At 43.1% G+C, this 230,686-nt stretch carries 219 protein-coding genes, 1 tRNA gene, 5 pseudogenes, 1 CRISPR repeat array and 1 riboswitch (1 of these 227 cut by a window edge); of the genes and pseudogenes, 25 read left to right on the top strand and 200 right to left on the bottom strand.

Annotated features, from left to right (window positions below; genetic code table 11):
* A protein-coding gene (gene rpiA / locus RWX26_RS01125; protein WP_314578371.1) for a ribose-5-phosphate isomerase RpiA crosses the window boundary here: on the bottom strand, positions 1–533 show its 5' portion. 145 nt of this gene lie to the left of the window's left edge; only the first 533 of its 678 coding nucleotides appear in the window; it begins with the start codon at positions 531–533; the stop codon falls past the left edge of the window.
* 177 nt (positions 534–710) lie between these two features.
* Here rpiA and mnmE point away from each other — a divergent pair, with 177 nt between their 5' ends.
* A complete protein-coding gene (gene mnmE / locus RWX26_RS01120) occupies positions 711–2,084 on the top strand; it encodes a tRNA uridine-5-carboxymethylaminomethyl(34) synthesis GTPase MnmE (protein WP_314578368.1) in 1,374 nt (457 codons plus the stop codon).
* A gap of 33 nt (positions 2,085–2,117) precedes the next feature.
* Positions 2,118–3,008: direct repeats of the CRISPR family, unit length 36 nt; unit sequence GTTTTGGAACCATTCGAAACAACACAGCTCTAAAAC.
* A 90-nt stretch (positions 3,009–3,098) separates the two neighbouring features.
* Here the strand turns inward: mnmE and csn2 are convergent.
* From csn2 to RWX26_RS01065, 11 genes are all read right to left on the bottom strand, one after another.
* Positions 3,099–3,761, bottom strand: coding sequence for a type II-A CRISPR-associated protein Csn2 (gene csn2 / locus RWX26_RS01115; protein WP_314578365.1), 663 nt, complete (start codon positions 3,759–3,761; stop codon positions 3,099–3,101).
* Positions 3,751–4,095 (bottom strand): CRISPR-associated endonuclease Cas2, encoded by a 345-nt coding sequence (cas2, locus tag RWX26_RS01110; protein WP_002933593.1) that lies wholly within the window; start codon positions 4,093–4,095, stop codon positions 3,751–3,753. The genes csn2 and cas2 overlap by 11 nt, the downstream gene beginning before the upstream one ends.
* The gene (gene cas1 / locus RWX26_RS01105; RefSeq protein WP_314578422.1) at positions 4,092–4,961 is read right to left on the bottom strand and encodes a type II CRISPR-associated endonuclease Cas1; all 870 of its coding nucleotides are present in this window, start codon (positions 4,959–4,961) and stop codon (positions 4,092–4,094) included. The genes cas2 and cas1 overlap by 4 nt, the downstream gene beginning before the upstream one ends.
* Positions 4,958–9,070, bottom strand: coding sequence for a type II CRISPR RNA-guided endonuclease Cas9 (gene cas9, locus RWX26_RS01100; protein ID WP_314578360.1), 4,113 nt, complete (start codon positions 9,068–9,070; stop codon positions 4,958–4,960). Before cas9 ends, cas1 begins: the two co-directional genes overlap by 4 nt.
* Positions 9,071–9,377: 307 nt before the next feature.
* Positions 9,378–9,449, bottom strand: a tRNA-Arg gene (locus RWX26_RS01095).
* A 40-nt stretch (positions 9,450–9,489) separates the two neighbouring features.
* Positions 9,490–9,837, bottom strand: a complete 348-nt coding sequence (rplS, locus tag RWX26_RS01090) for a 50S ribosomal protein L19 (protein ID WP_009660455.1) — start codon at positions 9,835–9,837, stop codon at positions 9,490–9,492.
* A gap of 118 nt (positions 9,838–9,955) precedes the next feature.
* Positions 9,956–10,282 (bottom strand): fluoride efflux transporter CrcB, encoded by a 327-nt coding sequence (gene crcB / locus RWX26_RS01085; RefSeq protein WP_314578358.1) that lies wholly within the window; start codon positions 10,280–10,282, stop codon positions 9,956–9,958.
* The gene (gene crcB / locus RWX26_RS01080) at positions 10,279–10,653 is read right to left on the bottom strand and encodes a fluoride efflux transporter CrcB (RefSeq protein ID WP_125434275.1); all 375 of its coding nucleotides are present in this window, start codon (positions 10,651–10,653) and stop codon (positions 10,279–10,281) included. The genes crcB (RWX26_RS01085) and crcB (RWX26_RS01080) overlap by 4 nt, the downstream gene beginning before the upstream one ends.
* Positions 10,650–10,916, bottom strand: coding sequence for a chorismate mutase (locus RWX26_RS01075; RefSeq protein WP_314578354.1), 267 nt, complete (start codon positions 10,914–10,916; stop codon positions 10,650–10,652). Before RWX26_RS01075 ends, crcB (RWX26_RS01080) begins: the two co-directional genes overlap by 4 nt.
* Before the next feature lie 274 nt (positions 10,917–11,190).
* Positions 11,191–12,573, bottom strand: a complete 1,383-nt coding sequence (gene sufB, locus RWX26_RS01070) for a Fe-S cluster assembly protein SufB (protein ID WP_002918936.1) — start codon at positions 12,571–12,573, stop codon at positions 11,191–11,193.
* A gap of 124 nt (positions 12,574–12,697) precedes the next feature.
* Positions 12,698–13,138, bottom strand: coding sequence for a flavodoxin (locus RWX26_RS01065; RefSeq protein WP_125434277.1), 441 nt, complete (start codon positions 13,136–13,138; stop codon positions 12,698–12,700).
* Between the two features lie 105 nt (positions 13,139–13,243).
* Here RWX26_RS01065 and RWX26_RS01060 point away from each other — a divergent pair, with 105 nt between their 5' ends.
* Both RWX26_RS01060 and RWX26_RS01055 read left to right on the top strand, forming a co-directional pair.
* Positions 13,244–14,179, top strand: coding sequence for a bifunctional oligoribonuclease/PAP phosphatase NrnA (locus RWX26_RS01060; RefSeq protein WP_125434278.1), 936 nt, complete (start codon positions 13,244–13,246; stop codon positions 14,177–14,179).
* 107 nt (positions 14,180–14,286) lie between these two features.
* Positions 14,287–14,529, top strand: a complete 243-nt coding sequence (locus RWX26_RS01055) for a type B 50S ribosomal protein L31 (RefSeq protein WP_002895374.1) — start codon at positions 14,287–14,289, stop codon at positions 14,527–14,529.
* Positions 14,530–15,093: 564 nt separating this feature from the next.
* Here the strand turns inward: RWX26_RS01055 and RWX26_RS01050 are convergent.
* The 22 genes from RWX26_RS01050 to uvrC all read right to left on the bottom strand — a co-directional run bounded on the left by RWX26_RS01050 (position 15,094) and on the right by uvrC (position 35,486).
* Entirely contained in the window at positions 15,094–15,525 is a 432-nt protein-coding gene (locus RWX26_RS01050) for an SMI1/KNR4 family protein (protein ID WP_314578347.1), read from the bottom strand.
* Between the two features lie 200 nt (positions 15,526–15,725).
* Positions 15,726–16,100, bottom strand: a complete 375-nt coding sequence (locus RWX26_RS01045) for a hypothetical protein (RefSeq protein ID WP_314578344.1) — start codon at positions 16,098–16,100, stop codon at positions 15,726–15,728.
* Positions 16,084–16,377 carry a hypothetical protein gene (locus RWX26_RS01040; protein WP_314578341.1) on the bottom strand — a complete coding sequence of 98 codons (294 nt, stop codon included), beginning with the start codon at positions 16,375–16,377 and terminating at the stop codon, positions 16,084–16,086. The genes RWX26_RS01045 and RWX26_RS01040 overlap by 17 nt, the downstream gene beginning before the upstream one ends.
* 168 nt (positions 16,378–16,545) lie before the next feature.
* Positions 16,546–16,989 (bottom strand): hypothetical protein, encoded by a 444-nt coding sequence (locus RWX26_RS01035; RefSeq protein ID WP_002915072.1) that lies wholly within the window; start codon positions 16,987–16,989, stop codon positions 16,546–16,548.
* Between the two features lie 12 nt (positions 16,990–17,001).
* On the bottom strand, positions 17,002–19,194 hold the full coding sequence (locus RWX26_RS01030; RefSeq protein WP_314578339.1) for a DNA/RNA non-specific endonuclease: 2,193 nt from the start codon (positions 19,192–19,194) through the stop codon (positions 17,002–17,004).
* Positions 19,187–19,906 (bottom strand): DUF4176 domain-containing protein, encoded by a 720-nt coding sequence (locus RWX26_RS01025; protein WP_314578337.1) that lies wholly within the window; start codon positions 19,904–19,906, stop codon positions 19,187–19,189. The genes RWX26_RS01030 and RWX26_RS01025 overlap by 8 nt, the downstream gene beginning before the upstream one ends.
* Positions 19,906–20,205: a hypothetical protein gene (locus RWX26_RS01020; RefSeq protein ID WP_235787735.1), complete on the bottom strand. Its 300-nt coding sequence runs from the start codon at positions 20,203–20,205 to the stop codon at positions 19,906–19,908. Before RWX26_RS01020 ends, RWX26_RS01025 begins: the two co-directional genes overlap by 1 nt.
* Before the next feature lie 11 nt (positions 20,206–20,216).
* The gene (locus tag RWX26_RS01015) at positions 20,217–20,627 is read right to left on the bottom strand and encodes a hypothetical protein (RefSeq protein ID WP_314578330.1); all 411 of its coding nucleotides are present in this window, start codon (positions 20,625–20,627) and stop codon (positions 20,217–20,219) included.
* Between the two features lie 79 nt (positions 20,628–20,706).
* Positions 20,707–21,003: a WXG100 family type VII secretion target gene (locus tag RWX26_RS01010; protein WP_032909709.1), complete on the bottom strand. Its 297-nt coding sequence runs from the start codon at positions 21,001–21,003 to the stop codon at positions 20,707–20,709.
* Positions 21,004–21,307: 304 nt separating this feature from the next.
* Positions 21,308–23,227 carry a CAP domain-containing protein gene (locus RWX26_RS01005; protein ID WP_314578326.1) on the bottom strand — a complete coding sequence of 640 codons (1,920 nt, stop codon included), beginning with the start codon at positions 23,225–23,227 and terminating at the stop codon, positions 21,308–21,310.
* A gap of 702 nt (positions 23,228–23,929) precedes the next feature.
* Complete coding sequence (locus tag RWX26_RS01000) at positions 23,930–24,220, bottom strand: cupin domain-containing protein (protein WP_314578324.1); 291 nt, start codon at positions 24,218–24,220, stop codon at positions 23,930–23,932.
* A 29-nt stretch (positions 24,221–24,249) separates the two neighbouring features.
* The gene (gene ldcB, locus RWX26_RS00995; protein WP_399558128.1) at positions 24,250–25,044 is read right to left on the bottom strand and encodes an LD-carboxypeptidase LdcB/DacB; all 795 of its coding nucleotides are present in this window, start codon (positions 25,042–25,044) and stop codon (positions 24,250–24,252) included.
* 4 nt (positions 25,045–25,048) lie between these two features.
* A complete protein-coding gene (locus RWX26_RS00990; protein ID WP_314578322.1) occupies positions 25,049–26,779 on the bottom strand; it encodes a TcaA second domain-containing protein in 1,731 nt (576 codons plus the stop codon).
* Between the two features lie 16 nt (positions 26,780–26,795).
* The gene (locus RWX26_RS00985; RefSeq protein WP_314578320.1) at positions 26,796–27,833 is read right to left on the bottom strand and encodes a DUF6574 domain-containing protein; all 1,038 of its coding nucleotides are present in this window, start codon (positions 27,831–27,833) and stop codon (positions 26,796–26,798) included.
* Between the two features lie 98 nt (positions 27,834–27,931).
* Positions 27,932–28,246: a rhodanese-like domain-containing protein gene (locus RWX26_RS00980; protein ID WP_314578317.1), complete on the bottom strand. Its 315-nt coding sequence runs from the start codon at positions 28,244–28,246 to the stop codon at positions 27,932–27,934.
* Complete coding sequence (locus RWX26_RS00975; RefSeq protein WP_314578315.1) at positions 28,239–29,201, bottom strand: zinc-binding alcohol dehydrogenase family protein; 963 nt, start codon at positions 29,199–29,201, stop codon at positions 28,239–28,241. The genes RWX26_RS00980 and RWX26_RS00975 overlap by 8 nt, the downstream gene beginning before the upstream one ends.
* A gap of 273 nt (positions 29,202–29,474) precedes the next feature.
* Positions 29,475–29,963 (bottom strand): prolyl-tRNA synthetase associated domain-containing protein, encoded by a 489-nt coding sequence (locus RWX26_RS00970; RefSeq protein WP_314578313.1) that lies wholly within the window; start codon positions 29,961–29,963, stop codon positions 29,475–29,477.
* A 12-nt stretch (positions 29,964–29,975) separates the two neighbouring features.
* Positions 29,976–30,560: a uracil-DNA glycosylase family protein gene (locus tag RWX26_RS00965; protein WP_314578310.1), complete on the bottom strand. Its 585-nt coding sequence runs from the start codon at positions 30,558–30,560 to the stop codon at positions 29,976–29,978.
* Between the two features lie 53 nt (positions 30,561–30,613).
* Positions 30,614–32,020 carry a dipeptidase PepV gene (pepV, locus tag RWX26_RS00960; RefSeq protein WP_314578307.1) on the bottom strand — a complete coding sequence of 469 codons (1,407 nt, stop codon included), beginning with the start codon at positions 32,018–32,020 and terminating at the stop codon, positions 30,614–30,616.
* 69 nt (positions 32,021–32,089) lie between these two features.
* Positions 32,090–32,695 (bottom strand): nitroreductase family protein, encoded by a 606-nt coding sequence (locus tag RWX26_RS00955; RefSeq protein ID WP_002924506.1) that lies wholly within the window; start codon positions 32,693–32,695, stop codon positions 32,090–32,092.
* A 259-nt stretch (positions 32,696–32,954) separates the two neighbouring features.
* Positions 32,955–33,500: a hypothetical protein gene (locus RWX26_RS00950; protein WP_125378493.1), complete on the bottom strand. Its 546-nt coding sequence runs from the start codon at positions 33,498–33,500 to the stop codon at positions 32,955–32,957.
* A gap of 150 nt (positions 33,501–33,650) precedes the next feature.
* Positions 33,651–35,486, bottom strand: a complete 1,836-nt coding sequence (gene uvrC / locus RWX26_RS00945; protein WP_314578304.1) for an excinuclease ABC subunit UvrC — start codon at positions 35,484–35,486, stop codon at positions 33,651–33,653.
* 364 nt (positions 35,487–35,850) lie between these two features.
* On the opposite strand from uvrC, the gene RWX26_RS00940 reads away from it, so the two are divergent.
* The 3 genes from RWX26_RS00940 (at position 35,851) to RWX26_RS00930 (ending at position 39,383) form a co-directional block, all read left to right on the top strand.
* A complete protein-coding gene (locus RWX26_RS00940) occupies positions 35,851–37,107 on the top strand; it encodes an extracellular solute-binding protein (RefSeq protein ID WP_002917139.1) in 1,257 nt (418 codons plus the stop codon).
* Between the two features lie 81 nt (positions 37,108–37,188).
* A complete protein-coding gene (locus tag RWX26_RS00935; protein ID WP_295345917.1) occupies positions 37,189–38,547 on the top strand; it encodes a carbohydrate ABC transporter permease in 1,359 nt (452 codons plus the stop codon).
* Positions 38,547–39,383, top strand: coding sequence for a sugar ABC transporter permease (locus RWX26_RS00930; protein ID WP_002895328.1), 837 nt, complete (start codon positions 38,547–38,549; stop codon positions 39,381–39,383). The genes RWX26_RS00935 and RWX26_RS00930 overlap by 1 nt, the downstream gene beginning before the upstream one ends.
* Positions 39,384–39,546: 163 nt before the next feature.
* On the opposite strand, the gene RWX26_RS00925 is transcribed toward RWX26_RS00930, so the two are convergent.
* From RWX26_RS00925 to rimM, 3 genes are all read right to left on the bottom strand, one after another.
* Positions 39,547–42,108, bottom strand: coding sequence for a CAP domain-containing protein (locus tag RWX26_RS00925; RefSeq protein ID WP_314578299.1), 2,562 nt, complete (start codon positions 42,106–42,108; stop codon positions 39,547–39,549).
* Between the two features lie 189 nt (positions 42,109–42,297).
* A complete protein-coding gene (gene trmD, locus RWX26_RS00920; RefSeq protein WP_314578297.1) occupies positions 42,298–43,020 on the bottom strand; it encodes a tRNA (guanosine(37)-N1)-methyltransferase TrmD in 723 nt (240 codons plus the stop codon).
* The gene (gene rimM, locus RWX26_RS00915; protein WP_314578296.1) at positions 43,010–43,528 is read right to left on the bottom strand and encodes a ribosome maturation factor RimM; all 519 of its coding nucleotides are present in this window, start codon (positions 43,526–43,528) and stop codon (positions 43,010–43,012) included. The genes trmD and rimM overlap by 11 nt, the downstream gene beginning before the upstream one ends.
* A gap of 197 nt (positions 43,529–43,725) precedes the next feature.
* Between rimM and RWX26_RS00910 the strand changes: the two genes are divergently transcribed.
* Positions 43,726–44,184 (top strand): hypothetical protein, encoded by a 459-nt coding sequence (locus RWX26_RS00910; protein ID WP_314578295.1) that lies wholly within the window; start codon positions 43,726–43,728, stop codon positions 44,182–44,184.
* 84 nt (positions 44,185–44,268) lie between these two features.
* On the opposite strand, the gene RWX26_RS00905 is transcribed toward RWX26_RS00910, so the two are convergent.
* On the bottom strand, positions 44,269–45,078 hold the full coding sequence (locus tag RWX26_RS00905) for an alpha/beta hydrolase (protein ID WP_314578292.1): 810 nt from the start codon (positions 45,076–45,078) through the stop codon (positions 44,269–44,271).
* A 250-nt stretch (positions 45,079–45,328) separates the two neighbouring features.
* On the opposite strand from RWX26_RS00905, the gene RWX26_RS00900 reads away from it, so the two are divergent.
* Positions 45,329–45,619 (top strand): VOC family protein, encoded by a 291-nt coding sequence (locus tag RWX26_RS00900; RefSeq protein WP_314578288.1) that lies wholly within the window; start codon positions 45,329–45,331, stop codon positions 45,617–45,619.
* Here RWX26_RS00900 and RWX26_RS00895 read toward each other — a convergent pair.
* From RWX26_RS00895 to lepA, 16 genes are all read right to left on the bottom strand, one after another.
* Positions 45,559–46,080, bottom strand: coding sequence for a GNAT family N-acetyltransferase (locus RWX26_RS00895; protein WP_314578284.1), 522 nt, complete (start codon positions 46,078–46,080; stop codon positions 45,559–45,561). The genes RWX26_RS00900 and RWX26_RS00895 overlap by 61 nt on opposite strands.
* A gap of 172 nt (positions 46,081–46,252) precedes the next feature.
* On the bottom strand, positions 46,253–46,924 hold the full coding sequence (locus RWX26_RS00890; protein ID WP_032913402.1) for a TrkA family potassium uptake protein: 672 nt from the start codon (positions 46,922–46,924) through the stop codon (positions 46,253–46,255).
* Between the two features lie 10 nt (positions 46,925–46,934).
* Entirely contained in the window at positions 46,935–48,284 is a 1,350-nt protein-coding gene (locus tag RWX26_RS00885; RefSeq protein ID WP_314578282.1) for a potassium transporter TrkG, read from the bottom strand.
* Positions 48,281–48,832 carry a putative immunity protein gene (locus RWX26_RS00880; protein ID WP_314578278.1) on the bottom strand — a complete coding sequence of 184 codons (552 nt, stop codon included), beginning with the start codon at positions 48,830–48,832 and terminating at the stop codon, positions 48,281–48,283. Before RWX26_RS00880 ends, RWX26_RS00885 begins: the two co-directional genes overlap by 4 nt.
* A gap of 251 nt (positions 48,833–49,083) precedes the next feature.
* On the bottom strand, positions 49,084–49,323 hold the full coding sequence (gene kphA / locus RWX26_RS00875; protein WP_002895313.1) for an RNA-binding protein KphA: 240 nt from the start codon (positions 49,321–49,323) through the stop codon (positions 49,084–49,086).
* 19 nt (positions 49,324–49,342) lie between these two features.
* Positions 49,343–49,615 carry a 30S ribosomal protein S16 gene (rpsP, locus tag RWX26_RS00870; protein ID WP_002895310.1) on the bottom strand — a complete coding sequence of 91 codons (273 nt, stop codon included), beginning with the start codon at positions 49,613–49,615 and terminating at the stop codon, positions 49,343–49,345.
* 231 nt (positions 49,616–49,846) lie between these two features.
* Positions 49,847–50,536, bottom strand: coding sequence for a YjjG family noncanonical pyrimidine nucleotidase (locus RWX26_RS00865; RefSeq protein WP_314578275.1), 690 nt, complete (start codon positions 50,534–50,536; stop codon positions 49,847–49,849).
* Positions 50,537–50,574: 38 nt separating this feature from the next.
* A complete protein-coding gene (locus tag RWX26_RS00860) occupies positions 50,575–51,378 on the bottom strand; it encodes a hypothetical protein (RefSeq protein ID WP_314578273.1) in 804 nt (267 codons plus the stop codon).
* Positions 51,375–52,061, bottom strand: a complete 687-nt coding sequence (locus tag RWX26_RS00855) for a hypothetical protein (RefSeq protein ID WP_314578271.1) — start codon at positions 52,059–52,061, stop codon at positions 51,375–51,377. Before RWX26_RS00855 ends, RWX26_RS00860 begins: the two co-directional genes overlap by 4 nt.
* A gap of 191 nt (positions 52,062–52,252) precedes the next feature.
* Positions 52,253–53,179: a DNA repair protein RadC gene (locus tag RWX26_RS00850; protein ID WP_314578268.1), complete on the bottom strand. Its 927-nt coding sequence runs from the start codon at positions 53,177–53,179 to the stop codon at positions 52,253–52,255.
* A gap of 53 nt (positions 53,180–53,232) precedes the next feature.
* Positions 53,233–54,066, bottom strand: coding sequence for an AraC family transcriptional regulator (locus RWX26_RS00845; RefSeq protein WP_314578266.1), 834 nt, complete (start codon positions 54,064–54,066; stop codon positions 53,233–53,235).
* 197 nt (positions 54,067–54,263) lie between these two features.
* A complete protein-coding gene (locus RWX26_RS00840) occupies positions 54,264–54,758 on the bottom strand; it encodes a YkgJ family cysteine cluster protein (protein ID WP_125337189.1) in 495 nt (164 codons plus the stop codon).
* Positions 54,759–54,912: 154 nt separating this feature from the next.
* Positions 54,913–55,557 (bottom strand): hypothetical protein, encoded by a 645-nt coding sequence (locus RWX26_RS00835; RefSeq protein ID WP_314578264.1) that lies wholly within the window; start codon positions 55,555–55,557, stop codon positions 54,913–54,915.
* A 104-nt stretch (positions 55,558–55,661) separates the two neighbouring features.
* Positions 55,662–56,453, bottom strand: a complete 792-nt coding sequence (gene pnuC / locus RWX26_RS00830; protein ID WP_268682235.1) for a nicotinamide riboside transporter PnuC — start codon at positions 56,451–56,453, stop codon at positions 55,662–55,664.
* Between the two features lie 328 nt (positions 56,454–56,781).
* Positions 56,782–57,411: a hypothetical protein gene (locus RWX26_RS00825; RefSeq protein WP_314578263.1), complete on the bottom strand. Its 630-nt coding sequence runs from the start codon at positions 57,409–57,411 to the stop codon at positions 56,782–56,784.
* A 42-nt stretch (positions 57,412–57,453) separates the two neighbouring features.
* Positions 57,454–59,277: a translation elongation factor 4 gene (gene lepA, locus RWX26_RS00820; protein WP_314578260.1), complete on the bottom strand. Its 1,824-nt coding sequence runs from the start codon at positions 59,275–59,277 to the stop codon at positions 57,454–57,456.
* 122 nt (positions 59,278–59,399) lie between these two features.
* Between lepA and RWX26_RS00815 the strand changes: the two genes are divergently transcribed.
* The gene (locus tag RWX26_RS00815; RefSeq protein WP_314578258.1) at positions 59,400–60,215 is read left to right on the top strand and encodes a Cof-type HAD-IIB family hydrolase; all 816 of its coding nucleotides are present in this window, start codon (positions 59,400–59,402) and stop codon (positions 60,213–60,215) included.
* Positions 60,216–60,298: 83 nt separating this feature from the next.
* Here RWX26_RS00815 and RWX26_RS00810 read toward each other — a convergent pair whose 3' ends face one another.
* The 7 genes from RWX26_RS00810 to RWX26_RS00780 all read right to left on the bottom strand — a co-directional run bounded on the left by RWX26_RS00810 (position 60,299) and on the right by RWX26_RS00780 (position 66,755).
* Positions 60,299–60,874 carry an NADPH-dependent F420 reductase gene (locus RWX26_RS00810; RefSeq protein ID WP_314578256.1) on the bottom strand — a complete coding sequence of 192 codons (576 nt, stop codon included), beginning with the start codon at positions 60,872–60,874 and terminating at the stop codon, positions 60,299–60,301.
* A 367-nt stretch (positions 60,875–61,241) separates the two neighbouring features.
* The gene (locus RWX26_RS00805) at positions 61,242–61,607 is read right to left on the bottom strand and encodes a TIGR02328 family protein (RefSeq protein ID WP_314578255.1); all 366 of its coding nucleotides are present in this window, start codon (positions 61,605–61,607) and stop codon (positions 61,242–61,244) included.
* Between the two features lie 50 nt (positions 61,608–61,657).
* On the bottom strand, positions 61,658–62,752 hold the full coding sequence (gene hemH / locus RWX26_RS00800) for a ferrochelatase (RefSeq protein WP_314578419.1): 1,095 nt from the start codon (positions 62,750–62,752) through the stop codon (positions 61,658–61,660).
* Positions 62,753–62,947: 195 nt separating this feature from the next.
* Complete coding sequence (locus RWX26_RS00795; protein ID WP_314578252.1) at positions 62,948–64,231, bottom strand: glycosyltransferase; 1,284 nt, start codon at positions 64,229–64,231, stop codon at positions 62,948–62,950.
* Positions 64,200–64,847, bottom strand: coding sequence for a hypothetical protein (locus RWX26_RS00790; protein WP_314578248.1), 648 nt, complete (start codon positions 64,845–64,847; stop codon positions 64,200–64,202). Before RWX26_RS00790 ends, RWX26_RS00795 begins: the two co-directional genes overlap by 32 nt.
* On the bottom strand, positions 64,840–65,982 hold the full coding sequence (locus RWX26_RS00785; RefSeq protein WP_314578245.1) for a glycosyltransferase: 1,143 nt from the start codon (positions 65,980–65,982) through the stop codon (positions 64,840–64,842). Before RWX26_RS00785 ends, RWX26_RS00790 begins: the two co-directional genes overlap by 8 nt.
* A 2-nt stretch (positions 65,983–65,984) precedes the next feature.
* On the bottom strand, positions 65,985–66,755 hold the full coding sequence (locus RWX26_RS00780; RefSeq protein ID WP_314578240.1) for an SDR family NAD(P)-dependent oxidoreductase: 771 nt from the start codon (positions 66,753–66,755) through the stop codon (positions 65,985–65,987).
* Positions 66,756–66,893: 138 nt separating this feature from the next.
* Here RWX26_RS00780 and pepT point away from each other — a divergent pair, with 138 nt between their 5' ends.
* Positions 66,894–68,117, top strand: coding sequence for a peptidase T (gene pepT / locus RWX26_RS00775; RefSeq protein ID WP_314578237.1), 1,224 nt, complete (start codon positions 66,894–66,896; stop codon positions 68,115–68,117).
* Between the two features lie 44 nt (positions 68,118–68,161).
* Here the strand turns inward: pepT and RWX26_RS00770 are convergent, their stop codons facing one another.
* The 12 genes and pseudogenes from RWX26_RS00770 to RWX26_RS00715 form a co-directional block, all read right to left on the bottom strand.
* The gene (locus RWX26_RS00770) at positions 68,162–68,821 is read right to left on the bottom strand and encodes a DUF6572 domain-containing protein (RefSeq protein ID WP_314578234.1); all 660 of its coding nucleotides are present in this window, start codon (positions 68,819–68,821) and stop codon (positions 68,162–68,164) included.
* 119 nt (positions 68,822–68,940) lie between these two features.
* Positions 68,941–69,672: pseudogene (locus RWX26_RS00765) on the bottom strand (PoNe immunity protein domain-containing protein).
* Between the two features lie 282 nt (positions 69,673–69,954).
* Positions 69,955–73,491: a pneumococcal-type histidine triad protein gene (locus RWX26_RS00760; RefSeq protein WP_314578232.1), complete on the bottom strand. Its 3,537-nt coding sequence runs from the start codon at positions 73,489–73,491 to the stop codon at positions 69,955–69,957.
* A gap of 9 nt (positions 73,492–73,500) precedes the next feature.
* Positions 73,501–74,439 (bottom strand): metal ABC transporter solute-binding protein, Zn/Mn family, encoded by a 939-nt coding sequence (locus RWX26_RS00755; RefSeq protein ID WP_314578229.1) that lies wholly within the window; start codon positions 74,437–74,439, stop codon positions 73,501–73,503.
* Between the two features lie 284 nt (positions 74,440–74,723).
* Positions 74,724–77,903 (bottom strand): carbamoyl-phosphate synthase large subunit, encoded by a 3,180-nt coding sequence (carB, locus tag RWX26_RS00750; RefSeq protein WP_314578226.1) that lies wholly within the window; start codon positions 77,901–77,903, stop codon positions 74,724–74,726.
* 23 nt (positions 77,904–77,926) lie between these two features.
* Positions 77,927–79,003 (bottom strand): carbamoyl phosphate synthase small subunit, encoded by a 1,077-nt coding sequence (locus RWX26_RS00745; protein ID WP_032909561.1) that lies wholly within the window; start codon positions 79,001–79,003, stop codon positions 77,927–77,929.
* A gap of 114 nt (positions 79,004–79,117) precedes the next feature.
* Positions 79,118–80,035 (bottom strand): aspartate carbamoyltransferase catalytic subunit, encoded by a 918-nt coding sequence (locus RWX26_RS00740; protein WP_002900182.1) that lies wholly within the window; start codon positions 80,033–80,035, stop codon positions 79,118–79,120.
* A 107-nt stretch (positions 80,036–80,142) separates the two neighbouring features.
* Complete coding sequence (locus tag RWX26_RS00735) at positions 80,143–81,426, bottom strand: solute carrier family 23 protein (RefSeq protein ID WP_314578219.1); 1,284 nt, start codon at positions 81,424–81,426, stop codon at positions 80,143–80,145.
* Between the two features lie 8 nt (positions 81,427–81,434).
* Positions 81,435–81,953, bottom strand: a complete 519-nt coding sequence (pyrR, locus tag RWX26_RS00730; protein ID WP_002900180.1) for a bifunctional pyr operon transcriptional regulator/uracil phosphoribosyltransferase PyrR — start codon at positions 81,951–81,953, stop codon at positions 81,435–81,437.
* A gap of 232 nt (positions 81,954–82,185) precedes the next feature.
* Complete coding sequence (locus tag RWX26_RS00725; RefSeq protein WP_314578214.1) at positions 82,186–84,693, bottom strand: pneumococcal-type histidine triad protein; 2,508 nt, start codon at positions 84,691–84,693, stop codon at positions 82,186–82,188.
* 138 nt (positions 84,694–84,831) lie between these two features.
* Positions 84,832–85,464 (bottom strand): Pr6Pr family membrane protein, encoded by a 633-nt coding sequence (locus RWX26_RS00720; RefSeq protein WP_314578212.1) that lies wholly within the window; start codon positions 85,462–85,464, stop codon positions 84,832–84,834.
* Between the two features lie 7 nt (positions 85,465–85,471).
* On the bottom strand, positions 85,472–85,810 hold the full coding sequence (locus RWX26_RS00715) for a zinc ribbon domain-containing protein YjdM (protein WP_314578209.1): 339 nt from the start codon (positions 85,808–85,810) through the stop codon (positions 85,472–85,474).
* A 272-nt stretch (positions 85,811–86,082) separates the two neighbouring features.
* Between RWX26_RS00715 and RWX26_RS00710 the strand changes: the two genes are divergently transcribed.
* Positions 86,083–86,607 (top strand): hypothetical protein, encoded by a 525-nt coding sequence (locus RWX26_RS00710; RefSeq protein WP_125356273.1) that lies wholly within the window; start codon positions 86,083–86,085, stop codon positions 86,605–86,607.
* Between the two features lie 20 nt (positions 86,608–86,627).
* Positions 86,628–87,158 (top strand): transcription repressor NadR, encoded by a 531-nt coding sequence (locus RWX26_RS00705; protein WP_185760087.1) that lies wholly within the window; start codon positions 86,628–86,630, stop codon positions 87,156–87,158.
* Between the two features lie 46 nt (positions 87,159–87,204).
* Here RWX26_RS00705 and RWX26_RS00700 read toward each other — a convergent pair whose 3' ends face one another.
* From RWX26_RS00700 to RWX26_RS00665, 8 genes are all read right to left on the bottom strand, one after another.
* The gene (locus RWX26_RS00700) at positions 87,205–87,672 is read right to left on the bottom strand and encodes an 8-oxo-dGTP diphosphatase (protein ID WP_314578199.1); all 468 of its coding nucleotides are present in this window, start codon (positions 87,670–87,672) and stop codon (positions 87,205–87,207) included.
* Positions 87,645–88,181, bottom strand: coding sequence for a hypothetical protein (locus tag RWX26_RS00695; RefSeq protein WP_314578197.1), 537 nt, complete (start codon positions 88,179–88,181; stop codon positions 87,645–87,647). The genes RWX26_RS00700 and RWX26_RS00695 overlap by 28 nt, the downstream gene beginning before the upstream one ends.
* Positions 88,171–88,716, bottom strand: a complete 546-nt coding sequence (locus RWX26_RS00690; RefSeq protein ID WP_314578194.1) for a DUF1697 domain-containing protein — start codon at positions 88,714–88,716, stop codon at positions 88,171–88,173. Before RWX26_RS00690 ends, RWX26_RS00695 begins: the two co-directional genes overlap by 11 nt.
* Positions 88,717–88,751: 35 nt before the next feature.
* Positions 88,752–89,249 carry a GNAT family N-acetyltransferase gene (locus RWX26_RS00685; protein WP_314578191.1) on the bottom strand — a complete coding sequence of 166 codons (498 nt, stop codon included), beginning with the start codon at positions 89,247–89,249 and terminating at the stop codon, positions 88,752–88,754.
* Positions 89,250–89,280: 31 nt separating this feature from the next.
* Positions 89,281–90,057: a hypothetical protein gene (locus tag RWX26_RS00680; RefSeq protein WP_314578189.1), complete on the bottom strand. Its 777-nt coding sequence runs from the start codon at positions 90,055–90,057 to the stop codon at positions 89,281–89,283.
* A gap of 106 nt (positions 90,058–90,163) precedes the next feature.
* On the bottom strand, positions 90,164–92,152 hold the full coding sequence (gene uvrB / locus RWX26_RS00675) for an excinuclease ABC subunit UvrB (RefSeq protein ID WP_314578186.1): 1,989 nt from the start codon (positions 92,150–92,152) through the stop codon (positions 90,164–90,166).
* Between the two features lie 160 nt (positions 92,153–92,312).
* Positions 92,313–93,260, bottom strand: a complete 948-nt coding sequence (locus RWX26_RS00670; RefSeq protein ID WP_314578184.1) for a type II CAAX endopeptidase family protein — start codon at positions 93,258–93,260, stop codon at positions 92,313–92,315.
* A 76-nt stretch (positions 93,261–93,336) separates the two neighbouring features.
* Positions 93,337–94,272 (bottom strand): type II CAAX endopeptidase family protein, encoded by a 936-nt coding sequence (locus tag RWX26_RS00665; RefSeq protein ID WP_314578181.1) that lies wholly within the window; start codon positions 94,270–94,272, stop codon positions 93,337–93,339.
* 195 nt (positions 94,273–94,467) lie between these two features.
* On the opposite strand from RWX26_RS00665, the gene RWX26_RS00660 reads away from it, so the two are divergent.
* Positions 94,468–96,636 carry an ABC transporter substrate-binding protein/permease gene (locus RWX26_RS00660; protein WP_314578178.1) on the top strand — a complete coding sequence of 723 codons (2,169 nt, stop codon included), beginning with the start codon at positions 94,468–94,470 and terminating at the stop codon, positions 96,634–96,636.
* Positions 96,636–97,376 (top strand): amino acid ABC transporter ATP-binding protein, encoded by a 741-nt coding sequence (locus RWX26_RS00655; RefSeq protein ID WP_002895249.1) that lies wholly within the window; start codon positions 96,636–96,638, stop codon positions 97,374–97,376. The genes RWX26_RS00660 and RWX26_RS00655 overlap by 1 nt, the downstream gene beginning before the upstream one ends.
* A gap of 57 nt (positions 97,377–97,433) precedes the next feature.
* On the opposite strand, the gene RWX26_RS00650 is transcribed toward RWX26_RS00655, so the two are convergent.
* The 7 genes from RWX26_RS00650 to RWX26_RS00620 form a co-directional block, all read right to left on the bottom strand.
* Positions 97,434–99,191, bottom strand: a complete 1,758-nt coding sequence (locus tag RWX26_RS00650; RefSeq protein WP_314578418.1) for a serine hydrolase domain-containing protein — start codon at positions 99,189–99,191, stop codon at positions 97,434–97,436.
* An 82-nt stretch (positions 99,192–99,273) separates the two neighbouring features.
* Positions 99,274–101,055, bottom strand: a complete 1,782-nt coding sequence (locus RWX26_RS00645; RefSeq protein WP_314578175.1) for a serine hydrolase domain-containing protein — start codon at positions 101,053–101,055, stop codon at positions 99,274–99,276.
* Positions 101,056–101,158: 103 nt separating this feature from the next.
* Complete coding sequence (locus RWX26_RS00640; RefSeq protein ID WP_314578172.1) at positions 101,159–101,971, bottom strand: CPBP family intramembrane glutamic endopeptidase; 813 nt, start codon at positions 101,969–101,971, stop codon at positions 101,159–101,161.
* Between the two features lie 205 nt (positions 101,972–102,176).
* Positions 102,177–103,961, bottom strand: a complete 1,785-nt coding sequence (locus RWX26_RS00635) for a serine hydrolase domain-containing protein (RefSeq protein WP_314578170.1) — start codon at positions 103,959–103,961, stop codon at positions 102,177–102,179.
* 64 nt (positions 103,962–104,025) lie between these two features.
* Positions 104,026–105,816: a serine hydrolase gene (locus tag RWX26_RS00630; protein WP_314578167.1), complete on the bottom strand. Its 1,791-nt coding sequence runs from the start codon at positions 105,814–105,816 to the stop codon at positions 104,026–104,028.
* A 33-nt stretch (positions 105,817–105,849) separates the two neighbouring features.
* Positions 105,850–107,631: a serine hydrolase domain-containing protein gene (locus tag RWX26_RS00625; protein WP_314578165.1), complete on the bottom strand. Its 1,782-nt coding sequence runs from the start codon at positions 107,629–107,631 to the stop codon at positions 105,850–105,852.
* A 113-nt stretch (positions 107,632–107,744) separates the two neighbouring features.
* Positions 107,745–107,936, bottom strand: a complete 192-nt coding sequence (locus RWX26_RS00620; RefSeq protein WP_002930771.1) for a hypothetical protein — start codon at positions 107,934–107,936, stop codon at positions 107,745–107,747.
* A 616-nt stretch (positions 107,937–108,552) separates the two neighbouring features.
* On the opposite strand from RWX26_RS00620, the gene RWX26_RS00615 reads away from it, so the two are divergent.
* Positions 108,553–110,079 carry an ATP-binding cassette domain-containing protein gene (locus RWX26_RS00615; RefSeq protein WP_314578163.1) on the top strand — a complete coding sequence of 509 codons (1,527 nt, stop codon included), beginning with the start codon at positions 108,553–108,555 and terminating at the stop codon, positions 110,077–110,079.
* A gap of 230 nt (positions 110,080–110,309) precedes the next feature.
* Here the strand turns inward: RWX26_RS00615 and RWX26_RS00610 are convergent, their stop codons facing one another.
* The 11 genes from RWX26_RS00610 to RWX26_RS00560 form a co-directional block, all read right to left on the bottom strand.
* Complete coding sequence (locus RWX26_RS00610; RefSeq protein WP_314578161.1) at positions 110,310–112,046, bottom strand: ABC transporter ATP-binding protein; 1,737 nt, start codon at positions 112,044–112,046, stop codon at positions 110,310–110,312.
* Complete coding sequence (locus RWX26_RS00605; protein WP_314578158.1) at positions 112,036–113,778, bottom strand: ABC transporter ATP-binding protein; 1,743 nt, start codon at positions 113,776–113,778, stop codon at positions 112,036–112,038. Before RWX26_RS00605 ends, RWX26_RS00610 begins: the two co-directional genes overlap by 11 nt.
* A gap of 96 nt (positions 113,779–113,874) precedes the next feature.
* A complete protein-coding gene (locus RWX26_RS00600) occupies positions 113,875–115,062 on the bottom strand; it encodes an MFS transporter (protein ID WP_314578157.1) in 1,188 nt (395 codons plus the stop codon).
* Between the two features lie 156 nt (positions 115,063–115,218).
* The gene (asnS, locus tag RWX26_RS00595) at positions 115,219–116,565 is read right to left on the bottom strand and encodes an asparagine--tRNA ligase (protein ID WP_002912687.1); all 1,347 of its coding nucleotides are present in this window, start codon (positions 116,563–116,565) and stop codon (positions 115,219–115,221) included.
* 21 nt (positions 116,566–116,586) lie between these two features.
* Positions 116,587–116,952 carry a VOC family protein gene (locus RWX26_RS00590; protein WP_223322544.1) on the bottom strand — a complete coding sequence of 122 codons (366 nt, stop codon included), beginning with the start codon at positions 116,950–116,952 and terminating at the stop codon, positions 116,587–116,589.
* 179 nt (positions 116,953–117,131) lie between these two features.
* Positions 117,132–117,482 (bottom strand): hypothetical protein, encoded by a 351-nt coding sequence (locus RWX26_RS00585; protein WP_314578155.1) that lies wholly within the window; start codon positions 117,480–117,482, stop codon positions 117,132–117,134.
* Between the two features lie 9 nt (positions 117,483–117,491).
* The gene (locus tag RWX26_RS00580) at positions 117,492–118,085 is read right to left on the bottom strand and encodes a hypothetical protein (RefSeq protein ID WP_314578153.1); all 594 of its coding nucleotides are present in this window, start codon (positions 118,083–118,085) and stop codon (positions 117,492–117,494) included.
* 14 nt (positions 118,086–118,099) lie between these two features.
* Positions 118,100–118,519, bottom strand: coding sequence for a hypothetical protein (locus RWX26_RS00575; protein WP_223310218.1), 420 nt, complete (start codon positions 118,517–118,519; stop codon positions 118,100–118,102).
* A gap of 232 nt (positions 118,520–118,751) precedes the next feature.
* Positions 118,752–119,237, bottom strand: coding sequence for a hypothetical protein (locus RWX26_RS00570; protein WP_314578149.1), 486 nt, complete (start codon positions 119,235–119,237; stop codon positions 118,752–118,754).
* 250 nt (positions 119,238–119,487) lie between these two features.
* The gene (locus tag RWX26_RS00565; protein WP_314578147.1) at positions 119,488–120,669 is read right to left on the bottom strand and encodes a pyridoxal phosphate-dependent aminotransferase; all 1,182 of its coding nucleotides are present in this window, start codon (positions 120,667–120,669) and stop codon (positions 119,488–119,490) included.
* On the bottom strand, positions 120,666–121,154 hold the full coding sequence (locus tag RWX26_RS00560; protein WP_314578145.1) for a DUF5590 domain-containing protein: 489 nt from the start codon (positions 121,152–121,154) through the stop codon (positions 120,666–120,668). The genes RWX26_RS00565 and RWX26_RS00560 overlap by 4 nt, the downstream gene beginning before the upstream one ends.
* Before the next feature lie 114 nt (positions 121,155–121,268).
* Here RWX26_RS00560 and RWX26_RS00555 point away from each other — a divergent pair, with 114 nt between their 5' ends.
* Positions 121,269–121,715 carry a MarR family winged helix-turn-helix transcriptional regulator gene (locus RWX26_RS00555; protein ID WP_227963576.1) on the top strand — a complete coding sequence of 149 codons (447 nt, stop codon included), beginning with the start codon at positions 121,269–121,271 and terminating at the stop codon, positions 121,713–121,715.
* An 87-nt stretch (positions 121,716–121,802) separates the two neighbouring features.
* On the top strand, positions 121,803–122,351 hold the full coding sequence (locus tag RWX26_RS00550) for an NADPH-dependent FMN reductase (protein WP_002895223.1): 549 nt from the start codon (positions 121,803–121,805) through the stop codon (positions 122,349–122,351).
* Between the two features lie 99 nt (positions 122,352–122,450).
* Here the strand turns inward: RWX26_RS00550 and RWX26_RS00545 are convergent, their stop codons facing one another.
* The 14 genes and pseudogenes from RWX26_RS00545 to RWX26_RS00480 all read right to left on the bottom strand — a co-directional run bounded on the left by RWX26_RS00545 (position 122,451) and on the right by RWX26_RS00480 (position 131,708).
* Positions 122,451–122,750 (bottom strand): DUF4176 domain-containing protein, encoded by a 300-nt coding sequence (locus RWX26_RS00545; RefSeq protein ID WP_002897369.1) that lies wholly within the window; start codon positions 122,748–122,750, stop codon positions 122,451–122,453.
* A gap of 31 nt (positions 122,751–122,781) precedes the next feature.
* Entirely contained in the window at positions 122,782–123,327 is a 546-nt protein-coding gene (locus tag RWX26_RS00540; protein ID WP_223322537.1) for a hypothetical protein, read from the bottom strand.
* Positions 123,324–123,866, bottom strand: coding sequence for a hypothetical protein (locus tag RWX26_RS00535; RefSeq protein WP_314578138.1), 543 nt, complete (start codon positions 123,864–123,866; stop codon positions 123,324–123,326). Before RWX26_RS00535 ends, RWX26_RS00540 begins: the two co-directional genes overlap by 4 nt.
* A gap of 101 nt (positions 123,867–123,967) precedes the next feature.
* Positions 123,968–124,522 (bottom strand): ABC transporter permease, encoded by a 555-nt coding sequence (locus tag RWX26_RS00530; protein WP_223322535.1) that lies wholly within the window; start codon positions 124,520–124,522, stop codon positions 123,968–123,970.
* Between the two features lie 62 nt (positions 124,523–124,584).
* A pseudogene (locus RWX26_RS00525) lies at positions 124,585–125,114 on the bottom strand (hypothetical protein).
* A 39-nt stretch (positions 125,115–125,153) separates the two neighbouring features.
* Positions 125,154–125,819 carry a hypothetical protein gene (locus tag RWX26_RS00520; protein ID WP_125331306.1) on the bottom strand — a complete coding sequence of 222 codons (666 nt, stop codon included), beginning with the start codon at positions 125,817–125,819 and terminating at the stop codon, positions 125,154–125,156.
* Positions 125,820–126,119: 300 nt separating this feature from the next.
* Positions 126,120–126,635, bottom strand: a complete 516-nt coding sequence (locus RWX26_RS00515; protein WP_125347183.1) for a hypothetical protein — start codon at positions 126,633–126,635, stop codon at positions 126,120–126,122.
* Between the two features lie 240 nt (positions 126,636–126,875).
* A pseudogene (locus tag RWX26_RS00510) lies at positions 126,876–127,378 on the bottom strand (hypothetical protein).
* Between the two features lie 18 nt (positions 127,379–127,396).
* Complete coding sequence (locus tag RWX26_RS00505) at positions 127,397–128,029, bottom strand: hypothetical protein (RefSeq protein ID WP_125331308.1); 633 nt, start codon at positions 128,027–128,029, stop codon at positions 127,397–127,399.
* Position 128,030: 1 nt separating this feature from the next.
* Positions 128,031–129,665: an ATP-binding protein gene (locus RWX26_RS00500; protein WP_223313051.1), complete on the bottom strand. Its 1,635-nt coding sequence runs from the start codon at positions 129,663–129,665 to the stop codon at positions 128,031–128,033.
* A complete protein-coding gene (locus RWX26_RS00495) occupies positions 129,656–130,015 on the bottom strand; it encodes a hypothetical protein (protein ID WP_125331310.1) in 360 nt (119 codons plus the stop codon). The genes RWX26_RS00500 and RWX26_RS00495 overlap by 10 nt, the downstream gene beginning before the upstream one ends.
* Positions 130,015–130,314, bottom strand: a complete 300-nt coding sequence (locus tag RWX26_RS00490; RefSeq protein ID WP_268688669.1) for a TIGR04197 family type VII secretion effector — start codon at positions 130,312–130,314, stop codon at positions 130,015–130,017. Before RWX26_RS00490 ends, RWX26_RS00495 begins: the two co-directional genes overlap by 1 nt.
* A gap of 64 nt (positions 130,315–130,378) precedes the next feature.
* Entirely contained in the window at positions 130,379–131,107 is a 729-nt protein-coding gene (yaaA, locus tag RWX26_RS00485; RefSeq protein ID WP_314578125.1) for a peroxide stress protein YaaA, read from the bottom strand.
* Between the two features lie 16 nt (positions 131,108–131,123).
* Positions 131,124–131,708 carry a VanZ family protein gene (locus RWX26_RS00480; RefSeq protein WP_002912700.1) on the bottom strand — a complete coding sequence of 195 codons (585 nt, stop codon included), beginning with the start codon at positions 131,706–131,708 and terminating at the stop codon, positions 131,124–131,126.
* Between the two features lie 129 nt (positions 131,709–131,837).
* On the opposite strand from RWX26_RS00480, the gene RWX26_RS00475 reads away from it, so the two are divergent.
* Positions 131,838–132,299, top strand: a complete 462-nt coding sequence (locus tag RWX26_RS00475) for a DUF1836 domain-containing protein (protein ID WP_314578121.1) — start codon at positions 131,838–131,840, stop codon at positions 132,297–132,299.
* Positions 132,283–132,930 (top strand): hemolysin III family protein, encoded by a 648-nt coding sequence (locus tag RWX26_RS00470; protein ID WP_002900134.1) that lies wholly within the window; start codon positions 132,283–132,285, stop codon positions 132,928–132,930. The genes RWX26_RS00475 and RWX26_RS00470 overlap by 17 nt, the downstream gene beginning before the upstream one ends.
* 64 nt (positions 132,931–132,994) lie before the next feature.
* On the opposite strand, the gene RWX26_RS00465 is transcribed toward RWX26_RS00470, so the two are convergent.
* Together RWX26_RS00465 and RWX26_RS00460 are read right to left on the bottom strand one after the other, a co-directional pair.
* Positions 132,995–133,561, bottom strand: coding sequence for an ECF transporter S component (locus RWX26_RS00465; protein ID WP_223311574.1), 567 nt, complete (start codon positions 133,559–133,561; stop codon positions 132,995–132,997).
* Entirely contained in the window at positions 133,542–134,408 is an 867-nt protein-coding gene (locus RWX26_RS00460) for a pyridoxamine kinase (RefSeq protein WP_314578114.1), read from the bottom strand. The genes RWX26_RS00465 and RWX26_RS00460 overlap by 20 nt, the downstream gene beginning before the upstream one ends.
* A gap of 39 nt (positions 134,409–134,447) precedes the next feature.
* Between RWX26_RS00460 and RWX26_RS00455 the strand changes: the two genes are divergently transcribed.
* Positions 134,448–135,767, top strand: a complete 1,320-nt coding sequence (locus RWX26_RS00455) for a PLP-dependent aminotransferase family protein (protein ID WP_002906337.1) — start codon at positions 134,448–134,450, stop codon at positions 135,765–135,767.
* 49 nt (positions 135,768–135,816) lie between these two features.
* Here RWX26_RS00455 and RWX26_RS00450 read toward each other — a convergent pair whose 3' ends face one another.
* The 28 genes and pseudogenes from RWX26_RS00450 to miaA form a co-directional block, all read right to left on the bottom strand.
* Positions 135,817–137,556 carry an ABC transporter ATP-binding protein gene (locus tag RWX26_RS00450; protein WP_314578110.1) on the bottom strand — a complete coding sequence of 580 codons (1,740 nt, stop codon included), beginning with the start codon at positions 137,554–137,556 and terminating at the stop codon, positions 135,817–135,819.
* A 1-nt stretch (position 137,557) separates the two neighbouring features.
* On the bottom strand, positions 137,558–139,300 hold the full coding sequence (locus RWX26_RS00445; RefSeq protein ID WP_314578107.1) for an ABC transporter transmembrane domain-containing protein: 1,743 nt from the start codon (positions 139,298–139,300) through the stop codon (positions 137,558–137,560).
* An 87-nt stretch (positions 139,301–139,387) separates the two neighbouring features.
* Positions 139,388–140,059, bottom strand: coding sequence for an MmcQ/YjbR family DNA-binding protein (locus RWX26_RS00440; RefSeq protein ID WP_314578104.1), 672 nt, complete (start codon positions 140,057–140,059; stop codon positions 139,388–139,390).
* Between the two features lie 34 nt (positions 140,060–140,093).
* The gene (locus RWX26_RS00435) at positions 140,094–140,726 is read right to left on the bottom strand and encodes a copper homeostasis protein CutC (RefSeq protein ID WP_314578102.1); all 633 of its coding nucleotides are present in this window, start codon (positions 140,724–140,726) and stop codon (positions 140,094–140,096) included.
* Positions 140,727–140,790: 64 nt separating this feature from the next.
* Complete coding sequence (locus RWX26_RS00430; RefSeq protein WP_314578099.1) at positions 140,791–141,651, bottom strand: GNAT family N-acetyltransferase; 861 nt, start codon at positions 141,649–141,651, stop codon at positions 140,791–140,793.
* Positions 141,652–141,741: 90 nt separating this feature from the next.
* Positions 141,742–142,341, bottom strand: coding sequence for a hypothetical protein (locus RWX26_RS00425; protein WP_002917067.1), 600 nt, complete (start codon positions 142,339–142,341; stop codon positions 141,742–141,744).
* Positions 142,342–142,544: 203 nt separating this feature from the next.
* The gene (gene rfbB, locus RWX26_RS00420; RefSeq protein ID WP_314578097.1) at positions 142,545–143,591 is read right to left on the bottom strand and encodes a dTDP-glucose 4,6-dehydratase; all 1,047 of its coding nucleotides are present in this window, start codon (positions 143,589–143,591) and stop codon (positions 142,545–142,547) included.
* A gap of 241 nt (positions 143,592–143,832) precedes the next feature.
* Entirely contained in the window at positions 143,833–144,426 is a 594-nt protein-coding gene (locus RWX26_RS00415; protein ID WP_048791984.1) for a dTDP-4-dehydrorhamnose 3,5-epimerase family protein, read from the bottom strand.
* A gap of 4 nt (positions 144,427–144,430) precedes the next feature.
* Positions 144,431–145,300: a glucose-1-phosphate thymidylyltransferase RfbA gene (gene rfbA, locus RWX26_RS00410; protein WP_314578095.1), complete on the bottom strand. Its 870-nt coding sequence runs from the start codon at positions 145,298–145,300 to the stop codon at positions 144,431–144,433.
* 134 nt (positions 145,301–145,434) lie between these two features.
* A pseudogene (gene tmpA / locus RWX26_RS00405) lies at positions 145,435–146,260 on the bottom strand (ZIP family manganese transporter TmpA).
* 22 nt (positions 146,261–146,282) lie between these two features.
* The gene (locus RWX26_RS00400) at positions 146,283–146,753 is read right to left on the bottom strand and encodes an 8-oxo-dGTP diphosphatase (protein WP_314578092.1); all 471 of its coding nucleotides are present in this window, start codon (positions 146,751–146,753) and stop codon (positions 146,283–146,285) included.
* Position 146,754: 1 nt separating this feature from the next.
* Positions 146,755–147,849 (bottom strand): FAD-dependent oxidoreductase, encoded by a 1,095-nt coding sequence (locus RWX26_RS00395; protein ID WP_314578090.1) that lies wholly within the window; start codon positions 147,847–147,849, stop codon positions 146,755–146,757.
* 11 nt (positions 147,850–147,860) lie between these two features.
* Positions 147,861–148,658: a Nif3-like dinuclear metal center hexameric protein gene (locus tag RWX26_RS00390; RefSeq protein ID WP_314578088.1), complete on the bottom strand. Its 798-nt coding sequence runs from the start codon at positions 148,656–148,658 to the stop codon at positions 147,861–147,863.
* On the bottom strand, positions 148,645–149,334 hold the full coding sequence (locus RWX26_RS00385) for a tRNA (adenine(22)-N(1))-methyltransferase TrmK (protein WP_314578087.1): 690 nt from the start codon (positions 149,332–149,334) through the stop codon (positions 148,645–148,647). Before RWX26_RS00385 ends, RWX26_RS00390 begins: the two co-directional genes overlap by 14 nt.
* A gap of 141 nt (positions 149,335–149,475) precedes the next feature.
* Positions 149,476–150,264, bottom strand: coding sequence for a glutathione-dependent disulfide-bond oxidoreductase (gene yghU / locus RWX26_RS00380; protein ID WP_314578085.1), 789 nt, complete (start codon positions 150,262–150,264; stop codon positions 149,476–149,478).
* A gap of 67 nt (positions 150,265–150,331) precedes the next feature.
* Positions 150,332–151,012 carry a DnaD domain-containing protein gene (locus RWX26_RS00375; RefSeq protein WP_314578084.1) on the bottom strand — a complete coding sequence of 227 codons (681 nt, stop codon included), beginning with the start codon at positions 151,010–151,012 and terminating at the stop codon, positions 150,332–150,334.
* An 8-nt stretch (positions 151,013–151,020) separates the two neighbouring features.
* On the bottom strand, positions 151,021–151,962 hold the full coding sequence (gene metA, locus RWX26_RS00370; RefSeq protein WP_314578081.1) for a homoserine O-succinyltransferase: 942 nt from the start codon (positions 151,960–151,962) through the stop codon (positions 151,021–151,023).
* Positions 151,963–152,109: 147 nt separating this feature from the next.
* On the bottom strand, positions 152,110–152,622 hold the full coding sequence (locus RWX26_RS00365) for an adenine phosphoribosyltransferase (RefSeq protein WP_314578079.1): 513 nt from the start codon (positions 152,620–152,622) through the stop codon (positions 152,110–152,112).
* A gap of 197 nt (positions 152,623–152,819) precedes the next feature.
* Entirely contained in the window at positions 152,820–153,347 is a 528-nt protein-coding gene (locus tag RWX26_RS00360) for a hypothetical protein (RefSeq protein WP_004186488.1), read from the bottom strand.
* 46 nt (positions 153,348–153,393) lie between these two features.
* Positions 153,394–155,613 (bottom strand): single-stranded-DNA-specific exonuclease RecJ, encoded by a 2,220-nt coding sequence (gene recJ, locus RWX26_RS00355; protein WP_314578076.1) that lies wholly within the window; start codon positions 155,611–155,613, stop codon positions 153,394–153,396.
* A 105-nt stretch (positions 155,614–155,718) separates the two neighbouring features.
* Positions 155,719–156,309: an HD domain-containing protein gene (locus RWX26_RS00350; RefSeq protein ID WP_314366754.1), complete on the bottom strand. Its 591-nt coding sequence runs from the start codon at positions 156,307–156,309 to the stop codon at positions 155,719–155,721.
* A 64-nt stretch (positions 156,310–156,373) separates the two neighbouring features.
* The gene (locus RWX26_RS00345) at positions 156,374–157,408 is read right to left on the bottom strand and encodes an acyltransferase family protein (protein WP_314578073.1); all 1,035 of its coding nucleotides are present in this window, start codon (positions 157,406–157,408) and stop codon (positions 156,374–156,376) included.
* Between the two features lie 58 nt (positions 157,409–157,466).
* Positions 157,467–158,177 carry a methyltransferase domain-containing protein gene (locus RWX26_RS00340; RefSeq protein ID WP_314578071.1) on the bottom strand — a complete coding sequence of 237 codons (711 nt, stop codon included), beginning with the start codon at positions 158,175–158,177 and terminating at the stop codon, positions 157,467–157,469.
* A gap of 6 nt (positions 158,178–158,183) precedes the next feature.
* Positions 158,184–158,939: an SDR family oxidoreductase gene (locus RWX26_RS00335; protein WP_125434334.1), complete on the bottom strand. Its 756-nt coding sequence runs from the start codon at positions 158,937–158,939 to the stop codon at positions 158,184–158,186.
* Positions 158,936–159,865 carry a ribonuclease Z gene (gene rnz, locus RWX26_RS00330; RefSeq protein ID WP_125434335.1) on the bottom strand — a complete coding sequence of 310 codons (930 nt, stop codon included), beginning with the start codon at positions 159,863–159,865 and terminating at the stop codon, positions 158,936–158,938. Before rnz ends, RWX26_RS00335 begins: the two co-directional genes overlap by 4 nt.
* A 10-nt stretch (positions 159,866–159,875) precedes the next feature.
* Complete coding sequence (locus RWX26_RS00325) at positions 159,876–160,499, bottom strand: cystathionine beta-lyase (protein ID WP_314578067.1); 624 nt, start codon at positions 160,497–160,499, stop codon at positions 159,876–159,878.
* Positions 160,492–161,730 (bottom strand): GTPase HflX, encoded by a 1,239-nt coding sequence (hflX, locus tag RWX26_RS00320; protein WP_314578064.1) that lies wholly within the window; start codon positions 161,728–161,730, stop codon positions 160,492–160,494. Before hflX ends, RWX26_RS00325 begins: the two co-directional genes overlap by 8 nt.
* 31 nt (positions 161,731–161,761) lie before the next feature.
* Entirely contained in the window at positions 161,762–162,646 is an 885-nt protein-coding gene (gene miaA / locus RWX26_RS00315; protein ID WP_314578063.1) for a tRNA (adenosine(37)-N6)-dimethylallyltransferase MiaA, read from the bottom strand.
* Positions 162,647–162,728: 82 nt separating this feature from the next.
* On the opposite strand from miaA, the gene RWX26_RS00310 reads away from it, so the two are divergent.
* Positions 162,729–162,899, top strand: a complete 171-nt coding sequence (locus tag RWX26_RS00310; protein WP_002895160.1) for a DUF3042 family protein — start codon at positions 162,729–162,731, stop codon at positions 162,897–162,899.
* Positions 162,900–162,991: 92 nt separating this feature from the next.
* On the opposite strand, the gene RWX26_RS00305 is transcribed toward RWX26_RS00310, so the two are convergent.
* Positions 162,992–163,390, bottom strand: a complete 399-nt coding sequence (locus tag RWX26_RS00305; protein WP_314578061.1) for a hypothetical protein — start codon at positions 163,388–163,390, stop codon at positions 162,992–162,994.
* A 226-nt stretch (positions 163,391–163,616) separates the two neighbouring features.
* Between RWX26_RS00305 and RWX26_RS00300 the strand changes: the two genes are divergently transcribed.
* Positions 163,617–165,500, top strand: coding sequence for a DUF2207 domain-containing protein (locus tag RWX26_RS00300; RefSeq protein ID WP_314578059.1), 1,884 nt, complete (start codon positions 163,617–163,619; stop codon positions 165,498–165,500).
* Positions 165,501–165,549: 49 nt separating this feature from the next.
* Here the strand turns inward: RWX26_RS00300 and RWX26_RS00295 are convergent, their stop codons facing one another.
* The 37 genes from RWX26_RS00295 to RWX26_RS00115 form a co-directional block, all read right to left on the bottom strand.
* On the bottom strand, positions 165,550–166,014 hold the full coding sequence (locus RWX26_RS00295) for a hypothetical protein (RefSeq protein WP_314578417.1): 465 nt from the start codon (positions 166,012–166,014) through the stop codon (positions 165,550–165,552).
* Positions 166,001–166,927, bottom strand: a complete 927-nt coding sequence (locus RWX26_RS00290; RefSeq protein WP_314578057.1) for a YafY family protein — start codon at positions 166,925–166,927, stop codon at positions 166,001–166,003. Before RWX26_RS00290 ends, RWX26_RS00295 begins: the two co-directional genes overlap by 14 nt.
* A 13-nt stretch (positions 166,928–166,940) precedes the next feature.
* Positions 166,941–167,414 carry a GNAT family N-acetyltransferase gene (locus RWX26_RS00285; protein WP_314578055.1) on the bottom strand — a complete coding sequence of 158 codons (474 nt, stop codon included), beginning with the start codon at positions 167,412–167,414 and terminating at the stop codon, positions 166,941–166,943.
* A gap of 11 nt (positions 167,415–167,425) precedes the next feature.
* Complete coding sequence (locus RWX26_RS00280) at positions 167,426–168,175, bottom strand: PHP domain-containing protein (protein WP_314578053.1); 750 nt, start codon at positions 168,173–168,175, stop codon at positions 167,426–167,428.
* Between the two features lie 33 nt (positions 168,176–168,208).
* Positions 168,209–168,523: a phosphoribosyl-ATP diphosphatase gene (gene hisE / locus RWX26_RS00275; protein WP_314578050.1), complete on the bottom strand. Its 315-nt coding sequence runs from the start codon at positions 168,521–168,523 to the stop codon at positions 168,209–168,211.
* A 126-nt stretch (positions 168,524–168,649) separates the two neighbouring features.
* Positions 168,650–168,994 (bottom strand): phosphoribosyl-AMP cyclohydrolase, encoded by a 345-nt coding sequence (hisI, locus tag RWX26_RS00270; protein ID WP_314578047.1) that lies wholly within the window; start codon positions 168,992–168,994, stop codon positions 168,650–168,652.
* Positions 168,994–169,752 carry an imidazole glycerol phosphate synthase subunit HisF gene (hisF, locus tag RWX26_RS00265; protein ID WP_314578044.1) on the bottom strand — a complete coding sequence of 253 codons (759 nt, stop codon included), beginning with the start codon at positions 169,750–169,752 and terminating at the stop codon, positions 168,994–168,996. Before hisF ends, hisI begins: the two co-directional genes overlap by 1 nt.
* A 2-nt stretch (positions 169,753–169,754) precedes the next feature.
* A complete protein-coding gene (gene hisA, locus RWX26_RS00260) occupies positions 169,755–170,477 on the bottom strand; it encodes a 1-(5-phosphoribosyl)-5-[(5-phosphoribosylamino)methylideneamino]imidazole-4-carboxamide isomerase (protein ID WP_314578041.1) in 723 nt (240 codons plus the stop codon).
* A complete protein-coding gene (hisH, locus tag RWX26_RS00255) occupies positions 170,455–171,078 on the bottom strand; it encodes an imidazole glycerol phosphate synthase subunit HisH (RefSeq protein ID WP_314578040.1) in 624 nt (207 codons plus the stop codon). The genes hisA and hisH overlap by 23 nt, the downstream gene beginning before the upstream one ends.
* 34 nt (positions 171,079–171,112) lie before the next feature.
* Positions 171,113–171,697: an imidazoleglycerol-phosphate dehydratase HisB gene (gene hisB / locus RWX26_RS00250; RefSeq protein WP_125378382.1), complete on the bottom strand. Its 585-nt coding sequence runs from the start codon at positions 171,695–171,697 to the stop codon at positions 171,113–171,115.
* Positions 171,698–171,708: 11 nt separating this feature from the next.
* On the bottom strand, positions 171,709–173,001 hold the full coding sequence (gene hisD / locus RWX26_RS00245; protein ID WP_314578037.1) for a histidinol dehydrogenase: 1,293 nt from the start codon (positions 172,999–173,001) through the stop codon (positions 171,709–171,711).
* Entirely contained in the window at positions 172,998–173,642 is a 645-nt protein-coding gene (hisG, locus tag RWX26_RS00240) for an ATP phosphoribosyltransferase (protein ID WP_314578035.1), read from the bottom strand. The genes hisD and hisG overlap by 4 nt, the downstream gene beginning before the upstream one ends.
* Entirely contained in the window at positions 173,639–174,628 is a 990-nt protein-coding gene (locus RWX26_RS00235; protein ID WP_314578033.1) for an ATP phosphoribosyltransferase regulatory subunit, read from the bottom strand. Before RWX26_RS00235 ends, hisG begins: the two co-directional genes overlap by 4 nt.
* Before the next feature lie 55 nt (positions 174,629–174,683).
* On the bottom strand, positions 174,684–175,742 hold the full coding sequence (hisC, locus tag RWX26_RS00230) for a histidinol-phosphate transaminase (protein WP_314578030.1): 1,059 nt from the start codon (positions 175,740–175,742) through the stop codon (positions 174,684–174,686).
* 471 nt (positions 175,743–176,213) lie between these two features.
* A complete protein-coding gene (locus RWX26_RS00225; RefSeq protein ID WP_002914863.1) occupies positions 176,214–176,519 on the bottom strand; it encodes a DUF4298 domain-containing protein in 306 nt (101 codons plus the stop codon).
* 33 nt (positions 176,520–176,552) lie between these two features.
* Positions 176,553–180,227, bottom strand: coding sequence for a helicase-exonuclease AddAB subunit AddA (gene addA, locus RWX26_RS00220; protein WP_314578027.1), 3,675 nt, complete (start codon positions 180,225–180,227; stop codon positions 176,553–176,555).
* Positions 180,224–183,505 carry an ATP-dependent nuclease subunit B gene (gene rexB, locus RWX26_RS00215; protein WP_314578024.1) on the bottom strand — a complete coding sequence of 1,094 codons (3,282 nt, stop codon included), beginning with the start codon at positions 183,503–183,505 and terminating at the stop codon, positions 180,224–180,226. Before rexB ends, addA begins: the two co-directional genes overlap by 4 nt.
* A 202-nt stretch (positions 183,506–183,707) precedes the next feature.
* A complete protein-coding gene (locus tag RWX26_RS00210; RefSeq protein WP_223313089.1) occupies positions 183,708–184,019 on the bottom strand; it encodes a hypothetical protein in 312 nt (103 codons plus the stop codon).
* Between the two features lie 46 nt (positions 184,020–184,065).
* Positions 184,066–184,911: a DUF4300 family protein gene (locus RWX26_RS00205; protein ID WP_223313090.1), complete on the bottom strand. Its 846-nt coding sequence runs from the start codon at positions 184,909–184,911 to the stop codon at positions 184,066–184,068.
* 33 nt (positions 184,912–184,944) lie between these two features.
* The gene (locus tag RWX26_RS00200; RefSeq protein ID WP_314578017.1) at positions 184,945–185,487 is read right to left on the bottom strand and encodes a ClbS/DfsB family four-helix bundle protein; all 543 of its coding nucleotides are present in this window, start codon (positions 185,485–185,487) and stop codon (positions 184,945–184,947) included.
* Positions 185,488–185,515: 28 nt separating this feature from the next.
* Positions 185,516–185,926 (bottom strand): type II toxin-antitoxin system death-on-curing family toxin, encoded by a 411-nt coding sequence (locus RWX26_RS00195; RefSeq protein ID WP_314578015.1) that lies wholly within the window; start codon positions 185,924–185,926, stop codon positions 185,516–185,518.
* Complete coding sequence (locus RWX26_RS00190) at positions 185,923–186,159, bottom strand: AbrB family transcriptional regulator (protein WP_125434354.1); 237 nt, start codon at positions 186,157–186,159, stop codon at positions 185,923–185,925. Before RWX26_RS00190 ends, RWX26_RS00195 begins: the two co-directional genes overlap by 4 nt.
* 124 nt (positions 186,160–186,283) lie before the next feature.
* Positions 186,284–188,041: a glycoside hydrolase family 13 protein gene (locus RWX26_RS00185; RefSeq protein WP_314578011.1), complete on the bottom strand. Its 1,758-nt coding sequence runs from the start codon at positions 188,039–188,041 to the stop codon at positions 186,284–186,286.
* A gap of 297 nt (positions 188,042–188,338) precedes the next feature.
* Positions 188,339–189,010 carry a type II CAAX endopeptidase family protein gene (locus RWX26_RS00180; RefSeq protein ID WP_314578008.1) on the bottom strand — a complete coding sequence of 224 codons (672 nt, stop codon included), beginning with the start codon at positions 189,008–189,010 and terminating at the stop codon, positions 188,339–188,341.
* A 186-nt stretch (positions 189,011–189,196) separates the two neighbouring features.
* Entirely contained in the window at positions 189,197–190,738 is a 1,542-nt protein-coding gene (locus RWX26_RS00175) for an ABC transporter ATP-binding protein (protein ID WP_314578004.1), read from the bottom strand.
* A 302-nt stretch (positions 190,739–191,040) separates the two neighbouring features.
* Complete coding sequence (gene rlmD / locus RWX26_RS00170) at positions 191,041–192,399, bottom strand: 23S rRNA (uracil(1939)-C(5))-methyltransferase RlmD (protein ID WP_314578002.1); 1,359 nt, start codon at positions 192,397–192,399, stop codon at positions 191,041–191,043.
* Positions 192,400–192,483: 84 nt separating this feature from the next.
* The gene (locus tag RWX26_RS00165) at positions 192,484–193,833 is read right to left on the bottom strand and encodes an LCP family protein (RefSeq protein ID WP_223337043.1); all 1,350 of its coding nucleotides are present in this window, start codon (positions 193,831–193,833) and stop codon (positions 192,484–192,486) included.
* A gap of 18 nt (positions 193,834–193,851) precedes the next feature.
* On the bottom strand, positions 193,852–194,685 hold the full coding sequence (pheA, locus tag RWX26_RS00160; RefSeq protein ID WP_223337044.1) for a prephenate dehydratase: 834 nt from the start codon (positions 194,683–194,685) through the stop codon (positions 193,852–193,854).
* A complete protein-coding gene (locus RWX26_RS00155; protein WP_314577994.1) occupies positions 194,682–195,158 on the bottom strand; it encodes a shikimate kinase in 477 nt (158 codons plus the stop codon). The genes pheA and RWX26_RS00155 overlap by 4 nt, the downstream gene beginning before the upstream one ends.
* Positions 195,151–196,434, bottom strand: coding sequence for a 3-phosphoshikimate 1-carboxyvinyltransferase (aroA, locus tag RWX26_RS00150; RefSeq protein ID WP_314577991.1), 1,284 nt, complete (start codon positions 196,432–196,434; stop codon positions 195,151–195,153). The genes RWX26_RS00155 and aroA overlap by 8 nt, the downstream gene beginning before the upstream one ends.
* A 132-nt stretch (positions 196,435–196,566) precedes the next feature.
* Positions 196,567–196,905 carry a YlbF/YmcA family competence regulator gene (locus tag RWX26_RS00145; protein ID WP_314577987.1) on the bottom strand — a complete coding sequence of 113 codons (339 nt, stop codon included), beginning with the start codon at positions 196,903–196,905 and terminating at the stop codon, positions 196,567–196,569.
* 18 nt (positions 196,906–196,923) lie between these two features.
* On the bottom strand, positions 196,924–198,030 hold the full coding sequence (locus RWX26_RS00140; RefSeq protein WP_314577984.1) for a prephenate dehydrogenase: 1,107 nt from the start codon (positions 198,028–198,030) through the stop codon (positions 196,924–196,926).
* Positions 198,031–198,045: 15 nt separating this feature from the next.
* Entirely contained in the window at positions 198,046–199,212 is a 1,167-nt protein-coding gene (gene aroC / locus RWX26_RS00135) for a chorismate synthase (protein ID WP_314577981.1), read from the bottom strand.
* Between the two features lie 90 nt (positions 199,213–199,302).
* Positions 199,303–200,370 carry a 3-dehydroquinate synthase gene (aroB, locus tag RWX26_RS00130; protein WP_314577979.1) on the bottom strand — a complete coding sequence of 356 codons (1,068 nt, stop codon included), beginning with the start codon at positions 200,368–200,370 and terminating at the stop codon, positions 199,303–199,305.
* A 10-nt stretch (positions 200,371–200,380) separates the two neighbouring features.
* The gene (locus RWX26_RS00125) at positions 200,381–201,235 is read right to left on the bottom strand and encodes a shikimate dehydrogenase (RefSeq protein ID WP_314577976.1); all 855 of its coding nucleotides are present in this window, start codon (positions 201,233–201,235) and stop codon (positions 200,381–200,383) included.
* On the bottom strand, positions 201,225–201,902 hold the full coding sequence (gene aroD, locus RWX26_RS00120) for a type I 3-dehydroquinate dehydratase (RefSeq protein WP_002906180.1): 678 nt from the start codon (positions 201,900–201,902) through the stop codon (positions 201,225–201,227). Before aroD ends, RWX26_RS00125 begins: the two co-directional genes overlap by 11 nt.
* Positions 201,899–203,062: a class I SAM-dependent rRNA methyltransferase gene (locus RWX26_RS00115; RefSeq protein ID WP_314577973.1), complete on the bottom strand. Its 1,164-nt coding sequence runs from the start codon at positions 203,060–203,062 to the stop codon at positions 201,899–201,901. Before RWX26_RS00115 ends, aroD begins: the two co-directional genes overlap by 4 nt.
* 250 nt (positions 203,063–203,312) lie before the next feature.
* Between RWX26_RS00115 and RWX26_RS00110 the strand changes: the two genes are divergently transcribed.
* Positions 203,313–205,508, top strand: coding sequence for an LTA synthase family protein (locus tag RWX26_RS00110; protein ID WP_314577971.1), 2,196 nt, complete (start codon positions 203,313–203,315; stop codon positions 205,506–205,508).
* A gap of 162 nt (positions 205,509–205,670) precedes the next feature.
* A pseudogene (locus RWX26_RS00105) lies at positions 205,671–206,948 on the top strand (ISL3 family transposase).
* A gap of 100 nt (positions 206,949–207,048) precedes the next feature.
* Here RWX26_RS00105 and RWX26_RS00100 read toward each other — a convergent pair.
* The 8 genes from RWX26_RS00100 to RWX26_RS00065 form a co-directional block, all read right to left on the bottom strand.
* The gene (locus RWX26_RS00100; RefSeq protein ID WP_314577969.1) at positions 207,049–207,900 is read right to left on the bottom strand and encodes an alpha/beta hydrolase; all 852 of its coding nucleotides are present in this window, start codon (positions 207,898–207,900) and stop codon (positions 207,049–207,051) included.
* Positions 207,901–207,914: 14 nt separating this feature from the next.
* Complete coding sequence (locus RWX26_RS00095) at positions 207,915–209,708, bottom strand: serine hydrolase domain-containing protein (protein WP_314577967.1); 1,794 nt, start codon at positions 209,706–209,708, stop codon at positions 207,915–207,917.
* Between the two features lie 16 nt (positions 209,709–209,724).
* Positions 209,725–211,506 carry a serine hydrolase domain-containing protein gene (locus tag RWX26_RS00090; RefSeq protein ID WP_061589238.1) on the bottom strand — a complete coding sequence of 594 codons (1,782 nt, stop codon included), beginning with the start codon at positions 211,504–211,506 and terminating at the stop codon, positions 209,725–209,727.
* A gap of 16 nt (positions 211,507–211,522) precedes the next feature.
* The gene (locus RWX26_RS00085; protein ID WP_314577963.1) at positions 211,523–213,319 is read right to left on the bottom strand and encodes a serine hydrolase domain-containing protein; all 1,797 of its coding nucleotides are present in this window, start codon (positions 213,317–213,319) and stop codon (positions 211,523–211,525) included.
* 321 nt (positions 213,320–213,640) lie between these two features.
* Positions 213,641–215,938, bottom strand: a complete 2,298-nt coding sequence (gene pulA / locus RWX26_RS00080; protein WP_314577958.1) for a type I pullulanase — start codon at positions 215,936–215,938, stop codon at positions 213,641–213,643.
* 23 nt (positions 215,939–215,961) lie between these two features.
* Positions 215,962–216,912: a diacylglycerol kinase family lipid kinase gene (locus RWX26_RS00075; protein WP_002895076.1), complete on the bottom strand. Its 951-nt coding sequence runs from the start codon at positions 216,910–216,912 to the stop codon at positions 215,962–215,964.
* Between the two features lie 9 nt (positions 216,913–216,921).
* Positions 216,922–218,880 (bottom strand): NAD-dependent DNA ligase LigA, encoded by a 1,959-nt coding sequence (ligA, locus tag RWX26_RS00070; RefSeq protein WP_314577954.1) that lies wholly within the window; start codon positions 218,878–218,880, stop codon positions 216,922–216,924.
* A gap of 105 nt (positions 218,881–218,985) precedes the next feature.
* Positions 218,986–219,501 carry a QueT transporter family protein gene (locus RWX26_RS00065; protein WP_314577950.1) on the bottom strand — a complete coding sequence of 172 codons (516 nt, stop codon included), beginning with the start codon at positions 219,499–219,501 and terminating at the stop codon, positions 218,986–218,988.
* A riboswitch (PreQ1 riboswitch) is annotated at positions 219,499–219,635 on the bottom strand. (Overlaps the previous gene by 3 nt.)
* A gap of 28 nt (positions 219,636–219,663) precedes the next feature.
* Here RWX26_RS00065 and RWX26_RS00060 point away from each other — a divergent pair.
* Complete coding sequence (locus tag RWX26_RS00060; protein WP_314577947.1) at positions 219,664–220,104, top strand: GtrA family protein; 441 nt, start codon at positions 219,664–219,666, stop codon at positions 220,102–220,104.
* A gap of 70 nt (positions 220,105–220,174) precedes the next feature.
* Here the strand turns inward: RWX26_RS00060 and RWX26_RS00055 are convergent, their stop codons facing one another.
* The 11 genes from RWX26_RS00055 to RWX26_RS00005 form a co-directional block, all read right to left on the bottom strand.
* Positions 220,175–220,882, bottom strand: a complete 708-nt coding sequence (locus tag RWX26_RS00055; protein ID WP_314577944.1) for a phenylalanine--tRNA ligase beta subunit-related protein — start codon at positions 220,880–220,882, stop codon at positions 220,175–220,177.
* A gap of 17 nt (positions 220,883–220,899) precedes the next feature.
* Complete coding sequence (locus RWX26_RS00050) at positions 220,900–221,349, bottom strand: MarR family transcriptional regulator (protein WP_314577941.1); 450 nt, start codon at positions 221,347–221,349, stop codon at positions 220,900–220,902.
* A gap of 119 nt (positions 221,350–221,468) precedes the next feature.
* Entirely contained in the window at positions 221,469–222,485 is a 1,017-nt protein-coding gene (locus RWX26_RS00045; RefSeq protein ID WP_314577938.1) for a hypothetical protein, read from the bottom strand.
* Positions 222,486–222,517: 32 nt separating this feature from the next.
* Positions 222,518–223,444 (bottom strand): YihY/virulence factor BrkB family protein, encoded by a 927-nt coding sequence (locus RWX26_RS00040; RefSeq protein ID WP_314578415.1) that lies wholly within the window; start codon positions 223,442–223,444, stop codon positions 222,518–222,520.
* 33 nt (positions 223,445–223,477) lie between these two features.
* Positions 223,478–224,335 (bottom strand): methionyl aminopeptidase, encoded by an 858-nt coding sequence (locus tag RWX26_RS00035; protein WP_111675599.1) that lies wholly within the window; start codon positions 224,333–224,335, stop codon positions 223,478–223,480.
* Positions 224,336–224,356: 21 nt separating this feature from the next.
* A complete protein-coding gene (gene spxR, locus RWX26_RS00030) occupies positions 224,357–225,634 on the bottom strand; it encodes a CBS-HotDog domain-containing transcription factor SpxR (RefSeq protein ID WP_314577934.1) in 1,278 nt (425 codons plus the stop codon).
* Positions 225,627–226,178: a GNAT family N-acetyltransferase gene (locus tag RWX26_RS00025; RefSeq protein WP_002897261.1), complete on the bottom strand. Its 552-nt coding sequence runs from the start codon at positions 226,176–226,178 to the stop codon at positions 225,627–225,629. Before RWX26_RS00025 ends, spxR begins: the two co-directional genes overlap by 8 nt.
* A 33-nt stretch (positions 226,179–226,211) precedes the next feature.
* Complete coding sequence (locus RWX26_RS00020) at positions 226,212–227,471, bottom strand: UDP-N-acetylglucosamine 1-carboxyvinyltransferase (protein ID WP_002895048.1); 1,260 nt, start codon at positions 227,469–227,471, stop codon at positions 226,212–226,214.
* A gap of 244 nt (positions 227,472–227,715) precedes the next feature.
* Complete coding sequence (metK, locus tag RWX26_RS00015; RefSeq protein WP_002909358.1) at positions 227,716–228,906, bottom strand: methionine adenosyltransferase; 1,191 nt, start codon at positions 228,904–228,906, stop codon at positions 227,716–227,718.
* Positions 228,907–229,335: 429 nt separating this feature from the next.
* The gene (locus tag RWX26_RS00010) at positions 229,336–229,758 is read right to left on the bottom strand and encodes a hypothetical protein (protein WP_268689017.1); all 423 of its coding nucleotides are present in this window, start codon (positions 229,756–229,758) and stop codon (positions 229,336–229,338) included.
* A gap of 172 nt (positions 229,759–229,930) precedes the next feature.
* Entirely contained in the window at positions 229,931–230,398 is a 468-nt protein-coding gene (locus tag RWX26_RS00005; protein WP_314577920.1) for a deaminase, read from the bottom strand.
* Positions 230,399–230,686 lie beyond the last annotated feature (288 nt).

Raw genomic sequence — 230,686 nt, 5'->3', positions numbered from 1 at the left:
AAATCTAAGTCAATAATGAAATTCTGCATGTCCGTAACAAATCGCTGACCATCCTTCTGACGAAAGGCAGGCTTATAGCCCGCACGCTCAAAGCGACGAAAGAGCTGCTCAGCGCCGTACTGAACAACTTCTACTGGTAGCATGAAGGCACCTAGCTTCTCTACCATCTTGCTCTCATCGACCACCCAGATATAGTGCTTAGTAGGAACCGCCACGACTTTCTCCATGAGAAGTGCGCCGCCACCGCCCTTGATACCGTTAAACGCTGAATCAACCTCATCGGCACCATCAACAGTGACATCCACCTGATCCACATCGTCGATAGACTTGAGTGGAATGCCCAGCCCTTCAGCCTGTTTACTAGTGACACTGGAAGTCGTCACAGCTGTAATCTGCAGTCCTTCCTCCTTGACACGCCGGCCAATCTCTTCGACAAAATAATAAGCAGTTGAACCCGTCCCGAGACCAACAATCATCCCGCTTTGGACAAATTCAGCAGCCTTGATTCCCGCCAGTTTCTTTAGATTTTCCATAGCACCTCCTCGAATCACACTACTTTTATTATATCATGATTCTCACTAACATGAAAGTGTTTTCTTTGTCAGACTTACATTTCATTACTTCCGCTTGATAATCGAAAGCCTTGCTCCTCCTTGATTTTTGCGTTACAATTAGGGTAATTGATTTTAAAACACAAGGAAAAATACATTATGATTACCAGAGAATTTGATACAATCGCTGCGATTTCTACGCCTCTTGGCGAAGGGGCTATCGGCATTGTCAGACTAAGCGGGACAGACAGTTTTGCTATTGCCAAAAAAATCTTCAAAGGCAAAAATCTAAGCAAAGTGGAAAGCCACACGCTTAACTACGGCCATATCGTCGATCCACAAAATCAGGAAATTCTAGACGAGGTCATGATTGGTGCCATGCGCTCTCCCAAGACCTTCACGCGCGAGGATATCATCGAGATTAACACTCACGGTGGGATTGCGGTTACTAATGAAATTTTGCAGCTTGCCATCCGCGAGGGTGCTAGAATGGCTGAGCCTGGTGAATTTACCAAGCGGGCCTTTCTCAATGGGCGCGTAGATTTGACTCAGGCTGAGGCTGTCATGGATATCATCCGCGCCAAGACCGATAAAGCCATGAACAATGCAGTCAAGCAGCTGGATGGCTCTCTATCCAACCTTATCAACAATACCCGTCAGGAAATTCTCAACACACTGGCTCAGGTCGAGGTCAATATTGACTATCCTGAGTACGACGACGTGGAAGAGATGACGACCCAGCTTTTGCGAGAAAAAACGTCTGAGTTCGAGGCACTGCTAAGCAACCTCCTCAATACTGCCCGACGAGGCAAGATTTTACGCGAAGGTATTTCCACTGCTATCATCGGACGGCCTAATGTTGGCAAGTCCAGCCTGCTCAACAATCTCCTGCGCGAGGACAAGGCCATTGTGACTGATATCGAAGGTACGACTCGTGATGTGATCGAGGAGTATGTCAATATCAAGGGTGTGCCGCTCAAGCTCATCGATACCGCAGGCATTCGGGAAACTGACGACCTTGTTGAGCAAATTGGAGTTGAGCGCTCTAAAAAAGCCCTGCAGGAAGCTGACTTGGTTCTCTTGGTTCTCAATGCCAGCGAGCCTCTGACAGACCAAGACAGACAATTGCTTGAAATCAGCCAAGACAGCAACCGCATCGTCCTACTTAACAAGACTGACCTTGAAGAGAAGATTGAGCTGGATCAGCTGCCAGCAGATGCTATCAAGATTTCTGTCCTTCACAATCAAAATATCGATAAAATTGAAAAACGCATCAATCAGCTCTTCTTTGAAAATGCTGGTATCGTCGAGCAAGACGCCACCTACCTGTCCAACGCCCGCCACATTTCCTTGATTGAAAAAGCCCTGGAAAGCCTACAAGCCGTCAACCAAGGCTTGGAAATGGGTATGCCGGTAGATCTACTCCAAGTCGATATGACCCGCACCTGGGAAATCCTCGGCGAAATCACTGGTGACGCCGCACCAGACGAGCTTATCACCCAACTCTTCAGCCAATTTTGCTTGGGGAAATAGAGAACAAAAGGACTGATTTACTCAGTTCTTTTTATGATAAATAAAAACGAAACAACACAGCTCTAAAACTACCAGCCGGCAACGAATGCAATGGTAGTTTTGGAACCATTCGAAACAACACAGCTCTAAAATCGTGTTACAGTACAGGGATTTTTAGCGGTCGTTTTGGAACCATTCGAAACAACACAGCTCTAAAACTAACATTGCCCATTACCAACCGTCCGGCCTGTTTTGGAACCATTCGAAACAACACAGCTCTAAAACTGCTCTATGGAGACGCTAATCGAAACAAGAGTTTTGGAACCATTCGAAACAACACAGCTCTAAAACTTAACTTGATATAACTATAATACCAAATATGTTTTGGAACCATTCGAAACAACACAGCTCTAAAACGAAAATTTCTGAATAGCAATAAGAGCAAAAGTTTTGGAACCATTCGAAACAACACAGCTCTAAAACAATATAGCAATATCTCTCATTATGTCATCCGTTTTGGAACCATTCGAAACAACACAGCTCTAAAACTACCTAACTCGATAAGGTCACGCTTCATGGGTTTTGGAACCATTCGAAACAACACAGCTCTAAAACCTGCTCAATGACAGTTCGATTGAAGACTATGTTTTGGAACCATTCGAAACAACACAGCTCTAAAACAATGAGGAGTTATATAAATACGGATATCAAGTTTTGGAACCATTCGAAACAACACAGCTCTAAAACAAGGCACCGTCTGCATCAACTCCAATTCCTGTTTTGGAACCATTCGAAACAACACAGCTCTAAAACAATAAACTGGGTAATATCAAACTAAAACCCGTTTTGGAACCATTCGAAACAACACAGCTCTAAAACAAGTATTCTCGTCAATATTAAGCCTTGTCTGTTTTGGAACCATTCGAAACAACACAGCTCTAAAACCTCGTAGAAAAATTTTTCTCACGAAATTTCGTAATCGCGCCATTCGTCCCAGCCAGACTTCAGCTCGTCAGGTTCCAATTGTTACTCAAATTATACCATATTTTCGGGGTTCAAGAAATAGTCTTGATCCAATACATACTGCGGAAAATCATAGATTTTCCGAGGCTCAACAAACAAGACGGACAGTTGATTAAGTTGGATATACTCTATCAAATTTACTAACTCATCCTTTGATAGATAGGCAGATGCATTGATGAAAACAAGGAGTTTCTTTTTAGAAAGATATTTAAAAACCTGGACAATTTCTAGCATCTTTTCAAAAAGTGTATCACTTAGAGTTTCGACTTTGACACCAAGTGCATCGATTAACTCTAGAATGGTGATTTCATCATACTCTAGGTCTAACTCGTTTTCCAAACACTCAAATGCCAGCAATTCTGTAATCGTAGCAACCAACTTTTCAATCATGGACTTAACTTCGGGCTTGTCATTGAGTTGATTTTCTAAATCAGCATGTATTAATTTAAGCATTGCAGGTGAGTTGAGATTGTATCCTAAGACATCCGTTATCACAAGTAATTCAGACTCTTTCAGTGCTTTTAGATTTCTATCAAACAACTTCAACTTCCCATCATCAGTATATTGGTAGAACTGCTTGACGATAGTTGAAAAGGTAAACTGGTCTTCCAACACTAAAAAAGTTGCATTTTCAATAGCTAATGGTTCATCCAATAGCGGGAAATTAATCTTCATCTCTAGGCTCCTCTCCCAGAAAGACCAAGCGAGCGTCGGAGTTTGCTACGCTGGTATTTCGCTCGCCATTTAAGTAAATCATGCGAGAAAACTGCTTTTCTGTAACGGTTAAGAGAGTAATGTTTCCTTTTTTAGGGTTATGAATTTTGAGTCGCTCAATCATGGCATTATTAGCAGAGTTGTTGAGCAAGAGCTTGCTATAGATGGAGAATTGGTGCATGATAAACCCCTCATCTATGAGGAACTTCCGAAATTTCCGATAGGCCTTGCGTTCCTCTACGGTATCAACTGGCATATCAAACATTAAAATCATACGCATATATCGATAACTCATATCCTAAACTCAGGAACTCCTTTCTCAGGTTGATTGAGAGCTTGGATGACTTTCTTAGTATAGTCACTGACGATATTGGACAGGTACATATCCTTACCATTGTAGTGGAAGGTATCTGAGAAAATAGTGAAAAGTTCTCGTTTGATTTTGACAAAAGAACTATTTCGATTTTCATAAACGATTCTGTCAATAATAGGACGGAAAGGCTCCATAATATCGCTAGCTAGGTTGAATTGATTAAACTGATTGGCATGTTTCAAGCCAAACTGAGTCATGCAGCCAGACAACACAATCTCACGCGCAAACATACTCAAAATCAAGGTGTAACCGTAGTCCAAGGCAGCATTGACATCACTATCTTGCTCACGACTAAAATCATTTCCAAACAAGGTGTTGAAATAAATGCGAGCTGCGTGTCCCTCACGGTTACTAGGATCAAACAAATCCAACCCATGATAGAGATCGATGACGGACTGGCTCTTTTCCACAAAACCACAAGTTCCCAGATAAAAAGCTTGATTGAGAATTTTTTGTGCAATGATAGTTGTCCAGATTTCCGCCTTTACATCTTCATTCCAAGCAATTTGCCGAGAGAGTTGCAAACTGGAATCATGTCGACCGTAATAAGGCATTAAGTATGCCGTTGGCAAGCGTTTATCATCACAAAAGATGACTAGAATATTTTCATCCACCAAGCGTTTTATCAGCATAGTGGAGAGAACGATATCTGTCGTCTCCAAAAGCAGGATGTCCACCTCGGACAGGTGAATCAACTCTGTCCGAGAGGCATCTTTAAAAATCAAGTGGTTGTTCTTGTAGGAGAGTTTAGAGTGCGTATTGACAACAACGGTTCTCCATCCCATCAGTCTTCTCCCAGTTTGCTTAAGTCAATCCTAGTCTCGTAGAGACCAGTGATGGATTGGTGGATGAGGGTGGCGTTGAGAATTTCAGATATAGTTGTGTATCGTTTTCGATCAACATCTTTGCCAAAAAATTTAAAGGCAGCAGGAGCACCCAAAGCAGTAAAGGTAAACAAATTGATAAATGAATTTGCCAGGATTTCTATATCTGCCTGCTTATTGTCTACATATAAGTTCTTGATTTTCTCCAGATTCGCTTCAGCGTGGACATATTTTTGAGAGAACTCAGATACAAGATTTAATAAATCCTGAAATTCATTTCGGTGTTTCTGAATATATTCCAAATGTTCTGGCTCGTCTAGTCTATGAATGTTTTTAGCATGGTAGAGCAAGGTTGTTAAATATGCTGGAAGCACTATTTCATTACCTTTTTGAAGTTCTTTCGCACTGGCAAGCATGCGTCTGCGCCCATTTTCCAGTTCAAATAAACTATATTTAGGCAGGCAGAGGATATTTTCTTTACGGACATTATGATAGCCTTTATTTTCAAGGAAAGTTATTGGATTCTCCTCAAAAGCGGCTTTTTCCATAATCGTGATACCAACTAGAGTTTGGACAGTCTTCAGTTTTTTCGCTTTTCCTTTTTCGATATCGGCAATGAGCAAGATTGAGTAGGCGATAACCGGACTATCAAAACCCCCATATTTAGTAGTGTCCCAAAGAATATCCTTTGTTTTTCTAGGGATTAGCTTGTCAGAATTTCCTTTAGGAAGAATGGACTCTTTAGAGAAGCCACCTGTTTGCACTTCTCGCTTCTTCACAATATTCACCTGTGGAAGTGAAAGAACTTTTTTGATTGTAGCGAAATCTTTTTCCTTATTCCAAGCGATTTCTCCAGTATCCTTGGAGTATTCGATATTCTCTCTTTTTACGATGGTTCCGTCTGCGTAATGCACCTCTTCTTTAAAGAAGTTCAGCAAGTTTGAGTAGAAGAAATACTTTGCAGTTGCTTTTTCGACTTCTCTAGGATCTTTGGATCTTGAGATGTATCTATTAAGATCGTACTTTTGATAGTCACCATAGACGAATTCAGGCTCTAGTTTAGGATATTTCTTAAGGATAGCCTTAGCCACTACTGCATTTAAATAGGCATCATGTGCATGGTGGTAATCATTAATTTCCCGCACCTTGTATAACCGAAATTCTTTACGGAAGTTGGAAACTAGATTGGATTTCAAAGTGATAATTTTGACAGTACGGATTTTCTGGTTCTTCTCATTCACTTCTGTATTGAAACGGGCATCCAAAATCTGTGCAACATGTTTTGTGATTTGCCGTGTTTCAACTAGTTGGCGTCTGATAAAGCCAACTTTATCACGCTCATCTAGTCCACCTCGTTCAGCCTTTGTTAAGTTATTAAATTTACGTTCTGAAATCAATTTGGAATCCAATAATTGTTGCCAAAAAGCTTTTCTTTTTTGAACAACCTCTAAACTTGGAACATTATCGGATTTACCACGATTATCCTTTGAACTAGTCAGGACACGGTTATCGAGCGAATCATCCTTTATAAAGGCCTGTGGAATGATGTGGTCAATGTCATAGCTGCTCAGTTGGTTGATATCAAGAGGTTTCCCAGTATACATATCTTTCCCATTTTGGAGATAGTAAAGGAAGAGGCGGTCGTTTTGAAGTTGATTATTATCTGTAGGATGTTTCTTTAAAATTTCAGAATCGAGTTCAAATGACAATTTTTTCAGTGAATCTTCAATGCGTTTGTATCTTTGTTGGGAATTCTTTTTTCCTTTACTGGTTGTTTGATTTTCTCGCGCCATTTCGATTACAATAGATTCAGGATCATGTCCCATAACCTTAACAAGTTCATCAACTATCTTGATACTTTGCAAAATTCCCTTTTTAATGGCTGGGCTTCCTAGAAGTTCTTGGACAACTTTCTTCACATCATCTGTCTTGCCAACTACTTGTGCTTTTTGGATAATTTCTTTGAAAGAAAGTCCGTCATCATGGATTAACTGCATAAAGTTACGATTGATTTTATCATCATCAATCAAGTAGTCAAGAATCGTATTGCCAGTTTGTTTATCACTGATGCCGTTAATCAGCTTGGCAGAGAGTTTTCCCCAACCAGTATAATGTCGACGAGTCAGTGCCTTGATTACTTTCTCATCAAAGAGAGTGTCATATTGAGCAAGGCGTTGCTTAATCATCTCACGATCTTCAAATATTGTGAGAGTATGGACTATATTTTCAAGAATCTCTTCATTTTTAGCATCATCCATAAACTCTTTATCCTTGATAATTTTGAGTAAATCATGGTAAGTAGAAAGACTAGCGTTAAATTGTTTTTCAATTCCTTTTAGTTCGATTCCATCGTAGCCATCAACATTGTGTAGATAATGAATGATATCTTTTTCAGTTACTTTTCTTTTCTCTTTGAATAATTGATTGACAATTTGTTTCTTCTGTCCACTATCAAGGAACTGGTAGTCTCTCAGTCCTTCTGCAATAAATTTTACTTTTGTTAATTCATTATAGACAGCAAATGTTTCGTATAACAGACTGTGCTTAGGTAGAACTTTTTCCTCTGGTAAATACAAGTCATAGTTGGTCATTCTGTGAATGAAGTCTTCGGCAGATCTTGCCTTATCAACAACTTCTTCAAAATTCCAAGGTCTGATTGGCTCGTCCGAGTTTCGAGTAAGCCAAGAAAAATCATGATTGTCACGAGCCAACGGGCCAACGTAGTAAGGAATACGGAAGGTCAAGATTTTCTCAATCTTTTCTTTGTTTTCCTTCAAAAATGGATAATGTTCTCCTTGCCGACGGAGAATGGCATTCATTTCTTGAAGATGAATTTGATGAGGAATAGAACCATTATCAAAGGTGCGTTGTTTTCTCAAAAAATCTTCACGTTCAATTTTTTCAAGGAAATAATCTGCCCCCTCGAATTTAGAGAGAAGATTTTTGATATATTTGTAAAATGCTTCTTGAGTAGTCTTGCCATCTATATAACCAGCATACCCATCTTCAGATTGGTCAGAAAAAACTTCATTATATCTTTTTGGAAGATTGTTTTTGATGAATTGTTTTAAAGCTGTTAAATCTTCTTGGTGGTTTTCATAGCGCTCAATCATAGATGCTGATAGTGGAGCCTTGGTTGAAGGATCTGTGACAGTTAAGATTCCTGATAGAAGAATGGCGTCATAAAGTTTTTTAGCAACTAGGAAAAGGTCTGCAAAACCATCTCCAATTTGTCCGAGTAAGTTTTCCAAATCCTCATCATAGGTATCTTTAGAGAATTGTAGTGGAGCTTTTTCGTCTAAGTCAAAATGTTTTTTAAAATCAGCCTGATTTCCTACAATTAACTTGAGAAATTCTGAAAAGAGACCAGTGGATTTTTCATCAGAAAAGAGTTTTAGAACGCGTTCTCTCTTTGCAGATTTACTAATTTTATCAGTAAAAATTGCTTCTACTTGTGCGTTTTGTCCACTAAGTGAACTTCCTTCAAAGGTGTTGTCGTAAATGCTTATAAATTCATTAAAAATCTTTTGGATATCATTGTTTTTAATATCGAAAGATTCTTCATATAAAAAATGTCCGCGGTATTTAATCATATGAGCTAATGCCAAATAGATTAAGCGCAAGTCAGTTTTTTCTTTTGAGTCCGCCAGGTGTTTTCTCAAATGATAGATAGTCGGGAATTTCTTATGATATTCTTTTTCTTCTTCCAAGGTAGCGAAAATAGGGTATTTACTTCCCCTCTTATCCTCAGGAACTAAAAAGGAGTCATCTAAACGATGGAAGAAGCTTTCATCTATTTCATTCATTGATTCTATAAAAATTTCTTGGAGATAAAGAATACGGTTACGTCGACGAGTATAGCGACGACGAGCTGTTCGTTTCAGACGTCTACTCTCTGCAGTATTTCCATCGTCAAATAATAACGTGCCTAATAAATTTTTCTTAATATGACTTCTATCTGTATCTCCAAAAACTCTCATTTTCTTGGCAGGAACTTTATAATCATCATTTACTACAGCCCATCCAACGCTATTTGTTCCTATATCAAGTCCTATTGAATATGATTTCTTCATAAAAACTCCCCTTTTATAAATTTGTTTTTTATGTCAATATTTTAACACAAAAACGTTTACATTTAAACAAAAATATTATATAATTACTTTGTTGGAACTATTCGAAACAACACAGCAAGTTAAAATAAGGCAGTGGTTTTTAAGCTCAGTCCGTATTCAACTTGAAAAAGTGCGCACCGATTCGGTGCTTTTTTATTTTCTATACTAACCGTATTGTACTCCTATTTCCTAAAAAACAATTTATTTTATAGATTTTTTATTTAAACATAGAAAAAACTACGTTTGACAACGTAGTTTTTCATATCCATGTCCCCTGCCGGAATCGAACCAGCAACTACTCCTTAGGAGGGAGTTGTTATATCCATTGAACTAAGGGGACTTAGAGAAAAACTCTGCCCAACGACAGAGTCTTTCTAAGATTAACGGCGAATTTCTTTGATACGCGCTGCCTTACCTTGCAATGCACGAAGGTAGTACAATTTAGCACGACGGACTTTACCGTAACGAACGACTTCAATCTTGTCAACACGTGGAGTGTGGATTGGGAAAGTACGTTCAACACCGATACCGTTAGAGATCTTACGAACGGTGTAAGTTTCTGAGATACCAGCACCTTTACGAGCGATAACCACACCTTCAAAGATCTGGATACGTTCGCGAGTTCCTTCGACAACTTTCGCGTGAACGCGGACAGTGTCACCAGGACGGAATGCAGGGATGTCAGTACGAAGTTGACCTTCAGTCAAACTTTGGATTAATGGATTCATTTTTTCTACTCCTATCTTACTAATCTTAAGGTTCAAGACCGCAGCGGATTAGCCGTTTTTTGTGCTTCCATTAGGCACAAACTATATTATATCAAAATTTCTAAAAATGTAAAGATGTTTAAATGAAAATTCCCAAAAGAATCGCTAAAATTCCTAGAATATAAGTCAAACCCAAGTAGAGAACAAATTTCTTTCGCTCCGAAAAGAGCTCTGCCAGCTCAGCATTCAAGGTGGAAAAAGTCGTCAGGCCACCACAGAAGCCTGTTGCTAAAATGACATAAAGCTGCTTGTCTTCTATATGATTATAAAAATATCCAATGAAAAAAGCACCTAGCAGGTTTGCCGCCAAAGTCCCAATCGGCAGAGAGTATCTACTATTTACCTTGGAGAAAACATAACGAACGAGAGCACCAGCGCCACAGCAGATTAACATCGCCCACATCATGACTTCACCTGCTTTCCAGCCCATAGGGCGATTGCAAGTCCACCACCTACACTTAAGACTAGATAGATAAGAAGCTCCATATAGCGCCCTGAATCTGCTAGTTTGATACTGTCTAGCAGAAGACCAGAAAAGGTCGTCAAACCTCCGCAAAAACCGGTCGAAAGCGCTAAAAGCAGACGCTGGGACTTAACTTTACTGCTAAGATAGCCCTTGATAATATAGACTAGCAAAAAAGTTCCCAAATAATTGACCAGTAAGGTAGCCAGCGGAAATGAATCAGCAAAAACTGATAAGAGCGCTACTTGGTAACGTAGCCAACCGCCTGCCATCGCAGATAAAGCCACAGCTATCGAGTTCTGTACTTCTTTCATGAGATATTTTTATTCTGAAATTCCCGAGAACGTTTCAGGATGTCTGAAAAGGTCGCAACAACAGTTTCTTTGTAGTCCTTGTTTTTAACCTTATCCGCAACTCTGGCAAAAATTACATCTTCTCTCTTGCTATCCAAGACAGCTGTGCCTGTTAATTTTTTTAAAGCCACGACTTGGCCAACCAGATTCATGCGTTGCTCCAGCAGGGCAACGATTGCATCATCAACTTGATCAATTTCCTGTCTGATTTCTTCTAACGTCATCTACTTCCTCCTTGTATTCTATCTATCATAACAAAATATAGTAAAATTTTCTAGTTTTATTCTAAATAAAAAGGTCTCAAGGACCTCGGATTAAGGGGGACCTGCAAAGACGAGCCCCTATCTACAGATTAAAAAGGATCCCCGAACCTTTTTAAAGAGCACTCGCTTAACCAAGTGCTTATCTGAAACCTAAAACAGTACCCCGGACCTTATTAAAGGGAACTCGCTTTTGCGAGTTCTTATCAGCATATTAAAAAGGTCCACTGGACCTTTTTTAACCAACTGAGCCTTCCATACTCATGTTGATGAGTTGGTTGAGTTCGACGGCGTATTCCATTGGAAGTTCTTTGGTAATGGGTTCCATAAATCCGTTGATAATCATAGCTGTGGCTTCTTCTTCGCTGATGCCTCGGCTCATCAGGTAGTAGAGCTGGTCCTCAGACACTTTGGAAACCTTGGCTTCATGCTCTAGCGCTACATTTGAATTATGGATTTCATTAAAAGGAATAGTGTCGGAACTGGACTCGCCATCCATCAGAATGGTATCACACTCGATATGAGATTTGGAGCCAGCGCTATTCTTGCCGAAGCGAACCTGCCCACGATAGTCTGTCTTGCCGCCATCCTTGGCCACTGATTTAGAAATCAAGGTACTGGAAGTCTTGGGCGCATTATGAAAAACCTTGCAGCCCGCATCTAAGTGCTGACCATAGTTGGCAAAGGACATAGAGAGGACAGAAGTCCGTGCATTTCGGCCATTAAGAATGCTACAGGGATATTTCATATTGACCTTGCTGCCTAAGTTACCATCAATCCACTCTAAGGTGCCGCCCTCCTCAACAATCCCCCGCTCCGTTACGAGGTTATAGACATTGTCCGACCAGTTTTGAATGGTCGTATAGCGGAAAAAGGCATCCTTTTTGACAATGATTTCGACATTTGCCGCATGAAGACTATTGCTTGTGTAAGTCGGTGCTGTACAACCCTCGATATACTGGATTGAGCCACCCTCCTCGATAATCATCAAGGAGCGCTCAAACTGGCCAGCGTTTTCACCATTGATACGAAAATAGGTCTGAACAGGAACTTGGCACTGGACGTTCTTGGGCACATAGATAAAGGTTCCGCCGGACCAAACCGCACTATTAAGCGCAGAAAATTTATGCTCAGCATTTGAAATCACAGTACCAAAATACTGCTTAACCAAGTCCGGATATTCCTGAACAGCCGTATCCGTATCGGTGAAGATAATGCCCAGCTTGGCAAACTCTTCTTTCATATTGTGGTAAACCACTTCAGATTCATACTGAGCCACAGCTCCAGATAGAAAGCGCTTCTCAGCTTCTGGAATTCCCAAGCGGTCAAAGGTTTTCTTAATCTCTTCTGGGACCTCATCCCAACTGCGAGCCCGATCTCCGCTTAGCTTCTGATAATAGATAACATCATCAAAGCGAATCCCTGACAAATCAGGGCCAAAATCGGGCATGGGTAACTTATGAAAGAGTTCCAAGGAGCGCAGACGATAGTCCAGCATCCACTGGGGCTCATTCTTGATTTCTGAGATTTCTCGAACTACTTCTTCTGTCAGGCCTTTACCAGTCGAAAAGAGCGGCTTGACATCATCATGAAAGCCAAAGGCATAGTCGCGTTCTTTCATAGGGACTCCTCCTTTATCTGACGGATAGCGCTTACTTACATTATACTCCTAATCATGAGAATTGTCAGAAAATAACACTTTCGCAAAATAAAAACGGCCGCAGCCGTTTCCTCTATTTATCACTTTAAACTTTATTAACCAAGCCTTCTGCAAAAGCTTCCAAGCGTGCAATATCATCATCTTCCGCAGATAGGTCTACTTTAACACTTTCTGCGCCCTTAAGTGCTCCTGTAGCAGCAAAGGCAGCATCAAAGTCATCGACAGCCTTGCAGAATTCGTCATAGAAAGTATCGCCTGAACCGACTACTCCGTAGACCTTGCCAGACAAATCCAATCCGGACAAGTCTTCGTAGAAGTCCATCATCTCATCAGGCAGCTCACCATCACCATAGGTATAGGTCGCTACAATCGCAATATCTGCTTCCAAGAAATCTTCTGCATCGACAGTGGTGCACTCGTCCACTTCAACTTCTACATCCAGGTCTCTTAGCTTATCCGCCACAATATCAGCAATTTCCTCGGTGTTTCCAGTCATGCTGGCAAATACAATTTTCGCTAAGGTCATAGTTTCCTCCAAATTCTAATCTGCTCTCATTATATCATATCTTTTTTATTTTAAAAATAAAAACTCTTATGCTACAATGGGTAAAGAAAGTTGACGAGGTTATTTATGACTCTTTATCATGATATTTTAAGTAAGATCAAAGAATATGATACTATTATCATCCATCGCCATATGAGGCCTGATCCCGATGCGCTTGGCAGTCAGGTCGGACTGCAAAAGCTGCTTCAGTACCACTTCCCAGAAAAGACAATCAAAGTGACAGGCTACGATGAGCCCAATCTCATGTGGCTAGCACAAATGGACCAAGTCGCAGACGAAGAATACCAAGAGGCCCTAGTCATCATCTGTGATACCGCTAATACAGCCCGTATTGACGACCAACGCTACACGACAGGCGACTTCCTAATCAAAATCGATCATCATCCTGACGATGAGGTTTACGGAGATATTTCTCTAGTTGATACAAGCTCTAGCAGTGCCAGTGAGATGATCGCTCTCTTTGCCTTTGAAAATGACTTAGACTTGAGCAAGGAAGCTGCAGAACTCCTCTATGCTGGTATCATCGGAGACACTGGCCGCTTCCTTTATCCTTCTACTAGCGCCCGCACATTCGAAGTAGCTGCCAAGCTACGCCAGTACGATTTCGACTTATCAGCCTTGTCTCGCAAAATGGACTCTATCAGCCGCCAAGTAGCTAAACTGCAGGGCTATGTATATGAGCAATTGGAAATAGATGAAAATGGGACTGCGCGGGTCATTCTGCCTCAGGAAGTTTTACACTCCTATCAACTGACCGATGCCGATACTGCAGCCATTGTCGGAGCGCCTGGACGAATTGAAGAAGTCGGTCTGTGGGCTATCTTTGTTGAGCAGCCTGAAGGTCACTACCGTGTCCGCATGCGCAGCAAGGTTATTCCTATCAACGGTATTGCTAAAAATCATCACGGCGGTGGACACCCACTAGCCAGCGGAGCCAATGCATTTTCAAAAGAAGAAATAGAGCAAATCTACACCGAGATGAAAGAATTGGCAAAAAAGTAAGAAATTAGTCTAAAAGTCTTGTCAAATCAATCAGAATTTGATAAACTATCAAAGTAACTAATCTATGGCTCGCAAAGAGACCATGGCAGAAAGGAAATTTTTGTAAAATGAGAAAAGATATTCATCCAGAATACCGCCCAGTTGTCTTCATGGACACTTCTACCGGCTACCAATTCCTTAGTGGTTCAACTAAGCGTTCAAACGAAACAGTTGAATTCGAAGGTGAAACTTACCCATTGATCCGTGTAGAAATTTCATCAGACTCACACCCATTCTACACTGGACGTCAAAAGTTCACTCAAGCAGATGGACGTGTGGATCGTTTCAACAAAAAATACGGTCTCAAATAATCATAAGCACCAATCGGTGCTTTTTTTGTATTTGAACACTTAACAACAAATTACTAGAATCGTCCATATGAAAATACTTAAATTTTTGTACAAAATTTATAAAGTATATTGAATTATGTTATCACACTCATGACTATGAGAATTTGATAATTTACGAATTAATTGAGCATTTCTCAATAGCCCCCTGCTCTGACTGAAAGAATAAACTATTTGAATTTTTGCCACAGTAGCTAAAGATTATAATAACTCACTATGTAAAAAGATCAGTAAAACTGACCTTTTTAATCATTTTATAAATTTATTGATGAAGTATTGCTAAAATTCTGTAAAATTAGCCTAAATGAAATAGTGTTATCTTTTTAATCTGACTCATCAAAGAGATATACATCATCGCATTAGGGAAAATTTTTATTCTATCATACATAATAAATTTCGATAATATTATCATTGGAAATTTTAAAAAATCATTCGCTATATCTTGGTCAGACTTACTTTCATCAATCTTTAGCATTTCATAAACGTTGCAATCTAATTTCTTGGCAAAAACACTAACATTATCTATAACTAAAATAAATTATAATAAAATGTATCATCCTCTAACAACTTATCAAAAAATTCTTTAAGATTCTTAGAAATTTCCATATCATAATAGTATATTTTCCCATAGTTATTAGAACCAAATCCTATTGAAATCATGACAGTTTCATTGGCTTCAAAAAATACTAATTTGTCTTCTTCGAAGTCATCAAATATTTCAATGTCTGGATAAAACTCAAAGTCATTTTGTCTCAATCTAAAGTCTAAAACTGATTCTGGATCCATGACACGGTTTACATTATCCACCTTACTTTTAATAAAGCCATATCCAACTTCTATATAAAATTCTTTAAGCAACTGAGGTATATCAAGACCTAACTTTGATTCACTCTTTTTAATTGAATCTATATTGAGCGGATAAAACTTATTTGAAGGATTTAATTTAATTTCTTCAAACATTTAATATACCCTCTTTAATTAAATAGTTCTCTAGCTGGCAATCCAGCTCTATGTATATCAGCTTGATGTTCATTTGGAAATCTAGCAGGATGAATATTCCACCATTCATTATTGACACCATAAGAATTTTCAATAATATGATGAGCGTCATACTTAGAGCCTGTTTTTCTGACAACATTTCCATTTTTGCCGATGACATCTTATGAATATGTAGGCCAAGTCAGACCAGTTTTCAATTCCCATTCGTTAATTAGAGAATTTTTGAGCCTATTAAATTCTGCACGATGTTTAGCCAACTCAACTGGTGAGAGTTTTTCGTACTCTCTCAGACGTAAAGTATTCTTTAATTCCTCAATCTGATTATTAGGGATGTTCCTATTTGTATTTAGTTTAACATCTTTCACATATTCTTTAATTAAATTACCATTAAAAGAACTCTCTACAAATTGATCTGTAAGATCTTGTCTGGTAGCATCTTTCACGCCTTTAGCTACATCATCACTATGCTTAGCCAGTTGTTCACTGGCTTCTTGACGGAATTCTTGGCTGATTTTCCGACTACTCTGCTCCTTCACTCGTACTCTGGTACAGGCGAGCTGTGTGCTTACCGATGTCATCCGCATAACGGAAATCGTCTAAGCCCGCAAAGGCGAATTTCTTGCGGCTAAAGTCATCCCATAGATTCCCTAAACGACTAGTAAAGAAGTCCTTGGTTGCCCCATAGCTTTCCCGAGCCAACATACCCAGATGACTGTTAGCCAGCGCTGTGCGAGCTTTTCTAAAATAAGATATCCCCTTCTGAATCTTGGGCGCCTGAGCCAAACGGCTGACTAGCTTGCTCCCACCTGCCATCTTAAATAATTTAGCAGGTCCAATCCATGAAACTTCCTATAGCTAATCAAACTTCAACAAATTTTTACAGATTAGAAGCTTTCAAAAAAACTGAATCGAAAAGTTGATTCAGCTTTTTTACCTAGAACAAAAATAAGATGAGTGCTGTGAAAATCGCTTTCTCTTAGTTTATACCTGCTTTTCCTTAACTTCCTCAAACCATTTTTCAAACTCTAGTCGTGGAAGTAATTCTTCATCCTTATCATAACGTCCTTCATAACTATAGCGACTATCAAGGCTATTTTTCTGAGCATCATAAATCAACCACATTTCAGTTGGATGTTCGCGGTCATATTCTTGGCACAGCTTAACCATTCTTTCTATATCTTGTGCCCCAATTCTTAATAGACTAAACTGAATTTCATCTGAACTATCTATTTCATTAGGAAGGTAACCTGCAATCTCATCTCTATCCAGATAATGATTATTAGTTTTAAAAAATACATCAAATCTATAAAAACCATCAGCAACACAATAAATAAAAATTTTATCTGCTTGGTTTTGGACATATTCCATAGCTAATGAAACCATATCAATCTGGATTTCCATAAATTTATCTTCAAATTGTGTCATATTATTCTCTCTTTATTTGTTTATATTTGGAATTATTTCGTTATATTTTTTCCCATCAATCTTATAATTGACTTCAAAACTACTTGGTCTCATTGAAGAGCCCTCGTAGTTAATCTTAATGTCCACTTCAACTTTCTTTGGTGGATTTGATTTTAAAGCATCTGCCCAATCTCGTTCAATACGACGATATTCTTTTAGATTGACATCTTTAGCTTGTGAAACAAGGTTATCCAACTCAGGTGATCCACCAAACAAATCTCCGAATATATGCCCTGCATGATCCCCGATTTCTTTATCTAGAGTATTGGAGTTATGGCGTAATCTATCTTCATGGAGTTTTAATTGTAAATCTTCGGCATACGCCCGATCGATACGGCCCACCTCATCAGTACGGTAAAGATAGCGATGTTCTCCAGCCTCATATACCACATTAGGTTTAGGAACTTTTCCATCCATATGACTTCCATCTGTTAAAATTTCACTGGCTTCATCTATCCAATTTCTCGTTTGAGATTTTCCTAAGTTTCTACCAGCTTCACCCGCCTCGCTATAGAGACCTCGACGTATGCGTTGATACTCTGCTCCTTCACTCGTACTCTGGTACAGGCGAGCTGTGTGCTTACCAATGTCATCCGCATAACGGAAATCATCCAAGCCCGCAAAGGCGAACTTCTTGCGGCTAAAGTCATCCCATAGATTCCCTAAACGACTAGTAAAGAAATCCTTGGTTGCCCCATAGCTTTCCCGAGCCAACATACCCAGATGACTGTTAGCCAGCGCTGTGCGAGCTTTTCTAAAATAAGATATCCCCTTCTGAATCTTGGGCATCTGAGCCAAGCGGCTGACCAGCTTGCTCCCACCGGCCATCTTAAATAATTTAGCAGCTCCAATCCATGAAACAATTTCACTAACGATTTCACCTGCCGCATGACCGCTCTCGTACCCAGAAAGACTACTTGCTTTCCTGATTTTATCACGAATCGGTTGCTGCATCAAATCTTTTGCATGACGGACATCATGGAGGATCGCTCCCATGATGCTACCATCACGAGTACTGTTGTCTAAGTCATTAATCAGATTATTTACTTCTGGAATCATTGTAACCAATCCAAACGCATTTCCAAGCGTATTTAGAAAGACATTACCAAAAGTCTCTATCCCACCTTGTAAATCATCCTTCATCCACTGTGGAGTCTCATTTCCCATGAGAGAATTATAGCCTAATATCACACCTTCAGTGGAATATTGAAGAAGATCAACGCCAAACTCCGCAACTCCAAAAACTGCATCCCCTACAGCCCCAAAGGCTGCATCTCCAAAACCTTTTAACCATTTCCAGTTAGGATCATCCTTCATCCCTGAAGTATGCTCGTCTAGGAAATCAGAAACTCCCTTACGCCAATCTCGTAGTGTTGCTTGAATCGGGTGATGAAGACGCCAATCTTTTTCTATTCGATCCCTTTCCTTTTCTTCCAATTCCTTGGCTTTTTGTGCCTCTAACTTGGCTTTCTGGACACTCTCATCTATCTGATCATCAATCTCCTTGACCTTATCTGCTATAGGAGAAAGATTATTGACCACTTGGCTAATGATGGGATCGCTATAGTCAAGCCCATCTGTCTGGTGCAGTTGGCCTAGCAATTCTTGCAGATTCTGGAGACTGGTTTCAGTTGTTAGAGCAGTACCCTGGCTATCCCAAGCAGAAACTTTTTCTATTGTATTGGTTACTACATCCTTAGCATTAGAGAGATTGCCACCAAAATATTCATAGTTCTTAGCATCGCTGGTCACAGAGACTAGGTCACTGACGCTATCCGTTGCGCTGTTAATTGTTTTTCTAATTTGATCAATCTCACCTTTTAGGGTATCAAAATATTCGCTTGTAGACTTCAAATAACTATGGCTAATTATCGCTGTACTTGACTTCTCGCCAGTCGCTGATTGAAAACTCTCAACTTCCTTAGAAAAGTCACTTTGCAGACTATAAAGAAGATCCTTTAGTTGCATTAGCAGCATATTATGCGAACTATTAATCTCACCAGCGATAGCCTGTCCTACATCTCCGTACATAGAATTAGAAGTAATCACAGAATTATAAGAACTTTTAGCAGCCTCCAAGCTAGAAATTATTTTTTCGGACTGCGATTGTAGCTCCTCAAAAACAGTATATAGTTCGCCTACATCAACGTAAAATCCTTCACTCATCTAACCCCTCCTTCTCAACTACTTTCTCATTCAAAAAGGCTAAATAAGCCAACTGATCTACCATAGTCATAAAGGCTGTTGATAACTGGTGGTTTTTGATATAAGTTTGGCGGATGACTTCTTCGGATATCCGCTCTTCCCATTCATTTTCATAGCCCAAATGAACCACATTCTTAATCATCATGTTGCTAACAAATACTGGTGGAAATGCAGCAACCTCACCAAATGGCCATACCCGGCCAAAATAATCTATCACATAAGGATCAAAACCTTCTGCTAAAGGAGCCTTGCGTCCAGTCAGCATGACAAGTGCCCCTGGCTCCTCAGAAAACATCTCTTTAAGTTCGTTGTTCAGCAAATCCAAATCAATCTCCACAACTGAACCAAGGGGATAAATTTTCCCAAAATAGACATCTAAAATAGCTAAAAAAAGAAAAAAAGAATCCTCAGGCCAGACCTGCTCTTCGCCATTAAAAGAGAAGGTAATTTGACCGTTCTGAGTACGGTTAAAAAGAATAGTTGTACCCAGCAATGAATTGTATTCATACTGAGATTTTTTCAACTTGATTAACTTATATAATTCTCTCATTAAAGGAGGTCGATCTCCCAGAAATTCTCCAAATTTAACAACCGTATCTGTTATTTCAAAATCAGTATTCGGCCACGTCGACAAGACAGTACGAAAACTCTCTAACTCTTTAGTACCTGTCATTAGTTAAACCTCACATAATTCTTATTCTTATCAATTTGACTAGCATAGACAGCATCATCCTCAACAATTTTCTCACCCATTTTAGTCATCATATCCGTCCTCGCCTCTCCATACGACTTATAAGAAGTTAAAGCTGAGTTCCAACTATCTTGAATAGTATTAAATTTTTTAAAGCGCGAAAGAGTTGTCTTACTAATTTCTTTTTTTGACAAAGTTATAATCCCATGAACGCCTTTCTTAGCATTACTAACAACGCTAGACCATTCTTCTGGTTGTACACCTACTTGATCTTGAGACATATTTTCTCCTTTTACTGAATAGAATTCCACCAAGATTGTGCTTGGTCCCAAAAACTTTGGGCTGCTCCCAATAAATCTATCTGAGACGCCTTCAATTTCACTAATTCACCATTAATGTTTTTCAAGGTATCTTGATAATTGTTTTCCATCTCAGTCAGATTTGTAATTCCACGCTCGAAATGAAATTTACATTCGTTTTTTAAATCCCCTTTCCAATCACCTGCAGATCCATTAAAAAATTTTTCTGCACCATCAATTTTTCCATTTAGAAGAACTAACTGTTCTTCTAAAATTTTCTTCGCGGCGTTTAGTCGCTCTATTTTTGCGCCTGCATTATCTGCTTCTTGCTTTTTTTGATCTCCATTTATTTGGCAATTTCTCGCATTTTGAGCATATATTTCATTGTCAACGATTTTTCCCATTAAGTTCCCTTTCTTCTTTTTCTTTAGGTTTTCAAAAAAGGACTAGGACAAGGTCCTAGTCCTTTTATCAAAATGTGCATTAACCTTTGAAACCGAAGCTATTAGCATCTGCTGTATCACGCTCAGAGACAGTGTTCGCATAACTTACTAATTGTTGGTTAATAGATGACAAGAGCTCTTGAAATTTCACTACATCGCCGTGGAGTTGGTTGTACTGATCCAAGTATGACTTAAAAGCACTACCCTTCCAATGGGCTTCCATCTCACCATTAGCTGCATTTACTGTCTGAATCGCTGTTTCGATTTGATCACGTGCATTTGAATAAACTGCTGCTTGAGCAGTTAGTTCTTCTGGAGATAATGAAATTGTTGACATAGTTGACTCCTTAATTGTTTTAATAATAATATTATATAGTTTAGAAAAATAGATGTCAATAAAAAATAACATAAGTTTAACAACTAAATTTAAAATTTCTTCTATTTACTCTATCTAGTTGGTAAAAATAGAACAGTAAACAATACTTTCATTGAATGCTTTTTTCTATTCCAAATAATGAAATCCCGATTAAAAAGAGAAGACCTACTTGGTCCTCTCAATTCATAAAGATTCTTCAACTATGAAATAGTTAGTAAAAAACTACAACAAATTGATTAAATTAAAAAAAGTTGAAAATTCCTTATTATTTATAAACGTAGGTCCAGTAATAGTCCGTATTACCATCTACTACTACAGCTACTGCTCCTTCTGTAACGTTTGGATCAAGGAGCAATTCTCTCAGACCGCTGTTAGCCCATTTCTTAACTACTTCTGACGCATCATCCGTACGACGAGCAACGAAGCCTGAGCTATCGTATTGGCGTGAGATTTGATTAGCTTTTGGAAGAGCTTGGTTTTGATAAAGTTCATCAGACCAAGTCAGTTCTTTCAAGCCTTGAGCTTTACGCTCTTCATTGATTTTAGCGAAACCTTCTTTAGCTTTTTCTAAAGCAATAAAGTTACTATCATCAGTTGCTTCAACACGATAAACAAATCTAACATAACCAAACTCTACATCTTTATATTTATCGCCTTCTACGCCACTCTTAAGATTTGCTGTCAAGACGTAGTCTCTAGCCCATGATTTTTCCTTTGTTTCTTCAAATGTCGTTTCATCTTCGATAACCCACTCAACTTTTGCGTCCCAACCGGCATTATCAACAAACGTTGGACTCATCTTATCGATAACGTATTTCTTAAACTCCTCAAGATTCTTGAATGGAAGCGGCTCACCTGCTTTACCAGTTCCTACGATATTGGTTGAGAATACTTTTACACTTGAGTTTGTATCGCTGTACATATACTCATCATCTGTAGCGCCCTCGTGAAATTTAGGATCAATTCTTGGATCATTTGGATCCGTCATCCCCTCAAGTCTCCACTTAACTTTATCTCCAAACCATTTCCAATATGGAGAGAATCCATTGGTTGCCGATTCAGATGGGATACGATAATAGTGACTTGTACCATCAAAGTAATAGTTAGGATCATTTTCCAACGCTGCATCACCTGGCACACCAGTAGGGTATACTATTTTGGGTGCACGGTTGTTTGGACCCCACGCCAAATGCTCAAGACCTTCTGCTGGTTTCTCAACATACGGCGGAATTTGATCTTCACTTGGTTTATCAGTTGTTACCAAACCAGGAGTCTCTGGCACAGCAGGTCTTGTTGGAGTTTCTGGTTTTGGTTCTGCTGGTTGTTCTGGTTTCGGAGCAAATGGATTTAGGTCACCTTCTGCACCGTTAATTGGAGGATTTTCTGGCAAATCAACACTTGGCACCTCAGGTTTTGGTTCTGCTGGTGTAGTAGGCTCATCTGGTTTATCAGTAGGAGCTGGAGTTGGTTGTTCTGGTTCCGCTGGAGTCGGAGTTGGAACTTCTGGTTTAGGTTCTTCCGGCTGACTTGGAGTTGTTGGATTAGTTGAGTTATCAGCAGAATCCTTAACAAACACCCACTTACCATTTTGATAGTAGTAATAGTCGCCATTATCCAATACATAGTAATGATAACCATTTTCATAACGATAATGCGGATCGTTTTCCAAGTTGTTATTGGATGTGCTGTTATTGTTAGTATTTGTCAATGGTTTCCACTCACCATCACGATAGATGCGGTAAGAACCATCTGTCATACGGTAGTAGTGGTTACCATTCCAGTAAATGTAGTTTTCATCGTTTGCAAGATTGTTGTAGTTATTCCAACCATTATAGCCGTAGTTGTTGCTATAGTTGTAATTCCAGTTGTTATAGCCTGGATAATAGTTATTATAACCATAGTTGTAATTATAACCATTGTAGCCGTAGTTATAGCCATAATTGTAGTTATTGTAACCATAGTTATAATTGTTGTAACGGTAGTTGCGGTTGTTACGGTAATTATAGTTGTTATAACCATAATTATAATTGTTATAGCCGCCATTCCAGTAATTATAGCCTGGTTGATAGTAATTATAACCATAACCATAATCTTGTGCTTCAACATTATTCGCAGCAGCGATTGCTGGAATAAGAGCTGCAGCAGCCACAACAGATCTTGATAAGAGTCTGAAACGATTGTTCATATTAATTAAACCTCCAAAGTGACCAACATCACTTCATATTTTTGTGGGGGGAATTTATCTTTTGTGCACAACTTCATAAAAAAGAATTTTACGAAAATACAGCCGGCTGACAGTTGACTACTCCATCATTATCAAACGCAAAAAACGAATCACTAGTTAGTGAATCCACCTGATTAAAGGTTGCACATAAATGTTTTTATAGCATTTGATTTAGAAAGAAAGAAGTCAATATGCTTGAAAATACTTTTTTATGCATATCTCACCCTCGAGATGAATTATAGCACAAGAAATTTTTGAATGCAAGCATTTTAGTTAACAAGGTGTAAATTGTTTTTATGGGTAATTTTTTATAGTTCGTATTTTTGTTTTATTTTCTATTTTTTATCTATATAAATCACTAAAACCTTCTCATTTACGAACTAAAACAATATAAAAATGTTTATAATTTGGTTTACACTATGTAAATTATTTTTATTACTTATTTATAAAAACTCCTCACCCTATCATTCCGATTTTTTATTTAAGTTTATTTTAAGCTTATATTAAGCCTTTTTTAAGCTTTTCTTAAGTTTGTTTTAAGAATCAAAGAATCTGTTGTTAACTTTCTTTCTTATGGGTTTTTATTTATAGAAATGAATAAGTATTAAAGAGTAGTAAAAAATACTAGAAGCATTTATTCCAGCTTCTAGTATTTTGAATTTATTAATATTTTAGTTGTTTGATAACCAAGAGGTGGCTATCTTCCTCACCGACCAAGCTATGTGGCTCATTGGGCTCCATCGTCAAAAAGGAACCTGTCACTAGCCGTACGGTTTGTTCTCCGGCAGAAAAGCTTACATTTCCTGATAAACAAACAACTGTTACTAGTGCATCAGCACTGTGCTCTGGTACTTCTTTTCCTTTGGCAAGATGCAGATGATGTATGATTCTGCCTTCTTCTTGAACAGGTGTTTCTGCAAAATCATTATTGGGATTGGTAACAAAAAATTTCATTTTCTTCCTCCTTCTAATGGATGATGTGACTACTGATCTTCATAGCCTCCACCGGTAATGCCGAAATATTCTTCTAAAGACTTGCCTGATTGAGCAATTTCCTTGGCTTCTTGACCAATATAGCGCAGATGCCAACTTTCAGGCATATAGCCAGTTGAATCTTCCTTACCCTCTAGATAGCGAACGATAAAACCGTACTTATAGGCGTTATCTAGAAGCCACTGACTTGCTCCGGCTTCTTGTACGAGATTACCATTCTTGTCAATCAAGTCAAATGCCAAACCAGTCTGGTGCTCGCTGTAGCCTGGCCGAGCAGAGTAGCGATCCGCAGCGGCTTTGCCGTCCTGATTGACATAGTTTTGATAGAGCTCGGTCTGAGTATCATAGCTGCGGAAACCACTGTATTGGTCGCTGATAGCATAGCCTTGTGCCTGCATGTCTGCAATCAGTTTGAGCAATTCTGCTTTAGCAGTCGCATTCTCACCTGGGTTATAGGAAGCAGACAAAGGGTAGTGTTTGTTGACAACGAGAATCTCATCATATTTCCCTTTGACACTGTAGTAGCTGCCGTTATAAGAAACATTTTGATCAAGAGTTTTGGCCTCGTGATTTTGCTCTTTTTTAGTATCAGCGCTATCTGAAGATGTTGTCGTATCTTGGTTAGAATTTTTGTCTTTTTCAGCATCTTGTTTCTTAACTGTGCTAGTTGAGCTAGCCGCTTGTTTATCAGAGCTATCTCCAGTAGTGTCTTTACCAGACGAACACGCGCCTAGAACAAGAACGGATGCCGCAAGAAAAATTAGTTTACTGTATTTCATTGTCATAATATCAACCTTCTGAAACTTCAAGATTATAGATTACAAAAGAATCCCCACTAGGTTTCAAGTAATAAGTCTTATTTTTACGATTTACACTATTTGGAGTGTTATCGGTATAGTGGACCGTATAGTCCTCATATGTTGTCACGATATAGGAACCATTTTCTTCCTTGATTTCGCGGATATCCAAAGCTCCTGGCTCATAATAGTTAATTTTCGCTTTCTTAACACCACCACCAGAGGTCCACTCAACCATTTCTCGATATACTGCACTAGAGGTATCGTAGTATTGAGAATAGTTGTTGCTCCTGTTAGAAACTGAGCTGAAAACAGCACTGCGGTAGTCATTAAGGAAAGTAGAGACTTTTGCCTTTTGAGCCTCAACCTTTTTCGCTTCTTCGTTCTTTTCTCTAATCTTAGAAACTACTTCCTTAGGAAGCGATAATTTCACATTAGTAGTATCATTTTCCACAATTACTGTCTCTTTATTGGTAGTAAAGGTAGTATCAGAGATAGTAAACTTGGCATAAATTTCAAGTTCTTGATAAGGAACAAGCTGCAACTCAGGGCTCAAACTGCTACCACTTTCTTTACCATTAACAACGATTTTAATATCTGTTGCTTTTGAAGTTTCAGAAGGCATAGTAATTTTTAGCTGTTTCTTTTCAGACTTGAGATCGAGTTTGATTTCATTATCCTTAGCCGTAGCTAAATCAAGCTGAACCTTACTCTCTACATCTCCAACATCCGTCTTACCTTTGAGAGTAAAGTCTTGTTTGATAAAGTGATATTCACCCAATTCAGTGTCAGTGTTTTTCTTAAGAGTAATAGTTTTTTTCTCACCAGGTTTAATGGTAGCATTATCCAAATTGGTATTGACTTTAACTTTGACTGGATAGGAAACCATCTGATATTCCTGAAAAATACCAAATTTCTTACTCTTTTCAGTAACACCTAAAATCTTATTATTGTTGTCATCGATATAAGCAGATTTGCCATTTGACTCAACAATGTTATCTAGCTCAGTTTCGAGATTAATCTCCTGGCTCTCTAGGTGCTCAACTAAGGCTCTTGCTTCAGCACGTGTCCACTTATCGGATTGAGTAGAAAGAAGACTTGCAACTTCATCAAAGTCTTTACTAGAGACTGCTTTTGCAAAATGGTCTGTGACCACTTTAACTCCAGTTATAGAATTTAAATAGAAGAATGCTCCAATCAAAGCGGCAACTAAAACGGTTGGAGCCCCAATCAAGATTGCTTGCTTCTTTGATATTCTCTTTTTAGCCTTTTTTACCGGTTTCTGTGGTAATTGCGAGTCGAGCAATTCAGACCGAATAGGCAAGTTAGAGAATCCTTGACTCTTAGCTTCTGCAAATTCTTCTTTGGTAGGTTTTCGACCAATATTATTTTCAAAAGCTTGCAGCCAATTCTTACGAAGTTCTTCATATTGGCTAGATTCAAACGCGCCTTGCTTCTCATCTTGGAAAGATGGTTGAATCGATTCTTCTGTGACAGAATCTTCAGAAGGTGTCTCCTGAACAATATCTTGATTATCAGAAGCTTCATCAGTAGTATTTTCTACTGATGAAGTATCTGTGGTTACTTCCTCTGCTTCGCCTGCAATCTCCTTAATCTTTTTTGGGTCAAAGTTAGATTGTTTGCCAGCTTGGAACTCACTTGCAGTTGGTTTTCGACCAATTACTTTTTCAAAGAGATCAACCCATTTTTCTTTTGTTGCCATAAATCTCCTCCAATTATTACATCATTATGATACTAGCTAGTAGAGAAAAAGCGATGAAAGAGAAGATAATTGTAATCACACCATTGATAATAATGGCCAATAGATATTTATAAAAAGGATCCATAGAGTTGTTTGTCTTGGAATAAATCAAAGCAAAGGTCGCTCCAACTCCGACTAACAAAAGAACAATCCATGTGAAAAACAGAGATAAATGAATAATACCCAACAGAGCAAACAGAGCTGAAACAGCAATAAATGGAAGAACAATGGCATACAGTCGACCGTACCAATCAAAAGCCTTATTAAAGGTAAAACTTCTATCTTGGTAGACCAAACGCTTCACAACAAAACCACCTAAAATAATAGAAAAAAGGAAGAGAGCTGCTGCTATCAGTGAAACAAAGAAGACTTTGAAATTAAAAGTCGGTCCATTATACATACCAAAACTCATGATACCAATGGTACTGAAAATATTGTAGTTTGCAACAATAGCAAAAAAGAACGCTGTCAAACCTAGAGAAAGGTAACCATTCACCTTACTGCTCTCAACTTCAGATGTCGGTGATTTCCAAGCTGAAACGAGCCAAGCCCAGAAACCTTTCATTGTTTTAGAAAACTCGCTGGGTTGAGGAGGTTGCTGACTGTAATAAGCCTGTGGTCCTTGTTGAGGTATTTGTGAATTGAACTGTCCTTGCTGCTGGTTGTTCTGATAAGCTTGCGGACCAGAAGACTGAGGCTGTCCAGCAAAGGGACTTGCTTGCTGAAATCCTTGTTGCTGATAAGCTTGTCCCTGATTTGCAAATTGATTTGGATTTGCTTGTTGCTGAGGAACTTCTTGATATTGTTGAGAAGCCTGCTGAGCAAAAGGCTGTTGGAAGTTTTGCGGCTGTTCAAAGCTTGATGAAGCCGGACTAGCTTCACTAGAGGCTTGCTCCGCACTTACCTGTTCAGCTTCAACAAATTCCCCGGCAGCCAATGCTTGGGCAATTTCTTCCTCTGTAGCCGAGCGTCCATTAACGGCCTCAAAATATTCAAGCCAATCTTGTTTTGACATAAAATATCTCCTATCTATAAATTATTATACTACTATAGTATACAAAAAAAGGGCCGGAAATTCAATCTATTCCGGCATTTGCTCTTCTTAATCGCTTGTCATATCGTCAATTTATCAGGAAAAGCTTCCACTCCTCCTTCGACATTGATCACTTGGTAACCCTTAGCTTCCAAAAATTCGCAGGCACGCGCTGAGCGTCCGCCTTTTTGGCAGATGATATGGTAGGGAATTTGTTTATCCAATTTTCCATAATTTTCAGGCAAGGTGCTGAGAGGCAGATTCTGAGCCCCAGAGATATGTCCAGCAGTAAATTCATCCACCTCGCGAACGTCAATCAACTGCAGTTCTTCTGCCTGTAATTTGTCATATAAATCTTTCGCGCTAATTTTTTGCATCATTTTTCTCCTATTCATTCATAATCACAATTTTTCCAAAACCTGCCGTCCCTTCGATAAATGCATGAGCTTTGGGCACCTGCTCTAAGGAAAAGACACGCCTTGGTGTAACATTGACCTGATAGCGGTCAATATAGTCCAATAATTCATCCATCAAATCTTGGCTCACATGAGCTGAGTGAAAACTTGTCAGAAAACTGTTATTTTTAATTTCCTCAATTGGATTGAAACCTGCCAGCTCCCATTGGCCACCCAAGAGGCCGGTCACACAGATAATACCGCCCTCTGCGATATGGTCAAAAGAATCCTTGACAGTTGCCGGACCGACCAACTCCAGGATTTTGTCAAACTTCTCCTCTGTTTCCAGTCGGCCATCCTGATCTATGATGATATCGTCGTAGGCTTGGTGCTTGAGTAGAAACTGTTTGGAACCGCTATTGACTGATCCGACGATATGTGTGTCTGGAAACTGTGCCTTGACCAGACGAGCAAAGGCCAAACCGACACCGCTAGTGGCAGCCCGAACCAAAATCTTGTCATTGGGCTCAATGCGCAGATTTTTCATAGAACCTAGGGCAGTATAATAGGTCTCTGGCACTGCAGCCAGCTCTGTCCAGGTCAGGTTGGTCTCGACTGTATAAATTTGATCGTTAGGCAGGAGGACATACTCGGCATAAGAGCCGTCAAAAGCTCGCCCCATTTCTCCCATGATGGAAACCACTTTCTGGCCAATCTCTAAATCTTCTCGAGTCGTCTCGGCAACTTGGCCAACACACTCAATGCCTAAAATCCGAGGAAAGGTGACACTCGGCGATAAACCCTCGCGAGTAAAAATCTCCGAGTGGTTAATCCCAAATCCTCTGACCTTGACCAAGGTCCAGCCTTCTTGAAGTTCTGGAATCGGTCTTTCTTCTAGCAAAAGCTTTTCTGGGCCGCCCGCTTCGTAAATAACTATAGCTTTCATCGTTTCCATAGAATCACCTCGCTTTCTACAAAGTTTAGCATTCTAAGCTTAGACTTATCAAAAAGTCAGTCAGTTACTCCTGAAAATCAAACCGAACTTTGGCAAAATCATTGGCCGGCTGTTGGAGAATCTCCTGAGGGGAACCAAGTTGCTAGCTACGTCCTTCATCCAAGATCAAGATAGAGGGACTATTCTCTAGCAAATGAGTAATACCAATCTGCTCGGTTTGACAACCTGAGAGAACAGCTGGATAGTACTACTCTATCTCAGCAAAACAGTTAGTTAAAGCTCCAGCACTTGGTAAGAGTAGCCCAAATCTTGCAAGAATTTAAACAAATCTCTTGTAGAGACAAAGATAGTCTTTTCATTGGTATTAGGATGGAAAGTCATGCGTTCTTCGCCGATAATTTCTTTATCAAAATAGACTTGAACGTCCTTCTCCTCATTGTTAAGCAGACCAAAAGGCGATACCGTTCCTGCTGGTAGGCTCATTTTTTCATAGAGGGAATCCGCTGAAGCCATACGAATACGGTTGGCTGAAACCAGCTCTTTAAACAAATCCATGTCCAAACTCTTCTTATCATCCATAATCAGCAGGTAATACTGGGTTTTCTTCTTATTGGTCAAAAACATGGACTTAGTCCGAACTCCTTCCATGCCTTCAATATAGCTATCTGCTTGCTCTGTCGTAAATGCAGGTGGGTGCTCTACCACATCAAAGGTGATCCCCAACTCTTGCAACTTATTTGCTACTTGTTGATAAGCATCCATAGTTTTTCTCCTTTATTGATGAATAATCTTTTGTACCAACGCTTGCAAGTCTGGCACAACCTGCTCTGCAAACCAAGGATTTTTAGCCATCCAGATTTGGTTGCGGGGCGATGGGTGTACCAAAGGGAAAAAATCAGGTAGATAGTCTTGATAATGCTGAACTGTCTCGGTCAGCTTGATATTTCCTGTTTGATGCAGATAGTATTTCTGTGCATACTGACCAATCAAAATAGTCAGCTCAATATCTGGCAAAAGCTCTAAAATCAGCTGATGCCATTTGTCCGCAAAGTCCTTACGAGGCGGTAAATCACCAGATTTCCCATGTCCTGGAAAATAAAAATCCATGGGCAATACTGCAAAGTAGCCAGAATGATAAAAAGTCTCCTCATCGACACCTAGCCATTCTCTCAGCCGATCACCACTCTTGTCCTTCCAGTAAAGCCCTGCCTGCTGAGTTTTCAGTCCCGGCGCTTGACCAACAATGTTAATCCGAGCATTCTTTGGTGCCGCAAAGAGTGGCTTGATTCCCTGCTCCATAAATTTCTGATTTTCTGGATCAGCCATGATGGCCTTTGTAATATCTTCTAAAGTATGCATAGCAACTCCTTGCAAAGAAACTCATTTGGCAAGACCAAACGAGTTCTTCTTTTTTATTTGATTAATTCGTAGATAGCTTCCGCGTAAATGGCCGCAGCACGGAAAAGGTCTTCTACATCTGTAAATTCATTGGCTTGGTGCATAGTGTTGACATAGTCTGGGAACATAGCCCCAAAAGCCACACCGCGCTTCAAAAGACGACCAAAGGTTCCACCACCAATGACTTGCTCATGTCCTTTGAGACCTGTTTGTTTTTCATAAACATTCAAAAGAGTTGCTACCAACTCATCATCTGCTGGAACATAGTGCGGAGTGTGTCCGTGTTCAGACAAGCTCACAGACACAACACCAGTAACTTTTTCAAGACCGGCCTGAATTGTTTTCGGATCAGTACCTTGAGGGTAACGGATGTTCAGAGCAATGGTATTGTCAGCCTTGGCACTGTCAAAATGGAAAACACCAGCATTCATGCTGAGAGCACCCATTTTAGCATCTGTATAAGCAATTCCTAACTTCTCACCTGCAAAGTCCTCGTGCAGAACTTGAGCTGCAACATCCAGATAAGCTTTGGCGTCACCACCAAAGTCAAATTGGTTAAGGAAGAGAGCTAAATAGGTTGCTCCATTGATACCATCCTCTGGTGTAGAACCATGAGCTGATTTCCCAATGACTGTCACTTCAAGAGTGTCGCCATTTTCTTTCAGACTAGCTGAAACCTTGTGGGCAGCAGCAAAGTCTTGTAATTTGACATCCAATTCCGCTGCATCAATTGGCGCTGTAAAAATGGCTGTCGCTGATTCTGGCACCATATTCTCACGAAGTCCTCCAGTGAAGCTCTTGAGTTTAAAGCTGCCATCATTACTGTTACCAAAGTGGAGATATTCTGTGATATTCCCTTTTTCACCGTTAATGATTGGAAATTCCGCATCTGGTGAGAAACCAAAGTCTGGCTCAGGCAAACCAACATGCTTGAAATAATAGTCCATGTCTTGCCAACCGGATTCCTCGTCTGTCCCCACCACAAAGCGCACACGCTTAGATACTGGCAAGCCCAAGTCTTTGATGATTTTCAAACCGTAGTAACAAGCCATGGTTGGCCCTTTATCATCAGACGAACCACGCGCATAAAGCTTACCATCAATAATTTCAGGTTTGTAAGGATCTGTATTCCAGCCACTCCCGGCAGGGACTACATCCATGTGGGCAAAAATCCCAAGTTCTTCCGTACCCTCACCAAAAGTAAAGTGACCAGCATAATTGTCCACATTCTTCGTTTCATAACCATCGCGTTCAGCAATTTCTAAAAACTTATGCAGAGCTTGAACAGGTCCAGGTCCAAAAGGATGCTCCTTGTCTGCCTTGGAATCGTCCCGCTCTGAGTTGATTTCTAAAAGACTGAACAAGTCAGCTAAGAGATCTTCTCTTCGTTTTTCAACTTCTGCTTTAAAATCAATTGTCATTATTTTACCCCGACTTCCAATTCGATTTAAATCGATAAAATTATGAATTAAATCGTAAATTTAACTATATCAACGTTTCTCAATGATTTCATCAACTGGTAAGCGATAGCTAGGCTCTAACTTATCGTCTGTATAACCAACAGTAATCAAGAGCTCTGGACGGAAACGCTCGTCAATCTCTAAAACTTCATTAACCTTAGATTTATCGAAACCTAAAATGATATTGGATCCGATACCTTGGTCAGTCAGCGCCAGAACAAGATTCATGGCCACCAGACCAGCATTGAGAGCTAAATAATCGCTCTTTTGCTGTTCACTATAGCGAGCAAACTCAGCTGGCAGATTCTGCATATAGAATTGGAGCTGCTCGTCAGAAAAATTTCTCACTCCAGCCACACGCGCAATCTTACGAGCTCGCTTGGTCAAATCTGTATCCGTAAAGAGGGCAATGGTTACTGGTGCTTCCTTAATCTGGTCCACATTACCACCGAAAGCTGTCTCAGCTAGAGCCTGATTACGCTCCCGCACCACAACGAACTTCCATGGCTGACTATTGTGGGCACTGGGTGCCAACGTTGCAATTTCAATGGCTGTGCGAACATCCTTTGGATCCACAGGTTTGTCATTGAAATGCTTGGTCGCATGACGCTTTTTATTGAGTTCTAGAAATTTCATAAGTCGCATCCTTTTCTAAATATACTAGCTTCATTTTATCATATTTTGTAAGAGTTTGCAGTTTTTTTCCTTTCATAAATTTCACTAAATCATTATTAGAAATGCTTAAATTATGCCTATTTTTATTTATAATTGAGTATAAACAATATTTTATTTAAAAATTTTTTGATTCAATCTTATCTTTTAAGTCACTTAAATTTCCATCTATTTTACATTTTGCTACAAAAAAAGCAGGTGGTTCTTACCTGCTTTGTTAATATTATTGTCCAGATTTAAGCTGACCAAGAGCTTTATAAGCCCCTTCAATAGCCTTCTTCATAGCATCACGTCCTGTTTTCAATTGCTGAGCAAATAGAGCACGATTTTGTTCTGGAATTTCTGTATCATCTGAACCAGCACTTGAGAGCGTTTCATTAAAAGTTTCTCTTGAAGTTTCCATAGATTGAATAGCTGGTTCTACTTGTTGATTGTATGCTTCTTTCCCAGCCTCAGGTACTTTGTTCCCAATTTCATCAATGTACTTTTTATAATTATCAATCAACTTACTAAAGAGAGCTTTCATGTCACCAATTGTTTTAGCATTGTCGATTTCTTCATCTGTCAAAAGAACGATTTCTGGGATTTCTACATCTGAACTAGCTGTTTTTGATGATGTTTCAGAGCTACTTGATTTATTCTTTGAAGTAGATTTTTTTTCTACAGAACTTGAAGCTTTTTCAGAAGAATCTGAAGTTGTTTTTCCAGAACATGCTGCTAAAGTTATAACCGATAAAAGCGCTACACTAGCCGTAATAATTTTTTTCATTACTGTCTCCTATTAATAAAGAATAGATATATTATAATACAAAATTATTTTATTGTCAAACATTATAGGCATTATACTAGTCACTCTATTTCTGCTATTTTTCTCATTATAGAAAAAATTCAGCATACACAGTCCTCATTTGAGATTTGTCTATTTTAAATCTGCTTGCGTTTCCGCCACCTCTCGCAACTGTGCTTGTTCCTGCTCCTGAGTTTTCGGATTCAACTTCTCCCGCACCGCTTCTGCCACTGCTCGTGGTACGCCGACTTCGACGATTTGGTCAACAGTGGCTTCTCTAATCTTGGTTAGAGATTTGAAGTGTTTCATAAGATTTTGCTTACGTTTTGGTCCCAAGCCTTCAATGCCATCTAGTTGTGATGAGAAAGAATTCTTAGACCGGAGCTGGCGGTGGAAGGTAATAGCAAAGCGGTGGACCTCATCTTGGATACGCTGGAGTAGGAAAAATTCCTGCGAATTACGGGATAATTCTACAACCTGCAGAGGGTCACCAAAGAGCAATTCATGGGTCTGGTGCTTGTCATTTTTTTGCAGTCCAGCGATGGGAATATCCAATCCCAGCTGCTCCTGAATAACTTCTTTAGCGACATTGACTTGGCCCTGTCCACCGTCAATGACAATCAAGTCTGGTGGAGTTAGTCCGTCACGAATTACCCGACTATAGCGGCGCTTAATGACCTCTCGCATACTAGCGTAGTCATCAGGTCCTACCACAGTCTTGATCTTATACTTGCGATAGTCCTTCTTACTTGGTTTACCATTGACAAAGACCACCATAGCTGATACAGGACTGGTCCCCATGATGTTGGAGTTATCAAAAGACTCAATACGAACAGGTGTAGGAATGTTAAGGAGCTGCCCTAGATTCTCAATAGCCCCTTGAGTCTTTTCAATAGATTTCTCCAAGAGGTCAAATTTCTGCTGGAGACTGACTCGGGCGTTTTTGATAGCGAGATTGACCAACTGCTTCTTCTCGCCTCGCTGGGGCTTAAACACCTTGGTATCCACCATGGCTCGGACAGCTTCTTCGTCAATATCAGCTGGAATCAAAATTTCATTGGGCTTGAGGTGGGACTTTTCCTGGTAGAACTGGCCGATATAGGTCAGAAAATCTTCGTCCGGATCATTGTAATAGGGAAAAAGATTAACGTCACGCTCGATTAACTTGCCCTGGCGGACAAAGAAGACCTGTACGCACATCCAACCCTTATCTACATAATAACCAAAGACATCACGATTCTGCAAATCCTTGGCCATGACCCTCTGTTTGGTTCGCAGGGTGCCAATGGACTGAATCAAGTCGCGGTACTCCGCTGCCTTTTCAAACTCCATAGTTTGCGCTGCGCCAGCCATTTTCCCCCGTAAATCCTCAATAATCTGGTCATCCTGCCCCTTGAGAAAGGCCGCAACCTCCTGGGCTAGCTCCTTGAAATACTGGCTGTCTACCTGACAAATAGTGTGGGCCTTGCACTGCCCCAGATGGTAGTAAAAACAAACCTTCTCAGGCGGATTGGTACACTTACGAAAAGGAAAGAGCCGATCTAAGAGACGCTTGATTTCATTGGCCGCACCGACATCCGGATAAGGACCAAAATAAAGTCCGCCGTCCTTTTTGACTAGGCGCGTGATGATTAGGCGCGGATAGGTCTCATTGGTAATCTTGATAAATGGATAGGACTTATCGTCCTTGAGCATGATATTGTACTTAGGCTTGTTTTCCTTGATTAGATTGATTTCCAGAAGCAAAGCCTCAATATTGGACTCGGTGACAATAAACTCAAAATCCTCAATCTCAGAAACTAGAGCCTCCGTCTTGGTATCATGGCTACCGCGGAAATAAGAACGAACCCGATTGCGAAGATTCTTGGCTTTACCGACATAGATAATGCTACCGTTTTTGTCTTTGTGAATGTAACAGCCGGGACTGGTCGGCAACAGTTCCAGCTTTGATTGGATTAGCTTGTTCATAGGTCTATTATAGCAGAAAAGGGAAGCATTCAACAGGTAGACACTAGATTATTAGAAAACCATAAGTTTGATTCCTTTCATAGATAATGATTAACTATAGCCTGTTTTTAAATCTTCTTTCAAGTACCAAAAATCTATTTCAAAAGAAAAACGATTCTCTCCATAATAAAGCGTTTTCTAAGCAAAAATCAAGCAAGCGATTGCACAGCCATTTTAATAGGCTTTAATTAAATAAACAGAAATAAAATAGAAAAATTTTAGAAAAATTAATATATTTTTAAAAAAATTTCAAAAAAAGACTTGACAAAAATTGCAAACGGTTGCATAATAGAATTGTAAATAAAAATTCCGGGAGGAAATAGGAATGAAAACATGGAAAAAAGTAGTATTGGGCAGTGTAAGCTTGCTGGCTGCAGGAACGCTGTTAGCAGCTTGTAGCTCGAATAGTAGCAAGGAGAGCTCTTCTTCTAAAGCCGATAGCAAGACCTTGAAACTTTGGGTACCAACTGGTGCTAAAGATTCTTACTCTGATACAGTTAGCAAGTTCGAGAAAGAATCAGGCTACAAGGTTGACGTAGTCGAAATGGAAGATCCAAACGCTCAGGAAAATCTGACAAAAGATGCTAGTACTGCTGCCGATGTTTTCTCTCTGCCACACGACCAACTTGGTAAATTAGTTGAAGCTGGAGCTATTCAAGAGGTTCCTTCTAATATGGCAGAAGAAATCAAGAAGAACGATACAGAACAAGCAACTCTTGGTGCTCAGTATAAAGGTAAAACTTATGCTTTCCCATTTGGTATCGAGTCACAAGTAACCTACTACAACAAGTCAAAACTTTCTGCTGACGATGTTAAATCATACGAAACAATTACATCTAAAGCTAAATTCGGCGGAAACTTGAAAGAAGTTAATGCTTACGCTACTGCTCCACTCTTCCTTTCTGTTGGCGACACTCTCTTTGGTAAAGATGGTGAACAAGTAGACGGAACAAACTGGGGTAACGAAGCTGGTGTGAACGTTCTGAAGTTCATCGCAGCTCAAAAGAATAACAGCGGTTTTGTAAACGTAGATGCTGCTAACCTTCTTGCTAAATTTGAAGATGGTTCAGTTGACGCTTTCCAATCTGGTCCATGGGACTATGCAGCTGCTGAAAAAGCTGTCGGTAAAGATAACCTTGGTATCTCAGTTTACCCAACTGTGAACATTGGTGGACAAGACGTTCAACAAAAAGCTTTCCTCGGTGTAAAACTTTACGCAGTTAACCAAACACCTTCAAACGGCGACACTGACCGTATCGCAGCAAGCTACAAACTAGCTCAAGCTCTTACTAGCAAAGAAAGCCAAGAAAACCAATTCAAGTTTGAAGGACGTCACATCATCCCTGCTAACAAAGAAGTACAAGAGTCTGAAGATGTGAAGAAAGATGCCTTGGCACAAGCTGTTATCACAATGGGATCTTCTGATACCTACACAACAGTTATGCCTAAACTTAGCCAAATGTCTGTCTTCTGGACTGAAAGTGCTGCAATCCTCAGCGATGCTTACAATGGTAAATTTGGTGAAGATCAATACCTCGCAAAATTACAACAGTTTGATAAAGATTTAGCAGCAGCTAAATAATCCTCAAACGAATAAAAATAAGCATTGAAGTGAGGAGGGCAGCCTCCTCACTTCTTTCTTTGTAAATATAAGGAGAATACTATGACTCAGTCATCCTATGACAATGCATCCATGGTTCAGGTCTTTAAAGAGGGAACCTGGGATGTCAAACTCTCTTTTCTGGTAATGGGACTGAGCAACCTTGTAAACAAACAATTTATCAAGGGGCTGCTCTTCCTCTTCTCAGAAATTGCTTTCCTGATTGCTCTTGCAGTCCAAATCATACCAGCTATTGGCGGCATGATTACATTGGGGACTCAAGAGCAGGGAGAGGCTATCAAAAAAGTTAACGGTTTGGAAATCACCGTTCAAGTAGCGGGTGACAACTCTATGCTGATGCTGATTTTTGGACTTGCTTCTCTTATCTTCTGTGCAGTCTTCGCCTACATCTACTGGTGTAACCTGAAAAGTGCTCGTCACTTAATGGCTCTCAAGCAGTCCGGTCAGAAGATTCCTAACTTCGTTGAGGACTTCAAAACCCTTGCTGACGGCCGCTTTCACATGGGCCTAATGAGCATCCCTCTTATCGGAGTACTGCTCTTTACCATCTTGCCTCTGATCTATATGATCTGTTTGGCCTTTACTAACTTTGACCATAAGCATCCAGCTCCTAAGTCACTCTTTGACTGGGTTGGCTTCTCTAGCTTTGGCGATGTTTTCTCAGGTCGCATGGCTAGCACCTTCTTCCCACTTTTAGGCTGGACCTTGATTTGGGCAGTTGCTGCGACAGCTACTACTTTCTTCTTCGGTATCGTTTTGGCTCTCTTGCTCAATACCAAAGGTCTCAAGTACAAGAAAGTTTGGCGCACACTCTTCGTTATTACTATCGCAGTTCCACAATTCGTATCCCTGCTCTTGATGCGTAATTTCCTGAATGACAATGGACCTTTGAACGGATTATTGCAAAGCCTCCATCTCATTCAGCATCCAATTCCATTCTTGAGTGATCCTGTTTGGGCTAAGTTCTCAATCATACTAGTTAATATGTGGATTGGTATTCCATTTACCATGCTGGTGGCAACCGGGATTATCATGAACCTCCCTAGTGAGCAAATCGAAGCAGCTGAGATTGATGGAGCTAGCAAGCTTCAAATCTTCAAGAGCATTACTTTCCCTCAAATTCTCTTGATTATGGCGCCATCACTTATCCAGCAGTTTATCGGGAACATCAACAACTTCAACGTTATCTACTTCCTGACAGGCGGTGGACCTACTAACTCTTCCTACTATCAGGCAGGCTCAACTGACCTCTTGGTTACCTGGCTCTATAAACTGACCGTTTCAGCCAAGGACTACAATCTGGCATCTGTTATCGGTATCCTGATCTTTGCAATCTCTGCAGCCTTCAGTCTCTTAGCCTATACCAGATCCGCATCATTCAAGGAAGGAACTGCTAAATAATGAAAAATAGAAAAAAACTCAGTTTATTAGGGATTTATGTCTTACTGGCTGTTCTAGCATTTATCTGGCTTACACCGATTATCTGGATTTTTCTGACCAGTTTCCGTGGTGAAGGCTCGAATGCAGTCCCTTACTTCTTCCCTAAGACTTATACTCTTGACAACTATATCAGACTGTTTAATAACAACACATATCCTTTTGTTCAGTGGTTTATGAATACCCTGATTGTTGCGACAGCGACCTGTATCCTGTCTACTTTGATTACCGTGGGTATGGCTTACTCACTCAGCCGTATCAAATTCAAGCATAAAAACCGTTTCCTCAAGCTGGCTCTGGTACTTAACATGTTCCCAGGTTTCATGTCTATGATTGCGGTTTACTACATCTTGAAAGCACTCAATTTGACGCAAACCCTTACATCACTGATTCTGGTTTATTCAGCTGGAGCGGCTCTAGGCTTCTATATTGCTAAAGGTTTCTTTGATACAATCCCATATTCCTTGGACGAATCCGCTATGATTGACGGAGCAACTCGCTTCCAAATCTTCCGGACTATTACATTGCCGCTTTCAAAACCGATTATCGTCTATACAGCGCTTATGGCTTTCATGGGACCTTGGGTTGACTTCATCTTTGCCTCTGTGATTCTAGGCGATGTCAAGGAAAAATATACAGTGGCTTTGGGACTTTTCCAAATGCTTAATAAGGACGCCATCAATAAATGGTTCTTGCCTTTCACATCTGGAGCAATTATCATCGCTATTCCAATCACTCTTCTCTTCATCTTCATGCAGAAATACTACGTAGAAGGTGTAACAGGTGGAGCAGTCAAATAGAATCTATTATGTATATCAAAAACTTCCGACAATTAATATCGGAAGTTTTTATCTTTCTTAGAAAATGTGGAACTTAACTCCTCATCCCTTTTATATGAGATTGCTTATTAACTTGGACAAAAAAATGAGTCTGGAAATCGTTCCAATCTCATTTTTTATTTCATTAATTATAATCTTCGTCTCTGCGACGGCGCTTGTTCGTTCCCAAAAAGGCAGCTGCACCAAGTGCCATACCAAAAATTGCAAGGCGTTCTGCTTCTGAGCCAGTATTTGGCAGAATAGCAGGAACTGTTGGAGCCTTATCAGCTGTCGTAGCCACGCTAGCAAGTTGAGCTGCAGGATTTACAACAAAATCAGTAAACGCACCACCACCTGCCGCTTGAACGGCACCCGTAGTGGCTCCTTTGACTTCACGAGTGTTCGCATGAACTTCTGCAGTCTTAGCATCTGAATCTTTCTTAGATTCATCCTCTGCACCTGGACCAGCAGCTCCGCCTTTTACAGCAGTTAGAGTCTGTTTATCTTCACCTGAGCGATAGTTACTATTCAGAGCATTTCCATACAGGAGAGCTGCTTGATTCAAGATATTCAAGAGAGTTTCATAATTCGCTTGAAGACTGTTGTAGGATTCCTCAAGGACAGCTAAAGTTGCAGTCTCTTGATTTAAGATTGCTTGTTTAGCTTCAAAATCAAGCTGCGCTTCTGCCAACTCCCGCTCTGCTTCTGCAAGTAACTGAGGAGCATTTTGAAGGTCAATAACTTTCTTTTTAGCTGCAGCTAATGTTTTTTGAGCAGACAGCAAGTCCTCTTGAGCAGTTGTCAAATTAGCTTTCGCAGCTTCTTGAGCAGACTGAAGTTCTGCCAACTTATCCTTAGCTGCCGCTAGAACTGCCTGAGCATTGCTCAAGTTAGTTTGGTAAGGAGCCAAGCTTGCTGCAATCTTAGCTGTTGCTCTGTCAAGAGCTTCTTGCTTGAGAGCAACATTCTGCTTAGTCAAAGCTAGATTATTTTCAGCAGTTGCTACCTTCTGACGAGCTGCTTCAACTGCTGCAATTTGAGCTGCCGCTGTCTTTTGAGCATCAGCTAATTGAGCATTTAGGATATTGATAGCTGATTCCTGACCAACTTTTTGAGCCTTAAGTTCAGCTAATTGATTCTTAAGTGCTGTAACATTAGCGTTAGAACCTGCAGAACGACCACCACCAGCACGCAACAACTGCTCCATAGCAGCAACAGTCAATAGAGTACCGTTATTAACACGCTGGTCAAAGTTGCTAATGTGATGGAAACCAACCTCTGATGTACCATGAGGAGTGCCCCATTGATTTGGATGTTTATCATAAGCCGCTGAGATAGCATTAGCTTTATTGTCCATCATCTGCACATAGTGGCCAATTTTAGCAAACACACCCGCTCCAACTCTCGTATAGATAGCATTAGCATCAATCTGAGTTTCATCTGTAGGCAGTCCATATTGCGCCGCAATCTGCTGGTAAAGTGTTTTTTCTTCATGCCAGAAATTGACAGCTCCTTGTGGATCAAAACTAATCGCTACATTTTCGTTACCAATCAGCTCGCCCATGTGCCAGTTATTACGCTCAAAGTAGATAGTCTGAATCTGGCTGGCCACATTCGCATACGGATCAACCAACAACTCTTGTAAGCCGGCATTACGACGGTAAGCATTAATCGCTTTAACCAACTCTAAAGCTTGCAGGTTATTTTCTAGACTAGCTGGACTGGTTGGGTCAGAATTAACTGAGATACCAAATTCATTTTGTCCGCGTTGGTAAACAGCAAGTGCATTGTTAGCAGCATCACGAATTTCTTGATTAGCCGCATTGTTACGAACATTTTCTAAAAATTGAGAATAAGTTGTATTGCGAAGGTCAACAGGAGCTGTTGCTGCTGCTTTCTCAGCAGCCGGAATCTGTCTTTCAAGAGAGTTAATAGCTTGATTAGTTTGGCTCAAAGATGCCTTTGCCTGATTGATTTTATTCTGGATTTCAGCCTGCACTTGTGGAGCAGAAGACGCTGCTTGTTCCGCCTTTGTCAACTCAGTCTTTGCATTGTCTAAAGCGGTCTGTGCTTGACTTTGCTGACTCTTAGCAGTTGCTACAGCTTGCTCCTCTGAGTTAAGTGGTGTTTTAGCTTGTTTCAATTCAGTCTCGGCAATGTCTACCAGAGATTGGCTCGCCTTAATAGTATTCGCTTGATCTTTAACGGCTTGGTCTGCCTTGGCAGCTTTAGCCGCTGCTTCTCGAACAGCAGTGTCTTTTGCGCCAACCTCTTGCTCTGCTGTTTTTGCTTCCGTCTCCGCCTTAGCAACATTTTCTTCTGTTGCTTCTGCCTGCACTTCTTTAGCAGTCTCAACAGCGGCTTCAGCCACTTTCACGCTAGTTTTTGCATCTTCAGCTTCTGTTTTCGCAGTATCTACTATCGATCTTTGCTCATCAAGTTTAGCTTTGGCTGCTTCAGCATTTTCTTGGGCAACAGCTACATCTGCTGCTGTCACTGGTTTCTCAGTTACTTCAGTCGCTTTTGGAGCTGTTACAGTTGATTCAACCAACTCATCCGCGTGCACTTGATGGGTCAGTCCACCAGAAATAATAGTTGTAGCCGCGATACCAGTCGCTACAACAGACTTGCCTATTTTCTTTTCCATAATCAATCTCCTTTTTATAATCTCACATACTATAATTAACCTGGGTATAGCAGCCCGCATAGTAATATACTATCACAAAACGCTAGTATTAACTAGTAGCAAACTTATAGTTTTAATAGTTTTTTATTACATTTTAGTTACAAAAATGTTTTATTAGAAAAATAAGCTGGTTTTTCAAACAAAAATGAGCATTTCTTTATCAAATAAAGCAAAAACTCCTAGATCCTTTCTAAGAGTTAACCTTGCTTGTCAGTCCGATTGAGCTTGTCGAATTTCTTCTAACATCGCTTCTTCTTCGGCCGTCATCTCATATCGTTCCAGCAAGTCTGGACGTCTTAGATAGGTCTTTTTCAGACTTTCATAGAGACGCCATTTGCGGATATTTTCATGATGACCACTCATGAGGACTTCCGGAACGACCATACCCCGATATTCATAAGGTCGAGTGTACTGAGGATACTCCAAGAGCCCAGATGAAAAACTATCATCTGTATGACTGGCTTCCTTGCCAATAACCTCCGGAATCAGGCGAACGGTAGCATCAATCATGGTCATAGCCGCTAATTCTCCTCCTGTAAGGACATAGTCCCCTAGAGAGATCTCATCTGTCACTAAAGTCTTGATCCGCTCATCATAGCCTTCGTAATGGCCACAGATGAAAATGAGTTCTTCTTCCTTAGCTAGTTCCTCCGCATATGCTTGGTTAAAAGTCCGACCAGCAGGATCTAGCAAAATCACACGCGGCTGCTTCTTTTCAATGGCATCATAGGCATCAAAAATAGGTTGAGCCCGTAGCAGCATACCCTGACCTCCACCATAAGGCTCGTCGTCTACATGCCGGGATTTTTCAGCTTTCTCCCGGAAATTGTGGTAGTTGATTTCCAAGAGACCTTTTTCCCTTGCTTTCCCTACGATAGAGTGCTCCAAGGGCGCAAACATCTCCGGAAAGAGGGTCAAAATATCAATTTTCATCGTCCAGTCCTTCCGGTATCTCTACATCAACGCGACCTTGCTCAATGTCAATCCCTAGCACCACTGGCGGAATATAAGGTAGCAGCAAATCGCGCTTGCCCTTGCGTTTGACCACCCAGACATCATTGGCTCCTGGCTGCAGAATTTCCTTAATCCTACCAATAATAACGTCATTTTCATAGACTTCAAGGCCGATGATTTCATGGTAGTAAAACTCCCCGTCTTCCAAGTCCGTCAAATCTTCCTCTCGGACTTTCAGAGTGAAATCACGAAATTTCTCAATGTCATTGATATGGTACATCCCCTTAAACTTGATAATATCAAAGTTCTTGACCTTGCGATGGCTGGCAATCTCCACATCCATGACAAACTGATCCTTCTTGTCAAACAGGGCAAGGGTATTGCCTTTTTTAAAACGCTCTTCTGCAAAATCTGTCACTGACAAAACCCGCATCTCACCTTGCAGACCTTGCGTATTGACGATTTTTCCAACATTAAAATAATTCATCTCGACTCCAACATATTATACTCTGCCTAGTATTTTATCATGATATAGGGGAATGTACAAGGGAGATAAGAGTGAATTCCCTTGCCTATATTTATTTGATTAAAGTTGCTATTTAACGTATAATTATACATATAGAGCCTCAACACTATAAATACCCAAGTGTGTTTACACAAAATCAGAAAGAAGTTGGTGATACTATGGGAAAAAAATTAAGCAAACTTCTGCTCTCTGCTGCTCTTCTAGCCACAACAGCTGCCAGTCTGACTGCTTTGACACAGGTCAAAAAAGGCCAAGCAATGGAAAATGAAACGAAAGAAACTAGAAATATCTCAGCCCTTGACGAAAAAATTGCTCAAATTGATAACCTAACCATCAAGGCTTTCCTAGAATACTATGCTAATCAGAATATGACCTCCACATCGTCTCTTCCAATGATAGACGATTTAGAGGCCAATACGCGCATCATCGTTATTGATATAGACTATGCAGACACAAGCATCCCCCCTGCCATTGGAACATCAGTCGATGGATCCGAAGGGCCTGTCGGGGGAACTGTTGACGCTGATGGACAATACATTGAGTTTGATACCAGTGACCATAGCAAATCCGCAACCGTTCAGGAGATTCGAGATGCTATTGCTGAAATACTAGGATGAAACTCTCATAAATATGTTCAAAATAGCTGAGATTTTAATCTCAGCTATTTAGCATGTATCTTCACTCCCGTTTTCAATATACCATTAAAGTTTGTATACATCTTGCCCATCACACTTCAAAAGAAACTCAACTATCTTTTCTGACTGACTCCAATGTAAATAGTGATTATTGCCTCCTAAAATAATCTGAGTTTTTTGTGAAGCAAATTCGGAATCTTTATATTCTTGTTCTCGATAGGCCTGACTCAGGATAAAAATTGGGAATTGAAAAGAGATATCTAAGTTCTGAAAATCGCTTTCTGCGATACTGCAGTAATGTTGAAATCCTTCTTGTACAGATTTTAATCTATCTGAACTCTTTTCTGCCTTAGCCCATAAGATTTTAAAATCAGCAGCTGGAAAACTCTCTTGTCCTATTTTTTTCATATATTCATATCCTCCACCGAGCATCTGAACTTTCTCCTGTAAGGATAAAAATTCGGGATAAGGATTCTGAGCTAATTCGCCATATAGAACAGAATAAGTGGTCGGTTCAATCAAGATTAGTCCCTGACAAAACGGCTCTGACTCAGCAATTTTAACTGCTACGAGGCCGCTAATACTGTGCGCGCAAATAGCATACTGAATGACTTTAAAATGCGATAAAACCTCTATAATAGATTGGACCAAATCGTCCAAAACAAAACTTTCTTGATTTTCCAGTGGGCTTTGGCCAGCATTAGGGTAATCTATTGTTAAATAGCCCCAATTTTTAGGTAACTTCCGAATGACTGGCAAAAAATTTTCATAGGTCGGCAGACTCCCTGCACCGCTTAAAAATACAGCAATCTTTTCCGCAGGTTGATAAGATACAAATAGCTGTCCTACTTTCGTTTTGATGATTTTTTCTTTCATAATGTTTCCAATCAATTCTTAAAAATATTATCTGTGCACACACTACTATCTAAGAGCTAGCTATTTTACTAGCAGAATAAGGACACCCCAATACCAAAAATTATATACCAAAATTTTTTCATATTCAACCAAGATTCGTGTTAGAAGAGGCAGTTGCTTGCACTGTGAATGAAGGCTAATCTCAAGGCTTGTTTTTCCTGAAAATCTATGCTAAGGTAAAGGAAAAATATAAGAAGGAGGAACAGCTGGGATGAGGAGTGGGCATCTGATTTACAAGGTAAAAGACTTGCAGGAATCGGTCAAGGAATGGGAAGCAAAGGTTTTTGTCGTCGAATACGGCAGAAGGGAAAAACCCAACAATGCCTTAATATACTTTAGTCAAGGCCCCTATATTGAGCTCCTGGAAAATACAGGTATTCCTGTAATAGCCAAAATCATAGCTAAACTATTTGGCAGACCTAAAAATCTGGAACGCTTTTTCTACTGGGATGAGTGCGAGGAAGGCTGGCAGGGACTTTGTATCGAAAAAGATTCTTCGTAAAAAGAATCCCCTCGATAAAGAATTTCAAAGCTAAGATCCTCATATTCCAGAAATGCATTCAACGAGCGGAAACCCTTGCTTTTATAAAATTCCCAGCGAGCCTGACGCTGTTCAAGATTATCACACGGCTCATCTAGGCGCTCGATTTCTAAAAGCATGGTTCGCTGATAGAAATTGACCAGCTTTTCGATGATTTCACCGCCATAGCCATGGCTGCGCAAGTGGGGCATAATAGCAAAGAAACTAACATAAAAGGCTTGCGCGTTGGAGATGGCAAAGGCAAAACCAACAAATTCCTTTTCATGATAAAAGGCGAAAAAATTAGCATCCTCCTGTTCCTCATATCGTAAAAATTCACTGAGCGGTATCCTTTCCTCTTCTGGGAAACCTTCATTATTCAAGGCTTCTACCTTATCCAAATCTGGAAAATCTGCTGTAATGATCTGGCTGGTTAAGCTCATAAAATCACTCCTTTTCTAGTGATAGTATAATAAATTTTGCAACTGGTTTCAAAAAAGAGCCCTGAAAGAGCTCCTATGTATCCATTTTTTCTTCATATATTTTTCTTCATATAATAGAAAGGTGCCGAATGCCTAGATAGAATCGGTTGGCCCCCACCGAAGAGGAATTATCCTAGCTGCTACTCACTATTTCACGTAAATTATCCAAATGCTGGTTATCAGTCACAGCCATAATGCTGACGCCTTCTGGCCAAACAAAGTCTGGAGTAAACTTGCTTTCCAAAGGCTGATTTTTTGTCAGACGGTATCCGATAATATTAAGATGATAAAGCCTGCGAGCATCTACTTCACGGACCGTTTTCCCGACCCAGCTAGCAGGCAGTTCAAACTCAGCCACTACTACATCGTCATCCAGCTGGAAGACCTCAATCGAATGGTTCAAGAGAATAGTCTTAGCCAATGAAATACCAGCCTCCACTTCAGGCAGAATAACCAGATCAGCTCCCACCTTTTCCAGCACCTGCTGAGTTACTTCATCTTTGACCTTGGCAATGACATTTTTAACGCCCAATGCCTTGCAGTGCATGACCGCTAGGACGCTGGATTCCAGACTTTCTCCCGTCGCTACGATGACCGTATCACAGGACCCAACGTCTGCCGCCTCTAAAAGCTCCATATCAGTAATGTCCCCGATCACACCAACGGCAATCATGTCTTCATACTGATTGATTGTCTCTTCGTGATTATCAATCGCAATGATTTCTACATCTTGAGAAATCAAGGCCTCAATGATACTCTGTCCAAAAATCCCCAAGCCGAGGATTCCAACTGTTTGATTTGCCATTTCTTTTCTCCTATCCAATCATAATGTCCGCCTTGCTGTAATGCAAGGTTGCAGCCTTCTTCGGTTGATAATGGTTGAGACTGACCATAAGAGTCAGCGGCCCCACCCGTCCAATAAACATTAGCAACATAATCACAATCATACCAGCTGTATTGAGGCTGGTAGTGATATTGGCCGTGACACCAACTGTAGCCAATGCCGACACAGTCTCAAATATCAGGTAAATAAAACGATGACTGCTATCGGTCACTAGCCCAAGAGCCAAAAGACCAAGCAGAAATGTCAGCTGAAAAATCACTGTCACACCAAAAGCCTTCTGCACTAGCTGAGGAGACAGCGTTCTCCGTCCCATATTGGTATGAGGCAAGCCCAGGATTTCCTTTCGAGCAAAAAGAAAAAGAACTAGGAAGGTCGTAATTTTCAGACCGCCCGCTGTACCACCCGGAGCCCCTCCCAGAAACATCTGGAGCAGATAGATAAACAGGGTTACTGGACGAGCAGCTGTATAATCAATGGAAGCAAAGCCAGCTGTCCTCATACTGACTGTCTGAAAAAAGCTGACCAGTAGCTTATCGCCAAAGGAAAGATTGCCAATCGTTCCAGGATTATTGTACTCCGTCCAGAGACTCGTGACCGTCCCAAAAACGAGGAGACCAGCAGTCAGCAGCAAGACTACCTTAGTATGAAAGTGCAGCCCCTTCTGTTTTCCTCCCAATTTAGTCGCCAAGTCAAACCAGACCATAAAGCCCAGTCCTCCAGTAATGATGAGGAGAGCCAAGGTGATATTGACCAAAACATCTGTCTGCAAGCCTAGTAGGCTATCATTACCAAAATTATCAAAGCCCGCATTACAAAATGCAGAAACAGCTAAAAAGATAGAATTAAAAATCCCTTTTCTCAGACCAAACTTGGGAATGAAGCGAATCATGAGAAGGAGCGCACCCAGTCCTTCGATAGTAAAAGTCGTGATAAAAATCGAACGGACAAATTGACCTAAGGTACGATTGTGACCATAACTAAAACTATCCCGCAGAATACGACGATCCTTGAGGCTGAGCTTTTTCCGACTTTCCATGGTGAAAAATCCGATAAAGGTCAGGATGCCCAAGCCACCAATCTGAATCAGTAACATGCAAAGGAGCTGCCCCCAGACATTGTATGTATCCACAACCGATCGAGTAAAAAGCCCTGTCACACAGACCATCGAGACAGCTGTAAAAAGATGATCCAGATAGCCCGCTTGGGAACTAGCCGTCTGCACCCAAGGCAGACTGAGTAGCAAGGAGCCACAGAATATCACCAGAAGAAAAGACAAGATAATCTTTTGCGCTGGTGACAAGCGTGAAAATAAATGCTTCATAAAGTTTCCTTTCCTGATCTAATAAAAGCAGAGGCTAGCTCTATCTGCCCTTCTCTTTCCTTGCCAGCCCGCTGCAAATCATCCGGACTCCGCAAGTTTCTGACTTTGATGGCATAATCCGCTGCGACAATAGCATGGCCCCGCATGTGGCCTGTTGCGACTGCTTGGGCAAAGACACGCGCAGCATATTTACCGATTTGTGATTGGGCTTGCTGCGACAGTTTGTTAGCCAAGAAACCAGCCTGCCTTAGTTCATAGGCAGATGCCCTCCCATCAAGTCGAGCCTGAAAAACCTCTCTTACCTGAGTCAAAATCTTCTGCTTTTCAGACTCATCTTCCGCATCAATCAGAGCTATAAAGCTTGACGCCATTTTCATAGCCCATCGAGCCAGTTGCTCCTGAGGAAGTTCCTCCAAAACAAGCTCCAATTCCAATCTCTTCTCACTATCATCCAGAATTTTTAGCTTATAAGGGCTCGGTAAAATCACTTGATCATTCTCATAAGACTTGCGCTCATGAGCGTTCCAAGCATAATCTTCTGACTTCATATGTCCTCCGGTTTCGAATTTCTCTAAACTCGCCCCTGCATTTCGTTCTTCTCTTAAACGAAGTGTCTAGTTCTCACGAAGGTCGAACTGCATCAATGGTCCTAAATTCAACTGAGCCTAACGGCTTATTTCATTAAGGGGCTTGTACTCACGCTTTGCTGGGCATCAATTTCTCTAAGCTCACTTGAGTGCTGTGCACTCAGTTCGCTAAGAGAAATAGAAAAAAACGGGACATACTGGTCCCGTTCTTCTTATTTCTCATCAATGACGATGCGAACTTTTTTGTACTCGGTTGGGACAGAGTAAACAATCGTCCTTATAGCGGATATAGTACGACCTTTACGACCGATTACACGTCCAACATCACTCTGATCAAGATCCAGGTGATATTCTAAAAATTCAGGTGTATCCTCAATCTTGATAGTTAAGGCATCTGGCTGTGAAATCAAAGGTTTCACTATCGCAATAATTAGATTTTCAATCGTGTCCATATGTCAACCTACGCTTCTATTATTTAGAGTATTTTGAATCGTGGAATTTCTTCAATACGCCTTCTTTTGAAAGGATGTTGCGTACAGTATCAGAAGGTTGTGCACCATTACCCAACCACTCAAGGATACGGTCTTCCTTCAAAGTCACTTGGTTTTCAGCTACAAGTGGGTTGTAAGTACCAACTGTTTCGATGAAACGTCCGTCACGAGGTGAACGTGAGTCTGCAACATTGATACGGTAGAAAGGTTTTTTCTTAGAACCCATACGAGTCAAACGGATTTTTACTGCCATTATTAAGGTCTCTTTTCTTTATTTTTTTCTTTTGGTGAAATAGCAAAGCTATTAAGCACATGTTCTATTATAGCAGATTAAAAACAGCTGTCAAGTTTTTTTCTTGACAGAGTTAAAAATTTTTTAGATTAGTCTTTTTGGTTTAAAAACACAATGCGTTTTTACTAGCTTACTTGATAAAAATATATTTAAGAGAAATCAAGGCAAGGATTTTTTTCATTTGCAGTCTCCTTATGGAACCAAGAGTCTGATAATCTCATCATAAGAATAGGCGGTATAGGTCGGTTGAAAAAGACTTTCATTTTCTAGCTGCTTGGGATTGTACCAGATAGAGTCCAATCCAGCATTATTAGCGCCAGCAATATCAGCTGTCAAAGAGTCTCCAATCATCAAAGTCTGAGACAGGTCAAAATCTGGTATTTGCTCTGCTATTTTTTCATAAAACAAAGCTTCGGGCTTCTGAGTCCCCATCTTTTCTGAGATGAAAATGTGATTAAAATAAGGAGAAATGTCGGAATGGACCATGCGGCCAGTCTGAATAGCCGTGATGCCATTGGTCGCTCCGTAAATCTCATAGTCAGCTGCTGTCAGACTGTCCAAAAGCTCGCTAGCACCAGCATATGTTTGTCCTTGCTGAGCAATATACTGCTGATAGAGAAGGGCCAACTCGGCCCCATCCTTCTCAATGCCAAAATGGGCAAAAAGACGAGAAAAGCGAGTGTTGACAAGCTCCGGCTTGGTGATTTTACCCTGCTCCAGATCCTGCCAAAGCCCCTTGTTCATGGGAATATAATAGTCTTTGTAGGCCTGAATCTCCGCTACGCCCTGCTCCTCCAAAAACTGAGTCAAGGCAATATCTTCTGCCGTATCAAAATCCAGCAACGTATGATCAAGGTCGAAAAGTAGAAATTTGTATGACAAATTATTTTTTCCTTTCTAAGCAGTATGATATGACTTTTTTAAAACAGACTCTTTGCCCATTTTTCTGAAATAGCAGTTTCTTTCAAAACCAATTCCTGCCACTGCCCTGCATAATATATCCCTTCATTTTTGGCTGAATTTTTGACATTGCGACTAATATTATCTGGGAGCAAAGCAGAAATCTCTTTCCACGTAGCTCTAGTTTTACCCGATAAAGTTAAAATTTTTTCCTCAGAAAATTTAAAAGTTCCATAGCCTTTTTTTCTATTATCAAAACTCAAAAAATCAGTTGGGAGATATAAAGCGTTGTATTTTTTATTAATAAAATGATTAAAGCTATGTGGATGCCAACTGTAATTGTTTTTAATTTGTACATTGTCAGTAATTATCTCTCCAACTTGTAGATAACCAAATATTATGTGCAAATTCGGTGCTTTTTTCATATAACGTAAAGTACCATCATGTAGATTTCCCTCAGTCTGCTTAAACCATCCAAAAAATAAAAATAGATCGCATAAATCAACTTGTTGATTTTTTAGATAAGACTGAGCAGCATCACATTGCCCGAATATAGATTTCCATCCATTGATATTATCTACTCTAACTCCATCTCGAATATCTGGATCTAGATGACAATTCCAATTTCCTATTTTACTATCTTTATGCTTTAATTGTCTTAGAATTTCTGAATAAGAAACCCCTTCGTATTGTATGTCAGAATATCTTAATTTGTCCATTTTTGCTGGTATCGGCAAGGACAATAACGTTCCGTCAGGCATTATTGGACTAGGAACTCCTCCTGCCGTACCATCAAATCCTTTTCTGGATAAAATGATTTTCATTTATGTGTTCCTCCAATAAAAAACGGGTGATAAGGCAAGTCAACTATTTCGTTTTTATCACCAATAGTCTCTGTAATAAAGGCTAATAATTCCTCAACATCATTTGGACGCTCATTTGAATTATAAAAACCATTTTTAGTATTCCATCTTGGAAATGGTTTTCCGCTTAAACGTGCGCGATTTCCCATCGGGAAAAAATCTAATATTGAACGCGGTACTTCCAGAGGAGATTTACCAAAATACTTAAACCGATGAGAAATAATAATAGGTTCATCAATAGTTTTTTGACTCCACCATTCATGATCAATATAATAATTATAAGCATAGGCATCACGTCGATTATTTGAGCAATCTGACTTCAAATAATTCCTAATAGAGTCAATTTTTGTAATTTTTGCCACAAAAATCAAGTGATTATATTTAGGAGAAATGAACATTCCTTGGTCATCACGCCACTTATTACCATCATTCGAATGCCCTGCTATCGCCATAACATATGCATTAACTTCACCAGAATTAATTCTATCAGCCCAGTTCCTTTTCAAATTTCGACGCAGTTGTACCATGCAACCACCTTCAGTTAATAATTCCGGTGTTGATTCATAGCTTTCTGTAAATACACACGGATTAATTCCATAATCATGTGTCATACGATAACAGTAAATAATTGTCTGCTTTTCCATAAAAAACTCCTCAGTAAATTCTAACCTAAATCCATTATACCACAAGCCACAAAAAACCAGCCGCTCAAAAATAAACGGCTGATTCCTAATCTATTTATCCACTGGTATCTAGAGATACATCTGATAGTCTGCTATCCCTTCTTTCGATCCTGCTACATTACCAAACTGCATCTTCGTTTTTCTCACTTCTTCTACTCTACTTTATAGTGAATACACAAATCTCTAAACTTATTATCTAGCGCTGCAATATCAAACAAGACTTCTGATAGTTTCTGATAATCTTCCTTGATACAAAATAGATGAGCTTGGCCGAACAACTTTGCTAAATTTTCTTTTAGTTCAGATCTGACCGTATCGTGATCTTTTAAGAAGTTGCTCATGTATAGATTTCTGATAGAAGCTAATTTGAAACTAAAGTATTGATGAAGATGCTTTTGTTCTTCATTCAAGCCATTGTCCGCTACCGACTTAGCATATCTTGTTATCACATTCTCCTCGCCGCGCTCATATCGTTGCTTCATCAGCATAGATGTTTTCTTATAAATCTCTTTAGAAGTTGGAGATTTGATTTTTTTAAAGTTTCCCCACATGGAGAAAGAACCTCTTTTATAGTCGATATTTTTAGCTTCCCAGGCTTTTAAAAATTCTGAGAAACTCATTTTCATACAAGCAAAACCTGCTGGATCATGGAAATAGATAAACTCATCATCTATATCATAAACCGAAACAAAATGGTCCACCCCATACAAATGGATATGATTGGGGTTATAAGTCAGATACCCCATGTCCAAAGGGCCAAGAACAACAGGGCCGCTTAGCAAGAACTTACTTAAGATCTCTCTGATAGAGAGAAGATCCACCGCATTTGAATCCTTTATATAGTATTCATCATATGTAAAACCCAGAATGTTTAAAGAATGGCTGATAGAACTATCTGGCATCCCATTATCAAAGAAGACTAAGGGGTGTTTTTCATCTTCCTTTACAATACTAGAACCATTTCCCATCACCATAATGGCTTCCAAAAACTCAGGGCGAACATCATAACCATACGAATGCAGCGCCATTGCAAGTGAATATGTATAACAAAGAGAAACGTCCCCAAAATACATCTGCATAGCATCATCCTCCTCTGTAATCAAAACCTAAAAAATGACTTGCAATCACCATTTTATTTCACTACTGGTATCCAGAGTTCCATTTGATAGTACGGAGACGACATGTCTCCCTCGGTGTAAACTTCAAAGTCTGGTGCTCCTGAGTGGCGATAGCCAGTTTCTGGGAAAAAGACTTCCAAGACATATTTCCAAGCATGGTGGATGCTGGCTGGTATAGCTCCCTTGACTGGTACGATGGCATATTCAGCTTCTGCGATTTCTTTGATTGACAGACCTAGTCCTTCTGCATTAGCTTTATCCGCCACATCATAGGCAGCCATATAGTTGATAATCTCGCCTTCTTTGACATCCGAGCAGACACCAAAGGATTGTCCACTGCCCAGACTTTCTAGGCTTTCAAAGCTGTGACTTGCATAGAGCTGCTCCCATGCAGACGGGCACTGGCTATTGTCAATAGCTTCCAATAGGACGCCTGCCACGGTAAAAGCAGGTTTCTTTTGAATCTTGATATCCATGTTCTTTCCTCCTGTAATCTTTAAGGATAATTGAAGTCTAGGAAAGACCCGATAAGGTTTTCCATTTCGAACTTCTGAGGGGGTCGCACCATGGAATTTCTTGAAGGCTGCGCTGAAGGCATCCGCAGAGTCATAGCCGTATTTCAGTGCTATATCAATGACTTTCTCAGAGCTTTCCCGCAAGTCTGTCACTGCTTCTGACAGCCTGCGATTGCGTAGATATTCTGCTAAAGTCATATCTGCTAGGATGGAAAAGAGCCTGCTAAAGAGAGCATAAGAATAGCCTGATAGCTGCTGAAATTTCTGCAAATCCACTTCTGCGTCTAGCTTACTTTCCAGATAATCCATGGTTCGATTGAATTGATGCATCATATTCTTTTTCACCTCATAAAAGATACTAAGGCCGTTAAAAGCAAAGTGAAAATAGGAAAATTGACGGAGGGGCTCCTGCTCCGAGAAAATTCCATCTTTTTCACACAACTTTTAGGCCGTGTTCAATTCTAACTATAGTCTAACAGATCTCAGATACTTCCGCCCTAGAATTTTTGTACAAGATTTAGAGGGGGATTTTACAACCTATCCCGCAACTTCTCCACAAAGAGATAAGCCGCAGGACAGGTCAGGGTATTTTTGATTGTCAGATGATTAATCTGATGAATCTTCTTACGGTCTGTGTGAGGGAACTCACGGCAGGCCTTTGGACGGACATCGTAGATTGAGCAGAGATTGTCTCCACCTAAAAAAGGACAAGGCATCGCCTTGAAGACCTTGTCACCGTCTTCGTCCACTTGCAGAAACTCCTCTTCAAAAGCCGGCAGCTTCATCTTGAAATACTTAGCAATACGGACAATATCGGCTTCCTTAAAGTCTGGTCCCAGCGTCTTACAGCAATTGGCGCAGGCTGTACAGTCAATCTCCTCAAAGACCTCATCATGGATTTGCTGAGCTAGTTTATCAAGGTTTTTGGGTGGCTTTTTCTTGAGACTGGCTAAAAATTTTCGGTGCTCTTTCTGCTTCTGCAGGGCTAATTGATGGTACTTTTCAAGGTCGATTTCTTGAGTCATATATTTTTCTTTCTGTATTTAAATTGTTTTTATTATATCATAAAATGAGCGCTCTTAAATGTTGTCAAATCGCAAAAATATGACATATCCCATCTAACAAAAAAATCTGAGAACCAGTCCCAGATTTACTTTTTATAAACTTAGAGAGTTATCATCAAATGCTTGTCCCGCCGTCTTTGCTAGCGCTCCAAGTTTCTTCGATATAGGGGATAAACTCATACAGAGTATCTTCATCGCCTTCAAAGGACATCATATAGACCTTATCGCCTTGTTTGAAGACCCAAACCGTTAGATTTTGAGTGGATTTTAAAATAACATTAATCTGAAAGGCTTCATTTCCAGCTACGGTACTCTTTGCACCCCAAAAATCATCGACTTCCTTATTATCCTTCCAGTGGTAGGCAATCCGTTGAGCAATAGTTTCAGCGTTGAATTCTTCACCTTCTCCAATATTGGCTTTTTCTTTTGTATAAGCATTCATCGTGACAATATTATAGCCACTTCCATCCGTATACTGGACGCTGTCGCCACCATCTACATCTGTAAACTTAATCCAATTATCAGGAATACTGATATAGCCGTAATCATCAGACCCGACACGCATCGTACCAGTAGTCTTTGACGAATCTTTTTCTCTACGACTGCTACTACTTGTATCGCTGTCATCTCTCAGGGAAACCCGACTGGAAGAATCAGATGGTTTCCGACTGCTATAGCTCTTAATAAGGCTACAAGAGGACAGGGAGAAACCGGCTAAGATAGTCAGGGAGAGCAGAAAGTACTTCTTTTTCATGGTCATTCCTTTCTAAATCTAATAAATTTTACTAATACTAGTTTACCATATTTTTAGCACGAAAGGAAAGAGATACATTGTCACGTCCGATTAATGTTTCGTTTATAGGACTATGCTTTTTTAGCAGCCTTATTCCACTGGTACCATCCGACCAAACTGTTGATTAAATAGATCAAATATTTCCCTTGAATTTGAAGACTTTCACCCCACCAGAGGTAGATAGAAAAAATATTGGTCGCTGCCCAGAAAATCCACTGTTCACGATAAACGGCCGTCATCAAGATTTGCCCTACTCCATTTGTCGCATCCGTGATTGAATCGCGATAAGGACGATTGGCACCAACAGACTGATAAATCAAGCCAAAGACCAACCACCAAAGCACACTGAGCGATAGATACTTTGTCCATCCTTTAGCATCTAGCTTACGAGCAACAAACTCTTGCTTTTCTTTTTTGAACTGACCTTGGTAAATCCACACCAAGAGTCCAATTGGCTGCATGATTGTAAAGTAAAGAGTCGTCAGGACCTCGCCATAGAAGCCTTTCTGCAAAGCCAAAATCAAGTAAATCACAGAATTGATCAAACCAAAGAGGTAATTGCTAGCCCGTCCTTCAGAAACGAAGATCACACAGATAATCCCGGTTAGACTGCAAATCATCCCCGTCCAATCCACGATGCGATGTTCATATATCAGCTCCAGCCAGAGCGGAAAACTCCCTAGAATCAAGAGATAAGCCCACTGACCTAGACTGCGATGAGCAAACAAATCGTCCCAGATAAGCTTCAAGGTACCAGAAAAGCCGAGCTTCTTCATACTAGTCACCATTCGTTTGTAGCCACCAGACATTTCAGAAAGCGTCAGCTTCATGTTTGCGATTTTCTTTTGGATATAAGTATTCATTCTTTCTCCTTTTGTTTTTTAAGAGCCGTGTCAAATTGACTTACGGATGCAACGCTCTATTATTTTCGAACACGCACAAGATTTGTCTTATGCAGTGTTCACATTTTATCATATTCCTATTTCAGAAAATGTCAAGTAAAATCTAAAAAAGATTTCCTAACGTTCGGATTTCAAGAAAAGACCTACAAATTTTTGTAAGCCTTCTTACTTAGATTTGATATTAGTCGAACGTTTTTTGATTTGTTACTATCTTTTTGTGAAGCATAATTAGCTTCTACACTGAAAAAACAAGAGACTTAATAAATAGTCCTCTTGTTTTTTTAAACTATTATTCGCTGACTGCTCCCTTGCTATCAAGGCTCCAAGTATCTTTCATGTTTGTAGTGAAATCATCAAGAGTTTCTTCGTCGCCTTCAAAAGATAGTATATAAACTTTGTCATCTTTTTGGAAAACCAATGTATTAGCAAGTTGTCCCGATTTCAGAATGATGTTTATTTGAAAGGCTTCTATTCCTGAGACAGTACTTTTAGAGCCCCACATCTTCTCAATATTATCTTTTTGACTCCAATTATAGGCTACATGTTGAGCAATTGTTTCTGCATTGAAAGTCTCACCATCTGCTACTTCAGCTTCTGCCTTAGAAACAGCATTCATGGTAACGATATTATAAGCAGAACCGTCGGTATATTGGATAAGTCCCTCAACCTCTGCATCAAAAAATTTAATCCATTTACTTGGGATATCGATATAACCAAACTCTGGAGAACCAACACGTTTTGTTTCTTGATTGGTTTTATTCTTGCTTTTTTTAGAAGAATTTGAAGAATTCTTTTTCACTTGTGCACTGGAACTGGTTGAAGAACTAGATTGACCAGGCTTTTGTCCAGAATTGGCACACGATGTAAGAGTAAGTGAAGTTAGTACCAGAACTGCTCCAAGCAGATACGTTCGTTTCATGATTTTCTCCTTTTGAGATATATTACCTAGAGATATACGACGTTACTCCTCATCCATACTCAGGACACTGAGGAAGGCTTCTTGTGGGACCTCAACAGAGCCGATAGCTTTCATTCGTTTTTTACCGGCTTTTTGTTTTTCAAGGAGTTTCCGCTTCCGAGAAACGTCACCACCATAACACTTGGCCAAGACATTTTTACGCAAGGCCTTGATGTCTGTACGAGCCACGATTTTCTGTCCGATGGCTGCCTGAATGGGTACTTCAAACTGCTGACGAGGAATGATTTTCTTGAGCTTGTCTACAATCAGCTTACCACGCTCATAGGCAAATTCCTTGTGAACGATAAAGCTGAGAGCATCAACCTTGTCGCCATTGAGGAGAATATCCATCTTCACCAGCTTGGACGAGCGATACTCGGAGATTTCATAGTCAAAGCTAGCATAGCCACGAGTAGAGGACTTGAGCTTGTCAAAGAAGTCAAAGACGATTTCAGCAAGCGGAATTTGATAGATGACATTGACCCGATTATCATCGATATAGTCCATGGTCACAAAGTCACCACGCTTGCGCTGAGCCAACTCCATCACTGCTCCGACAAATTCCTGGGGCACCATAATCTGCGCCTTGACATAAGGCTCCTCAATAGAGTCTATCTTGGTCGGATCCGGAAACTCACTCGGATTGGACACATCAATTGAAGCACCATCCGTCATATTGACCTTATAGATAACGGATGGCGCCGTCATAATCAAATCAATATTAAACTCACGCTCCAAACGCTCCTGAATAACGTCCATGTGCAGCAAGCCTAAGAAACCACAGCGGAATCCAAATCCCAATGCCTGAGATGTTTCTGGCTCAAACTGCAGACTGGCATCGTTTAGCTGGAGCTTTTCAAGAGCCTCGCGCAGGTCATTGTATTTATTGGACTCAATCGGATAGAGACCAGCGAAGACCATAGGATTCATCTGCTTGTAGCCAGCTAGTGGATCTGCAGCTGGATTGTCCGCCAAGGTCACTGTATCCCCGACCCGAGTATCCTGTACCGTCTTGATAGAGGCTGCGATATAACCAACATCCCCTGTTGCTAGGAAATCGCGTCCAATGGCCTTGGGAGTAAAGATGCCAACCTCTGTTACATCAAAGGTCTTGCCATTGCTCATGAGCTGAATGGTATCCCCCGGCTTGACCACGCCGTCCATAACCCGCACTTGCAGGATTACCCCACGATAGGCATCATAGACTGAGTCAAAAATCAAGGCCTTGAGCGGTGCTTCTACATTTCCAGTAGGTGCTGGAACTTTCTCCACAATCTGCTCTAAAATTTCCTCAATTCCGATGCCAGCCTTGGCAGAAGCCAACACGGCTTCGCTTGCATCCAACCCAATCACGTCTTCTATCTCTGCCCGCACCCGCTCTGGATCCGCAGCTGGCAGGTCAATCTTATTGATAACTGGCAAGATTTCCAAGTCATTATCCAACGCTAGATAGACATTAGCCAAGGTCTGAGCTTCAATCCCCTGAGCCGCATCCACGACCAAGATAGCCCCTTCGCAGGCCGCTAATGACCGCGATACTTCATAGGTAAAGTCCACGTGTCCCGGCGTGTCAATCAAGTGGAAGATATAGGTTTCACCGTCCTTGGCAGTATAATTGAGCTCGATAGCGTTGAGCTTAATGGTGATACCGCGCTCCCGCTCCAAGTCCATGCTGTCCAAGAGTTGGGCCTGCATTTCCCGGCTGGAAACCGTCTCCGTCGCCTCTAAAATCCGGTCGGCTAAGGTTGATTTCCCGTGATCGATGTGGGCAATGATGGAGAAATTGCGAATCTTCTCCTGACGTTTTTTCAAATCTTCTAAATTCATTTTTCTCATCCTTTTAGGGTATTCTATTTATTATAACACAAGACCAGTGATTTTTCCTATAGACTCGGACTTTCTCTGTAAATTATGCTATACTTATCACAGAATAATTTTGGAGACACTTTATGATTAAAATTCTTGCACTTGATATGGATGGCACCTTGCTCAACAGCAAAAAAGAAATTCCCCAGGCTCACATCGAAGCTCTGCACCGAGCTATTGAAAAAGGAGTCAAATTGGTTCTCTGCACAGGCCGTCCCTTGGTTGGCGTCAAGCCTTATTATGACAAGCTGGGCCTTGCACAAGAAAACGAATATGTTATCGTGGACAATGGCTGCGCTACACATCAGACCAGCGACTGGAGTCTGGTGGACTGGCAAGAGCTAAGCGGTCAGGATATTCGCTATCTCTACAGCCTGTCTGAAAATAGCCCTGTCCAGCTGACTCTCTTTGATGAGGAGCATTATTTCGTCGTCGGAGAAAAAGCCAGTTCCTATGTCGTGAATGATGCTAGCTTAGTCTTCACCACTCCAACCGAGATTAGCCTGGAAGAGGCTTGCAGCGCTCAACACAGAATGTTTCAAGCTATGTTTTTAGGCAGCCAAGAGCAGGTAGATGCTTTTGAAGCCGACTTTGGCCAAGAAATCTGCCAACGTTTCAGCGGCGTTCGCTCTCAGCCAGTCATTTACGAGGCCATGCCATCTGGTGTGACCAAAGCCTTTGCCCTAGAGCGATTGGCTAAACAATTGGAAGTCAATCCTCAGGAAATCATGGCAATTGGAGATGCTAACAACGACATCGAAATGCTGGAATATGCTGGCCTCGGTGTTGCCATGGGCAATGCTTCAGACCATGTCAAAAGCCTAGCCGATGCCGTAACAGACAGCTGCGAGGAAAATGGGGTCGCTACAGCTATTGAGAAGTTTATTTTGAACTCATAAAAGTATAAATCCCCAGAAGTAAAACTTCTGAGGATTTTGTTTTCAGTCTAAGAATTAGCCTGCTTTGAGGCTAATTTTTTTCTTTATTTAATAACAGCAAAACCAGCCGTCCAGTTGATTTTCTCACGTACGGCAAGTGTTATTTGCAAGAAACCCATTGCCTCTAATTCACGGGCACGTTTGAGCTCGCCCGCATCAATCGTATCTAAACCACCATCTTGGATATATCTAGCAAGAATCTTCTTAGCTTCTTGGTCAGCCGATGCCAATTGAACAGTTGTTTTTTCTTTACCAGCGACTTGTTTCGCAGCTATTGTCGCCGCAAAATTTGTGTTAAAAGCTTTGACCACACGAGCTTCAGGAATTAACTTAGCAATTTCTTCTGCTGCCGAACTCCCAGCTGGTGTAAGCAATTCATCCATATTCTCAAAGTTTACAGGGTTAGAAATATCTACTAAGATTTTTCCAGCGAGCGCTGCTTTATTAGCTTCAAGAATGCTTGCAATTGCAGCGTATGGAACAGCCAATACAACAATATCACCCGCACGTTTTGTAAGACCTTCTTTCCCTACAAAATCAACTTCATGTCCACCTGAAGTGAATACACTTGCGATTGCTTGTCCCATATTTCCTTGTCCAAAAATTGTAATGTTTGCCATAATATATTCCTCCTTTTAATTTACAAAATTTTGTTGTAATGTTATTTATTACATCTAAAATTATAACACATCAGATTGTAATGTCAATGATTACAACTCGGAAAACTTAAAAAAATTTCGAGTTCCTAAAATCACTAGTATTTTTTCCAAAATAACATACAAAAAAGCTAGTCATAATATCTAGACTAACTATGTTTAGGGAGCAAACATAGTTTAGAGTTTAGCAGCCCTTGAATTGCTTCCCATTTTTCGAGAATGAAACAGTCACTTACCAAGACATTCGGCAGTTTTGAAAACATGGACTTGAAACAAAAAAGGAAGAGTGCTGTAGCTTCCTTTTTTGTGCTATAGTCTTGGTACTTGGGAATCAGAAGATTTCTATTCCTTTCTCCTTGAGATTTTCCAAGCATTCTTTCAGATAGGCTGCATCATGCTCTGGATAAATGGGATGTTCAAGCTCCTCAGCTAGCAACTCCTGGTAAGGAGGGCAGGTCTTGCCGCGATAGTCCTTATCCAGCCAAAGGCTGTCTGGCTGATAGCCCCGCTTTTGCATCTCCTCCATAATCAAGAGATGATAAGCATACAGGCAATAAGGGCTGTGCTCAAAAACGTAGTTGACCGTCGCATGCGGCTTGCCCCACCCTCGTCCTCGTAAGGCTGCGCATTCTCGATGCTGGCCTAAAAGCTGCTGGCGCGGAAGTCTTTCAATCAAATCTTGGTGCCAAAGTCTCACATTTTCTCCTTCTAGAATGATCTTATAAAGTCATCAACGAATATGAACAATCAACTCTTGGGCAGTTTTCCAGCTTTCTCCAGCATTTTCTTGACAAAATACGGCATCTTAACATTCTCGCGCCCCTTTTTCTCAATCAGCTTCTTGACGAAATCTGGCATTTTCAGCTCTTCGTCCTCTGCAAGAATCTGGATGCTCTCCTCCGACGGCTGCAATTCATCGAAGGTTTCAGCTTCTGGAAAACATTCTTTGAAGGGTTCATTCTCATGGCGGCGGATAGTTTGAATCAGGGCCTCAATTAAACGGTCGTCTGCATTGGGCATAGGCGGTCTATGATAGGCAACACCCAAATCTTCGCAAAGTTCCTTGCACTCCACGTCATTGTCAAAAAGGACCTCTATATGCTCACTGATAAAGCTAATCGGCACAAAAATATAATGGTGCGGATGTGTTTCTTGCTGGCGTATGTAGTCCAGCACGTCAGGTTTGATCCAAGGGAGTCCGATGTCACTCTCGCTTTGCCAAACATTGAGATAATCCTCTTCTGTCAGACCTATCCTTTCAACAATCAAGCGGGCATTGTCATAAATCTGATCAATGTAAGGATCTCCGAAATCCAAGGCCAGAATAGGCACACTGTGGGCTGAAAAGAAAATCTTGAAGGTCTCTTCTCCAACCTCTTCTGTAAGAATCTTTCTCAGTTCCTCTGCCCAATAACCAAGAATAGCTTCTTCCTGATACCATTCCTTAATGATATTAAAGCGGATGGAGTCACTCTGGATAAACTTCTCATAACCCATGACAGAATAGTAAGAAAAATGAGGCTCTAGGATTAAACAGATACATTCCTCAATACCATCCTCTTCCATCTGCTCAATCACATCTGGTATAAAAGGACGTGAAAATTTATTAGCAAAATAAACCGCATACTCGCCAGCCAAACGCTGACGAACCTTTTCCACCTCTTCTAGACTGATACGCTGCAGAGGCGTTCCACCGATGAGGACATAGTTATCATAAAGGGTCTGAATCTCATGGTCTTGCGGTCTGACGCCTCGGCGAATATTGGTAAAAAATTCAGCCACTCCCTCAAAGCTAATCTCCTCTGGCGAGCCAAAAGTCATCATTAGAATTGCTTTCTTCATCATCTTTCCTCTTCAGTCACTCAGAGAAAGCCAAGTTGACTTTCCAACGACTTTCTTGTAATCACTTTCATTTTAACATCTTAAAAAAGACTTGAATAGACCAAAAAACCTATTCCTTGAAAAGAATAGGGAAATTTAATAATTCAGATATTTTAATGTTGGAGACATACTTAAACAGTTTGTCGAATTCTCCAGTTATAAATCAACCTTAAGCAGCCGCCCTAGCTCTTGATAGAGAATCTCTGTAGGCTGATATTCTTTACTTTGCTGGGCAAGAGTTTTCAACTGAGACCAGTCTGCGCGATCTGTCAATTCCTTAAAAAGCCGCAACACTTCTGCATCAGTCTTTCTGCGAGCAACCAGCCCCACCTGAGCCAGCTCAGCACGAACGGCATTGTCAAACTGGTCATAATCCTGTGGCAAAATGAGACTGGGAATCTCGTGCTCAATACAGGCCATCATGATACCCGTCCCCGCATGGTGAATGGCAAAATCTATCTTATCCAGAATATCTGTATAAGGCAGATAGTCAAAGAGCAGCAGGTTTTCCGCCAGTCTTTGCGGAGGATTCTCCAAGCCACTAGCTTCTCCCAAGGTGACGTAAAAGAGGTAATCTGGGTAGAGCTGACTCAGCTTTTTCGCCCGCTCCACCATGCGCTCCTTCTCCCATTTTAAATGCGTTCCGCAAGTCACTAAAACCCGCTTCTTATCGGTCTCAAAATAAGACTCATGAGCTGCAGGCAGACGATCAAAGGACAGGCATTTGTAGCCAACCCAGCGAAGCTGCTTAGGAAAATCGTCTCGAAACTCTAGCTCTTTCATGCCCAAAGCTAAGATAGAGTACGGCGAATAAATGGCTTCTGTGCCGTCTTCCCGATAGAGTTTAAAATTTTGATAGTCTCCCAAACTCTTCCGGACTAAAGCAAAGGCCATTTTCTTTCCACAACGAATAGCTTGCCTGCCTAAGGCATCTCTGAATTTGTACAAGACACCCTGATGAGGTTTCCAGCCCCCTAAATAGGTCGGAGTTGTCGTCCGGCACTCAATAGCAACCGGACTCGGAATCGTGGTTATCCATGGGATACCAAAGCGATCAGAAATCAAGCCTGCTGGTGAAGCAACAAAATCCGCTATGACCAAATCTGGTTTACCACCCTCTTTCCAAATTCGATTTAATTCATCTATAACTTCGGGAATGAGTCTGGAATTGGCCCGAAACTGCTGATAGGCAATCAGAAGATTGCTTTGCTGCGGAGTATTGGCGATGTCTTCCATCACTGTCGGTCTTTCTGGAAAGAGGGCTAGACAGTCAAAATCGATTTCCTCTACTAACTCTTTCTTTTGGCAGCCAGTGATGACCCGAATCCGAAAACGCGGATCCGTCAGCAGAGGCTTGACTAAGGTCAAAGTAGGCAGTAGGTGGCCACTAAATGGCACACTAATCACATCAATCTTTATCACTTTTTCTAATCCATTCATAAACTAATCCTTTCACATCTTCCCTGTATTCATAATCAAAATGGTTGCTATCCACTATCACATCAGCTGGATGGCCATCTAGAAATCTGCTGTAAACATCCTTCTTTCCCTTAATGACCAGTATGTCAATATCCTTGCGATTTAGGAGTCTGCGTGAAACAGGCCCCAGCGCAATCACTCTCAGTCTGATCGGCAGATTTTCCTCACCCAAGCCCTCCAGCCACTGGGTCAGCATATTGAGTCCCGAGCTTTTACAGATAATGACAGCCTCCTCAGCATCCAGTAAAGGAGATAAATGCTGCTGCAAAGCCTCCTTAAAGCGAGAATTGTAGAGAGTATGCCAATAGTAACGGATATTGGAAATGGAAGCTGTCAACAAGGAAACTTGGATTTGTCTCCCGTGCTCAAATCCCTGATTAAATGGAAAATTACTGGGCACTACTGAAAAATCTGGTGGACAAATCTGGTCAAGAAACTCAAGCTGTCCTTCAGTCAGACTAGTACTCTCCAAATGACTGCTGCCACTGAGAAAAAGCAAGACCTTGCTAGATTTCAACATGGTTTGGTCTAGCGACAGAGCATCCAACTTATCCAAGTACTGCTTCATCTTACTCATAGCGGATTTTCCCATCCGTCACTCGAATCTTCCTTCCTCGCCAGTTAATCACCCGCGGACTAAGCAAGACATAGAGGAAAAGCCAAGGCAAGAGTAAATCATTCAGGACTTCGTAGAACACCTCATCAGGATGCGGCCGACCGGATAGAATGTGACGACGATAAGCCAGCATCCAAACCGCCTTGACCAAGAGCAAAATCAAAGCCAGCAGCACAAAAGGCCAGCCAAGAAAGAAACTAATGAGCAAGGCAGGAAGGGGCAGGAAACTAGGCAGAGCAATTAAAAAAATAACCTTCCAGTCCAAGTGCTCCTTCAGATAGATAGAGCTAAAAAGCAGCCAACGCTTCATCTGCAACAGATATTGCTTGGCATCTTTGATAGTAGTCCGAACATTACAGGTCACCCGCGTCTGGATAATCTCCACTCCCTTGCTGCGCAGAAAATCCGCTACAGCCAAATCATCACATAGGTAGTCTTTTATAGCACTGAAGAGCTTCTGCTCCCTAGCCAGTTCAAGTGGCAGGATGTAGAACATTCCATTAATCGAGTGGTTGGCTTTGACTTCAGCCATGGTAAAATAGGTAATGAAAGAATTTCCATTGACAAAAGCTGCCACTAGCTTGGACCAGAAATTACTTCGCTCTTGATTATAGGGAATACCGGTCAAAATAACATTCTCACCCAGATAATCTGTCAATTCTCCCATTTTTGAAAAATCAATGACACTATCGTCATCGAGAACAATCAGATATGGTCGAGTCAGCTCATCTATAATCTGCTCAATCTTATAACTCTTAGGATTAATCCCCTGGGGGACATCCTCCATGAGAAAAATGCGAATGCGCTGGGCATAAGAAGGATTTTGACAAATCTTGTCAGCCACTCGCTGCGCCTCTGGGTCAGACTGATCAATCAGCCAGTAAAACTCAACTGCTTCAGTCTGTTGGAGATTGGCTAATAAATCATTTTCCAAACGAGGATCACCAGATAGGATGGGCTGAACCACCGTATAAAGCTCCTCTTGAAAGTCTGATGAAGAGCTCTGCCCTTTTTTCAAATAAGCCAAAGACAAGAGCCAACGCAAGATAAAGAGAAGCAGGTAAGCAGATGTCAGCAGGAAAAAAATAAGTTTCATGTTCAAAGCCCCTTTCGTAGATATGCGCCAATCAAACGGATAATCCATCTTTGCGGAAGTAGCTTCATGAGCCAAGCCAGTAGTCGATATCTCTTGCCCACTATAGCATAGGAACGGCCTTGCTGGAGCAGTCCGATGATGCGTCGTGCTGCTATCTTCGGGCTCATTTGCAACTGACTTCCACCTAAAGCATTCTGTAACTCTGGAGGAAAGATGGCAGTCCGAACCGGTCCCAGTATATAAAGACAAACTCTCATTTCAGAGCCTTTGAGGCGCATCTCTTCTTGCAAGGCTAGACAGTAGGTCTGCAAAGCGGCCTTACTGGCGCTGTAAGCTGCCAGATAAGGATGGGGACAAAGTGCCGCTAGTGATGAAAGCTGGACAAGTCTTATCTTGCAATTGCGCTCTGCGACTTGCTTGATCAGCCGAATCGGTGCTTGGTAATTAACCTGCCATAGGGCATTTTCAGCAGCTTCTGAAAGAGATAGAGCTGGACCAAAATTAGCCAGACCGCAGCAATTAATCAGTAAATCTGCCTCTAGCTGCTGAGCAAAATCGTCTACCGCAGCCGTATCCAGCAAATCCAATACTCTGTAGGAAAGCTTGGCCTTGACTCCAGATAGCTCCTCTTGCAGCTGAGTGAGCTTAGCTTCATCTCTGCCGACCAAGACCAGCTGGTCTGTCCTTGTAGCCAGTTCCCTAGTCAACTGACGACCTATACCTCCCGAAGCCCCCAAAATCACAGCTTTGCTGATTGTTTTTTCCAATTGCATAGATATAGTTTACCAGATTTTGACAAGATATAAAACTAATTGCTAGATTTTACCTTTGTCCTCAAGAAACGAAAAACATTTCTCACTCTCTCCTGAATATGCTAAAATAGACTTAAATGAAATGAAAAAGGAGCACTCATGAAATATCCTAATCTTTTAGATCGTTTCCTGACCTATGTCAAGGTCAACACGCGCTCAGACGAGACATCTACTACTACACCCAGCACCCAGAGTCAGGTGGACTTTGCCAACAATGTCCTCATTCCTGAGATGAAGCGGGTTGGCTTGGAAAATGTCTACTACCTGCCCAACGGCTTTGCGATTGGAACTCTGCCAGCCAACGACCCTAGCTTTACCCGCAAGATTGGTTTTATTTCCCACATGGATACGGCAGACTTCAACGCGGAAAACATCCAGCCGCAGGTCGTTGAGAATTATGACGGCGGTGTGATTCCGCTGGGACAATCTGGCTTTAACTTAGATCCTGCGGACTTTGCCAGTCTCCATAAATACAAGGGCCAAACCCTGATTACGACTGACGGAACCACTCTTTTGGGAGCAGACGACAAGTCAGGTATTGCTGAAATCATGACTGCTATCGAATACCTGTCTACCCATCCAGAAATAAAGCACGGAGAAATCCGAGTTGGCTTTGGACCAGATGAAGAAATCGGTATCGGAGCTGATAAGTTTGACGCTGAAAACTTCGATGTGGACTTTGCCTACACAGTGGATGGCGGACCTCTAGGTGAACTCCAGTACGAAACCTTTAGCGCTGCTGGAGCAGAGCTGACCTTCCAAGGCCGCAATGTCCATCCAGGAACTGCCAAAGACCAGATGGTCAATGCTCTCCAGCTGGCTATTGACTTCCACAACCAGCTTCCAGAAGCCGACCGACCAGAGAAGACTGAGGGTTACCAAGGCTTCTACCACCTGATGAACCTGACCGGTACTGTCGAAGAAGCTCAAGCAAGCTACATTGTCCGCGACTTTGAGACAGAGGCTTTTGAAAATCGCAAAGCTTCTATGCAGGCTATTGCTGAAAAGATGAACCAAGAGCTGGGCAGCGAGCGAGTTATCCTAACCCTCAAAGACCAGTATTACAACATGAAGCAGGTCATTGAAAAGGACATGACACCTATCCATATCGCCAAGGCAGTCATGGAAAGTCTGGACATCCAGCCTATCATCGAGCCTATCCGTGGCGGAACTGACGGCTCTAAAATTTCCTTTATGGGCATCCCGACTCCCAACCTCTTTGCCGGCGGCGAGAACATGCACGGACGCTTTGAGTATGTCAGCCTAGAAACCATGGAACGCGCTGTCGATACAATCATCGGCATTGTTTCCTATCAAGAATAAAAACGAAACCACAGAAGTTCATGAGGAATTTCTGTGGTTTTTTCTCACTCTGGCAATTCTACCTTCACGCTCATATCTGTAGGTTGTAACACTTTCTGAACAGCTGCGAGAAAGGCCAAACCGTTGTCAGATGGGGAATACTGGAATGTGATATGAATGACTTTTTTATCAAAGCTATCGCCGTATCGTGCCACATACTGCTTGCTTTCGAGGAAGTAGATATAGTTATTGAGTTTTTCTTGCAGAATTTCCAGATGGACTGCCTCTATTTCTTCCTGCCAGTCAATTGGATCCACTAGAAGAAGCTCCAAATGATTATCAACTGTACAAATAGCGTCAAGTTCAGTTGGCTTGAGTTCTGAAGAGATGGCTTGAGTGGCGAGTTGTCTAAATTCTTCAGGAGAAAATATTTTTTTATTATCAGATAAATCATTAAAAATTAAATCGGGATTATTTCGTATAAAAATTTTGTCCGACTCTTCTTGTGTAAATTGCTTTTTAGATTTCCAAAAACCATACTGCGCATAATTCATCAACTCTTTGCCAGTATGTTCTCCCGACATGTAACTATCTGCAGCTTCTTTGGGGATTTCTTGAACTACTTCTAGCATTGTAATATTAAAAGTTGGATAACGCAAGAAATACTTATCACCATCTTGACAGATTTCCAACATATCTTTTTTACTTAAATAAATCGTTTTCATTTTTATGACCTTTCTCGTTCTTCTGTTGTTTTTAATTTTGTTTGTTCGTTTTTATAAAGGGTACAGCCATTACTTCTGTAAGCCACTAATTCTATCACTTAAATATCTCTTAGCACACACTAGTCTTTCGCTCCTTCAGCAACCAAATCATAAGGGAAATACGGAACACCTTCCAAGCCCTTGTAATCCAAGCCCTTGATTTTGCAAATAGCGCCTGATTCAAAGGACCAATAGCCATAATAATTATCAATATTCCGCTTATGCAAATCATACCAGCCTTCATCTCTGCTTCCCTGATACCATTTTTTCTCCAGATATTCTTTCAGAAGAGCTACAGCATTTTCAGAATTTTCTTCCTCGATGATCTTTCGAGTAAAGCCATAGGGTCTTGGGAAATTATAGTTTATCCGAATCTTCCAATCTGGATGACGTGATTGAATCAAGTAATCAATCAAATAATCTTCTGGATCATCTTTTTTGACCAAATCCACCAACTTATCAAAAGTCTCTTCATCAATCTCTAAAAGAATTCCAATGGAAAGGGCCCATATCATTTCATCATATCCTGAATTACTAAACCAAACAGGAAGAAGACTATCGACAAATTTAAGGTACTCTTCTTTGAATTTCTCAATAGACTAGCCTGCAGTGTAGGTGGCTATCATATTCTCTTTTTGGCAAACAGAATTATCAAGCTGTACTGATCTGATAACTTTTTCTATCGGGCGCTTATAGGGATTTACACCTTGCTTTAATTTTTCCAATTCTTCAACCAACTCATCAATTGATGATTTGTTAATTTTAATTAATTCATTGATTTTTTCTTCTATAAATATATTATCTCTTTTCACCACTTATCCTCCTATGGCCATATAACGCCTTCTTTTAAGTTAATGGATTTTCAGCATATTACCAGTTTTATTGATTATTCTGATTTTCTTCCACACGTTGTTTATGTAAATCCTCAAGAAATCCTTCTGAACTTGCTTTAGCATGCTACTGTTCTCTGTTTATTTTAACACAATATCAATCAAATAAGTATAGGCTTGTGAAAATCAAAAACGAATGATGGTCTTAGACTTGGCTTGGTCTTCATCATTCGTTTTATTGTTATTTTACATCAAAATGTAAGCTTAGCTAATCTTAACAGTTTTCAGCTGGCCGTCAGCTCCTGTAAAGCTGATGCTTCTGCTTGCTGGATTATAGCTGAAAGTCTCTGGACTGACACCGTAGAGCTGAGAAAGCTCCTGCAATTTCTGGTTGAATGCTTCCTCTGTCATGCCAAAACTCGCTGCTAAGCTTGATTGACCAGTTGGGTTTGCAGCTGTCGAAGCTTCTGCCGGTTTGTCAGATTGGTTTTGAGCTGCTTCTCCAGTGGCAGATTCAGAAGGTAGATTGCCTGTTTGCGCAGTTTCTGGAGCACCGCTGCTTGCTACCTGACCAGAAGCAGGCTGTTCAGCCAGTGCTTTCAAGAAGCCTTTTTGCACCGCATAGGCATCTGCTGCTTGACGCTCGGCTTCTGACAAGTCTTTCTTGTAAATATAGTGCTCGTGATCCAAATGGGCTACCCGATAGCCTTGCTCATCCGCTCCGACCATATCCTGCAGATTAAAATGATAGTCATCATCTTCCCTATGCTGAGAATCGGACTCGTTTTCCCCCTCAGGATGGACGAGTGACTGCTGGAAGGCTAGGATTTCTTTAAGCAGCTCTTTCTTGTCTGTAGCTCTCTGTCCAAGCTTATCAAAAAGCTGGTCCAGCTGCTGGTATTGCTGCTCACTTCCTTGATTCTTTTCCAAATACTGATGAATAGACATGAGCAGATTATAAAGCTGTTGATAAACTTCCTGATTTTCCGTATTAGCTGGCTCTTCCTTTTGTCCGGCAATGGTTCGGCTCATCTGATCCAAAAGCTTCTGACTTGCTGCCAGTAAAGCTTGCTTGTCTGAGCTGCTGCTCTTTAATTCCTTACCTAATTCTAAGATTCTAGCTGCATAGTCTGCTCGGCTGTTCTGGTCCTTTATTTCTCCAAGAAGTTCCTGAGCTTTTCCAAGGAAGACAAGTGCTTGAGCACTCTTCTCACTATCATCCGAGGTGCCAAAATCATCATAAATACCCTTCAAAAAGTCATAAATCATAGCCTTATAGGTTGGCTGATCGGGCTCTCCCTGATCCAACTCTGTCTTTTCAGAGGACGGAGAAGGCTGACCGCTAGCAAGGGCAGCTACGATCTCTTTCTTAGTCTGATAGAGAGCGGGGAAAAGCTGCTGGAGATTGGTCGCTTCTATAAAGGCTTGGGACTTATAGAGTGTCAAGGTCAGCCCAGCCGCTTTTCTGCGCAGCTCAGGGCTCAAACGTCCATCCTCTAATGCTTGGTAGAAATAACGAATATAATCAACCGCTGTAACGCCTGTTCGATCATGATAATCTTCTAAAGCAGATAGTAATTGTCCTAGCTCTGCCATTTCAGCTTGATTCTGCCCAGCATAAGCATTTTGCAGACGCTGCAGCAAGTCAGCTTTCTTCAGCCCATAGCTATCTGTGTCAAGTCGGTTCATTCTCTCCAAAAGCCCTTGATAGGTCTTGTCTAGCTCGGTCTCTTGGATTGGCTTGACCGTCTGATCCATATGGATAAACTGCTTATCAAAGTTATCCAGACTGCTCAAATAACCAGCTGTTGAGTTGCTAGGCAGCTTCTTCATGGTTTCCACAAACTGCCCCAAAGCCATCTCAATCCGCCGCTGCATAAGAGGATCATCGGCATAGAGACGCTGACTGTCCGCTTTTAGGCTTTCTACCTTTTGCAAAACAGCAGCCTCATCATAATCGCCCTGCTCATACTTAGATTGAATCTGAGGCAGACGATTTTTCAAGGCTTCTGCTGCGCCCTTGGACTGGATCTTAATATAGTGATTGTGGTCGCCATGAGGAATGACAAACTGACCATCTTCCACCTGCAGACTGTAAGGCGAAAGACCTGAGCGCAAGGCTGTTGTGTAGAGCTCATTCATGAAGTCCAGCTCTGCATTGCCCGTTACCAGAGGAATGCGGACATGCTCCTTGCGAACAGCATAGGGGTGGATATGAGTCGGATCGTAGGCTTGGTCAGGGTTATTAAAGACAAAGAAACCGTTTGAGATGCGAACCGCCTCCTTGGGAACGCCATAGGTTTGGCAGATATAAGCAATCTTTTCCTCATCACTGGCATCGCGTGAATAACGTTCAGCGTCATTGACTGCTGCTGACGGTTTTACTGGTTGCTGCTTAGCCAAGACCCGCTCCGCTGCTTGAATCTGTTCAGCAGTCAAGTCCTTCTTGTAAAAGTAATGAGCATGGTCTCCGTGCGATACCATGTAGCCTTGGTCGTCCTTGCCAATGACAGCCTCCGCATGAAAACCATGGTCGTGATCAGGCTGTGACGGTAGCTGAGGCTTCAAAGCTTGCAGTGGATCGCCCAGCGGCTCGTAAGTATAGCCAATAGGAATCAAGTGGGCAATCTTCGCTTCCAAGTCTGATAGCTTGTCATAAGGAATGAAATGATGGTGGTCTCCGTGGGGTATAACGACCCCTTTGTCTGTCCGACGGCTGATTTTCAGCGGGTCAAATACCACGCCGTCCCCTTCATGATAGCGCTGAGACTGAGGCAGGGCATAGAGTTGCTGCAGCAGACTTGGCAAGGATGGCTGAGACGGCTGAAGCGGATTAGATGAATTCGGCTGAGTAACCGCTAAGCCAGGACTTGGCTGCTCAATCTTTGAATGATTTGGCAGCTGTGGAGACGGATTTGAGACTGGCCCACCCTGATTGATAGCACTATTCTGATTCCAAGTATTGGAAGAAGCTATTGTCCTGCCGTAGTTAGGCGGATTCACCCGTCCGCCAGCCCGCCTGCTATTCCAATAGCTCTGAGCCGCAGCCAATTCTGCTGGCGACAAGTCGCTCTTGGGAATATAGTGAAAATGCCCGCCATGCGGCACGATAAATGCATCGCCAGTATCCTCAATGATATCAGACGGACTAAAAACATAACCATCATCCGTCCTATATCCCCCTTGACCTTGGTAAGAAACTCCTGCAAGGTCTGCGGCTGTCTTTCCCGCAGCGAGGGACTTGCTGGGCTGGCTGAAATCGCGAGTCCTGCTTGATTTTGTTGCGGAAGATTTGCCACTATCGCCTTCTTCCTTGGTCTTATGCAGCTTCTTCTGCCTCGCAATCTCATCCACCGAGCGGACATTGCTGGTATGTTTGGCATCCTTGAGGTAGAGATAATACTTCCCCTCCACCTTAATGATATAACCATCCTTGACCTCATTGACAATATCTGCTTCTTGCAGCGTGTAGTTAGGATCCCGGATAATCAGCTCTTCGCTGAGAATAGCATCAAAAGGCACCTTTCCATCAAAGTAATGATAATGGTCTCCATGGGAAGTGACGTAGCCTTTGTCTGTGATTTTTACAACGATTTGTTCTGCTTCAATACCTTCCTCATCATTGATTTGGTCAGATGTCAAATTTTTATCCGTCTTGTCGCCCGAAGTCTTGTCCTCAATATAGGCTACTTTGTTATCTTTGGTCTGAGGTCGGGGCTGAGCTTGCCATTGGATAAGACCGTAAGTTCCGATACCAAGAGCTAATACAGCAGCTGAAGCAAGAAAATATTTCTTTTTCATGGTTGTCTTTTATCCTTTCAAATCTTTAGCTAAAACAGCTAGATTTTCTTCTAAATTTTCTAAATAAGATAGTTGGTTGGCTGGGTCTGCTTCCAGAGGATTCAGCTCCTTGATTTGTACACCGGTCGCCTTGACCAAGGTTTGAGCCACTTTGGAAGAAGCATTGCTTTCCACAAAAATGGTCTTCACCTTGTGCTCCTTGACAAAGTCTTCTATCTCTGTCAGCTGACGCGGACTAGGCTCCTGCTCCGGTGAAATACCCGCAATACCCAACTGAGTCAGCCCGAAGCGCTTGGCCAGATAAGAAAAGGCTGTATGTTGGGTGACAAAGGTCTTGTTGGGCACTCTATCAAAAATCTCCTGATAGCGTTCTGTCAGCTCCTGGGCCTCTTCTTGAAATTTTCGGGCGTTGGCCTGATAAGTATCCCGATGGTCGCTATCCAGCTCTGACAGCCTGTCGGCGATAATCTGGGCTTCCTCTGCAGCCTTCTGAGGATCCAACCAGGTATGGGGGTCATAGAGCGTCTTCTCATCCACTCCCTCTCCCGCTTGGACATCTTCCAAGCCAGCGACTCGATCCAACTCCATTCCCTGGGAAGCCTCAAGGACTTGAACCTTGGAATTCTTGAGACTAGGATTCAGCTCTCCCGCCCAGGACTCCAAGGTCCGTGAATGATAGACAAAGACATCTGCATTATAGATGGCTGCCACATCATTGGCTGAAGGCTCAAAATCATGAATGCCACTGCTAGACTGAATCATGCGCACGTCATTTAGATCGCCCGATATAGCCTTAACCATGGAGTAAATAGGATAAAAGCTGGTTACAATCCTCAATCCTCGCGATGAACTAGATTGACTGGATTCCTTTTGAGACTGACACCCCCAGAGACACAAGGCCAGGGCCAGCAGACTAAGGCAGGCTAAGAATTTTAAAGCTCGTTTCATAACATCTCCTTAACTCATTATTAACTGGTTTATTAACCGGTTAATATCATACACCTTGTCAACTTTTTTGTCAAGTTTTTTAAGAAAATAAAGCAAAAAGGAAGTAGAATTCTTTCCCACTTCCTCTTTGCTTTTAATTTCAATATATTTTGAAAGGTTATTTATTATGACTATTCAAGGACAGAATAAACTTGGACAAATGCTTCTCTCAAGCTTAACCGTTTGAGATTACTTTTCCAACTTTCAGACCGGCAAACGACAATCTGGAACACAAAAATCTAGCTCTATATCGCCTCTGTAGTGAAACTGCGGCTTTCCAGCACTTTCAGCATAGCATCAGCTGTGTCCAAGGCTGTGAAGAGGGGCACTCCGTGCTCAATAGCTGAGCTGCGGATTATTTGACCATGCTTGTCAGCTGTCCGCTTAGTTCCGACCGTGTTAATAATAGCCTGAACCTTGCCCTTGCGGATATAGGCTGGGATGTCCTTGTGATCATCACTGCCGATTTTTTCCACCAGACGGACGTGTAGGCCGTGATTTTCAAAATAGGAGGCTGTTCCCTTGGTTGCCCAGATACCATAGCCAATATTGGCAAAACGCTGAGCCAGCTGCAGGGCTTCTTCCTTGCTGTCATCTGCAATAGTAAAGACGACATTACCAAAGTTTGGCAGATGGAGATAGGAAGCCTCAAAAGCCTTGTAGAGTGCTTTTTCGAGCGTGCGATCACTGCCCATGACTTCGCCGGTAGACTTCATCTCAGGTCCCAAAAGACTGTCAACCTTGGCCAGCTTGGTAAAGGAGAAGACTGGCGCCTTGATATGAACCATGAAACTTTCTGGATGAAGACCATCTTCATAGCCCAGCTCTGCCAAGCTTTCCCCAAGAATCAAACGAGTCGCTACTTGCGCCATTGGAATATCAGTCACCTTAGACAAGAAAGGAACAGTCCGGCTGGCACGCGGATTGACCTCAATGACATAGACCTGCTCATCTTTGATGACGAACTGAATATTCATCATGCCGATACAGTTGAGTCCCAGAGCCAAACGCTTGGTATAGTCTGCAATAGTATCCTTGACTTTCTGCGATAGAGTTTGTGGCGGATAGGCTGCCATGGAATCCCCTGAGTGAACCCCTGCCCGCTCAATATGCTCCATAATCCCTGGAATCAAGACCTGACGACCATCAGAAATAGCATCCACTTCGCACTCATCCCCAACAATGTAAGAATCTACCAAAACTGGATGGTCTGGACTGGCCTTAACCGCTGTCCGCATATAAGAGCGTAGATCCGCTTCGTTTTCTACGATTTCCATGGCACGGCCACCCAAGACATAGGAAGGTCGCACCAGGACTGGGAAGCCAATCTTACGAGCAGCCTCTACTGCCTCCTCTTCATTAGTGGCTGTCTGGCCCGGCGGCTGCGGAATATCCAGCTCCTTCAGCGCCTGCTCAAAGAGATCTCGGTCCTCAGCTCGATCCAAGTCCGCTACCTGGGTACCTAAAATCTTCACACCAGCCTTGGACAGGGGTTCTGCCAGATTAATGGCTGTCTGCCCGCCAAACTGGACGATAACCCCCTTAGGCTGTTCCAGCTCAATGACATTCATGACATCTTCAAAGGTCAGCGGCTCAAAGTAGAGCTTATCAGAGACAGAAAAGTCAGTCGATACAGTCTCCGGATTGCTGTTCATGATAATCGCTTCATAACCAGCTGCCTGAATAGCCTTTACAGAATGAACCGTCGCATAGTCAAACTCGACCCCTTGTCCGATTCGGATAGGACCAGAACCCAGCACCAGAACAGATTCCTTGCTGGATTTGACAGATTCATTTTCAAAGCCATAGGTAGAGTAGAAATAAGGCGTCGCAGACTCGAACTCAGCAGCACAAGTATCCACCATCTTGTAAACCGGCACAATCTTCTGCTCCTGCCGGATGCGACGCACCTGCTCAGCTGTCATGCCCCACAAGGATGCAATCTTAGTATCCGCAAAGCCGTTTTGCTTGGCCTTCTTGAGCACATAGCTATCTCCGATATGACTGGCCAACTCCTGCTCGATTTCGTAAATGTGGAGCAACTTATCCAGGAAAAAGACATCAATCTTGGTCAGTTCGGCAATTTCATCAGGACTGTAACCACGGCGAATAGCCTCTGAGATATAGAAAAGTCGGTCATCTTGCGCCTTGACAATCTTCCTCATCAGCTCGTCATCGCTTACTTGACTGAGAGCAGGCAACTCGTTGTGGTCCACACCAACTTCTAAAGAGCGACAGGCCTTGAGCAGACTTTCTTCAATATTGCGACCGATAGCCATGACTTCGCCTGTCGCCTTCATCTGGGTTCCTAGACGGCGCTCACCCTGCTCAAACTTATCAAATGGAAAGCGCGGAATTTTAGCGACCACGTAGTCCAGAGCCGGCTCAAACATAGCATAGGTAGAGCCTGTCACCGGATTGATGATTTCATCTAATGTAAGCCCGACCGCGATTTTAGCCGCTAGCTTGGCAATCGGATAACCAGTCGCCTTAGAGGCAAGGGCTGATGAGCGAGAAACCCGCGGATTGACCTCGATGACATAGTATTTGAAACTATGCGGGTCCAAAGCCAGCTGCACATTACAGCCACCCTCAATCTTCAGAGCTCGAATAATCTTGAGACTGGCGTCCCGCAGCATCTGGTATTCATAGTCTGAGATAGTCTGACTAGGCGCAAAGACGATTGAATCCCCTGTGTGAATGCCGACTGGGTCAAAGTTTTCCATATTACATACGACCAATGCATTGTCTGCACCATCCCGCATGACTTCGTATTCAATTTCCTTAAAACCTGCTATGGAGCGCTCGATTAGACACTGAGTAACCGGAGAGAGTTTGAGGCCGTTTTCTGCGATTTCCTGCAGCTCTTCCTCATTGCTACAGATACCGCCGCCAGTTCCTCCCAGTGTAAATGCCGGACGAACAATGACTGGATAGCCGATGCCAGCCGCAAATTCCAGCGCTTCATCCACTGTATTGACAATTTCTGACTCAGGGATGGGCTGGCCTAACTCTTCCATCAGCTGCTTGAATAGGTCTCGGTCTTCCGCTTGGTCAATGGCCGATAACTTGGTTCCCAAAAGTTCCACTCCCAGCTCTTCTAAAAGCCCTGACTTGGATAGTTCCATGGCCATATTGAGTCCGGTCTGGCCACCCAGAGTAGGCAGCAGAGCATCTGGCCGCTCCTTACGCAATATCCGCGCAACAAACTCCAGCGTGATAGGCTCGATATAAACTCGGTCCGCAATTTCCTTGTCCGTCATGATGGTTGCTGGGTTAGAATTAACCAAGACAACACTGTAGCCCTCTTCTTTCAAGGACAGGCAAGCCTGGGTCCCAGCATAGTCAAACTCCGCAGCCTGACCGATAACAATAGGACCAGAACCGATGACCATAATTTTCTGAATATCTTTACGTTTTGGCATAGTGCACCTCTCAATCTTGCTTCCTAGTAAGCCTGATGGGCATCCATCATTTCCATAAACTCGTCAAAGAGATAGTCTGCATCATGCGGTCCCGGCGCAGCATCTGGGTGGAACTGCACAGAAAAGGCAGGATAATCCCGATGGCGCACACCTTCGACAGACTTATCATTGATTTCTTCATGAGTCACAATCAGGCATTCTGGCAAATCCTCACGACTGACTGCATAGCCGTGATTTTGACTGGTAAAGTCAACTCGGCCTGTTGCAATCTCGCGTACCGCATGGTTGAAGCCACGGTGGCCGAACTTCATCTTATGCGTCTTGGCACCGTTAGCCATGGAGAAGAGCTGATGTCCCATACAGATCCCAAAAATTGGAATCTTGCCCTGAACACCACGAATCATGTCCAGAGCCTCCGGCACATCTTCCGGATTTCCCGGTCCATTGGACAGCATGACGCCGTCAGGATTGAGCTGGAGAATTTCCTCAGCTCTGGTATCATAAGGCACCACTGTCACGCTGCAGTTGCGCTTAGCTAACTCCCGCAGGATAGAATGTTTGAGACCAAAGTCAACCAATACCACACTGCGACCCGTTCCCGGAGCTGGATAGGACTGCTTGGTAGACACCTGCTTGATGTTATCAGTTGGCAGAACAGTCGCCTGCAGCTGGTCTTGCAAATGCTCAATACTATCATCCGCATTGGCAATAGTTGCCCGCATAGTTCCATGCTGGCGGATAATCTTGGTTAGTGCCCTTGTATCAATTCCCGAAATGCCTGGTATCTTCTTGATTTTGAGGAACTCATCCAAAGACAATTGCTGGCGCCAGTTACTGGCACGACGTGCATACTCATAGACCACCACTCCCTTGCAGGTTGGCAGAATGGATTCATAGTCGTCTCGATTGACACCATAATTTCCAACCAAGGGATAGGTAAAGGTCAAAATCTGGCCGTTATAAGACTGGTCCGTAATCGATTCCTGATAGCCTGTCATGCCTGTGTTAAAGACGATTTCACCTGTCACAAAAAGATCCGCTCCAAAAGCTTCCCCTTCGAAAATCATGCCGTTTTCCAATATTAAAAGTCTCTTTGCCATTGTTCCCTCCTGTCCAAGATGCAGACCGCCCATGACCATCCACATAAGATATATAATAATAGGGAGTGGGATTGCTTCACATAGCTTCACCCACTCCCGGCCTACTGTCCGAGATTATTGACGACCTTTCAGAACCGCTTCGATAATAGCCATTCTGACAAAGACGCCGTTGGTCATTTGTTCAACGATACGCGATTTTGGTGCTTCGACCAGATGATCCGCAATTTCTACATCGCGGTTAACTGGAGCTGGATGCATGAGAATCGCTGTATCTTTCATACGGTCATACCGCTCTTGAGTCAGCCCATGCAGTCTGTGGTAATTTTCTTTAGAAAAGATGGACTCGTAGTCATGGCGCTCATGCTGCACGCGCAGGAACATCATGACATCCACTTCTTCAATTACCTCATCAATGGTGACAAACTTACCATAGTCCGCAAACTCTTGGCTCCGCCATTCTTCCGGACCAGCAAAGTAGAGCTCTGCCCCCAAGCGCTTGAGAATCTGCATGTTTGACTTAGCCACGCGCGAATGGTCCAAGTCACCAGCAATCGCAACCTTTAGTCCTTCAAAGCGACCAAACTCTTGATAAATAGTCATCAAATCCAGCAAGCTTTGGCTAGGATGCTGACCAGAACCGTCTCCACCGTTAACGATAGAAGTCGTAATGGTTGGACTTTCCACTAGCTCTTTGTAATAATCCACTTCTGGGTGGCGAATGACACAAACATCGACGCCAAGGGCAGACATGGTCAGGATAGTGTCATACAAGGTTTCTCCTTTATTGACCGAGCTGGTCTTGACATCAAAGTCCAGAAGATCGCAACCCAACTTCAACTCTGCTACCTCAAAGGCCTTGTGAGTCCGCGTCGAAGGCTCAAAGAAGAGGTTAGAAACGATATGCTGCTCATCATAATGGACTTTAGCGCCATTTCTAAATTCGATTCCGCGTTTAATCAAGGCCATAACTTCTTCATTTGACAGAGTTTCCATAGAAACAAGGTTCTTAAGAGCGATTTGATTGGATGACATGATGTAATTCTCCTTTATGAAAGAATGAGGGCTTCCAGAGTGCTGCAAGTAAAGTCGCTCTGAGAGCAAGCTATTTTTGAACGAAAGTTAATGATTTAGCACCTAGCTCAATCCTTGGGCTCAGGCAGGACAAGATAGAGTACAATTCCCAGAATAGTTGACAAGGCAACTCCTGAGATTTGCAGACCCGACAGCTGCAAGGTCAGACCGCCGATACCAGATACCAAGATAACACTGGCAATCAAGAGGTTCTTTTTATTGTCAAAGTTGGTCTGTGCTTCGATCAGAATTTTGAGACCGCTCGAAGCAATTACCCCAAAGAGGGCGATGGAAATACCACCCAGTACAGGACTCGGAATGGATTGGAGCAATGCAGATACCTTGCCAACAAAGCTCATGACAATAGCCAGCACTGCTGCGCCAGCAATGACATAGACGCTGTAGATTTTATTGAGCGCCATGACTCCGATATTCTCTCCGTAGCTAGTCACTGGTGGTGCTCCGAAAAGCCCTGCAATAATCTGAGCCAGACCATCACCAGTCAGGGTCTTGTCCAGTCCTGGATCCTGGAAGAAATCCTTGCCTGTCAAGCTATTCAGCACCATAACATGCCCGAAGTGTTCTGTCATGGTTACAAAGGCGATAGGTGCCATAGTCAAAATCGCACTAGGATAAAATTTCACATCGTAGTCCAAGAAAGGCAGACTCATAGGCGGAAGGTGGAACCAAGACGCTTCTCCTACCTTGGCAAAAGAAACGATTTCCTGCCCAGTCACAGCCCCTAGAATCAAGCTAAAGATGTAGCCGACTATCAGGCCTAGCAAGACTGGGATGATTCCCACAATCTTCTTACCATAGATATTAAAGAGGATGACTGCCAAGAGAGTGACCATACCGATAATGAAGTAGGTCAAATCATAAACCTTTTCACCATTAGCTGCTGTCTTATTCATCACATCGCTAACAGCTGTTCCAGCCAAGCTCAGACCAATGACCATGATGATAGGCCCAACCACTACTGGCGGCAGCACCTTGTCAATCCAAGCATTTCCAGCAAACTTGACAATCAGTGCCACGATAAAGTAGACCAGACCACCAGTGATGGCTCCCTGTGCAACCGCTCCGATACCATCTGTCTTCATCAGCATCTGCATGGCTGCGATATAAGCAAAACTAGAGCCCATGTAAGCCGGAATCTTGTACTTGGTAACAGTCAGATGGGCCAGTGTTCCCAGACCGCTGGAAAAGAGGGCTACCGCTGGGTCAATTCCCACCAGAATCGGTACCAAGACCGTCGCCCCAAACATGGCGAACAAGTGCTGAAAGGATAGTCCTAAAAGCAGACCTGGCTTTGGCATATCATGCACATCATACTTAACATCTTGACTCATTTAGCTTATTACTCCCCCATAATCAAAACGCGATCTTGACCGTCTGTCTCGGTCATCTCAACAATAATCTCCTCAGTTTGGCTAGTCGGAATGTTCTTGCCGACATAATCTGCCCGTATCGGCAGCTCGCGGTGACCACGGTCTACCAAGACAGCCAGACCAACCCGAGAGGGACGTCCGTGACTGACCAGATTGTCAATAGCTGCTCGAATAGTCCGTCCTGTGTAGAGGACATCGTCAATCAGGATTACTTGACGGTCGGTAATATCTACTGGAATCACTGTCGTATCTTCCTCAACCTTGATATCATCTCGAAAAGGCTTGGTATCTACTTCTGCGACTGGAATATCGATATTCTCCAACTGAACCAACCGCTTCTGAATCCGGTGAGCCAAGTGAACCCCACGGGTCTTAATGCCAGCCAAGACCACTTGGTTCAAGTCCTTGTTGCGCTCGATGATTTCATAGGTAATCCGCGTAATCGCGCGATTCATGGTGATGTCATCGACAACTTCTTTTGTTTTCATTCTTTCCTCCTCAAATAACAGAAAAAGTCTCCTTATACAAGGAGACTTCAGAAAAATCTAGTCAGGCAAGCTAAAACAAGACGCACTTGCTTACACTCCACCCATCTTTTTACTTGCTCCTTGTCTATCTCTCTGGATAGAATTAAAGGATTATTTAATTTTTTATACTATATCACAAATTCAAAACTATTTCAAGAAAAAATTGTATTTTTTCTGCTTGACTGGATAAGGATTAGTGACTGGCTTCTTTCTCCGCCTTTTCCTTATCTTTTGGATTCTTTTGATTTTCTTTGTTTTCTGCTTGAGCTAGCTCGTCTTTTAATTCAGGCTTTTCAGTAGTTGGCACTTCTTCTGATGATGGCTTAGAAGAGTTTTCTGGATTCTCATCTTGATTGTTTAACTCTGCTTCAGGAGATCCAGCTGAATGCTCATTATCGTTTGAAGCTCCTTGGCTGCTTGCTTCAGATGAGGCTGGCTTACCTTGTACATCTGCACTTATAGGCTCACTTTGCTTAGGTGCTTCCTTCTTTTCGTCCTTTGCATCAGCCGGCTTATTATTGTCAATGCTGCCACCCTGAACATCTGGGAAATGCTGCGCCAAGGCTTTCGGAATTTTATTTTCATTCAATTCAAGCTCTGCTTTAGGGATGTGATTGTCGCTGACATTGATATAAGTCACCGTCTTATTTGGTTCCTGCAGCGCCAAGGTTGTGATTTTATTCTTGTTGACAGCCAAATTGTCTAAAGCCCTAAACTGATTAATTCCTTCCAAGTTTTTCAGCTCATTCTCAGCCAAGTTTAAATTCTTCAAGGAAGACTGAGCGTCTGGAATATCCAAAGATGTAATCTTGTTTTGACTCGCGGACAAGGTAACTAAGTTCTTAGCAGCTTCAACTCCTGCCAGTGAAGTCAGACGATTGCCATTTAGGCTTAGAGTTGTCAGATTTGGATTAGACTTCAGGAAGTTCAAGCTCTCAACATTGGAATTGTCAGCTGTTAATTCTTCAAGTTTGGAAGCTTTGAGGGTATTGAGATTTAAGTTTGGATTATTGGATAAGAAAAGCCTTGTTAAATCTTCTTTTTGGCTCAGAGCAGAAATATCGTGCAGCTGATTGTGCTCTAAACTTACCGCTTTTAATTTTGAAAGCTTGGTCAAAGCAGAAATATCAGAGATATTGTTGTAGTCAAGGTTCAATGACTCCAGATTTTTCAACTTCGCCAAAGGCGAGATATCGGTAAGGTCATTTCCCGCTGCTGCCACTGTCTTGAGATTGGGATAATTCTTCAAGAAAGATAAATCAGTGATGCCATTCTGGGAAATATCCAAGCCTTCCAAGGTCGGAATCTCTTTTAAGAAATCATAGTTGGTAACGCCTGTCTTTGTCATCCACAGCTGTTTCAAATGTTTAAATTGCAGCACTGGTCTGATGTCCTTTATCGGAGTAAAGCCAATTCCCAGAACTTCAATATTCGGCATCAGTTCCAAGCCTTTTCTTTCAAGCGGATCTTTGCGCTGGCCTATATTTAGATATTTCACAGTTGCCAGCCAGGCTTTCATCTTTTCCTTATCCTTCTCATCTGATGGGAATGGGGTATCTGCCGTAGCATGTAAAATATCTTCAATGATCTCATCATCAAATCCTAGAGTTTTCAAGGTTGCCATACCAACTGCGTCATGAGCGTGTGGATTTCCATGAGGATCAAAAGGCTTGGTCGTATCAATCTCACTGACCAAGGTCGAATGGCTATGATCACCATGCGGATAGATAAATACCTTTCCTTTATCTGTATCGCTCACTTGAATCAGGCTTTCATCGATTCCTAATTGCTGAGCCAAATAGGCCTTTTTCTTGGCAACTTCTTCTTCCTTGTCTGATGGACTTGGAGTAGGTGCAGGAGCTGGTGCTGGTGAAGGCTGTGCTTGCCCTTGACGGCCATAGTAGGCATCTTCAGCAGCTTTTTTATGTTCCGCTGGAATCAATGACTCCCAAGGTGAAGCAATCAGCTGCTCATAGGGGATGAAATGAGTATGACCATTATGATCTGCCAGCAATCCAGAAGCTAACTTGCCAGTTACTCCGGTACCTTTAAATAAGAATCCATCACTTGTAGGATAATCAATCCCAGCAAACTGGCGTTTAGTTGTCCCTTGCTGCTGGGGAACAGACGGTCTAAGCGTTGGCTGATAAATATGTCCCGTAGGATTGCTAGAAGGTGTTGGACGATAGGTCGGTGCTTGTGCAAGATTCCCCACAGACTGTTTCAAAATATAATGGAAATGATCCCCGTGACGCACAACATAGCCGTATTGGTCTTCTGACACAATGTCTCTAGGATTAAAGACATAGCCATCATCAGCAGTGCTCATTTGATTTGCCAACTGAGGCGAGCCTGCAGGCACTTGCCCATCTTTTGGTATCAGATAGGCCCATTTACTATTCTTTAGATCAGAATAAAAAATAAAGTGCGTATGGCCATCATGCTCTAAAATCAAACCTTCACTAGTTCTAGCTTTAATTTGAGACTCGCTTTTGAAGAGAAAACCATCATCCGTCGGCTTATCAACTCCAGGAACCTGTCCTTTTTTGGTCGCCTTACTTTTCTTCTTCACTTCTTGCTTGGTCTTCACCTTCTCTTGACCGTTTTCCTGTTGAGATGTCTGAGACTGACAAGCAGCCAAGCAAAGATTACAAGCTAGAATGATCCCTGCTAGTCCTAACAGTTTCTGATTGTGTTTCATTCTTTCCTCCTTTTTTGTTTAACCGGTTAATCATTAACTAGTTAACTATATCATACAAATCTGATATTGGCAAGAAAAAATCGAAGCAAAATAAAAAAACAGATAAAATCTGTTTTTTTCATCTACAAGTACATGTATCTATGAAGTCTTCTTCTTTGAGAAAGAGATGGACTTTATTCCGTAAAAGACAAAACCAAAGATTAGGTAGGCTGCAAAGATAATCAAACACATCTGGATGACATAAGGCCAGCCTTTCTTAAAGACATTGAGGAAAAAGTAAGGAAATGGATTGTCCTTGGATCTTGGAATATCTATTTTCAAGAAGAAACCATTAAAGAGAGCAAAGGCCATGTAGACCAAAGGCACACTTGTCCAAGAAATCGGATCAAACCAGCGGTACTGGCGCGGCTTGTCAAAGATTACTGTATCCAGAAGAAACGCCAAGGGTACTATATAATGGCACAGAAAATTCTCTAGACGATAAAAATCTGTCGCAATCGGAGCCAGTAAGAGGTGATAAACGACGCAAGTAATCATGATGGACATGGTCACCCCGCCCTTGATTCGCAAGATTTTCGGCGTTTTCCAAGCATCGCCAGGTCTCGTCATCAGATAGACCAGATAGCCCGTAAAGAGCAGGACCAAGAGATTGGACAAAACCGTATAGTACATGAGCATGCCCACGCCATACTTAGTGATTTCCAGATACACACCCAAAAAGGCGAGAATAAACAGAATAATTCGATAAATTAAGATAAAACGGCGATTCATAGAGACCTCAAATTTTCTTAACAAACTCTGACTTGAGCTTCATCGCACCGAAGCCGTCAATCTTACAGTCAATATTATGATCGCCTTCCACGATGCGGATATTTTTCACGCGTGTTCCCTGCTTGAGATCCTTAGGTGCTCCTTTGACTTTCAGGTCCTTAATCAAGGTAACTGTGTCACCATCAGACAGCTTATTGCCATTAGCATCGATCACTACTGGTCCTTCTTCTGCTTCTTGAACCTCAGCTGGATTCCATTCATAGGCGCACTCTGGGCAGACCAAGAACGTTCCATCTTCGTAGACATACTCTGAATTACATTTGGGGCAGTTTGGTAAGTTGTTCATTTTTCTCCATTTCTAGTCAAGGCTGCTAAATTCCCATACCAGCCTTGTATATATGATCAAGCTCTTCTTTCATTTTTCAAGTCCAGCAGAACACTAATCGATGTGAAGGTCAACTAAATCCTAAAAATCTAGTTTGCTCCTATTTCACACCTTTCTAGTATAAGCTATTTTGAGCATTTTGACAAATCTCTTTTAGGATTTCCTACAGGTCTTGACCTTTCTGCAAAAACAGTGTACTATACTAGTGTATATACAGATAAAAAGGAGTCACTATGAAACCAAAATCTAAAAATCAGTTTATGACACTGACCGCTTTTTTGACTGCACTAGCTATTGTTATCCCGCTGGTTATGCCGATTAAAATTGTCATACCGCCCGCTTCCTTCACCTTAGCCAGCCATGTCGCTATCTTTTTGGCCATGTTTATATCCCCTCTCATGACGGTGATTGTCGTGATTGGTTCTGCTATTGGATTTGGAATGTCCGGACTTCCTTTTATCATCACGCTTAGAGCCCTGTCCCACTTGCTCTTTGCTAGCATCGGCGCTCTTTATCTGCAGAAGAACCCGGACACACTGGACAGCCCGAAGAAGACTTGGATATTTAATTTTTTACTGGCCTTGATTCATGCCTTTGGCGAAGTGGTCGTCTGCATCCTCTTTTACACGACTTCTGCCTATCCTGCTAATGCTTTCTATATCTTATTTGGTCTGGTTGGACTTGGTACGGTCATCCATAGCATGGTCGACTTTGTCATTGCTAAGTTCATCTATCAAGCGCTGAAAAAGATTCGCTAGAGCTTGAAGATTCCTGACTTTTGGTTTACAATGAAGCTATGACCAAGCAAAGACGAGAAGAACTATTAAACCTTTTGAAAACATCATCTGCTGCCCTCAACGGTCAGTCACTGGCTGAACATTTCCATGTGACCAGGCAGATTATCGTGCAAGATATTGCCCTCTTGCGGGCTGATGGTACCCCCATCCTCTCAACCAACCGTGGCTATCTTTATAAAGACCGCCAAGAAAGCACTGCTGTCCATCAGCTCTTCAAGGTTCAGCATGGGGCTGAGGATATGGAGGCCGAGCTGCTGGCTATCGTGGATAATGGCGGACGCGTACAGACTATTTTGATTGAGCATCCAGTTTACGGCGAAATCCAGACTTACCTGAAGCTGACCTGCCGCCGAGATGTCCAGCATTTTCTCCAACAGGTCTCATCCTGTGCCTTTCGCCCCTTATCTGAACTGACAGATGGAGTCCACTATCACCTAGTACAAGCCGACTCTCAGCAGGATTTGGACTATGTAGAATCTGCCTTGAGAGACCTAGGATTTTTACAGGAATAAATAGCAAGAAAAAAAGACTGATTAGGCCCCAACCTAGTCAGTCTTTTTAATACATACTCTTTCGCCAACCGCCTTCAATACGCTCATGATAGTAATATTCGGATAATTCCTCATCTTCCATCATACGTAGAAGTTCAAGCATATCGTAGGCTAAGTCCAGCTGAGGCAGGGTTTCCTTGTCTACCCAAGAGATCTCGCCCTCTTCTGTCGAATGAATCTGACCAGAAAATTCAGTCGCTTTGTAACAAAAGACAATGTAGCGAACCCCTTCATCCGTATGCCAGTTCTTAACTCCGACCAGTTTTGGATGAGTAATAGTCAAACCCGTTTCCTCTAAAATCTCACGGACAACTGAATCATGGAGAGACTCACCCTTCTCAATGTGACCACCCGGAAAAGCATATCCAGACCAAGGATAGCGCTCAGGAGAGCGATATTGCATTAGAAGTTTACCGCGCGATACATCTTCAACAAGGCAGATGTTTGTTAGGATTGTTTCTTGGGAACGTGACATTTCTTCTTCCTTTCTAAGTAAATAGCAATAAGAATGGCAAGCCCAGCTATACTAAAAAATACAATATAAGTCGCGATCGGAAACCAAACATAGCGAGAATCCAAACTGATTAGAGGTGGTGCAAAATGTTTTCCATCTTTTGATCGAATTCCTATAAAATAATGGATTAAGAAAACCGGCCCGTTCAGATAAAGAAATGCTTCCGCTAAAATCTTCAGAGAAGTAAATCCTTCTTTTCTCAAGCTACCAAATCGAGAATAATAAGGAATAAGCACCAAGAGGAGCAAGTTTACATATAAAGGAGTAATATAATTCAAATGACGAAGTGGAGCAGGAATGCTCTCATTACCAAAAGTTAAATATCCCACACCAATCGCAACAACTATTAAGACTAAAAAATTTAAAAAAGCTTCTACTACCCGATGTTTTTCCAACCAAAGACTAAACTTATTCCCCTGAACTTTTACTTTTCTTTTATTTTTCTTTTTCTTTTTGGTTTTACTTTTCATTCACCAACTCCACAATCTTCTGGAAAGTCTTGCCGTTTCGGATAGTTAGTTGCTTGTAAAAACTAGATTTGAGCAGTTTCTTATGGTAGTTGGACTTGAGATAGTCCGCTTGGTCAGCATTGCTATAAAAGAAAGCCGTCTGCCCAAAATGCAGTTGCTCCTTGTCATTTGCCCAGCTGCCTGCCAGCTCTTGAACACTATCCCTGTCTGTCTCCGGCAGATAAAAGAGAACATCTCGCCGAAAAGCTGTTTCATCCTTCCACCAAGCAGGCAGATTGGCTGTTTCTTTTTCAAGCATGGCAGAGCTGACAAGGACAAAAGGCAGAGGAAAATCATAAGACCGACTGAAATAAGCCGTCAAAATCTCCCGAATCCTCTCCTCCCGCTCCTCGCTGTCAAAGAAAAGATTGCCACTATTGATGTAGGAAACTGGATTTTCAAAACCCAACCCAGCCAAATCTTTCTTCAAATCAGCCATAACAACCTTGTTTTTCCCGCCGACATTAATGCCACGGAGTAAAAGTGCATAACGCATGTGTGCTCCTTACAAATATATCTATTGTTTTCAGACTAACTGTTCGAGTTTCTAACGTAAATCATCCGTTTTTCTTTCACGGTTTTTCCTAGGTCAATGACCTTTTCCTGACCGTCAAAAACAAAACCCATTTTTTCATAAAAGGCAATAGCACGTTTGTTATCTTCTAAAACCCATAATACAATCTCTTGATAACCATCCAAGGCAGCAAAAGTAGCCTGTATTAACTGCTGTCCTACACCTTCGCCATAATAATCTTTTAAGACATACAAGGCGAAAATTTCACCCGCTCTTGTATCTGAGTCTCGAAAATCACCGTAGCTAACAAAGCCAACTACTTTAGCATCATCCAAAGCAATCAAGGTATTTTCAGGATACTTTTGACTATAAAATCGGCACTTATCCAAAGTCATATGCTCTTGAAATTCCGCAGGCAAAATCTCATCATAAGCTTCACGCCATGTCTGCCAATGAACTCTGGATTTCCCTTCTATCTCCTCAGCTGTATCCATTGTTTTGATAGTTATGACCATTTGTTTTTCTCCTTGAATAAAACTATCTAGATCATTCCGCCTGAAAACCATTACTATCTAATTTCCCATTTTCTCCCCAAACAACTACATAAACATTTTTGGGTAAGCTAGTAAAATCAATATAGTCACTTAAACTCGCACCTTCAGGAACATCTCCTTCTAGAAAGAGATACAGATTCAATTGAGCTCCATACTTTTCTGATAATCGGATCATATCCTTTCTCAATTTCTTTATGTCCTCTGCTGATGCTTCATACTTCTCTGTCTTGGGATTATACTTTAGTTCCTTTTTAATTTGAACCAAATCACGATAAAACCCTTTTTGGTCGTCAGTTACATCGTAATCTAAATCTGTACTCAGCTTCTTAAATTTCACCGGCTTTAGAACAGACTCTTTGTCAAAATATAAGGTATTCAACATTGGATGGGAATTTGTATCTAAGACAGAAGAAAAGGTAAGATCTGTTAATATGGAAGATGGCTCATCATCACTATTAGCGTAATAGGAATAAGTTCTTTCTTCTAACTCATCTGTTAAAATTTTGTCCGCCTCTTCAGTCAATTGAACTTTTACATAATATTGATAAGTGACATGACTAACCCAAGTTGGAATCTCTATGTTCTTAACCTTCAATCCTAAATTATCTTCAAAAGCTGTGTTCACAACATATTCAATATGCTGCTTTTCCTCTTTTGTAACAAGTTTTGTCGGCATAAATGCCCAAATAAATTGAACTATAGGTAACATGCCTATGACAAAAATTGAAATAAAGAAAATAAATATTAGTTTAATTAAATCCTTTTTCACTTCAATTCCCCCACTTAAACTTCTCTAACTTTTTTTCACATAGTGACTCATTGACTAGAGAAGCAATTAAGAGCTTAGCTTGCAACTTTGGTGCTAACTATATTTTCTAATCCATCGCCTTTATTTCCAGAATCATATCGCGAATCTGTGCCGCCAGTTCGAAATCGAGTAGTCCTGCAGCTTCTTGCATCTGTCCTTCTAATTTCTTAATCATGTCCTTGCGTTCTTGCTTGTTGAGACTTTCGATTTCGACAGTTTCTTCCTTGTCTGGCAGGGCTGCCTTGGTCACGCTTATCAGGTCACGGATTTCTTTCTTAATGGTCTGCGGTACAATGCCATGCTCTTCATTATAAGCCATCTGGATTGCCCGACGGCGGGCAGTTTCATCAATAGCGCGCTGCATGGACTGGGTTATGGTGTCCGCATACATAATCACATGTCCTTCACTATTGCGGGCTGCCCGTCCAATGGTTTGGATCAGGCCACGCTCGTTGCGGAGAAAACCTTCCTTGTCCGCATCAAGGATTGCCACCAGACTAACCTCGGGAACGTCGATTCCCTCACGCAGCAAGTTAATCCCAACCAGAACGTCAAAGACACCTAAGCGCAGGTCTCGAATAATCTCAGTCCGCTCCAAGGTCTTGATATCCGAGTGCATGTACTTGACCTTGACACCCATTTCCTTGAAGTAGTCGGTCAAGTCTTCAGCCATTTTCTTGGTCAGGGTTGTGATAAAGGTCCGTTCATTCTTTTCAACACGAGCATTGATTTCGCCCAAAAGATCATCAATTTGCCCCATGGTTGGGCGGACTTCCACCTCTGGATCCAGAAGCCCTGTCGGCCGGATAATCTGCTCAATAACGGTATCCGTCTGTTCATTTTCATAGTCTCCCGGCGTAGCCGATACATAGACAATCTGGTGAACATGGCTTTCAAATTCCTCACGGCGCAGCGGACGGTTGTCCAAGGCAGACGGCAGGCGGAAACCATAATTAACCAACATCTCCTTGCGAGAGCGGTCGCCATTGTACATGCCCCGAATCTGTCCCATGGTCATGTGACTCTCGTCAATCATAATCAAGAAATCATCAGGGAAAAAGTCCAGAAGGGTATAAGGCGGCTCTCCTTCGCTCCGACCATCCATGTGGCGAGAATAGTTCTCAACTCCATTCGTATAGCCCATCTCGCGCAGCATTTCGATATCATACTCCGTGCGCTGCTTCAAGCGCTGGGCTTCCAGAAGCTTGCCTTCCTTCTCAAAGATAGCTAGCTGCTCCTTCAGTTCCGCCTGAATCTTGGCAATGGCTACTTCCATGTGGTCTTCATTGGTCACGAAGTGAGTGGCTGGGAAGATGGCCAAATGGTCCACCTCACCCAAGACTCGTCCTGTCAAGGCTTCAACCTCACGAATCCGATCAATCTCGTCTCCGAAAAATTCCACTCGAAAGGCATGTTCATCCCGAGAAGCAGGGAAAATCTCCACCACATCGCCACGAACACGGAATTTCCCCCGCTGAAAATCAATGTCATTGCGCTCAAACTGGATATCCACCAGGTCATTAAGCAACTTGTCACGGGAAATCTCTAGTCCAGGGCGCAGGCTTACCACGCTGTCAGAGTATTCCTTAGGCGATCCCAGACCATAGATACAAGAGACCGAAGCCACGACAATCACGTCATTGCGCTCCAAGAGAGCAGATGTCGCTGAGTGACGGAGCTTGTCAATCTCGTCATTGACCGAGCTATCCTTTTCGATATAAGTATCGCTAGAAGGTACATAGGCCTCTGGCTGGTAGTAATCATAGTAGGAAACGAAGTATTCCACCGCGTTATTGGGGAAAAATTCCTTGAACTCACCATAAAGCTGGCCGGCCAGCGTTTTATTATGGGCAATAACCAGTGTCGGCTTGTTGACCTGAGCGATAACCTGACTCATGGTATAGGTCTTACCAGTACCAGTCGCCCCCATGAGAATCTGGGCCTTCTCGCCCCCCTCGATGTTATCCACCAGCTGCTCGATAGCCTGGGGCTGATCTCCTGAAGGCTCATACTTAGAAACCAATTCAAATTTATTATCTGTTATTCTGTTAATCATCTTTTATTCCTCAAATTGTGCTTCTATCATTTTACCATATTTGCCCTATTTTCTCTGGATTTGGGTGTAGGTAGAATGGCCACGCTTCTACCATCGTCTTTCCCTTGTCATACATCTCATTAAAAGACATAAAAAAGCCCAGCTCAACTGGGCGAAATGCTTATTTCTTAAAGATCAGCGCCTGAGGCAGGCGATTTTCTTTTTTTAGTGACCAGTAGAGATAGGCAATGCAGCCAATCAGGACGATACTGGCAAAAATAGATCCTTCAGCACCAAAAGCTCCACCGGACAATAAATCCACAGAAGATTGTGAGCTATAGTTCAAGATTGAGGTAGATGCTCCTTGGCCACTGACCTGAATACCATAGATATTCCCTTGCACAAAATTCCAAGCGCCGTGCATACCAGCTAGAATCCACATATTGTCATACTTGAGCATAAGGAAACAAGCAAAGATACCGTCTAGCACGATATTGACAATAGAAAGAATGGTCACACCAGGGTTAAAGAGGTGCAATGCGCCGAATAGAGCACTGGAAATTAAGATACCAATGAAGATATTTGACTTAGCGCTAACTGCTGGAAAGAGCCAACCACGCGTCACTAGCTCTTCTGTCCCACCTTGAAGAATCCAGAAAGGAATGATAGCTAGGACGAAAATAAAATCATTCAAGTTAACCCGACCAAATTTCAGACTGCCTGCCCCCGTTACCAAGAGCAAGACAACAACCAGTGAAAACTGAACGGCTCCAATAAGGAAGCCTTTGAGGAGATTTTTGAACCAGTCTTCTTTATAAAATCCCAAACTAGAAAAAGGACGCTTCTCACGATATCGAACCCATAGAAAGACAGTGAGAGCGATAAAAAAGAAACCAGCTAGCTGAAAAAAGACCGTATAGTGACTAATGGCTGCCATTGCTTCTGTCCGATTAATCGTCGGATCTGCAAAGCCAAACAGGAGTCCGACAATGATACCAATTGGTAACATTCCGACAAAACTTAAAATTCCTCCTCCATAAACAAAACCAATAGCAATCAAGATAGCCAACCAAATCGGCGGAATATAACGCGATTGCTTGATAGCATCCAACATACGAGATTTAAACATATAATTATTCCTTTCCTCATTTTAATTTATTATAGCATATTATTTTAGGATTAGCAAAAGAGTGCCGTTCGAATAGTTATTCTGTCTTTCCCACTAACCCTGTCAAACTGCCATCTTTTTTCATCTTGAAAAGCAAGTAAAATACGGCCATCAAGAGAATGAGCGAACTGAAAATAGAAGCTTCAGCGCCGAAAGCTCCACCAGTCAGCCAGCTCCATTCTGACTTAGGGATAAAATTCAGGACTGCTGCATCAACACCAGTACCACTAACGCTGAAACCGTAAATATTGCCTTGGCTAAAGTTCCAAGCAGCATGAAGTCCTGTAATCCCCCAGACATTGTCCGTCCGGAGCAGATAGAGACTTGCAAAGAGGCCAAATAAGGCAATGTTAAGAATGGGAAGAATACCAATATCTGGATTGCCTAGGTGCAAGCGTGCAAAGAGCAGGCTCGAAGTCAGCAAACCGATGGGGAGGTTGGTCTTTTTGACAGCAACTGGCAGCAGCCAAGCGCGTGTCACTAACTCTTCTGCTCCGCCCTGAACCATCCAGAGCGGAAGCAAGATCAGGATATAGAGGAAAGGTTCCAGTGTCAGCTGTCCCCATTCAAAAGAGCCAGCTCCGCTCAACAGCATAAGCAGAGCGACTAGACTAAAGAGGAGAAAACCTACTGCCAATCCTTTGACTAGCTCTACTAAACTTCCTTTTTTGACAAAACCCAGAGTCGCGAGCGGACGTCCTTCAGCCCAGCGTACCCAGAGAAAGAGAGCCAGTATCATAAATACAAAGCCGAATAAGAGAAAAGGCAGGGCAAAATTGAAAAAGATTTCAAAGAATCCACCTTGCCCCAAGAAACCTAGCATAAGACTAAGCACAGCCGAAATCGGCTCCAAAGCCAAATAGGCCAACTGCTGTCCTCCTTGCACGAAAATAACTGCCAGCAAAAGAGACAAAATATAAGGCGGAACAAAGCTAGCTTGATTGACTCCGTCCAAGATACGTGATTTTTTCATAAGAACCTCATTCTATCCTTGCTTTCATTTATTTTAAGTATAGCAAACTTTGCTTTAAGTACAAAGAAAAGTTACGGTTCTTCTTACAAAAAATACAGAGTTCATATGTCAGAAAACCTAACATAAAAATAGGAGAAATTTGCCTAATCAGTGATTTTTTGCTATAATGCTAGAATGCTAAAAAGGAGGAAGAAAATGAAGAAAAAATTCTTAGCAGTCTTGCTAACATTATTTCCATTTTTTGCGTTAGGGGCAACAGCCCAGGCAGATACGGTCAAAATCGTATCCGATACTGCTTACGCACCATTTGAATTTAAAGATTCTGATCAGACTTACAAGGGAATTGACGTAGATATCATCAACAAGGTCGCAGAAATCAAAGGCTGGGACATTGACATGAGCTTCCCAGGCTTCGATGCAGCTGTCAATGCGGTCCAAGCCGGCCAGGCGGATGCCATCATGGCTGGTATGACCAAGACAAGCGAGCGCGAAAAAGTCTTTACCATGTCTGATACCTACTACGACACCAAGGTCGTTATCGCGACGACCAAGGCAAACACCATCAGCAAATATGAACAGCTGAAAGGGAAGAAAGTCGGTGTCAAAACAGGAACGGCTGCCCAACGTTTCCTTGAGAAGAACAAGGATAAGTACGGCTACACTCTCAAAACCTTTGACACGGGTGACTTGATGTATAACAGCCTTTCTGCTGGTGATGTCGATGCAGTGATGGATGATCAGCCTGTCATTGAGTACGCCATCAATCAAGCCCAAAACCTGAAAATTTCTATGAAGGGTGAGGCTGTTGGAAGCTTTGCTTTCGGTGTCAAAAAAGGTAGCAAGCACGAGCACTTAGTTACAGAGTTTAACGAGGCTTTGGCGCAGATGAAGGAAGACGGCAGTCTGGAAGAAATCATCAATAAATGGACGGCTTCTAAAGGCAGCTCTGACTCAGCTGTTCCAGAGACTTCTACTCCTGCCGGTCAAAAAGCTAGTCCGACAAAAGACAAATACATCATTGCCAGCGACTCATCTTTTGCTCCATTTGTCTTCCAAAATGACAGCAACCAATATACTGGTATTGACATGGAGCTGATTAAGGCTATTGCCAAAGACCAAGGCTTTACTGTGGAAGTAACCAACCCTGGCTTTGATGCAGCTATCAATAGCGTTCAGACCGGTCAGGCTGACGGAATTATCGCCGGCATGTCTGTCACCGATGCCCGTAAGAAAACTTTTGATTATTCGGATCCTTACTATACAGCCAACTCTATCTTGGCAGTCAAGGACAGCAGCAATATCAAGTCCTACGAGGAACTCAAGGGCAAGACAGTCGGTGTCAAAACCGGTACCGCTTCTCAGACTTTCCTTGAGGAAAATAAGAGCAAGTACGGCTACTCTATCAAAACATTCTCAGATGCAGCTTCTATGTATGACAGTCTCAATACTGGCTCTGTCGCAGCTGTGATGGATGATGAGCCCGTTGTCAAATACGCCATCAAACAAGGCAAGAAGCTTAAAACACCTATCGAAGGTACACCAAGCGGCCAAGTCGCTTTCGCAGTTAAAAAAGGCAGCAATCCTGAGCTGATTGAGATGTTTAACAATGGACTGGCCAACCTCAAAGAAAGCGGCAAATACCAAGAGATTTTAGACAAGTATCTGGCTAGCGAGGAAAAGGAATCCACTGTAGATGAGTCCACTATTTGGGGCTTGCTGCAAAACAACTACCAAGAACTTCTTAAAGGTCTGGGAGTGACGATTGCTTTGGCACTGATTTCATTTGCGATTGCTATGGTCATCGGGATTATCTTTGGTATGTTCAGCGTCAGCCCTTATAAACCGCTGCGCTGGATTGCAGAAATCTTTGTCGATGTCATTCGTGGTATTCCACTGATGATTGTGGCAGCCTTTATCTTCTGGGGGATTCCTAACCTAATCGAATCCATGACTGGTCAACAAAGTCCAATCAATGCTTTCGTCGCAGGAACCATCGCCCTCTCTCTCAATGCCGGCGCCTATATAGCTGAAATTGTCCGCGGAGGTATCCAAGCTGTTCCAGTTGGACAGATGGAAGCTAGCCGCAGCTTGGGGATTTCCTACTCCAAGACCATGCGCAAGATTATCCTGCCACAGGCAACTAAGATTATGCTGCCAAACTTTGTCAATCAGTTTGTCATCGCACTCAAGGATACAACGATTGTCTCAGCTATTGGACTGGCCGAGCTCTTCAAAACAGGTAAGGACATCATCGCCCGCAACTATCAGAGTTTCCGGATGTATGCTATCCTGGCTGTGCTCTATCTCATCATTATCACGCTCTTGACCCGCTTGGCAAAACGCTTAGAAAAGAGGATTAAGTAATGGCAAAATTAAAAATCGATGTGAACGATCTTCATAAATACTACGGGGAAAACGAAGTCCTAAAGGGGATTACTGCTAAATTCTACGAGGGCGATGTGGTCTGCATCATTGGCCCTTCTGGTTCTGGTAAGTCAACCTTCCTGCGCAGTCTCAACCTGCTAGAGGAAGTCACTAGCGGAACCATCACGGTTGATGGCTTTGATCTGACAGACAAGAAGACTGATGTGGATCTGGTCCGAGAAAATATCGGTATGGTCTTCCAGCACTTCAACCTTTTCCCGCACATGACCGTTCTGGAAAATATCACCTTTGCTCCTGTTGAGCACAAGCGCTTGACTCAAGACGAGGCAAATAAGCTGGGTATGGAGCTCTTGGAAAAGGTCGGCTTGGCTGATAAGGCTGATGCCAGTCCAGACAGCCTGTCCGGAGGTCAAAAGCAGCGGGTAGCCATTGCTCGCGGTCTGGCCATGAATCCAGATATCATGCTCTTTGACGAGCCGACTTCTGCCCTTGACCCTGAAATGGTCGGCGATGTTCTCAACGTTATGAAGGATCTGGCCCAGCAAGGTATGACTATGCTGATTGTGACCCATGAGATGGGCTTTGCCCGTCAAGTAGCCAACCGCGTTATTTTTACCGCTGACGGTGAATTCCTAGAAGACGGCAAGCCTGACCAAATCTTTGACAATCCACAGCACCCACGTCTCAAAGACTTCTTGGACAAGGTACTGAATGTATAAAACCAAACGAAGAGCCAGCTTATAAGCCGGCTCTTTTCTTGTTTCATAATTTTTAAACTACATCACCCACCATTGGTAAAGCGACCAGTAGAGGATATTAGCTACGATAGCGAGTGCAGATAGACTGGTCAGAACCGTCAAGAAGAGGCGGCCTTTCCCGAGACCTTTTCGAGCCTTACTAAAGAGCGGATAAACCGCACATCCTGCTAAGAACAATCCCAAACCTGCAAAAGCCATATAACGCCACTGAGCGATGATACTGAGATCCGTAGTGCTTGAGCTAAGCAGGAGCAAGAGTAAATTTCCAGCTGAGACCACTACTCCTGCAGCTGTCAAGATGTGCCACCATTTCCAAGCTCGATTTTGCTTGCTTTTTTCTTTGCCAAAGACCAGTCGATAAAGGACTAGCACAAGTCGTACAAGTAGATTTCCCAAAGAGTAAACGACACTAAGAGCTGCCAAAGCAACCAACCCAAACTTAGTCCAGATTTCCCAGTCAGGAACTCTCTCAAAATCACTGACCGGAGTAGCGATTCGCGTTTTGCCATTTCCACTTTTATAAATAGTCCAAAACGAACGATCCATTCGCTCCGAAGACGGCTTCTTCATATGAAGCAAATTACCTGGAAAGAGCTGATACAAAGAAAGCGGACCTTGGTTAAAATTCCGAAGGATTTGATAGTAGCCAGGTTCGAACTTTTTCTGAGTCTCTGCACTGGCTGTCGGACGTTTTCCGAAAATCAATTCTGGCATGCCATCATTATAAATTTCTTCCACACCTTGATTGGTCATGATCACCTGGCCGATACCATCCTTCAAATCCAGCAGGAGATAGCTGGAAAAACCATTCGTATTCCCTCCGTGCCCTAGCACTGTAACGCCAAATTTACTGGCCCAGAAGCCATGAGCATTACGAACGATGTCTGTATTAGGATAGGTTGCTGTCGTTGAATAGAGAGTTGTCCAAGTCTCCGACCGAGTAAAGAGAGTTTTATGACTTAGCAGGGCCTGAGCAAATTTTTGAAAATCACTCAATGTTCCTGTTGCTCGACCAACTGGATACAGGCCGACTTCATAAAGTGCATCGCCTAACAGACTGCCATCTGTCGTATATCCTTTTACTTCCTTGCGCTTGGCTTGGACATAAGCATTGTCAGACAAGTCTTGAGCTATGGCCGTTCTCTCCATGTCCAGAGGCTGGAAGATATGCTCATGTGCATAATCAACAAAGGATTGCCCAGAAATTCGCTCCACAATATAGGCTGCTAACCCCGTACTATAGTTGGAATAAGCTGTCGTTGTACCCGGCTCAAAGGACTGAGCCGGCTGATATTGGAGCAGCAAATCCTCTAAACTCTTGCCCCCTTGCATATAGAGAGGGGCTTCATCAAATCCAGACTGATGGTTCATCAAATCTAGCATAGTAATGGACTTGTCATAGCGGAGATTTCTAAGAAAGCCCTCTGGTAGATAGGTGCGAATATCTTCTTCTAGGTCAATCTTACCTTGCTCCCAGAGCTGCATGACAGAGACCCAGACAGTCAGCTTAGTCACGGAGCCCCATTCAAAGACACTGTCATCATCGGCTTTGATTCCCTTTTCCTTATCCATGTATCCAAAGTTGCCTTGATAGATAGTGCCGTCCTTGTCAAAGACAGCCGTTGCCATGCCGGCTGTTGTCTTTTCGTGCTCTTTGACATAGTCTTGGATCTTCTGACCAATTTGGCTGCGCTCTGTGCCCGAAGGCAGCTTCTGAGAGTCAGCCAATGCAGTGGCTGGCTGGAACAAACCAAGTGTTAATATAGTTAAAATCATTAGAATAGAATTTTTCACGAAATACTCCTTTGCAGAATTATGCGGCCAAAGCCCGCCTTCCCAAAGGAAGACAGGCAACTTATCACATCACCCAGAACTGATAAAGTGACCAGTAGAGAATATTAGCTACGATAGCGAGTGCAGATAGACTAGTCAGAACTGTCAGGAAGAGGCGACCTTTTCCGAGTTCCTTTCGAGTCTTGCTAAAGAGCGGATAAACTGCACATCTTGCTAAGAATAGGCCCAGTCCTGCAAAGGCCATATAACGCCAAGATTGAACAATTGAGTAATCCTGATTCATGGCAGCCAGTAAAAGCAGAATAAGATTGCCTGCAAAAAGGATCATTCCTAAAGAAGTCAGGTAATTCCAGACCTTCCAAGAGCGAGGTACCGAACTTTTTGCTTTACGCAGGATGAGACGGAAACCGCCAATCAGAAAACTAATCAAGATATTTCCCAGAGCAAACACGAGCGCCAAAGCTCCGAGAACCACGACTAGATAATGCCTAAAGAGAACTGAATCGGAAATCCTTTCTGCATTAAGGACACCGAATTCGAGGCGGTCAGCACCTTGGCTCTTGTCAATAGTCCAGAAAGTGCTCAGCAGATCTGGCTGATCTGATACTTTATTGATCTTTTGGATAGCGCCAGGAATCATGAGCATGAAGGACAGTGGCCCCCTATTATAGCTTCTCAGATAGTGGTAAGAGCCAGGCTTGAATTGCTTTTTAGTAGCTTCGCTGACAGTCTGCATCTTGCCAAATGTCAGCTCCGGCATTTGAACATTGTAAACTTGTTCATACAGTTGATTGGTTAAGATGACTTGGCCGATGCCATTTTTCAGATCCAAGTAAAGATAGCTAGAAAAGCCATCAGCATTACCACTGTGTCCCAGCAAGGTAACACCGTAGTGACTGGCCCAAAAGCCATGAGCATTACGAACAATATCCGTACCAGGGTGGGTAGAGGTTGTTGAGTAAAGCTCGGTCCAAGTTTCTGGACGATGAAAGAGCATCTTACGTTCCAGCAAGGCCTGGGCGAATTTCTGCAGGTCTCCTAGAGTCCCCACAGCCCCTCCGACTGGGTACATCCAGAGCTTAAATGGTGTATCACCCAAGAGCTTACCTTGGTCATCATAGCCCTTGTCCTCCTTGCGCTTTTCCTGTACATAAGCGTTGTCCGATAAGTCAGGCAAGATAGCAGTCCGATCCATGTCCAGCGGCTCAAAAACATGCTCATGGACATAGTCTGCATACTTCTGCCCAGAAATCCGCTCCACGATATAGGAGGCCAAAGCCGTGCTGTAGTTAGAATATGATGTCGTCGTACCCGGCTCAAAGGACTGAATAGGCTGGTAATCGCGGAACTGCTCTTCCAAGTCGCTCTTATCTCCCTTTTTGTAGAGTGGCATTTCATCAAAGCCAGCCTGATGGTTCATCAGATCCAGCATGGTGATAGGCTTATCATAACGAAGATTGCGGAGAAAGCCTTCCGGCAGATAAGTTTTGAGGTCTGCTTCCAGGTCGATTTTGCCCTCTTCCCAGAGCTGCATGACCGACACCCAGACCGTCAGTTTAGTGATGGAAGCCCATTCAAAAACACTGTCATCGTCAACTTTGACTTTGTTTTCTTTGTCCACATAGCCAAAATTTCCCTTGTAGATGGTTCCGTTTTTATCAAAGACAGCTGTTGCCATACCGGCCGTTGTCTTTTCATGTTCCTTGACAAAACTTTCGATTTTTTGACCAATTTGGCTGCGCTCCGTGCCAGACGGAAGCTTCTGTGAGTCAGCTAAAGCAGCTGTCGGCCGGAAGATTCCTAGCGTCAAAATGGTTAAAAGAATGATTAGAATAGATTTTTTCATAGCATTTCCTTTCTGTTCAACTCAAAGATTCATATGAGCTAAGTTCAGATAATTTGTACAGTCTCCTTTTAATTTTAGAATCAGGCTATTCTTGTTTTTTTAATCATGCGTTTTTCTCTTCCTTATCAGCCCGATACCAGAGATAAATACTGTAAAGGGTCAGAATGCCCATGCCGCCAAGGTAAATGAGGGAGTTAACCTGAGAGAAATCAAACATATCAGCTAGGTTGATGCCGACAAAGGTTTCTATCAGAATGTCTAGCAAGGCGTGGAAAATCATACAGGCAAGGACAGATTTCGTCTTCTTATGCAGTGCAGCAAACCAGATGGACTGGACTATAGTTACAATGATAAAGACTAGAAAGGGATTCTGACTTCGATCATAAAAGCGGTCATAAAACCAGAGAGGAATATGCCAGCAAGCCCAAGCTAGTCCGGTTATCGAGGAGGCGATAAACATAGAGAACTTCTTTTCCAAAGCCGGCTGCAGAAAGCCTCGCCAGCCAGGCTCTTCCATGCCACCAGCCAAGGTCATAAGGTAGATAAAGGATCCAATAAATGAAAGCAGAGCCCCATCTACCAGCTTGCCTCCGGAAGCTAATGCAAAAGTCACTGCCAGACTTCCACTGAAGAGTAGGAGATAGAGCCAAGTCCCTTTCTTGCTTGAGAAGATAAAGGAACAGATGGCTTTGAAGCCTTTTATTTTCAGCACTATTAGGCTTGCTATCACCGGTCCGAACATACTGAGACTCGTTAGGAGGCCTTCCAGAGCCAGATAGAGTATAGGCGGATTTTCCGGCCAGAGATTTTTGAGAATGATAGCTAGCAACATAAATCCCCAAGTCCATCCGAAGTTCCAGACTAGGAAAGGCCAGACTAGTTTTGGTTGTGGTTTGCTTCTTGTTTCATTGGTCATAGAACTTTCTCCTTTAAATGGTTTGATTTTTGTACTCTGATAAGGTCCTTGATTTTTTGCCTCATTTAGCCGCGCTCTGTATAAAAGACAGCTATTGTACTTCAGCTCCTGTTGAAAAATCACTAACCTTAAGATTGTAAAAAGAATTAATCAAATGGTTTACCTCATGAGATAGTCCATTCCCCCAGAAAAAACAAGCAAATAATCACAATGCCCACCACTGATAAAGTGACCAGTAGAGAATATTGACAACGATAGCTAGAGCTGACAGACTAGTCAAGACAGTCAGGTAGAGTCGGCTCTTACTCAGCCCTTTTCTTGCCTTGGTCAGAAGTGGGAAGACTGCACAGCCAGCCAGAATCAATCCCAGACCGGCAAAAACAATGTAGCGCCAGCTAGCTAAAAAGGTCAGATCACTGGTAGCAAATGTGTTAAAGAGGAGGAGGAAGTTTATAGCCACACCTACTCCAGCTAAAGAAGTTAGGTAAGTCCAGATACGAAGAGGTTTTGGTGTTTTAGATTGACCTTTTTTGAAGACCAAGCGGAAGAGATCCAGTCCGCCCCGTGCCAAAAAGAGAATGATACTAAAAACAAGTCCGACTGCTGCTGAAATAAGCAGAGCCCAGTCTGTAAAGAACTCGCTATCCTTGACTCTGAAGTTATCGCCATAGGAAGCTGTTACCTTAGTCTCGTCTCCACTACCGCTGACTACTGAAAAATTCTGGGTCAAAAGCGGATTGTCCTTGGATTTCTCAACAAACTGAGTGTAAAGCAAGATTCTGGAGATAGACATAGGACCACTGGCAAAGGAGCGAGCAGATCGGTAATTTCCAGACTGGAATTTGTCAAAGGTGGCTGAGTCCGTCTTTTTCTTAGGTCCAAAAACCAAGGCTGGCATTTCATAGTTATAAACCAACTCATGATCTTGATTCGTCATAACGGTCATACCTATACCATTTTTCAAGTCCAGCAGAATATAAGATGAGTAGCCAGTCGAGTTTCCTCCATGGCCAACAAGCGTCGTGCCGTACTCCCGTGTCCAAAAGCCGTGCATATTGAGCGGCATATCCGTTCCTGGATAATTCGATGTTGCAGTGTAGAGAGTTGTCCAAGTCTCAACGTTCTTAAAGAGTTTTTCTTTCTTCAAAAGCGCTTGGGCAAACCTCTGGAAGTCAGCCAGAGTAGAGATGCCATTTCCCGCTGGGTAAAGCCCTAGATGGAAATAGCTAGTTCCCATAGATGTCTGACCGTCCGCCCGATAAGAGATTTGCTTCATCCGCTTCTGGTAAATCTTTGGGTTTTCCTTAAAGTCGGCTGATAGAGCTGTGTCTTTCATTCCTAGTGGTTGGAAGATATGTTCATGGACATAGGTTGAGAAGTCCTGACCAGAGATTCTCTCAACGATATAGGCTGCCAGACTAGCTGAAAAGTTCGAGTAGGCTGTCATGGTGCCTGGTTCGTAAGACTGTTCTGGCTGATTAACTGCCAGAATCTCTTCAATAGACAAGCCCTTATCTTCCTTGTAGGCGTGGGTAGACTCGCCAAAGCCGGCCTGATGGTTCATGAGGTCTGTCATAGTGACGGGCTTGTCGTAGCGCAAAGTCTTCATAAATCCCTCTGGCAGATAGGTGCGAATGTCTTCGTTAAGGTCAATCTTGCCCTCTTCCCAGAGCTGCATGACGGAGACCCAGACCATTAGCTTCCCAGCAGATCCCAATTCAAAGACACTATCGTCATCGGCCTTGATGCCTTTTTCTTTATCCATATAACCGAAGTTTCCTTGATAAATTGTACCATTCTTGTCAAAGATAACAGTCTCCATACCGGCCGTTGTCTTTTCATGTTCCTTGACAAAGTCTTGGATTTTCTGATCGATTTTGTCACGGTCCGTACCAGACGGCAGCTTCTGTTCTTCAGCTAGCGCAGTGGCTGGGCGAAAAAGCCCCAATGTTAAAATAGTTAGGAGTGTAAAAATAAATATTTTTTTCATGCGATTCTCCTTTACAGAATTATGCAGATAAAGCCCACCTTCCCGAAGGAAGACAGGCAACTTATCACATCGCCCACCACTGGTAAAGAGACCAATAGAGAATGTTAGCTACGATAGCGAGAGCAGATAGACTCGTCATGACTGTTAAGAAGAGCCGACCTTTGCCAAGTCCCTTTCGAACCTTACTCAAGAACGGGTAGATGGCACATCCTGCTAAGATTAAACCTAGAGCTGCAAAGACTATATAAGGCCATATGCTATAGGGGTAACTACGATTACTTGCTAGAAAAGCTGCAACAAGGCCATAGAAGTTTAAAGCCACTCCTACTGCTGCTAAAGAGGTCAGATAAGTCCAAATCCGAAGTTTCTTAGGTGTTTTAGGCTGGCCTTTTTTGAATACCAATCGGAAAAGATCTAAACCACCCCGTACCAAAAAGAGAATGATACTGAAAACAATTCCGACTGCCGCTGCAATAAGCATGGCCCAGTCTGCCAAAATTTCGCTATCCTTGACTCTGAAATAACTTCCATAAGGAGTTGTCACCTTGACCTTATCTCCGCTGCCACTGACTACTGAAAAATCCTGACTCAAAAGTGGATTGTCCTCGGATTTCTTGACAAAACTAGTATAGAGGAATAAGCTTCTAGAGATAGACATAGGACCACTGGCAAAGTAGCGAGTAGATCGGTAATTTCCAGACTGGAATTTGTCAAAGGTGGCTGAGTCCGTCTTTTTCTTAGGTCCAAAGACCAAAGCCGGCATCTCATGGTTGTAGACGAATTCGTGTTCTTGATTCGTCATGATAGTCATACCGATGCCATTTTTCAAGTCTAGCAGGATGTAAGAGGAATACCCCAAGGTATTACCGCTATGGCCGACAACAGTCATGCCAAACTCTGCATCCCAGAAACCGTGCATATTGAGCGGCATATCCGTTCCCGGATAATTCGAAGTTGCCGTATAAAGGGTCGCCCAAGTCTCAGCTCGCTGGAAGAGCTTCTCTTTCTTCAAAAGCGCTTGGGCAAACTTCTGAAAGTCAGCCATGGTAGAGGCAGCATTTCCCATTGGATAGAGCGCTGAGTATAAATAGGCAGTCCCCTTCGAAGTCTGACCATCTGCACTATAGGACATGGCCTCCATTCGCTTCTTATAAACCTTAAGATTATCCTTCAAATCTGAAGACATAGCTGTATCATTCATCTCTAATGGCTGGAAGATATGCTCATGGACATAGGTAGAGAAGTCCTGTCCGGAGATTCGCTCGACGATATAGCTCGCCAAACCGGCAGAGAAGTTTGAGTAGCTGGTCATGGTGCCGGGTTCGTAGGACTGGGTTGGCTGATTATTGGCTAAGCTTTCCTCAATTGTCAATCCTGTCTCTTCCTTAAGGCCCTGAATTGACTCGCTAAATCCCGCCTGATGGTTCATGAGATCAATCATCGTGATCGGCTTGTCATAGCGAAGGTTTTTTAAAAATCCCTCTGACAGATAGGTGCGGATGTCTTCCTCTAGGTCAATCTTTCCCTCTTCCCAGAGCTGCATGACGGAGACCCAAACCGTCAGCTTGGTAACCGATCCCCATTCTAAAACGCTGCTATCATCCGTTTTGACTTTCTTTTCCTTGTTCATATAGCCAAAGTTTCCTTTGTAGATGGTGCCATCCTTATCAAAGACCGTCGTCGCCAAACCAGCCGTTGTTTTTTCATGTTCCTTGACAAAACTTTCGATTTTCTGACCGATTTTGTCACGGTCCGTACCAGACGGCAACTTCTGCGAGTCAGCTAAAGCAGCTGTCGGCCGGAAGATTCCTAGCGTCAAAATGGTTAAAAGAATGATTAGAATAGATTTTTTCATGAGAGACTCCTTTGTGCAATGGAGAGGCGCTTATTAAAGGCCCCACCACTGATAAAGTGACCAGTAGAGGATATTGGCAACGATGGTCAGCGCAGATAGACTAGTCAAGACAGTCAGGAAAATGCGGCTCTTGCTCAATCCTTTTCTTGCCTTGGCCAGAAGTGGGAAGACCGCACAGCCAGCTAAAATTAGACCTAAGCCGGCAAAGACCATGTAGCGCCAGCTAGAAAGGTAGCTAGGGTCACTTGCTCCTAAAGCTAAGAAAAGGAAATAGAAATTGACAGCAACTCCCACTGCTGCTAGGGAAGTCAGATATGTCCAGATATGAAGTTCTTTAGGTGTTTTAGACTGATTTTTTTTGAATACTAGCCGGAAAAGATCGAGACCGCCTCGCACTAAAAGCTGAAGTAAAGCATAGATAACTCCTACTACCATGAAAATCAATACAGCCCAATCTCTCATCACGTCTATATCTTTTACTTTGAAAGAATCGCCATAGGCATATGTTACTTTGGCTGTCCCATTTTGCTCACTGACTACTGCAAAATCACCGTTCAAAAATTTATTATCAGCTGAATTTGTAACATAACTGGTACGTGGGAATATTCTAGTGAAAGACAGGGGGCCTGTTTCATAATATCTTGCTGATCGGTAATTTCCCGCTGGAAATTTGTCGAAAGTTTCCTGCGGAGTCTTTTTCTTAGCTCCAAAGACAAGAGCTGGCATATCGTAATTATAGACCTCTTCATGCCCTTGATTGGTCATAATGGTCATACCAATACCATTTTTCAAATCTAACAAGATATAAGAAGAAAAACCATAGGAATTGCCACCGTGACCGACAAGAGGCGTGCCATATTCTTGGGTCCAGAAGCCATGCATATTGAGCGGCATATCCGTTCCCGGATAATTCGAAGTTGCCGTATAAAGGGTAGTCCAAGTCTCAGCATGCTTGAAAAGCTTCTCCTTCTTCAAAAGTGCTTGGGCAAATCTCTGAAAATCACCCATGGTACTCGCTGTAAGACCGACAGGGTAAAGACCGATATTCATGTAATTCACACCTAGAGATTTACCATTGATATCATAAGTCATCTCTTCCTTCCGTTTCTCAAGGACGTAATCATTATCTATATAGCCAGTTAAAAGAGATGTTTTGTTCATACCTAATGGTTGTAAGATATGCTTGCGGGCATAGTTCGCAAAGCTCTGACCGGAGATTCGCTCAACGATATAGGCTGCCAGTCCCGTACTGAAGTTAGAGTATCCAGTCATAGTGCCTGGTTCATAGATTTGAGCTGGCTGATTGATCGCAAGGATTTGTTCAATATTCTGCCCTTTATTTTCTAGATAAGCGTGAGAAGAGTCCTCAAAGCCTGCTTGATGGTTCATTAGATCCAACATAGTAATGGGCTTGTCATAACGGAGGGTCTTGAGAAATCCCTCAGGCAGGAAATTGCGAATATCTTCTTCAAGATTAACCTTGCCCTCTTCCCAGAGCTGCATGACTGATACCCAGACCATTAGCTTCCCAGCAGATCCCCATTCAAAGACACTATCGTCATCGGCCTTGATGCCTTTTTCTTTATCCATATAACCGAAGTTTCCTTGATAAATTGTACCATTCTTGTCAAAGATAACAGTCTCCATACCGGCCGTTGTCTTTTCATGTTCCTTGACAAAGTCTTGGATTTTCTGATCGATTTTGTCACGGTCCGTACCAGACGGCAGCTTCTGTTCTTCAGCCAAGGCGGTAACTGGCCGGAAGAGTCCTAGAGTTATAATCGTTAGAAGCGTTAGAATAAATGATTTCTTCATGATATTTCCTTTCTATTTAGCTTCAACAATCGCATAGGCGATACTTCTGTATACCATTCGGATAAAAATTCTTAACATAGCTTTCTCCTTTCTTATGCAATAATTTACACAATCTAGTCAAAGGTCACAGTTTCTACAGCCACCATCGTCGCTTCATCTTGCTTGACATGTTCCTGAATCTTTTGGACAATCTCAATGGCCGCTGTGTTAGACTTCAAGGATTGCTCCATCGTCTTAGCTTGAGGCGTTTTTACAAGTCCCAGGCTTAGGACCGTCAAAAGCCAGAGAAATAAAGTTTTTGGCATGGTTTCTTACTCCTTAGATACAATTTAAAATGACGACCGGAATCTATCCCATTCCAGCACTTCTTATCTTTTACAAATTTTAGGCCTGTTTGTATAATCATTTTATATATATTTTTTTTATATACAAGATGATTATATATAATTTTACGGTATATGTCAAATTTTTATATAATCAAAAAAATATATATTAAAAACAGGTTAAAAGCCTTGAAACCAATATTCTTAGAGAGTTTATAAAATAGTATCCAAAAAACTTTTAAAAATTTTTATTTTTTTGAAAGCGCTTGACGAATCTGCTATCTTTTGCTAGACTTAAGACAGAACTATTTCGGAGGTACACGGAGACATGAAAAATTAAGTCTATTTTTTAAAGGAAACTTTATTTAGTAGATTTTGTCATGTTTCTGCATATCCGCGGGATGTTCATTTTTTGTGCTTTCTAGCTTCTATTTGCTTATCTTTAGATTAATCCTGTCGCTCCTATGACAGTGTAAGCTGGAAGCCTATAGACGAATAATCCCACTTTGACACTCCTGTGTCTGCTTTGTGCAATCAAAAACAGCTCTGCTAAATAAAGCAGGGCTGTATTTTGTATTAAAAAACGAAGGAGACATCTATGCTTCAAATAAGAAATCTAACTATCACCCACCTAAAAGACCTGAAAGAGTTAGTCAAAGATTTGTCACTGACTGTCAATCAAGGAGACAAGGTCGCTATTATCGGTGAGGAGGGCAATGGCAAGTCCACCCTACTCAAGCTCCTGCTAGACGAGCGACTTGTCAGTTCCTATGTCAGCTACAGCGGCCAGATTGATAAGTCCTATACTGCTGCTGTCTACTTACCCCAGCAGCTACCTTCAGAGGATGCCCAACTAACGCTCAATGACTATTTCTTTGGTGATTTTGAGACCGAGCTGGACTATGCCAAGCTCTATCGCTATGCTGGGGAGCTCAACTTTGACAGCCAGCGTTTCGCCAGTCAGCAGCAGCTCTCTAGCCTATCTGGAGGAGAAAAGCTTAAAGTTCAGCTCATCAAGAAACTTGCCAGTGATTGGGACATTCTCTTTCTTGACGAGCCCTCTAATGACCTTGATCTCGAAACTCTGACTTGGCTGGAAAACTTTATCAGCCATAGCCAGCAAACTGTCCTTTTCGTCTCTCACGACGAGCATTTTCTTGCTCAGGCTGCAAACAAGATTATCCATCTGGAGCGAATCAAAAAGAAGCAGGAAGCTAGAACCAGTATCAAGAGTCTGGACTATGAAAACTACCGAACTCAACGTCAGGAGGCCTTTGAAAAACAGGGGCAACTAGCACGGAAAGAGCGGGAAGAACACGCAAAAACTATGGAAAAACACCGCCGGGTTAAGCAGAGTGTGGAGCATACTTTACGAAATACCCATGACGCTACTGCTGGTCGACTGGTGGCCAAGAAGATGAAAAACGTCCTCTCACAGGGCAAACGATTCGAAAAGGCATGTGCTGAAATGACCGAAATCCCGATACAGGAAGATGCCATCAGCCTTCACTTCTCAAACATAGAAGCTCTGCCATTGACCAAAAGAATCCTAAAATTAGAAGGAATGAAACTGGAAACAGACGAACGACAACTGGCGGAAAACCTGACTCTGGAGGTCTGCGGCCAGGAAAAAATCGGACTGATTGGTGCTAATGGCGCAGGCAAGTCTACTCTGCTTAAAGAAATATGGAAGATTCTGCGTGAGCGGACAGATATGCAGGTCGGCTACATGCCCCAGCATTATGGCGACTTGCTGGCTGATGAGAGCAGTCCTTTGGACTTTCTAGCTCCCTCTGGCGACAAGTCCCATGAGGAGAAAATCCTGACTCATCTCGCCAGCCTCCAGTTCACGCGCGATGAGGCCCGCCACCCGATTGGGCAGCTTTCTGGAGGTCAAAAAGCCAAGCTCCTCCTGCTCAAACTTGTCCTAGACCGTCCAAATGTCCTCCTTCTGGACGAACCAACCCGCAACTTCTCTCCCACCTCTCAGCCTCAGGTTCGCCAGCTTTTGGCGACCTATCCTGGCGCCATTATCGCTGTCTCCCACGACCGAATCTTTCTCAAAGAAGTCTGCCAGAAGATTTATCGACTTACGGAGACAGGGTTGGAGGAAGTTGAATTATAAGCAAAAAGAGGCTGGGACAAAAGTCCTAGCCTCTCAATTGTCTTTGGATTGTCGAGCAAGACGCAGTGGTTGAGTGGGCTCTACTACGCTGATTTCATCAGCTTTTACAGCCCTACTCAACTGTGCGGAGGTGGGACGACGAAATCGAATTCTAACAAATTACCGATTTCTGTCCCACTCTCTTTTAGTTTCATTTAGCATCAATCTTTGAACTTTAATAAAGCTCCCTTCTACTCCTGCGCCGTCTGCATTTGGTAATAAACACCTCTGGCATCCATGAGCTCCTGGTGATTACCATGTTCGACGATATCACCATTTACCATGACGAGGATGATATCAGCATTTTGAATAGTAGACAGGCGGTGGGCGATGATAAAGCTAGTACGTCCCACCATGAGCTTGCTGAAAGCCTCCTGAATCAAGACTTCTGTTCGGGTATCGATGGAGGAAGTCGCCTCGTCCAAGATTAGGATTTTAGGAACGGAAAGGAAGACACGCGCAATGGTCAAGAGCTGCCGCTGACCTTGAGAAAGAGAGTCCCCAGCATCCGCCAGATAGGTGTCATAGCCCTGAGGCAGCTGCTGGATAAAGAAATGCGCATTGGCCGCCTTGGCAGCTGCAATGACCTCCTCTCGGCTAGCATCTGGCCGGCCAAAAGCTATGTTATCATGAATGGTCGCCGTCTTAAGCCAACTCTCTTGCAGTACCATACCGAACTGCTGACGATAAGAGGCTCTAGTATAATGACTGATGGGAATACCGTCTAGCGAAATAAGACCACTGTCTACATTGTAAAAGCGCATAAGGAGATTGATCAAGGTAGACTTGCCAGCACCAGTTGGCCCGACAATGGCGACCTTGCTAGCTGCTGGAATCCTTATATTCAAATCCTGAATCAGCTCTTTGCCAGGCTCATAGCCAAAAGCCACATGCTCAAAACTAATCTGTCCTTTGACATCTTCAGACTGAAGAATTTCCTGACCTGACTCTGCTATTTCTTCTTGGTCTAAAACGTTGTATATCCGCTCCGCACAAGCTAAAGCGCTCTGCAATTCCGACATTACTGACGATATATCATTGAAAGGCTTGGTGTACTGGTTGACATAGTTGAGAAAAGTTACCAGCTGCCCAACCGTAAAGCCTGTTCCCTGAATGATTCGGACAGCCCCAAAGCCCACAATCAAAGCATAGATCAAGGCATTGATAAAACGAGTCGAAGGATTAACCGTCGAAGAATAGAAAATAGCCGCCTGAGAATAGTCCGCATAGGTTTGATTGCTGCGAGTAAAAGTTGTATCAAACTGCTCCTGAGCATTAAAAGCCTGAATCAGACTTTCCTGGGTCAGACTTTCCTCAATCAGTTGAGTCTGTGCCCCTCTCGCCTGCGTCTGACGTTGGAAAAAGCTAAAACTCTTTCTAGCAATAAAGCGCGCTAAGAAAAGAGAAAGGGGCGTCAAAAGCAAGACCAAAAGCAGGAGGAAAAAGTCCAGCCGGGCCATGCTAATGATAGTCACTAAAATTGTCAACAAACCCACAAAAAATTGATTGAAAACCATGAGTAGTCCATTGCTGAGCTGCTCCAAATCTGTCGTCACACGACTAACCAAGTCGCCGGTTCCCTGCCGATCCAGATAGGCCAAAGGCAGATGGTGCACTTTCTTGATGACGCCTTGACGAAGCTGCTGGCTATAGCGATAGACCAGCTGATTATAGAGCAAGGGATTGAGCCACTGAATCAGCGTATTGGCTAAGATGACCAACAGCATCTGACCCAAAATCGGCATCAAATGCTGCTCCGCTTGAGGAAGAAGAACGCTATCAACCGCATTCCCGATTAAAACCGGAAGAAGAACAGTCAAAGCCACTTGAGCCACCGTTCCCAGACTAGCTAGGAGAAAGAGCCAGCGCGCCTGCAGCAAGTCTCGAGTCAAATGCCTCAAGCTGCTAGGTGATGTCTTATGCTTCATGCTTTCCCTCCTCTCCTTGACTATGCTGTGAGTGATGAATTTCTCGGTAAATGGCGGAGCTAGCTAAGAGTTCCTCATGGCGACCAAGAGCCACCTGTTCTCCCTTATCTAGGACTAAAATTTGATCCGCTGAGCGCAAGCTATTGGTCCGCTGAGAGATCAAGACCAGGCTGATCTCTGTCAATTCATTCTTAATAGCTTGCAGCAGTCTAGCCTCTGTCAGATGGTCCAGAGCTGAGGTCGCATCATCTAAAACCAAGAAGGGTGTCCTCCGCAAGACAGCTCTGGCAATGGTTAAACGCTGACGCTGACCTCCAGAAAAATTACGACCAAAGGCCTCTACAGTCGCATCCAAGCCACCCTCCTTCTGAGAGACGAAGTCCGCTGCCTGAGCAATCTCTAAAGCCTGCCACAAGTCTGCGTCTGTTGGCTTGGTGGACAGTCCTAAAGTCAGATTGGAGCGAACAGTTCCTTGAAAAAGCTCCGCCTTCTGAGGTACCAGACTGATCCAAGACCGCCATTCTCTGAGATTTTTAGGACTGCGTCCTTGGGAAAAGATGGTCAACTGACCAGCAGCAACTGGATAGAGATGAGCCAGCAGCTGGACTAGGGTAGATTTACCAGAGCCAGTCCCGCCAATAACCCCCAAAGTCTGACCTCTTTTCAAATCAAAAGTCAGACCAGTCAAAGCTGGACTAGCTGCATTTGGATAAGAAAAGCTGACCTGCTGGACTTTAATAGCTTGATCTAGCAGAGCTGTTTCCTGCACTAATTCCTGCAGAACATCTTCTTCAGCTTGCTCGAAGACCTGACTAATGCGGCCTGCACTGATATAGCTTTGATTGAGCGAGTTGACTAGAATCGCCAGCTTGAGCAATTCCACCAAAATCTGCAATAAATAATTGACCAAGGCCACTAGCATCCCCTGGGTCAGCAAGCCCTTGCCGATAAAAGCATTCCCCTGCCAAATCACAGCAATCAGAGTACCATTGACTGTAAGAAAGGTCAGAGGACTAATCAGACTAGCCAGAGCTCCCGTTCTGATTTGCCAGGTTTTATAGAGCTCGTTACGATTGCGAAAGGTCTGAACCTCGCGCTGGGTCTGACCGAAAGCTCGTATAACCCTCATGCCCTGCAGCTGCTCACGCGTCAGATTAACCAACTGGTCAGTCAGCTGGCGAATCTTAGCATAGAGAGGATTCATCAAATGAGACATGAAAACGATAATAACCGTTAAAATTGCCACCATGAGCAAGAACCACAAGGTAATGACCGGACTGATAGTAAAGGCCATGATGATGGAGCCAAAAACGATGATAGGCGCCCGCAGGAAGAGACGAAGAAATTGGTTGATTCCCGTCTGGATCTGATAGGTGTCGCTGGTCAGCCGAGTCACCAGGCTAGAGGTCGTCAGCTCATCCCGACTGGCCTTGGGCAAGCGTAGAATTTTTTTATAGAGATCACCTGTCATCTGACGAGTAAAGCCCACAGCTGCCTTTGACGAATAATACTGGGCCACCACTGCTACCACCACACCCAGCGCAGCCAAGCCCATCAAAAGAAAAACCATCCAGTAAAGATGGGAGCTGTCGTGTCTAGGAATGGTCTCGTCCACAATCCCCGCAATCAAAATCGGAACCAAGAGTTCAAAACTGGCCTCCAAAAGCTTGAACAAGGGCCCTAGCAAAGACTCCCTGATATAGCCCTTGAAATATTTCAATAAATCTTTCATACTGCCTACTTCTCCATTAAACTGTATATATTTTACCATAATTTTCAAAGGCTAAAAAATATTCTCTTTCTGACCAGCAGAAAGAGAACATTAATCTTAGACTTCTTTTAAATTCTGGCTTATTTTCTTTAGACCCATATGCAAAAACGGTGTCGCTGCTAATAAGAAGCCGCCCAAAACTATAAAAGTCCAGTCAAAGCCAAAGTAATCAATCAACCAGCCTGTTACAGGGAAAATGACAATCATACTCAGGCTGAACATCATAGAATAAACACTAAGCATGGTCGCCCGTACCTCACTTGGCAGCTGCTTTTGCAAATCGTTGTCAAAAATCGGCTGAAAAAGAGCATACAAGGCGTTGCTGATTAGATAAATCAGAATATAGATGATTGGCGTTCCAAAATAGGACAGCAGGTAGCTTGCCCCAGTTAGAAGGACTACTGAAGGAAAGAGTTTTAGGGCAGAATACTTCTTTCCAATCACACTCGCCAGATAGACCGCTAAGATATTCAAAGCACTGCCAATCAGCATGACTACCGAAATCTGCCAATCTTTTAAGTCAGGCAATTGATTTTGATAATAAAAATAAAACATACACATGAGAGTTCCGATGATTTGGGACAGAATCATCCAGATAAAAAGGCTGGGATTCCTATGCAACTCCTCTTTGACAGCCCAGATAATCTTTTTCATGGTCAGACGTTCTGCTTTCTCTGCTTTAACACTTGGCTCCTTCAACATCCAGGTCAAGAAAAGAACGATGATAGAGGTACCAATCATGATATAGTAGGTCAGATGCAATTGTCCATGGACAAAAAATCCGGCCCAGACCGTTCCCAAAGATCGGGTCGCTTCAGCCACTCCAGACATAAAGCTGGAGATGGATAGGTAACGTTCCTTGAGTCCGGCCTCAACAGACGAATCATAGACCATGGCTGCGCTTGTCCCCGAATCAAAATTATAGGACCAAGCACTAATCACCATAGCCAATGCATAAACCCAAAAGTTCCCCTGTCCCGCCAACATGAGAACAGAAGACACAATCCCAGCTATCCGACTCAGATAAAGATTGGTCTTGTAGGAAAAACGATCCGCCAACATCCCTGAAGGAATTTCACAAATAACGCTAGTCGCATGAAAAATACTTTCCAAAAGGCCAATCTGCCAAAGTGACATGCCGTTTTGACTGAGAAATAAAATCCAAAAACTAGTAATGCCTAGAAAGGCAAAAAATTCTACTCCGGCCATAAGACCGATATTTTTTCGATAACTTCTTTTAAACATATTTTCTCCTTTAACAAGTGTTTTCTAATTTCTATCCTTTATCACTTGTTAATCCGCTGTTTACATGACTCCTACCTCTTCTTTCTCTAAAATTCTATATTTGGATTATTTCATAGTTCATTGTTGAAAAAACGCCACATGGGCGTTTGATTCGTTTTACGGTTTAATACGGTGCAGCATACGTGGGAATGGAATGGCTTCACGGATATGCTTAGTCCCTGCTACAAAGGTTACCATACGCTCGATACCGATACCGAATCCACCGTGCGGAACTGTTCCATACTTACGAAGATCCAGGTAGAATTCATATTCTGAAGTATCCATACCAAGTTCATTCATCTTAGCAACGAGCGCATCGTAGTCTTCCTCACGCATAGAACCACCGATGATTTCGCCGTAGCCTTCTGGAGCAAGCAAGTCTGCACAGAGGACACGGTCTGGATTTCCAGGAACTGGTTTCATATAGAAAGCCTTGATGGCTGCTGGGTAGTTCACAACAAAGGTTGGTACACCAAAGTGGTTTGAAATCCATGTTTCATGCGGTGAACCAAAGTCATCTCCATGTTCAAGATGCTCATAATCAGCATCCTCATCATTTTCATGGGCTTGCAAGAGGTCAATCGCTTCATCATAGCTAACACGCTTGAAAGGCTCTGCAATATAGCGTTTCAAAAGTTCTACATCACGTTCCAAGGTTTCCAAAGCTTGAGGAGCACGGTCAAGCACACCTTGGATCAAAGCTTTAACATAAGCTTCTTGCAAGTCGAGTGACTCATCATGCGTCAAGTATGAATACTCTGCATCCATCATCCAGAACTCAGTCAAATGACGACGGGTTTTTGATTTTTCTGCACGGAATACAGGACCAAAGTCAAAGACGCGACCAAGAGCCATGGCACCTGCTTCCAGATAAAGCTGACCTGACTGACTCAAGTAAGCTGGAGTTCCGAAGTAGTCTGTTTCAAAGAGCTCAGTTGAGTCTTCTGCTGCATTTCCTGACAAGATTGGGCTGTCAAACTTCATAAAGCCATTCTTGTCAAAGAATTCATAGGTAGCGTAGATAATGGCATTACGGATTTGCATCATAGCCACTTGCTTACGAGAACGCAGCCACAAGTGACGGTTGTCCATGAGGAAATCCGTTCCATGTTCTTTCGGCGTAATTGGATAGTCATTTGACTCACCGATGATTTCGATGTCTGTGATGTCCAGCTCATAACCAAATTTTGAACGCTCGTCTTCCTTGACAATCCCTGTCACATAAACAGAAGTTTCTTGGCTAAGCTTTTTAATCGTATCAAACTTCGCCAATCCTTCTTCTTCGCCAAATTTCTCGATGAAGTTAGGCTTGAAGGCCACCCCTTGGAAGAAGGCTGTTCCGTCACGCAGCTGCAAGAAAGCAATCTTACCCTTACCTGACTTATTAGCAACCCAAGCACCAATGGTCACTTCTTGACCAACATAATTTTTCACATCAATAATTGTTACGATTTTCTTTGACACGTTTTTTCTCTTTTCTATTTTTTATTCTTTATGACAGACTGCCTCGACATTATTACCATCTGGATCCAAGACAAAGGCTGCATAATAAGGCTGGTGATATTGGGGACGAATACCAGGGGCGCCATTATCTTTGCCGCCCGCTGCAAGGCCTGCTTGATAAAAAGCATCCACCTGCTCCCTAGTCTCTGCACGAAAGGCAAAATGAGACGCATCTGATTGTCCCTGACTTAACCAAAAATCTCCAGCTGGAGCCGTCCGAGGTTCTGCAAAACTTACTGCCTGAGGAATTTCAAAGGCAATCTTGTAGCCCAATGGCTCTAAAGCTTTCTGATAAAAGAACTTGCTGGCTTCCAAATCCTTGACTGTAATTCCAAAATGATCAATCATATCTGCCTCCTAGATTGGTTGCTAAATGTCACTTTATTTCAAGACAAATCTTTTGGACATCTGTTCTATATTTTACCATAAAGCGATTGCAATAGCTATCCTTGAAGAGTCTAAATCTCAGAAAAATTAAAAAACCAGCCTCATAAACGCTGGCGGATAACTCTCTCTGAATAAGTGGACTAATTTTTTGTTCCATATAGCAGGCGATCAACCATGTCATCATCATAGTTCAAGACTTTTTTCAAAGCCATCTTAAAACGCTGATCGCTGAGAATCTGACCTCCTGGACTCTGGTCAATCGTCGCATAATTCCCCTCCCCATCCTGAGTAAAGGCTACAGTGAGCTCTTGGTCAGGGTCTTCACAAACATCTCTCCGAGGATCTTTTGAACTGGTAGACGGTCGAAAGTCCATTCTTTGCAGGCGAAACGACAGTTCTTTATGAAAAGCCGCAATGTCCTTCTGACGATTGACCACCGGCTCATGTTTGTCCAGCCAAGTCAAAACATCTTCTCTTGTAATATATATCATCTTCCCCTCCTAAACCAAATCAAAGTTCGCCCTGTAAATGACCGTATCATAGCTTGGGCTAGCTGCTGACAGAGCTGCTTGAATGATATGGAGCACGCGCTGCTGTTGACCTTCGAAAGCTAAGGGCAGAAGCATATTGGAGACATTTTTGACAATCACTCCCTTAATGAATTCCCCATCTTCATAAGAAAAATCCTGCTGATGAAAGATTGTCTTAGTCTTAAATTCAATCACCTGTCCTTGCAAGATTAGCTTATAAGTCTTCTTCCAATTAGTTCTGCCACCAAAGCGATAAAGGACCAGATAAATCCCCAAATCATGGTCTGCGACCCAATCACCCGTCTCAAAGACTAGCTCGTCATCAATCCCAGCCTTCTTTAAAAGCTTAATCCCTTCTTCAGAAATCATCTCGTGCACGAACTTCCAACTTCCTTCTTGGGGAAGAGATACTGCTCCCTCAGTCTCCTTCTGAGTGCTACTACTGACTTCTTTGAGATGAACTCTTTTAGGAGTATATTCTTCCTCCCAAGTCATCTCTTCTTCTATGTCACTGACAGCCCGCCTAGTCGGGAAAAAATCCAGACACTTTTCTAATAATCCCATATCCTATCTCCTCTTTATCTGTACTCCACGTGGTTTACTTCCCTTATCTTTGTATCATAATAAGGGTTAATCTGCGACAGGGCATGTTGAATCACTGTTATGATCTTGTCCTCTCGTCCTTTTAAAACCTTGGGAATCACAAGCTGGGAGATTGTTTCTGTTGATAGACCTTTTACACTTTGATCTTCCTCATTGCGAACTGGATATCTATCGGCCCGCTCTTCTTCTAGGCGAAATTCAAGCAAGTGGCCACCGAGAATCATGGCTAAGACCTGATATTTCCCTTCCCCGATACGAAATTGCTTGACACAGAGAAAAATTCCTCTCTTCTCATCCTCTAGTAAAAATGGCAAAGCCAGTTCTTTTTCTTCAATAGAAAAATCCTCGAGAAGCTTCTTCTCTCTTTCCCCTATTTCCTTTCTGATAAAACCCATTTTATCTCCTTTTGTACAAAATAATCTTCATCCCTATTATTACTTAAGTAAAAAGACCATGAGGAACACACTGCAAGTCAATAGAATGCAGGGCTAGACCAAATGGACTTCTTTTATTATACACCGAAACACCATCGTCTTCAACTAAATACTCCTCAAATTTTTAAGTCGTCTGGTGATTCCTATCAGAAAGTTAGATTTACTAAGTTTAGATATCATTGATAGCTGCTTTTTAATCAATAGGCGGATTATCCTTTACCTCTTCTTCCGTCTTCCAGTAGGTCATACTGCTCTTCTCAGTATCTACCTCCATCTTTTTATTAAGTCTAATATCAACCTTATAATAGGCACGTTTAATTAAAAACTTTTGACTGTTCTCTGCAGAACCCCAAGTTCTACAAACCATCAAAAAGCGTGCAGAGCCCTGTCCAGATATCTCCTCCTTAGTGTAAGAACCGGGGGCAGTTGGGCGTTCTAAGATTCTCATATTTAATCTCAGTTCTGGCTGATAATTGCTCAAATACCAGTCTATTCGAGCCGAGTCATTCTCATAATAGTGGATACAATAATGATTATCTTTTGCTTGTAAGCTGTAGCTTGGTTCATCCGTCTTAGACTGGGAAATTGTGGTCCAACCCACCTCTGAATTAAAGAAAACATAAGCTCCTAGCAAGACTAGACCGCCTAGCAAGAATAAGAAAATCAAACGACGTTTCATATTGTTCTCCCTCCACTATTGTTTAAATCCTTCATCAGCTGAGTTCTAAGCGAAGCCAATTAACATTTATCCTTGCTAAAGCTTACTAATTTTGACTAGAGTGACAAACGCTTCCATATCTTTCTATATTATTTTACCACTTTGTCAAACTATTTGCCAATGCAGTTGAGGGGAATTGAAAAGGACGAACTCCGAGTTCGGCCTTATCTATTGTTTATAAATCTTCGAAAGCAGTGTAAGATTGCGAGCTCTATTTACTCTCCATAAATTGCTGCAGGCGTTGAACGGCTTCTTTGAGCGTGTCCAAGTCCGTCGCATAGCTAAGACGGACATTTTCTGGAGCACCGAAGCCTGCTCCGGTCACCAGAGCCACGCCAACTTCTTCTAAGATTGCTGTCGTAAACTCGGTCACATCTGTATAACCTTTCATTTCCATGGCTTTCTTGACATTTGGAAAGAGATAGAAGGCCCCTTGTGGCTTGACCACTTCAAATCCTGGCACCTTAGCCAAGAGCGGATAGATGGTATTGAGACGCTCTTCAAAGGCTTGACGCATAGTCTCGACTGTTTCCTGACTGCCAGTCAGAGCTTCGATAGCTGCATATTGAGCCGCTGCTGTCGGGTTGGAAGTCGTCTGACCTGCAATCTTACTCATAGCTGCTATAATCTCTGGCTCACCAACTGCATAGCCAATCCGCCAGCCTGTCATGGAGTAGCTCTTAGAGACACCATTGATGACCACTGTCTGCTTGCGAATCTCCTCTGATAGACTAGAAATTGGCGTAAATTTATTGCCGCTATATACCAGACGTCCATAAATGTCATCTGCCAAAATCAGAATATCATTCTCCACAGCCCAGTTTCCAATCTCCAGCAGCTCCTCTGCTGTATAAATCATACCCGTCGGATTGGACGGAGAATTCAAAACCAAGACCTTAGTCTTATCAGTACGAGCAGCTTCTAACTGTTCCACCGTTACCTTGAAATTATTTTCCTCAGTGGCTTGGACAAAAACAGGAATACCCTCGGCCATCTTAATCTGGTCCCCGTAGCTGACCCAGTAAGGCGTCGGAATGATAGCTTCATCACCTGGGTCAAGCACACTCATAAAGAAGGTGTAGAGGGAGAATTTAGCTCCGGTTGCCACCGTCACTTGATTAGGCTGGATTTTGTAGCCGTAATAGTTAGCAAAATACTCTACCACTGCCTCTTTTAGCTCTGGCAGACCGCTAGTCACTGTATAAAAGCTAGCACGCCCATCCTCAATAGCTGCTACAGCCGCATCTCGAATGTTCTTAGGCGTCGGAAAATCCGGCTCTCCCAGAGTCAGAGACAGAATATCCCGCCCCTGCGCTTTCAAAGCCTTAGCACGCGCTGCTGTTGCCAGAGTCACGCTTTCTTCCATCTTTAAGACACGATTTGATAATTTCATAGTCCCTCCTTGCTGACTAACTGTCCGCTTTCAAAACCAATCAGGTAGTAGGTGCCTCCCGACTTGACTTCCCAGATAGGCTGATCCTGAAAATAGCCCATGGTCACCTTATCAATAGTTCCTGCTCCATTTTCCTTGGCAATGCTCTTCGCCTCAGCCTGACTGACGCCTTGGTCCAGTCGATAGACCCGAATCTCATTGGAATCTTTTGCAATCAATACAGCTTTTTCGACACCCTTACTTGTCTTGCCAAGCAGACTGTAGTAAGATTCCTGCCCATTGTAGAAGGCAAATGAGTCCACTTCTTCAAGATCTGCGTATTCCTTGGCCAAGCGGCTGCTTGCTTCCTTAGCCGACTGTCTCGGCTGCATAGATACTTGCAAAACTGCAAAAAATGAAAAGACAAGAACACTGAGAACGATAAAAATACCGATAAGGTACTGCCAAATTGGAAAACTGGCTTTATTTCTATTTTTATATTTCACTCCGTCATTATACTACAAATACTCCTATTTTTCTATCTTTTTTTGATGAGAATATTCTCAAAATTCTAAAGCAATATCCTTGCATATGATACTATTTATTGGTAAAATATTGTTATGAAGATTACAGACGATTTAAACAAAGAAGCTCTGCTTGATTTGAAAACCATGATTGTCTTTCACAAGGCAGCAAGAACCATACGTGCCATTGAAGCCCAGATTTTTAAAAAGCATGATTTGACTCCTACTCAGTTTTCCGTCTTAGAAACCTTGTACAGCAAAGGGGAACTGCGTATTCAGGACCTGATTGACCGCATATTGGCAACTTCTGGCAACATGACTGTTGTCATCAAAAATATGGAACGCGACGGCTGGATTGTCCGCACCTGCGACCCAAATGACCGCCGGGCTTTTTTGATTGGTTTGACAGAACAAGGCAGAGCTAAAATTGAAGCCGCCCTGCCTGATCATATTAAAAATATTCAGCAAGCTCTTTCCATTCTCGAAGAAGACGATAAGCAAGACTTGATTCGAATTTTAAAAAATTTCAAAAAATTGAGCTAAATAATTGCTAACTAGTGATTAATGTTGTAACATATATTGTAACAAGAGAAATTTCTCTTTATATTTTATTAAAAAGGAGACAATGCAATGTCTAAAGTATTATTCATCGTCGGCTCACTTCGTCAAGGTTCTTTCAACCACCAATTGGCTGAGCAAGCTGAAAAAGCTTTGGCTGGCAAGGCAGAAGTTTCATATCTTGATTACAAAGATGTACCATTCTTCAACCAAGACATCGAAAGTCCTGCTCCAGCTGCTGTTGCTAAGGTTCGTGAAGAAATTTTGGCCGCTGATGCCATCTGGATTTTCTCACCTGTCTACAACTGGGCTATCCCAGGAGTAGTGAAAAACCTTTTGGACTGGGCTTCACGCGCTCTGGATCTGTCAGACCCAACTGGCCCATCTGCTCTGAATGCTAAGGTTGTTACTGTTTCATCTGTCGCAAACGGCACATCACCAGATGAAGTATTCAAGCACTACCGCAGCCTGTTACCTTTCATCCGTATGAATGTGGTAGAACCATTCACAGGTGTTGGTATCAACCCAGAAGCATGGGGAACTGGTCAACTGACTGTCGCAGAAGACAAACTTGCTGAACTCTCAGCACAGGCTGATGCTCTTTTAGCAGCCCTTAACTAAAAAGAGAAGATTATAAAAAGAAAAGAAAACTTATAAGACACTAACCCCCCGCAAATAATTGCGAGGGGTTTTAGAATACTTTACTGACAGGAACAGGTATTATAAATCAGCTAAAGAATATTTAGGATAAGGAATTTGAGATAATTTATCTTCTATTTTTGCTAGCATTTTCTCTTCTGATTCATCTATATACCCCTCAAACCAAATTTTTTCAATATCTTCTTGGTTAAAAAAGCAAGCTTGATTATCCGTCATACCAAAAGGATATACACAACCGGAATAGTCTAAATAACCAATTTCACCTTTGTTATCATAAAGAGGATAACGGTTAATAATCATAATTTTTACCTGTCCATTTTTAAGTTGGACAACACTCCCTATCGGTAGTAGCTCAGTCATTAGAAACCTCCTTTAAAAATCTTCTCGAATTCTAAGTATTTTTCTTTTTTAATCTTTTTAGAACTTTTATCTGTTTGAATAAATGGGACCTTATGAGACCAAAATAAGCAATAAAGAAGCCCATGTCACTTAGCAAATAAGACAAATAGCTGCCTTTGCTTAAATACTCAACAGATTGATAGATGGCAAAAACAGCAAAAATCAAGCCAATTCCAAACTTCCCATATATATTTCGAATAAAAATATATAAAAACTCATCTTTTATAGGTAGTGTTTCAAAATGAAACTCTTTAAATGACGGCTCTTTCCTTGTCCTTGCAAGCAATTCTACTAGATACCCAACAATAACATAACCCAAAACTAACAAGATTATTTTCCATAGGAAGGACAAGCGGCTATTCGAAACAGAAGTAAATCCATGTAGCAGCAGAATGCTAGCTGCGGGAACATATTTCGTGAGATCCAGATGGAATGTTGGTCTATCTACATTGACATAGATTTTATTAGTTTTTGGGTCAAAATAATAGTTTCTACCCTGAAAAGCTAAGAGTTCGGTTAAATATTCTTTTTTCTTCATTTCAATTGCTTTTCCAACCTTTTAAGAATAATCAATTTTTCTAATGGCCTATTTCCAAATAATAAGAGCCCAGATACTGGGAGAAAACCAATGATAGCTATAAAAGAAATAAAGCTTCCTGAAAAATAATAATCAATTATAAATTTAATTGACGTAAAAAATAGTAGAGTCCCAAAAAACAATATTCCTTTACATTGTGTTTGTTGGTTATAAAGAAAATTAGGCCAGTCAAAATAAAGTTTCTGATTAAAATTTTTCATAGTTCCTTTTCTAATATTTCTTAGCACAAATATTATCAAAACTAAAACGCAGAAAACAGTCGAACACAAAATAAATATTCTGATAGGCACACTGGCAACCTGAGGTGCAGTTGCTTCTGAATAAATGTTTCGTAAAAGAAAGGAAGAAGGCAGAATAGCCCAAGTGAGATTAGGAGCTTTCTCTTCTTTCTTATCTATAGAGTATAGTTCTCTAGTTTTTCTATCATAAAAAATATTCTTATCTTTGAAATTACCCAACCAAAATACATTCTTATTCATTGATTTCTTCCAAGTGGCGACGGTTCATAATCATAGCACTTCCATTCAGTAAGTAATTGGTCATACATTACCTTGATCCATAGATTATAAGCTAAAGCTCTTTATTTATTTTTTATCAATTGCTTTATTGCCGTCATTCTTTTCATAAAATTGCTTTTTGCTGTTACCATATAAAATATAAAATAAAAGGCAATAACTTCTATTAAGTTTGTCATGTTAGGAGCGTTCAAATATTCTCTCATTTGAAAAACAGTTAAGAAAGAACTCACTGCAAATGTAATAAGCAGAATGTATAATCGGTTTCTCTCTTCTTCTAAAAAATTCAACCAACCAACATGTTCATATAATTTGGGATTAAAGGCCTCAACGTTTTGCCCTAAATACTCATCTTTAAATCCAAAGTGACAAACCAAAGATATAAGAATAAGGCACGCACTCAAAACAATTACTCTTAAAATAGGGGATTCAATTTTTATATTGTTTACTTGAACGAGAAAGGCATTTCCTAGAATTCCAAAGGAGATTACTAACCACCTGAGATTAGGAAAAACTCTCTCATTGACTTTATTAGAATATACTTTTTTTCTTTTCACATCATAAAAGATGTTTCGACCTTGAAAGCCGCCTATGATAACCATAGATTTCGTTTTCTTCATTTTTCAATACCATCATATTAATAAAAAACTAGGACTGAGAGGAATCAAATCCTTCCCAAACTTTACCTATCCACCACTTGAGCCTCAAATGTAGCCGGTTTGTTGTCTACATTGGTGATGGTGATAGTGTAGGGGGTTACTTCCGTCACCCCAAATACTTCCTTTATTTCCCCTTGAACCACTATTCCATCACTCTCTAAATAGATACTTTTACTCTTATCATTCGGTAAGTCTTTGCGCTCTGTTCCATCTTTAGAAATAATAATCTCAGTTATTGACTGCTTCTCAACATTATAAACCGTATTACTTCCTTTCATCCCCCAGCCTTTTCGACCTGATAATTTTAATTTAGCATCATCTTTTTTATCTAAAATCAATTCCGAATTATACTCCAGCTGCTCTGTTTTAGAAAAACTTTCAATTCAACACTTTGACCTGTTTGCAGAGTGTATTTGCCGTAGTTTAAAATTGCCTGAACGTACCAGACAACAAACAGACTATTCAGTAGGCCGATAATAATCCTTGAACGCCGGCTTTTAAAGCGGTGCAAAAGTAAAAATAGAGAAGCAATAAAAATTACTGAAGTTATCATTCTTTATTTTCCTTATAGATTCCGTATCGTTTCAAGACTCTATCCATTCTGCAAGATTTCATCTTCTTTCCGTTTTCTCTGCTGACCCGACCATTTGATACATAGCAACAATACTATCATACGAAGAATCAAATAGACCAAACGAAGAATTTTCATCTTACCCAGAGCAGACAAAAACTCCTCCCTTGCATGTCCCACTTCTTGACCTAACTGTTCAACCGTTTTGCCTGTTTCCTCTTTAATAACAGCTGCATTCTTTGAAATCAAATAATAATTTTGCTCTAAACTAGTGGTATAGGCTCTGGATATTGGCTCGTCTAAGAAAAAATATACTCTATCAGCATACTTATCTTCAGACAAAGTATAGTATATTTCAGCTTCACTCTCCCATTTTTTAGGAAAACTACTTATTCTCATATTTTCATAGTCTAGATGCATAATGCCATCCAAGATGTTACTAGTCCATTCTTCTGCATAGTGGTACAGTTTTGCCTTTCTATCTACCATTGGCCAAACAATGACATACCGACTATGCATGAATTCCTTGGTCAAGGCCGAGTTGTTAGCCAGACTGGTCGCACCAATCTCGTATACTGACCAAACAAGCGCAATGAGCATTAAAAAAGATTGAGCGGGTTTTGTTTTAAAATATTCCTGAAGTAACCTAACCTTGGTATCAGTTTCCCTATTGTCTTTTCCAAACATCTTTAAATTTTACTTCTCCCCAATTATGTAAATTAAACGAAACGAATAATCGGTTCTTCTTCATCCAATCACCTCAAGATATCCAGTTGATTTTTGTTCATAAGCAAAAGAGGAAGAAATGAGAATCAGAAGTAATGACAAAACAATAACTAGGAATTTATAGCGTTTGAATTTAACGAACATTTGTATCAGCCCCTCTTTCAAAATAGTCAAAAAGTATTCCTGATTTTTCCTCTTCAACAGTTTTACCATGATCTACAAGAAAGGCTTCACTCTTCCCTGTCCGTAATATCTCACACTTTATTTAGAAGCTAGTTTCTGTTTCATTTTTTCAAAAAACTGATTCAATTCTGTTTGAACCTGACGTAGTAGCTCTTTTTCTTGAGTCTCATCTATCTCAATTTTTTTCCTAATAGCATCCTTATCTATATAAGTATATCTTGAATAAGTCAATTTTAATTCTTTATCCACGAAAAAACCTGCATCTGTTTCTTTACCATTAATCATAGTAGAAAAAAGAACTAGAAGCTCACTGTCTTCCAAACTAGTTGGTGGGCGTACATCCAAGTTTAATTTCCCAGATATTTTAAGTTTATTTATCCCCCATCGGCGAATCACCGGGTCATCCGGAATTCCATAGCCTGCATCTCGGATAATATCCTCGTTGTTACCTGCGAGAATACTTGCCAGTAATTCAATTTTATTGGCAGAAGAAAAATCTGGTTCAGGTTTATCATCAGGGCCAAAGAGCAACCAAATGACAAAAACAGTTATTATCAAAAGTAGGATGCTTATTATTTTTTTACGTACCGACATTTTTATCTTCTCCTCGCTTCAAATAATCATAAAAATCTTCTTTTGATTTTTTATGCTCATCCGTATCTGGTTTCCATAAGAAATCCCATCTTTTCCCGTGCTTAATAAATTGGCCACCTGCTGTACAGGCTTCTTACATGAGTTCTCCAGAGGCTAGAGTAGCTATTAGGTAGTCACGTTCTTTTGGCAGGCGATCTGTTACTTGATTGCTAATTTATAAGTTGTTGCCAATGTTTTGCCTCACCTATCCACCACTTGAGCTTCAAAGCGTGCTGGTTTGTCGTCCACATTGGTGATGGTGTAAGGTTTGTTATTCGTGACATCAAAACTTTTTCTCCCTGATAATTAACAACAATCCCATCTTTTACTAAATGAATACCTTTTTGATTGTTGGGTAACTCTTCATTATCATTTTCTGAATAGTTTCGTTTAAAGAGTTTTTGCTCTTCAACTCCATAAAAAATCTCACCATTTACCTCAAACCAAACTCCTGAACCTGATAATTTAAGCTTATTATTATCATTTTTCTTCAAAATTAATACAGAATAGTATTCCACATCTTGTGTCCGAGGTTTGACTTTCAGACTAATAGACTGACCAGGTTGTAAGGTATATTTACCAAGATTTTGTGCCCATAAATAAAAGAGAAAAGCAGATGCCAGAACTCCAACAAGCAATAAACTACAACCTAAATTCCAATTCAATTTTTTTTCAAGGGCATTTGTGAATCTCCTTATAGTCATCCATACCATCTTGGAGCTCTATCCATTCTGTAAGATTTCGTTTTCTTTCCTTTTTCTCCGCTGACCCGACAACCTGATACATAGCAACAGTACTATCATACGAAGAATCAAATAGACCAAACGAAGGATTTTCATCTTACCAAGAGCAGACAAGAAGTCCTCCCTTGCATACCCTATCTCATGGGTTAATTCCTCAATAGTCTTACCTGTCTTTTGCTCCACAATAGCTGCATTCTTTGATATTAGATAGTATCTAGTGTCTAATGTCGAAAAATTTGATTTGGACAACGACCCGTCTAAAGGAAATGAAATCGCATAATTTTCCTTATTAGGAATCCGATTGTATTCAGCGGAAACCTGATCATCATATTTACTAGGGTAACAGGTCATTTTTATATTTTCATAGTCTAGATGCATAATGCCATCCAAGATGTTACTAGTCCATTCTTCCGCATAGTGGTATAGATTCGCCTTTCTATCTACTATTGGCCAAACCATAACATACCGACTATGCATGAATTCCTTGGTCAAGGCCGAGTTGTTAGCTAAACTAGTCGCACCAATCTCGTATACTGACCAAATAAGAACTATGAGCATTAAGAAAGCTTGAGTTGGTTTGTTTTTATAATAGTTTTTCATTTTTTTTAACATTTTACTCTCCGATAGAGGGATTGGGTTTGTCTAAATCCTTTTGGAAATGTTGGATAGCATTCATGAATTTTTCGAAGTTTGATGATTGTTCACTAGAATGAGAAGAAACGTATAATTTATAAGTTTCTTCTAATTTATTCATTCCTTTCGTGTAATCCCCTTCTCCAATATTTTGAACAAATTCATAAGCTCTATAGCCAGATGTTCTCTCAACACTATCGTAATATGAGTTTGTAACATCAACTACGCTATCTCCATTCTTCATTTTGTTGTAAATATTAACAGCATCTAAATCTGAACGATAGTCATCGTTACCAAGACTCGGCGGAAGTCCCATAGTACCAGCTACATCACCTTGCCATCCCGCTAAATCATCTTCATTTTCAATAAAATGATTACCTGTATAATGTGCGGAAATAGTTGCGGCCATATGGGAATAGTCTGTGGTTCCTCCAAATTGAGATAGTAATTCTCTTATTCTAGATTTTTGATTGGCATCTAAATCGGCATATCTAACATCTTTCCCATATGCCTTTGAAGCACCAGCATCTAGTTTTTGAGTAAGTTCTGCTTCTGAATCTGTTTCCTGAATCTTTTTTAGGTTAGTAAAATTATGCTGATTCTGAATAGCTTTCTGAATCGTATCAATTTCATCATCTTTTAAGCCATATTTTCTTAAAACAGATTTCATTCTATAATTAATACCAACATTTATACCGTTTACCCCATTCGGGCTATATAATCCACCGACCACTTGCCAAGCTCCATAAGATTTATCACCATAAGAGTAAGATGCAACTATTTTAAAGAATTCTATATTTGCTTTCTTGGATCCATATTCCTTTTCTAGCTTTTGATATAAATTTAGTAATATCTCTGATTCAGTTCGACTAAATCCATACTGTTGTCTAATAGTTTGAATAAATTTCTCTTTTTTAGTTATTGGTATGTATGTCTCAATCTTCTGCCCCTTCATTTTAATAGCCCAACTCATATCTACACCATCAACTGAGTAGTTTCCATCACTATCAACTAGGACTTGGCTTAGCTGGCTGGCTCCTTGGATAGCTAGACGGAGGACTTCTAGACTATCGCTGAAATATTGAGAAACCTGAGCGACAAAGAACTCCAGCTTTTCAATCTTCTCTTCCAATTCTTTGATTTGTGATTCAATTTGAGACTCTGCACTAGAAAGAATCACCAGAGACTGCATGTGAGAAACGATATTAAATGTAGCAATAGACTTCATACGCTCTAAGAAAGATTCTTTGGCTTCAATAGCCTTTTTGACAGAGGCTAGCTGCTGCTCTCTCAATTCTTTTGTCTTCTTCATCTGATCTAGGTCGAGGTTTCCGTACTCAGCTACCTGAGCATCAGCAGTCCTGTATGAATTTAACTCCGTTTGAATGTCGTCCACTGCTTCCTGTAGCTTCTTAATGGCAGGAATGATAATCTCTGAAAAGAGGCCCTTACCTGCTGTATAGGCTGCTCCCATGAGTTCTCCAGAGTCTAGGGTGGCTATCAGGTGGTCACAGCCCTGAGACAATCGGTCTGTCACCTCATTAGCCACTTGAATATTACTAGACATGGCCTCCATCAGCTGTGAAGACTCTGACGCACTGTACTTTACTCCCATGGTAAAGAGTTCCTTTCTTTCGTCAATTTTTCTCGATTTTCATCTAATTTTTGCTGAACTTCCCTTGTTTGTTTGGAAACATTATCCAACTCCTGCTCTACGTAGCTATCTATTGTTTGCTGCAAGGCTTGGTTTTCTTCCCATATTTTACGATTGGTAGAACTAGTCTCTGATACGGAATCTATCAAGTTTTCTATTTGGGCATTCATAGTCCAAATATCTGTACGAAAATCCATTACCTTCTCTTCATAACGCCTTTTGAGAACTAAAAGATCTTCTTCTTGATTCTCAAGCTGAATGATTTGCTTATGTAATTGCTCACGTTTTTCTTGATTTTTATCTTTTATCATCAGTTGCTCCAACGTTGCGCTTGATCTACATCACGCTTTTCAATTTTATAAGCTATATCAGGAAATTTATTAGCCTGAGCCAGGACAGCTGCGCTAAAGTCACTGACAGCCTGCAGCATTTGATTGCATGCCTGACGGCTTGCTTCCATCCCAGCAATCTCAGTAGTATAGCTAAACTCTACCTGCTGATTTTGCTTGTCACTTGTATCTACCCCAACTAATTCACTGATAGCATTCTGAGCGGAAATAGTATCCGACTTAATTTTTCCCATAGTTCTGAAACTCCTTAGAAACTTCATTTGTTTTATAACAATTTTATCACGAGAATATTACGTAGATATTACAAAAGTCGATTTTTCCTTTTCACACTTCCTTCACATAAACCAGCTCTTGGTCACTGGACAGATCAGGTCGGTAGGTGAAGCCAGCAAAGCTTAATTTTTTCATCTGTTCGATTTCTGTCACTTGGTTAGTTACAAGAGCTGTTAAAAACTCGCCACGCGCTTTTTTAGAAATGGTGGAATGGACTTTCAGCTTTCCTCCTCGGTCTTCCAGAAACTTGAAGCCTATCATGCGCTGACGAATTTCCTTGGAAAAGACTGTTTCAAACTCGCTGGACAGGAGGGAGAAAATCACCTCCTCTTCTGCCAGAGCTTGGTTATAAGCTTCTTTCCAAAATGCCTTGAGACTCTTCCCATCTAACTTGAGTGGCATCATAAAGTCCAAGCGATGGGGCGCTATGGGCTCCAGGGCTGGGATGACTCCGTAAAGTGCTGATGTGATGGCAAGATGCTTCTCGATATACTGACTTTCTTCCTTGGTATAGTCCTGCCTCTTGATATGGCGGTACATAAGGCCATCAAATAGATAGAGGGCTGGAGCATGCTGCGCGGTTCCTTCTCGCAAAGCCTGAATGGCTTGCCACTCTACCTCCGCTCTTTCTGGGGAGATTTTATAAAATGATGCCAAGTCAGTTACTGACATGGTTGCCAACTCATCCAACACAGCCTGAGTTTGTGCTGAAAATGGATTCGAGATTGCAGATGGCGCAGTTAGATTCAACTCTTTCGCAGTTGGGATAAGAATTTTCATAGTTTCCTTCTTTCATTTAGTGAATATGATGGACAACCCATTTTCCCAAGGCTGTCTCTAGTAGATAGCTGCCTATGATAAAGCCTAGCAGATTGGTCAAGATATCACCCAAGTCAAAAATGCCCAGGTGAAAGAGATACTGGCTCCCCTCAACCAGACTGATAGCCAAGGTAAAATAAGCCACATGTTTCCATGACAGCTTGCAGAGAAAGCCCAGCGGAATGAACATAATGATATTCATGGTGGGTACCAGCTTATCTCCATAAATCCAATTATAGGTAAAAGACTGCAGATCTAGACTGAAGCCCTGTTTACCGATATTTTTCAAAAAGAGAGCATAAAACAAAATGATAAAATAAAGGGCGTAACTAGCTAGCACCAGCCAGCGGGGAATATGCCGACTGTAGAGGCCACGAATGAAAAGTGAGCTAATCGCTGTCAGAGTCAGGATGATAGAAGCTGGTATCAACAGATTCCACTCTGGCTGATTCTTGTAAAAGACGACGGCTACGTAGGCATAAAAAAAGCGCATATAGAGCCAAGACCAAAAAATCAGACTACCTAGGAAGGCTGCCATATCAAAGATTGTTTGTTTTTCCATCTGAAACCTCCCTTTCTTCTTTTTAAAATTATATCAAATTTTAATGGGACATTCTATTTTTTGCTTGACTTTGATTTGCAGAGATGTTATCATCTAGTTATAAAGACTAGATAAGAAAGTGATAAAGATTTGAACGCTCAACAAGTTTTTCCCAAGTGGGACGAAATACCAGAACTAGATCTATATTTAGACCAAGTTCTGCTCTATGTAAACAATGTCTGTGGCTCTTCCATTTCAGTTGCTGACAAGGGATTGACCGCTTCTATGATTAACAACTACGTCAAGCATGGCTATATTGCCAAGCCGGTCAAGAAAAAATACCAACGCCGCCAAGTAGCTCGCTTGATTGCCATTACAATCTTAAAAACGGTCTTTTCTATCCAGGAAATTTCAGCTACTTTAAATATGCTACATAAAGAAGCAGATTCGCGAGAACTCTATGACGACTTTGTAGACTATATGAACGGAAGCAAGCTAGAGGTGGCACCCATCATTTCCACAGCCTGCCAGACGGTCAAACTCTATCAAAAGACCTTATCCCTAATCCAAGTACCAAATGAGGAGGAAGAAAATCTTGAACTACGCGCTTAAACTCAGTAAAAAACTATCCTTCGGAGAGGAAATCGCCAATGCTGTTACCCATGCGGTAGGAGCTGTTCTGATGCTGATTCTGCTCCCTATCTCAGCTATTTATAGCTATGAGGGGCACGGGTTGGTGGCTGCTGTCGGAACTTCTATCTTTGTCATCAGCCTCTTTCTCATGTTCCTCTCCTCGACAGTCTATCACTCTATGTCCTATGGCTCGACCCACAAATATATCTTGCGCATTATCGACCACTCCATGATTTATATCGCCATTGCTGGCAGCTACACGCCAGTCGTGCTGTCGCTGATGAATAACTGGTTTGGCTATCTCATCATTGCTATCCAGTGGGGCACGACCATCTTTGGTATCCTCTACAAGATTTTCGCTAAGAAGGTCAATGAAAAATTCAGTTTGGCTCTCTATTTGATTATGGGCTGGCTGGTAGTCTTTATCATTCCGCAGATTATCGGCCAAACCGGACCAGTTTTCTGGGGACTCATGCTGGCTGGTGGTCTCTGCTATACTGTAGGAGCTGGCTTCTATGCTCAAAAGAAGCCCTACTTCCACATGATTTGGCACCTTTTCATTCTAGCGGCCTCTGCCCTTCAATACCTTGCTATCGTTTACTTTATGTAAGAGAAAAACACAAAAACCGTCTGAGGATCTTCAGACGGTTTCTTTGTTTCTGCTGATTATTGATTCATCCTTGCTTTTCCAGAGTCCTTCTTTGCTTGTGCGCTTTTCTGACTTGCTGAAAGATTGGATATAAGATTGGGACAGCAATGACTGTCGCTAGACTGGAGCCAAATGTACCAGTAATCTCAGCTACTGCCAGCAAAAAGGCTGCTGGTAAACTACTCCCGCCAAGCAGTGTTCCTGTCAGAGTGTACTTGAGGATATTAAGCACAATTTTTACCAAAGCTGCTGCTACTGCTGTCACAAGAATATTTCTTAGTTTATCCTTTCTCTGAAAAAGTTCTTCATACAGAAAATGAATCACCGCGGCCACCGCAAGAGCTTCTAGCAAGATAACTGGGATTTCCGCTGCATAACCATTTAACAAGTCAAATATTCCCAGTCCAATGGCAGCCGCTAAAAAACCGAGTTTACTGCCAAAAATCAGACAACCCACTACCACCAGCGCATTCCCAAAGTGAATAAACTGAGCTCCCACAGGAATTTTAAAAAACTGAATGCTCAAAAAAATCAAAGCAGCAAATAAACTAATCATGGTTAAGGTTTGCAAATCAAGCGTTTGTTTCTTCATCTTTTTCCTCCATTAAGGCTTGAAAATCAGCAAAAAGCTCTCCTAGATAGGGCTGGTAAAAAACGCCCTTCTTTGGATCTATTTGCTCTTTAAAGCTAAGGGCCAAACTCTTTTCAATAAACTTCAAAATCACAGGCAGGGCTTGCTTGATATCAAGCCCCTGAACAAAAGCCGCAGCTACAAGAGCCGTCAATATATCACCCGTTCCAAAAAAATGCTGGGGCAGAGCTGGACTAGAAAAGAGATTAAACTCTTCTGTTGCTGCATCAAAATAAGCTACACCAATCTGCTTTTCTTTCATGGGCAAGCCAGTTAGCAAGACCTTGATCGGTCCTAACTCAGCCAAACGTTTGCAGTAGTCCTCCCATCTATCTTCTGATAAACTCTCTTCGTAGGATTCTTCTAACAACAAACAGGTTTCCGTCAAATTGGGCAGAACCAAATCGGCATGTTGGCAGAGGCGGCGCATATGGTCTAGATGGGCATCTGAAAATCCCTGATAAAAAGTCCCCTTGTCTCCCATGATAGGATCCACGATAAGGGGTAAGCTTTTTTCCTTTTTAAAGCGCAGCAAATTTTCCACCTGTATGTCAGATTTCAAATATCCTGTTATCAGAGCTGAAAAGTCGAAATCCAAGCTCTGCCATTGTTTCAAAAAAGCAAGCATCCCATGCGTGTAATCATCCATATAGATGTCTGAAAAACCGCCTGTATGAGATGACAAAATCATGGTTGGCAAGAGGGCCACCTCTAGCTGGCAAATTGCAAAAAGCGGCAGGGCAGCTGTTGCAGCAACCTTACCTAAGCCAGAAATATCTGTGGCCAGAATGACTGTTTTTGTTTTCATGACTCCTCCTACTTGCTCTCTATTGTAAAATATCTGAAAATGAGTTACAATATGAAAAAATCAAATCTGTATGGGGACAGTTTCATGGTTAAAGCAAAATACCAACGCATCGTTGATAAGATTACCAAGGATATTAAAGAAGGAAAATTGGCTACTGGTCAGAAAATCCCTTCTGTCCGCAAGCTAGCAGAGCGTTATCACTGTAGTAAGGATACTGCGCAGAAGGCTCTGATTGAGCTCAAATATCAGAAGTACATCTATGCCGTTCCCAAAAGCGGCTACTATGTACTGGAGAATGCTCAGGAAGAAAAGCAGGATTTGGAGTTGCCTGTGAGGGATGACCGCCACCATGCTTATGAAGATTTCCGACTCTGTGTAAATGAAACTCTGATAGGCCGGGAAAATTATCTCTTCAACTACTACCCTCAGCAGGAAGGACTGGCGGATCTGCGTCACTCTGTGCAAAGACTAATGCTGGACTCTGCTGTCTATGCTTCTAGGGATCAGCTGGTACTGACTTCCGGCACCCAGCAGGCTCTCTATATCCTTTCACAGATTGAATTTCCCAATCAAAAAGAGCATATCTTGGTGGAGCAGCCAACCTACCATCGGATTAATGATCTTCTGCTAGCGCAAAAGCTTCCCTATGAAACCATTGAAAGGACTCCGCAAGGAATCAATCTGCAAGAACTTGAGAAGATTTTTCAAAGCGGAAAGATTAAGTTTTTCTACACTATTCCTCGTTTTCACTATCCCTTGGGTCACTCTTACAGTCGGCAGGAAAAGGAAGAGATTCTTCGGCTGGCACAGCTCTATGATGTCTATATTGTAGAAGATGACTACCTATCAGACTTTGATAGCCGGCGGGAGCTAACCTTTCATTATCTAGACAATAGCCAGCGCGTCATCTACATCAAGTCCTTTTCTACCAGCCTTTTCCCAGCCCTGAGGATTACCGCCCTGCTCCTTCCACCCCAGATTCAAAAGACCTTCATCACTTACAAAAGCGCAGTGGACTATGATAGCAACCTCATCATGCAGAAGGCCCTATCACTCTATATCGACAGTCTCATGTTTGAAAAAAATAGGCTGGCGCTGCTGCAGCTTCAAGAAGAGGAAACAAGAAAAGCCCAGATACTACTGGAACAAGCTCAGCTGCCACTATCCAGCTATCTGACCAAGGATGGCATTCTGTTAGACCTGAGGTCACTTTCTTCCGTTAGCGCTCTCAAACACAGCAACCTGCCGCTTGACTTCTTTGAACAGAGCTACCTTACTAGCTGCCCTTACCAGTATGCTAAACTGCCTTATGATAACTTAGAAGAAAATGTAGAGAAATTAAAAGACTATTTAAAATAGGTGTAGAATTCCAAACGAATTCTACACCTTTCATTTATAATCAGGCTTTTCAAGACTCCATCATTCCAGCCTGGAGTTGGTACATTTTCTTATAGGTTCCATCTTGAGCTAGCAATTCTTCGTGACTGCCGGATTCGATAATGCGACCCTTATCTAAGACATAAATGCAGTCGGCATCCTGAATGGTAGACAGACGGTGGGCAATGGCAATGGTTGTCCGTCCCTGCCGCATTTTTCTCAGTGAGGCTTGAATTAACTCCTCTGTCTCCGAATCAATATTGGCTGTCGCCTCATCCAAAATCAAGATTTTAGGCTTGGTGGCGATGGTTCTGGCAAAGGCTAGAAGCTGCCGCTGACCGCTGGAAAATGTCGCTCCCCGCTCAGTCACAGGGGCATCATAGCCTTGAGGGAGCTGACTGATAAAGCCATGAGCATCTACAAACTTAGCCGCTTCTATAATCTCTTCACGCGTCAGCTGCTCTTGGTAAAGCTGAATATTGGAAGCAACTGTACCGTGATAAAGGAAGGGATCCTGCAAAACAAGGCCAATCTTTCGTCTCAGCTCCTCCTGACTAAAATCTTTAATATCACGGCCATCAATCAAAATCTGCCCCCGCTCAAACTCATAAAAACGCAGGAAGAGATTGATAATAGAGGACTTGCCAGAGCCAGTCGAGCCCACAAAGGCAATCGTCTGGCCTTTTTTGACTGAAAAGGAGATATCCTGCAAAACATCACGCTTCCCATCATAAGAAAAGGAAACATGCTTGAATTCGATACTGCCATCTTGGATTTGCAGGTCTTGATTAGCCTGCTCAGGCTCATAGTCTGTGCGGTCCATGATTTCAAAAACCCGTTCCGCAGCAACCATAGATGTCTGTAAAACAGAGTAATTCTGCATAACATCAATCAAAGGATTAAAAAGCTGATTAACATACTGGATAAAGGCATACATAATACCTGCCGTAATACCCGCCACTTGCCAAGTCAAGCCAAAGTAAGTCAGAATCACTCCATAAGCCAAGATTTTCAGCAGGGACATGGCCGGTCTCAGAAAGAGACTGTTGATATTGAGATAGCGATTGGTAAAGCCTAAATGCTGACCATTGATTTCTTCAAATTCCCGCAGCAAGCGCTTCTCTTGCCCAAATGCCTGAATAATCCGCATCCCTTCAATACTCTCAGATAGTTTGACATTCAAATCGCTGAGCTTATTTCGGACCTGCTTGAGCTGACGATTGGATAAATGCTGATAGAGCAAGATAGAGGCTGCCATCAGAGGCAAAAAGAGAGCGATCATGAAGGTCAATTGCCAGTTGAGGGCAAACATAGCGCTCAAAGTAACAACTAAAATCAGCAAAGAGCTCAAAAAATTAGAAAAAATCTCACTGAACATATCTGCGACTGCCTGAGTATCATTGGTCAGGCGGGAAACGATAGCACCAGCTGGCGTTTTATCAAAATAAGCCATTTGCAGACGCTGGATATTGGCAAAGCTTTCCTGTCGCAAGTCCCGAACCACACTTTGAGCCACACGCGCAAAGAAATACTTTCCCAAGAAGGTAAAAAGTACCCGCAAGAGGAAAAGACCATAGTAAAGAGCCAATAAAGGCAGGCCAGCCCAGGCTTGATTGCGGCCGATAAACTGATCAATAAAATAGCGGGCCAGAAGCGGCAATGCCGTTGTGACCAGAGTCGTCAGCAGGATGAAGGTCAAGGCCATGCTGCTCACTATCCTGTAGCGCCACATATAGCCTAGGAGGCGATGAAAAGTTGCTTTCTTTTTCATGTTAATCTTCCTCCTTCAAGCTTTCTGCCAGCTGCTGATTGTGGTATGTCTGAGCATACCAGCCTTTTTGCTCCAATAGCGCTTGGTGAGTGCCCCGCTCCTTGATCCGTCCCTCTTCCATAACCAAAATCAGGTCTGCATGCACCAAGGCCGACAGCCGATGAGCTGTGATGATGGTAGTCTTGCCAGCACGCTCAGACTTTAGATTTTCTAAAATCAGGTGCTCCGTCTTGGCATCAACAGCCGACAGGGAATCATCCAAAATCAGAATTTCAGGATTGGTAATAATAGCTCTACTCATCGCCAAGCGCTGCTTCTGCCCACCAGACAGAGACAAGCCCCGCTCGCCAACAATTGTATCCAACCCCTCTGGCATAGCCTGAATATCCTCATACACACCGCAGAGTTGAGCGGCAGCTAGAACCTGACTATCCGTCAACTGAGGATTAGCAAAGCGAATATTATCCCGAATCGACAGAGCAAAGAGCATCTGTTCCTGTGGTACATAGCCGATGAGACGACGCAAATCTTTGAGACGGTACTCCCGGATATCATGGTCATTCAGAAAGATAGCCCCCTCCTGAATATCCTGCTCCCGCAGCAGCAAGCGCAGAAGAGTGGTCTTCCCTGAGCCAGTCTGTCCGACAATTCCCAGTGTCTGTCCCTGCTCAATGGAAAAATGAATATCCGATAAACTAGTCTCCTCGGCATAAGAAAACTTCTGAATGTCATAATCCAATCGACCATTTTCTGCATGTGAGAGGGGTTGTTCAGCTTCCTTGACCTCCGACTCCTGAGCCAGCAACTTCTCAATCCGTTCATAGGAAACAGCCCCTCGCTGGCCGATGTTAAAAAGATAGCCTGTCGCCTGCAGCGGCCAAACCAGCATATCCAGATAAGTGATAAAAGTAACCAACTCTCCTATGGTAAACTGCCCTTGGGAGATAAAAATTCCACCGAAAATCAAGGTCAAAACATAAGAAAGACCAATAAAAAGCAAAACCAAGGGATCAAAAAGAGAATCGTACTTGGCAGCCAAAACGTTTTTTTCGTAGACTTCCTGATTTGTCTTGGCAAAAGACTGAGTCTCAGCTTCCTGATAGCCAAAGGACTTGGTCACTCGAATCCCTGAAACACTCTCCTGAACCTTATTGTTCAAATCCGAAAAAGCCTCTTGAGCAGCCTTAAAACTTTCATGATTTTTTCGGCCAATCAAGCCCGTTCCCCAGGACAAGAAGGGCATAGGCACAATGGCAATCAAAGTCAGCCGCCAGTCCAAAATGAAAAACATAGTCAGCAGGGTCACCAAGGCTGTAATAGAAGCATCCACAGCTGACATGACTCCGCCACCAGCTAGACTGACAACTGCATTGATATCGTTGGTTGCATGAGCCATCAAGTCCCCTGTTCGGTATTTCTGATAAAAAGAGGGAGACATGTGAGTAAAATGCTCGAACAATCGAGAGCGCAGAATCCGTCCCAGATTATTGGACGTCCCTAAGATATAAAGGCGCCAGACATAACGCAGGCCGTACATGATAAAAGCTGAAGCAATTAGCAACAGCAAATTAAAGAGCAACTCTTGAGAAGTCAGATGTTTGCTAGCAATTCGGTCAATAACCTGACCGATGACTCTGGGCGGTATCAGATTGAAGACACTGACCAAGGACAAGGCCAAGATACCGATGATATAGCGCCGCTTTTCCAACTTAAAAAACCAGGCTAATTTTCTAATGAGGTTCATAATTTCTCCTATTCTTACTAGTCTTTTTATTATACTGTTTTTTGAGGAAAAATGAAACACAGCGGATTGGAGCGCTGTGCTTCGATTCTATTTTTTACTGGTCAGCTGGTAACTAACAGCCAGTAAATCAAAGATTTCCTGATCGCTCAGGCTATCATCCAAGGGCAGACTGAGCCAATATTTCTTATTCATGTGAAAGGCCGGGTAAATGCCCTTTTTCTGAATCAGCTCTGCCACATGGTCATTCTTAACATTCAGCACCTCAATAGCGCCCCTTCGCTCTGCTTCAAACTTTGACCAGTCTGTGGTCAGAAAGGCTCCGTACCATTTTTTACTGTCCTGGTGGCGGAAAACTCCAGCCTTGGTCGAGCTCTTTCTGGACGACTTCTCCCAGAGGTACTCTATTTGCCCCTGATAAACCTCAGACGCATGATCCCGCAGTCGCTTACTCTGCTCATAGAGAAAGCCAACCTCGTCAAAACAGTGCTGACGGATAGACAGCAGTACTGCCTGACAAGCTTCACGAACCTGACCGACAAACTCACCCGTCACTTGCTCCATCTTGACCTGTAGATAGGCGTCATCAGTATCACAGTCAAAAACCTGATAGTCCAGCTTCCCATCTCTGATAGTTATTTCCAAGCGAAAGTCACCCTTCATAATCTTCTGCGAGAAACGGTAAGCTCCATCAGACTCCTTAAAGCCGTAAGTCTGAAGCTTATCTGGATTAGCCTTGTATTTTTCAAATAGTTCCAACATCTACTTAGCCGCTGCTAGCGCAGCTTACCCCTCCTTAAAATACAATTTTAGTTCCATGCAGCTGGTCAACCGCCAGACTATCTATAACTTCCTGGCGATTGCCTAGATCAATGCCGCCACCTGGCATGATATCTATCCGGCCTGCAGCATGCTCAATTAGTTCATCCAGCCAAGCAAAATGCTCCTCAATCGGCTTATTGGCAGGTCCTCCGTGGGTCAAAATTCGCTGGACGCCGTTCTCAATCAGCCAGTCCATTTCGCCAAACTGGTATTCAGCGGGTATCGCGTCAAAAGCCATGTGAAAGACTACTTCCAGTCCCTTGCAAGCCTCTAGCAGGCGCTGCATCTTCGGAACATCTATTTCGTTCTTCTCCGTCAAGACACCAAAAACGACTCCCTGACTGCCGGCTTCCTTGGCTTTTTGGATATCAGTCAGCATAATCTCAATTTCAAGATCAGTGTAAACAAAATCACCGCCCCGTGGCCGAATCATGGTCATCACAGTCGCACCATAAAGCTTGGCTAAGCCGACAGCGGCTCGAATTACGCCGTAGCTGGGCGTCGTACCACCGACAGCCAGATTATCACAGAGCTCAATCCGCTGGGCTCCAGCCTTCATAGCCTTTTCTAACAAGGTTACATTTTCCGCACAAAATTCATAAAGCATCATCTCACCTCTGATTCAATATATTGATTCCATCTATCTATTATAACACAAGAGCTTCGCGATATCAGCTCTTATCAAATTTTCTAGCTTCTCTCTTACACCAATCAAGCCAATGGATCTGATAGTCTTCCTTGGACAAGATGCGGTTCTGTAAATCAGCTATAGAGAAGATGCCTCTTTCCTCACAAGTCTGGACACAGTATCGATAAAAGTCCCAGTTAAGCTCGTCCCTATCATAATAGATGGGAATATGAGAAAGGCCAGCCTGATAAGCCTTAAAGGCTCTGATATGTCCATCAGTAAAGAAAATTTTGCCATCCATGCGCTTGACAGGTAAAGCTTCAAGTTCTTGTTGGTCAAAATCAATACAAATCCTGTCCAGCTTTTCCCGTGAAAGGTAGAACTGACTGGGCTGAATCTGTGCCAAGGGCAAGGTCAAATCAAGTGTATAAGATTTGCCTTTCTCCATAGCATGAGTTGGATAGAAACCAAGCGACTCAAACAAACTGCGAGAGGACTGATTGAAATCATAAATTTCTTGAACTACTAGTTTTTGATAGCCTAGATTGCGTGCGCGCTGTATCAAAGCAGAAAGAACTTTCTTGCCAATGCCTTTCCCGCGGTAGTCCGCTTTTCCAATGACAATCGGCAAATCATCTTGCCAAAAGGTCACATCCCCAATGGGTAGCCAGCACTCCTTCTCCCATACTTCAATAAAATACACTTCACCTTGCCTGGCAAGATATTCATACATCCTTTGAACTCGCTCTGGCGGATAGGGGTCTCTACTACCATCAATCATATAAATCATATCTGGATCTTGGTACCAGTCTATGGCCAACTCAAACTCGCCATCATAGGCTCGCAAACGCAGATTGTCATCAATAACAATCAACTCCTCTTGCAGGATATTAGGAATAGGCATCTTTTCTCCCTCACAATGCTATTGTTCAAATAATAGTATAAAAACTCCATTTGATTCGGAAGACTTCTTCCTCAAATGAAGTTTTCTTTTTTAGATTCCATAACCCATGCTGAACTGGATTTTAGCAGCTCCATTCTGGAAGCTGATTTTGTTAATGCTGTATTGACTCTGCGGCAGAGCTAGAAGGAAACTATCTCCCTCCGTCGTGATAGATGAATTTGAAGCCTGCATTTGTTGCTTCAGCATGCCTGTCACCCAAGATTTAGGGATAGGAAGAGAGCCCAGCTTGGCACTATCGATTGTGATGTGCAAGACATTATCCCTCACCGTCACATCCACCTCTAGGTCCAGCTTACTGTCAATGAAGAGCAGCTTGACTGGATACTGGATGCGCAGCTTATTGCCTTCAATACTGTAAACACTGTTCAGCAGCTCCTGATTCTCAGAGTCAGCCAGAAAAGACTTGAGCACCTGATTAAGCTGGACGCTATTGAGAGAAACTTCCGTGCTGACTCCCTGAGCCGTCACATTGGCATTGCTCAAAGCTGGCTCAATAATACTCATCCAGGAAGCACTGCCTTGAACATTCTTTAATTGTTCACTTTGATTAACAGATGCAGGAACCAGAAACAGGACTGCTGCAAGCAACAGCACCAAACCAATTCCCACTACTCTTTTTACCATTTTCATGTTTGTATTCCTTTAATTTGAGAAAATCCCTTTAGCTAAAAACACAGAAAGGATTTATCTTATTTTACACTATTTTTGCATAATTTTCTGTAACAAACATATTAAAAAGCTAACAATCCTGTGAGAAAAGGCTGGGACAGATAATCCCAGCCTCTCAATCTCATAGCGCTAGTTTTACAAGGCTCATCATAGATAGCCTATTCTTACTTAATCACTTCTTGAGTCTTAGCATAGTTGGCTTCAACTGCTGCTTTTTCTGATTTCCACCAGTCTTGGTTATCCGTGTACCACTTGATAGTCTCTTTGAGACCTGCTTCAAAGTTGGTAAACTCTGGCTTCCATCCTAGCTCATCGCGAAGCTTGCTGGCATCAATGGCATAGCGGAGGTCGTGGCCGGCACGGTCTGTCACATGATCATAAGCATCAGCTGGCTGTCCCATTTCCTTGAGAATCAGCTCCAGCACTTCCTTGTTATTTTTTTCACCGTCAGCACCAATCAAGTAAGTTTCGCCGATTTGTCCCTTGGTCAGAATTGTCCAGACGCCTGATGAATGGTCATTCGTATGAATCCAGTCACGGACGTTTTTACCTTCACCGTAGAGTTTTGGCTTGATACCACTCAGGATATTGGTGATTTGGCGCGGAATGAACTTCTCGATGTGCTGGTAAGGTCCGTAGTTGTTTGAACAGTTAGAAATAGTCGCTTTAACGCCAAATGAGCGCACCCAAGCTTTAACGATTAAGTCTGAAGCTGCCTTGGTTGATGAGTAAGGCGAGCTTGGATTGTACTTGGTTTCAGCCGTAAATTTCTCACCTGGTCCTTCTCCATGACCTGGCAAATCTTCACGCAGAGGCAGGTCACCATAGACTTCATCAGTCGATACATGGTGGAAACGAATGTCGTACTTACGAGCTGCTTCCAAAAGCGTGTAAGTTCCGATGAAGTTGGTGTGAATGAATGGACTCGGATCATTGAGCGAGTTATCATTGTGGCTTTCTGCAGCGTAGTGAACGATAGCATCCGCTTCAGCTGCCAACTTATCTACCAAGGCTGCGTCAGCAATATCTCCAACAACCAGCTCAACGCGGTCACCTAAAATTTCTTCAATATTGGCACGATTTCCCGCGTAAGTCAGTTTGTCCAGCACTGTCACATGGACATCTGGAAAGTTATTGTAAACATAGTGGACAAAGTTAGAACCGATAAAACCAGCTCCACCTGTCACGATAATTTTTTTGTATTCAGTCATTTTTATTCCTTAACTTTTTTATAATTGCCTTAAGTGGTAGGGACGCAAGCAAACCTCCGGTTTCATTGCTTATTTTTGAGCCTAATGTCTCAAAAATCCCCTGTCATGTAACAAACTAAACAATTTGTTACATGACTTACACCACAGCAGCAATCATTTCTTCCACTCGCTTCGCTCGGATAGGAGCTGAGCTAAATCATAGATTTCAGTATCAATTAATGAATCAGAAAAGAATTCTTTTTTACAAATCTTCTTTTCTTAGAGGTTTGACATCCTTAAGTAATGGATGGTTCTTGTCTGCTTCTGAGACTTCTGCTGCTTCTAGGTTTTCCCACTGGATACCTAAAGCTGGGTCTGCATAGTTGACAAAGGCATACTTAGGTTTGAGTTCCAAAGCCCAGTAGTCATTGACCAGATAGCTATAGGAAACGGTATCAGAAAGGACTTGGAAGCCGTTGGCTACACCACGTGGCACAAAAATCCCCTTGCTAGCATCGATTACTGTCTGGTAGGTATTGCCAAAGGTCTCACCTTCCCGCAAGTCGACCCAAGACCCCAGCACCTTACCGTCATCTGCAACAGAGATGTACTTGTCCCATGGCTCAGCATGAAGACCACGCAGAACATTTTTACGAGAAAAGCTGACATTATTCTGCAGTTTTCCTTCTGCAAAGAAACTTTCAGGAAAGCCTAGCGGCAGCATTTTTTCCTTTTGGAAATTCTCCTTAAACCAGCCTCGATTGTCCCCACGAACAGGGATATCAAACTCCAGCATTCCAGGGATTCCAGAAACCTCACGCGCTGCTAATTCCTTATCAAAAAATTGTTCCGTCATCTTCTTATTCTTCTCCAATCAAGCGCAAAAGATAGTGGCCATATTCATTCTTTTTCAATGGCTGCGCCAATTCATGCACTTGCTCTTTGCTGATATAGCCCATACGATAGGCAATTTCTTCCAGATTTGCCACCTGAACGTTCTGCATACGCTGAACTGTTTCGATATATTGAGCGGCTTCTAAGAGACTTTCGTGGGTACCTGTATCCAACCAAGCAAAACCACGTCCCATGAGCTCAACAGACAAATCACCACGTTCCAAGTAAGCCTTGTTGACATCTGTGATTTCCAGTTCTCCGCGAGGGCTTGGCTTGATGTTCTTGGCAATTTCTACGACATCATTATCGTAGAAATACAGTCCTGTCACTGCATAGTTAGAGCGTGGCTGTTCCGGTTTTTCTTCGATGGAGATAGCATTCATATTTTCATCAAATTCTACTACACCAAAGCGTTCTGGATCCTTGACATGGTAGCCAAAAACAGTTGCTCCTTTTTCCTTAGCAGCAGCATTTTGGAGCATTTTACTCAGACCTGGTCCATGGTAAATATTATCCCCAAGAATCAGCGCCACGCGGTCATCTCCAATAAAATCCGCCCCAATGATAAAGGCTTGTGCCAGCCCGTCCGGACTTGGCTGCTCTGCATAGGAGAGCTTGATGCCAAACTCAGATCCATCACCCAGCAGATCCTCAAAACGAGGCAGATCCGTCGGAGTGGAGATAATCAAGATGTCCTTGATACCAGCCAGCATAAGAGTTGACAGCGGATAATAAATCATGGGTTTGTCATAAACCGGCATGAGCTGTTTTGACGCAGCGCGGGTCAATGGATACAAACGTGTACCAGAACCACCTGCAAGAATAATACCTTTCATATGAGTTTCCTCTCTTAATGTATTCTCCTTATTTTACCATTTTTGAAAGCAGATGTCATCCTTTTCACTATCCTTAAATAAAAGAAAAAGAGCGGAAATTCAGCTTTCTTTCGCTCTTTGATTCTAAGTTGGCATCACCCCAAAGCCACATCCAAGACCATCATGAGAACAAAGCCCACCATGAGACCTAAAGTCGCTACATCTGTATTGCCATTGGTCTGCGAATCCGGTATCAGCTCCTCTACCACCACGAAAATCATAGCACCCGCCGCAAAGGATAGGGCATAGGGCAGAATAGCCGTCATGGCCATAACAGCAACTGCCCCTAGAACAGCCCCAATTGGCTCTACAATCGCAGACATGGAACCCCAGTAAAAGGCTTTAAGCCGAGACTTGCCGTCTGTTCGAATCGGAATGGACAGAGCCGCTCCTTCTGGGACGTTCTGCAGGCCAATTCCCAAAGCTAGGCCAATCGCGCCGACAAAGGCTTCTGGGCTAGGATTGGCTGCCAAAGCACCAAAGGCTACTCCGACTGCCAAACCTTCCTGGAAAATTGTGAATGGTAATGGCTAAAAAGAGCAGGGCAGTCTTGGAGAGCTTCTTTCGGCTATGCTCAGGAACACTCTCAGCCTCCGAAATGTCTTTGCTTAAGTGTAAGTGAGGCACCACCGCATCAATCAACCGCAGGAAAAAACCTCCCACTAAAAAGCCAATCGCTGCAGGAAGCCAAGACAGCTTGCCATAAGAAACTTCCGCATACTCAATCGACGGTGCCAAAAGCGACCAAAAGGAAGCCGCAATCATGACGCCTGCCGCAAATCCCATCATAATATCCAGCAGCTTGCGACTGACCTGTTTAAAGAAAAATACAACAGCTGAGCCTACAATGGTACACCCCCATGTAAAAAGCCCAGCCAAGAATGCCTGCATAACCACAGGCTGCGATTGTAACCAATCCATAACTTCTCCTTATCCTCTAAAATCAATCATACAAAATCGTCTTGGTTTCCCCGATACAGTGCTTTTCCTCATTCCAGTAATGAATCCGCTCGAAAGAGCCTTTCCGCCAGTAGAGAGGCAAACGTTCACGTATGTCGTCCTGCATATCTATTTGGTCAAGTTCCGAAATCTTCCACCATTTGGGCTCCCCTTCATGATCGTTTCCCCTGACTTGCCCCTCAAAGGCAGTACAAAGAAAATCATAATACACATACCGTTCTTTTTTACTCGGATTAGTGAATCCTGAAATTCCCTTCAATTCCATATTTAGAGCAGTCAGCCCCGTTTCTTCTTTTAACTCGCGCCTTGCAGCTTCGAAAAAAGATTCTGGAAACTCCACCTTCCCGCCTGGTTGTATCCACCCTTTAAAGTTATCATGCTTGCGATTAAGCAGTAAAATTTCATCATCTTTTTTCACACAAATATTGACCCAATTCAAAATGGTTTCTGCCATATCAAACCTTCTTCACATACCTCTCGATAGGATAGTCAGCTGGATTCAGCTGTCCCACTTCTCCTAAAGCCATCTGAGCTAATTGGAGTCCGATGAGTGGGCCAGTTGTCAGACCAGAAGAGCCTAGTCCGCTGGCAGCGTAAACATTTGACAAGTTTGGAACAGCTCCAAAGAAAGGAGCAAAATCGCTGGTATAAGCCCGTGTTCCCACGCGCTCGCCTAAAATCTCTGCAGTAGCCAACCTCGGCAAATAAGTTTCCGCTTCTTGCTGCAACTGATTCAGCAGTTTCTTATCTACCGTCAAATCAAAGCCCTGATCATTTTCATGACTGGCCCCGACGCTGATCTTGCCTGCCAGAAAGGGAATGATATCCAGCTCGCCCTCAGGCATAACAACTGGGTAGTCATCCGTCTTTTCAGCCAGCTTGAAATCACGTAGCTGTCCTTTTTGCGGCCGAACATCTGTCTTATAGCCCAGTGGCTGCAAGATTTCTCCCAACCAAGCCCCCACAGCTAAGATAACACTGTCAAAGCTGCGTCCGTTCACCAGAAGTTGCTCTCCTTCTACTGCCAGGCTTACCTTTTTCTCAACCAACTCTGCCTTGCTGGCTTTCAGAAGCGTCTCCGTCAAGAGTGCTCCCTCCACACGGGCGCCGCCGGAAGCATAAAGAAGCCGCTCAAAGCATTGCAAGTCTGGAAATTTCTCATGGGCTTCCTGAAGGCTGAGAAGACTCAAGTCCCCTATTAAGGGCGACTCTTCACGACGATTAGAAGCCAAATCATAAAGTTCCTGTAGCTTGCTCTCATCCTTTTTCAGCAGATAAACACCTGTCTGTTGGTAAAAGTCTGTCTGAATACCAGCTGCTTTCAGATCCGCAATCAAGTTCTGATAAAAATCAGCGCCCAGACGTGCCATTCTGTACCAAGCCTTATTGCGACGTTTGGAAAACCAAGGACTGATAATGCCAGCTGCTGCCTTGGTCGCCTGCCCCTTACCGTCATCAAAGACAGTCACTTCCACATCTGGGGATTTTGAAAGATAGTAAGCCACTGTTGAGCCGACAATTCCAGCACCAATTACTGCTACTTTTTTCATGTCACTCCCTCTCAAATATGTCGGAAAGGATTGGTCCAAGCCTGACTAGCCAGAATCTCAATCTCCCAGCCCTCTTCTGCCTTCCAAGTATCAAGCTTTTCTTTTAATTTTTTCGTAAATAGAACCTCGATATGATGTCCAGGATCCAGCGCAAAAAGCCCTTCTGTCAGCATTTCCTGAGCAGTGTGATAGTAGATATCACCTGTAATGTAGACCTGCGCTCCCTTGGCAATGGCCTCTGGATAAAAGGACTGACCGCTGCCACCACAAATAGCCACACGCTCAATCACGCGTTCGAGATCTGCTTCTTTATAAGCGACCATACGCAAGCTATCTAGTCCAAAACTTGCCTTGACCTTAGCCGCAAAGTCCCCAAATGTCTGAGGAGCAATCCTCCCCACGCGGCCAATGCCGTAATCTGGCCCCGTCTGACTAAGAAAACTTGTCTCCTCAATCTCTAAAAGCTGACAGAACCAGTCATTAAGCCCGTCCTCCACAACATCAATATTGGTATGACTGACATAGACAGCAATATCATGCTTGATGAGGTCTAAAATCATCTGATTTTGCGCCTTATCCACCACTAGGTTCTTGAGCGGGCGAAAAATAGGCGCATGCTTAACGATAATCAGTCCAGCACCTGCCTCAATAGCCTCCGCCACTGTCTGCTCACGAATATCCAGCGCCACTAGAACCTTGTCCACTTCCTTATCCAAAGTCCCGATTTGCAAGCCTGAAATGTCGCCCTCAATGGACAGTTCTTGCGGGCAATAGGCTTCATAACGGGCGATGATTTCACTTGCTAACATGGAGCACCTCCTTGATATTTTCGATTTTTTGGGACATAGCAGAGCGTTCCAGCTGATTCTTTTCTGGGATATGGGCTAGAGCTCCTTCAAGTTTCTTCAGTTCTTTCTGCCATCTTAACTGAAAAACAGACGATTGCTTTTTTAGCAGGAAAGGCCCGAAGCGTTTTTCTTGCTCTGTCAAAGTTTGCTGGCCGGCTTCTGCCACTAGGATTTCGTAAAACTTACCAGCCTCTTCTAAGATATCCTCAGCCAGCAAGCGAAAGCCGCTAGATACCAGCCAGCTGCGAAGCTCATCCTCTCGGTTATTAGGCTGCAAAATCAAGCGGGAAATAGCTCCAAGCTTAGCTCTGCCATTTTCCAAAATCTCTGAAATCAAGCGACCACCCATGCCAGCTATAACGATGGTGTCAATCTGATCTTCCGCTTCAAAAGCCGCCAGACCATTGGCAAGACGAACCTCAATCTGCTCCGTCAGCCCATGCTCTGCCACATTTTTCTGGGCAGACTGAAAAGGCCCCTCTACCACTTCTCCAGCCAGAGCCTTCTCAATCCGTCCTTCCTGAATCAGGTAAATAGGCAGATAGGCGTGATCGCTCCCAACATCCAGCAACTTTGCCCCATCCGGCACAAAAGCAGCTACTCGCTCCAAGCGTTGGGAAATAGTCCTTTTTTGCATTGCTCACTCTTTTCTAAACATTCTTCTATTCAGTATATCATTTTTAAGGGCATAAAAAAAGCAGCGAAAGAAAAATCAGCCTGTTGATAAACTGATTTTGTCTCGCCACTTGATGATGGGAAGCTCCTACCCATCAAATGTTTATTTGATTTCCTGATACTCGGCAGCTAAACAGCGCTGAACCGCCGGACGAACTGCAATCTTCTCCGCCCAAGTAACTAGATGTTTGTAGGAGGGAGCATCCAAGAACTCAGCTGCGCCTGAATAGAGCTTATCCTGTACTAACTGCCCATACCAAGACCAGATAGCAATATCAGCAATACTGTAGTCATCTCCAGCGATATAAGCTTTCTTGGCTAATTCTTTGTCCAACAAATCCAGCTGTCGCTTGGCTTCCATCGTAAAGCGGTTGATAGGATATTCTAGCTTTTCTGGAGCATAGTTAAAGAAATGACCAAATCCGCCTCCCAAGAAGGGCGCCGCTCCTGTCTGCCAGAAGAGCCAGTTGAGCACCTCAGTTCGACCTTCCAAATCTGACGGAATCAGCTTTCCAAACTTCTCTGCTAGATAGAGTAGGATATTCGCAGACTCGAAGACAGGAATCGGCTTATCGGCTGACTGGTCCAACAAGGCCGGAATCTTGGAGTTGGGATTGAGTTTCACAAAATCTGAGCCAAACTGGTCGCCATCCATGATGCTGATCTTATAGAGGTCATAGGTTGCCTCTGTCACACCTGCTGCCAGTAGTTCCTCCAGCATAATCGTCACCTTGACTCCATTAGGTGTCCCAAGTGAATAAAGCTGAAAAGGCTCTTTACCGACTGGAAGCTTCTGCTCAAAGCGTGCGCCTGCAGTAGGTTGATTGATACCTGAAAATTTTCCTTGGTCGCTGTCCGCAGCGGACCAGACTTTTGGCAATTGATAGGTCATACTTTTCTCCTTTTTTATAAAACCAAGAGCCTGTCATATCTAACAGGCCACCATAAATCTAATAAAGTCAGTCCTTCCACAAATTCATGGCATTGAGGAAATCATCTGAAACTGTCACATTTTGAGGATTAGCGGCTTCACGTTCTTCCCGCTTGGCTTCTACCTGAGCAAGCGTAGTGATGCCTTCTTTACGCCAATTGCGCAAGATAGCCTGAATATACTTCCAGTTGGCCTTGCCATTAAACACAGCCTCACGAAGAGCAGCCTTGACCAAGTCAGGATTGGTTTTATCGTCTTGAACAGTCTTGGTCAAGTCCTCAATTTCAAAGGGTGTCAAGAGACGGCCCAGCTCCTGCTGGAAGGTCTCCACCAAGTCTTTCAAAACATTCTGAGGTGCCTTTACCACAGTCTGCGGACCACTTTTGGCTGCCAGCAGTTCATCCAGCTTTTCTAAAGCCGGTGAAGCATCAAAGATAACCTCTGTCTCTCCATTCAGCTCAATGGTCTTATACTGCAAGAGACCTTTCTCTGTCAGATGGGACATAGAGCGATTGACTTCTGACAGGGTCTTGCCAATATGCTCCGCAATCTGACTAGGCGCCAGCTCTTCCAGAGAAGTAGTATTTTGCAGATAGAAAAACTGCCAGACCAAAAAATCATCGCTGGAATCAAAGATGTCCTTAAAATGTAAAAGAAGGGCACTCGGGATTACTAGATTGCCCGATTTAAAAGCTGATAAATAAGTCATGTCACCTCTTATAGATAAGCAAAAAACGATACATCATTTTCAGGACTCTCCCAGTCGAAAGGCGTCTCCTGATAGACAGCATAATTGACCCAATTGCTGAAAAAGAGTGCCGCGGCCGAACTCCAACGCAAGGCCGGTGTCGCATGGACATCATCGTTTTTAAAATAATTCTCTGGAATGTGTGGATTCTTCCCTGCCTTCAAATCGCGGAAATACTCTTTAGATAGAGTATCGCGGTCGTATTCCATGTGACCGAAGCTATACACCTCTCGCAAGTCTCGGCTAGCCAGCACAGAGAGGCCAATATCTTCACCATATGAGAGAATTTCCAGATTGGTCAGATTGACAATATCTTCCTTCAGAACTTCAGTATGCCGGGAATGCGGCGCATAAAAGTCATCGTCAAAGCCACGGAAAAGTAGATTACTGCTGTCAGCTGACTGGCTATAGACACCCGATAATTTGCGCATCATTTGGTGCTTGTCAACGCCGTAGCGAGCGTAAAGTCCAGCCTGAGCTCCCCAACAGATATGCAGAGTCGAAAAGACATGGGTCTTGGACCATTCAATCACCTGCTGGAACTCTTCCCAGTAGTCCACCGCTTCAAAAGGCAGATGCTCTACCGGTGCACCAGTGATAATCAAGCCATCAAAATAGCGATTTTTAACCTCATCAAAAGTCTTATAGAAAGTCTCCATATGCTCTGCACGTGTCGTTTTAGACTGGTGAGAGCTCATGTAGAGGAAGTCAATAGTCAACTGCAGCGGAGTATTAGCCAAGTGGCGCAGTATCTGAGTCTCCGTCACCATTTTCTGGGGCATGAGATTGAGTACCAGAATATTCAGAGGGCGGATATCCTGATGGTCCGCCCTGTCGTCATCCATGACAAAGATATTCTCAGAACTTAAAATGTCAACAGCTGGCAGTTTCTTATCAATCTTAATTGGCATGAAAATATCTCCTTCAATCGTTAGAAAGGCTTGGAAATACTTTTCCAGCCTATTCTTTGTTTATCCAATGTACTTTCATTATACTGAAAGGAGATATAGTTTTCAATTATACTTTTTCTCTAACTAGATATAGCTAGAAACTATGTATTAATAGTGCATCAGAACCTTGTAGTCGTAATCGCCGATAACTTCGCGACCTTTGAGCTCATCCAGCTCAATAAGGAAGGCACAGCCAGCTACTACACCACCAAGGCGCTCAATCATCTCAATCGTCGCCTTCACTGTTCCACCAGTCGCAAGGAGATCATCTACAATCAGAACGCGCTGATCTGGCTTGATAGCATCTGCATGCATGGTCAGGGTATCCATACCATACTCTTTTTCATAGTCAGCTGAGATAACTTCACGAGGAAGCTTACCAGGCTTGCGGACTGGAGCAAAGCCAATTCCCAACTCAAATGCAACCGGACAACCCACGATAAAGCCACGAGCTTCCGGTCCAACGATCATGTCAATCTTCTTGTCTGTCGCATATTGAACAATCTCACGAACAGCGTAGCTATAAGCATTTCCGTCTGCCATCAATGGGCTGATATCACGGAATGTCACGCCCTCCTTTGGATAATTTTCGATTGTTGCAATGTAGTCTTTTAAATTCATGATATACTTTCTTTCAAAAAAATTTTTTACTCTCTATTATATCACTTTTTCCTCCAAATGGTAATAGAAAAGTTATTTTTTAAGGGGATAGATTATTTAATTTAAAAGAGTATGTTTCATTCATTTATAGACCACCTTATTGAGGCTGGGATTGAGTTGGTTAACCTTTATAATCGTTTTTTCTAGGCAAGTCAAAATTAAATGTATTGCTCTAAATAAAGTGGTGTTGCTATTTCTTGTTCATAATTTTTTACAATATCCTTCGTAAATAAGCCTAATAAGTCCAAATCATTAGATGGATTAATCTCAAATATTGAAAATACAGATTTTTCAAGAAAATCATTCAATTCTTTATAATTCGACATATAACTATAGCCTTGAGGAGCGTTAAATCTCGGTGATAATTCTTTAGCTTGTTTCAATGATATAGGCGAGTCAAGAAGAGACAGGGAGTAAATTGGAGAAAAATACTTAGCACCTTCTTGCAAATGTTTTTCCAAATATGAACGACTACTATTGGCTAAATCTGAATTTTCTAAAAAGTGTTGGATATTATTACGCTGACCTAAAACCATTTTCCCAACAATCATCTTAGCGGGTGAGGAAAGATATAAATAGGCTACCGTTTCTTTTTCAGGAATCCTTGAACGATATTCAAAATGCTTTTTTACTGTTAGCAAAGCTTTAAAAAATTCTGGTTTAAAGCTCAGGATAATTTCATTCATCTAAAATGTTCTCCTTTGCAAGGCTTTGGCTTAGTCTGGTACCATCTCATCTCTCCATCAAATAATTATAAATCTCTTGCACGGTGCCCAGTGCCATGAGTTCTTGTTCTTTGACTAGGCGCTTGAGGTCTTGGTAAATAAGACTGCTATCAATTTCTTTCTTTTCTGCTTCTTTATTGACCTTCATGACGCCTTCGGTGATACTAACAAAACCAAGTTCTTCAAAAATCTGAATCATTTTGACCAAGAGAATAGGATCTATTTTCAGGTAAGCTGCTAGATCCTTGAGCTTATAGCGAACATCAAACTCGGGGAACTGATAGACAGTTTTGTAAAGTTTGGCAAACTGCTCACGGTTACCATAACCTGTAAGATAGTATGGCTTGGCAATCTCATTCTTAAAGTAAATCGCTTCGAAATCCTGTGATTGAAGAATCTTCTTCAAGTCCTGCAAATCATCGGGAAGGTCATAAACCACAACTGCTCTGCTATTTGTCAAATCTGGCAATTCCTCTGTGAAACGCAAGACAGGAACTTTGTCAGGCAAAGTCGCATTTTTGCTGCGGATATTGAAAAGCTGAACGCCGTCCACACGGGCATCTACCAGCATGAGCTGGAGACTGGTCTGTCCATTCCATTTATTGACAGAGAGACTGACAGCTAGCTCCAGATTCTTGGTCTGGTCAAACTCTGTCGCCAGGCTTCCTTGCCCAAAAGCTACTACTTCAAAAGATGCATCTTCCTGAGAAATTTTCAGCTTGAGATGGCTATTGCCAGCCCCCATGGTCCGAGCATTGTCCACTTTAAAGTCCTTGAGATAAAAAAGCGGCTTCTTATTATCCATACCGAAAGGCGCCAGTTTTTCAAAGCTTTTGAGTGTATCGAGGGTCAGTTCTGGCAGGTGCAACTCCTCATCTAAATAAAGGGCTGTTTTGCCAGTCAAATCCAAATCATTGTCTAAAATGTATGCTGTTAGGATATCAGCAAGCTCCGCCAGCTTATCTGCTTCGAGAGTCATCCCAGCTGCTCCAGCATGACCACCAAAGGCAACAAAGAGATCACGGTGGCTGTCCAAAGCCTCAAAAATATTGACCGCTTCAATACTGCGGGCGCTTCCCTTAGCGATGCCATCCTCAATATTGAGCACTATGACTGGCTGGTGCAGCTCTTCCAGCAAGCGACCAGCGACAATCCCTAGCACTCCAGGATTCCAACCTTCCTTGGCCAAGACCTGCACTGGGCTCTTAGGGTCCAGCATGGTTTGTGCCTCTTCATAAATCTGCTGGACGATTTCCTTACGCTCGTCATTTTTCTGGTTGATCATAAGAGCAATGTCACGAGCTTCTTCATCGTCAAAGCCTGTCAAAAGCTCAATCGCTGGATTGGGATCATCCAGCCGTCCCAAGGCATTGAGTCTGGGGGCAAGCTGGAAGCCAACAGTTTCTTCATCCAGTTCATCAGGCTGAATACCAGCTATTTTGAAGAGTTCCTGAAGTCCTACTCGCTGGGTATTTTTGAGGACGGAAAGGCCGTATTTGACTAGGATCCGATTTTCCCCCGTCAGACTGACCATATCGGCAATGGTGCCAATGGCAACTAAGTCCAAAAGTTCGACTTGGACTTCTTCCAGCAAGGCTGTTGCCAGCTTAAAAGCCACCCCACAACCGGCTAAATGCTTGAAAGGATAATCTGCTCCGCTATGTTCCGGATGGACAATCGCATAGGCGTTTGGTAGCTCCTCAGGCATGGAGTGGTGATCCGTCACGATGACATCCACGCCCAGAGACTGAGCTAGCTCGATAGCTTCAAGGCCAGCCACTCCATTATCCACTGTAATAATGAGCGAGATGGCTTGATTTTCAATAAAATATTTGTAAACACTGCTATTAGGGCCATAGCCATCCGTAAAGCGATTGGGCAGATAAACCTGACACTCAGCCCCCAGCTGCTCCAAGGCTTCCTTGACAATAGATGCCGAGGTCATCCCATCAGCATCATAATCGCCATAGATCAAAATCTGTTCGTAATTTTCAATCGCTGCGCGAATGCGAACCACTGCCCGCTCCATATCATGCAAGTCATAAGGGTTGTGAAGCTGGTCTAAACCAGGCTCCAAAAATTCCTGTAAAGCCTCTTCAGTCTGAACACCTCTTTGGTAAAGAAGACTGGCAGCGGCAGGTTCTAATCCAGCTTTCTTAGCCTTTTTTAAAAATTTTTCGTCTGTAAAATTAGTGGCAAACTGCCAGTCGTATTTTGAGCTAATCATGATGAGTGAAACACTTTCTCCGTTCAATCTTGTCTGAATATTATAACATGAAAAGACTGGTTCAACCAGTCTCAAACTTCTTATCTACGAGCGAGGCCATCAGGCTCACTCATCTAGGTAAAGCCCCTTAGCAACACTTTGATCAATAATTTCCTGAGCCAATTCCCAAAGAGTTTCAGAGGTTTCTTGGATAAAGGATTTCTTAGCGATGACCTGCGACTTGGTCAGGCCATAAGGGTTGTCATGAGGCTGAGCGACTTCCAAGTGATTGAGCAGAGGAACCAGAGCGTCCAACACTCGGGCATATTTAGCCTCTATGCTAATGCCGGTCTCAAACTCCTGCCAAAGCTCTAAAAAGGAATCCTGCTGATCTGACGGCAGCTTGTCCAAACTGATTTTCAAGGACTCAAGCTCTCTATCATAAGAATCGCTCTTGCCCACATCGTCAAAGATAAAGGTATCACCAGCATATATTTCGCCTAAATCATGAATCAATAACATAGACATGACCTTTTCCAGATTGACTTCTTCAGGGATATATTCTCGAAAAACTAGCGCCATGAGCGCACCCTGCCAACTATGCTCAGCAGAATTCTCAAAACGATAGGCGTCCAAGGTTCGATTGTTGCGATGAGTGGCTTTCAGCTTTTCCAGCTCATTGGTAAAAGCCAGCTGCTGTTGTAGACGTTCAAGCATGTGGAACTCCTTTGAAATGTTTTATAGTTAATTCTATTCAAAATTGATAGCTGCTCTTAACGCTCTATATGTTTTTCTTCCCTCGCCATCCAATCACCAACTCTGACGTCAGGTGGGTCAGGATAATCGTCAGAAGGAAGGCCCAACGGCCATTTTCCCACTTGGGCAGCTGCTGGGATTTGAGCAGAAAGAAAGATAACTCAATAAAGATAGGATGGAGGAAGAAATAAAGGATACTTAGATCTTTAAAATGTCGCCATTTTTTTTCGCGCTTCCACTCTGCTTTTAGTAGCCAATTGAATAAGAAAAGTGTAAAGGGAATGAGAGCAAAGAAAAAGTTTTTATCCAGTCCCTGCCTGATGTAAACCAACACTCCTTCGCCTGCCAGGAAAAGACTTGCCAACAGAAGAGACAGCCAGCGTTTTTTCTGAAATAAGGCTATCTGCCCGTAATCAGCTAAAAAGTAGCCTAAATAGATAAAAATGGGCGTATAGAAGAGGCCATTCCTGCTGGTGAAAAAGAGCTGGGCATAGGCATCATACCAGTCTGTCAGCAGACTAGGCGACAGATAGGCGTGATAAGTCTCAATAGCACCTAAAGCGTAGAGAATTAACAAAAGGGCAAATGTTTTCTTGGGACCCAACTTCCTATACAAAAAATGGACCAGCAGCAGACCTAAGAGAAAGGCAGGAATATACCAGAGCTGGTAGCTCATTCCGATGTAGAAGAGCGCTGCAAGAATAGCCAGCGGAGCTAGGTAGAGAGGCAAGTGCAGAGATTGGAAGTAAGTCAAAGCATAGGGGAGATAGACCAAGCTCCAAAAGCCATAGACCTTTAAAATGCCTTTAATATACAGAGTTAGTTTCACAGCTTGAGGCTCTTGCTTCCAGCGTACTCGGAAAAAATAGGCTGAAGAAATTAAAAAGAAAGGAACCGCCATGCGACCAAACATACTCTTTTGAACAAAATGCAGGGCTTCATGTTCAAAAAGCCTCTGGCAATGGACCATAATCACAAAAACAGAAGCGATATATTGAAAAAGGCTGAGCAGGGCATAATTTACTGATTGCTCTGGCTCTATGACTTCTCTCCTTTGCATCAAGCTTTCTCCTTAAGAGGTTTGTTTAAGATGTAAATGAGCACTTTTTTCCTTTGACCTAGGACTTGACTAGCCAAACATGCTGAAAGGCAGCGATGTCCCGATAAGGAGATTGGTTGCAGACTGCCAGCTCCATCTCAAGCATCTTTTCAGCCCAGTTAGGGGCAGTTTTATATTCATTGGCCTGCAAGCCGTAAAAAATCCGTATCCCTTGATAATCTTCAACTTCTAATGGAAGACCTGAAATCATATCTTGTATCTGATAGACCTTAGCAGCTCCCATGCTGTGGGTTTGATATGTCTCACCCGCCAAAAGATGCTGGGCTTTTTCTGGATTATTTTCAAAAACCACCGTATGCATAATCCGCCCGACCTCGTGATGCTTGACCAGAGAAATTTTGCCGTCCTTTTTTAAGAGGCGGGAAAATTCTGTCAAATAGAGAGCAGGGTCAGATACATACTCTAAGACATTATGACAGACGATGACATCAAAAGACTGGTCTGGCAATTGTTGCAGAAGGTCCAAGCTGCCTTGCAATTGCTCATAATAAAAGTTCTGCTTGCGCTCAGCAATCATTTCTGGGCTCAGCTCGATGGCGGTCACTTGGTTGTTTTTCGCTAGAAAATCAGCCACAATTCCAAAACCACTGCCGAAATCAAGGATTTTCTGGCCCCTCAGCGACTCTAGAAAGGCAAAAACAATATCATACTGAAGCTTGCCCCAAGGCGCCTGCAGATGAGCTTTGTAAGCTTGTAGATTAGCTGTCATGAGACCTCACTTATAGTTAAACATATTGGCTGCCATCTTGTCGGCAATTCTTGGAAAAAGGGTATAAAGCTTGTGAGCTAGATTGAGAATCCCTGGTAGATTCATTTCCCGCTTATTTTTACCAAAGGAACTGACAATTTTGCTCGCTACAAAATCAGGTTCAAGGATATACTTGTCGACTGCTTTTACATAGGAACCATCAGGATCTGCCTGATCGAAAAAGGCTGTTTTGATAGGACCTGGATTAACCGTCGTGACATAGACCCCAAAAGGCAGGAGTTCCAAACGCAGGGCATTAGAAAAGCCAATCGCCGCAAACTTAGTCGCTGAGTAAAGACTGGACTTGCTACTGGCAATGAGGCCGGCCATACTAACGATATTGACGATGTGTCCTTGACCTGCCTGCTTCATGCGAGCTCCAAAGAGCCGGGACAGATTCATCAGGGCAAAGGTATTGACTTCAAACATGGCCTCAATATCACTGGAGCTGATTTTGTCAAATTCCTCAAAAATCCCATAGCCAGCGTTATTGACCAGGACATCAACACGACCGTACTGGCTGTCAATCCGCTCAGCAAATCTTTCCAAAGCTGAGCTATCTGTGATATCCAGCTCCACTAAGTCAAGAATTTCCCTTTCTCCATATAGTTTTTCCAGCTTAGCCTTGCTCCGTCCGACCAAAATCAGTCGGTCATGGGGCAAGAGCTTAACCATTTCCTGAGCTAGCCCACCGCTAGCCCCTGTGATGATGATGGTTCTCATATCTCAACCTCTTCCAAGTCCTTGACCACATGGACCTTTTCAAAGACAGCACTGGCATCGCGACGCATTTGGCTGATGTCCTTGGCTAGAAAGCGAGCACTGATATGGTTGAGGAGAAGGCGCTTGGCACCTGCTTCCTTGGCTACTTCTGCGGCTTGCATATTGGTAGAATGACCGTGATTGCGGGCCAATTTTTCGTCTCCCTTGCCATAGGTCGCTTCATGGACCAACACATCTGCTGCCACTGCCAGACGGACGCTGGCAGCAGTCTTCCGAGTATCACCCAGAATAGCAATGGTCTTGCCTGGACGAGGAGCTGAGATATAGTCTGCTGCAATAATTTTGGTCCCATCTTCTAGGACGATATCCTGACCGTTCTTGACCTTACCAAAGAGAGGACCAAAAGGTACGCCCGCCTCTCTTAGCTTGTCTGCATCCAGCGTTCCTTCCAAATCTTTCTGCATCACCCGATAACCCACACAGAAAATTGTGTGATCCAGCTTATCCGCATAAACTGTGAACTTGTCCGTTTCAAGAATCTTGCCCAGACTGTTTTCATCAAACTCATGAAAATCAATCCGATAAGGCAGACGAGAGCCAGACACGCGCAGGCTAGACAGGACAAAGTTTTTAATGCCTTTGGGACCATAAATTTCCAAGTCAGTCTGCTCTTCATTAGCCTGAAAAGAACGACTGGACAGAAAACCCGGCAAGCCAAAAATATGGTCGCCATGCAGATGCGTGATAAAAATCTTGCTGATTTTGCGCGGTTTAATTGTCGTCTCCAAGATCTGGTGCTGGGTCCCCTCACCACAGTCAAACATCCAGACCTCATTGATCTCCTCTAACAGCTTGAGGACAAGGCTGGACACATTGCGAGCTTTGGATGGCTGACCGGCTCCGGTTCCTAAAAATTGTAATTGCATGTTTTTCTTTCTAAATGATATAAATCATAGCAGAGCGATTCTGCGAGTGATAGTATTTCCTGCCAGAATAGGACTGAGCCAGCTGACTGACTTCATCTTGATTGTAGCCCAGAACTCTCTGGCTGCCATCAGCTAGCTGCTGCCAATCGGTCAAAGCAGTCAACTCCTGACTATTAACGACTTGAGACTCAGCATTGAGAGGTACCATTTTTATTCTCCCAGCTTCTTCGTAAACCAAGTACTGTGGAAAGACTTGGGCGATTTCAAAGAGCAAGTCAGCTGATACCGGCTCTGGCTTTTCAGGGAAGACCAAGCCGACTTCCTCACTCTCATAGCAAAATCCATAGGACTTGCCAGAAAGATTGAGGCGGACAAAAGGCTTGCTTTCTACAAAGCTAGGCTCCGCATTCCACAAGTCCAGTGCCTGGCTAATCTCTAGAAAATAGGCTGTCGCGGCTTCCGGACTTTTCTTTTGATAAAGCTCAGCAAAGTAAGCATTGATAACGCTGGGCGGCGGTGTGATAAAGCTCAGCTTCTGCTCTTCTGTCAGGCTAGCCAATACTTGCTCTAAGTAGACCCTGTCTAGGCTAGTAAAACCGCCGTATTTGAGGGCCAAGTCAATATAATCAGTCATAAAATTCTTCCAGCTTCCATTTGTTTTTCTCGGCAATCCAGCCTGAAATGACTTCAACATCGTCTATGTATTCTCGATTCCCCATAATCACTACTTTCTCTAAAACATGAATCTTGTAGGCCTTAGCCGGCGCTACCTTGATGGTAAAAGGCAAAAAGAGCTCTTTCATCCGCTCCAGCAGGACTTGCTGTAAAACAGCTCTGCTATTATCAGCCTTAGCCGAAACCAAAGAATAAGGAGTCAGGGTCGGAGTGAAATGCTCCGCCTTGTCCGCTTTGTTATAGAGAGTCAGCCGGGGAATATCCAGCATGTCCAGCTCATTCATGATGTCAAGGACGGTCTTTTCGTGCTCCTCATGATGAGGGTCACTAGCATCAATAACATGGACCATCAAATCGACATTTTTACTCTCTTCCAGAGTCGACTTAAAGCTGGATACCAGCTCTGTAGGCAAATCCTGAATGAAGCCAACTGTGTCCGTCAGAGTGACATTGAGCTGACCACTGAGATTGATGTTCTTGGTCGTGGCATCTAGCGTCGCAAAAAGTTCGTCGGCCTCATACTGGCTCTTGCTGGTCAAGCAGTTCATAATAGTGGACTTTCCAGCATTGGTATAACCAATGAGGCCGATTTTGAAAATACTGGATTCCAGCCGTTTTTCACGAACGGTAGCTCGATTTTTCTCCACTGCTTTGAGCTGGCGCTCAATATCATGAATCTGATTGCGGACACTGCGTCGATTGAGCTCCAGCTGGCTTTCACCAGGCCCACGAGAGCCAATGCCACCTGCCTGACGGCTGAGCATAATACCCTGGCCAACCAAGCGAGGCAGCAGGTACTTGAGTTGGGCCAGATGCACCTGAAGTTTCCCCTCATGACTCCTAGCCCTCATGGCAAAAATATCCAAAATCAGCTGCATACGGTCAATGACCTTGACCCCCAAGCTTTCCTCCAGATTGACATTTTGGCGAGGTGTCAGACGGTTATTGACAATGACGGTCGAAATCTCCTCGGCATCAACCAGCTGCCGGATTTCTTCTAACTTGCCAGAACCGACAAAGGTCTTGCTGTCATACTTCTCCCGCTTCTGGCTATAGGAGCCAACTACCTCAGCCCCTGCAGTCTTAGCCAGACTTTGCAGCTCCTCCATGGATAGGTCAAAATTCTCCGTATCTGCCAGTTCCACACCGACCAGAAAGACACGCTCTGTTTTTTTCTCTATTTCTATCATCTCATATCCTTACTAAGACTTGGTCAGCCAGCTACTTGTCCAGAAAATTCTTAATGTCTTCCATGACCTGATTTTTATAGTCTGGATTTCCTACCTGATAAAAGGTTACGGACATCCGGTTGCGAAACCAAGTCAGCTGTCGCTTGGCAAAACGGCGGGTATTCTGCTTGAGCTTGTCCACGGCCTCTTCAAGGCTCATCTGCCCTTCAAAGTAGGGGAAAAGTTCCTTGTAGCCGATACCCTTGCTGGCTTGACTGGTCGGAGCTTTCTCAAACAGCCAGCGGGCTTCTTCCAAAAGTCCAGCTTCTATCATCAGGTCTACTCGCTGATTGATTCGCTCATAAAGTCGCTCCCGCTCATCATCTAGACAAATCAGCAGGGCTTCATAGTCTGGTTGATTGTTTTCTAGTTGACCACCTAACTGATCAATCTCTAGCGCCCTCATAGCCCTGCGTCTATTTATCTGTGGAATCTCGATGCCCAGCTCTGCTATTTTTTCAAACAAATCCTCATCTGACCAACTGTCCAGCTGCGCCCGATAGGCCAGAATCTCCTCGTGAGGGACGGTTCCGCCCAGATGGTAGCCCTCAAGCAAGCTCTGGATATAGAGCCCTGTGCCGCCGCAAATGATGGGCAGCTGACCTTGAGCCGCAATCTCGCGAATAGCCTGAGCCGCCTCAGTCACAAAATCATAGGCCGAGTAGCTTTCTCCAACCTCCCGCACATCCAGCAGATGATGGGGAATGCCTTCCTGCTCTTCAGGACGAATCTTAGCCGTGCCAATATCCAAGCCACGATAGACCTGCTGGCTGTCACCGCTGATGATTTGGCCATTGAAGCGCTTGGCTACTTCAATACTCAAAGCCGTTTTTCCAACTGCTGTAGGCCCCACTATCACAATTATCTTGGTTTTCATCGTTTTTCCTTGAAAAAATTTTGATTTTTCGTTACTATTAATTATAACATAAATAATAAAAGTTCAGAAAAGGAGAAATCACATGGCTAAAGGATTTGGAAAAGGCGTTCTTACAGGAGTTGCAGCTACTGTTGCTGCCGTGGCAGGCGCAGTATATGCAGTCAAGAAAAAAGTCATCGAACCTGAAGAACAAAAAGCGGCTTTCATCGAAGAAAACCGTAAAAAAGCAGCTCGCAAACGTGTAGCGCACTAAGCCTGCACATTTCACTAAAAAGCCTGGAAAAATCCAGGCTTTTTTCTTTTTTGAAAAAACAGCAGTCAAATCGACTGCTGCAAACAAAGCTATTAGACTTTAAAAGCTCTCTCTTTCTTGGGCGGTTGAATACCATGAGAGCTAAAGATATAATTGCTTAAGAGCAAGAACACTAACAGCTCAAGCACAAAAAACAAATCGAAAGCAGGATTGGAAGACAGAGAAACAAAAGGAATTGCGAGACACACAAGTGTGATATAAAAAATTTTCAAGCCTTTGATATAAAGCCAGAAGAGGTCAAGGCTTTGCCTGCCATTAATCTGCGACTTAGACTTACTTCCAGAGTACCAGATGATAAATGCTTCAGCAAAAAAGAATAGACCTAGCAAAATGATTATTCTCCAAAAATGAACCTGCAGTAGAATTCCCACTGCTAGCAATAACAAAACACCCAAGCTCAGTGCTAGCACTGCTCGCCTAGTATTAGTCATAAAATCAACTCCTTTATATGACTACGAAGAACAGTCAAATTAATTGTTCCTAATCGATTAGATTGCTCTAGGAGAACATATTTTATTTCTGCTTTATTTTACCACTTGGCAAGAAAACTTACAAATAATACGATAAAGCATTGTAGAAGTTATTGGTTACTGAAAAATAGATTAAGACAGAGCTTTAGAAACGTGTTATAATAAGTCATTATCGAAAGGAAGATTTATGAAAAACACCTACAGTTTTAACAGACTACTGCTTAGCCTAGCACTTCTTACTTCATTATTTTGCATCTTTGTTCCTCGTCACATATTGGCTGAAGATGTCGAGAGCAGGATTACATCCTATGTAGGACAGCTAGAGCTGCATAGCGATAATACAGCAACTTTTACAGAGGAAGTAACTTTTGAATACGACAGTTCCTATAACGGCCAATATATCACGCTGGGCCAGGCTGGCAAGATGCCTAAAGGCTTTCAAATCGAAGACAATCCTAAGATAGATATTATCACCAATGGACAGGAAAAATCACCACAAAAGATAAAAGAAGAGGCTGTAAAAGACGGAAAAAAGATTACAATCTATAATTCTGGTAAATCTGGTGATCAAGTCATTATCACTATAACTTGGAAATTACAAAACATGCTTTGGGTGTATCAAGATATAGCTGAGCTGAATTGGATACCGATTTCTGATTGGGATGCGGATATTCGACGATTATATTTTTCTGTTTCTACGGATCGTTTCGATACTAGTGCTCAGCTTTTCGCCCATACAGGCTTCAATAAAAACCAACCAAAGGTAGAAAAATTAAATCAGATTCTGGCGGTTAGGTCAAATAATCTCACAAAAGGAACAAAACTTGAATTGCACGGCGCTTGGGACAAGAGTATATTTACAGATATTGATACTGCCAGTATTATCCCTTCAACCCACCGCAAGCAATTTGAAGAGAAGGAAAAAGAAATTGAACAAAAACAGAAGCAACATAGCTTTATAATTTATGTACTAGGTCCAGTCATTGCTCTCTCGTTTCTGATTATAAGTCTGGCTTGCTTTCTTTACTATTTACTAAGATTTTATTATCTAAACAAGCTTCCTAAAAATACTCGACTCTATGAACCGCCTCAGAATCTTACTCCTCTGCAACTTGCATACAATATCTATAATATATCAATTGAAAAATCTCTTGCTCATACTAGAAAAACAGGAACTCCTAGCTTTTCTAGTTTAGTACAGGCTACTTTAATGGATCTGATTGACAGAGGAAATATAAAATTTCGCATTGGAAGATCAGGAGAGAAACTGGAAATTGTTCACTTAGATAACCTAAGTCGCTACGAGATAAAACTGTTGGAAATGGTCTTTGGCGATAAGGATAAAGTTACTCCTGATACGATGTTCCCAGATTACCAACAAAGCTCCAAGTCTTCTACACGACAGAAATTTCAAGAGGCTCTACGTACTGTTGCGAACTATGTCCGTCAAGAAAGAGTCGATTTAAATCTCCCTATACGATACCGTAAAATAAGCAAAAAAGAAGAAAGACCTGTTTCATTAGCTTATATTTCCTATTATATTGGTATTATTATTCTCTCTTTAGGTTCTCTTTTTTATAATCCTTTTACTACCGGACAGTTTGATTACTCATATTCCTACATTTATCCTTTGCTTCTATTTGTCGCGTGGTTCCTTGGGAAAGCAGCTCAAATAAAATTGAATCGAATGGCAGATAGATACCTAAAAAAGGAATTTAGAGAAGAAGTAATTGAATGGCAGAGCTTCTCCAACATGCTGCGCGATATTGCTCATCTTAGTCAAACTGAGGTAGAGGGAATCATTCTCTGGAATCGAATTCTAGTATATGCGACTCTTTTTGGCTATGCGGAAAAAGTCAGTCAAACATTAAAAGGAAGAGACATTCAATTAAAAGAAACAAATCTTGAAAGTTTCTTCTTCAGTAATATATCTACAGGTTTTGCTACAGGCTTTAGCAATGTTGATATTTCATTGAATCCTCCCAGCTCAAGTAGCTACTTCAGCTTGTCATCTGGTATTTCAGGTGGCTTCTCAGGTGGTGGGGGCGGAGGAGGCGGAGGCTCCTTCTAACATAAACTATAATACAAAAGGCCGCTGTTTGAGCGGTCTTTTGTCATAGTTATCTCCCTTGCATAAACTCTTGGAAACGATGAGTATCAAAGTAAATGGTGGATGCGATTAATTTGTCTGATTCGTCAAATTTTAAAAATTCTGCGACATCCAATTCTAGCTCTTTTCCGTGGGGCGACTGCAGGCGATAGCGATTTAAAGCTGTTGCTTCTCGCCCCTCTACCAATAACATCTTCACTTCAAGATGCTGACTTAAAGCATAGAATTGACCTGCACCTTGCAGATAAACATCACGCCCTTGCCTGATTTCCTGACTGTCGCACATTCCATAATTAAAGTTTTCAGCCACGAAATCTTCCCATCCACCTTTATTGACTGCATTAAAATAGCTTTCTGCTAATGTTTTTGTATCCATATTTTGAACCTCCAAAAATAATTTAGGCAAGCACTCAAACAATGAGATTTTCAAGCCATTTAAGATTATACAAAAAGCAATATGACTACAGTCTGTCATATTGCTGAAGATTTTTTTGAAGAGAATCAATTAATTTATCCTGCAGTTTTTTTGGTGATATGACTTTTACTTGATGAGCAAAACTTAAAATCAATTCGAAAAAGGCCGGTGTCAATGCTCTGAAAGCATGTACCTTTATTCTGGTTTGCTCAACAGTGATTTCTTCTTCTGTGAAGTGGTCATAAATTTTTGGAAGTGCAGATTCTTCAAAAATTAGCTCTATTTCTTCTTTACTGCCTTCAACTTTATCTTTGGATCGATTTAAAAAAAGCTCTAGCTTTTCTTGAGATAAAAGCGGGTAATCTCCAACATCGACAGCCTCTTCGACTGGCTGCAAGTCACGAATTCTGCTGAGTTTGAAAAAGCGAAAATCTAACTTTTCTAAGCAGTAGCCGATAACATACCAAGCATTTAGTTTAAAAATCAGACGATAAGGAAGAATCGTTCGCTGGCTTCGTTCTTGTTTTTTAGAAAAATAAGAAAAGGAAACTTTCTTCCCAGTTTGTATAGCCTGTTCAATCTCAAGTAAATAATTTGTATTAAGAGACCATGAACTGAGATCAAAATAAAATGGATTGACCTTATCAGTCGCTTCTTGAGAAGAAAGCTTATGCTCGATATTGTCAAAACTAGGATGTCCAACAATTTTGCCAACATTTTGGCTCATATTGATGATAAACTGCTTTTCTTCTTCTGTGAAAAAGCTGCTGTCCATCTTGTAGTCATCCGGTATATAAAAGCCTCCCTTATCCCCACGTTCAGAGTAAATTGGGATTCCAGCTAAGCTAAGCGTGTCTATATCTCGATATACTGTGCGGGTAGATATTTCAAAACGTTCAGCAATTTCTTTAGCTGTTATCTGCCTCTTATTCAAAAGGGCTAGTAGAATATAAATTAATCGTTCTAGTTTCATGAGTTTTCTTTTCTTATTTCAATCGGCACAACATCAAATAATCATCTTCCCTCTCTTCAACCGTGACAAAGCCCAGTTTTTGATAAAATCGAACGGCAGGATTGTCTTTAGAAACGGATAGGGAGACACTTGGGTAGCCTTTGGCCTTGAGCAAGTCCAGCATGGCCGTCATCAACTGCTGGCCTAGTCCTTGTCCTCTGAACTCAGGCAGGAATGAAATGGATAGAGAGGGAGTCTGGTCGTCATAATAGCCGTAATCTTTCATGATGCGAACCCAGACTGCTCCGACCAGCTGACCGTCCACTTCTGCTGCTAAAGCCCAATCATCTTGCTGCTGACCAAAGCCCTTGATATACATCTCTAAATATGGCTCTTTCAGGATGCTTCTAGAAAGCGGCGCTAGACCTTGGGGAATAAAAATAGCTTGGTAAAGAAATTCCTCTAAGAGTGGGATTTCCTCTGATTTTAAGGGCATAATCTCGGCCATGATTTCTCCTTCTAGATCAACTGCTCCTCGCCTATGCCGGCCTCCGCTAAGATTTTGGCAACTCGGTCAAATTGCAAGCGGAAATGCTCCAGCTTGTGGCCGTCTGATCCCACTGAAAAGCGCTGACCGCCCAGCTCCTTGACTAGAGAGAGAGCGTAGATATAGAGTTCCTCGTGTCCATATAGATACATGGACTTGCAGTTGAGCTCAAAAGCCAGACCATGGTCAATCATCTTTTGAAAAAGCTGTCGCAACTCTGGTTCAAAAGTTTTTAACTCCTCTACGGTAAGCGCAAATTTTCGGAAACCATAGTCAAAGTGAGCTAGTACATCTGCTGGCACAGCCTCAATAGCCTCCTCTAACTCTATCAGATAGGAGGGAATCAGCTCCATCTTGTCCAGCTGCAAGACCGGATCTTCCAGATAGTCAAAACTGCCATTGTGGTGAACCGATAGGAGCTTGAGGTCATAATCCTTGTCTGCTAGGAAAGCTAAGATATCGCCCTTACGCGGAGCGTAATAGCCAATTTCAATGCCCTTTTTGATGCGGTTGCCATATTGCTGGTTCAGCACTGCTATTTTTGCTGAATAGGCCGCATAGTCAGGCACATCATCGTGGGGCGAGGCAGCTTCGTAAGGGTAGGGATTGGACAAATCATAGTGCTCAGTGGTGACGATCTCGCCCTCGTAATGGTCCAGATAATCACAGAAATCCGCCTCAGAATCATAGGAAAAATAGGTATGAAGATGGTTGTCGCGCATGCTAGACCGCCTTTCTGTAAATCTTATATCCGCTTAGTAATGGTCAATTTCAGGTCGGTCGTGAATCCGGCTCTGCTTGCCCTGACGGGCCTGGAGGATGGCCTCTACCTCTTCCAGACTGACGCCAGTCTCGACGAGAGCGACCGCCAGATGGTAGAGCAGATCAGCTGTCTCATTGGCCATCTCGTTCTTATCAGCGTTTTTGGCCGCAATGACCACTTCTGTCGCTTCTTCACCGACTTTTTTGAGAATCTTGTCCAGCCCCTTGTCATAGAGATAGCTGGTATAGGAGCCTTCCTTGGGCTCTTTTTTGCGTTTGAGGGCTTCTTGATAGAGGGTTTCTAGCATAGTATCTCCTTGTTACTGTCCTTATTTTACTATAAAAAGCAATTCTTTCCAATGGCAGGCCGGTTTCTTGATACTGATTTCTTAGTTTTATATTTGCATTAACCAAGTACTAAAGTAAGGGAGCTTTTAGTCAGTTTTGCCGTCTTCTTCATCCCAGATTGTATGGAAAAAGCAGGATTTGGCACCGGTGTGGCAGGCTGCTCCCAGTTGATCTACCTCGATCAGCAGGGTATCTTGGTCGCAATCAGCTGTGATTTTTTTGACAGTCTGGTAGTGGCTGCTGGTGGCTCCCTTATGCCAAAGCTCCTGACGAGACCGGCTCCAGTACCACATCTGACCGCTGGTGCGGGTCAGATGGTAGGCGTCTTCATTGAGATAGGCCAACATGAGAACTTCTTTGCTAGTGTGGTCTAGGATAATGGCAGGTATGAGACCGCCTTGCTTTTGAAAATCTAACTTTACTTCTGTCATTAGAGGCGCACCTCCAATCCTGCTTCCAGCATAGTTTTTTTGGTCTCTGAGATGGAGACCTCCCCATAATGGAAAATCGAAGCTGCTAAAGCACCTGTTGCCGCAGTCTTTTCAAAAACTTCTAGGATATGCTGGCTACTGCCAGCACCACCAGATGCGATGATAGGAACGGAAACCACTTGAGAGACGGCTTCCAGCATAGGCAAGTCAAAACCGGACTTGGTCCCGTCCTTGTCCATACTGGTCAGAAGAATTTCCCCCGCTCCAAGACCGACGGCTTCTTGAACCCAGTCTAACAGGTCGCGACCGCTGTCCTTGCGGCCGCCAGCTAGATAGACATGCCAGCTGCCATCCGCTTCTTTCTTAGCATCCACGGCCAGCACCACACATTGGCTGCCGAATTTCTCAGCGCAGTCAGGCAAAAGCTGAGGATTTGCCAGTGCTGAGGAATTAACTGCAACCTTATCCGCACCAGCCTGCAGCATCCGCTTCATGTCCTCAACCGTGCGAATGCCGCCCCCGACGGTAAAGGGAATGAAAACCTGCTCCGCCACGCGCCGGACCATCTCGACCGTCGTGTCCCGCCCCTCATGGGTGGCGGTGATGTCCAGAAAGACCAACTCATCGCAGCCTGCTTCATAGTAAGCCTTGGCCGCATCGACTGGATCGCCCACATCAGTCAGATTGACAAAGTTGATGCCCTTGACCACCCGACCGTCCTTGACATCCAGACAGGGAATGATTCTTTTTTTCAGCATGGCTAGCCCCTTTCTGCTTCCTTAATCTGCTCTAGGCTAATTCGTCCACTGTAATAGGCCTTGCCCACAATGGCACCAGCCAAGCCCAGTTTTTTCAGCTCTTCTAAGTCATCCGCTGACTGAATACCACCAGAGGCAATGACATGAGCTTGCTTGAGAGCTGCCAGCAATTTTTTGTAATGCTGGATATTGGGACCAGTGAGAGTACCGTCTCGGTCCACATCTGTATAGACAAAGAGACGGACGCCGATTTTTTCCATGGCCAGCGCTAGGCTGATATAGTCCTGACTACTAGTTTCCAACCAACCCTCAGTTGCAACCAGCCCCTCTTTCGCATCAATGCCAATCACGATTTTGCTACTTCCAAAGCGCTCCAGCGCAGCCTCAACAAATTCAGGATTCTTAACAGCCATAGAGCCAATAATGACACGGTCAATGCCAACCGCCAGGTAATCTTCAATCTGCTCCAGACTGCGGATGCCGCCCCCGACTTGGATAGCTAGACCAGTTTCCGCTTTAATCTGGGCAATCAGATCTCGATTGGCCGCCCGACCTTCTAAGGCCCCGTCCAAGTCAACCACATGAATCATGGTAACCCCGGCTTCTTTGAAAACTCGAGCTTGCTCCAAAACATCGGGATTGACCACCGTCTTCTGACTAAAATCCCCTTTAAAAAGGCGGACGGCCTGGCCGTCTTTGATATCAATAGCGGGCAGTATTTTCATAGACATACTCCTTAAACTTCTCTAGGATACCGAGGCCAACAGCACCAGACTTTTCTGGGTGAAACTGGCAGCCAAAGACCGATCCTCGGTGAATCATGGCTGGGATAGGTCTCCCATAATCAGCCGTCACGTCCAAGTACTCCTTCGGAACATCTGTGTAGTAGCTATGGACAAAATAGACTGACTGGCCCTCGAGACCGGCTGTCAAAGCAGACGTCTGACGGATTTGTAAGTCATTCCAGCCCATGTGAGGCACAGGCAGACCAGCCTGATCCGGAATCCGGCGGCAAACACCGGGAATCAAGCCCAGTCCAGAGCTTTGACCATTCTCCAATCCAGACTCCAGCAAGAGCTGCATACCTAAGCAAATGCCCAAGAGAGGCTTACCATCGGCCACAGCCTGCTGGATAACTGAAACCAGCCCTCGCCTTTCCAACTCCTGCATGGCAGTAGGAAAAGCACCGACACCTGGTAAAATCAAGCCATCGGTAGCTAAAATTTCCTGCGGGTCAGCTGACAGGCGCGCTTCTACTCCGACCTGAGCTAGAGCACGGAGAACATTGGCAGTATTTCCCGCGTCATAATCAATAACAATCATCATCTCTACATCAACTCCTTTCACTCAGAAGGACAAGCTAGAGCAAGCCCTTGGTGGAGTTGACTCCATGAATCTCTGGATTTATCGTAATAGCCTCCCGCAGAGCTCGGCCACTCGCTTTAAAGAGGCTTTCCGCCTTGTGGTGGCTGTTCTTGCCATGAAGGACTTTCAGGTGCAGATTCATCTGCAGATTAAAGGCTAGGGCTTGGAAAAATTCCTCCACCAGCTCGGTGTCAAAATTCCCAAGCTTGGGATTGTCAAAATCCGCCTCAAAAACTAGATAGGAGCGACCGGATAGGTCCAGGCTGGCCATACCCAGCGTTTCATCCATAGGCACAAAGCTAGTGCCGTAGCGGTTGATACCAGCCTTGTCTCCCAAGGCCTGACGCAGAGCCTGTCCTAATACGATACCCACATCCTCGACCGTATGATGGCTGTCCACCCAAAGGTCACCTTCAGCCTTAACCGTCAGAGAAATCCGACTGTGGCGGGCAAAAAGGGTCAGCATATGGTCAAAGAATCCGACACCAGTCTCGATAGCTACCGGCTCCTGTTGGTCGAGATTCACAGTCAGTTCAATATCGGTCTCCTGTGTTTTTCGCTTGATTTCAGCTTGTCTCATGGCAACTCCTTCTATTTTTCCTGTCTGCGGGCTTCAATGGCCTTGGCATGTCCCTGCAGGCCTTCTGCATAGGCCAGACTGGTAATATCCTTGTCAGCTGCCCCTACAGCAGCACGGCTGTACTGGGTGTACTGGATGCGCTTGATGAAGTCATAGACACCCAGAGCTGATGAAAAGCGGCTGGTGCTGGTCGTCGGCAAAACGTGATTGGCTCCCGCATAGTAGTCACCGATTGGCTCGCTAGTATAATGCCCCAGAAAGATAGAGCCAGCATTTTCAACCTGATCTAGATAGCTGTAGGCATCATCCATGGCAATTTCCAAATGCTCAGGTGCCACCTGATTCATGAGCTCAAACATGGCTTCCTTCGAGGGTGCAAGGATGATGCGGCCGTTGTTCTCAATCGAAGCACGCGCGATTTCCTCCCGCGGCAGCTCTTTCAGCTGTCTGTCTAGCTCTGCTTCGACTTGGTCCGCCAGCTCCTCCGAGTCGGTCACCAGAATAGCCCGAGCCAGCTTGTCGTGCTCGGCTTGTGACAGGAGGTCAGCTGCCACATAGACTGGACTGGCTGAACTATCCGCAATGACCCCAATCTCCGAAGGTCCGGCAATCATGTCAATCCCCACGACGCCATAAACCATCTTCTTGGCTGTAGCCACAAAGATATTGCCCGGTCCAGTTATCTTATCTACCTTGGGAATGGTCTCAGTACCATAAGCCAGAGCTGCTACACCTTGGGCTCCACCAATTTGGAAAATCCGATCCACACCAGCCAGCTTGGCAGCGACCAAAATCGCTGGAGTAAAATGCTCCTGAGGTGGTGTAATCATGATGATTTCTTTGACACCAGCAATCTTGGCTGGAATAACATTCATGAGGACGGAGGACGGATAGGCTGCGGTACCACCAGGTACATAGGTGCCGACCCGCTCAATCGGCCGAATCAACTGACCACGGATAACACCCTCACTGGGACTATCCTCAAAACCAGTCTCCAATTGCTGGCGGTGGTAGGATTCAATATTAGCTTGGGCATTTTTCAGGGCGGCCAAGACCTCTTGGTCAATCTCCTCAAAGGCCTTGTCAATTAGCTCCTGCCCAATCTCAAAATCTGTCACCTCAACCTTGTCAAAAAGCATGGTATAGTCTCTTAAAGCTTGGTCACCGTCTTGTTTGACCGTTTCAATAATCTCAGCCACCGCTTCTTCCACATCTAAGTTCTGCTGGCTGAGCTGCAGTTGCTCTTCGTATAAAATCCGTGAAATTTCTTCGTTACTTCCGCTTAAACGTTTGATAATTGTCATTTAAAAGCCACCTCTCTTCTTCCTACTAGGGATTCAATCTTTGCCACAAAAGGCATGATATCCGGGTTATTTTTCAGGGAAGCCTGATTGGCAATGAGCCGGGCTGATACTCGGCAAATGTCTTCAAAAACCAGCAGGCCGTTAGCTGACAGGGTATGCCCCGTCTCCACAATGTCGACAATGGCATCCGCCAAGCCCAGCACCGGTGAAATCTCCACGCTTCCTTGGATGGAGATGATTTCCACATCTTCCCCTTTTTGATTAAAATAATCAGTCGCTACCGTCGGATACTTAGTCGCAATCCGCTTGCGCTTGTGATCATGAGGGTCATAGCTGGGCACCGAGGCCAGTGAGAATTTACAAAGGCCAAAGTTCAGATCCAGCAGCTCCAGATAGCCAGTCGGATGCTCAAAGAGAATATCCTTGCCGACAATGCCCAAATCAGCGACTCCATGGCGCACATAGGTCGTCACATCAGGCCCTTTGACCAAGAGAAAGCGAAAGCAACCGTCTGGGCTTTCAAAAATCAAACTGCGCCCCTTGTCTGCCATGAAAGACATATCAAAGCCAGCCTGAGTCAAGAGCTTGACCGTATCTTCCTCAATCCGCCCCTTGGTCAGGGCAATGGTAATCTGACTCATCTGCTGTCACCTTCCTTTCCGCACTCGTCCGGCAGGTCATCATGAATAGCCTGATAGACACTGTCAATGTCTAGAGACCAGCCGATAGCTGTCAGCTCTGCTGCCCCGAAGCGCTTGAAAAGCTGATCATAGCGACCACCAGATAGAAAAGCATCAGGCACTCGGTCGCTAAAGACCTTGAAGGTCAATCCAGTATAGTAAGGCATAGCCGCCACCTGCCCCAAGTCCATAGTTGTCTGATCCAGCAAGCCTGATAGGCTCCGCAAAACTTGCTCCACATCATCTAAAGCCATCAATATCCGCTCGTTGTCAACTATCTCTCTAGCCCTAGCTAAAACCTGTTGGCTAGGACCAAACAAATAGGGCAGCTCCTGCAAAAAATCATCAAATTCACTCGATCTGGTCTGGGTGAATTCAAAGATCCCCGTCCTGTTTTTCTTGCGAATATAATCTAGCAGCTGGGCCTCCTCCTGCGAATCCAGGGCCAGACTCTCTAAAATGGTCTGCAGGATTGCCGCATGGGAAAACTCGAACTGATAAGACTTAACCTGCGCCAAATCCAGCGACTGCTTGGCTGTCTTGATAGCCTCAAGCACCGCCTCGTGAGCTGGATAGCCGATAATCTCAATACCTGCTTGACTGAGCTCGTTGGCAAGACCGCGCAGCTCTTCTTGATAGTGAAAAACCTTACCTGAATAGGAAAACTTGGTCGGTGTATGCACCCTGGTCGAAGCAATAACCCGACCAATCTGGCTGGTTACATCTGGCCGTAGTACCAATAACTCGCCTTTTTTATCGAAAAGATGATAATGATGGGGCTCCACATGGTCACTGAAGACCTCGAAGTGCTCCAAAGTCGGTGTGTCAATCCGATTGAAACCCTGAGCCATCAGAAAATCACTGATGTCCCGCTCAATCTCGTAGGTCACACGCGCCCTCTTGAAAAGCTTGTCATGCATGCCAATCGGAAGGGTGATTTTATTCATAGGCTGCTTTCCTTTCTAGATCTATTCTTACACTGACTGGCTTTGGGTCAAACTCTCAGCTGCTGCAAATTTCCTTGATGACTGCCAAGACTGCTTCCATCTCCTCTCGCCGTCCGATAGAGATACGAAGGAAGTCTTTGATTCGTTCTGCTTTTGGAAAATACCGCACATAAATCCGACGCTCCTCTAGTTGCTGAAAAAGCTCTGCTGCAGAGATTCTAGTAGGCTTGGCTAGGACAAAGTTGGTCTGACTAGGCAGGACTTGGAAATCCAGCGCAGCCAATTCTCCAGCAAACCAATCTCGGGTCTCTTGAATGGCTCTACCGGTCTCCAAATAATAATCCCAATCTTTCACCGCTGCAAGAGCCAAGCGCTCTGCTAACATATCCACTGAGTAAGGATTGATGGAGTCCTTAACAGCTTTCATGACAGCTATTAAGTCTGGATGACCGATGCCGTAGCCCACCCGCAGACCAGCCAAAGCAGCATCCTTGGAAAAGGTCCGCGTGATAAAGAGGTTGGGATAGGTTTCTAGAAGAGGCAGGGCAGATTGACCGCCAAAGTGAATATAAGCCTCATCCACCACCACGACCACATCTTGATTGGACGCTAGAATTTCTTCCAACTGATCCAGCGGCAGATAAATCCCTGTCGGAGCATTGGGATTGGCCAGAATAATACCGCCATTATCTCCAAAATAATCTGACGGATGGACCTCAAAATCGGCTGTCAGAGGGATTTCTCGAAAAGGCACGTGGTAGAGGTCCGCCCAAACCTTGTAAAAACCATAGGTCAAGTCCGGAAATAAGACCGACTCGCCGCTGTTAAAGAAGGCCAGGAAAGCCATGGACAAGATGTCATCACTCCCGTTACCAATAATGAGCTGGTCGGGCGAAATACCTAAATTTGCCGCCAAAGCTTGACAGAGCTCCGCCTGATCCAAACTGGAATACTTGCGCAACTCCTGGACATCAAAGTTCTGCAGGACCTCTGCCACCTTAGGACTTGGTCCATAAGCATTTTCATTGGTATTGAGCTTAATCATGTCTCGCTCATTGGGCTGCTGCCCTGCTACATAGGGATTAATCTGCCTGAGACCTTTTAGCTTAACCATCTTGCCACCTCTCTTTCACACACTAGCCATTATCTGACTCTGATTATCTTTTAGAACTTCTAATAAATGAAAGACGAAATTTACCGCTTTGGTAACGAAAATAGGGAATCTTCTGGTTTAAATATAATAAAAAACCCTCGCAAAAAAACTTTGCAAGGACGTTGACACGTGGTTCCACCTTTATTCGGACCTCAGTCGCCTGAGGACCCTCTGGGAGTACGAGACTCCAGATTGATAACGGCAATCAGCCGTCGGACACTAGTCTCAGACTGCTGACTGATTTCGCATCCGCACTCAAGAATGTGTCGTCTAAGTATTGCATGCCGTCTCACCATTAGGCACTCTCTGTTTCTTGTCTTAGACTTTTTCTCTCATCGCTTTCAATTTATTGTTGAATATTCTACATGAATTTTTATTAAAAAGCAAGAGGAAAATTGAAAAAAATTAAATATTTTTTTCTTTCTAAATGTATTAACGTTCTTTCAGCATAGCACTGGACAAATCCAACAAATTAATCGCTGTTTCAAAATGCTCCCCCATCAGGTCATAGACAGCATCTTCGCTTAAGACGCCGCAAGCTATATTTTCAGGGAAATCCGGTCCATTCGAGAACTCTAAATCATCAAAAAATTCCTGACCAGTATAGTAGTCCCTCAACTGAATATAATCTGACTGGCAGTGCTCTAACTCAGCTAAAGCTTCCTGGGCTCTTGCCAATACCTGAGAATATTTATTCAGGTGCTTTTCCATTTTTTGAATGCGTTCTAACTGTTCCACAGGATTCCTTCCTTTCTGAACACGACAAACTAATCAGTCAACCTTAACCACCTGAAGCTGCTCACCGCCTAGCAGAATCAAATATTTTTCAATCTGCGAAATGCCATAAGAGCGGCTGAGAGCTTGAGCATATAAGTCTAGCTGGCTTCGATAGCGAGCAATCAGCTCAGATGGCTCTTTGTATTTATCCGTCTTGTAGTCAAAGAGGATAATCCGGTCCTCAAAGAGCAGATAGCCATCCAAAATCCCCCGCAAAACAAACTCCTGACCGCTGTCCTCATCTTGCTTGAGCATGGCAAATGGTGCTTCTCGACGAAGTCTATCACTGTTATCAATCAAGAGTCGCCCCAAATCCGTCTCAAAGAAAGATGCAATCTTAGGCAGTTGAATCTGCTTTTTGACCGCTTCATCGGCCTGAACCTGAGCTAAAGCAGAACGAAGTACAGCCATGCTGGGACTGCTATCCAAAGGAATCCGCTGCATAAGCTCATGAACAGCACTGCCGACTTGAGCCCCAGTTACTTTGGCTTTCTTGCCAAAATCAGGCAAGTCAAAGTTAGGCTGAGGCCGAAAAGCTGCTCGCTCATCCATGATATCCAGGCCATCCGTATCCATGATTGGCTCATAAAACTTCTTAATCTGGCTTGGAGTTCGCACACTAGGCAGCTCAATGGCAGAGCGGTACTGGCTATTCAGTCGGTCCACGCTTTCTAAAATATCCAGAGCCCGACGGATATCACCCGACTGACGATTATCTGCCAAATCATCCGCTGGAAAGAGCACAGGTTCATTAATTCGCCCTATCTCTTCAGCAGTTAGCTCCTCATCAGTGACAAAACGGGTCTCGTAGGCAAGATTCTCATCGGAAAAAACCGCCTGAATGGCATAGAGCCAGTCTTGGAAATTACTGAGTTGGCTGCGCAGACTGGCAGACAAACGCCCTTGCTGGCTCTTACCCCACTGACGCTTATCCAAGGCCTCTTGACTGCCCTTGCCGACTAGATAAAGCTTGGTTTCAGCCCGCGTCATGGCCACATAAAGCAAGCGCATCTGCTCAGACAGACTAGCCAACTGCAGCTCCGCTAGATTCTGCTGATAAGGCAGCGTATCCATGGAAATGCGCAGCTGATTCGGCGCATAAGGATCTTCCACAGAAACCGATACATCCACCACATACTTGATGCCGACTCCCTTGGTCCGGCTGAGGATAATAGCAGAGCTGCTATCCTGACGGTTGAAGGCCTTGTCCATATTGAGCAGGAAGACATATTTGAACTCCAGCCCCTTACTTTTATGAATGGTCATGAGACGAACGGCGTCCTTAGGCGCCGCCACTGGCACACTAGCCAGATCGTGCTGATTTTCCAAGATACGATCTATCATTCCGATAAAGCGAGAGAGACCTTTAAAGCTGGACTTTTCATACTCATTGGCCCGCAAAGAGAGGGCATAGAGATTGGCCTGTCTCTGGACACCATTAGCCAGAGTCCCCACCATGTCATAGTAGAAACGGTCCTGGTAAATCTTCCAAATCAAATCATACAGGGAGTGCGTCTTGGAATAAGTCCGCCAGCTTTCTAGGGTCTCATAAAAATGCTGCAGCTTTTTCTGCAGTTCCTGGGTGACTAAAGCAGAGTTCAAACCTCTTCCTTGGAGAGCATTAACCAGCTTTTCATAAAGATTTTCCTGAGAACGCTCTTGACTGTCTTGCAGGGACAGCCGAGCCAGCTCGTCCTCACCAAAGTCAAACATGGGAGACTTGAGAAGGGCGGTCAAGGCATAGTCATTCAGCGGATTATTGATAGTCCGCAGGGTATCCAGCATGACCAATACCTCAACCGACTGCAGATAGTTTGCTGCGCCATCATCTGGTACCAGCGGAATCTGGTGCTGCTCAAAGGCAGCTAAAATCAAATCATTGCGGGTTCTGGAAGCTGTCAGCAGCGTAATATCTTTAAAAGCCACTCCTTCTTCATTGTGCAGGCGGATGATTTCCTTGATGACTAGGTCCACTTCCCCAGCTGATACTGCCTGTGGCAAGCCCTCATCAGCCTCCTCTTCCGGACTCTCCTTAGAGCCTTCATAGATTAAGAAAGAAGCGCGGTTAGCTGGATTAGGCTCACGTTTGGTTGGATTTCCCGCCACCAAATAGTGGGTTTCATTGTAGTCAATTTCCCCAACTTCTTCATCCATCAGGCGTTTGAAAACATCATTGGTCGCTTCCAGCACCTCAAGATGACTACGGAAATTTTCCTTAAGGACAATCAGCTTGCCCTGACTGCTATCCTCTTGATAGGCCTTAAACTTATCACTGAAAATCTGCGGATCCGCTTGACGGAAGCGGTAGATAGACTGCTTGATATCACCTACCATAAAGCGATTTTGCCCTCTGGAAAGCAAGTCCAGCATGCGCTCCTGCGTGTGGTTGGTATCCTGATACTCATCCACCATGACCTCGTGGTAGCGCTCCTGATAAAAGCGACGTACCTCTGGGAAAGTCTCTAAAATCTCAATAGCAAAATGGCTGATGTCACCAAATTCAAAGGCATTTTCTGCCTTCTTACGCTCCAGGTAAGCCTGTGCAAAGTCCGCCACAAAATCCCGCAGAAGCTCAACTAGAGGCAGGCACTCAGCCTGGTGTTGCTCAATAAAGTCCAGCTGATAAAGCTGCTGGTCAAAGCTTCGCAGCCGCTCAATCATAGGCTTCCTGGCTTCATTGTAATCCTTGGCCATTTCTTTTTTGAGCTCGTCTGCATTCTTACCAACCCGAGCTGTAAAGGCCTGGCTATTGGACAGTTGAGAAAGTGCCACGATCTGCTTGAGAATCTGAGCGGTTTCGTCTATTGAGGACAGTTCATTCAGGCCTGCCAAGACGGTCAGAGCATCTTGGACATTTTCCTGATACTTGGTGCCCGCAAACTCTCTTCCTTCATGCTCCAAATGGGCAGAAAAGAAAGCTTCCAGCTCCCAAAGGGCTGATTTGATTTGGTCAAATACCCGCTCTCTTTCTGCTGCAAAGTCGCTGTGCTCATAGCCATAGAGGAAGGTCTCTTCCAGCCAGCGCTGAGGACTGCTAGTTGACTGCAGAAAGCTGTAAATCCGATAAACTTGCTCCCGAAAGCCTGATAAATCCTTGCGCTTACCAGTAAAGTTCTTTACCAAACGGCTAAACAAAGCCTGACGCTCGCTGTCATAGTAACGGTCAAATACTTGGCTAAAGACTTCATTTTGCAGAATCAGCTGCTCACTGGCAGACTGGAGAATCCGAAAATTCGGTGCCAAACCAAGCAGGTAACCATAGCGACTAAGTACTTTCTGGGTAAAGGCGTCCATGGTGCCAATATCGGCATTGGGCAGGTCAGCTAATTGCTGGGCTAGGTGTTGCTTGAGTTCAGGACTCTCAGCCTCTTTCAAGGCCTTACCCAGTTCCTTCTCCAGCCTCTCTTTTAGCTCGCCTGCCGCCTTGACGGTAAAGGTTGAGATAAAGAGCTGACTGACAGCGACACCTCTAAGAATCTGGTCTATGATTCGCTGGACCATGACAAAAGTCTTACCCGAGCCGGCCGATGCGGAGACCAGAATATTCTGCCCAGAGGAGTAGATGGCCTCAATCTGCTCTGCCGTCTTTTTCTGTGGCTTGTCCGAAGCAGCTTCTTGGGCTTGCTTAAGAGCAATTTCTTCTGCAGTTAAAAAAGGAATTCTCTTCATTTTTCCATCTCCTCCCTCATCTTTTCTAGCCAGGCCTGGCGCAACTTCTCACCAGTTGGCCGCCTATCAAATTTGCTTGCATCTAGTTTTTCTAGCTGGCGTGCCTGTCCCAAATGGAGATTGGCTTCAAAGCCCGTAATGGACTTAAACTGCTCCACATAAGGTGCAATGCTACGCCCATTCTCTGTATAAGGATTGACTGCAAAATGGCCTGATAGAATGCCTTCTGAAGCTTTTTTATAAAGGTAAGCATTGTAAGTCAGGAGCAAGTCCAAGTCTTCCTGGCTCAGCAAGTTGGTCTTATTTTTTTCATAGAGCGGACCAAGCTCCTTGACAGCATCAGCCACAAAAAGCCCCTTGTATTGCAGTGGCTTCATAGACTGACTGACTGCATCCGCCAAAGTCTTGGTATCTTTAAGCGCCACAATCGGATCGGTCATCTGCAAATACATGGCGCCAAAAGTCCCCTTATCCTCTTGATAGTCTGCTAACTCCTCAATCGCCGCCAGATAGGTCGGCAGCTGAGAATTCAGTCCATTAAAGAATTTTTCAAAGCTGAACTTAATATCGCCAGACTTATAGTCCACCACTCCCAGACTCTCGGTCTTGGTCAGACGGTCAATCCGATCCACCTTACCGCTCACGGTCACTGCTCTGCCATTTTCCAAGGTCAGGAAAGGCTTAGAAGCTGAGCCAAAGCCAGTCTCCTCGCCAATAGTCTCAATCCCGCTTGGATGAGCCAGCACCCGGCCGGTCGCCCTCGCCGTATCTAGCAAGAGCTGGCGGGCAAAACGGGTCTGTCCTGACTCACTGTAGATGTTCTCAAACTCAGACTCTCGGCTGGTCTCTTCCATAGCCAGCGCTAAACGCCGGTCAAAATCTGCTGACGAATCATCTTGCAGGACCTTTTCAAAGATCCGGTGAAGGAAAATCCCATGACTGCGAGCATCTGGATGAATGGTCCACTCTTCCTGCAGGCGCAGAACATACTTGAGAAAATAAGCATACTGATGCCGGAAATATTCGTTTAGAGCAGACGCTGAAAGTCGGAGAGGCTGCTCCTGAGGGTAGAGGGCTTGCAGAGTTTCCGACTGTAGAAACTCCGTTTTCAGTTCCTTGCTGATTTGCGGAATGCTGATGCCTTCTGCTGCCAATTTCTTGCGCAGAACCCGGACAGCCACTGCCCAAAAAGTCTGCTCCTCTGCTGTCCTCTCTCGGTCAATCTCCTCTTGGTGGAGCTCGATGATTTGAGAAAGTAGAGCTCGGTAGCTGCCAATATCGTCACTGGAAGCCTGAGGCTTTTTGACAATGATGGGCAAGGAAAGTGGAGCCGCAGTCAATTCCAGCAGATAGGTCGACATGCTGTCCTCTACTTCATTGACCAAGGCTGGCGCAGACAAGACCAGCTCTTTGGTAGCAGAATTCATCAGCGATAGAGCCGTATAGCGATTCTTCTTGAGATTTTCTGAGCTGGCAATCTGGAGTTCCGCCTGAGAATCCGTTGCGTCATTGAGTCGAGCCCGGTCTTCGTCACTGAGCAAACTCTTGTTTTGCGCGATTTTCGGGAAACGCTCTTGGGTCAGTCCAATCGCGTAGACGTAAGGAGCTGCTAAAGGCTCTATCAGGTCATAAGACTGGACCTTGACCACATCTACTGTCGCCGGTACCGTCCGGTAGTTGGACAAAAGCATACCTGACAAGACCAAGGCCAGAAAATCATCCAGTTTGACCTTGCTATCTGCAAAGACCTGAGCAAACTGCTCTAAGACATGACTGAAAGCCTTCCAGACTTCCTCATGACGCTCCTGCTCCTGCTGACTTCCTCCCTGCAGCAGAGCCGTTAAATTGTCAGACAAACGGGCTGCTTGGACGAACTCTGTAAACTTAGCTAAGAGCCCAGACGCCGTCTGGCTGCGGGATTTGAAAAAGTCTTGCAGCGGAGTCATGACTCGGCGACGAATATGATTGAGACGGTCTAGGTCAAATTTCCCTTGGCTATTAGCCGTGAAATCCTTAGCTAGCTTGCCTGCTCCCTTAATGTCCGCAAAGCGCAGATATTGCTCAAAATGATCCAGCTCTTCCTGAGTTAAATCGCCGTAGAGCCCCGTCTTTAAGAGATTGAGCAGATCTTCCAGTTGGAAGTTATAGCGCTTGAGCCGCTCCAAGGACTCGACAAACTGAACCAGCGGATGCTGGGCCATTGACTCGCTCCGCCCTAAATAGTAGGGAATCTGATATTGGTCAAAAATGGTCTTGAGCTGAAGCTGGTAGGCTTCCACATCTCCCAAAAGCAGACGAATATCCTTATAGCGCACACCATCATGAACCCGCTGCCGGATGGACTTAGCCACATACTCCAACTCTTCTTTCTGGTTCATAGTAGCCCAAATTTGAAGCTGTGAGCGGTCTGTCTCACTAACTTCAACAGCCTGCTCAGAAAAATCATAGCGACTCTCCAAGACCTTGGAAATCCGTCCAAAGGCATCTTCTGCTCCCGCATGAGAGATATAGTCAGGCTTGACCTGATAGTCCTCGGCTAGCTTTCTCAAAAAATCCACGCTGGCCTGATAGAGATTGCCCTCACGAAAGGCTGCTCGATAGGCTTTTTGGCTGGCATAGGTCCCAATGACAATCTCCACACCTTTCCGATGCAGAAGACCGACTAAGTATTCCTCTTCGGCAGAAAAACGAGTAAAGCCATCAATGACCAGGGCCAAATTCTCCAACTCCTCATCCGTATCACCAGCCAGAATATGCTGGGCAAAAGCAGCAATCTGAGAAGACGAATCAAAATCACCCTTATTCAGAGCAGCAGTCACCGCTGTAAAAATCTTGACCAGATCCTCCCGCTTCTCAGGCTCCTCGAGAAATTCCAGATCCGCAAAGGACATCTGGGCAGTCTGCAGTTCATGATAAAGATCCATCAATTGCTGGATAAACTGGGCATCCTTCTTAATCCGGCCATAGACCTTAAGCTCTCCATCATCCAGCTCTGTCAAGGTCCGATAAATCAGCATTCCTAGACCAATATCGTCCAAACTCTGCCCTTGCCGAACATCATTGAGGACAAAATACCGAGCCATCTGGGCAAAGCGCGTCACCGTAATGGCAAAGGAAGCCTGAGTTTTCAGGCACTCCAAAACCGCCCGCTCCTTCTCAAAAGATAGCGAATTTGGCGCAATATAAAAGACTCGCTTACCAGCCGCCACCAAGCTCTCAGCCTCAGCCACTAAAACCTTGGTCAAAGAATGGCGAATATCTGTATAAAGTAATTTCATAGCCTGCCTTTTCCTCTAGAAAATATAGGTTTATTATATCATTTTTACCGATAATTCTCATGGAGAATAGTCCCAAAGCCCAATTAGAAACCATCATCCAAAAATAGCGTTAGCGACCGGCCTTGTCATGCCAAAAAAACAAATGAAAAAGCCACTGCTTCCAGTGACTTTCTAAGGCTCTCATTTTTTTCAAAGTAGGAGTTCATCTGATTTTATGCTTATTCATCTTTTCTTCAAAAATGCTTGTCATAATCACGCGCAATTCTTCTCTTTCGTTGTCAGGAAGTTCGCCTTGCTGCTTAGCGACAGCGTATAGCTGAGGATATTGCTTAGCAACTCGCTCAACCGTCTTGGTCGTCGCATGCCCTCTCACGAAGAAAGGAATTCTCTTAATCCACTCTTGGGGCACAAGTGCCAGAATCTTTTTGGCAGCTTCCTTATCGGAAATTTCTGCAGTGCTGAGCCCTTGATTAATCTGCTCCTGTTCCTTTTCTGTAAAATCTTTTAATTCCATACGCTTAATCTCCCAGTTCTATTTTCTTAATGCTAACTAAAGCACATTATTTACCCTCTACCCACTTATCATTGTCCATGATAAAAGGTTTGGCCAGTCCTTCTCCTGTGTAGTCTTTATATTTGGTCTGCAAGTATTTGTAGACATCTTCCTTGGTCGCAAATTTGATTGCCTGATAAGGCTCTTCAAAGGTCAGCTTTTCGACAAATAAATATCCGTCTTTATCTGGAACCAAGACGCCGACATGCCCTACAAAGAGAGAGTCGCCATCAAGATTGTCGTGGACAATGACTGAAAGCATCCGTGCTTTTTCGCTAAACTTGAACTTTTTGAAGTATTCCTCCATCTTCTTAGCATGGACTTTGACATCTTGAGTCGCTTCAGTTTTGACTCTTGAAAACAGGATATTAAATTCTTCCTTATCCTTGGCATCAAAGAGCTTGCCCTTGTCAATCGAATCATTATCTATGAACAAGAGTTCGTCATCTTTTTCGATTTGAGGGATTTCGATGCTATTTTTCAGCAAAGTATAAGTATTAATCCGACAATTTGTTCCGATAAAATCGCCCTTTTTTGCCTGCCATAGAGGATTGATTTTTTCTACGTCATATTCAGTTTTGGTAAACTTAGTGAAATCGCCCCTTAATCCAGTAGAACCAACAAGTCCATTGTAGTCATTGACTAGATTGACAAAGTTATCGACACTGTCTTTATCCAAGTTGGCAGCCAACAAACTCTTAACTTCTTCGACACTCTTTTTACTGTTTAGATTTGAATAAGTCGATGTAGTTTGACTTGTTTCTTTATTTTTCTGCGAACTGGCGCATGCCGCCAGTCCAAAAGTCAAAGCCAGGCAGGCGCAGGACATGATTATTTTGCTGTATTTCTTCATTCTTATTTCTCTCTAATTCTTGTCTTCTACAGACTATTTTGCTTTACAATTTTTTTGATGAGCTTTCAATTTTTTCATGGCCCAGTCATAATGGCTGGAAGTAGCACTTACAAAATAGGAACCTAGTACGGTCCCTCCGACCCATTTATAGACATTTTTTGAAAATAATTCTTCGTTTGTAAATGTGTCTGCCAACTTCAAAACATCTTGATGGGACTGATGAAAGATCTCAGTTGCCTCTTCAAGAGAAGTATTTTGATGCTTTTTCCAAAATTCCAGATTCAACTCTCCATAAGTCTTCCAGTTGTAGGGCGCAGGAAGAAAGGGCTGCTCTTGACCCTTTTGATTGGAATGCACCCAATTCAACAAGAGCTGATGCCATTCATAGAGGTGAATCAAAACATCTCTTAGATTTTTATCCCGTCTCCAATGAGCCTCTTTCTTCTTTTCATCCCGAGAAAAATCAAAGGGTGTATTTAGCTCTTCATCAGACAATTTGGAAATGAGAGTTTGTAGCTTCTCATAGTTTTCCTTAGCAGCTAACAGCAAATCTTCTTTAGTTTTCGGTCTAGGCATAAGATTGCACTCCTTGCATAGTTAAAGCTTAATCGTTATCATTACGAAACGAATGTTCAGAAACCCATTTTGAGTAGCTTTTTAAATTTTGCTCAGACAGTGATGCAACCTCTATTCTTACACACATTTCAACCGCTTCTTCAAGCGTAACAGCAAAATGATAACCGTTTAATCGTAAAAATTTTACTAAAACATAAAAAGCCGTTCGTTTATTAGCACTAGCAAAAACATGTTTTTTTATCAATTGAACAAATAAAATTGTCGCCTTATCAAAGATTGATGGATAAAGAGGTTTCCCAAAAACAAATTGCTCAGGTAAGTTCACAATCATATTTAGTGCTGATGGACTAATCGTCTTGATTTGTTCTTTCGGAGAATAGCGCTGAATAACTAAAGTATTAATCTTTGCAATTTGAATTTCTGTTAAATAGACTGTCATTTTTCCACCAAAGCTTTAAAAATATCATCGTATTCATCAAAAATATTATTTAAATCCAATTCAAAAGATTCGTCAGAAATATAAGTAACCAGATTTTCAGCCTTTTCTGGAGTAAAGACAATTTCGCCACTCGGTAACAATTTAGCATCGTAATGCACGCCACTCGGAATATTAAATTCACTTGGAATCGTTATTGTTATAGAATTCCCTTGTTTTCTAGTTTTTACTGCCATCTTGCTTCCTCCTTAGGGATATTATAACAGATAATTACAGTAATTACAAAAATAGAATAATCTTCCGACTTCCCTTATCTTATTTAGAATACATCATGGGATTAAGATATTAGTTAAACACAACTCAAATGCAAGACTCATCACAATAAACTACAAATCCCTTTGGTAAGATGAGAACTTGCTGGTCATCAGTTTGGCAATGACTCACCAAATCAGCTGAATCTCTGTCTAACAGATAATTCTCATTCGACTGATTAAAAATGGCTCGGATTACTTGATGATCATGTTGCCATTCTAAAGCTAGCACATCAGGAGCGATTTCTTCTAGGGTAAATTTCCCATGCTGAATAATGTCCGCAACATCTTTGCGAAGCTGAATCAAGTTCTTCATAAAATTGAGCATGTCATTGTCATTGGAAACCCGGTCCCAAGGCATGGCTCGTCTACAATCCGGATCCATACCTCCGCCCAATTCTAGCTCGGTCCCATAATAAATACAAGGCGTTCCCCTTTGTAAAAAGAGAAAGGCGAGTGCGGATTTAACAAGCTGGATATCACCTTGAGCTGTCGTCAAAATGCGCTCCGTATCGTGCGAATCCAAAAGATTAAACATAACCTCAGAAATCTGCTGCTTGTAGTACATGGACTGGCAGTTAATCTCAGCTATGAATTGACTAGTCTTCTTGCTCCTGATCAAAAAGTAGTCCTTGATACTATCCGATAGAGGATAGTTCATGACCGCGTGAAACTCATCTCCATTTAACCAAGCCTGAGAGGTATGCCAAACCTCTCCAAGAATATAAAGGTCAGGCTTTTTGGCCAAAACAGCCTTCCGAAAATCTCGCCAAAATTGATGATCAACCTCATTGGCCACGTCCAATCTCCAAGCATCAATATCAAAATGTTCAATCCAATAGGTCGCAACGCTTAAGAGATAGTCTTTCACCTCAGGATTTGCCGTATTTAACTTAGGCATATAGCTGGCAAAGGCAAAGGTATGATAAGGGAGTTCTTTGGGATTCATAAGCTTGTCATTCATCACCGGGAACTTTTGAATGTGGAACCAGTCTTTGTAAGCTGACTTTTCACCATGCTTGAGAACATCCTGCCATTGAGCGGATTGATCGCCCATATGATTGAAAACCGCGTCCAGCATGACCTTCATCCCACGCAAATGAGCTTGCTCCACCAGTTGACGGAAAATCTCTTTGTCCCCAAAGTGTCGATCAACTTCAAAGTAATCCGTCGTATTGTACTTGTGATTACTTGGAGATTCAAAGATGGGACAGAGGTAAAGCCCTGTAATGCCCAAGTCTTGCAAATAATCCAGATGCTCAATAATCCCCTGTAAATCCCCACCAAAGAAATCACTACTTTTAGGTGTGATTGACGAATCCCAATCTAGAGCTCCTTCTGGCGAAAGCACAGCATTTCCATTGGCAAATCGTTCTGGAAAAATCTGATACCAGACCGTTTTTGAAACCCAGTCAGGAACCTGGCAACCATCAATTTCGTGAATATAAGGGAGTTTAAAGCCATTGCCTTCTAAAGCAAGGTTTTCTGGACTATTGTCAGCGAAACCTTTATCTCCATACAAGATGCTTTGACCTTCTTTATCCTTAATCTCAAACAGATACTGGAGCCGAGCAAAGCGCACAGAAAAAGCTACTTGCCAATAATCAAATAAGGCATCAGAGGTCACTTTGACCATCTCTTTCACATCTTCATAAGAATCCTCAAGAAAAATAAAGGGGTCCCCATAGTGCAAAATGATTTTCTCTATATCCTCTTTCTTAGTCCTTATTCTGATATGCACTTGACCTTCTTTATAAAGATAGGCATATTCCGACTCTGGTCTATGATAAACGGCTGTTAATTCCATACTTTTCATCTCCTAGATTTCACTGTTTAAACTCATCGCAACTTTATGCAAACGATTCCATAGTTTAGCCCTAGTATACTATTTTAAAAAAATGATTGCAAGCTATTGTTCAAGTTTAGGAATAAAAGGTATAGTAGAGAATATTAAAAAGCCTTGGAGACAAGGCTTTTAGTTATTCAAGTTTTAGCAAGATTCCTTACTTTTCCAAATCAAGTTATCTAGCCCATTTTTACTGATAGTGACCATTACCGTCCTAAAATGAAAATTCTTTATTAGCTAGATGACATTAAAATCTTTCTAACTATACATCATGAGCAAAAGAATTCCTGTAGTATTTCCAAGAATATGAGAAAGTGCAGAAATCAAACAATTACCAGACTTTTTATAAATCATTGCATAGATGATACTATCAACAAAAATCATTAAAATATCATAGCTTACAAGTTCAATACTTCCACTAGAAATATGGGCTATCGCAAACAATAAAGAAGATAGAATGGCACAAAGGCAAAATGGTAGAATTCTCATTGACTTACCAAGAAAGAAACCTCTCCATGCAATTTCTTCCCCAAAGGCTGCGATTATTATTTGAATCATAAGGAGTGGTATTTTATCGAAGGACAACATACCATCCGTTCTTCCCAAAACATGACTAGCAAAAGCACCCTTAAATACCATATCGCCGATAAGCAAAGTTGCTGCAGCAGATCCTACAGGAAGCAAGACCAAAAGAATTACTCCTTGTTTTTTCAGATCATCGAAAAATGATTTAAAGCGCAAACCTGATTCTATATGTGATTTTTTATCAAAATGTTCAAGAACAAAGAAAAAGAGAATACCAATCAGTACGGTGAGACCTGATAAAGAAAGTTCAGGTATTATCTTTGTCAAAGACAACACCGCCATTAGAAATAAACCAATGATTGTAATATAAAAATACTTTCTATCAATTTTAGCAGAATCAATCAAAACGATATTCCTCCTTGATTTAGTAAGACATCATCAATATTTTTTTATCGAACAATATAAATTCCAATCTCCAAATCGGAATCAATATTATTGTATATTATAAATAGAAAAAAAGCTAATCATCTTATTTTCAAATCCACAAAAAGAGTGGCCTCTGCCACTCCTTTCTAAAAACTATGTATCCACCTATCTCTCCAGTTTTATGACCTTATCATAGCGCTTCAAGTCCTCTTCACTATAGTGATGAATCACTTCTACGACTGCTTGTGGGAGAGAGAAGAGAAGCTGGCTGATTTTCTCTTGATTTTTAAGATCCAGATTGGCCTTGACCTCATCAGCCAGGATAAATTGGCGATTGTGATAGAGCGCGCGGGCAATTTCTAACCTCTGCTTCTCACCACCGGACAGGGTGTGATTGCTGGGTGTTTTGCCTTTGAGAGCTTTCAAACCGGTTTGCTGCAGGATCTCTTCCATCCTTACAGAATCAAGTTCTTGCTCCAGAGCGATATTTTCCTCTAGTGTCAATCCATCAAAGACATGACTGGACTGGAGAATGTAGGCTCCTGCCTGATAGATTTCATCCGAGTTTAGCTCTTGTCCCTGGTAGCGAATCCGACCTTGACTAGGCTTGATTTCTCCATATATGAGGTTAAGTAAGGTTGTTTTCCCAGACCCGCTTTCTCCGATAATGGCAACCTTTTCCCCTTCCTCAATGGTAAGGTCACAAGGGGCTAGGATTTCTTGACCATCACGCTCTACGCTGACTTGCTCTAGCTGAATCGGAAAGACGGAACTTTCAAGAACAGAAGGCATTTTCCACTCCTCTCCCAGCAATTTTTGATACTTATCACAGAGAGACTTGGCTGATTTTCTAGTATTGATAAAGTAAGATAGCTCCTGAAATTGGTAGCCGATATTATGCGATACCAGGTAAATCCCAACAAAGCTGGCTGCAGATAGGTAGTTATAATAGGTCATGAAACCACCAATGACAATAGGCGCAACCGAGCAAAAGGCATCAATCCCATTGATAAAGAGACTATTTAGAGTCCGTTGCTTTTCATAGGCGATTTCTTGCTCTAAAGCCTTGTGCAAATCTTTGGAAAACAGTTTGTAAAACATGCTTTGTCCCAGATAATGCCGTATGGGACGAACACCCGCAATCATATTGGTCACTTGGGAGACGTAGCCTTGGTTAGCTAGGGACTCCTGCTTAGTAATCGCATCCAAGCGTTTGGAACCTATGCTACTACAAAGAACAGGTATCGAATAAAAAATGATAAAGAGCAAGCCAAGATAAAAATTAGTCCAGAGAGCATAGCAGATGGAAACGGTTGTAAACCCCAAAGAAGAAATGATAATGACAGTCGGCTCAATATAGTTATCTTCTAGCTGTTTTACATCATTTTCCAGGTCGGACAAAACCTCTTCATCCGCTATCCGACGGCTATATAAGAAAGTTTGAAAGATAGCCTGCTTAATCCCCGACTTGAAGTCCGTCAGCACTCGTGCATAGTAATAGCGTTTCCCTGCCAAACCCAGCAAGAGAATTAAATTCCCAACAATCCCCCAAATCAAGACCTGCCACAGCAAATGCAACTGGTGATTGGTAAAACTAGAGACAATATACTGAATCAAAGCTGGTGTAATGACAGCCTCCAACCAAGTAATCATAATCGCCACAAAATAGATGAATAAATACTTTTTAGTCACATAGGATCTAAGCATAGCGTATAAACCTCCTGAAGTTATTTACCAACTTAGATGGTCTTTTTTTATCTAGACGGGGATATAAGGGCTTAAAAAACCTTTATCTAAAATGTTCCTATGCTTTCACCAGCAGAGCTACACACTCAGCGGTTCGGACTTACCGTATCATTTCGTCGGTTTTCCTCCTCATTCTACGAGTCCTATCCCATGGGCGGAACATCTGCTTCTACTTCGCTGATACCTCAGCTCGTACAAGCAGTGATACCGCCTCAACATGATGCGTCTGCGGAACTCAAAAGGTTTGGGGAACCTTTTGAGGATTAGCTACGTTTCACTAACAAGCTTACACACTCGACATGGTGCGTTTGAGGAAACAAATCTACAGGCTGTACTTTCTTCAACTCATATCCTAATTCTTGATAGAGTTTGATATCACGCGCCATAGTGGCGACATTGCAGGAGATATAAGTGATCTTCTTGGGCTCCATGCTGACGCTGGCTTTGATGAAGCTCTCGGTCAGTCCTTTTCGTGGTGGATCGACTAGGATGACATCCGCTTGGATGCCCTCTTTCAGCCAGTTTTGGATGGCTTCTTCAGCAGGAGCACAGACATAGCTGGCATTGGCAATGCCGTTGATTTCTGCATTCTTTCGGCTATTTTCGACCGCTTCTGGGATCACTTCCACACCATAGACTTCCTTGACATGCTTCGCGACAGAGAGCCCAATCGTTCCGATACCCGAGTAGGCATCAAGCACCACATCATCTGCAGTCAGCTCGGAAAAATCAAGGGCTGTCTGATAGAGCTTTTCTGCCATCTCGGTATTGACTTGATAGAAAGCTGGTCCAGAGATTTGGAAGTTATTTCCCAGCATCTGGTCGGTAATGTAGTCTTGACCATAAAGCGTTCGCCAGTCTTTTCCGAAAATCGCATTGCCGGGCTGGTCGTTGATATTCTGCATAATGGACTTGATAGTTGGAAAAGCCTCTGTCAAGCGCTCCATCAGCTGCTCTACTCGGAATATTTTAGGACGGGTTGTCACCAAAATTACCATAATTTCCCCTGAATAATGGCCACGACGAACAACTAGATTGCGAATGAGTCCAGTCTTTTCTTGCTCATCGTAGGGTTTGAGGTCAAAACAACGCAGCAAGTCGCGTGTAAAGAGGATCACTTGATCAATGACTGGATCCTGGATATAGAAATCTTCAATCTGCAGGAGGTCATGGGAATTTTTCCGGAAAAAACCTGTTTCCAGCTGGCCATTGACACGGCGGACAGGCACTTGAGCCTTATTGCGGTAGCGCAGCGGCTGCTCCATACCAAGTGTCGGAGGCACTTCAATATCGGACAAACCAGCAATCTTATAGAGACTGTCCTTGACCTGCTTGCGTTTGAAGTCCAGCTGAGCTGGATAGTTCAGATGCCCCAAGTCAGCAATCCCTGTACGCAGATAAGCCATATCAAGATTTTCATTGCGCTGGGCTGAAGTACGAAGAAATTCTTCTACCTTACCAAAGCCAATTTTTTTGTTGACCTTAAGCACACGCATGCGGATGAGCTCACCCGGCAGGGCATTTTCTACAAAGAAAACTAGGCCCTCTGCCTTGGCCACTCCTGCTCCCTCATGGCTCAGATCCACAATTTCAACTTCAATCACATCATTCTTTTTTAACATATTTTTCTCTTTCTGCTTTATCGCTCTGCCATTTCCCAAAAGAAAAGGCAGAACATCGTCCTACCTTTCATTATATCATATATCTTATCTGAGACCCATTTGCTGCAGTCTTTCTTTATAGGCTTCAAAGTCAATCAAGAGCCCTTGACCACCGTACATGTCATAGGTATCAACCCAGTCGCCATTTTCCGGAATCGTCAGGCGCTCAACCCCGTTGCGGGAATCTCCAGCCATAGAGAGACCATTAGTCAAAAGGAAGCTGTATGGTACATTGGTCGAAGTCAAGGCAAAGACCTTACCAAGAGCCTCTGATCCGGTAAAGAGCTTAGTCGGATCTTTGACCTGCTGGAAGACAGCTGTCAAAACTTCCTGCTGGCGACGGGTCCGGCCAAAGTCGCCCTCATCATCCTTACGGAAGCGAGCGTAGTTGAGCAAGGTCCGACCGTCCATCTGCTGCTGACCGACCTTGATTGTTTGATTAGGCACCACACCGTCCTTCATATTCAGGTCATCTGGCACTTCAACTTCTGTCACCTTCTCCCCATCAATCGTTGAGAACTGGGCATTCATGCTGACGCCATTTGGGAAAAGGGTATCAATAGCTGTCGCAAAAGTCTGGAAATCCACCAGTGCATAATATTTGATGTCCAAATCGAAATTATCTTTGAGCATCTGGCGGACATAATCTGCACCTCGGTTGTGGTTTTGCTCCCCAATCGTGTAGGCAGAATTGAGCTTTTGGTCATAGTAATCTGCCTGCGACGGATCGGTGTACTCATTGCTGACGCCGTCAATGTGAATGAGGGTATCACGCATAAAGCTGACCAATTTAACCTTGTGGTCCTTATTACCAACATTCAAGACCATAATGGAGTCAGTCCGCGTCTCAGTCGAGTCGTCACCAACCCGGCCATCTGTTCCGAGAATGAGGATATTCACTCCGTCCTTAGTATCCTTGCCGTCAAAGAATTCCGTTTCTGCTGGCTTAGAATTGCCATTATGAGCTGTCGTCAAGCCTTTGACAAACATGAAAATCATGCCACCCAAGACCATCAGCAGGAAAATCCCTGCCCAAAGCAGAATCCGTTTCAAGCGGATTTTTTTGCGAGGTTTCTTAGGCTTGTCTTGTCCCAGACCAGCTCCTGCCAGAGCTTCCGGCTCCTTCTTTTGCTTTCTGCTGCGAGAAGAACGCTCAGGGTACTTGGGCAAGAGGCCAGAAGAATCCATTTCCACAGGCTCTTGCTCAAAGGCGTCACTAACTGTATGCGGCTGCTCTTTATGGTCCGGCACACTGGCTGAACTGCCAATCCCCTTGGACTTCTGACGCAGATAGTCAAATTCTTTCTTTTCTTTATCGTTTAGATAATAATAATTTTTGTAGAGATAATCTAAGCGGAGCTGTTCATGATGGCTAAGATTTTCTGGTTTCTTCATCTCTTCTCCAATCTATTGCTACTTGTCCTCAATCAGAAACACACTGTAGCTACCAAAAATTTTATAAGTAATTCCAAGACTTGTCAACTCTTGATAGGCAAAATCCGCCAATTTTTTCTGCTCGTTGTCAATGTCAATAATGAAGAAATACTCTCCCAAAGCCGTTTTTAGAGGCCGGCTCTCAATCTTGGTCAGGTCAATCCCACGCCAAGCAAAGGTCGACAAAGCCTTATAGAGGGCACCAGGCAGATTGTCCGGCAAGGTCAAAGCCAGTGTCTGCTTGTCTCCTGTCTTGGTCAGTTCAAGCTTAGGAACCTCATGACCTAGAATCCAGAAGCGGGTATAATTTTCTTCCATTTCCTGAATGTCGCTGGCTGCTACTTTGAGCCCGTATTCTGCTGCAGCCGTGCGCGGGGCAATAGCCGCAAAATTCTTTTCAGGATGCTCTGCCACAAAACGAGCTGCATAGGCCGTACTAGCCGTCACCTCAATGGCGGCCTGCGGATAATGCTGGCGGATATATTTCTTTCCTTGGGCAATAGCCTGGGGATGAGAAAATATCTTCTCAATCGGCTTTTCTAAATCAGTCACCAAGAGCTGCTGCTTGATGGGCTGGACGATCTCAGCAACCGCCTGAATATCTGCTTGATGAAAAAGATAGTCCAAGGTTTCATGGACACTGCCCTCAATGGAATTTTCCACCGGAACGACCGAGTAATCCACTTCCCTAGCCTCATAAGCCTTCATGACCTCGGTGATATTCTGATAGGGCACCAAGTCCTCGCTGGGAAAGGCAGCTTGGGCTACATGGTGAGAAAAGGAGCCTCTAGGACCTAAAAATGCTATTTTCATTGAATTTCCTCAATAATTTCCTGCGGGCTTTTAAGCCTCGTATCAACAATCTGGGTCGCCACTTCCTCATACCAGGCCTGACGCTGATCAAAAATCTGCTGCAAGTCTGATTTGCTCTGATTTAAGAATAAAGGCCGCTCCTGCTCAGCATCCTGCTGGATTCGCTGATAGAGCGTTTCGAAATCTGCTTTCAGGTAGATATTATCAGCATTCTGAGTCAGTAATTTGCGATTTTTAGGGCTGACGACTACACCGCCACCCGTTGAGACGACCAAGTCCGTATCGATCAACTCAGCCAAGAGCTGGGCTTCTGCAGTCCGAAAGGCTGCTTCACCATGCTGATCAAAATAGTCCTTGATTGACATGCCCAGTCGCTGGCAGAGCAGTTCATCCATATCGACAAAGTCTTGGGCTAAGGCTCTGGCCACTGTGGATTTTCCGGCTCCCATAAAGCCCAGCAATATCTTAGCCATGCATCAAGCCCTCCAAATCGCTGAAGAAGCGTGGATAGCTGGTCTTAATAGCTTCAGATCGTTCAAGTTCCACCTGACCGCTTTGAGCCAACAAAGCAGCAATTGCCGTCATCATCCCGATGCGATGGTCGCCAAAGGTGTTGACCTGAGCACCATGAAGAGGTGTTTTCCCTTCGATAATCATGCCGTCTTCTGTCGGGGTAATAGCTGCGCCCATGCTATTGAGAGCGTCTGCCACTACCTGGATCCGGTCGGTTTCCTTGACCTTGAGCTCCTCTGCATCACGAATGACAGTCCGTCCCTGAGCCTGCGTCGCAAGAAGAGCAATAATCGGCAGCTCATCGATCAAGCGCGGGATAATCTCGCCGCCAATCTCAGTGCCCTTAAGCTCAGAAGTCTCAACGGTAATGGTTGCAGACTTGGCTACTGGATCAACATCTGACAGCGTCATCTGTCCGCCCATAGCCTCTATCACTTCTAGAATTCCTGTACGAGTTTCATTGATGCCGACATTCTCTAAAACAATCTTAGAGTCCGGCACAATCAATCCAGCTACCAGCCAGAAGGCCGCGCTGGAAATGTCTCCTGGAACCGTCACTTCCTGAGCAGTGAATTCCTGACCGCCCTGAATGCGAATTTCCTTGCCCTTGACCTCAATCTGCCCACCAAACTGGGCAATCATATCTTCCGTATGATTACGGGTGATTTCCTTTTCTATAATAACCGACTCTCCCTGAGCCTGCAAGGCAGCAAAAATCAAGGCCGACTTAACCTGGGCAGAAGCCACTGGCAGCTGATAATGAATAGACTTCAGTTCCCTACTGCCCTTCATCTTGAGCGGTGGTAAATCACGCTCAGTCCGACCAGCAATCTCGACTCCCATCTGCCGCAGAGGGATGGTCACCCGATCCATAGGGCGCTTGGATAGACTGTCGTCACCAAACATCTCCGCTTCGAAATCCTGACCAGCCAAAACACCAGAAATCAAACGGATAGATGTTCCAGAATTACCCATATCCAGCTTATTTTTCGGTGCTTGCAGCCCTTCAAATCCTACGCCATGAATCTTGACTAGATTTCCATCGTCCTCAATCTGCACGCCTAAGTCGCGAAAAACCTGCATGGTAGACAGCACATCCTCTCCCCGCAGAATGTCGCGAACAGTAGTGACTCCCTTAGCCAAACTGCCAAAAATAATGGAACGGTGGCTGATGGATTTATCTCCCGGTACGCGGATACGGCCCTTCAGGCCTTTTACATTGGTTGATAATTTCATAGGTGACCTCGTACTTTTCTTTGTTGCTTCTTATTTTATCATAAAAAGACCAGAAATTCTTAAAATTTCTGGAATCCTAGTCGAACCAAAAAGAATCCAGGTATTCAGCCCAGATTCCTCTTTTTTATTAGCTTACTTAAGCAAATCCTGCACCGGATCAAAGATGATACGCTCAATGTCCGCTAGATAGATGGATAGTTGCTGTTGCTTATTGAAGAATTCAGAAAGAACAGCATTGCCCTGAATCTTCTCACCAAAGGAAGTCATCTTGTCCTGTACCTCCTGAGTCGGTACCTGACCAGTCTGAGCCAGCTGTTGCAACTCCTGCTGGAAAGCCAGATAATCCGCAAAAATAGCCTTCGCTTCGCTATCAGCATCCACTGCTTTCTTACTTTCTGCGACTGCCTTGTACTCAGGCAACTCACGCAGATTTCTGCTCAGTTCATTGGCTAAATCATAAATATTTGACATAGAGTTCTCCAATCTATATTAGTCTACGGACACTAGATAATCCGTATTTTCTCTTACTATTTTAGCAGATTTTTCCAAATCTTGGCGATTTTTAAAGGTGATTTGCAGAATACCGTTGATATCTTCACGGTTTTCCTCGTTGATACGAATATTAACAACAGAAATTCCGCGCAGAAGCTCCAAAATACCCAAAATCGCATCTTCTTCGTCGGGCACCTCAATAAAAAGGTCATAAAAGCTATCTACACCGGCACGCTTATGAATTTCCATCTGCTTGCGGCTCTGCCGTCCTCGATCGAAAAATTCCCAGATAGCTCTCTCGTCCTTGGCCTCAATCGCTGCGGCAACCTTGTCTAACTGGTCTTTAAAATCTTCCAGCCGCTCCAAAATGGATTCGGGATTTGTCAAGAGGATAGAGGTCCACATGCCCGGCTCACTCTCCGCAATCCGTGTCATATCTCTAAAACCACCGGCTGCAAAAGACTGGGTCAGCTCATGCTCTTGGCTATAAGCTGCCGCCTGCTCCATCAGGCTGGAGGCTAGGATATGCGGAAAATGACTGATTTGACTGGTCACTCGGTCGTGCTCGGCTGCGTCCACCTGGATAAAGCGGGCATGAAGACCACTTAGCAAGTCTTTCATTTCCTCAAGCGTACCAGGCTTGGTCAGGCTAGAGGGCGTGAAGATATAATAGGCATTTTCAAAGAGGGTGACATGGGCAGCCTTGGCTCCGGTCTTGTGACTTCCTGCCATAGGATGAGCTCCGACAAAGCGGACGGGCTTATTCTTCAGGTACTTTTCTGCTGCTGCCACAATCTCTGCCTTGGTCGATCCAGCATCTGAGATGATAACATTTTCCTTCAGGTCCAGCTCCGCTAGATCTTTGATAAATGCTATGGTCTGCTTGATGGGCACAGACAGAATAATCACATCAGCCAATGGAGCAAAGGCGGCAAAATCATCCGTTACCCGGTCTACCATTCCACGTTCCAGGGCGACTCTGCGCGATTCTTCACTTCGATTATAGCCAAGAATCTCTATCTCAGGATGAGCTCGCCTGATGCCCAGAGCCAAGGAAGCTCCAATCAGTCCCAAACCTGCGATATAGACTGTTTTTCTCTCCATGCCTTCTCCTTACTTCTAAAAGTTCTTGACAAATTCCCGATGGCGGGCTACCGCATCCTTTAGTTCTTCCAGATTGTCCGAAGAGAACTTCTCCAGAACTTCAGTGGCTAAAACTGTTGCCACCACGCTTTCCATGACAACACCCGCCGCTGGCAGAGCCGTAGGATCGCTCCGCTCTACTGTCGCCTTATAAGGCTCATGGGTCTCAATATCCACGCTCATCAGAGGCTTGTAAAGGGTTGGAATGGGCTTCATAACACCGCGTACAACAATTGGCTGACCATTGGTCATACCGCCCTCAAAGCCGCCTAGATTATTGGTCCTGCGAGTGAAGCCATCTTCCTCAGACCAGAGGATTTCATCCATTACCTGACTGCCCTTGAGACGACCGGCTTCAAAGCCCACGCCAAACTCGACTCCCTTGAAAGCATTGATGGACACGACTCCTTGAGCAATCTTGGCATCCAGCTTCTTGTCCCATTGGACATAGGAGCCCAGACCGACCGGCACACCTCCAACGATAGTCTCAATGACACCACCGATGGTATCCCCATCTTTCTTAATCTGGTCAATGTAGGCCTTGATTTCTTCTTCGCGCTCGGGATTGACAATGGAAACCTCTGACTGGGCAGCTCTTTCCTTGATTTCTCCTACAGTCAGATTGTTCGGCACATCAATATCAATGCCACCAAAGGTTACGATATGGCTGGCTACCTCTACACCGATTTCTTCCAGCAAACGCTTGGCTACTGCTCCAACTGCTACACGCATGGTCGTTTCGCGGGCAGAAGAACGCTCCAGTGAATTTCGTAAATCGTCAAAGCGGTATTTCATACCACCAACCAAGTCCGCATGTCCAGGACGTGGTTTGGTAATCTTGCGCAGCCCTTTTTTCTTTTCATCCACATCTGCCGCGCTCATAATCTCAAGCCACTTCTGATGATCCAGATTTGTAACATTGAGGGTAATCGGGCCGCCCATGGTCAAGCCATGACGAACCCCAGACGTAATCTCGACTTGATCGCTTTCAATCTTCATGCGGGCACCGCGACCGTAACCACCCTGGCGTCGCTTGAGCTCAGCATTGATATAGTCAGCTGTCAAAGGAAGACCAGCCGGCACCCCTTCAATAATAGCTGTCAAACGTGGTCCGTGCGATTCTCCTGCTGTTAAGTATCTCATACATTTTCTCCTATTTCTGGGATGGAAAGATATGGACAACCTGTCTATTTTTATCCAAACTGTCCAATCGTCTTTAATTCCATCTGGCACTTATTTCTTCAGAAATTCTTTCATCTCTTCCAGCGGAATCTGGTGAATACTAGCCGAACCCAACTTAGGAACCAGTACTAGCTTGATAGAGTTGCCTCGTGCCTTCTTATCATGGGTCAGTGCCTGATAAAGAGCATTCTCATTCCAAGGCTGATAATCCACCGGCAAGCCAAACTTCTGACACATACGGACGATGTCTTCTGTAATTCCAGCTGGCATGAGGCCTTTCTTTTCAGCTACGCGGGAAACCTGTACCATGCCAATCGCCACGGCTTCACCGTGCATGACTTTTCCATAGCCCGCTGTCGCTTCAATAGCGTGCCCAATAGTATGGCCGAAGTTCAGGTAAAGGCGAACACCATTATCCAGCTCGTCCTCGACCACAATCTTACGCTTGACATCACAGGAATGGTAAATGATGCTTTCGGCATGCTCCAAAATTGACTCTGGACTGCCATCCATTTCCGAAAGCTCATTCCAGAGTTCCTTGTCCTCAATCAAACCGTACTTGACCACCTCGCCCATGCCTTCAATCAGTTCCCGCTGACCCAAAGTATGCAAGACTTCTGGATCAATCAGAACTCCGTCAGGCTGGGTAAAAGTGCCGACCATATTCTTGGCCCAAGGTGTATTGACACCTGTCTTACCACCGATAGAGGAGTCCACTTGAGCAGTCAGACTGGTCGGAATCTGCACAAAATGCACACCCCGCATATAGGTCGAAGCGGCAAAGCCTGCCAAATCACCAACAACGCCGCCTCCCAAGGCTACAATGCCGTCACTGCGGGTCAGACCAACCTTAACCAAAAACTCATAGACTTTGTTGACCGTCTTTAAGTTCTTGCTGGCTTCACCCTCCAAAAAGTCAAAGACAAAAGTCTCAAACCCAGCCGCTTCCAAGCTCAGCTTGACCTTTTCAGCATAGAGTCGAGCCACTCGATTGTCCGTGACGATAACTACCTTCTGAGGCTGCCAAAGCTGACTCAGCCAACTTCCAGCCTGAGATAAAGCCCCCTTTTCAATGAGAATATCATAGGGATGATGCGGGAGATTCACATTTAGTTTCATAAGCGCCTCCTTATTTATACAATTCTTCTAAACATTGCCAAATTTCCTGACTGGGCATAGTCTTGCCGGTCCAAAGCTCAAAGGCTTCTGCTCCCTGATAGAGCAGCATACCGAGTCCATTGACCGCTGTGACATTTTGATTTCTGGCCCATTTGAGAAAGGGAGTTTCGAAAGGTTGGTAGATAACATCTGCAACTAAAATCTGGCTAGGCAGCTCAATCTGTTCAGGCAGGGGCATGCTGATGCCATCCATGCCAAGACTAGTCCCATTGACCAGAAGGTCTGATTGGTTGATTGTATCCTGCAAGCTATCCGCATCTTCCAAAGTTAGTACCTGGATACAACTCTTGGATTGGTGGCTGATAGCTGTCATCTTTCTGACAATCTTCTCATAGGAAGCCTGCCGAGTGAAAACAAAAATTTCCTCTGCCTTATCCAAAGCTGCTTGAGCAATAATAGCTGTCGCTGCTCCACCTGCTCCCAAAATTGTCATTTTTTTGCCCTGAATAGCAAAAGAAGGCAAGCTCTTAAAAAATCCCTTGCCATCTGTGTTATAACCAACTAAAATTCCATTTTTATTCACAACCGTATTGACTGCTCCGATAAGACGGGCACTGACATCCAGCTCGTCCAGATAAGGTATCACTTCCTGCTTATAGGGCATGGAAAGATTGACACCAAACATATCGAATCTGCGGATATTTTCTATACTGGCCTGCAGATCCTTTGCTTCTACTTCCCAAGCTAGATAGACACCATTGACACCAGTCTTTTCAAAAGCCATATTGTGAATAAGAGGAGAAATACTGTGCTTAATTGGCTTGGCAACCACAGCAGCCATGCGGGTGTGGCCATTAATTCTCATTCAAAATCTCCTGGATTTTCTTCATATTACTCAGAGAAATCTGACCGGGTGCTGACGCCATATCCTGACTGGCAAAAGACCAGCTGGAACCTGTCAAATCAGCCGCAATGCGTGAAATCTTGCCAACTTTTCCCATGGAAATGGTGACAAAATCTTGCTCAGGATTCAAAGTCTTAAAACCGCGAGTATAGTTCATCAAGTCCAGCACATCCTGCTCATTGTGAGCCATGACAGAAACCTTGACCACCTTAGGGGTCAGAGAAGTCAGCTCAGACAGGATTTCCATCATATTTTCAGGCGTCTCCTCAAAGTTGTGGTAGCTCAGCACCAGATTAGGAAACTCTAGCATTTCTTCAAATTTCCCTTTGTGAGAGAAATATTCAAAGTCGATATAATCCGGCTGGTAAAAACCGGCTACTTCCTTGATGAGAGCTACGTATTCATCATCGGATAGTTCGATTTCTCCGCCTTCCTGACGGGTTCGCAAGGTGAAAATTAATTCACGTCCGGCAAATTTTTCAAAAATAGCTGGCGCAACATTTAAAATGTCATCCTTGGCCAGAAAATCCGCCCGCCATTCAATAATATCCGCATCTTCGTAGCGTGATACATCAATTTCTTGAGCTTCTTCTAAACTCTTGGGCATTACAGAAACGACTAATTTCATTGGTCCACCTTTATTGTAAATACCTTGAGGTAATTACTGCTCCCGTCTTTTTTATTATAGACAAAGTCTGCTGGCAAGCCATACTCCGCAAGATAGCGGTGCTTTCTGCCGGCAAGGCCTTTTTCAATTTCTTGTTTAAACTTACTTTTGGAAAGATTGGCTGCATTGGTACTTAAAATCATGATTCCCTGAGGATTCAGGATTTCCAAAGCTTGTGCAACCAAACGATGATAATCTTTAGCAACCGAGAATGTCCGCTTTTTATTTCTAGCAAAGCTAGGCGGATCTATCACAATGACATCAAAACTTAGAGCGTGACGCTTAGCGTACTTGAAATAATCAAAGACATCCATCACCTGAAAGCGATGCTGATCCAGTGTCAGACCATTGGCCAGAAAATGAGCTTCTGACAGCTCACGGCTGCGTTTGGCCAAATCAACTGATACTGTCTTACTGGCACCGCCTATGGCTGCAGCTACTGAAAAAGCAGCTGTATAGGAAAACATATTGAGTAAACTTTTACCGGCAGCCAGACCATCTACCAGACTAGCACGCACATCGTGCTGATCCAGAAAGATACCGGTCATGAGACCATCATTCAGAAAAACCTGATAGCGAACACCGTTCTCCAAGACTGTGAAGGTTTCTGGAGCTTCCGCTCCGTAGAGATGAGCCGATTCGTAGTCCAAACCCTTGAAACGAATCTTTTCATAAGCTCCCTGAATCTCTGGGAAAACCATAGCGAAGGCTGTCAGAATCTGCTCCTTGATAGCAAAGACAAAGTCATTGTACCAAGAAAAGAGCGCAAAGTCATTGTAGAAATCCACCGTGAAGCCACCGAAGCCATCCCCCTCTTGATTAAAGAGTCGAAAGGCTGTCGTGTCAGACGAATGGAAATAAGTAGAACGTCTGCTCTTAGCCTGCTCAAAGAGAGTTTGAAAAAAATCCGAGTTCAGCTCTACCTTCTTCTGGGAAATCAGCCAGCCTACTCCCTTATTCTGCGGAGAGAGATAAGCTGTGCCTAAGAACTTGCCCTGACGGTTTTGCAGCTCCACACATTGATTCTGAAGAGAAAGAGCGCCAAAATCCTTTTTATCTAATAAAAGAATGCCCTTTCTCAGTTTTTCTTCTGCCTCTCGAGTAACAGTAAGTTTATTCATAAATTATATTATACCAAAGATTGTGAAAATTCTCAAAACATATTTTACATTTGAGTTAATAAAAGATTTCACAAACGAGTGCAAAACGACTATAAACCTCTCTATAGAGAGGATAAGGCTTTTATAGAAATATTACAATTTCGCCGATTTAAAATATCTCAAATGCGGCTCAAATTTTCCTTAACTAGAGAAATTATGTTATACTTAGAGGAGAAAATTTTTAGGAAATAAGACAAGGAAGTAACTTTTTGTGAAAAAAATAACCAAGAATTTACTCAATTTCATGAGTACGAGACTAGGTTTTGTCTTGATTTTACTGGTCCTCTATTGGATAAAAACCATGTGGGCCTACACGATTGATTTCAACCTCGATATTCAAGGTCTTTATCAAGTATTTTTAGCTATTATCAACCCTTTCCCTATCAGCCTCTTGCTGCTGGGACTGGCACTTTATGTAAAACGAACCAAATTATTCTACAGCCTGGCCTTCGGAATCTATCTACTCCTCTTTGCTTGGCTGGTATCTAACTCCATTTACTACCGCGAGTTCAGCGACTTTGTTACAGTCAATACTATGCTGGCTTCTAGCAGCGTTTCTGCTGGACTTGGGGAAGCAGCACTTGAGCTCTTCCGCCCTTGGGATATTCTTTATCTGATTGATTTCCCGATTTTGGCTTTCTTATTCTTTAAGAAATACATCCGCATGGATGACCGGCCTTTCAATAAACGCGCCAGCTTTGCTGTGACCTCCCTGTCCGCTATGCTGTTCTCAGCCAACCTTTTCTTGGCTGAAATTGACCGGCCTGAGCTCTTATCACGTGGATTTTCCAACTATTATGTCGTTCGGGCTCTGGGCTTGCCAGCCTTTCTAGGTTACAGTGCTAACCAGACATATACCGCCAATCGTGAGCGCTCCAAAGCTTCTGAAAAAGACTTGGAACCAGTAACAGAATATATCCAATCCCACTATGCGGAACCAAATCCAGAATATTACGGGATTGCCAAAGGACGCAACGTCATCTATGTCCATCTGGAAAGCTTCCAGCAGTTCCTGATTGACTATAAGCTGCAGGCAGATGGGAAAGAGTACGAGGTGACACCTTTCCTCAATTCCCTCTACCACTCCAATTCGACTCTGGCTTTCTCTAATGTCTTCAACCAGGTCAAGGCTGGTAAGACTTCTGATGCTGAAACCATGATTGAAACTGGGCTCTTCGGTCTCAACCAAGGCTCCTTTATGGTCAACTACGGTGGTACCAATACCCAGCAAGCTGCACCTTTTATTCTTTCCAAAAATGGCGGCTACACTTCTGCTGTTTTCCACGGAAATACAGGAAGCTTCTGGAACCGTAATACTGCTTACAAGCAATGGGGTTATAACTATTTCTTCGATGCATCTTACTTTACCAAGCAGGACGACACCAACTCCTTCCAGTATGGTTTGAATGACAAGATTATGCTGAAAGATTCCATCAAATATCTGGAACACCTGCAGCAGCCTTTCTATGCTAAGTATATCACGGTTTCCAATCACTATCCTTACACGACAAGTCTGATTGGTGACGAGATTGGCTTCCCACTGGCCAAGACCAAGGATGAAACCATCAACGGTTACTTTGCCACTGCCAACTATCTAGATTCTTCTGTCAAGGCCTTGTTTGACTATCTCAAAGAATCCGGCCTCTATGACAACTCTATTATCGTTCTCTACGGAGACCATTTTGGAATTTCCCAAACCCGTAATCCTAACTTAGCCCCTCTTGTAGGAAAGACTTCTGAGACTTGGTCCAATTATGACAATGCTATGATGCAGCGCGTACCATACATGGTAGTGGTACCTGGCATGGACAAAGGAAAGATCATTGATACATACGGTGGTCAAGTAGATATGCTGCCAACATTGGAGCATTTACTGGGCATTGACTCTAAGAACTACCTTCAAGTTGGACAAGACCTGCTGTCATCTCAGCATCAGCAAATCACAGCCTTCCGCTCCAGCAATAACTTTGTCACTCCAAAATACACTAGCTTCAATGGACGGACCTACTACACCCAGACCGGTGAGGAAATTACTAATCCTGACGAAACCATCAAGAAGGAGCTGGATGAGATTCGCAATGCTGCCAATACTCAGCTGAAGATAAGTGACGCTATTCAGACCGGCGACTTGATTCGTTTCTACAAGGGGAATGACTTAGGCAAGGTCAACCCTAAAGATTACTCTTATCTTAATTCAATGAAGGCCTTGTTGGCTATTGAAAAGGAAAAAGGCGACCAATCAACCAGTCTTTACTCTAAGCGAGGCAATGTCTCCACTGTGGACCTCTTTAATTCACCAAGCTATAGGGCACTGCATCCAGAGCAGTTCCAAACTAGCAGCAGCGACGAAGACAGCAGTCAGGAAGACTCGAGCTCTTCCAGCTCTAGTTCCACAGCCAATCCATAGATAGCAAGAGCCTTAAGTCCAATGGACTTAAGGCTTTTCAGGCTCTATAATTTCTGTAGTGGGTAAAACCGCTGTAGGAATGATGGAGCCTATTTGTTGTAGAAAAAAAGTCCCATAAGTCCTATAATGAAAAGCGATGAAACTATCACTAGAAAGACTCTTATGGAACAGTTCAATTTTATCACAAACTTACTGGGAATAAAAGACCAGAATATCACTATCTTGGATGTTCTAGATGCTGGTACACATAAAGAAATCATCGCTAAGCTAGATTATCCCGCTCCTAAATGCACTCACTGCCAAGGACAAATGGCTAAATATGACTTCCAGAAAGAAGTAAAAATTCCCTATTTAGAGTGTGCAGGTTACAAGACTCTCGTTCGATTGAGAAAGCGCCGTTTCCACTGTAAAATCTGTAGGAAAATGGCGGTCGCAGAGACTTCCTTAGTCAAGAAGAATCACCAAATTGCAACCATCGTCAAGTAGAAAATTGCCCAAAAATTAATCGAGAAAGTCCCTCTGATAGCTATCGCCGAAAGTTTATCTGTATCTACTTCCACCGTCATTCGTAAGTTGAAAGAATTCAAGTTCAAGGCAAACCTCAACTACCTTCCAGAACACATGAGCTGGGATGTGGAAACAGTCAGGGAAGTGACTGTTTCAATCGGCAGATAGAGATGAGCTTCATTGCACAGGATTTCGATTCCAGAAAGATTATAGCTATCTTAAGATGGGCGGACTCAAGCAACGATTCGCAATCACTTTCTGCGCTATTCCAGACAGGTCCGAAACCAAGTCAAAATCATTACCATGGACATGTTTAGTCCCTACTACGATATTGCCAGAAAACTATTCCCAAACGCTAAAATCGTCCTTGATCGCTTTCACATTGTGCAACATCTCAGCCGTGCTATGAGTCGTGTTCGTGTTCAAATCATGAATCAATTTGATCGAAAATCACACGAATATAAGGCACTGAAACGCTACTGGAAACTCATTCAACAGGAGAGCCGTAAACTCAGCCATAAACGCTTTTACCGTCCAACTTTTCGCATGCACTTGACCAGCGGAGAGATTCTAGAAAAACTTCTCTCTTGCTCTCAAGAACTCCGAGAACACTATAAACTCTACCAACTCCTGCTTTTTCATTTTCAAGAGAAAAAAACTGAGCATTTCTTTGGACTCATTAAAGATACCATTTCTTATGTAAATCCTATTTTTCAAATTGTTTTTAAGACCTTCTTGAAAAACAAGGATAAGAGCCTGAACGCACTGGAACTGCCCTACTCAAACGCAAAACTAGAAGCTACTAACAACTTCATCAAAGTCATCAAGCGAAACGCTTTCGGCTTTCGGAACTTTGACAATTTTAAAACTAGAATCCTCATCGCTTTGAACATCAAAAAGGAGAGGACTGATTTAGTCCTCTCCAGATTATAACTTTTCATCAACCCACTACAGTTGACAAAGAGCCCGAAAAAGAGGGATAAGTTGCAGATAAGTGAAAACCTCTAAAGTTAGAAAACTTTAGAGGTTCATGCTAAGGTTGAAAATGCTGGTGCAAGATAGCAAAGTAGTCTTCTGGATTGTGGAAAAATGGAAAGTGGCCGCTGTTTTTAATCGTGAACACCTGAGCGCTGGGATAGCGGCTGATGACAAAGTGCATGCTGGCACCAAAAATATCATTGTCACCGAAAGTCACGGTAATAGGAAAAGCAGGATGTTCTAGGCGGGGCAAGAGAGGATAGGCCATAATTTCCTTTCTTGTCTGATTGCCTGCCCGGACTGAAACATTGCTCAAGTTAAACGTCACATCGCGAAAGGCTGGATAGTCGGCATTGTAATTGCGAGCAACCTGACGATAGAGATCCTGCGAAGCCTTGGAACTGCCAAGACCTCCCAGCAGAGAATAGATTCCCATTTTCAGCCATTCGATAGTCGTGCAGTGATTTTTATTGTAATTCATCATTTCCTTTTCCATTTGTTTCCACTGCTTGCCCGTGCCTGTTCCCGGCGAGGAAAGAAAGAGACTAAGGAGCCGCTCAGGGATTTTGCTGGCGTAGATTTGCGCGTACAATCCACCCCAGGAATGCCCCAAAAGGTGAAATTTATCTACATTGAAGTGGTCGGCGATTGTGTTGATGTCTGCAATGTAGGCCTCCATGCTGTAGTCGCCACTCGGACAGGGCGATTTCCTCGTTCCCCGCTGGTGAAAGACAATCAGTTGATAATCTTTTTCGAGCTTAGGGATAAAGAGCTTGAAGTCATCAGGCGTTCCCGGTCCACCGTGCAGCAGGATAATCGTTTCCTTGTCAGGATTGGGATAGCAAACGGTGTAGAGTTGGTCGGAGCCGTTTTGAATCATTGTTTCGATTTTTTGAGAATGGGTCATAACTTTCCTTTCTTTTAGTAGAGCGTCCACCACTTATATAGGCTCCAGTAGAGGAGATTGAGAACGACGATAAGTGAAGCACTGCTGGTCAAGTAGGTCAAGATTTTTCGACCCTTGCTCACTTGGAATTTTGAGCGCAGGAAGAATGAGGCAATAAGGCTAACCAGGAGGCTAACTCCCACAGCTGCAAAGCCCATAGAAAGCCAAACACGGCTGTTTGGTGAGGAATGTAGACTCAGGACGCTTTGGATAAAGAAGTAAAGCAGGAGCATGGTAGATAGAATGAACCCGCAAGTCAGGTATTGCCAGAGCGACCAAGCAAGCGGTGTAAGTTTGTGATTTTTCCGCTTGAAAAGAAGCCGATAGAGTTTGACCAGTAAAGCAGATACAGGGATGAGGAGGGCATAGAAAGCAGCGAGGCACCACAAGACGAGACTGCCGTAATCCTTGACTACATCCCATGTGGAAAGTTTAAGGTAGTCTGCGATAGGCAATTTCAGCCGTTCTTGCTTGCCGTTTTTCTCCAATTCCCAGTATTTTTGAGTGATAAATTTACTATTTTTCTCAAGATAGTTAGTTATTGGCGGAGCAATGCGCGTGATTGATAAGGCATTGGTGAAAACGCGACTTGAGCGATAAACGCCCGGTTTAAACTCTGCTTTTATCTTCTCTGAAGTAGTTGCCTTGTTTCCATAAATCAGCTCAGGAATTTTTTTAAGATAGTTACTTTCGTATTGTTGATTGGTTAAAATGACGGTAGCGATACCTGATTTGAAATCCAAAGTTAATATGGATGAAAAGCCAGCCGTATTACCACCGTGACCGAGGATAACGCGGTCTTGATAAAGGTCACTCCAAAATCCGTGAGCATTGATTGGGAGTTTGCTATCAGGAAAAGTCGAAGTCGCCGTATAAAGGGTGTCCCAAGTTTCCGCGCGCCTAAAAAGTGTCTTCTTTTGCAGGAGTGCTTGGGCAAAGGTCTTAAAGTCTTTCAAAGTTCCTGTTGCTCGCCCGCTCGGATAGTAAGGATTAGGCTTGTTTGCCTCGCCAATCAGCTGACCGTCTGAGGTGTAGCCCTTGATTTCCTTGCGTTTTTCGACCACATAGTCATTATCCGAAAAATCGGGCAAAATAGCGGTGTGCTTCATACCTAAGGGCTGAAAAATATGCTCGTGCACATAGTCAGCGTAAGATTGTCCGCTAATCCGCTCGACGATGTAGCCAGCAAGCACCGTTCCAAAATTGGAATAAGCAGTTATTGTCCCCGGCTCATAGGCTTGAATAATCGGCGCCTTTTGTAGCGTATGGGCTAGGTCTTTGTCTTCATTTTTGGCCAAGTCAACATCTGCGAAGCCTGCTTGGTGGTTCATGAGGTCAAGCATGGTAATGGGTTTGTCAAATTTGAGCTTGCTTTTGAGAAAATCCTTGGGCAGATACTCTTTGATGTCGGTTTTTAGGTCAATTTTCCCCTCTTCCCAGAGCTGCATGACGCTGACCCAGACGGTTAATTTCGTTACAGAGCCCCACTCGAAAACTGAGTTGTCATCCACCGCCCACTTTTTTTCCTTGTCTACATAGCCAAAATTATTTTGGTAAATGGTTTGACCGTCCTTGTCAAAAATAGATGTTGCCAGTCCTGCGCTGGTTTTCTCGTTTTTCTGATAATAATCCTCAATCTTCTGTCCGATTTGGTCGTAAGATGTCCCCGACGGCAATTTTTGCTCATCGGCTCGAACTTGCGCTACTCCAAAAGCGAGCAAGCCGCAAGTCAGCAGCGCCACAGTGCTCTTCAAAAATGATGTTTTCATGATACTTACCTTTCTATTAAAGTGCCCACCACTGGTAAAGGCTCCAATAAAGGATATTGAGAACGACGATAAGTGAAGCGCTGCTGGTCAAGTAGGTCAAGATTTTTCTGCCTTTGCTGACTTGGAATTTTGAACGCAGAAGAATTGGCAAAACAGAACTAGCAAGAAGCAGCAGACCCGTTATTGCAAAGATGACATAGAGCCAAGCACTGTTATTTGGCGAGCCGCTGATGTTCATATTATATTGCACGATGAGAATGGTTATGAGTACAGTGGACAAAACAAGTCCGCAAGTCAGATAATGCCAGAGCGACCAAGCAAGTGTCACAGGTTTGCGGTTTGTCCGCTTGGCAAGGAGCCGGTAGAGCTTGACCAGTAAAGCAGATACCAAACTAAGAAGAGCATAGAAGATTGCTAACCCCCATAGGATGACACTGCCGAATTCTTTGGCAACTTCCCAGTTAGATAGTTTAAAGTAATCAGAAACTGGGCGCTTGATAAATTCTCGCTTACCGACTTTCTCCAAGCTCCAGTAAAATCGATTTTCACTATTTTTATCAATATAGAAGGTCGCCATATTTAGTCGCGCAATGGATAAAGGCCCAAAGAATTGACTAGCGTCACGATAAAAGCCGGGTTTGAGTTCTTCTTTCTTTTTGTTGGGAACATCTTTCTTTTGCCCATAGACCAGCTCGGGAATTTTCTCAACATAATTTTTCTCGCCCAGTTGGTTCGTTAAAATGACAGCAGCGATACCTGATTTTAAGTCTAAGGTCAAACTTGATGAAAAACCAGCTGTATTACCACCGTGCCCGAGGATAACTTGGTCTTGATAAAGGTCACTCCAAAAACCATGAGCATTGGTAGGAAGATCGCTATCAGGATAGTTAGAGGTTGCTGTATAAAGGGTGTCCCAAGTCTCTGAACGCTTAAAAAGTGTCTTCTTTTGCAGGAGTGCCTGAGCGAATGCCTTGAAATCTTCCAAGGTTCCTGTTGCTCGCCCAGCAGGGTACATTTCTATTAGATATGGAGCTTCGCCAATCAACCGACCGTCTCTAGTGTAACCTTTGACTTCCTTACGTTTTTCTACTACATAGGGATTATCTGATAAATCGGGTAAGAGAGCGGTGTGCCTCATATCTAAAGGTTCAAAGATATGCTCGTGGACATAGTCAGCATAAGATTGTCTGCTAATCCGCTCGACGATATATCCTGCCAGAGCCGTCCCAAAGTTAGAGTAGGCTGTCACTGTTCCCGGCTCATAGGCTTGATAGATATGTACTTTTTTGAGCGTATCTCCCAAGTTCTTACTAGTTCCCTTGGCAAGCCCCGTGTCTCCAAAGCCTGCTTGGTGGTTCATCAGATCCAGCATGGTGATTGGCTTGTCGTATGTGAGCTTGCCTTTGAGAAAATCCTTGGGCAGATACTCTTTTATATCTGTTTTAAGGTCAATCTTGCCTTCTTCCCAAAGCTGCATGACGCTGACCCAGACGGTCAACTTGGTGGCAGAGCCCCACTCGAAAACTGAGTTGTCATCCACCGCCAACTTTTTTTCCTTGTCTACATAGCCAAAATTATTTTGGTAAATGGTTTGTCCGTCCTTGTCAAAAACAGATGTCGCCAGTCCCGCACTGGTTTTTTCGTGTTCCTTGTAGTAATCCTCAATTTTCTGACCAATTTGGTCGTAAGGCGTGCCTGACGGCAACTTCTGCTGGTCAGCGTAAGCGTGACCAGCTCCCAGAGCGAGCAAGCCGCAAGTCAGCACAGTTAAGCAATGTTTAAAAAATGATGTTTTCATGATACTTACCTTTCTATTAAAGTGCCCACCACTGGTAAAGGCTCCAATAAAGGATATTGAGAACGACGATAAGTGAAGCGCTGCTGGTCAAGTAGGTCAAGATTTTTCGACCCTTGCTCACTTGGAATTTTGAACGCAGAAAGATTGGCAACCCAGCATTGACTAAGAAAATCAGTGCAAGCAGGGCAAAGAGAATGGCTTGCCAGCGATAATCGGGCATGTACTTGCCCGAAACGGCAACGATGACGAGACCTGCTAGATTGACTAGGCTAACCAAAATCAGTCCGCAAGTGCCATAATGCCAAATTTTCCAACTTCTTGGAGTCGCTCTTTTACTTTCTTTCCCAAAAAGCAAGCGATACACCTTACCCAAAGCAGCTAACAAAAGAACAAGCACAGCATAAACAACTGCGAGACCCAGCAGAGCGACAGAACCATAATCCTTTACCACCTCCCAAAGCGAGAGCTTTTCTAAATGATTATAGGTTGTTTCAACTTCTGTTCGTCCTTGGCGATGTTGCCAAAGCCAGTAGTTGCTGACTAGCAGATGACCGTCTTTGATCACATCTTTCACATAAAAAGTATAAACAGGAGTAAGGCGCGAAATAGAGGTCGGGCCTTGCTGAATGGAGCGGGAAGACCGATACATGCCCTCCTGAAAGTCTTTTTGAGACTGGTTAGGGGCTTGCTTTTTCTTGCCAAAGACTAAATCGGGCAGACCGAAAGAAAAGGTGGCTTCTGCTCTCTGATTTACCATGGTAACCATGCCGATACCCGACTTGAAATCCAGCGAAATCATGGTTGAAAAACCGGCAAAAGAATGACCGCCGTGCCCTAAAATAGAGCCTATCTCATACTCTGTCACCCAAAAGCCGTGGGCATTCTTAGCGACTGCTTTATCTGAGAATGTAGAAGTTGTCTGATACAGTTCATTCCAGGTTTCTGGGCGCTTAAAGAGCTTTTCCTTTCTCAAAAGAGCTTGCGCGAACCGCTTGAAATCGGCAAAAGTCCCTGTCGCCTGCCCCGCTGGATAAATATCCGCGGGAAGCAATTTATCTAGATATAAACTTCCGTTTGTATCATAGGTTTTCTCACCCAGCCGCTTGTCTCGGACATAGGTATTGTCCGACAAATCAGGTAAGAGAGCGGTATGGTTCATGCCCAAAGGCTGGAAAATATGCTCGTGGACATAATCCGCAAAGTCCTGTCCGCTGATGCGCTCCACGATATAGCCTGCTAGAGCTGTACTGTAATTGGAATAGGATGTCACCGTCCCTGGCTCATAAGTTTGAGCGGGCTGGCTTTTTAGTAATTCTTCCAAGCTCTTGCCTGTTCCTGTGTTCAGCGGCGTTTCATCAAAACCCGCTTGGTGGTTCATCAGATCCAGCATGGTAATGGGCTTGTCGTATTTGAGGTGTTTCAGGAAATCCTTGGGCAAATACTCTTTTATATCTGTTTTTAGGTCAATTTTTCCTTCTTCCCAGAGCTGCATGACGCTGAGCCAGACGGTCAATTTGGTGGCAGAGCCCCACTCAAAAACCGAGTTGTCGTCCACAGCCAGCTTCTTTTCCTTGTCCATATAGCCAAAGTTCTTTTGGTAAATGGTTTGGCCGTCCTTATCAAAGACTGCTGCCGCCAGTCCCGCGCTGGTTTTTTCGTGTTCCTTGTGGAAATTTTCAATTTTCTGACCGATTTGGTCGTAAGGTGTGCCTGACGGCAACTTTTGCTCATCAGCTTGGACTTGCGCCGCTCCAAAAGCGAGCAAGCCACAGCTTACTAACGCCACAGCGTTTTTCAAAAATGATGGTTTCATGATATCCTCCTTAAGATATATTTTCCCCTTTGCACCCTTATCCTAACAAATGGACAATAGCAAATCTACCCCTTTTCGGTAAGTGGTAAGATTTCCTAAGTAAGTGGTAGAAAAAGTAGCTCTATAATTTCTGTAGTGGGTAAAACCGCTGTAGGAATGAGCGAAATGCTTTCGGATTTCGGAACTTTGACAACTTTAAAACTAGAATCCTTATCGCGTTGAATATCAAAAAGGAGAGGACTGATTTAGTCCTCTCCAGGATATGACTTTTTAGCAACCCACTACAGTTGACAAAGAGCCGCTTTTCATGTAGCTAATAACTTATTGAATAACTTCAAAAACAGAAACCGTCAGATTTTCAACATAGAAAGGCTTCTTATGACGGCTATTGCCAACTACGAGGCGCAGCTTATCTGCATTCGGCAGATAGTAAGTCAGGCCACTAGCATTAAAAATGACTTGATAATGCTTGTCATCCTTAATCTCAAAGATAATCAAACCACTGCCCTGCTCGGCTGATTGGACAAAGACATGCTTATAAATATCTTCATAGGTCTGATAAGAAAAGGCTTTGCAGCTTGTCTTGAGGCGAATGATGTTCTTGATAAAATCAATACTCTCTTGATGATCCTGCAAAATATCCCAATTCACCTGATTGACTGCATCTGGTGCATTGTAACTGTTCATAGCCCTTTCGCGATCACTATGCAGGACTTGGCCATCCTCCCCCGTAGCTACGAGCTTAGTACGGGAAAATTCCTGTCCGACCTCCATGAAAGCCATACCCTGCATGAGCAGGTTCATGGCAGTTGCCAGCTCAATCCGCTTGGTACGAGTCAGAATATCATCATCGGGATGCAGCTCCGCAAGCAAATCATGCAGATTGAAATTGTCGTGAGCCTCCACGTAGTTAAGGACTTGATCAGGACTGAGATAGCTGCCTAGCTCACTGCTGCCAAGGATAGACTTAGCGACGATATCCTCCGTCGCCTGACCACTGACAAAGCCAGCCTTGATGCCACCGTAAACTTCTGCTCCCTTAACCGCATCCCGCTCTGTATCATTGAAAAATCCAATCCGCGGCAACTGATAGGCATTGTCCTTCTTAGCCTTGTCTTCTGGTCTCAGGCCTGTTCCCATATCCCAGCCTTCTCCATAGAGCAGGATTCTCGGATCTACCTCATCCATAGCATGACGGATGGCATTTATCGTTTCCACATCATGAATTCCCATCAGGTCGAAGCGGAAGCCATCTACATTGAACTCCTCTACCCAGTAGAGCAGAGAGTCAATCATAAACTTGCGAAACATCTCATGCTCGCTGGCCGTCTCACTCCCCACTCCAGTTCCATTTTGGAAAGAACCGTTAGGATTCATCCGATAGTAATAATCGGGTACTGTAGCCTGAAAAGCAGAATCATAGGTCGAGTAGATGTGATTGTAAACAACATCCAGTGTCACAGAAATCCCCGCATCATGGTAGGCCTGAATCATCGTTTTCAAATCGCGAATAGCCTGCGCTGGGTCAGTAGGATTGCTGGAAAAGCTCGTCTCCAGAGCATGATAATTCTGCGGGTCATAGCCCCAGTTGTAGATTAGCTCTCCATTTTCATCATAGTCCTTGTGACGGTCAGAGACAGGCTGAAGCTGGACGACATTAACGCCTAAATCACTGATATAGTCAAAGCCTGTCTTTTGCCCTAGATGATTGGTAGTGCCTTTTTGACAGGCTCCCAAGAAGGTCCCGCGCAGCTGACTATCAACGCCTGAAGTCTCTGACTTGGTCAAATCCCGAATGTGCATCTCATAAATCACTGCTTGATTTGGATTATCCAAGCGCCAGAAAGCTTCTTTGCCCTGTCTAACCTGAAAACCCACTACTTCTGTCTCATCCGCTCCAAGAATCGCTGAGCGCTTGCCATCTGGACTGGTCGCAACGGTATAGGGATCTCGAGTATAAAAATTACGGTATTCAAAGCTAACATGATAGTGATAAGTTTTGCCGGTCAAGTCTTCTGCTATTTCAACTGACCAGACACCGATGGTATTTTCCTTATGGTCGTGAGAATATCGATCTCCTTTTTGCATTGGGAAGATTTTATAAACAGGAGCTTGATTGGAAGCTGATTCATAGACTACTAGTTCTACCTTCCTAGCTGTCGGTGCCCAAACTTTGAAAATATGTGCGCCGTCCATCTGACGGTGTCCCAACCAGCCTTGATAGCCCCAGCATTCATCGAAATAGTCTGTTCTCAGGGCCATATCAAAGTTATGCGGCCGACGGCGTGAATACTGGTGACTTGTCGTTGCAGCCTGCAGGGAATAATACACCTGAGCATCTCCCTCAATCAGCCAAATTTCCGTTACCAGATGAGGCGGTAACAGATCAATATGATAGTCACAGGACTGGCTAGACCAGTCTGAACGTTTGATAATCACATGAGCATGATCTAAGGGCTCCCAGGTCTCAAATGATAATTCTCCCTGAATACCAAAATAATCAAGTTTGGAAAAGGCTGCTTCCTTTCCCCAATGGTTTATTTGCCACTGCCACATATCATAAGAGAAATAATCTCCAGTGGGATTGTGATAATGGACTAAGACTTTATAGTCTAGCATGTTCTTTCATCTCTTATCTAAAATTATTCTATTGAAAGGGCTGTCTGACTGATTTCATCAATATTGGCAAAAAATTCCAAATGGCCGTGCAGCACTTCCAGTTCAACAGGCGTATCACCGCCGTATTCTCCATCCAAATTCAGCATAAATGGACCTTTTTTATCTAAAACTTCCAGCTGCAGCTTGCTTGTTTTGAGGTATTCTACATTGATATCGCCAACGTGCTGACCGCCATTGATAGCCTGCATCATCAGACTCAGCATGTCAAAGAGATTAGCTGTCTTGACCAAAATCAAGGTAAAATTCCCGTCATCTAATTTAGTATCTGGCGCTAGCTTTTCAAAACCACCAATGGAGTTGGTCAGAGCCGCAAACATGAGCGAAATCTTCCCTTCAAAGACACCGTGGTCGTGCTTGATACGGACCTTGCGGAACTTAGAGCGAGGGAGCTTTTTTGCTCCTTCTGCAACATAGGCAAAGTAGCCTAGGCGGGATTTGACCTCGCTAGGAACGCTGTAAGTCAGCTCTGTCAGGGTTCCAGCTGCTGCAATATTGATAAAATACTTGCTGCCATATGCCCGGCCAATATCCATTTTAATGGTCTGGTTCTTTTCAATAATGCGGGCCGCCGCTACTGGGTCTCCCATGGGAATCTTCAGAGCACGCGCATAGTCGTTGGTTGTACCAGTTGGGATAAAGGCCAATTTAGGCCGTTCATCCAGATTCGCCACGCCATTAACTACCTCATTGATGGTACCGTCGCCGCCTGCCGCAATAATCAAATCAAATCCTGCTTTTGCTGCTCTTTCAGCTTCTTTTTGAGCAGAAAGAGGCGCTGGAGTGGTCTGGTAGGCGCTGGTTTCATAGCCCACATCCTCCAAAACATCCAGAACTTCCGCAATATTTTTCTTAATAATTTCCTGTCCCGAAGTCGGGTTATAAATCAATCGTGCTCGTTTAATCTTATCCTTCATACTTCAGCCTCATAAGCTATCAAGCCAATCTTCATCCCGAATTTCAATTCCCAACTCCTGAGCCTTGGCCAGCTTGCTACCGGCATCTTGGCCAGCCACTACCAAATCCGTTTTTTTAGAAACAGATCCAGAAACATTGGCACCTAGACTCTGCAATTTTTCTTTAGCTTGATTGCGTGTCAATTTTTGTAATTTACCAGTCAAGACAACCGTCATACCTGATAGGGCTGCATCAGCTGCGGCCTTTTGCCCCAGATAGTCCAGATTTACACCTGCTTCCTGCAGCTCCTTCAAAAGAATTTGAGAGCCTTCCTGCTCAAAATAAGTATGCAGGCTTTGGGCAATCACAGTTCCAAGACTGTCAATAGCTGCAATCTCTTCTTGGCTGGCCTGAGACAGCTTAGGAATATCATGGAATTTCTCCAGCAAAATCCGACTGGCCTTGCTTCCCACATGGCGAATTCCCAAGCCGAACAAGAGACGTTCAGCCGAGTTCTCCTTGGAAACTTGAATAGTAGTATACAATTTATTTGCTGATTTTTCCTTAAAGTTCTCTAGTTCTAGTAAATTTTCCACCGTCAGCCGATAGATTCCAGCTACATCCTTGACTAGATTTTGAGCAAAGAGCTTCTCTACTACTGCTGGACCAAGACCAGTAATGTTCATGGCATCCCGGCTGGCAAAGTGAATCAAGCCCTCCTTAATCTGGGCTGGACAGAGCGGGTTAATGCAGCGAAGAGCGACTTCATCTTCAAAGTGCACCAACTCACTATCACAACTCGGACAGTGACTTGGTATTTCCAGAGGCTCCTCTGAGACACGCTTGGACTCCACCACTCGCAAGACAGCAGGAATAATATCTCCCGCTTTATAGACGATAACGGTGTCTTTCTGACGAATATCTTTCTCAGCAATATAGTCCACATTATGTAAAGTTGCTCGACTGACAGTCGTTCCCGCTAGCTGCACTGGCGTCAGATTGGCTGTCGGAGTCACAACTCCCGTCCGACCCACTGTCCAGTCAACAGACAGAAGCTGGGCTTCCTTTTCCTCAGCCGGAAACTTATAGGCAATGGCCCACTTGGGTGCCTTGACAGTAAAGCCAAGCTCCTCTTGCACCGCCAAGTCATTAACCTTGATGACAATACCGTCAATCTCATAAGGCAGACTGTCCCGCTCCTGAGCAATCTTTTCGATAAACTCCCAAACTGCTTCGATAGAGTCCGCCAGAATATGAGTAGGATTGACTGAAAAGCCCAAATCTGCCAGCTTGTTTAAGACTTCTTCTTGGCTGTTAGCCTGAGTTGGACTGGCTTCTTGGTAGAGGAAAGTTGCTAGATTGCGCTTGGCCACAACTGCTGTGTCCAACTGTCTCAAGGTTCCTGCTGCAGCATTGCGGGGATTGGCAAACTCTGGCTCACCATTCTCCTGCCGCAGCTGATTGACCGCATCAAAGGAAGCCTTGGGCATGTAGCACTCTCCGCGAACAGTAATGTCCAGCGGTTCTTTCAATGTCAGCGGAATATCCTTGACCCGCTTGAGATTTTCAGTAATGTTTTCACCAACAGAACCATCCCCCCGAGTCGCTCCTGCTACCAAGATTCCATTTTCATAGGTCAGGGAAATAGAGAGCCCATCAATCTTGAGTTCACAAAGATAAGAAACTTGTGGAAATTCCTTGCGAACCCGCTGGTCAAAGGCTAGTAATTCTTCACGTGAAAAAGCATCCTGCAAACTAAAGAGAGGATACTGGTGTGGATATTTTTCAAATCCTTCTAAAATCTTCCCGCCCACCCGATGCGTCGGACTGTCAGGCAGGATATCGGTTGGGTACTTTTCTTCTAACTCCGCTAACTCACGATAGAGTCTGTCATACTCGCTGTCCGATACGCTTGGCCTATCTGCCGTATAATATTCATGGGCGTATCGATTGAGCAATTCTACTAATTCTGACATTCTTTCTTTCATACTTCTATTTTATCACAAATACACAAAATCTTCCTCTATTTGTTCTGAATTCTTCCTAAAAAGCAAAAGGACATAAAAAGAGCGGAAATTCCGCTCTCTGCTGTCTTATTTTGTCAAATCAATACTTTTTGCAATCTGGTTAATAATGATAGCTCCAACAATCAAGGAAGCAAACTCACCAATGGCCGTTGTAAACCAAGTCAGGAAGAATGGCAGGCCTTGCAAGAAGTGTAATTCTGCAGCGATTGTCACCATCGAAATAGAGAATAAAACTGCAAAATAGAAATGATCCAAACGGATCAAGCCTTTAATCAGATATTGATTCTTATAGCGACTGAAAAGGTAGACACCCAGTGACAGGAAGACCAAGGTGGACCCACCGCCAACAAAGACATCAACGATTCCAAAACTATAGAGATTGGCAATCATACAGCCAATGGTCACGCCCATAATATATTTCCGATTATAAAAGGCCATAAAGTTCATCATTTCAGAAATTCTGAACTGGTAAGCACCATAGCTTATAGCATTTAAAGGGGGCGTAATCGTAAGGGCTACATAAATAGCAGCGACAATGGCAATCTGAGCCAAATCACGAACTGTCAGTTTTCCTTGTTTCATGTTTTCTCCTTTAGCGGCTTTACCGCGTGTAATATGCTTGGCGAAAGAAGCTAAGCGCCAAGGGTTGCGTCACATGAGAGGGGCATCATTCGTTGATTCTCCCACAGATTTAGCAACCCAACTAGTATAGCATAAATCCTAGAAATATGATAGACTATCTTTATGAAAACTTTAATCAAAAAATTCTTTGACAATGAGGTTCTGTCCTATCTTTTCTTTGGTGTGGCAACAACTGTCGTATCCGTTATCAGTCGGATGCTCTGCTATGAATTGACGGGAAACGAACTACTGGCTACGATAATTGGTGATATTCTTGGCATTCTCTTTGCTTTTGTAACCAACGATACCATCGTTTTCAAGCAGAAAAGACAGGGATGGCCAGTTCGATTGGTCAAATTTTTCACTGCACGTTTGGCTACTATGGGCTTAAATTTACTATTGACTTTTATCTTTGTCACTAGCTTCCCGCAGATTATAGGCCAGTTTGTCAATAACAATATTAAAATGGTCAATACCATCGAAACTTTCATTGCTCAAGTACTGATCATCGTTCTCAACTATGTTTTCAGTAAAGTCTTTATCTTTGAAAACAAGAAAAGCTAATTGACTATGATACTTCAACCTTAAAATATCAAATCTGGACCAGATAAATCTGATCCAGATTTTTTTATTCTCAGATTTCCAAGCTTGGATTATCAAGCGTCAGATGAGTGATTTCACCTTTGACACCAAAATAGTCCTCAATCAGAGTCTGGAGTTCTGTCATGGCTGCTTGTGCACGCGCTGCTTGCTCTCCATTAATGGCCTCAATGACCAAGATGGCATCCTTGGTCTCCTCGGTCAGCATAGTTCGCTGGGCTTCTCGCCAGTTAAGACAACGACAAACAGCTCCCTCTTCATCATAGTAGATGATTTCTTCTGGCAGAGCCGGCGCGTCACTCTCAGCTCCCAACGGGAAAAAGGCTTCCCCGCCCTTGGCTTTTCCTAAATAAAGACCTCCGACAATCTTATCCAAATCCTCTCCGCCACATGGAACCGCATAAGACAGCGAGACACTGTTGTAGATATCAACCAAAGGATTGATTGGATGAAATTCACGCCCCTGATTGACCCGCTTGAGCAGAGCTTCGATAGAGGATCGTGCTCCTTTCTTGGTCTTGAATTTGCTGAAAGCCTGCCGCCACTCCTGAATAACTTCATTCTGAGTGAAGTTCTCGTCTGGGATAAAGTCCTCAGCTCGTTTTGCTCCCTTATCCAGCAGGGATTTGAAATATGGATCCTTACTTTCATCCACACTATTATCCAGCCTCTTGACCACTAAAACACTAATCTGAGCTTTCGGAAATACTTGCCAAAATTCATTTTCAACTGTAACTTTCATGATGCACCTCTTTAATCTTAATAGTTTCTTTTTTGTCCTTTTTTGACTGCTTCCCAGTCACCTGTGATGTTTTCACGCACTCGGACCAGCATTTTCTCCAAGACTTGAACTTCCGCTTGAGAAAAGCCCTGCAGGGATGTCTCTTCAGAATATTCATTCTCAGCTAGGATAAAAGGATAAAGTTTTTCTCCTTTTTCCGTCACAAACCATTCCTTGTTCTTCTTGTTGTCCTTGGCTGCCTTCTGCTGCACCAAGCCCTTGGCCTCTAGCTTCTTGACAGAACGGGCAACCGTTGAACGATCCACCTTGAGCAGCTCCGACAGCTCCTCTTGGATAATTCCTGGATTCTCTGCGATTCGCACCAGATAAAGATATTGCCCCCGCGCCAGCTCTATATCACGGAACTCAATATTAGCAATGGAATCCAAAGCTCGGGCAATAATCCCAATTTCCCGCAATACTGACATGTCCCCTCCTTTAAACTTTTATTTGAATCTATTATAACACATTTTATTGCAAATGCAATAAAATTAACTAAAAAGAAAAAGAGGAAAATCCTCTTTAAATTTGGTAAAAATGTCTTTTTCTAGTTTTCTTCTTCCTTGTAGTATTTTTGCAATTCTTCCGCTGAGTTAATGACATGCTCCTGCCCATCTACTGAATATTTAGCTGGGATAGTCACGTTCTCAAATACATTCGTTCCTGGCGGAAAGAAGAGTTCAGTTACGTTTTTTACTAATTCAACATCGGTTTCTCTATTTAAGAAAGTAACACGAGCATCCTCACCTTGCATGATTTTGTATATTTCAGGATACTTTTGTGCTAGTAGTGTTTTACCTAAATTTTTCTTTAAGTAAGTTTCACCTAAATACAACCCTTTCGAAAACAAAGTTATGCCTTTTCTCTCAAGATTATCTGATAGATTCGTCTGATAAACGAAATTATTATTGTCTGTCATCTTTTGAATATGAACTTCATCAGCATGAACAACTTTATCTTCTTTCAAATCAATATAATAAACCCGATTAGTTTTTTCTATACGATGGTGGAGGAGAATCGGAATGTATTTTTTCTGAGTTGAATAGTCTAGTAAGACCACCTTCGAATTCAGCTCGGAGGGAATTAAGTCTTTATTATAGGAACGAACCAATTTAAAGATATCTAGCTCTTTTTTATCTAATTTCTGGCCATTAAGCTTATAAATGGCTAATCTCCAATATTCCCCTTTCTCTGGTATGTTACGATTAAATTTTTCGACATTTTCTCGGGATGGATTATCCTTCAGTTTCATAAAACTATTTGCAAAATATCCGTTCTCAAAATACATTATCACATCAAATTTCACAGAAGCATAGGACTTTACTTTTGACATTTGCTCCTGTTCTTCAGAATGAATTACTGACCAATGGTAAGCAAGTGCATTGCCATTTTCAAAAATTTTAAACCGTGGTTCATACTCTGGAACATAATACTCAAACTGACCGTACTCTTCTTGGAACTTCTTTGCCTCTTCCTTGCTCCAAATAAAATACGTTGCAGCTCCTAGAATCAAGACTAGAGCGACCACAATACTCTTCCATTTAGTTAGTTTTTTACTTTTCATACCTATTTATCCTTTTCCACGCTAAAACAACATCAGTTCCCTTCCCCATCCTGCTCCTTCTTCTTGAAAGTAAAGCGTCCAGTGCTTTCAACTTGAAACCCTGACTCACAGCAGCTCTGGATACTAGCATTAAGGACTGCGCCGATAATCAAAATTTTAGCAATCATGATAAACCAAAACATCATCACAACCATAATGATGGAGCTGAAAAAGCGAACATCAACTAGGTGATTTAAATAATTATCCATATAGACGGAAAAGATATTCAGCAAAGCCAGAATAGTCAGAAGCACAAAGGCACTGCCCGGCAGAACATAGCGTTTTTTGTTGATTTTCACATTAGGAAGAAAATAATAGAGCATAACCAAAACCGCAAAGAGTAAGGCGTAAATCAGGGGCTCGGTAAAATTCTGCAAGTGCTGATAGAGCTGGCTATCTAGCTTCCAGTAAGTACGGAGGAAATCCAGCGACATATGGCCGAACATGGTCAGAAAGAGGGCCAAGGCAAAGAGAATCTGCAGACCTAGACTCACAAAGAGACTCATGACGCGATGAGAAATCAGCCCCCGACTCTTAGCTACCCCATAGGCTTTGTTAAAGGCAATCTGTAAGAAATTCATGGACTTGGAAAAAGTCCAAAGAGCCGACAAGACTGAGAAGCTCAGCAGGCCAGTCGAGGGCTGGGTTAGCACTTCACGCATGACTTTTGCTACAACATCATATAAAGTCTCTGGTAGCATGTCCTTGATAGCTGTCAGAAAATCCGCCACCGGAATGTGAAAATAGGGCAAAATATTCACCACAATTAAGAGCAAGGGAAAAACAGAAATCAGCCAATAATAAGCAACTGCAACGCTGCTCAGCTCACTATCTGCCTCTTTATAAAAATGGAAAAATTCTCTTAAAAACTGATTTCTGCGAATCTTGGCAAAAAATTTCTTCACTCTCTTCTCCTTCAAAAAAAGCTGAGACAAGTGCCCAGCCTTTGATTTCTAATAAGTCCCTTCTTCTCCCTGGCTGGTCAGAATGACAGGTCCATCTTTTGTAATGACAAACTGATGCTCATACTGACAGGACAGGCCGCCATCCAGCGTTTTATGTGCCCAGCCGGTCTCAAAGTCCGTATCAATTTCCCAGGTACCTGTATTGATCATGGGCTCAATGGTCAGAACCATCCCCTCACGCAAGCGCAAGCCGCGTCCTGCTCGACCGTAATGCGGCACCATAGGCTCCTCATGCATGGTTGGGCCAACACCGTGCCCCACCAAATCTCGCACAACGCCATAGCCATGACTTTCAGCGTATTCCTGAATAGCTGCGCCAATGTCACCAATACGATTGCCAACCTTAGCAGCCGCAATTCCACGATAGAGACATTCCTTAGTCACATCCATCAGCTGCTGAGCCTCTGGGCTAATCTTCCCTACTGCATAGGTCCAGCAAGAGTCTGCCACACCGCCCCGGAAGCTCTCTGTGTGCTGCTTCATCTCTGCTACATTGTCAAAATCTAGCTTGGACACATCCAGCTCTGCCTTATCGACCAAGCCAACCACCATATCAACGCTGATGACATCACCTTCTACCAGCTTCTGATGACGGGGAAAGGCATGGGCTACCTCGTCATTAAGAGAGCAGCAGGTCGCATAAGGATAGTCCATGACAGAGCCTTCAACACCAATTTGCAGAGGCAGGGCATTGTCTTCTTTACAACGCTTGCGGACATACTCTTCGATGTCCCACATGTCAATGCCTGGCTTAATCAAGTCTCTCAAACCAATATGGACAGAAGCCAGAAAATCTCCACTCTTGTCCATCAAGTCAATTTCACGCTGTGATTTTAAAGTAATCATTCTTTCTCTAAATTCCTCTTCTTAATTAATTTTCACTGTAATCGTGGCTTTGGCAACCAGCATCGCTTCCAAATACATCTCAAAGTCAATAATGGCTGTCCGCCTAGTCTGACGGATAATACGCGGCTGGATATGCAGCAGGTCATCAATCTGGACCGCTTGAAAGAAATAAATCATCAGCTGGTCGATAATCAGGCTGCGGCCGCTGTTGACCATGAGCTGCTGGGTAATCCGAGTCAAAATTTCTGTCAGCACACCGTTGGCCAGCACACCATTTTGCTCCAGCATAAAAGGCTCAACAGTAAAGGAAAACAAATCATCCTGACGGCTAATCTTCTGTCCCACCTGCTCACTGAAGGTCGGCAAGCTGGAAATCTGAGAACGGCTCATTTTTTCCATAATGTCCCGCCGTGTAATCACGCCCAGCAAGGTCTGATTGCTGCGAACCACTGGTATCATTTCAAAATCTTCTGCAATCATGCGCTGACTGATATTGGCAATATTAGTCGATAAACCTGTCATAAAGACGTTTTTCGTCATGACCTTATCCAAGGTTGTCAGAGGAGACTTATCCCCTGCATCCCGCATGGTTACTACTCCTACCAGCATCTGCTGCTGGTTGATAACCGGAAATCGGCTGGCACGATTGCGACGAACCAAGTCCAAATAGTCACGAACAGTATCAGTATCATGCAAGAAGCCGTACTCGTGGCTGGAGCGATAGACCTGCTCCACTGTTAAAATATCGGTCTTGATCTGCATATTGGACAGGGCACGATTAATCATGGTTGCGACTGTGTAGGTATCGTGCTTGGTCCTGAGAACCGGTATATTGAGCAGATTAGCCATCTTCAGAACTTCCGAGCTGACTTCAAAACCTCCAGTTACCAGCACCGCATTCTCATTTTCCAGGGCCAAGAGCTGGATTTTCGTCCGGTCTCCGACAATCAGGAGGCCGCCCTCTGTCAGATAGTGCAGGATATTCTGCTCCGTCATGGCTCCGATGGAAAACTTATTAAATTCTTTTTCAAGACCATCTTCTCCAGCCAATACTTCTGATCCCGTAATATCAACGATTTCCTTATAGGTCAGATGCTCCAAGACAACTTTCTTGGACTTAACCCGAACCGTACCGCTCCGAGGCCTAGTCTCAACAATACCGCGGTTCTCCGCTTCCTTGATAGCTCGATAGGCCGTACCATCGCTGACTCCCAGATAGTTTGAAATACTGCGGACACTGACCCTCTTGCCAATTGGAAGATTTTCAAGATAGGTTAAAATTTCCTGATGTTTACTCATTAAAATCTCCTCTCTCATAACGGTACTCCAGATAATCTCTCATCTTCCTCGTGTACCGATCGCTCCCTTTAAACTGCCGGTAGAGGCTGAAGCCAGATTTTTGAGCCACCTTTTGACTAGCTAGGTTCTCTGCATGAGTGATAATACTGAGGCGTTTGAAGTCAAAGCGGGTAAAAGATAGAAAAGCAATTTCTCGAACAATTTCTGTCATCAGCCCTTGTCCCCAGTAATCTTGCCGCAGAAAATAGCCTAACTCAGCCTCTTTCTTGATCTCGTCCATCTTTTCAAACTTGACAGAGCCAATCATTTCCTGCGTTTCCTTGTGACAAATGGCCCAAATCCCCAGAGGATTTTTCATAAAGAAATTGGCAATGACGTATTCACTTTCCTCTAGGCTTGCTTCTGTCGGAAAAATGAATTGAGTATTTTCCGGATTGGACGCAATCTTATATAGGGCCCCCGCATCTTCAAAGACAATGGGCCGCAAAAAAGCATGCTCTGTCTCAATAAATGAACAGGCCGCCAAATGTGTCCATAAATTCATCTGCTACCTCTACAAAAAATAAGCGAAAAACGCTTATTCTTCTATCAACTGGATATCTGCACCCAGACTTGTTAATTTTTCAATAATATTAGAATAGCCACGCAGAATAAACTCGATATTAGTAATTTCTGTCTTTCCTTGAGCCATCAAACCTGCAATAACCAAGGCAGCTCCTGCTCGCAAATCGGTCGCCTTGACCTGAGCTCCCTGCAGTTGATTTGGCCCTTCATAGACAATCTGATCGCTACTAGTTGAAATTTTACCTGCCATCTTAGCCAGCTCCGCCACATGATTAACCCGCTTCTCATAGATGGTGTCCGTAATCTTACCATGGCCATTAGCCGTCAGCAAGAGCGGAGTGATGGGCTGTTGTAGGTCAGTTGCAAAGCCTGGATAAGGAGAAGTCTTAATGTTTATAGCTCGCAGGTTTTGCTGCTCTTCGACAAAAATGCTGTCTTCAGAAACCGTCATCCGAACACCCATTTCCTCAAGCTTGGCAATAAAACTCTCCAAATGCTCATAAAGGACATTATTAATCTGAATTCCCTGACCAATAGCCGCAGCAAGGGCGATATAAGTTCCTGCCTCGATACGGTCTGGAATTACTTGATGACGCGTTCCATGGAGGTGTGGAACCCCCTCAATCGTGATAATATCAGTTCCTGCTCCGCGGATATGCGCTCCCATATTGTTCAAGAGAGTTGCTACGTCGATGATTTCAGGCTCTCGCGCTGCATTTTCAATAATAGTCCGACCTTTGGCCTTGACAGCAGCTAACATCGTATTGATGGTAGCACCCACGCTGACCGTATCCATATAAATGCTAGCGCCTTTCAGCTGCTGACCTCCAGTAGATAGGTTCATATAGTTGCCGTCCATGGTCATCTTAGCCCCCATCGCTTCAAAAGCTTTGAGATGCAAGTCTATAGGACGCGGCCCCAAGTCACAACCACCAGGCAGACCTACCGTTGCTTCACCATAGCGACCAAGCAAGCTGCCATAGAAATAATAAGAAGCCCTCAGACTGTTGATCTTTCCATAAGGCATAGGGACATTTTGGATACCACGCGGATCAATCGTCAGACTGTCCTCAGAGCGAGTAACACTAGCCCCCATGGCAATCATGATATCAATCAGACTATCCACATCCGAAATATCCGGAACGCCATCCAACGTTACAATATCATCCGCCAGAATCACAGCCGGAATCAAAGCAACGACACTGTTTTTAGCACCATTAATAGTCACCTCTCCTTTTAAGGGGCGACCACCATGTATTACAATTTTTTTCATGTTTAAAATAAAGCTCTTTCAAGGTATTGCCATTTATTATACCACAGATTCGGGAAATTTCCTATACTTTTAGATAAATAAGACAATTGAAATTAAAATGAAACTGAAAAATTACTTTTTTAATAGTATTTTCAGAAAAATACAGTATTACCAGGAATGAGAGAAGCGCAAGGCTAGACTGCTTGCCTTGCAAATATTACCTATATAAAAAAGCTCTCAACCATTACGATTGAGAACTGTCTTCTTACTGCACTGATGCTTTCAATGCCTCTACCTTATCCAACTTTTCCCAAGGCAGGTCAATATCTGTCCTACCCATGTGGCCATAAGCTGCTGTCTGACGATAGATTGGGCGTTTCAGATCCAGCATTTGAATGATACCGGCCGGACGTAGATCAAAAATCTGACGAACAGCTTCCTGAAGCTTGCTTTCTGCAACAGTACCAGTTCCAAAAGTATCAATCCGTACAGAAACCGGCTGAGCCACACCAATGGCATAGGCTAACTGCACTTCTGCTTTCTTGGCCAGTCCCGCCGCCACTATGTTTTTAGCAATGTAACGAGCTGCGTATGAAGCTGAGCGATCGACCTTGGTTGCATCCTTACCAGAGAAGGCACCGCCACCGTGACGAGCATAACCGCCATAAGTATCCACAATAATCTTACGGCCAGTCAAGCCAGAGTCTCCTTGCGGACCGCCAATTACAAAGCGGCCGGTTGGATTGATGAAAAATTTTGTCTTATCATCCAGATACTGGGCTGGGATTACTGCTTTAATCACCTTTTCAATCACATCACGATGAATCTCTTCATTAGTCGCTTCTGGGTCATGCTGAGTCGAAATAACCACCGTATCCACGCGCACAGGCTGGTCATTTTCATCATACTCAACTGTCACCTGTGACTTAGCATCTGGACGAAGATAGGCAATCTCTCCTGATTTGCGCAACTCTGCCAATCGACGGACTAGCTTGTGACTGAGCGAGATAGGAAGCGGCATGAGCTCCGGCGTTTCATCCACTGCAAAGCCAAACATAAGCCCCTGGTCTCCAGCACCAATCAAGTCCAATGGATCTTGATCTGCATTCCCGCGAACTTCCAAGGCTTCATTGACACCCTGAGCAATATCTGGCGACTGCTCCACCAAAGATGGATGAACACCGACCGTCTCTGCTGAAAAGCCATACTCTGTATTGGTGTAGCCAATTTCTGCAATGGTATCACGAACCACACGATTGATATCCACATAAGCTGTGGTCGAAATCTCACCAAAAACATGAACCGAGCCCGTATAAACAGCTGTTTCAGCAGCCACATGGGCATCTGGATCCTGACTCAAGACAGCATCCAAAATAGCATCGGAAATTTGGTCTGCAATCTTATCAGGATGCCCCTCCGATACAGACTCAGACGTGAAAAGTTTACGTTCTGACATAGAAATGTCCCCCCTTAAAAAATATTAAACAAATAAACAAACTCCAAAATGATGAAAATCTTGTCACCTACGAGTTAGGACGCGAAAGAAATAAAAACGATACCTTTTTATTTCTGAGCTAGTAAGGCGCATAGGGTGACCGCAATATAGCGGCAACCGTAGAATGACGAGCGACTTTGGAGCCGTCATTGTTTGCGAGTTACAAAGTACTGATAGAAGTTTCCTACCACCTTATCGGGACTATATAACTTTCTCATTATACCATAATTTACGATACCACTCCCTTTTTTTAAAAAAAGAACAAGATATAGATTAAAACTATACCTTGTTAAGCTCCATTCATTCTTGGAAGTTAACCAACCTATCCAGACTAAATAACAAAATAAAAACATAAAGAGAAGATATAGTTTAGCACCAAATTTTCTTCTGTTACCTCTCCACTTCTTTAGCCATTAGAGTTCCGAACAAAACAAGAGCTGCTAAAACAAATGGAGCGATTTGAAAAAGAAACCAATCTGGGTCTCCTGCAAAAAAGGCAGAAATCAGGTAAAGTCCTGAACCTGCATACAGTAAACCCTTATTTCCTCTATTCTTTCCAATACCAGTTAAAACGGTCGCAATTAAAACACAAATTAAGCTGGGTGCTAGGAAAATTAACAAGACGATCCCCCATGGACCTGCTAGAGTGAAAAGTAAAACAAACAAGACAAGATAAATTATCGATAGATAAAAAGCAAATGACAGCAGACCTGACCTATACTTGGTTTCTTTTGAATTCTTCATAGTAACGTCAGGAATATTTTGTTCCTCAATAGATTGATTATTATCTTTATTCATCTCATTATTCGTCATTTGATTCATCCTTTCAAATTATTTTTTAGACTGAAGAAGCAAGATATCTATCCCACTATTGTTCCTCAGATAATAGCATTTCGCTTATGTCCAACCTCTATAATACACGCTTGATTCAGAGAATATTTTGCTACATAACATACATATGCGCTTTTCACATAAACTCCTCATTCTATACCAAATCCGTCTGAGCGATAGCCTTCTTGACATCATCCAGCGGCAGATGAACTAATTCCACCTCTTTCTCCTTGTAGAGATACTGAGCATAGTCATCTATCCGATATTGGTTGATGTAGACCACTCGCTTACAGCCGACCTGAAGCAGTTGCTTGGTACAGTTGAGACAGGGAAAATGAGTCACATAAGTCGTAAATCCCTTGGGGACTCCCCGCTCGGCTCCTTGCAAGATGGCATTGACCTCAGCATGCAAGGTCCGCACGCAGTGACCGTCAATAACCAGACACTCATGGTCAATACAGTGCTCAGTCCCTGAAACCGAGCCATTGTAACCAGTTGAAATAACCTTATTATCCTTGACCAATACAGCGCCAACCTTGGCTCGCTTACAGGTTGAACGATTAGCGATTAAGAGAGCCTGAGCCGCAAAATACTGGTCCCAAGCTAAACGATTCTCCGACATAATTTCTCCATTCTACTGATTTTTTATTCACATAAGTATCTGTTTTTTCTATTATATCGCAATTCCCTATTTTTAACTAGCTTTACCATGAAAGCTGTCTTATCAGTAACAAGCCTTTATCTATACTATAAGTGGCATGGCGGGCTATTTCTTTCTTTATACTTTTCATTAATAGTTATGGAAAAAGAACCAAGGAAATCCTCAGTTCTTATTTTAATTATTTACCAAGCTTAGCTTTAGCTGCATCTGCAAGAGCTGTGAAAGCTGCTGCATCGTTAACAGCCAAGT

This window comes from uncultured Streptococcus sp., assembly GCF_963536705.1.
GTDB lineage: Bacteria > Bacillota > Bacilli > Lactobacillales > Streptococcaceae > Streptococcus.
This window is presented reverse-complemented; position numbering and strand designations above follow the sequence as displayed.

What these genes read in the sequence shown, in the direction of transcription:
- RWX26_RS00205 (WP_223313090.1), bottom strand. Translation starts at nt 184,911, where the DNA reads ATGAAGAAATACAGCAAAATAATCATGTCCTGCGCCTGCCTGGCTTTG.
- RWX26_RS00010 (WP_268689017.1), bottom strand. Translation starts at nt 229,758, where the DNA reads ATGACGAATAATGAGATGAATAAAGATAATAATCAATCTATTGAGGAA.
- RWX26_RS01075 (WP_314578354.1), bottom strand. Translation starts at nt 10,916, where the DNA reads ATGACGTTAGAAGAAATCAGACAGGAAATTGATCAAGTTGATGATGCA.
- RWX26_RS00360 (WP_004186488.1), bottom strand. Translation starts at nt 153,347, where the DNA reads ATGAATGAAATTATCCTGAGCTTTAAACCAGAATTTTTTAAAGCTTTG.
- RWX26_RS00795 (WP_314578252.1), bottom strand. Translation starts at nt 64,231, where the DNA reads ATGAATGGATTAGAAAAAGTGATAAAGATTGATGTGATTAGTGTGCCA.
- yaaA (WP_314578125.1), bottom strand. Translation starts at nt 131,107, where the DNA reads ATGAAAATTCTTATCCCAACTGCGAAAGAGTTGAATCTAACTGCGCCA.
- hisD (WP_314578037.1), bottom strand. Translation starts at nt 173,001, where the DNA reads ATGACAATTATCAAACGTTTAAGCGGAAGTAACGAAGAAATTTCACGG.
- RWX26_RS00745 (WP_032909561.1), bottom strand. Translation starts at nt 79,003, where the DNA reads ATGGCAAAGAGACTTTTAATATTGGAAAACGGCATGATTTTCGAAGGG.
- hisE (WP_314578050.1), bottom strand. Translation starts at nt 168,523, where the DNA reads ATGCTAGAAACCCTCTATCAAGAAGCCCTCAAACGCAAAAAAGAGCCC.
- RWX26_RS00655 (WP_002895249.1), top strand. Translation starts at nt 96,636, where the DNA reads ATGGCAAAATTAAAAATCGATGTGAACGATCTTCATAAATACTACGGG.
- miaA (WP_314578063.1), bottom strand. Translation starts at nt 162,646, where the DNA reads ATGAAAACCAAGATAATTGTGATAGTGGGGCCTACAGCAGTTGGAAAA.
- RWX26_RS00625 (WP_314578165.1), bottom strand. Translation starts at nt 107,631, where the DNA reads ATGAAGAAATCATTTATTCTAACGCTTCTAACGATTATAACTCTAGGA.
- hisI (WP_314578047.1), bottom strand. Translation starts at nt 168,994, where the DNA reads ATGACAGAAGTAAAGTTAGATTTTCAAAAGCAAGGCGGTCTCATACCT.
- RWX26_RS00715 (WP_314578209.1), bottom strand. Translation starts at nt 85,810, where the DNA reads ATGAACAACTTACCAAACTGCCCCAAATGTAATTCAGAGTATGTCTAC.
- RWX26_RS00735 (WP_314578219.1), bottom strand. Translation starts at nt 81,426, where the DNA reads ATGAGTCAAGATGTTAAGTATGATGTGCATGATATGCCAAAGCCAGGT.
- RWX26_RS00395 (WP_314578090.1), bottom strand. Translation starts at nt 147,849, where the DNA reads ATGAAAAAAGTAGCAGTAATTGGTGCTGGAATTGTCGGCTCAACAGTG.
- RWX26_RS00965 (WP_314578310.1), bottom strand. Translation starts at nt 30,560, where the DNA reads ATGCATACTTTAGAAGATATTACAAAGGCCATCATGGCTGATCCAGAA.
- RWX26_RS00280 (WP_314578053.1), bottom strand. Translation starts at nt 168,175, where the DNA reads ATGCGCGACAACCATCTTCATACCTATTTTTCCTATGATTCTGAGGCG.
- RWX26_RS01000 (WP_314578324.1), bottom strand. Translation starts at nt 24,220, where the DNA reads ATGAAATTTTTTGTTACCAATCCCAATAATGATTTTGCAGAAACACCT.
- pyrR (WP_002900180.1), bottom strand. Translation starts at nt 81,953, where the DNA reads ATGAAAACAAAAGAAGTTGTCGATGACATCACCATGAATCGCGCGATT.
- crcB (WP_314578358.1), bottom strand. Translation starts at nt 10,282, where the DNA reads ATGATGTGGGCGATGTTAATCTGCTGTGGCGCTGGTGCTCTCGTTCGT.
- RWX26_RS00935 (WP_295345917.1), top strand. Translation starts at nt 37,189, where the DNA reads ATGACTCAGTCATCCTATGACAATGCATCCATGGTTCAGGTCTTTAAA.
- RWX26_RS00425 (WP_002917067.1), bottom strand. Translation starts at nt 142,341, where the DNA reads ATGAAAATGGTAAAAAGAGTAGTGGGAATTGGTTTGGTGCTGTTGCTT.
- RWX26_RS00890 (WP_032913402.1), bottom strand. Translation starts at nt 46,924, where the DNA reads ATGGCAAATCAAACAGTTGGAATCCTCGGCTTGGGGATTTTTGGACAG.
- RWX26_RS00500 (WP_223313051.1), bottom strand. Translation starts at nt 129,665, where the DNA reads ATGGGAGTAAAGTACAGTGCGTCAGAGTCTTCACAGCTGATGGAGGCC.
- RWX26_RS01025 (WP_314578337.1), bottom strand. Translation starts at nt 19,906, where the DNA reads ATGACAGGTACTAAAGAGTTAGAGAGTTTTCGTACTGTCTTGTCGACG.
- RWX26_RS00970 (WP_314578313.1), bottom strand. Translation starts at nt 29,963, where the DNA reads ATGGATGCTTATCAACAAGTAGCAAATAAGTTGCAAGAGTTGGGGATC.
- RWX26_RS00755 (WP_314578229.1), bottom strand. Translation starts at nt 74,439, where the DNA reads ATGAAACGAGCTTTAAAATTCTTAGCCTGCCTTAGTCTGCTGGCCCTG.
- uvrB (WP_314578186.1), bottom strand. Translation starts at nt 92,152, where the DNA reads ATGATTAACAGAATAACAGATAATAAATTTGAATTGGTTTCTAAGTAT.
- RWX26_RS00695 (WP_314578197.1), bottom strand. Translation starts at nt 88,181, where the DNA reads ATGAAAAGTAAAACCAAAAAGAAAAAGAAAAATAAAAGAAAAGTAAAA.
- rfbA (WP_314578095.1), bottom strand. Translation starts at nt 145,300, where the DNA reads ATGAAAGGTATTATTCTTGCAGGTGGTTCTGGTACACGTTTGTATCCA.
- RWX26_RS00155 (WP_314577994.1), bottom strand. Translation starts at nt 195,158, where the DNA reads ATGGCTAAGATATTGCTGGGCTTTATGGGAGCCGGAAAATCCACAGTG.
- RWX26_RS01035 (WP_002915072.1), bottom strand. Translation starts at nt 16,989, where the DNA reads ATGACACAATTTGAAGATAAATTTATGGAAATCCAGATTGATATGGTT.
- RWX26_RS01030 (WP_314578339.1), bottom strand. Translation starts at nt 19,194, where the DNA reads ATGAGTGAAGGATTTTACGTTGATGTAGGCGAACTATATACTGTTTTT.
- yghU (WP_314578085.1), bottom strand. Translation starts at nt 150,264, where the DNA reads ATGACCTATCAATTGCCAAAAGTCTGGTCCGCTGCGGACAGCGACCAA.
- RWX26_RS00195 (WP_314578015.1), bottom strand. Translation starts at nt 185,926, where the DNA reads ATGACAGTCTATTTAACAGAAATTCAAATTGCAAAGATTAATACTTTA.
- RWX26_RS00725 (WP_314578214.1), bottom strand. Translation starts at nt 84,693, where the DNA reads ATGAAACACAATCAGAAACTGTTAGGACTAGCAGGGATCATTCTAGCT.
- RWX26_RS00075 (WP_002895076.1), bottom strand. Translation starts at nt 216,912, where the DNA reads ATGAAGGATAAGATTAAACGAGCACGATTGATTTATAACCCGACTTCG.
- RWX26_RS00925 (WP_314578299.1), bottom strand. Translation starts at nt 42,108, where the DNA reads ATGCGGGCTGCTATACCCAGGTTAATTATAGTATGTGAGATTATAAAA.
- RWX26_RS00445 (WP_314578107.1), bottom strand. Translation starts at nt 139,300, where the DNA reads ATGAACCTCATTAGAAAATTAGCCTGGTTTTTTAAGTTGGAAAAGCGG.
- aroD (WP_002906180.1), bottom strand. Translation starts at nt 201,902, where the DNA reads ATGAAATTAGTCGTTTCTGTAATGCCCAAGAGTTTAGAAGAAGCTCAA.
- RWX26_RS00340 (WP_314578071.1), bottom strand. Translation starts at nt 158,177, where the DNA reads ATGACAGCTAATCTACAAGCTTACAAAGCTCATCTGCAGGCGCCTTGG.
- RWX26_RS00325 (WP_314578067.1), bottom strand. Translation starts at nt 160,499, where the DNA reads ATGACTGATTATATTGACTTGGCCCTCAAATACGGCGGTTTTACTAGC.
- RWX26_RS00955 (WP_002924506.1), bottom strand. Translation starts at nt 32,695, where the DNA reads ATGAAATTTCTAGAACTCAATAAAAAGCGTCATGCGACCAAGCATTTC.
- RWX26_RS00650 (WP_314578418.1), bottom strand. Translation starts at nt 99,191, where the DNA reads ATGATTTTAACTATATTAACACTTGGTTTGTTCCAGCCAGCCACTGCA.
- RWX26_RS00490 (WP_268688669.1), bottom strand. Translation starts at nt 130,314, where the DNA reads ATGAAGTTTCTAAGGAGTTTCAGAACTATGGGAAAAATTAAGTCGGAT.
- RWX26_RS00580 (WP_314578153.1), bottom strand. Translation starts at nt 118,085, where the DNA reads ATGGGATTATTAGAAAAGTGTCTGGATTTTTTCCCGACTAGGCGGGCT.
- RWX26_RS00045 (WP_314577938.1), bottom strand. Translation starts at nt 222,485, where the DNA reads ATGAAAAGTAAAAAACTAACTAAATGGAAGAGTATTGTGGTCGCTCTA.
- rexB (WP_314578024.1), bottom strand. Translation starts at nt 183,505, where the DNA reads ATGAAATTACTTTATACAGATATTCGCCATTCTTTGACCAAGGTTTTA.
- crcB (WP_125434275.1), bottom strand. Translation starts at nt 10,653, where the DNA reads ATGAAAGAAGTACAGAACTCGATAGCTGTGGCTTTATCTGCGATGGCA.
- RWX26_RS01020 (WP_235787735.1), bottom strand. Translation starts at nt 20,205, where the DNA reads ATGTCTCAAGATCAAGTAGGTGTACAACCAGAAGAATGGTCTAGCGTT.
- RWX26_RS00720 (WP_314578212.1), bottom strand. Translation starts at nt 85,464, where the DNA reads ATGAATCGCCGTTTTATCTTAATTTATCGAATTATTCTGTTTATTCTC.
- RWX26_RS00710 (WP_125356273.1), top strand. Translation starts at nt 86,083, where the DNA reads ATGAAACCAAAATCTAAAAATCAGTTTATGACACTGACCGCTTTTTTG.
- RWX26_RS00310 (WP_002895160.1), top strand. Translation starts at nt 162,729, where the DNA reads ATGGCTAAAGGATTTGGAAAAGGCGTTCTTACAGGAGTTGCAGCTACT.
- rlmD (WP_314578002.1), bottom strand. Translation starts at nt 192,399, where the DNA reads ATGTTAAAAAAGAATGATGTGATTGAAGTTGAAATTGTGGATCTGAGC.
- rimM (WP_314578296.1), bottom strand. Translation starts at nt 43,528, where the DNA reads ATGAATTATTTTAATGTTGGAAAAATCGTCAATACGCAAGGTCTGCAA.
- RWX26_RS00140 (WP_314577984.1), bottom strand. Translation starts at nt 198,030, where the DNA reads ATGGAGAGAAAAACAGTCTATATCGCAGGTTTGGGACTGATTGGAGCT.
- RWX26_RS00630 (WP_314578167.1), bottom strand. Translation starts at nt 105,816, where the DNA reads ATGAAAAAATCTATTCTAATCATTCTTTTAACCATTTTGACGCTAGGA.
- aroA (WP_314577991.1), bottom strand. Translation starts at nt 196,434, where the DNA reads ATGAAATTATCAACCAATGTAAAAGGCCTGAAGGGCCGTATCCGCGTA.
- aroC (WP_314577981.1), bottom strand. Translation starts at nt 199,212, where the DNA reads ATGAGATACTTAACAGCAGGAGAATCGCACGGACCACGTTTGACAGCT.
- RWX26_RS01005 (WP_314578326.1), bottom strand. Translation starts at nt 23,227, where the DNA reads ATGAACAATCGTTTCAGACTCTTATCAAGATCTGTTGTGGCTGCTGCA.
- RWX26_RS00570 (WP_314578149.1), bottom strand. Translation starts at nt 119,237, where the DNA reads ATGAAACGTCGTTTGATTTTCTTATTCTTGCTAGGCGGTCTAGTCTTG.
- RWX26_RS01040 (WP_314578341.1), bottom strand. Translation starts at nt 16,377, where the DNA reads ATGGCAGGTGGGAGCAAGCTAGTCAGCCGTTTGGCTCAGGCGCCCAAG.
- rplS (WP_009660455.1), bottom strand. Translation starts at nt 9,837, where the DNA reads ATGAATCCATTAATCCAAAGTTTGACTGAAGGTCAACTTCGTACTGAC.
- RWX26_RS00880 (WP_314578278.1), bottom strand. Translation starts at nt 48,832, where the DNA reads ATGAAGTCAGAAGATTATGCTTGGAACGCTCATGAGCGCAAGTCTTAT.
- RWX26_RS00645 (WP_314578175.1), bottom strand. Translation starts at nt 101,055, where the DNA reads ATGAAAAAATCTATTCTAATCATTCTTTTAACCATTTTGACGCTAGGA.
- RWX26_RS00455 (WP_002906337.1), top strand. Translation starts at nt 134,448, where the DNA reads ATGAGTTACAATATGAAAAAATCAAATCTGTATGGGGACAGTTTCATG.
- RWX26_RS00700 (WP_314578199.1), bottom strand. Translation starts at nt 87,672, where the DNA reads ATGTCACGTTCCCAAGAAACAATCCTAACAAACATCTGCCTTGTTGAA.
- hflX (WP_314578064.1), bottom strand. Translation starts at nt 161,730, where the DNA reads ATGATAGAAATAGAGAAAAAAACAGAGCGTGTCTTTCTGGTCGGTGTG.
- RWX26_RS00840 (WP_125337189.1), bottom strand. Translation starts at nt 54,758, where the DNA reads ATGACTCAAGAAATCGACCTTGAAAAGTACCATCAATTAGCCCTGCAG.
- RWX26_RS00845 (WP_314578266.1), bottom strand. Translation starts at nt 54,066, where the DNA reads ATGATGCATCAATTCAATCGAACCATGGATTATCTGGAAAGTAAGCTA.
- rfbB (WP_314578097.1), bottom strand. Translation starts at nt 143,591, where the DNA reads ATGACTGAATACAAAAAAATTATCGTGACAGGTGGAGCTGGTTTTATC.
- RWX26_RS00390 (WP_314578088.1), bottom strand. Translation starts at nt 148,658, where the DNA reads ATGTTAGCAAGTGAAATCATCGCCCGTTATGAAGCCTATTGCCCGCAA.
- RWX26_RS00620 (WP_002930771.1), bottom strand. Translation starts at nt 107,936, where the DNA reads ATGCCAAAAACTTTATTTCTCTGGCTTTTGACGGTCCTAAGCCTGGGA.
- RWX26_RS00035 (WP_111675599.1), bottom strand. Translation starts at nt 224,335, where the DNA reads ATGATTACTTTAAAATCACAGCGTGAAATTGACTTGATGGACAAGAGT.
- RWX26_RS00065 (WP_314577950.1), bottom strand. Translation starts at nt 219,501, where the DNA reads ATGAAACAAGGAAAACTGACAGTTCGTGATTTGGCTCAGATTGCCATT.
- RWX26_RS00285 (WP_314578055.1), bottom strand. Translation starts at nt 167,414, where the DNA reads ATGGCCGAGATTATGCCCTTAAAATCAGAGGAAATCCCACTCTTAGAG.
- hisG (WP_314578035.1), bottom strand. Translation starts at nt 173,642, where the DNA reads ATGAGTCAGATTACCATTGCCCTGACCAAGGGGCGGATTGAGGAAGAT.
- pnuC (WP_268682235.1), bottom strand. Translation starts at nt 56,453, where the DNA reads ATGAATACTTATATCCAAAAGAAAATCGCAAACATGAAGCTGACGCTT.
- hisA (WP_314578041.1), bottom strand. Translation starts at nt 170,477, where the DNA reads ATGAAAATACTGCCCGCTATTGATATCAAAGACGGCCAGGCCGTCCGC.
- RWX26_RS00435 (WP_314578102.1), bottom strand. Translation starts at nt 140,726, where the DNA reads ATGCTTTATGAATTTTGTGCGGAAAATGTAACCTTGTTAGAAAAGGCT.
- RWX26_RS00615 (WP_314578163.1), top strand. Translation starts at nt 108,553, where the DNA reads ATGCTTCAAATAAGAAATCTAACTATCACCCACCTAAAAGACCTGAAA.
- RWX26_RS00450 (WP_314578110.1), bottom strand. Translation starts at nt 137,556, where the DNA reads ATGAAAAAGAAAGCAACTTTTCATCGCCTCCTAGGCTATATGTGGCGC.
- carB (WP_314578226.1), bottom strand. Translation starts at nt 77,903, where the DNA reads ATGCCAAAACGTAAAGATATTCAGAAAATTATGGTCATCGGTTCTGGT.
- RWX26_RS00290 (WP_314578057.1), bottom strand. Translation starts at nt 166,927, where the DNA reads ATGAAACTAGAACGATTAATTTATATTCTACTAGCCCTTTTGAATAAG.
- RWX26_RS00670 (WP_314578184.1), bottom strand. Translation starts at nt 93,260, where the DNA reads ATGTTTAAATCTCGTATGTTGGATGCTATCAAGCAATCGCGTTATATT.
- RWX26_RS00810 (WP_314578256.1), bottom strand. Translation starts at nt 60,874, where the DNA reads ATGGCAAACATTACAATTTTTGGACAAGGAAATATGGGACAAGCAATC.
- RWX26_RS00885 (WP_314578282.1), bottom strand. Translation starts at nt 48,284, where the DNA reads ATGAAGCATTTATTTTCACGCTTGTCACCAGCGCAAAAGATTATCTTG.
- RWX26_RS00210 (WP_223313089.1), bottom strand. Translation starts at nt 184,019, where the DNA reads ATGGAATTAAAAGATTTTACAGAAAAGGAACAGGAGCAGATTAATCAA.
- RWX26_RS00530 (WP_223322535.1), bottom strand. Translation starts at nt 124,522, where the DNA reads ATGAAGAAAACGAAATCTATGGTTATCATAGGCGGCTTTCAAGGTCGA.
- RWX26_RS00400 (WP_314578092.1), bottom strand. Translation starts at nt 146,753, where the DNA reads ATGGCAGAAACCATTTTGAATTGGGTCAATATTTGTGTGAAAAAAGAT.
- hemH (WP_314578419.1), bottom strand. Translation starts at nt 62,752, where the DNA reads ATGAAGAAAGCAATTCTAATGATGACTTTTGGCTCGCCAGAGGAGATT.
- RWX26_RS00020 (WP_002895048.1), bottom strand. Translation starts at nt 227,471, where the DNA reads ATGAAAAAAATTGTAATACATGGTGGTCGCCCCTTAAAAGGAGAGGTG.
- RWX26_RS00520 (WP_125331306.1), bottom strand. Translation starts at nt 125,819, where the DNA reads ATGTTTGGAAAAGACAATAGGGAAACTGATACCAAGGTTAGGTTACTT.
- RWX26_RS01010 (WP_032909709.1), bottom strand. Translation starts at nt 21,003, where the DNA reads ATGTCAACAATTTCATTATCTCCAGAAGAACTAACTGCTCAAGCAGCA.
- pulA (WP_314577958.1), bottom strand. Translation starts at nt 215,938, where the DNA reads ATGCTAGACTATAAAGTCTTAGTCCATTATCACAATCCCACTGGAGAT.
- RWX26_RS01015 (WP_314578330.1), bottom strand. Translation starts at nt 20,627, where the DNA reads ATGGGAAAAATCGTTGACAATGAAATATATGCTCAAAATGCGAGAAAT.
- RWX26_RS00055 (WP_314577944.1), bottom strand. Translation starts at nt 220,882, where the DNA reads ATGAAAGTTACAGTTGAAAATGAATTTTGGCAAGTATTTCCGAAAGCT.
- RWX26_RS00835 (WP_314578264.1), bottom strand. Translation starts at nt 55,557, where the DNA reads ATGACCATGAAAAAGAAGTACTTTCTGCTCTCCCTGACTATCTTAGCC.
- RWX26_RS00300 (WP_314578059.1), top strand. Translation starts at nt 163,617, where the DNA reads ATGAAAAACACCTACAGTTTTAACAGACTACTGCTTAGCCTAGCACTT.
- RWX26_RS00385 (WP_314578087.1), bottom strand. Translation starts at nt 149,334, where the DNA reads ATGCAAAAAAGGACTATTTCCCAACGCTTGGAGCGAGTAGCTGCTTTT.
- RWX26_RS00940 (WP_002917139.1), top strand. Translation starts at nt 35,851, where the DNA reads ATGAAAACATGGAAAAAAGTAGTATTGGGCAGTGTAAGCTTGCTGGCT.
- RWX26_RS00115 (WP_314577973.1), bottom strand. Translation starts at nt 203,062, where the DNA reads ATGAATAAACTTACTGTTACTCGAGAGGCAGAAGAAAAACTGAGAAAG.
- RWX26_RS00635 (WP_314578170.1), bottom strand. Translation starts at nt 103,961, where the DNA reads ATGAAAAAAATATTTATTTTTACACTCCTAACTATTTTAACATTGGGG.
- hisC (WP_314578030.1), bottom strand. Translation starts at nt 175,742, where the DNA reads ATGGTTAAGCTAAAAGGTCTCAGGCAGATTAATCCCTATGTAGCAGGG.
- RWX26_RS00090 (WP_061589238.1), bottom strand. Translation starts at nt 211,506, where the DNA reads ATGAAAACATCATTTTTTAAACATTGCTTAACTGTGCTGACTTGCGGC.
- pepV (WP_314578307.1), bottom strand. Translation starts at nt 32,020, where the DNA reads ATGACAATTGATTTTAAAGCAGAAGTTGAAAAACGAAGAGAAGATCTC.
- RWX26_RS00665 (WP_314578181.1), bottom strand. Translation starts at nt 94,272, where the DNA reads ATGAAAAAATCACGTATCTTGGACGGAGTCAATCAAGCTAGCTTTGTT.
- RWX26_RS00590 (WP_223322544.1), bottom strand. Translation starts at nt 116,952, where the DNA reads ATGATTGATCATTTTGGAATTACAGTCAAGGATTTGGAAGCCAGCAAG.
- RWX26_RS00605 (WP_314578158.1), bottom strand. Translation starts at nt 113,778, where the DNA reads ATGAAAGATTTATTGAAATATTTCAAGGGCTATATCAGGGAGTCTTTG.
- RWX26_RS00860 (WP_314578273.1), bottom strand. Translation starts at nt 51,378, where the DNA reads ATGAAAATCATTTTATCCAGAAAAGGATTTGATGGTACGGCAGGAGGA.
- ligA (WP_314577954.1), bottom strand. Translation starts at nt 218,880, where the DNA reads ATGAAAGAAAGAATGTCAGAATTAGTAGAATTGCTCAATCGATACGCC.
- RWX26_RS00085 (WP_314577963.1), bottom strand. Translation starts at nt 213,319, where the DNA reads ATGAAACCATCATTTTTGAAAAACGCTGTGGCGTTAGTAAGCTGTGGC.
- RWX26_RS00295 (WP_314578417.1), bottom strand. Translation starts at nt 166,014, where the DNA reads ATGACAGACTGTAGTCATATTGCTTTTTGTATAATCTTAAATGGCTTG.
- RWX26_RS00760 (WP_314578232.1), bottom strand. Translation starts at nt 73,491, where the DNA reads ATGAAAAAGAAATATTTTCTTGCTTCAGCTGCTGTATTAGCTCTTGGT.
- RWX26_RS00185 (WP_314578011.1), bottom strand. Translation starts at nt 188,041, where the DNA reads ATGGAATTAACAGCCGTTTATCATAGACCAGAGTCGGAATATGCCTAT.
- cas2 (WP_002933593.1), bottom strand. Translation starts at nt 4,095, where the DNA reads ATGAGTTATCGATATATGCGTATGATTTTAATGTTTGATATGCCAGTT.
- RWX26_RS00025 (WP_002897261.1), bottom strand. Translation starts at nt 226,178, where the DNA reads ATGAATTTATGGACACATTTGGCGGCCTGTTCATTTATTGAGACAGAG.
- RWX26_RS00430 (WP_314578099.1), bottom strand. Translation starts at nt 141,651, where the DNA reads ATGCCTATTCCTAATATCCTGCAAGAGGAGTTGATTGTTATTGATGAC.
- RWX26_RS00050 (WP_314577941.1), bottom strand. Translation starts at nt 221,349, where the DNA reads ATGTCAGTATTGCGGGAAATTGGGATTATTGCCCGAGCTTTGGATTCC.
- RWX26_RS00555 (WP_227963576.1), top strand. Translation starts at nt 121,269, where the DNA reads ATGAAGATTACAGACGATTTAAACAAAGAAGCTCTGCTTGATTTGAAA.
- RWX26_RS00540 (WP_223322537.1), bottom strand. Translation starts at nt 123,327, where the DNA reads ATGAAGAAAAAAGAATATTTAACCGAACTCTTAGCTTTTCAGGGTAGA.
- RWX26_RS00550 (WP_002895223.1), top strand. Translation starts at nt 121,803, where the DNA reads ATGTCTAAAGTATTATTCATCGTCGGCTCACTTCGTCAAGGTTCTTTC.
- RWX26_RS00895 (WP_314578284.1), bottom strand. Translation starts at nt 46,080, where the DNA reads ATGAGCTTAACCAGCCAGATCATTACAGCAGATTTTCCAGATTTGGAT.
- RWX26_RS00440 (WP_314578104.1), bottom strand. Translation starts at nt 140,059, where the DNA reads ATGTTGGAACTATTTGAAAAATACAAGGCTAATCCAGATAAGCTTCAG.
- trmD (WP_314578297.1), bottom strand. Translation starts at nt 43,020, where the DNA reads ATGAAAATTGATATTTTGACCCTCTTTCCGGAGATGTTTGCGCCCTTG.
- RWX26_RS00495 (WP_125331310.1), bottom strand. Translation starts at nt 130,015, where the DNA reads ATGATAAAAGATAAAAATCAAGAAAAACGTGAGCAATTACATAAGCAA.
- RWX26_RS00930 (WP_002895328.1), top strand. Translation starts at nt 38,547, where the DNA reads ATGAAAAATAGAAAAAAACTCAGTTTATTAGGGATTTATGTCTTACTG.
- RWX26_RS00980 (WP_314578317.1), bottom strand. Translation starts at nt 28,246, where the DNA reads ATGAATAGGAGAAAAATGATGCAAAAAATTAGCGCGAAAGATTTATAT.
- RWX26_RS01060 (WP_125434278.1), top strand. Translation starts at nt 13,244, where the DNA reads ATGACTCTTTATCATGATATTTTAAGTAAGATCAAAGAATATGATACT.
- RWX26_RS00365 (WP_314578079.1), bottom strand. Translation starts at nt 152,622, where the DNA reads ATGAATTTAAAAGACTACATTGCAACAATCGAAAATTATCCAAAGGAG.
- rnz (WP_125434335.1), bottom strand. Translation starts at nt 159,865, where the DNA reads ATGCAATTACAATTTTTAGGAACCGGAGCCGGTCAGCCATCCAAAGCT.
- RWX26_RS00985 (WP_314578320.1), bottom strand. Translation starts at nt 27,833, where the DNA reads ATGTCAAAACAAGATTGGCTTGAATATTTTGAGGCCGTTAATGGACGC.
- RWX26_RS00685 (WP_314578191.1), bottom strand. Translation starts at nt 89,249, where the DNA reads ATGGTCATAACTATCAAAACAATGGATACAGCTGAGGAGATAGAAGGG.
- RWX26_RS00335 (WP_125434334.1), bottom strand. Translation starts at nt 158,939, where the DNA reads ATGAGAACCATCATCATCACAGGGGCTAGCGGTGGGCTAGCTCAGGAA.
- pheA (WP_223337044.1), bottom strand. Translation starts at nt 194,685, where the DNA reads ATGAAAATAGCATTTTTAGGTCCTAGAGGCTCCTTTTCTCACCATGTA.
- RWX26_RS00785 (WP_314578245.1), bottom strand. Translation starts at nt 65,982, where the DNA reads ATGAAACTTATTTTTTTCCTGCTGACATCTGCTTACCTGCTTCTCTTT.
- RWX26_RS00855 (WP_314578271.1), bottom strand. Translation starts at nt 52,061, where the DNA reads ATGGAAAAGCAGACAATTATTTACTGTTATCGTATGACACATGATTAT.
- RWX26_RS00950 (WP_125378493.1), bottom strand. Translation starts at nt 33,500, where the DNA reads ATGAAAAAAATTATTACGGCTAGTGTAGCGCTTTTATCGGTTATAACT.
- RWX26_RS00505 (WP_125331308.1), bottom strand. Translation starts at nt 128,029, where the DNA reads ATGTTAAAAAAAATGAAAAACTATTATAAAAACAAACCAACTCAAGCT.
- RWX26_RS00165 (WP_223337043.1), bottom strand. Translation starts at nt 193,833, where the DNA reads ATGAAGAAACCAGAAAATCTTAGCCATCATGAACAGCTCCGCTTAGAT.
- RWX26_RS00345 (WP_314578073.1), bottom strand. Translation starts at nt 157,408, where the DNA reads ATGCAAAGGAGAGAAGTCATAGAGCCAGAGCAATCAGTAAATTATGCC.
- RWX26_RS00145 (WP_314577987.1), bottom strand. Translation starts at nt 196,905, where the DNA reads ATGTCAAATATTTATGATTTAGCCAATGAACTGAGCAGAAATCTGCGT.
- metA (WP_314578081.1), bottom strand. Translation starts at nt 151,962, where the DNA reads ATGCCAATTAAGATTGATAAGAAACTGCCAGCTGTTGACATTTTAAGT.
- RWX26_RS00910 (WP_314578295.1), top strand. Translation starts at nt 43,726, where the DNA reads ATGGGAAAAAAATTAAGCAAACTTCTGCTCTCTGCTGCTCTTCTAGCC.
- kphA (WP_002895313.1), bottom strand. Translation starts at nt 49,323, where the DNA reads ATGGACACGATTGAAAATCTAATTATTGCGATAGTGAAACCTTTGATT.
- RWX26_RS00825 (WP_314578263.1), bottom strand. Translation starts at nt 57,411, where the DNA reads ATGAAACGAACGTATCTGCTTGGAGCAGTTCTGGTACTAACTTCACTT.
- RWX26_RS00740 (WP_002900182.1), bottom strand. Translation starts at nt 80,035, where the DNA reads ATGTCATCCAATCAAATCGCTCTTAAGAACCTTGTTTCTATGGAAACT.
- RWX26_RS00600 (WP_314578157.1), bottom strand. Translation starts at nt 115,062, where the DNA reads ATGTTTAAAAGAAGTTATCGAAAAAATATCGGTCTTATGGCCGGAGTA.
- RWX26_RS00095 (WP_314577967.1), bottom strand. Translation starts at nt 209,708, where the DNA reads ATGAAAACATCATTTTTGAAGAGCACTGTGGCGCTGCTGACTTGCGGC.
- RWX26_RS00660 (WP_314578178.1), top strand. Translation starts at nt 94,468, where the DNA reads ATGAAGAAAAAATTCTTAGCAGTCTTGCTAACATTATTTCCATTTTTT.
- RWX26_RS00565 (WP_314578147.1), bottom strand. Translation starts at nt 120,669, where the DNA reads ATGAAATTATCAAATCGTGTCTTAAAGATGGAAGAAAGCGTGACTCTG.
- RWX26_RS00780 (WP_314578240.1), bottom strand. Translation starts at nt 66,755, where the DNA reads ATGCAATTGGAAAAAACAATCAGCAAAGCTGTGATTTTGGGGGCTTCG.
- hisB (WP_125378382.1), bottom strand. Translation starts at nt 171,697, where the DNA reads ATGAGACAAGCTGAAATCAAGCGAAAAACACAGGAGACCGATATTGAA.
- RWX26_RS00585 (WP_314578155.1), bottom strand. Translation starts at nt 117,482, where the DNA reads ATGATATATATTACAAGAGAAGATGTTTTGACTTGGCTGGACAAACAT.
- cas9 (WP_314578360.1), bottom strand. Translation starts at nt 9,070, where the DNA reads ATGAAGAAATCATATTCAATAGGACTTGATATAGGAACAAATAGCGTT.
- csn2 (WP_314578365.1), bottom strand. Translation starts at nt 3,761, where the DNA reads ATGAAGATTAATTTCCCGCTATTGGATGAACCATTAGCTATTGAAAAT.
- RWX26_RS00790 (WP_314578248.1), bottom strand. Translation starts at nt 64,847, where the DNA reads ATGAGTAAGATGAAGCAGTACTTGGATAAGTTGGATGCTCTGTCGCTA.
- RWX26_RS00175 (WP_314578004.1), bottom strand. Translation starts at nt 190,738, where the DNA reads ATGCTTAGATCCTATGTGACTAAAAAGTATTTATTCATCTATTTTGTG.
- RWX26_RS00905 (WP_314578292.1), bottom strand. Translation starts at nt 45,078, where the DNA reads ATGAAAGAAAAAATCATCAAAACGAAAGTAGGACAGCTATTTGTATCT.
- RWX26_RS00640 (WP_314578172.1), bottom strand. Translation starts at nt 101,971, where the DNA reads ATGACCAATGAAACAAGAAGCAAACCACAACCAAAACTAGTCTGGCCT.
- RWX26_RS00535 (WP_314578138.1), bottom strand. Translation starts at nt 123,866, where the DNA reads ATGAATAAGAATGTATTTTGGTTGGGTAATTTCAAAGATAAGAATATT.
- RWX26_RS00100 (WP_314577969.1), bottom strand. Translation starts at nt 207,900, where the DNA reads ATGACCCATTCTCAAAAAATCGAAACAATGATTCAAAACGGCTCCGAC.
- RWX26_RS00060 (WP_314577947.1), top strand. Translation starts at nt 219,664, where the DNA reads ATGAAAACTTTAATCAAAAAATTCTTTGACAATGAGGTTCTGTCCTAT.
- RWX26_RS00990 (WP_314578322.1), bottom strand. Translation starts at nt 26,779, where the DNA reads ATGGCAACAAAAGAAAAATGGGTTGATCTCTTTGAAAAAGTAATTGGT.
- RWX26_RS00465 (WP_223311574.1), bottom strand. Translation starts at nt 133,561, where the DNA reads ATGAAGAAACAAACGCTTGATTTGCAAACCTTAACCATGATTAGTTTA.
- aroB (WP_314577979.1), bottom strand. Translation starts at nt 200,370, where the DNA reads ATGAAACTAAATGTGAATCTCCCGCATCATCCCTATGATATTCTCATT.
- RWX26_RS00515 (WP_125347183.1), bottom strand. Translation starts at nt 126,635, where the DNA reads ATGTCGGTACGTAAAAAAATAATAAGCATCCTACTTTTGATAATAACT.
- RWX26_RS00350 (WP_314366754.1), bottom strand. Translation starts at nt 156,309, where the DNA reads ATGCTTGAACGTCTACAACAGCAGCTGGCTTTTACCAATGAGCTGGAA.
- pepT (WP_314578237.1), top strand. Translation starts at nt 66,894, where the DNA reads ATGAAATATCCTAATCTTTTAGATCGTTTCCTGACCTATGTCAAGGTC.
- rpsP (WP_002895310.1), bottom strand. Translation starts at nt 49,615, where the DNA reads ATGGCAGTAAAAATCCGTTTGACTCGTATGGGTTCTAAGAAAAAACCT.
- RWX26_RS01055 (WP_002895374.1), top strand. Translation starts at nt 14,287, where the DNA reads ATGAGAAAAGATATTCATCCAGAATACCGCCCAGTTGTCTTCATGGAC.
- RWX26_RS00305 (WP_314578061.1), bottom strand. Translation starts at nt 163,390, where the DNA reads ATGACTAATACTAGGCGAGCAGTGCTAGCACTGAGCTTGGGTGTTTTG.
- RWX26_RS00975 (WP_314578315.1), bottom strand. Translation starts at nt 29,201, where the DNA reads ATGGAAACGATGAAAGCTATAGTTATTTACGAAGCGGGCGGCCCAGAA.
- RWX26_RS00815 (WP_314578258.1), top strand. Translation starts at nt 59,400, where the DNA reads ATGATTAAAATTCTTGCACTTGATATGGATGGCACCTTGCTCAACAGC.
- spxR (WP_314577934.1), bottom strand. Translation starts at nt 225,634, where the DNA reads ATGAGTAAACATCAGGAAATTTTAACCTATCTTGAAAATCTTCCAATT.
- uvrC (WP_314578304.1), bottom strand. Translation starts at nt 35,486, where the DNA reads ATGAACAAGCTAATCCAATCAAAGCTGGAACTGTTGCCGACCAGTCCC.
- RWX26_RS00690 (WP_314578194.1), bottom strand. Translation starts at nt 88,716, where the DNA reads ATGCGTTATGCACTTTTACTCCGTGGCATTAATGTCGGCGGGAAAAAC.
- RWX26_RS00190 (WP_125434354.1), bottom strand. Translation starts at nt 186,159, where the DNA reads ATGGCAGTAAAAACTAGAAAACAAGGGAATTCTATAACAATAACGATT.
- lepA (WP_314578260.1), bottom strand. Translation starts at nt 59,277, where the DNA reads ATGAATTTAGAAGATTTGAAAAAACGTCAGGAGAAGATTCGCAATTTC.
- RWX26_RS00375 (WP_314578084.1), bottom strand. Translation starts at nt 151,012, where the DNA reads ATGACTTATTTATCAGCTTTTAAATCGGGCAATCTAGTAATCCCGAGT.
- RWX26_RS01065 (WP_125434277.1), bottom strand. Translation starts at nt 13,138, where the DNA reads ATGACCTTAGCGAAAATTGTATTTGCCAGCATGACTGGAAACACCGAG.
- metK (WP_002909358.1), bottom strand. Translation starts at nt 228,906, where the DNA reads ATGTCAGAACGTAAACTTTTCACGTCTGAGTCTGTATCGGAGGGGCAT.
- RWX26_RS00415 (WP_048791984.1), bottom strand. Translation starts at nt 144,426, where the DNA reads ATGACGGAACAATTTTTTGATAAGGAATTAGCAGCGCGTGAGGTTTCT.
- RWX26_RS00125 (WP_314577976.1), bottom strand. Translation starts at nt 201,235, where the DNA reads ATGAGAATTAATGGCCACACCCGCATGGCTGCTGTGGTTGCCAAGCCA.
- RWX26_RS01050 (WP_314578347.1), bottom strand. Translation starts at nt 15,525, where the DNA reads ATGTTTGAAGAAATTAAATTAAATCCTTCAAATAAGTTTTATCCGCTC.
- hisH (WP_314578040.1), bottom strand. Translation starts at nt 171,078, where the DNA reads ATGATGATTGTTATTGATTATGACGCGGGAAATACTGCCAATGTTCTC.
- RWX26_RS00610 (WP_314578161.1), bottom strand. Translation starts at nt 112,046, where the DNA reads ATGAAGCATAAGACATCACCTAGCAGCTTGAGGCATTTGACTCGAGAC.
- RWX26_RS00480 (WP_002912700.1), bottom strand. Translation starts at nt 131,708, where the DNA reads ATGGAAAAACAAACAATCTTTGATATGGCAGCCTTCCTAGGTAGTCTG.
- RWX26_RS00850 (WP_314578268.1), bottom strand. Translation starts at nt 53,179, where the DNA reads ATGCAGATGTATTTTGGGGACGTTTCTCTTTGTTATACATATTCACTT.
- recJ (WP_314578076.1), bottom strand. Translation starts at nt 155,613, where the DNA reads ATGATTAGCTCAAAATACGACTGGCAGTTTGCCACTAATTTTACAGAC.
- mnmE (WP_314578368.1), top strand. Translation starts at nt 711, where the DNA reads ATGATTACCAGAGAATTTGATACAATCGCTGCGATTTCTACGCCTCTT.
- RWX26_RS00770 (WP_314578234.1), bottom strand. Translation starts at nt 68,821, where the DNA reads ATGAAAACGATTTATTTAAGTAAAAAAGATATGTTGGAAATCTGTCAA.
- hisF (WP_314578044.1), bottom strand. Translation starts at nt 169,752, where the DNA reads ATGCTGAAAAAAAGAATCATTCCCTGTCTGGATGTCAAGGACGGTCGG.
- RWX26_RS00235 (WP_314578033.1), bottom strand. Translation starts at nt 174,628, where the DNA reads ATGAATAAAATCACCCTTCCGATTGGCATGCATGACAAGCTTTTCAAG.
- ldcB (WP_399558128.1), bottom strand. Translation starts at nt 25,044, where the DNA reads ATGACAATGAAATACAGTAAACTAATTTTTCTTGCGGCATCCGTTCTT.
- RWX26_RS00545 (WP_002897369.1), bottom strand. Translation starts at nt 122,750, where the DNA reads ATGACTGAGCTACTACCGATAGGGAGTGTTGTCCAACTTAAAAATGGA.
- addA (WP_314578027.1), bottom strand. Translation starts at nt 180,227, where the DNA reads ATGAAGAGAATTCCTTTTTTAACTGCAGAAGAAATTGCTCTTAAGCAA.
- RWX26_RS00575 (WP_223310218.1), bottom strand. Translation starts at nt 118,519, where the DNA reads ATGGGTTTTATCAGAAAGGAAATAGGGGAAAGAGAGAAGAAGCTTCTC.
- sufB (WP_002918936.1), bottom strand. Translation starts at nt 12,573, where the DNA reads ATGAAAGAACGCGACTATGCCTTTGGCTTTCATGATGATGTCAAGCCG.
- RWX26_RS00200 (WP_314578017.1), bottom strand. Translation starts at nt 185,487, where the DNA reads ATGCCTAGACCGAAAACTAAAGAAGATTTGCTGTTAGCTGCTAAGGAA.
- RWX26_RS00460 (WP_314578114.1), bottom strand. Translation starts at nt 134,408, where the DNA reads ATGAAAACAAAAACAGTCATTCTGGCCACAGATATTTCTGGCTTAGGT.
- RWX26_RS00900 (WP_314578288.1), top strand. Translation starts at nt 45,329, where the DNA reads ATGAGGAGTGGGCATCTGATTTACAAGGTAAAAGACTTGCAGGAATCG.
- RWX26_RS00005 (WP_314577920.1), bottom strand. Translation starts at nt 230,398, where the DNA reads ATGTCGGAGAATCGTTTAGCTTGGGACCAGTATTTTGCGGCTCAGGCT.